The organism is Glutamicibacter protophormiae (assembly GCF_016894325.1).
GTDB lineage: Bacteria > Actinomycetota > Actinomycetes > Actinomycetales > Micrococcaceae > Glutamicibacter > Glutamicibacter protophormiae.
On the sequence record NZ_CP069806.1, the window covers coordinates 679009 to 909694 of the forward strand.

A 230686-nucleotide genomic window follows, 5' to 3' on the forward strand; every position below is an offset into this window, starting at 1 on the left:
GCCCGAACCCGACAGCACGCTGGACAGGTCCTCCTTGGTGGTGCCGTGCCATGGCACCGGGTTCTTGTGCTTGACCTCCTTGGCCACGGCCTCCGGGTCCACGCCGGCGGCGATGGCCTTGTGCAGCACGTTCTCCACCACCGCATGGGACTGCGCCACGACGCCGACCTTCCAGCCGGCCTCCACCAGTTCGCGGATCACATGGGAGGCGACAAAGGTCTTGCCCGTGCCCGGAGGCCCCTGCACCGCCAAATAGGAGTTGTCCAGGTCGCGCAGCGTCTGCGCCACCGCCTGGTAGACCTGTGCGCTGCCGTCCACCACGACCGGCTGGACCGGCGCTTCCAGCGTCTTCAGGCGCGGCGGGATGCGACGCAGGATGTCGATGCCCGGCTGTTGCGGCAGCACCGGCACCGTGGCTCCCACCTGGATGGCGATGTGCGCCAGGGACTCGTCGATGCTCTTGGTGGCTATGGGTTTGTCAGGGGTGAGCGCGACCGGGAAGGCCCCGTATTCGGGAACCTTGCCGCTGGTCTTCTCAGCGATGGTGATCCAGCCGTCGCCGACCTCCACCACCGTTGCATTGAACGCGCCGCCGCGCAGCGCCTCGGAGTCGACCTCCATGCCCTCGGGCAGGGGAGCTGCGAACATGGCGAACACCCCGGAGCCGGGGGAGAGCAGCGAACCTTCGGCCAGGGTGCCGTGCAGCTTGGAAATACGCGTCACGGTCCGCGCGCGCGGCGTGGGCTTGTGCCAGTCTTCGAGTACCTGCGCCGAATCCACCATGAAGACCCCGCGCACGTCCGACCACTGGTCCATGGGCTTGCTGAGCCGGTCGAAGTGGTCCCACCAGTACTGCTTCTTCTCGCGCCGGTTGTAGCCGGTCGCGGCGGCGACCATCGCAATGGCGCGGTCGTCGGCGCCGAGCGCTTCCCCCTCGGGCAGCGCTGCCAGGTAGTCCTGCAGGCGGAGCTCCTCGGGGGAGGGCTCGTACTCCTCGACGGCCTCTGGCACGGCGGATTCCGGAAGCAGCGTGTGCGGCTGGAAATCGCCGACGGACAGCAGCCAGTCCCGCAGGCGCAGGGTCGACAGGCAGTCGTACTCGTTGTAGTCCGCAATCGACTCCAGGACGTGCCGCGCCTTCGCGTCGTCTCCGGCATCGCGGGCCGCCATGTACTGGGCGTAGGCGACCACGGAGGCGCCGGCATCGGTGACATCCCCCGAACGCAGGTGCTCGCCCATGTACAGCGGCTCGAGCTTCTTGATCGAGTAGGAGCGGGTGGAAACGACCAGCGAATTGCGCACGGTGTCGTACAGGTCGATCAGCAGGTTCTCGCGCAGCCACTGGTCCACTTCGTCTTCCCCGGCGATATGCACCTGGGAGAGCTTGCGCAGGGCGCTCTTCTCATAGGCCGCGTAGTGGTAGATCTTCATGTTCGGGAAGCGGCGGCGGCGTGCCTCGACGTACTCGATGAATTCCAGGAAGGCCTGGCGCTCGCCGGCCCTGCTGTGGGCCCAGAAAGGGCGGAACACCGGTTCTCCGGTGTCGTTCTCGATCACGCCGAACAGGTACTCCAGGCCCCAGGAGTCATCCAGCGGCTCCTGGTAGAGCGGGTCGCCTTCGAAGTCGAAGAAGATGTCGCCCTGGTCCGGGTTGGGAAGCTTGGTGATGGTCTGCGAGGACTTCACCCGGTAGGAGACGCCCTGGATGGACTGCGCCAAGGGGTCGAGGCCGACCTGCATCCTTGCCTGTTCCACTGCGCGTCCCAGCGCGGTATTCCACTCCGGTTCCAGCGCGGCGAGCTGGTCGATGGTGGAGATGCCCTGGCGGCGGAGCTTTTCGCGCTGCGTCATGGACATCCCTGCAACCAGCAGGACGTCCCGGGTCTGTTCAACCTGCTCGGCGCACAGGGCGCACCGTCCGCACAGGCGCAGCCGGTCAGAATCCCAGGCCACCGGTGCGTCGGAAGCGGTATGCGTGTGCACGTTGGCCAGGAAGCGCTCGCGCTGCGCGCGGAAGACCGGCAGGATCTCGTCGATGCGATGGGTTGAACGGGTGCCGTCGCCCAGCACCAGGGTCGTATGGCGGTTGACCTCGATGCCTTCGGCGATCATCTGGTCCGCGTAGGCCGCGACCTGGAGCAGGGCGCTCACGCGGGCATGGCGGGCCAGCTTCGTATCCCAGACCGCCCAGGACCCGTCGTCCTGGCGGACCAGGAAGTCGGCAAAGCCCACGAAGGACCCGTCGAAAAAGGTCGCCTGGAAAATCACGTCGGCGCCGCTGCGCAGCACGGCCATTGTCTGTTCGTGGGCCCGGCGCAGGGATTCCTCGGTCATCTGCGGCCGGTCGGTGAACTGCTTGACCCCGGTGCCGGTCTGCGGATCGTATTCGCCGTAGGTCCGCACCAGCTGCTCCAGGACCCGATGCTCATGCTCGTCACCGAGCAGGGCGGTGCGGTGCAGCATTTCGTCGGTGACGGCCTCCGGCTTCTCGCGGCGCTTGAGCGCGACGTCCAGCACGAAGAGCGACTGGTACTGGCAATCGACGGCGATCGACAGGTCGCTGGCCGAGAATACGAATTTGTTGTTCAAAAAGAACACGGGGCCGGTGCCTTTCGCCGACTGGATATGTATCTAGTCAACGTAGCACCCGGCCCCGACAAAAGGATTATTGCGGTTCTTACTGGTCAGCGGCCTTCTTCTTGCCGCCGAGAAGCAATGAGAGCACGCCGACGCCTGCGGTGACCGCGTTGACCGCAGGCCATGCGCCCATCTTCTTGGCCAGCGGGTGGGACGCACCGAAGCCCCCGAGGTAGGCCGAGAGCAGGGTGACGGCCCTGGCGGTTCCTGCATCCTTCTTCCAGACCAGGAATGCGCCCACGCCTGCGGCACCCAGGACCACTGCCGCCAGCGGCCGCTTCTTGGTCGCGCGACCGGTGGCGTAGCCGCCAGCCAAACCGGTGACTGCCAGTGCAGTTGATGCCAAACGGGACACGATGAACCTCCAGTTAGAAATATTCACTTGCTGCACCAATCTTATGGTTGGCAGCTGTGACTTTTCATAGAACTTGGACGGGCTCGTGTCGTGCTGCGCGGCTCGCCGTCAGGGGCTTGGAAGAATGGAGGCGGACACGGGCCAGGGCTCGTGCAGCCCGAGCGGAAGAGCGGCAAATGAACCTGAACATCGGCGAAGCATGGGCTCGCCTGGCCGAACCGGTTGCGGTCGACCTGCTGGCGTGGCAGTGGCTTGCCTTGGCCGCCGTGGCGGGGCTGCTGGTCTTTCCGCGACGCATTTGGCGCATCACCGGGCTGTATTCGACGCTCGTCCACGAGATGGGGCACATCGTCGCCGCGATGCTCACCGGGCGGTTCGTCATGGGGCTGCGACTGGGATGGGACCATTCCGGCGAGGTCGTCAGCCGGGGCCGGGGAAAATTCTCGGTGATTTTCTCGGGCCTCTTCGGTTATCCGGCGCCGTTGTGGGTTTCTGCCGTGATGCTGTGGGCGATTTCCGGGGGCTATGCCGGCCGCGCCTTGGGTGTTTATGCGCTGTTCTTCCTGCTGGCCCTGTTCTTCGCGCGGAATTGGCCGGCGGTGGTGGTTTGCCTGATCACCTCGGCGGTGGCGCTGGCCGTGGTGTTCTTCGCCCCGGCAGGCACCTATGTTTATCTGTCCCTGCTGGTGGCCGGGTTCCTGCTGCTGGCAGGAGTGAAGGACTTCATCAAGGTCCTCGGGGTGCACACCTGGAGGCGGCGTGATCTGGGGCAGTCAGATGCCTACTTGATTGCCCAGGCGACAGGCACCTTCGCCACCCTGTGGCTTGCGGTGATGCTGGTCTTGGGGGCGGCGGCGCTCCTGTGGGCGGTGAACAGCCTAGTCAGTCTTTTCTGAGGCCTGGTTCTGCAGTGATTTTTTGGTTGCCCACCGGGAGGCGGCCCAGGCTGCGGCGGCGACCAGGACGATGGGTGCGAGTTTGGCCTTGCGCTTGGTTTTTCCTTCCGGGTCCACTCCCATGTCCTGTAGCGGATCACCGCCGTGCTGGATGCGGATTTCCTGGGCCTGGACCAGATCGCGGTAGTTGGACAGGGATTTTTTGGCCACCAGCGTTGAGTCGCGCAGCGGCAGCTGGACCTCTTCGGCCGATGGCATGCCCGTGCGCAGCTGCCTGAGCCGGATGAATTCGATGTCGACCAGGGCGCCGAGGATCAAGGCGATATTGCTGACCCAGCAGGCGATGATCAGCACGATCACGCCGCCGATGGCGCCGTAGGTGGCCGAGTAGTTGGCGAAATTGCTCAGGTAGATGCTGAAGCCGGCCATGGAAAGTCCGAGGATGATCATCGCTGTGATGGTGCCCGGCGAGAACCACTGGAACCGCGGGCGCTTTACATTGGGGGTGTAGTAGTACAGCAGCGCGAGCACCAGCAGGAAAACCACCAGCAGCGCCGGAGGCTTGGCCAGGTTGAAGATGGTGACGAAGCTGTCGCCCAGCCCGAAGACGTTCCCCAGCGCTTGCGCGACGGAGCCCGAGGCAACCAGCAAAACCATGGTGATGACCGCCAGGATCATGATCAGCAGGGTGATCAGGAACATCTGCGGACGGCGTTTCCACTGGGGCCGTCCTTCCACTGCCCCGTACAACCGGTTCATCGACCGGCCAAAAGCCCCGACATAGGCGGAGGTACTCCACAAGGCGCCGAGGGAACCGGCGATGATCGCCAGCGTTGTTCCGGCGGCGTGCTCTGCCAGGGTGTCGAGCAATTGTTCTGCGGTCTCCAACAGCTGTTTTGATTCACCGCTCAGCGTTTCGCCGTTGGGGGCCAATGCAAGGTGCAGCACTTCCAGCATCCACTCGGTGCCGCTTTCGCTGGTCCCCGTCAGCGTCAGCAGGGAGATCAGCGCCAGCAGTCCGGGGAACATGGCGAGCACCATGTAGAAGGAGAGGGAAGCGCCGCCGTCAAGGCCATCGTTCCTGAAGAACTCGCGCACTGCCCTCGGATAGCAGCGGTAGGCTTCCCGCAGCTTGTCCTTCGCTGGCTTTTTCATCATGGGCATGAGCTTCCTCTGCTGCCCAATGCCGGGCTCCGGGCTTTGCATCTTAGGCTTCAGACTACAGAAGATCGATTCCGTTCGTGCTAAAACCGCGTCTGACCGCAGAACTATCGTCAGATGGGATGGAGAAGGGCACGAGCCGCCGGCTGGATTCGTGGTGCACTGTGGATCCGACATATCGTGTGTAGAAGACACCCGGCTCCCTTCGCTTCTTGGAAGGAATAGCTCAGTCGAAATGAATGGTTCCATATCACATCTGCAGGTTGGGAATCCATTTCGAAACCATAACGGTCTGTGCTCCTCGGGGCCCGTTTTCCGGCTGCACAGGGAAGTTTTCTTAAAGTTTTTTTCCGGCGTTGACATGACGTTATGTTCTCTCTGAGAATTCACTGAGTTGCCAAGGGCCCGGGGAGGTGCGCTATCGTCTTTCATAACGTTTCGATAACACTCGCGGTGTTATGGGGAAACAGGTACTGCCGGAACTTCCGAACCGCTCGTCAGGGCAGTGCTTAATCAATGTCGAAATGCGACGCTGAGCGGTGCACAAGGATGGTCTTGGACGACCTGAGTGTGGGAAGAGCACTGGAGAATCATGATCCAGCAGAAGACCAAGAAGATCATCCGCCGCGGCGGAGCCACCATCGCGGCTTTCGCAGTAGCTGGCGGCGCCATGGTTGCTACCACCGCACCTGCCTCAGCGGCAAGCACCTGGGACAAACTGGCCCAGTGCGAGTCCGGCGGCAACTGGAACATCAACACCGGCAACGGCTACTCCGGCGGCCTGCAGTTCTCGCCGTCGACCTGGAAGGCCTACGGCGGCAAGGGCTCGGCCCACAACGCATCGAAGGCCGAGCAGATCCGCGTGGCCACTAAGGTCCAGCAGGGCCAGGGCTGGGGCGCATGGCCGGCATGTACCGCGAAGCTGGGCATCAACGGCTCGCCTAAGGGCACCGCCTCCAAGCAGTCGACCGCGACCGCCAAGAAGTCGAGCACCCAGAGCTCGCAGAAGGCCAAGTCGTACAAGTCGACCTCGAACAACTACGAGCGCACGGCTTCGCGCAGCGCAGCTCCGACCCAGTCGTACAAGTCGGTCAAGTCGACCAAGTCGGTGGCACCGGCAACGTCGGGCAAGCGCGTCGCGGCAGCTCCTGCTCCGGTGAGCTTCAACATCAATGTCACCGACTCGGGCAAGAACTACACCGTGAAGTCCGGCGACACCCTGGCAAAGATTGCCAAGAAGCTGGATATCAAGGACTGGCGCGGACTGTTCGTGCTGAACAACGACCAGCTGAGCAACCCGGACCTGATCATGGTCGGGCAGACCCTGAACGTTCCAACGAAGTAATTTCGCAGAACGTTTCACGAGTCCCACGATTGGCCTGCGGCCGATCGTGGGACTCGTGGTTTAACCCCTCTGCATCCCTTGCGGAGGCATACCCGTTTTGTACCTATATATAGAGGTATAAAAGTGGCGTAGGGTGGCGCCATGAACAGCGATTCCGTCGACCGGCCGCCGGAGGCGCAATGGGACATCCTGGGCGCGGGATTCCATGAATCCGGGCTGCTTGAAAGACACGCACCGAAGTACTGCGATTCCGGCACCTGGTGGGGCGGCGTTCTGGACGTGGAAGGGCTGGCGCGCCACAGCGCGGGACTGGTCGGCCAATCCGTTGCCAAACTGACCGCCGGACGATGCCGGCTGCGCAGCACGCCGGCCCAATTGGCGGCCGGCTTCGAATCCTTCCGGCACCTGCGGGTTGCCGGACGCAAGGTGCAGGCCTTTGCTCCGCTGTCCGGATTCTTCCCGACCGCCGACGGGTGGATTCGAACCCACGCAAACTATCCGCACCACGAGCGCGCGCTGCTGGATGCGATGAGGGCGCGCACCCCCGAACAGCTGCCCGGCCTGCTGGCGCAGGCGGGATCCCTCGAAGCCCAGGAACGCATCGTGTCCGCCGGGGGCGTCGCCGCAGCGGTGCGCAGCCGGCGGCAATGGCTGCAGTCGCCTGAAGGGCAAGCGGCCGCTGCAGGGCCCTGGGCGCAGTTCGAGCTGCATGGAATCCGCGAGGCGGGCGCTTGGCAGTTCCGGCCGGAGGCCAAGCTGCCCCTGGCGGGGCTGAAAATCCTGGACTTCACCCGGGTCATCGCCGGCCCCACCGCCTCGCGGACGCTGGCCGCGCTGGGCGCCCAGGTGCTGCGCGTCGACGGACCGCGGCATGCGGAACTTCCCGACCAGCACATCGACACCGGCTTCGGGAAACGCAGCACGAGACTGGATCTTGCCGCGGTACGGGGCCTCGCCGCGGCCCACGGGCTGCTCGCGCAGGCCGACGCGGTGATCCTCGGGTACCGTCCCGGGGCCTTGGACGCGCTGGGCCTGTCCGCCGAGCTTCTGCGCGAGCGCTACCCGCAGCTGGTCATTGCCCAGCTGTGCGCCTGGGGATTCGCCGGGCAGTGGGCCTCGCGCCGCGGGTTCGACAGCATCGTCCAGGCGGCCACCGGCATTGCGGACGCGTACCGGTCTCCGGAGGGGAATCCCGGGGCGCTGCCGGTTCAGGGGCTGGATTATGCCGCGGGTTACGGCATCGCGGCCGCGGTGATCGCCCTGCTCCGTGCACGTCGAGAGCTGCATTCGACCGGAACCGTGCGGATTTCGCTGGCCAGGACCGCCCAGGCCCTGTTTGAATTCGGCGGGCCGAGCGCCCCGGAGCTGGCGCTGGGTATCCCGCGGGTCTCCCGCCGCACCAGCGGCTACGGCATGCTCGACTATGCGCTGCCGCCCTTCGAGCTCAACGGGGTGCAGCTGGACTACCCGCACTCGCCGACGCGCTACGGCGCGGACGAGCCGGTGTGGACCTAGCCGCCGAGCAGATCCCTGGCGAATTGCCGTGCCGCGGGTTCGTAGGTTCGTGAGAGGGCGAGGAAGCGTTCGCGGCTCAGCCGGCCGGGCCAGGTGCCGGGCAGCATGGAATCCGGCAAGCCCGGGTCGAGGTAGGGCAGCGCCCGCCAGGCGTCGACCAGGGCCACGTAGCCGCGATAGGCTGCTGCCGGCGACTCGGGCGCGGCGTCCAACGCGGCGGTGCTTGCCAGGAACGTTGAGTGCATGGATTCCAGCCGGCCCAGATCCCACCATTGCCGGGCCGCCTGCGCGGCGCCCTCCGGGAAGTCCGGGGTCTGCGTGGTGAAGACGGTGGCATAGGACCGGACTTCCAGCGCACCGAGGACCTGGAGCACTTCCTCGCGCAGGTAGGCGGGGAAGATCCACAGCCCGGCGGAAACCAGGCCGCCGCCGAGCTGGAGGAAATGCTTGCGCACCTGGTGCCGCAGCGGCCTCATGGTCTCCGGCAGCGAGTAGGCCACCAGGCACCACAGCTCCTGGTCCGCCATCTGGCGGGGTGTGAAGATCCGCCGGTCGCCGCGGGCGAACATCGCCTGCGCCTCGGCGGTGACCTGCAGGCTGGAAGCCCCGGCGGCCTCCAGCACGCCGCGGTCAGCCAGTCGCGAGATCGCCGTCTGCGCGGTCGGGGCCGAGACGCCGGCGGCCGTGGCCAGGGCGAGGATCCTGGTGCGGGCTACCGGAGCGTGCTCATGGCGGAGGTACAAGCCCGCGATGGTCCGGATGATGGAGGCGGCGCTGCCGGTGCGCGCCTCGAAGTCATCCAGGGTAAAGGCGACGAGCTGCGTGCTAGCTGCCAATTTCGGTGCGCACCGCGAACAGTTCGGGGAAGAACGTCAGGTCCAGGGCCCGCTTGAGGAAGTCGACGCCGGATGAGCCGCCGGTGCCGCGCTTGAATCCGATGGTGCGCTGCACCACGCGCAAATGGCGGAAGCGCCAGGCCTGGAAATTGTCCTCGACGTCCACCAGATCCTCGCAGGCCTGGTACAGGCTCCACAGGGTGTCCTCGGATTCGTAGATGTCCTTGAAGACCGGGATCAGCGATTCCTGGAACGTCCACGGCTTGGTGACGTCGCGTTCGAGGACCTCTGCCGGGATGTCGTAGCCGTGGCGGGCCAATGCGGCCAGGAACACGTCGTAGAGGGTCGGCTCGTTCAGCAGGTTGCTGAGCAGCTCGTGCGCCTTGGGGTCCGCCTCATGAACCTTGAGCATTCCGGCATGCTTGTTGCCGAGGATGAACTCCACCGCACGGTACTGGAAGGACTGGAAGCCCGAGGAGGAACCGAGGAAGCCGCGGAACTGCGCGTATTCGCGCGGGGTGAGTGTTGCCAGCACGGACCACTGCTCGGTCAGCGTCTTCTGGATGTGCTTGACGCGGGCCAGGCACTTCAGGGCCTTGCCGATGTCGTCCGTGCCCAGCAGGCGGCGCGCCTCGACGAGCTCGTGGAGCATGAGCTTGAGCCACAGTTCGGAGGTCTGGTGCTGGATGATGAACAGCATTTCGTCGTGGTGCTCCGGCACGCTGACCGGATGCTGTGCGGAGAGGATGCGCTCCAGGTCGAGGTAGCTGCCGTAGGACATCGTGTTGTGGAAGTCGGTGCGGACCCCTGACTCGATGTCGCGCTGATTCGTTCCATGCTGGTCTTTGCTCATGGAGCCAAGCGTATCAATATCGTTCCGCTCGTCACAATAGTGAAATTACAGGCTGGCGCGGACTGCTCGGCAAGCCTCGCCGGCCGCGGGAATAGAAGTCGGGCGCCCGGGGTTCTTACATGCGTACGCATCTAAATCTCGGGAAGGCGTGGGCATGAGCAAGTCCGTTGTGGTGATCAGTGGTGGGCTGGGAAGCCCGTCGAGTTCCTCGCTGCTGGGGCGCCAGCTGGGCGAATCCATCGCCGGGCAGCTGGCGCTCGCCGGCGTGCAGGCCGATCTGACCACTGTCGAGCTGCGCGAGCATGCCAGCGACATCACCAACAACATGCTCAGCGGGTTCGCCGCGCCGTCCCTGCAGCGGGTTATTGACGCGGTGGTCGGCGCCGACGTGCTGGTGGCCGTGACCCCGGTCTTCACCGCATCGGTCTCGGGTTTGTTCAAGTCCTTCCTGGACATCCTGGACCCCAAGTCGCTCAGCGGGAAGCCGGTGGTGCTCGCGGCCACCGCAGGCACCCAGCGGCACCAGCTGGCCATCGACTACGCCATGCGGCCGATCTTCGCCTACCTGCGTGCGCAGATCATGCCCACCACGGTCTTCGCCGCCTCGGAGGACTTCGGCGGCCACGGCATTTCCGGCACGCTGTCCGACCGGGCGCAGCGTGTGGCCCGCGAGGTGGCCGCAGCCTTGGCTGCGGCCGAAGGCGAGCTGGGGCCCGATACCGGCCTGGGCGATACCCGGTCCATCGCTCCTTCGGTCAGCGAGACCGCCGACCCCAACGACGAGATGACCTCCCTGCCCTTCGAGGCGCTGCTGGCCAACGTCCGCGCCGGGGCCAATTAGGCACGCCCCGCCGCCGGCAGCTCCCGCCGGTTCGCGAGCCGGGAGCCCGGACGGCGGGAATTTCCCTGCCCGCAGGCGGAGCATCCGGGTTCGTCGAGGGCAGGGAAAAATGTTAGTACGATGTGCCATGCCTGCTGAACCTCGATACCATCAAAGACTGTGGGCCGAGCCGCGACGCGACGGCGTTCTGCGGCGCCCGCACAGCTTTGAACTACCAGTGAAAGGTGTAGCAGTCGATGCTATCCGAGGAAACAATCACGGCAATCGCCGATGAACTGGTCCAAGCCGGAGTCACGCGTACCCCGGTGCCCCGCCTGACTGCGCGCTACCCGGACATGACGGTTGAGGACTCCTACCGGGTGCAGAACCTGTGGCGCCAGCGCTCCGAGGCCAACGGCCGCGTGCTGGCCGGCCGGAAGATCGGGCTGACCTCCCGCGCCATGCAGATGGCCACCGGCATCACCGAACCGGACTACGGCATCATCTTCGACGACATGGTCCTTGACTCCGGGTGCACCGTGAAGTGGGACCAGTACACGCATCCGCGCATCGAAATGGAACTGGCGTTCAAGCTCAAGAAGGACATCCAGGGTCCGAACGCGAACATCTTCGACGTGCTGGAAGCCACCGAATACGTCATCCCCGCCCTGGAGATCCTCGATTCGCGCATCGAGATGGAAGGCCGCACCATCGTGGACACCATCTCCGACAACGCGGCGATGGGCGCCATGGTCATCGGCGGCAACCCGGTGCGCCCGGAAGCCGTGGACCTGCGCTGGGTCTCGGGCATCCTGTTCAAGAACCAGACCGTGGAGGAAACCGGCGTCGCCGCCGGCGTACTGAACCACCCGGCCGCCGGCGTGTACTGGCTGGCCAACAAGATCGCCGCCCACGGCGACAAGCTCAACGCCGGCGAGATCATCCTGGCCGGATCCTTCACCCGTCCGATGTGGGTCTACGAAAACGACACCGTCTTCGCCGACTACGGACCGCTGGGAACCGTGACATGCCATTTCGAGTAGAACCCGATCCCTCGCTGAAGGACGCGCTCAAGGACGCCGACCATGCCCTGTCAGGGGTGTGGGTCTGCTCGGGGTCGCCGCTGGTGGCCGAGATCTGCGCCGGCGCAGGCTTCGACTGGCTGTTCATCGACGGCGAGCATTCGCCCAATGACCTGGGCAGCATCCTGGCCCAGCTGCAGGCGGTACGCGGCTACCCGGTGGTTCCCGTGGTGCGCCCGCCGGTCAACGATCCGGTGATCATCAAGCAGTTCCTCGATCTGGGAGTGCAGTCGCTGATCATCCCGATGATCAACGACGCGCAGCAGGCGGCCAACGCGGTCGCCGCCTGCCACTACCCGCCGCTGGGCGTGCGCGGCGTCGGCTCGGCCCTGGCCCGCTCGGCCCGCTGGAACCGCATCCCCGACTACCTGAACCGCGCGGCTGAGACCATCACCGTCTTGGTGCAGATCGAATCGGCCGAAGCGGTGGAGAACGTCGAGGAGATCGTGGCCACCGAAGGCCTGGACGGCGTCTTCATCGGCCCGTCGGACCTTGCGGCCTCCATGGGCGTGATCGGCCAGCAGAACCACCCCGAGGTGGTCGCCGGCGTGATGAAGTCCATCGCCGCGGCCCGCGCCGCCGGCAAGTACGCGGGCGTGAACGCCTTCGATGCGGCCACCGCGCGCAAGTACATCGAAGCCGGAGCCCAGTATGTGGGCGTCGGCGCGGATGTGGCGTTGCTGGCCCGCTCCACCGAGGCGCTGGCCGCCAGCTACCGCGCCGACGCCTCGGGAGAAACTCCGGACAGCTACTAGCCCGGGCGATCTGCAGTACCTCCGGTGCCATCATTGCGCGTCGATCATGATCGGTCGGCGCCGATGGTGGCACCATGGAAGATGATGAGCCGCGAAAAGAAACCCATGAAGGCCGTGATGTTGCGCCTGCGCAACGGCTGGCCGATGCCCCTTGCCCTGCAGGGGGTTTTCGAAATGCTGCAATCGGTCGTGTTCTGCCTGGCGCTGATTGCGCTGCCGCTGGTCGCTGTCTACTTCAGCGGCGGCTTCCTGGAGGACTCGTTCGAGGTGATCCTGCAGTTCGCCGGGTTCGTCTGGCTGCTCATCCACGGGGTGCCCATCGAGGTCTTCAACGTGGGGCCGGAAACCGACCCTAGCTCGATGACCGGCTGGCTGACGCTGATGCCGCTGGGGCTGAGCCTGCTGCCCTTCCTCTTCTGCCTGCGCGCCGGACGGCGCATCGCCCGCGCTTCCTACACCGACCAGCTGTGGCAGGGACTGCTGGGCGCCGTGGTGGCCTACGGGGCCATCGGCACCGGCGTGGGCTTCCTGGTGGCCAACGACTACGGCCGGGGCAACATCCTGGCCGCCACCTTCATCCCGCTGGTGATCGCCTCGCTAGGCCTGCTCATCGGCGCGCGCCGCGAAGCGGGATCCTGGGGGCGGCTGTTCGGCATGGACACCGCCGCCTACCTGCACAGCATCTCCCCGCACCGACGCTGGGCCGGTTCCTACGTCTGGCATGTGGTCGTCTCGGGGTTCATGGGCTACGTGGCCGCCGTGGGCATCTCCGGCGTCCTGCTGACCATCACCCTGGGACTGCACTGGACCGAGGTGGCCAACGTCTACCAGGAACTGCGCCCCGGGCCCATCGGCTCCGCCGCGCTGACCCTGCTGCAGCTGGCGCTGATCCCCAACGCGGTGTTCTGGGTGCTGTCCTGGATCAGCGGCGGCGGGTTCAGCCTGGGTGCCGGCAGCACGCTGTCCACGCTCGAAACCACCGTGGGCCCGCTGCCCTCGATTCCGATGCTGGCAGCGCTGCCTTCCGGGGAGCCGAGCAACCAATGGCTCTACCTGCTGATCCCGGTGCTCGCCGGCATCCTGGCCGGCTGGTACTTCCTGCGGGTGGGGGAGAACCACCTGGAAGACTGGTTTGCCCGCCGCATCCCGTTCAACGCGCTGGCCCTGGGCGCTTCCACGGCCTGCCTGGCCGTGTTCACCGGTGTCGTGGCCGGGCTGCTCTCGCTGGGCGGATCCTGGTTGTCTTCCGGCTCGCTGGCCATCGGCCGGCTGACCGAGCTGGGTCCGCATGCCTGGGTGACCGCCGGGGCGCTGGCCCTGCAGATCGGCCTGGGCACGGCCATCGGCTACCTGATCGCCCCGCTGTTCGAAACGGACCCGGTGCTCGAAGGCTAGCGCGGACGGCGCGCCCGCTCAGGCGTCCAGGTCCCACAGGTGGTGCACCACGTCATGCCAGGCGTACTGGTTCAGCGTTTCCACCGTGAACGGGGCACCATTTGAGCGTATACCCCTGCGGGAATACTTCTCCGGGTTGATGCTCTCCAGCTTGGCGGCATAGGCTTCGGCCGCCGTGCGCAGCTTCTGCGCCGCCTGTCCGGCGCCCAGCGCGTTGTACTTGCCCTGCTCCGCCACGGCGTCCTGGTCCCAATTGGGGAAGCCCGGATCGGTTTGCTCCAGCATCAAATCCAGGCGGCCCTCCATGACCGCCAGCATCTCGGCCACGTGCACCACGTATTCCTGGTCGCTCCAGCGGGCGGCGTTGCGGCGGGTCGCGGCCCCGGGACGCTCGAGCACCTTTTCATAGCGCGCCACGACCCCGGGCAGCCGCGCGGCCGTCTCCTGCACGGACATGCCGCGCACATCGACGCCGCATTCGGGGCAGGTTTCGCGCAGGACGACGGTCCAGTCCTTGCCGTCCGGGATGATCTGGCTCATGTCCGCTCCTTGGTCGACCGGCGTGGCGGCCCGGCGCCGCCGCGTCTCCGGGGTTCCAGTGTAGGCCCGGGCGCCGGGCGGCGGCGGGGCTGAGCTGCATGTGACGAATTACGACCGCTGGAGCCGGAAGCCAAGGTCGGCGGGCGCCGCCGGCCAACCGTAGAATGGAAGCTATGCGTATTGTGGTTTTGGTGTCCGGCACCGGTTCGAATCTCCAGGCAGTCATCGACGCGGTCGCGGCGGGCGACCTGCCGAATGTCGAAATCGCGGCGGTGGGTGCGGACAAGCACGGCACCTACGGGGTGCAGCGTTCGGCGGAGGCGGGCATCGAGACCTTCGTGGTGAACTTCAAGGACTTCGCCGACCGCGGCGATTGGAACCACGCGCTGACCGAGAAATGCCAGTCCTACGCTCCTGATTACGTGGTCTCCTCCGGGTTCATGCGCATCGTCGGCGAGGAATTCATCAACGCCTTCGACGGCACCTACATCAACACCCACCCGGCGCTGCTGCCGTCCTTCCCGGGCGCCCACGGCGTGCGCGACGCGTTGGCCTACGGAGTGAAGGTCACCGGCTGCACCGTGCACATCGCGGATGCCGGCGTGGACACCGGCCCGATCCTGCGCCAGGAGGCCGTGGCCATCGAAGAGACGGACACCGAGGAAACCCTGCACGAACGCATCAAGGTGGTCGAACGCCGCCTGCTCATCGCCACCCTGGCGGACCTGGCAGCCAACTAGCGGGCCACCGGCCCAGCAGCATCGAGACTGAGATGACCGAAGATACTTCATCGCCCGCATCGGCCGGCGACACCGAACCATTCACCGCCGAGGAACTGGCCACCGCGTTGAAGGTCCTGTCCGTGGTGCACACGCTGGACTCCGAGGACGAGCGGCACGTCGCCGTGCGCCGTGCGACCAGCAACATGTTCAAGGCCGCCAAACGCCACCGCAAGTCGCAGAAGCGCGCTGAAATCAGCGCCGCGGACCGGGCGCTGATCGAGCGGACCGCCACCGGCTCGCCGCAGCGGCTGGACGACGAGACCTTGGGCCTGGACCTGAGCACCCCGACCCAGGGGGACAGCGCCGGAGAATTCCGCAAGCCGCGCGGCTGCTACATCTGCAAGCAGCGCTACACCACGGTGGACGCCTTCCACCACTACCTGTGCCCTGACTGCGCCGCCGCCGGCCGCGAACGCCGCGACGCCCGTGCCGACCTGTCCGGCAAGCGGGCGCTGCTCACCGGCGGCCGGGCGAAGATCGGCATGCACATTGCGCTGCGCCTGCTGCGCGACGGCGCCCACACCACCATCACCACCCGCTTCCCCAAGGACGCGGCCCGGCGCTTCGCGGCGCTTGAAGACAGCGCCGACTGGCTGCACCGGCTGCGGATCGTGGGCATCGACCTGCGCGACCCAGCCCAGGTGATCTCGCTGGCCGACCGCGTCGCCGCCGAAGGCCCGCTGGACATCCTGATCAACAACGCCGCGCAGACCGTGCGCCGCACCGCCAACTCCTACCAGCACCTGATTGAATCCGAGCAGCAGCCGCTGGCCGGGGAGCTGGCCTTCGGGCAGGGCGGGCCGGAGTTGTGGGGCGAGGCCAACCCGCCGGCCGAGCACCCCCGTGCGCTGGCCAGCGCCTTTAGGCTGGAGGACTCGGCGCTGCTGGCCCCGAGCACGGTGGGCGGCTACGACGCCGAGCAGCTCGCGGACCTGGCCATGACCGCCGGCTCCGCCTCGCTGGAGCGCATCGCCGCGGGCACCGCCATCGACGCCGGCGGGCTGGTGCCGGATGTGGTCACGGAGAATTCCTGGACGCAGATCCTGGGCGACGTGGACGCGCTGGAAATGCTCGAAGTGCAGCTGTGCAACGTCACCGCGCCGTTCCTGCTGGCCTCCCGGCTGCGCCCGGCGCTGGCCGCCTCCGAGGCGCGGCGCAAGTACATCGTGAACGTCTCCGCCATGGAAGGGCAGTTCTCCCGCCGCTACAAGGGCGCCGGCCACCCTCACACGAACATGGCGAAGGCGTCGCTGAACATGCTCACGCGCACCAGCGCGGAGGAGATGCTGGCTACCGACCGGATCCTGATGTCCGCGGTGGACACCGGCTGGATCACCGACGAGCGTCCGCATGATTCCAAGGTGCGCATGGTCGCCGAGGGCTGGCACGCCCCGCTGGATTTGATCGACGGCGCCGCCCGCGTCTACCAGCCCATCATTGACGGCGAGCGCGGCATCGACCTCTACGGCTGCTTCCTCAAGGATTACGAACCGTCCCCGTGGTGACGGGGCGGTCAACCAGCAATACCCGTGATGGCGGGGCAGTTCGAGATGAACTGCCCCGCCATCGCGGGTTAATGGGACCTAGCTGCTGGGCTAGGCAAGGCCGATGGATCAGGCAAGGGTGAAGCGCAGCGTGCGCACCTCGAAGGCCCCGAGCTTGAGCTGAACAGAATTTTCGTTCACTTCCACCGGCTCCAGCGGATCCTCCACTCGTCGAAAGCCTCGAAGTGAGTCCCCGCTATCTGGCCGGCACCGAGCGCGGAGAGCGGAACCTCACCCTTGATTCTGTGGACGTGCTCGCGGGGCAGTTGGGCGTCGACTCGCTGATGCTTCTCAGCTCTGTCGAAAGTAAATATTCCGCGAGTGATTTAACGCGGGATTCGCCCTTGTGCATTCCGGCTCTTTCGCGCTATTTCATTGTCGCGCTTCGGCAGCGCAGACCTGTGTTCATCGTTGTACGCGGTCAGAGATGGTCAGAGATGGGAGGACGCGCCTGTCAAGACGGGACTTCCTCGTCGTTGTCGGAACCCTATACTGGACGCATGCAGAGTTCATTCGATGCTGTGCGCGAGGCGCTTGGCGAATCGGCGGGCCCCGACCTGACGTCGGCGATCGACGCCCTTTCACCGGACCGGGTCGATGCGCTGGCGGAGACGATTCTCTCCGTGCCGAGGTCCGGAGCGCTGCCGAAACGCCCTGTCACCGAGATCTGGCCGCTGATCCCTCTGCGCTCGTCGTTGTTCTTCGACCATCTCAACAACGAGTCGCCAGCGAGCGGGTATGCGCCGTCGGGCATCCGGCTCTCCGCGGCGACCGACCCCCGGGCGAGCGGGACCGGGGAGTTCTCGACGGGGATTATGCGAGCGCTCCTGTACAGCCACGGGCTCGCGATCGAGGACCCTCTGAGTCATGCCGCCGAGATGCACCTGAGCCAGCACCGGGAGCTCCGCGAGGTGACCCGCGCGAGCATATCCGCGGCGGCTGCATCGCTGTCCGAGATCGCGCAGCTCCTTGACCATGATGTTGTCAACGTCTTCTACACCGGTGGCGATGAGCTGGGGGCCGCCGGCGAGCTGGGAGACAGCATCCTGACCACGCTCGACGCCGATGCCTCACCGTACACGGTCGCTGATGCGTGGGACGAGTTCGAGGTCGAGTTCGTCTCCGGCCTGTCACCCGCCCTGCAGACGCTGTGGAAAGACATACGCGGCGGCAATCGCGCACCCGACCTCTCCTACGTGCAGCGCGCCGTTGACGAGGGCGACGCCGCTCTGGCCGAGACGTTCATCGATGTAGTACGGATCCTTAACCCGAGGAACATCGTCGAGAATGCGATCGCGGGGACCGCGTCGACGCTAGCCCTCATCCGGATGCTCGGTGGATCCTCTGACGTGCTGTGCGCCACGCCGCTGATGGGCCGTCTGCTGTTCATCGGCGCTCCCGACCCTGCCGAGCAGCTCAGAATGCACGAGGTTGCTCGCACTGAGGTTCCGAACATTGACGTCCTCAGCCCTGCAGACCTAGTGACGATTCGTCGATCGAGCGACTCGCTCGCGACGTGGCGCAAGGACCTGGCCGAGGCGCTGGACTACGCCGACCGGAACCGGCGCGCAGGCATCGACTCGCGCACCATCCAGACCGGCGTCGAGGAGAAGCTCGCGGATGCCCGTGAGTCGTTGCGCCGTGAAGCGAAGAAATCGAGGGTCTGGGGTGGGCAGAACACGATCAGCTTCATCGCAGGTGGACTCGGTGGGGCCGGCGGTGCGGCGATCGGCGGGCCGCCCAGCGCGGTAGCGGCCGGGGCGGCCTCCGGCGTGATCGCCGCCTTCATACAAGCGGCTGCGCAGCGACGCAGCGTGCCGGGCTTCCTCGACCGACATTACGTGGCCTTCGCCAAGGCGCGCTGACTCTCTCCCCCCCACGCCTTAAACATCGGATGACCTACCGGGGGCACGGTTCTGTCCTCCCGAACCCGGCAATCGAGACCGTTCTGAGCGGGACCGGCCGGACTCCAGATACGCCGGGGAACCAAAATCACCTGCTCTTGCCGACTCCCTCAAAAACGATTGATTGAAGCCGCGTCACGATTTGATGCAATGGTGGTGTCTCGGTCTGTACCCCCGTGATTCCGGTGGTGAGAGGTAGGTTTTCCTCTCGAAGAGGAGCCGATAACCATCACAGAGCACTGACCTCCCGGCGCGGGCAGTACCCTGCCGGCCAGCTAGCTGCCAGAGATCCTGCCGCCGCTGAACCACCTGCAGGCGCTGGAGGCGACCGCGGTGCATTCGATCACCTACGGTGCGCAGGAGCCGATTACGGCCCTCCGCCGCGAACCGGAGTTCATTGCCCCGCACCACACCGCGTCGCTGACCGTGCTGATCGGCAGCGGCACCCGGAAGATGCTGCCGGGGGCGATCACCCGAGCCCACCACGGGGTGCTGTTTCTTGAAGGACTACGAACCTTCGCCCTGGTGATGCCGGGCCCCGGGACGCGGCAAGCCTACCGCAGCGTGAAGCGCAGGGTGCGCACCTCGAAAGCCCCGAGCTTGAGCTGAACAGAATTTTTGTTCACTTCCACCGGCTCCAACGGATCCTCCAGCAGGCTGGCCGTGGCGGCCGAGGCCACCGGGCGGTTGATGCCCAGCGTGCCGGAGGCGCGGCGTCCCAGCGACTCGTACACGCGCACCACCAGGTCGCCGGAGCGGTCGGCGGCCAGCTTCACGCTGGAGACCACCAGGCCCTCGCCGGAGATCGCCGCCAGCGGCTCGACCTCGCGGGCGCCGGAGCGCACGGTCTGTGCGCTGTTCAGCAGCGCGCCGGCTTCGGTGGCGCTGGCGATGTCTGCGCCGATGACCAGCCCGTAGCGGTGGGTCTGCAGCCCCTGGTCGGTCTGCGGATCCGGGAAGCGCGGGGCGCGCAGCAGCGAGAGGCGCACGGTGGTGGTGACCCGGGCGTCCTCGGCGTCGCGGGTGACGTCGAAGCCGTAGATCGAGTCGTTGACCAGCGCGGCGCCGAAGCCCGGCTCCTGCGCCAGCACGAAGCGGTGCATCGAGGTTTCGAACTTCGCCGCTTCCCAGCTGGTGTTCACGTGGGTGACGCGCTGGTGGTAGCCGAACTGGGTTTCGGCGATGGTCTGCTCCGCGCGGATATCCAGCGGGAAGGCGACCTTGAGGAACTTCTCCGCCTCGTGCCAGTCGGTGCTCTGGGAGATCTGCACGGTGCGCTCCCCGGGAGCCAGCGACAGTTCCTGGACCAGCGTCGAGTTGGAGAAGCTGCGGGTCACCGTCACCGTGGCAGTGCCTCCGGATTCGGAGAGCTGGATGCTGTCCGCCGCGCGCAGGTCGGTGACCTGGTTGCGGTAGTACTTGTCCACGTCCCAGGCGTCCCACATGTTCGGGAAGTCCTGGTGCAGTTGCAGCAGGTTGGCTTCCTTGCCCTCGGCAATGGTTTCGCGGCCGGTGGCCAGGTCCACGGCGGAGGTGATCAGGCCGTCTGAGTTGATGACCACGCGCACCAGCTCGTTGCCCAGCACGTAGCCGCCGTCCAGTGCCTCGGCGCGCACCAGCTGCGCAGTGGCGGGCTCCAGCTCGCGGGCCGCGCCGAAGGCCACCCCATGGCGGGTGTAGGCGGCCGCGTTGAACTCCAGCTGCAGGCCGCCGGTCCCGGACAGCACCTGCTGGGCGCGGGCGATCAAGGCCTGCGCCTGCGTGATGACCTCGGCGTAGCGGGCCACCACTTCGCGGTGCACCCAGGCGATCGAGGTGCCCGGCAGGATGTCGTGGAACTGGTGCAGCAGCACCGTCTCCCACAGCTCGTCGAGCTGCTCGTACGGGTAGGGCTCGCCGGCGTAGACGGCCGCGGTGGATGCCCACAGCTCGGCTTCGACCAGCAGCTGCTCGGTGCGGCGGTTGCCCTGCTTGGTCTGGTGCTGGCTGGTCAGGGTGGCGCGGTGCAGCTCCAGGTAGAGCTCGCCCACCCACACCGGCGGGTTGGGCAGCTCGGCCTTGGCCCGGTCGAAGAAGTCATTGGGATGCTCCCAGGCCACCGTGGCGCTGCCTTCCAGGTTGGCCAGGCGCTTAGCCTTGCCGGTCATCTCCCGGGTGGTGCCGCCGCCGCCGTCGCCCCAGCCCACCGGGGCGATTGAATTGTTCGTGACCCGCGCTTCGCGGAACTGGCGGGCGGCCTTGGCCACTTCCTCGCCCGAGAGCTGGGAATTGTAGGTGTCCATGGACGGGAAGTGGCTGAACATGCGCGACCCGTCGATGCCCTCCCAGTCGAAGGTGTGGTGCGGGAACTTGTTCTGCTGGTTCCAAGAGATCTTCTGGGTGAAAAACCACTCGAAGCCTGCGCGGCGCATCAGCTGCGGCAGCGCGGGGGAGTAGCCAAAGGAGTCGGGCAGCCAGACGCCCTTGGAAGTGATGCCGAATTCCTTGCGGAAGAAGTTCTGTCCGTAGAGGAACTGGCGCACCAGGGATTCGCCCGAAGGCATGACGGTGTCGGATTCCACCCACATGCCGCCCAGCGGCAGGAAGCGGCCCTCGGCCACCTGGCGTTTGACCCGGTCCCAGACCTCGGGGCGGTGGGTTTTCAGCCACTTGTACTGCTGGGCGCTGGACATGCCGTAGAGGAATTCCTCCTCGGTCTCCAGCAGCTCCACCATGGAGGAGCAGGTGCGCGAGACCTTGCGGATGGTTTCGCGCAGCGGCCACAGCCAGGCCGAATCGATATGCGAGTGCCCGATGGCCGAGATCTTGTGGGCGCTGTGCTCGGCCGGGGCGGCGAGCACCGCGGCCAGCTGGTCGCGGGCGTCCTGCGCGGTTTCGGTGATGCGCTGCAGGTCCAGCACGTCCAGGGCGTTGTCCATGGCTTGCAGGATCTGGAAGCGGCGCGGGCCGTCGGCCAGCTGCTCCTGCAGGTCGAAGAGCACCTCCAGATCCAGCGCCAAATCGTGCACCACCGGTTCGAAGACCGCCAACTCCAGGCGGCGCAGCGTGTACAGCCGGCGCGAAGAGGACGTGAGGATGTCGCCCTGCTCGGTGGGCAGGAACGGATGGTAGTCCAGCAGCACCGGGTTGGAGGCCGCTTCCATGTACAGGTCGACCACCTCGCCGCCGGCGGCGGACTCGGCGACCGGCACCCACTGGTTGCGCGGGTTCAGCGCCTTGACGGTGATGCCGTCCGGTCGGTAGATCAGTCCCTCGCACTGGAAGCCTGTCATGTTGATATCGAAGCCCAAATCGATGACTGCCTCGACCCGGCGCCCGGCCCAGGCGGCAGGAACCTCGCCCTGCAGGTGGAACCAGGTGGTGCCCCAGGCGGCGCCCCACGGGGTGCCGACCGCGACCGGGGTGTAGTCCAAAGCCAAGCCTTCGGCCGGGGCCACCGGCTCACCGGGCAGTTCGTGCCACGACACCTGCAGCGGAACGCTCTCCGAGTAGATGGCCGGACGAATTCGTTCGTCTAGTACGCGCTTGACTCGTCCGATGGTCAGCGAAGTGTCGTCGTGCATGAAGACCTTTCAAGGATGGGACCTGCTTCGGTACAGCTCACTGGCCACACTACCGAAAAAACCGGGACGCGAGCTGGTGCGACTCCCAGCTGCCACGGGTCCGTGCCGACAACCTGCGGCAGGTGGCGGAGGGGGAGCCCGGGCCTCCCTCGGCGTGCGAGCCGCACCCGGTCCATGGCCCTGGGCCGCCGGTGCACGGCTCGTTGGCGAGGAGCCCGGGAACTTTCTGCGGTCCGGAAAGTTCGAAGTGGGGCCGGCGAAGCAAGCGCATTTCCAGCGTGGATTCGGCAGAATTCCAGCGGATACTCAAGGTCGGGAACTACGATGGATGCCTTGCAGAATGGAATGAACGCTTCCACTTCGTCAGATCTTCCCTCAACGACTACCGTTAGATCGTTACGGGGCAGGAAGGTTGCCCCGGACACCCCGAAAACTGTGAAAGGTGGGGAAACGCATGCGCTCAGATGCATTACGACGGCGTAAGCAAATTCTCCGCACGTCTCGTGAACTCTTTGCAACCCACGGCGCAAATGTCGCCATGGAATCGATTGCCGAGGCCAGCCACGTCGGCATCGGCACGCTGTACCGGAACTTTGCAGCACGCCCCGAACTGGTCGAGGAAGTCACCCTGGACATGCTCCAGGATGTCCAGCAGGCAGCCGAGCACGCCGCCGAGGGCTTGTCGCAGGGCGAGACCCGGGCTTGGCAGGAATTTTTGGATGCACTGATTGAGCTGAACCTCGGTGCGCTCAGCGAATCGCTGAGCCTGCAGCTCCCGCAGACCATTAGCGACCGGATCCTGCAGCCGCAGCGGGCCGCCGCGCAGGCGGTGAGCCGGGCGCTGGAATTGGCCCAGGCCGCCAATCTGGTCCGCCAGGACCTCACCGGCCATGAGCTGATCACCGGCATCGGCCTGGCGACGCGGCCGCTGCCGCGCGCCTTCGCCAGCGCCGCCCCCGGCATTGGCCCGCGGCTGACCCGCATCATGCTTGACGGCATGCTGCCGAACCCCGCGAAGGGAAATCCCTAGCCGGGATTTCTAGCCCAGTTCCCGTCCCCGTGTTTCCGGCGCGAACTTCGCCATGAACAGCACCGCGAGTACCACCAGCACGGTGGCACCGGCGAACAGCCAGGACAAGCCCACCACCGGCCAGAGCGCCGCGAACAACAACGGGCCGAAACCGGCCGCGAAGCGCGACATGGTCGACGCCCAGCCGAATCCGCTGGCCCGCAGCTCGGTCGGATACAGCTCCGAGACGTAGGCGTAGAGCACCGGGACCGCGACCTGGACCACCACGCCGAATACCAGGATCCAGCCCACGGCGGTGGCCGGCACATCCAAGCTCTGCGCCACCACGATCAGCACGAGGCCGGAGAGCGGACCGAAGATGCCCAGCAGCCACTTGCGCCCGACCTTCTCCACCAGCAGCGCGGCGATCACCACCCCGATCAGGCCCATCAGCGCCATCACCGCCGTGGCGAAGAAGGATGCCGACTGCGCCATGCCGGCTTCGGTCAGGATGGTCGGAAGCCAGGTCAAAGCGAGGTAGTAGACCAGCAGGATGGTTACGAAGAGCAGCCAGCTGGTGGCCGTCAGCTTCCACGAATAGCGCCACAGCGAAGCTGCCTGCTCCCACCAGCGCGGAGCCTTGGGCAGCGCGGCCTGCTCGATCACGTAGTCGCGCGGTGCGGCCCCGGTGCGCGCCACCAGCTGGTCGATCACCGCACGCGCCTCGGTTTCACGGCCCTTGGCCGCCAGGAACAGCGGGGACTCCGGGATGGAGCGGCGCACCACGTACACCATGAAGGCCGGCAGGATCATCACCACGAGGATCAGCCGCCAGTTGTCGGAGGTCGCCATGACCCAGCCGGAGACGAAGAAGGACAGTGCGGCGCCGATCGGCCACCAGCCGTCCATCGCGGTCAGCACCCGGCCGCGGTACTTGGCCGGGGTGAATTCGCCCACCAGCGCGTAGTCCACGGGGATGCAGCCGCCCAGGCCCACGCCGGCCAGGAAGCGGAAGGCCACGAAGAAGCCGAAGTTCGGGGACAGGGCGCCCAGCACGGTGAACAGGGCGAACATCAGCAGCGTCAGGCTGAAGGCGTTCTTGCGTCCGTAGCGGTCGGCGATGCCGCCCCAGAGGAACGCGCCGAGGGCCATGCCCACCAGGTTGGAGGTGCCCAGCAGGGCGGCGGTGGGACGGTCCAGGCCCCATTCCTGGGCGACCAGCGGGATCAGGGCGCCGTTGAGCGTCACATCCCAGGCGTCGAACATGAAGCCGAGTCCGCCGATGATGAAGATGGTTCCCTGGACCTTCCACTTGAAGGGAAGCTCCTGCACCACATGGGTGCCGGAGGGGAGGGTGGCTGTGGACACGGTGGTGTACCTTTCGCGCGGTGCAGATGATGCGGCTTCTACCGCGTCGAAGCTTAGCCGAAATTCCCGCGCGGCGCGTAGCCGCTGTACGCCTCTTTGCGGGAGCCGTCAAGGCCTTTTGAAAGTGCAGGCAAGAGAGTAATCTCTGGACATGGGAGTAGATTGGACCGCTCTCGAAGAGGCGATACGGGTTGCAGCCCTTCGACACGCGGCTGAAGTAATTGAGGCACACCCGGAGCAGACCTTCTATGCCGTTGCCCTGCACGGGGTGAGCACCGAAGAGAGCGAATCCATCGCCATGCCGCTGCTGGCGCTGAACTCGCTGCAGGCGCTGGCCCGCGACCGGGCCGCCGAGTCGCGCGAACAGCTGGTCGAACGCGGCGAAGACGTGGACGAGCCGGACGACTACGAGGACCGTCCCGACGCAGACGAGCACAACACCCTGGAACCGGAACCGCTGGTTGTCGACGAGGATTCCCTGGTGATCTCCGACTCGGAACACGACGAGGAATCCGAAGACGATGACGACTCCGACGACGGCGAGGACCTGGACGAGGTGCTTGCCTCCATCGAAGCCGACCTGGACGAGGACGACTCGGAAAGCTTCTACTCGGACAAGTGGGAGCCCAGCGACTGGCACTGGTCCTCCATCGACCTGTGCGAGGAACCGGCGGCCGGCATCTGGTCCGAAGCGCTGACCGACCAGGCCTCCCGCGAGGGCTGGGAACCGACCATCAAGCGCTACTATCACTGCCTCGTGGCGGCGGCGCACTCGCTGCGCGACGAGCTGAACGCCAAGACCTCGGTGGATCTGGTGACCTACGTGGCCGATGAGGACCATGCGGAGAAGCTGCTGCGCCTGTGCCTGACCGACCAGCAGCTGGCCACGCATTTCCCGCAGCTGGGGAACCTGGTCCAGGGGCACTGACACGAACTGAAGGGAAACCGGCAGATTTCGCTAGAATAGGGGCGGCGGCCTTTTCGCCGCCCGCCCCATTCATTCTCACCGCCGGGAGAAAATTTTCGTGAGTAAGACCGTCTTGGACAAAGTCGCTATCCGCCGCGCATTGATTTCCGTCTACGACAAGACCGGCTTGGAGGAACTGGCCGCTGGACTTCACAACGCAGGCGTCCAGCTGATTTCCACCGGCTCCACCGCCAAGAAGATCGCTGCCGCAGGCATCCCAGTGACCGAGGTCGAGCAGGTGACCGGATCGCCGGAAATGCTCGACGGCCGCGTCAAGACCCTGCACCCCATCATCCACGGCGGCATCCTGGCTGACCGCCGCGTGCCCGAGCACATGGACACCCTGGCCGAGCGCAGCATCGGCCAGATCGACCTGGTCGTGGTGAACCTGTACCCGTTCGTGCAGACCGTCGCCTCCGGCGCGGCGCAGGACGAGGTTGTCGAGCAGATCGACATCGGAGGCCCGGCCATGGTCCGCTCCGCCGCGAAGAACCACGCCGCAGTGTCGATCGTGGTCGATCCTTCCTTCTACCCGCAGGTCATCGAGGCCGCAGCCGCAGGCGGCTTCGAGCTGAAGACCCGCCAGCGCCTGGCCGCCAAGGCCTATGCGCACACCGCCGCCTACGACACCGCGGTCGCCACCTGGACCGCCAGCCAGTTCCTCGACGAAGACGGCGACGGCGTCATCGACTGGCCCGCCTACTCCGGCGTCGCCCTGCAGCGCGCCGCCGTGCTGCGCTACGGCGAGAACCCGCACCAGCAGGCCGCCCTCTACGTGGACGAGGCAGCCCCGGCCGGCATCGCCCAGGCAGACCAGCTGCACGGCAAGCCGATGAGCTACAACAACTACGTGGACGCCGACGCGGCGCTGCGCGCGGCCTTCGACTTCGACAAGCCAGCCGTGGCGGTCATCAAGCACGCCAACCCGTGCGGCGTGGCCGTGGCCTCCGACGACGCCGCAGACCCGATCGCCGACGCGCACCGCAAGGCGCACGCCACCGACCCGGTCTCGGCCTTCGGCGGCGTCATCGCAGCCAACCGCACCGTCACCAAGGGCATGGCCGAAACCGTGAAGGGCATCTTCACCGAGGTCGTCATCGCACCGGACTTCGAGCCGGAGGCCGTCGAGATCCTCTCGGCCAAGAAGAACATCCGCCTGCTGGCCCTGCCGGACGGCTATGCCCGCAACTCCAACGAGCTGCGCCAGGTCTCCGGCGGCATGCTGGTCCAGGCCGGCGACAAGATCGACGCCGACGGCGATGATCCGGCCAACTGGACCCTGGCCGCCGGCGAAGCCGCCGACGCCGCCACCCTGGCCGATCTGGCCTTCGCCTGGCGCTCGGTGCGCGCCGCGAAGTCCAACGCCATCCTGCTGGCCAAGGGCGGCGCCGCAGTGGGCATCGGCATGGGCCAGGTCAACCGCCTGGACTCATGCAAGCTGGCCGTGGAGCGTGCCAACACCCTGGGCGTGAAGATCGAATCCGGCGCGGACGCAGCCGGCGGTGCCGAGAACGCCGATACCGCGGCTTCCGAGCAGCGCGCCGTGGGCGCAGTCGCGGCTTCGGATGCGTTCTTCCCGTTCGCCGACGGCCTGCAGATCCTGATCGACGCCGGCGTCAAGGCAGTTGTCCAGCCGGGCGGTTCGGTGCGCGATGAGGAAGTCATCGCCGCCGCGAATGAAGCAGGCATCACCATGTACTTCACCGGTGCACGCCACTTCTTCCACTAGGAACTAGCCACGCCGTTTCGGGCCGTGCAGCCAGCGCTTGCCGCGCTGGCTGCACGGCCCGCGGTACTTAATCCTGCTGCCGGGCGGCTGACGAGCCGCCATCCAAGCACCTCCCAGGCAGGGGCGAAAACGACCATTAATCCAGCCTGCGCGGGCCTGGAGAATGCGTGGGGAACTCCCGAGAATCGGTGCGTCACGCGGTCAAAAAGCATCTTTTTTCTGCGCTTGGCGAATCCCTGTTTGGCCCCGGGATCATGGGGCAGGATCGAGGTCAGACCCGGCGGGTTCGCGCTGGAATGGGGTCAAAAACCGCGGAATCTCAAGGTTTTTATAGTAAACTTGATGGCTATGGATTCTGATACGTCACGTCCACACCCGCCAGCTGCGGGGTCCAAAGCCATTGACAAGGGAAGTGAAAAAGACCAAAAACCGGTCCGGGGACACAAGGGCGAACGCGTACTCAACGCCCTGCGCCATGCCAAGGAACCCTCCTTCGGCATCCACCCGGGACTGATCCCCGGCATCAGCGTCGAAGACACCAACGCCACGTTCCCCACCCGCCGCGGGGTGTTCATTTCAGCACTCGTTGCAGTCCTCGCGGTACTGCTCTGGGCCATCATCGCCCCAACCAACCTGAACGAGGTCGGCGTGGGCATGCAGGAGTGGGTCGTCACCCACTTCGGCTGGCTGTTCAACGTCATCGTCCTGGGCATTGTGCTGTTCATGCTGGTGGTCGGCTACGGCCCCACCGGCAAGATCCGCCTCGGCGCGGATGACAGCAGCCCCGAATATTCCACCACCTCGTGGATTTCCATGCTGTTCGCCGCGGGCCTGGGCATCGGCCTGATCTTCTACGGGCCGCTGGAACCACTGAGCCACTTCACCGCGCCGCCGCCATCCACCGATGCGCAGGCAGGCACCAACGAGGCAGTGCTCCCGGCCATGACCGATTCCTTCCTCCACCAGGCGACCTTCGCCTGGTGCATCTACGCATTGGTCGGCGGCGCCCTGGCCTACGTCTCCTATCGTCGTGGACGCCTGCCGCTGATCTCATCACTCTTCGAGCCGGTGTTCCCGGACGGCAATAACCGTCTGCTGGGCAAGATCATCGACGTCTTTGCCGTGCTGGTGACGCTGTTCGGCACTGCGACCTCGCTGGGCATCGGTGCGCTGCAGATCCGCACGGGTACGAGCATCGTCACCGGGATGGAACTGGGCAACGGGTTCGTGGTCGTGGCGATCAGCCTGCTGACGGTGGTCTTCACCATTTCGGCCGTGGCCGGCATCAAGAAGGGCATTCGCCTGCTCTCCAACACGAATATGGCCCTGGTGATCTTCATGGCGATCTTCGTGCTGGTCGCCGGTCCGACCATGTACATTCTGGATCTGCTGCCGGCCGCCGTGATCTCCTTCTTCGACAACCTGCCGCAGATGCTCACCGTCTTCGCCAGCGAGGGCACCGTCGAGAAGGAATATCTGACCGCTTACACCACCTTGTACTGGGCCTGGTGGATTTCTTGGTCGCCGTTCGTCGGCATGTTCATCGCCAAGATTTCCAAGGGCCGGTCGCTGCGCCAGTTCGTCACCGTGGTGATGCTGGTTCCTTCGGCGATCTCCATGACCTGGTTCACCGTGTTCGGCGGTTCCGCGATCTGGATGAACCTCAACGGCCAGGAAATCGAGATCCAGGGTTCGGGCGAAAACGTCATGTTCGACTTGTTGGCCAACCTGCCGATGAGCCCGGTGATGTGGATTGTCGCCCTGCTGGCGATCTTGGTGTTCTTCGTGACCGCCGCGGATTCCGCCTCCAACGTCATGGGTTCCATGTCGCAGTCCGGACGCCCGGTGCCGTCCAAGCCGGTCACCATCGTCTGGGCCGTGGCTCTGGGCCTGATCTCCATGTTCCTGCTGCTGGCGGGCGGGCGCAATGCGCTCTCCGGGCTGCAGTCGATCATGGTCACCTGCGCCTTGCCGTTCGCGATCATCCTGATCGGCGTCATGATTTCCTGGGGCATCGAGTTGCGCAACGACCCGCTGATGATCCGCCGTCGCTATGCGCTGGAAGCCATCAAGGGCGGTGTCCGCCAGGGCATCGACGAGCACGGCGACGACTTTGTCTTCGGCATCTCCCAGGTTCCGGAGGAACTCGGCGCCGGTGCCGACTTCGACAGTGAGGACCCGGCTCTCACCGAGTGGTACACCGACAATGCTCCGGAATTCACCGGCGAGCAGCCACAGGTCGAGGTCGGCGACCCGAAGCCTGCACAGCTGACCGGGAAGGACGTCCAGCCGAGTATTGAGAAGTCCACGGACGACGACGCTTCGGAGCCGGTCAAGAACTGATCAATTTTTTTGATCAGAATTTGAAAGTCCACCGGTCCTCGGCACCTGCCGAGGACCGGTGGACTTCGTGCATCCGGGCATTAAACGGGGTCTCCATGGCATACGAGCAGTGCGTGCCATCGGATCACAAGCTATGACGCTATCTGCGCTGTTGGGACTAGGTTTTGGCGCCAAGGACGCGAGCTGATGCGCTGACCCTGCGTCCCTTGCAGCCGCTGCCCGAAATATGTCCTCCATGTAAATTGTTCAACAACTACTTGCCCAGATTGTTCAACAACCTGTATTGTCTTGTGCGTTACATTAGTTCTGTGACAGCAGTCACCGCTACCGCAACGGATGAAACCATGTCTACTCAAGATTCGAAGCCCCAGGCTAGTTCGAAGGCCCGGCGCACAGCGCTGCTGGGCGCCATGTTCCTCATGGCTACCAGCGCCATCGGCCCGGGTTTCATCACCCAGACCACTGAATTCACCGTGCAAATCGGTGCGGCGTTCGCCTTCGCGATCGTCGTATCGATTCTCGTGGACATCGCGGTGCAGCTGAACGTCTGGCGCGTGATCGGCGTCAGCGGCCTGCGCGCCCAGGAGCTGGGCAACAAGGTGCTTCCCGGTGTGGGCTGGCTGCTGGCCGCCTTGGTCTTCGTGGGCGGCATGGTGTTCAACATCGGCAACATCGCCGGCACCGGCTTGGGCTTGAACGCGATGCTGGGCGTGGATGCGAAGGTCGGCGGCGCAATTTCCGCGGTGATCGCCATTTTGGTCTTCCTGTCCAAGAAAGCTGGCATGGCCCTGGACCGAATCGTGGTCTTGCTCGGTGCGATCATGATCCTGCTGATGCTCTATGTCGCCATCGTGGCCGCACCTCCGGTCGGCGACGCCCTGCGCAACGTGGTGCTTCCCGAGCAGGTCGACTTCCTGATCATCACCACCCTCATCGGCGGCACCGTGGGCGGCTACATCACCTATGCCGGTGCGCACCGCATGCTGGACTCCGGCACTGCAGGCGTGGAGCATGTCAAGGAAATTTCCAAGACTTCGGTGCTTGCCATCATCGTCACGGGTGTCATGCGAGTCCTGCTCTTCCTGGCAATCCTCGGCGTCGTGGCCGGCGGTGTGGCATTGACCAGCGACAACAAGGCCGCTGAAGCATTCGGCGCCGCCGCTGGCGACATCGGGCTGCGCTCCTTCGGCATCATCCTGTGGGCCGCCGCGCTGACCAGCGTGATCGGCGCCGCCTACACCTCGGTCTCATTCGTTACCAAGAGCACCACCCCTGAACGCACCCGCAACCTGATCACCGTTGCCTTTATCGCCGTCTGCGCGGTGATCTACCTTCTGCTGGGCAAGGCCCCGGCCACGTTGCTGATCTTCGCCGGCGCCTTCAACGGCCTGATCCTGCCGGTCGGACTGGCCGTGCTGCTTTGGGTGGCGTGGCGCCGCCGGGATCTGCTGGGTGGCTACAAGTACCCCAAGTTCCTGCTGGTCATCGGCGCCCTGGCATGGCTTTTGACGGTCTTCCTCGGCTACAACTCCCTGGCAGGGCTCTCGGCCCTGTGGAATGCATAAGGCGGATTTCCCATGGCAAATGTTCGCGATCTGACCCTGGCCGAGCGAGCGGCCCTGAGTCCCGGCGAAGCGCGCGAATACTTCCGCCAGGGGCAGGTAATCCCCACCGCCGGCATCAGCGCAGGGTATGCGCAGGCGAACCTGATCATCGTGCCGCAGGCGCTGGCCTTCGACGTGCTGCTCTTCGCCCAGCGAAACCCCAAGTCCTGCCCGATCCTCGGGGTCCTGGAAGCGGGGCAGGTGTCCAATGAGCTGCTGGCTGGCGGAGACATCCGCACTGACGTGCCCCAGTATGTGGTTTATGAGAATGGCGAAAAGATCGCCGAGCCAACGGATCTGGCCGAGTACTGGCGCGAGGATCTGGTGACCTTCATCGTCGGGTGCTCCTTCACCTTCGAGGCGGCGCTCATCGAAGCCGGCATCTCGGTGGCCCATATCGACCAGAACGTCAATGTGCCCATGTACAAGACGACCGTCCGCAGCGCCTCCGCAGGGTCCATGTCCGGACCCATGGTGGTGTCCATGCGGCCGATTCCGGCTTCGCAAGTGGCCGACGCCGTGCGCATCACCTCCCGCTACCCTGCGGTGCACGGGGCACCGGTGCATATCGGCAACCCTCAGGAGCTGGGCATCATGGATCTTGGCAAACCGGACTTCGGCGACGCGGTGCAGATTCCGGAAGGCAGCATCCCGGTGTTCTGGGCCTGCGGCGTCACCCCGCAGGCAGCGGTCATGGAATCGCGCCCGGCCCTGGCCATCGGCCACGCCCCCGGGCACATGCTGATCACGGACGTGAAGGATTCCTTCTACCAAGTGCCATAGGTGCCAGACGTGCAGCAACGCCGCAGGCGGCGCATCCCTGAGGGGTGCGCCGCCTGCGGTGTTTTTATCAGCTGCCGGTCAGTCCATCGTCGCTGCTACGCGCTGGGCTGCGCGCAGCTTGTCGGCTACTTCGATGGCATCGTTGCTCGGCGCATCGGACTTGGCGTCCGGCCGGGCGATGAACAGGTAGAGGGCCCCGGTTCCGGCCACTATGCCCAGCCCGATCAGCACGATCCAGTCGGCCAGGAAGTCGCCGCTGGAACCGGGGACCGACAACAGGACCATGGCGAAGATGCCGTAGGCCAGGGCGAGGATGTTGACCAGCAGGCCGGCGGCACCCAGGGAGAACGGCCCGGCAGGCTTCCATCCGCGCAGGCGCTGGCGCAGCGCCGCCAGCACCACGGACTGGAACGACACGTAGACGCCCAAGATGGCGAAGCTGGTGATCTGGGTCAGCAGCGTCTCCGGCCCGAAGTAGATGAATACGCACAGCAACAGGGGGATGGAGCAGGCTACCAGCAGGGCGTTGGACGGTACCTTGTTGCGTGCGGAGACCTTGGAGAGCCAGCGGTGGCCCGGCAGCATGCCGTCGCGGGCGAAGGAATAGATCAACCGCGAGGCGGCGGCCTGCAGCGAAAGCACGCAGGACAGGAATGCGGTCAGTGCGACCACCAGGAAGATCTTCGAACCCACGGTGCCCAGGGCGGCCTCAAGGATGGCCGGGATGGGGTCCACGTCTTCGCCATTGACGATTTCCTGGAGGTTCGGTGCCGCCAGCACGTAGCCGGTGAAAGAGATGAGCGCGGACACGCCGCCGACCAGAATGGTCATCATCATGGCCTTGGGGATGCGCCGGGCGGGGTTGCTGACTTCCTCGGCCACGTCGCCGCAGGCCTCGAAGCCGTAGAAGAGGAACAGGCCGGCCAGCGCCGCGCCCATGAACGCCACGCCGTAGCTCCCGTCGCCCTCAACCCCCATGGTGTCGAAGAAGACGCTGAATGGCTGCTCGCGCTTGAAAACCAGCAGGTAGAAGCCGACGGCGATGACGCCGATCAGCTCGGCGGCCAAGCCGATGCGGGCAATGCGGGCCAGCATCTTGGTGCCGGAGAAGTTCAGCAGCAGGGCGATGAGCAGCATGGCCGTGGCGAACCAGAAGGTGGTGACCTCGGTCAGTTCGACATTGAAGGTGCTGGCCACGAACCCGGAGCCGAACTGGGCCACCGAGGTGATGGTGACGATCATGGCCCAGATGTAGATCCAGGCGGCCATCCAGGCATAACGCTTGCCCCAGAGCCTGCGGGTCCACGGGTAGATTCCGCCGTGGATCGGGTACTGCGAAACCACCTCGCCGAAGACCAGCGAGACCAGGAACTGCCCGGCGGCCACGATGAGGATCCAGAAGACCGATGGCGGCCCGCCGGTGGCCATGGCCAGGGCGAAGAGCGAGTAGACGCCCACCAGCGGAGATAGATAGGTGAAGCCCAGGGCGAAGTTGGCCCAGAGGGACATGGAGCGGTCAAAGGACTGTTCATAGCCGAGGACGGCCAGATGGTTCCCGTCTTGGAGATCGTGTTGCGAATTCATGGAATCCTCGTTGCGAGCGTACGCAAAAGCTGCGTGTGAAGTGTGACACACCGAGAATAACACTTAAAGATTCTATATAGAAGGTTTAATTTTGGCTGCGTACCACCAGCAGGCTTGTGCCGGTCACCTTCTCCGATTTTTCAAGGGAATCCGGGGCAATCAAGGCGCCCAGCCCGTGCCGCGGATCCGAGGAAGTAATCACCCGGCCGTGCGCGGAGACCAGCGCGGCCGGGCGGTCCAGCCGCAGCAGCAGACGCTGGAGCGCCGGCTCGATGTCCCTGACCCGAAGATCCAAACCGACAATGCCTTCGGAGCTGCCGGTGACCGGAATGGTCAGCGTCAGCACGTAGTCGCAGATGCACAGGTGGTCGACGAACGGGCCGGTGATGTGCCGGCGCCCCGAGGCGTGGGGAGCCGAATACCATTCCAGGCTGCGGTAGTCGCGGACATAGTCCGCGTACTCGCGCTGCTCCAACTGCAGCCGATTGATTTCGGAACCGGCGGCGAACAGCGGATTGTCCCGCATGGGTGCGAGCCACCATTCGAAGCGCATCTGCCCGGCGCTGTCGCCAATGTATCCGGCGCCGACGATGCCGTTGGCGTGATCCAGAAGCCACGGCCGCACCAGATCCTGGACGGCGCTGCCCAATTGCTCGGCAGGAAGCTGCGCGATCCGGGTGTGGAGCGCATCCAAACGCTCGAAATATCGCTCGAACCATGCTCCAAGCTCGGCTGCGACGACCATCAAGCCACCTCCAGTTCTTGTTTGCGGCTGATCAGCCAGGTTGACAGCAGCGTGAAGGATTCCTGGCATGCCGCGCGGCCCGGCGCCGCATCGCGTGATGCCAGGGCATGCACCATGGCGCGGTCCAGTGCTGCGATCCGTCCGGCGAGCGCTTCATCGCGCAGGCCCAGCCACATGAGCTGCCCGTACTGGGCCTGGAATCCGATCTGCTCGCGCACCAGCCGCGGGGACTGGGACAGCACGCACAGTTCCAGCAGGAATCCGCCATGGTCGCGGGCGGCGCTGGCAGGGGTCGAGAAATCCGCGCGGTCGAGCCAATCCTCCAAGGATTGCGCTTCAGCCGCCGTGCAGATCTGGGTGGCCCGGTCGAGCGCACCGCTGGTGATGACGTCGAGGTAGACCGCGGCATCGAGCAATTCGGTGCGCGAGATGCCGCGCAGCCTGGAGGTCATCAACTGCTGGGAGGCATCGGGGGCTTCGGCGCGGACGAAGGAACCGCCTTCACGGCCGCGACGGGTTTCCAGCAGACCTTCCTTGCGCATGTCCGCCAACGCTTCACGTGCCGTCACCACGGCAACACCGAACTTCTTGGCCAGATCCGATTCGGTGGGCAGGCGCTCGCCGGGTGCAAGTACACCCAGCAAGATGGCATCCGTGAGCCGCTGTGCGACCTGTGCGGTGCGGGTGTCGGCGCTCAATGGCGCGAAAACAGCCGTGCGGGAACCCTTGGCTGGTGGCGTCTTGTCCGCCATCAGGCCCCCCGGCGCCCGGGGCGGAAGACGCAGCGGCACCGACTGGTCTGCATCTTGAATGCTGTACGCATCTGTCGACCTCTCTGGGGCTTGGGTTGATCTGCTGTCGTTTTCCCTGCAAGGCAATGCGATCAGCTCAGGATTGATCATATCGACAAGCTCCGGGGGACGGATGGCTAGCTGCGTCGTTGGACGGCGGGGTGCCGGCATGGAAGTGCCGTCATGAATCCGCCATGGCCCTGTGAATCATGACACACTGGCGTGAATGGCGGCCAGCAGGCCGCCCATCATCAACTTGAACGTGTGAAAGAAACAGCGGTCCATGGCGCAAAAGGCAAAATATTGGTTCCCCGCAGCATTGAGCCTGCTTCTGGTGGGATGGGGAGCCAACCAGTACGTTGCCCTGCTGGTGCATTACCGGCAGGAGCACGGCTTCTCGGAAGTGCTGGTGACCTCCCTGCTGGGCATCTACGTGCTGGGACTGGTTCCGGCCCTGCTGCTCGGCGGGCGTGCCTCTGACCTGCGTGGACGAAAACGGCTCACCATGGTCGCGGTGCTGATCTCCATTGCCGCAAGCCTTGCCCTGATGCTCTCCCACCTCGGTCCCTTGCCGCTGTTCGCCGGCAGGCTGCTGGCCGGCACCGCAACCGGCCTGGGCATGGCGGCCGCAACGAGTTGGGTCAAGGAGCTCTCCCAGGCGCCGTGGGATCCAACGTCGGCGGCCGGATCCGGTGCCCGACGCGCCTCGCTGCTGACCTCCACCGGTTTCTGCCTGGGCCCGGTGGCCGGGGGATTGCTGGTGTCGTGGGCGCCGATGCCGGATATTCTTCCGTACGCGACGCATATCCTGTTGTGCCTGCCGGTCCTGTTCCTGCTGCGCCGGCTCCCCGAGACCAGGCAGCGCCAGATCCCGAAGGCCAAGGCTCCGGGAGATCAGGCCCGGCGTGTACCGGGTGGCGCCGTGCAGCAGACCGGTGGCAAGCGGTTTTGGGCGGTCATCGCCCCTGCCGCACCGTGGGTGTTCGCCGCGGCGACCATGGGCTTCGTGGTGATTCCTCAAATGGTTCCCGCCATGGGCGCAGAAGCCCGCCATGCTTACACCACCGTGGCGGTGGCCTTGACCATGGGATGCGGTGTGCTGGTCCAGCCGCTGGGGCGGAGGGTCGACACCGTCAACAGCGCCCGCACCCTGCTGCTGGGCGTCGGCGTGGTGTTGGGCGGCATGCTGGCCATCATCGCGGCGATCCTGCTCAACAGCCCGGCGGCCGGGCTGGCCGCGTCGGTGCTGCTCGGCTGCGGCAACGGGTTGCTGATGGTCGGCGGACTGCTGGAACTGCAACGTGCCGCCGGGCCTGACGAGCTTGGACTGCTCACCGGGTTCTTCTATACCTTTGCCTACGCAGGGTTCCTGGCGCCCACGGTGATCGCGCTGGTGGCCCAGTGGGTCGGCAGCTTGTGGATCATGGGCGCCGTGGTGGTCCTGTGTTCGCTGTCCCTGGCCATTGTGGCCGTGAACTCGCGCAAGCACCTGCCCTGTACGCTGGAGCGCATCGGCTCCGGGGCTGCACTCGCGGCCCGGGACGGAAGCTGAACCGAATCGGTCCCGGCAGGCCTAGCTGCCGTCCGCGGCCATCCGATCCTTCAAATGGGCCAGCAGCTCGGTTTCGGCGGTATCCAGATAGCCGCGCAAGGCCTGTGCGGCCTGGTCGCGCTCGCCGGCCCGCAACAAGTCCACCAGGGAAGCGTTGAGCTCGACATAGTGCGAGTGGAAGTCCGGCGCATCGCTCATGGCATGGAAGACCAGTCGCATCTGGGCCAGCACCCGGGTCATGAGCTCCTGCAGCTGGGCGCTGCCGCTGGCGCGCACGACCTCCTCGTGGAAGCGCTGGTTCGCGTCCGCCATCGCCTCGATCTTTCCGGAGGCCAGGGCGGCGCGGGCGCGCTTGACGATCCGTTCAAGGCCCGGCACGTTCAGTTTCGGTCCCCACTGCAGCGCCGCGGGCTCGATCATGCGGCGCACCGCGTAGATTTCTCTGACGTCGTCCATGCCGGGGGAAGCGACGAACACCCCGCGGTTGGGGATGCGGGTGAGGATCAGTTCGTTACCGAGGACGGTGAATGCTTCGCGCAGCGTATTGCGCGAGACGCCCAGTGCCTGGGCCAGGGCCTGCTCGGAAAGTTTGCTCCCCGGGCGAAGCCGCCCCTCGGCAATCCTGGTGCGCAGCACCGAGGCAACCCAGGCGCCGGTATGGGCGTGGGTCGCCTCCTCGTCCAGCGGGAGAGCGCGGAGCAATTCATTCATGGGCATGCAACCAATCTAATTCACCCAGCCGGACGCGGTGCAAAGCGTTAAGCGATGCTCCCCATGACCTCGCCGCGGGAAATCATGGCGCCGGGGGCCTGCCCGCCCCGGGTGAAGGTCCCGGAGGCGTGCGCGGTGACATTGGATTCCATCTTCATGGCTTCCAGCACGGCGATGGTGTCGCCGGCGGCGACCACGGCGCCGTCCTCGGCTACCCACTTGACCAGGTTCCCGTTCATCGGGGCGGCCAGGGTGGCGGCGCTGGCGGAGGACTCGACGCTGTCCGCGGCGGCTTCCATGGCTGCACCGTGCCCGCCGTGGCGGATGGAATCCACCAGCGAGGCCGGCAGGCCGATGTTCATGGCCTTGCCCTCGATTTCGATGGTGAGGGTCTCGCGTTCGGCACCTGGCTGGGCGGCGGCGATTTCCGGGCTGGATGCCAGGTCCTCGGCGAATTCCGTCTCGATCCACGTGGTGTAGACGCCGTAGGTATCGTCCCGGGTGAACTCGGCGTTGCGCACCACAGCACGGTGGAAGGGCAGCACCGAGGGCACGCCGGTGATGGTCATTTCATCCAGTGCCTGCTTCGCGCGGCGCAGCGCCTGGGCGCGGGTGGCGCCGGTGACGATCAGCTTGGCCATCAGGGAGTCGTAGTAGGAGGGGACCACCGAGTTGGTGCGCACGCCCGAATCCACGCGGATGCCCGAACCGGTCGGCGCCTCGAACCCGGTGATGCGTCCGGGGCCGGGCAGGAAGCCGCGCGCCGGGTCCTCGGCGTTGATGCGGAACTCGAAGCTGTGCCCGGTGGGCTCCGGGTCCTCGGTGAAGGACAGCGGCTGCCCGGCCGCGATGCGCAGCTGCTCGGCCACCAGGTCCACGCCGGTGGTTTCCTCGGTGATCGGGTGCTCCACCTGCAGGCGGGTGTTGACCTCCAGGAAGGAGATCAGCCCGTCCGGGGCCACCAGGTATTCAACGGTTCCGGCGCCCACGTAGCCTGCCTCCAAGCAGATGGCCTTGGCCGAGGAATGGATCGATGCGCGCTGCTCATCGGTGAGGAACGGGGCCGGAGCCTCCTCGACGAGCTTCTGGTGGCGGCGCTGCAGCGAGCAGTCGCGGGTGCCCACCACCACGGCATTGCCGTGGCTGTCGGCCAGCACCTGCGCCTCGACGTGGCGCGGCTTGTCCAGGAAGCGTTCGACGAAGCACTCGCCGCGGCCGAAGGCCGCGGTCGCCTCGCGCACCGCCGAATCGTAGGAGGCCTCGATGTCCTGAAGCGCGCGGACCACCTTGATGCCGCGTCCGCCGCCGCCGAAGGCCGCCTTGATGGCCACCGGCAGGCCGAACTGCTGCGCGAAGGCGCGCACCTGCGCCGCGTCGGCCACCGGGCCGTCGGTGCCCGGCACCAGCGGGGCACCGGCGCGCACCGCGATCTCGCGGGCGGTGACCTTGTTGCCCAGGGCGCGGATGGCTTGCGGGGACGGGCCGATCCAGGTCATGCCGGCGTCGATGACGGCCTGGGCGAAGTCGGCGTTTTCGGCCAGGAAACCGTAGCCCGGGTGCACCGCGTCGGCGCCGGCGCGGGTGCCGATCTCGATGATCTTCTCGATGTCCAGGTAAGTGTCGGCGCTCTGCGAGCCGTTCAGCGCGTAGGCCTCGTCGGCGCGGCGCACGTGCAGGGCGTCGGCGTCCGGGTCCGAGTAGACCGCCACGGAGACCAGCTGGGCATCGGTGCAGGCGCGGGCAATGCGGACGGCGATTTCGCCGCGGTTGGCGATCAGTACTTTTTTCATGCGCGGGGTTCCTTCACGGTGGTGCGGGTTCCGGGGTGGGGCGTCAGTTTGAAGCGGATCAAGGCGCCCGGGGGCAGCTGGGCGGCGGCCGAAAGGTCCTCATCGAGCACCGCGGCGATCACCGGGTAGCCGCCTGTGACCGGGTGGTCGGCCAGGAAGAGCACTGGCAAGCCGGAGGGCGGGACCTGCAGCGAGCCGAGGGCCACGCCTTCGGACGCCAGTTCGCCCTCGCGCACCCGCTGCAGCGGTTGGGCGTTCTCCTCGCCCAGCGCCAGCCTGATGCCCACGCGGTTCGAATCCGCGGAAGCCTTCCAGAGCTGGCCGGTCAGCCGTGCCAGCCCCGGTGCGTCGAACCAGTCGTCGCGCGGGCCCGGGATGATGCGCAGCGTGAAGACGCCGTGCTCATCGGGCACCGGCAGCGGCGAGGGTTCGGGGTTGCCGACCACCTGCAGGCCGTCGAGCCGGCCGACCGGGAGCAGCTGCCCGGCGCGCAGCGGTGCGGGGCCGATCCCCGACATCGAATCGGTGGAGCGGGAGCCGAGCACCTGCGGGATGTCCAAGCCGCCACGCACGCCCAGGTAGCTGCGCAGTCCGGCGCCGGCACCTGACAGGGTGAGCGTCTCGCCGTCGAGCAGCGCGAAGGGGGTGTCCATGGGGATCTGCCGGGCCTCGTGGAAGTCGTCGCCCGGAACCGGGGTGATGTCCAGGATGGCGGCGGCGCCGGAGACCGCGAGCACCGCATCGCCGCGGGCGCGCAGGGTGAGCGTGCCCATGAGGTTTTCGATGACGGCGGCGCCGGGGCGGTTGCCGACCAGGCGGTTGGCCTGGGCCGCGGAGATGGCATCGGCCCATCCGGCGGTGCTGACCCCCAGATCGCCCAGGCCCGGACGGCCCGCGTCCTGGATCAGCGATTGCAGGCCCGGATCCAGGATTTCCAGCATGCCGGAGGACTGCCCCGGGGCCGCGGTGTCCCGGGCGGGCACGGGGTCAGCAGGTGTCGACACGGTCAGCGCGGTGCGGCTGGGGATGAACTGCACCCGGTCCTGCGGACGGATCAGCGCGGGGTTTTCGCGCTGGAGGTCCCACAGCACCGCGTCGGTGTGGCCGATCAGCTGCCAGCCGCCGGGGGACCGGCGCGGATAGACGGCGGAGTACTCCCCGGCCAGGGCCACCGCACCGGCGGGGACCGCCTTGCGCGGGGTGGCGCGGCGCGGCACGTTCAGCAGCTGGTTATCGCCCAGCAGGTAGGCGAAACCCGGGGCGAAGCCGCCGAAGGCCGCCCGCCAGGTCTGCCCGGAGTGGGCGTTGACCACCGCCTCGGTGCTCAGCGAGGTCAGCCGGGCCACCTCGGCCAGGTCTTCGCCGTCGTAGTGCACGGGGATCTTGACCAGGGAACCGGCGGCGGCCGCGGCCACGTCGAGCTCCAGGGTGCGCACGGTGTTGGCGATGGCTTGCGCGTTGGCCAGGCAGTCGGCCTTGATGAACACGGTGCCCGCGGCGGCCAGCACATCGACCTGTCCGGGCAGCGGGCTGGTGCGCAGCAGGGCCGACAATCCCAGTACGGAATCCAGATCCGGGAGCTCAACCAGCACCGAACGGCTGCCGGCCAGCCGGACGTCGCGCAGGCTCATGCAAAACTCTTAATGGTCACGCCGGCGGATTCCAGGCCTGCGCGGACCGCGGCCGCCATGGCCACCGCTCCGGCGGTGTCGCCGTGCAGGCAGATGCTGTCGGCGGGCATGGCGATGATGCTGCCGTCCACGGCCACCAGGGTGCCCTCGGTCGCCAGGCGGATCATGTTCGCGGTGACGGCCGCCGGGTCGTGCAGCACCGCGTTGGCCTCGCGGCGGGAGACCAGGGTGCCGTCCGGGGTGTAGTTGCGGTCGGCGAAGGCCTCGGCGACCCCGCGCAGGCCTGCCTTCTCGGCCTTGGCCAGGGCCACGGAACCGGGCAGCAGCAGTACCGGCAGGTCTTCGCCGAAGGCCTTGATGGCATCGACCACGGCTTGGGCGTGCACCTCATGGTGCACGATCGTGTTGTAGAGCGCGCCATGCGGCTTCACGTATTTGATCTCGCTTCCGGCCGAGCGCGCCAGCGCATGCAGGGCGCCTAGCTGGTAGAGCACGTCGTCGGCCAGTTCGCTGGCCGAGCAGTCCACGAAGCGGCGGCCGAAGCCTGCCAGATCCCGGTAGCCCACGTGCGCACCGATGGTCACCCCGGCGGCTGCGGCGTCCTTGCAGGTCTGGCGGATGGTGCTGGGGTCTCCGGCGTGGAAGCCGCAGGCGACGTTCGCGGAGGAAACGGAGGCGAAGATCGCGGCGTCATCGCCCATCGTCCAGTTGCCGAAGGACTCGCCGACATCGGAGTTCAGGTCTATGAATGGCATTGTGATCCCCGTCTCGAAAAAATGTGCTGATTACAGAATGCACCAAAATCAAGGATTGTTCAACAATCTTTCCTCGGGTTGCGCTGGGAGCGACAGTCTGGAAGGACCATGGGAATCGGCAGACTTCATGGAAACGCCCTGCCCGAGCCCATAGCGTGGCAATCACCTTGCTGTCCGCCGCATCGCGGAGCGCCGCGCGGGGCAGCCGAAGGCATTCCGCACGAATTCCAGGACGAAGGAGCATGCAATGACCAATGAATCAGCACATCCAACCGAGTCTCGAAAGAATCGGGAGGGCAAAGCCCCCAGCCAAAGCGCAGAGCACCTGACCACCAGCCAGGGCTCTCCGCTGAGCGACACCGACCACTCGCTCAAGGTGGGCGAGCGGGGGCCGATCCTGCTGCAGGACCACCACCTGCGTGAAAAGATCATGCACTTCGACCACGAGCGCATCCCGGAACGCGTGGTGCATGCCCGCGGCGCCGGGGCGCATGGGACATTCACCAGCTACGGCAACGCCGGGGACTTCTGCGCCGCCGACTTCCTGAAGCCCGGAAAACAGACCGAGGTGTTCGTCCGCTTCTCCACCGTGGCCGGATCACGCGGATCCATGGACACCGCCCGCGACACCCGCGGCTTCGCCACCAAGTTCTACACCGACGAAGGCGTCTTCGACCTGGTCGGCAACAACATCCCGGTGTTCTTCATCCAGGACGGCATGAAGTTCCCTGACGTCGTCCACGCGGTGAAGCCCGAGCCTGATCGCGAGATCCCGCAGGCGCAGTCGGCGCACAACACCTTCTGGGACTTCGTGTCCCTGCATACCCCGGCGCAGGCCCATACCCTGTGGAACATGAGCGACCGCGGCATCCCGCGCTCCTATCGCATGATGGAGGGCTTCGGCGTACACACGTTCCGTCTTATCGACCCGGAGGGCAAGCCCTCGTTGGTGAAGTTCCATTGGAAACCGAAGCTCGGGGTCCACTCGCTGACGTGGGAAGAAGCGCAGCTTGCCGGTGGTGCGGACCCGGATTTCCACCGTCGCGACCTGGCCGACGCGATCGAGGCCGGCGCCTTCCCGGAGTGGGAGCTGGGGGTCCAGCTCTTCGAGGACGACGGCACCGCCACCTTCCAGGGCATCGATCTGCTGGACCCGACGAAGTTCGTGCCGGAGGAATTGGCCCCGGTGCAGCTGATCGGCAAGATGGTGCTGGACCGCAATCCATCCAACTACTTTGCCGAAACCGAGCAGGTGGCTTTCCACCCCGGCCACCTGGTGCCGGGCATCGACATCACCGACGACCCGCTGCTGCAGGCCCGGTTGTTCTCCTACCTCGATACCCAGCTGACCCGGCTGGGTGGGCCGAACTTCTCTCAGATCCCGGTCAACCAGCCCAAGAACCCGGTCAACGACATGTTCCGCGACGGGTTCCACCAGCACAACATCCACGAGGGGGTAGCTCCCTATCAGCCCAATTCCCTGGATGGCGGCTGCCCGTTCATGGCGGACCTCGCCGAGGGCCAGAGCTTCCCGGCGTTGGAATACCCGCAGGAAACCTCTGGAGCCAAGAAGCGCAGCGAACCGGTCAGCTTCTCGGACCACTATTCCCAGGCCCGGCTGTTCTACCGCAGCCTCAGCGCGCAGGAACGCGAGCACATCAAGCAGGCTTACAGCTTTGAGCTGGGCAAGTGCACCGATGCAGCGATCCGCGAACGCCAGGTGCAGTGCCTGGCGGAAATCGACGGCGACCTGGCGGCGTCGGTGGCCACCGCGCTGGGCTTGGAAGCCCCGGCCGCCCAATTGGACGTCGAGGACCTGCCAACCAGCTCGGCGCTGTCCCAGATCGGTTCCAGCTGGCCGGTGGACGGCCGGCAGATCGGAATCGTCGTGGGCTTGCGGGGTTATCCGCAGGACCGCGCGCTCGCCGAAGCGATCAGTGCCAAGGGCATGACGCCGCTGATCGTCGCCCCGCACGCCGGGGCCACCGACTCGGGCTTGGAGATCGACCGGACGTATTTCACCACGCGGTCCATCGAATTCGACGCGCTGGTGCTGGCCGGGGCGCTGCCTCCGGTCGGGGATGCCCGGGTGCCGCTGGATACCAAGGCCGGGGCAGACGTCTCCGACTCCCCGGCGGCCGACCCCCGCGTGGTCCTGCTGGTCCAGGAGGCGTACCGGCAGAGCAAGCCGATCCTGTGCCTGGATGAAGCGTCCTTCGGGGCGCTGAGCGCCGCAGGCATCGCGGGCGAAGCCCCCGGCGTGGAACTGGTCGATGCCCAGGCGCTTGCCGGCACCTTGGCGGAGCTGGTCGCCGCGCACCGGGTCTGGGGCAGGTTCCCTGCCGAGGGGTAGCCTCGGCGCTGGCAACGGCAATGGGCCGGCAGGTACATGAGGTACCTGCCGGCCCATTGCCGTTGCGCAAGAGACTAGTCTTCGGAACCCTTGGTGGAATCCTTCTTGTCCTCGTCCTGCCCGGGGTGGGCGAAGGGGATCGGGGACGACGTCGGCGAGTCCGGCACGGTGGTGTTTTTTCCGTGCGGATCAGGGGTCTTGTCTGGAGCGACGGTTTCGTCGTGGTTGCTGCCCATGTTCTCTCCCTTTGCTTCGGTACTGTGCCGATCTCACAAGCTGTTCGGCATCCGCCGGGACCGGCAGATGCCCCCACCCTAGCGAGCGGCATGGATGGCGCATCGGAACCTTGAAGCAGGCTGGGAAACCGCAGGCCGTCGTCGGGGAAAAACCGTGGACGGCTATCGTGCCGGCTGCGCCGCGCCCCGCCCGATGAACAGCGTCAGGACCACTGCCAGGGTGGCCAGTGCGGCGCCGATGATGAACGCGATGTGCGCCCCGCCGAACAGCGCCTGGGCCGCGCCGGATCCGGAGGCCAGCTGCGCCTTGGACAGCAGCGTCAGAACCGTCACGAAAATCGTTGTGCCGATGGCGCCGCCCAGCTGCTGGCCGGTATTGAAAATGGCCGAGCCGTGGCCGAACAGGCGCGGATCCACCGAGGCCATGGCGGAGGACATCAGCCCGGTCATGAGCAGCGCAAAACCGATCGAGAACACGATATGCGCGGTCATGAACAGCCACAACGGGCTGTCGACGCGCACCGACACATACAGCCACTGGCCTGCTGCCAGCAGCACCGCGCCGGGAATCAGCACCGGGCGCGGCCCGTGGCGGTCGTAGATGCGGCCGAAGATCGGCGCGGCCACGGCCTGCACCAGCCCGCCGGGAAGCAGCATGATGCCGATGGTCAGCGAATCCAGGCCCTGACCGGATTCAAGCAGGATCGGCACGATCATCAGCGAACCGAGCAGGGTGCCGAAGGCGATCATGATCAGCACGATGGCCAAGCGGAAGGTCCGCGAGGCAAAAGGCGACAGGTTCAGCAGCTCGCGGCCGCTGGCTGCCAGGGCGCGCTGGCGGCGGATGAACACAACCAGCGATGCCGCTCCCGCAACGAAGCAGGCAATGGTCGTCGCAGGGTTCTGCGCCGCGTGCTCAATGCTGGAGATTCCGTAGACCAGCAGGCCGAAGGCCAAGGCCGACAGCAGCACCGAGGCGGCATCGACGCGGATCTTCCTGGCGGACGAGGGAACCTTGAGGAAGACCGCGCCCAGCGCCAGCACCAGCACGGCGATGGGCAGCATCATGACGAAGATGTAGTGCCATCCCCATGCGTGCACGACCGCGCCGGCGACCGTCGGGCCGATGGCCGGTCCCACGCCGATGACAATGGAATTCAGCCCCATGATGGTGCCGCGCCGCTGCGGCGGCACCAATGTCAGCGTGGTGGTCATCAGCAACGGCAGGACGATGGCCGTGCCCAGGGCCTGGACGATGCGCGCGGCAAGCAGCATGGCGAAGCTCGCAGCGAGCGCCGCGGCCGCCGTGCCCAGGATGAAGCTGATGACTGCGACCAGGAACAGCGAGCGGTGGTTGAAGCGCTGGAGCAGGAATCCCGTGGTGGGGATGACCACCGAAAGCGTCAGCAGGAAACCGGTAGTGAGCCACTGGCCGGTGGCCGCGGAAATCTGCAGGTCCGACATGATCCCCGGCAACGCCACGGTCAGCACCGTTTCGTTGAGGATCATCATGAAGGCAGCCAGCGCCAATGCGGTGATGACGCCGGTGATCTGCCGGGTGGACAGCGACGGCGCGGCGGGAGGCGCGGCGATGTCGATCGGAGGGTGTTCGGTGGGCACGGGGGACCTCGTTCTCGGATGATTGAAGTGAAACTCTGTCATACTCTGCCACATTTTTACGATAAATCTGTCATACTGTGACAGAAAGCAAGCGGTACTTGCCGGGATAGCATGGCAGCAGAGGACTTGAACGCTAGGAGTGCACGGTGGGAATCCGCGATGAACGCAAGGCAGCGACGCTGCGGGGCATCCGGGCCGCGGCCCTCGACCTGCTGGAGGAGCAGGGGTTCGACGCGGTGACCGCGGGGCGGATTGCGCGGCGCGTGGGCATCTCCGAGCGGACCATATTCCGCTACGTCCCCTCCTTGGAGGCCGCCATGCTTCCGGCCGAAGGCGAGTTCTCGCAGGCCATCATGGCCTGTGAAATTCCCTCGGGGGCCGATGGCGCGGGTGTGCTGCGCGTCCTGCTCGGCGCATGCCGCGAGATCCTGCTGCATGAGGTCGGGGGCAACGAATTCCGCCGTGTCTCCCGCCTGATGGCTGTCGAGCCGAGGCTGCTGCTGGTCGCCACCAGGCAGGAGCAGGAGCTGGTGGCAGCGGTGACCGAGTACCTGGTGGGCCGCGGGCTGCTGCCGCGCATGGAGGCGCTGCTGGTTGGCGAAACGCTGGCCACCGCATGGCGCGTGACCTGGCAGTGCTTCGGAGCCGAAGAGCGCGCCGGGCGGCCGGCGGATCCATTGGAGCTGTTCGACAGGGTCGTGGCCTCGCTGGCGGCGCTGGTGGGGGAGCCATCCGAATAGCGAATAACGCGCTTGAGTTATCGGTGATTAACTTAAATGTGACGAACTGCTCGTAGGCCGTCCAGCCCGGCAATTGGGCGAATATTCGGGCTCTTTCGGCGAATTTCTCGGGACCGGAAAGTGTGGCGCGAGGCAAAATCGGGTAGATTTGGAACGTTGAGTTCAGGGCGGATAACCCCGCTTCCGCACGACGTTCAGGGAGAAGCCACACCTATGGCCAAGATTATTTACACCCACACCGACGAAGCGCCGATGCTGGCGACCCACTCGTTCCTGCCGATCGTGGAGGCCTTCGCCTCGACCGCCGGTGTGGAGCTGGAGACCCGCGACATCTCGCTGGCCGGCCGCATCATCGCCACCTTCCCGGACTACCTCACCGAAGAGCAGCGCATCGGCGACGCCCTGGCCGAGCTTGGCGACCTGGCCAAGACCCCGGAAGCGAACATCATCAAGCTCCCGAACATCTCCGCGTCGATCCCGCAGCTGAAGGCCGCCGTCGCCGAACTGCAGGCCGCCGGCTACGCCCTGCCGGACTACCCGGACAACCCTTCCTCCGACGAGGAGACCGACGTCCGCGCCCGCTACGACAAGATCAAGGGCTCCGCCGTGAACCCGGTGCTGCGCGAGGGCAACTCCGACCGCCGCGCACCGCTGTCGGTCAAGAACTACGCCCGCAAGTACCCGCACTCCATGGGCGCCTGGGCCTCGGACTCGAAGACCAACGTCGCCACCATGGGCGCCGACGACTTCGCCTCCAACGAGAAGTCCATCGTCATCGACAAGGACAAGTCGATCTCCATCCGCTTCGTCGGCGAAGACGGCGAAGTCAAGGTCCTGAAGAAGCCTTTCAAGGTGCTCAAGGACGAAGTCATCGACGGCACCGTCATGCACGTTGCCGCACTGCAGGACTTCCTGAAGGCCTCCGTAGCCCGTGCCAAGGAAGAAGGCGTCCTCTTCTCGGCGCACCTGAAGGCCACCATGATGAAGGTCTCCGACCCGATCATCTTCGGCCAGGTCGTCAAGGCCTACTTCTCCGAACTGTTCGACACCTACGGCGACGAGCTGGCAGCAGCCGGCCTGAACCCGAACAACGGCTTGGCCGCCATTCTGAACGGCCTGGACGAGCTCTCCGACGACGTGCGCGCCGGCGTGGAGAAGCTGATCGCCAAGGGCCTGGAAGAGGGCCCGGCCGTTGCCATGGTCGATTCCGACAAGGGCATCACCAACCTGCACGTCCCATCGGACGTCATCGTCGACGCCTCCATGCCGGCCATGATCCGCCTGGGCGGCAAGATGTGGGACGCCAAGGGCGACACCGCAGACACCCTGGCCGTGCTGCCGGACTCCTCCTACGCCGGCGTCTACCAGGCCGTGATCGAGGACTGCCGTGCCAACGGCGCCTACGACCCGACCACCATGGGCACCGTGCCGAACGTCGGCCTGATGGCCCAGAAGGCCGAAGAATACGGCTCCCACGACAAGACCTTCGAACTGGCCGCCAACGGACATGTGCAGATCGTCGACGAGAACGACACCGTGCTCATCGAGCACCAGGTCTTCGCCGGCGACATCTGGCGCGCCTGCCAGACCAAGGACATCGCCATCCGCGACTGGGTGAAGCTGGCCGTGAACCGCGCCCGCGCCTCCCAGACCCCGATCGTGTTCTGGCTGGACGAGCACCGCGCCCACGACGCCGTGCTGATCGGCAAGGTCAACGAGTACCTCAAGGAGCACGACACCGAGGGCCTGACCATCGAGATCCTGTCCCCGATCGAGGCCACCAAGTACTCGATCGAGCGCATCCGCAAGGGCGAGGACACCATCTCGGTCACCGGCAACGTGCTGCGCGACTACCTGACCGACCTGTTCCCGATCCTGGAACTGGGCACCTCGGCCAAGATGCTGTCCATCGTGCCGCTGCTGGCTGGCGGCGGACTGTTCGAGACCGGAGCCGGCGGCTCCGCACCGAAGCACGTCCAGCAGCTGGTCAACGAGAACCACCTGCGCTGGGACTCGCTGGGCGAATTCATGGCGCTGGGCGCCTCCTTCGAGCACCTGGCAGTCACCACCGACAACGCCCGCGCTCAGGTCCTGGCAGACACCCTGGATGCCGCCACCGGCACCTTCCTGCTGGAAGACAAGTCGCCGAAGCGCAAGGTCGGCGAGCTGGACAACCGCGGCAGCCACTTCTACCTGGCCAAGTTCTGGGCCGAGGAACTGGCCAAGCAGGACAAGGACACCGAGCTGGCATCGGCCTTCGCCGACGTCGCCAAGGCACTGGGCGAGAACGAGGAAGCCATTGTGGCCGAACTCGCCGAGGTCCAGGGCAAGCCGGTCGACCTGGCAGGCTACTACCGCCCGAGCGAGGAAAAGACCTCCGCAGTCATGCGTCCAAGCGCCACCTTGAACAAGGCCCTTGAACTGCTGACCAACGCAGTCTCCAAGTAACGCTCACCGGTTGCGCGCCGCACGGCACCATCCCTTCGGGGATGGTGCCGTGCGGCATTTAACCGCCGGCTTCCCCCGGGAACATCGAGCCACCTGCAACTGGCTGCAGACCGGCCGGGGAACCTGAAAACGGCTGGCCGCGAAGTGTTTTCGGCAGACTCCCAGGTTTTGCGGTGCAACTCACACAGCGCAGGAAATTTCCTTGTGGGCACTGGGTATTTTCGAAGTCCCACGAGGTAACCAACAGGTGAAAACCGCCTGTCTCTTTGGCTCTTCCCAGAGTGTGAAACTAAAATCGGTGTGTTAGGCGTTTTTTCGCGCTCACCGAACTCAGGAGAAGTATGGCTCTACGTGAAAATCCAGTGGTAGTCCGTGCCCTGCGTTTCCTCGGCGTCGGTGGGTTCTGCTTCATCGTGACCTTGGCCGTGAACTACGGCTTGAAGTACACCGTGATGGAAGACCACCCGACCACTGCTTTCCTGATCGCCAACACCGTGGCGACCGTGGTGTCCTACGTGCTCTCGCGCCAGTACACCTTCCAGGATCGCAATGATGCGCACCGCAAGCGCATCCAGGTCATCGGCTTCTTCGCGGTCTCCGCGATGGGCATCGTGATCAACTCGGCTCCGCTGTACATTTCGCGTTGGGTCTTCGGCCTGCACTACCCGAACGTCTCCTTCCTGTTCCAGGAAGCCGCCGACTTCATCTCCGGACCGATCATCGGTACCGCGCTGGCGATGGTCTTCCGCTGGTGGGCCTTGCACAAGTTCGTCTTCCCGGATGCTTCCAAGAAGGAGCAGAAGGTCGAGCTGGCCGCCTAGCCCGCATGCCGCTTCACGGGATCGCCTCCCGCAAGCTCTTGGACACACAGAAACAGCCGCCTTCGGAAAGATGGAACTTTCCGAAGGCGGCTGTTTCTATGCGTGCGGAGCTGGGAGCCGTTGCTGCCGCAACGGCAGTCCCGTTCCCAGCCGTTGGGCAGCAGCTGGGAACGGGGCTGCGCGGATGCTGCTCTAGAGTCCCCGGCCGGCTTCCCACAAATTGTCTGCGGTGCCGGTGAGCAGCGCGTTCAGCGATACCGCTTGGGCATCGGTGAACGAGGCGATGTAGTCCACGATGGCGCGCGCCTGCCCCAGGCGCTGCACTTCGTCCGGGCCCGCCTGGAGGAACAGATGCGGGCTGCCTTCGCGCAGCTGCCGGTATTCCTCCGTGGTGGCCTCCACCGAGTCCAGCAGGCGGCGCGGGGCGCGGCCTGCATCGTCGGGGTCGTTGAGCCAGCCATGGAAGCCTTCGGCTAGCGAGCGGATGATGCGGGTCTGCCCGCGCTGGTACACGGCCAGATCCGGGCGTTCGAGCACGAAACGGGAATGCACGAACTTCAATACGATGACGTCATGCCAGGCCGCGTCGCCGAGCCTGACGTGGCCGCTGCGCACGGTCGGGGTGCGTTCCACGGACACCGACTCCTGCAGCCGGTCGATCCAGCGCCGGGTGAAGGCGGTGACCGCCCGGTCCGCTTCCAGGCCGCCGTCATAGGGCACCGCGAGCAGGCCTTCGACCAGGTCGTGCCCGACCCTTTCCACGGATTCACGGAAGGCATCTGCTTCAGCGATCCATGGATCCTTGGCGCGGGTGCGCCGCCAGGTCAGTTCCAGGGCATGGCCCGGGCGGCGCGCATCCAGCTCGGACTGCTTCAAGCTGTTCAGCTGCGTGGAATGCTCCAGCCAGGCGCGCAGCTCGGCGGAGACGCTGGTGTACTGCAGCACCCCTGCACGGTAGAAGTCGTCGAGGTCGTGCACCGCGTAGGCGATGTCGTCCGCGATATCCATGACCGAGCTTTCCACGGTCTGCTGGTATTTGGCGATGCCCGGGAAGACCGAGAGCACGTCCCGCATTTCGTCGGCATCCACGTCATAGGCGGAGAACTTCACGGCACCGGCCGCGGGATCGATGCCCACGCCGCGCGGCAGCAGCTCCGGAGCCAGCGGGGCCAGGGCGCGCCACTCGTTGCGGGTCCACGGGTACTTCAGCACCGCTGCGCGCACGGCCCGGGTGAGGTTCATGCCGCGCGCGGTCGCGTCGCAGCTATCCAGCGCGGTGAGGATGCGGAAGGTCTGCGCATTGCCCTCGAAACCGTCCGGAAGCCGGAGCACGCTGCGGGCCACCCGGTCCAGTTCCTGCTCGCCCAAATGGCCGAACGGCGGGTGGCCGAGGTCGTGCGCCGCCGCGGCGGCCTGCACGACCACCGGGTCGCAGCCACCCAACTCGCTGACTAGTCTTCTAGTTGCTTCGTCAGCTGTCCGCAGCCTGATGGCGATGGAGCGGGCCACCGCGGACACCTTGAGCGAGTGGGTCAGCCGGTTGTGCACCAGCGTGCCGGAGCCCGCCTGCGGGATCACCTGGGTGACCGAAGACAGACGCGAAAAATAGGGGGAGAAGCGGATCCGCTCGATGTCGACGCGGAATTCGTCTTCGTTGGCTACGCGCGGCTCGGCGATGGCTCGGTCGCGGCCGCCACTCTGGTGTGTTTTTTCCCTGATATCCATCGTAGGATCCAGCCTAGATGACACCGGGCAGGGAAGAATGTTTTGCTGTTGGTTGCGTGTCTGCACACGGCTGCGGGGCCGTCCCCGAAGGGACGGCCCCCCCAAAAGGACGAGCTTACGCTCGGCTGGCAAAATGTTCATGGACGCCTACTGCGACCACGAGATCCTGCCAAGCCATGCCTGTGCCCTTGAAGACGTTCGGCCGCTGGGTGCTGCGCGCGACCTCGCCCCTGACAAGTTGGCTGACCGTTGAGAAGCCGTCGCGGCCCAACGTGCCGTCGGCGATGGCCTGGATGACGTCGCCCGCTTCGCGCAGGGCGGTCGCCGGGTCTTCGACAATGACAACGGAGCGGCCCATGAGATCGGCATCCAGCTCCCGTGCTCCTGGCTCGTGGGATCCCATCGCCACCACGCAGGCACCCGGCTGGACCAGGGCGCCGTCGAAAAGCGGTTCCCTGGCGCTCGTGGCGCAGACGACGATCTGGGCTTGGGCCACCTCAGCGGGCGCCGCCGCCCGCGCCTGCAATCCGAACTGCTTGGTCCGCTGGACCAGGTCCTCGATTCGCTGCTCGTTGCGGGCCGAGACCAGCACCTGGCTGATAGGACGGATACGAGACATCGCTTCGATATGGCCCCAGGCCTGTGGGCCAGTGCCGAAGACCATGAGTGTGCACGGCCCGGCTGGGGCCAGATGATCGGCTGCCACAGCGGACATGGCGGGCGTGCGAAGCTCGGTGAGCATGGCGCCTTCCAGCAGCGCCTGGGTGGACAGCGTCTTGGAATCCATGAGCAGGTAGGTTGCCTGGATGCGGGGCAGGCCGTGCTCCGGGTTCTCAGGCGCCACGGAAACGACCTTGATCCCTGACCAGTCGCCGATGGTGGCCGGCATCAACAGCAGCTCTCCAGAACCGGCCGGCTTGCTGGTTCGGTCGGGATCCGAAGCCGGATCGAATCCGCCTGCCAGGGCATTCTCGATCAGGCGCCGGGCATCATCCGGACTGACTGCTTCGCGGACCTGCTCCGTGGAGTACCAGATCGGTGCGGTACTTGCAGTGGTTTGCATTGGTTCTCACTTCGTTCTTCAGGGGTTGCGGTCTTGCTAGTTTGCGGCGGGGTGGCCAGCCGGGCTGGCTGTTTGCGGCGCGGGGGTCGCTGCTTCGGGCCGGGGTTCGTAGCTGCGCGGTTGTTCCTTGCGCAAGCGCGCAACGACATACCCCACGCCAGCTCCGATCAGGGCTGGGATGATCCAGCCTCCGCCCTGGAGGAACATCGGAATGAATCCCAGGGCGCTGTCGATCTGCTCGACGAAGAATCCGGTGGATTTCACGGCGTCGAAGACCGCGATGATTCCGGCTCCGATCATTGCTCCGACGTAGACGGACTGGTATCCCGAGAAAAGCCGGTTGCACAAGACCAGCAGGATGAGCGTGATGGCTAGCGGGTAGAGGAACATGAGCAGCGGAATCGCGGTTTCCAGGACGATTTCCAGTCCGAAGTTGGTGAAAAGCAGTCCTGCCGCGCCGAAGATGTATACCCACACGCGGTAGGAAATCGATGGCATCGTATTTCCGAAGTATTCGGAGACCGAAGACAGGCAGGCGATATTGGTAGTGACGCCGGTCAGGAAGACGATCACGCCCATGGCAACAACGCCGGCGGTGCCCAGCAGGTAGCGCGAGGACTCGGCAAGCACTGCTCCGCCGTTGTCCAGGTACCCAATGGCTTCCACGCTGGAGGCGCCGATCCATGCCATGGAGATGTGCAGCAACGACAGGCCGATGACGGTGATGATGCCAGCCTTGATGAACACCTTGGTGATTTCACTCGGCTTGGTGACTCCCACGGCCCGGATCGACTGGATGAACACGCCGCCGAACACCAGTGCAGCCAAGGCGTCCATGGTGAAGTAGCCTTCGGTAAATCCCTTGAGGAAGGCTCCGGACAGGTATGGCTCCACGGGATCCTGCGGGGTTCCCATCGGGGTGAAGAATGACTTACCGATAATGAGCAGCAGTAGAACCGAAAAAACAGGGGTGATGAGCTTTCCCAGCCGATTCACGAGCTTGCCGGTGTCCAGCGACAGGTAGATTGTCAGCGCGGTGAATGCGGTGGAGAAGGCCAGCAGGATAATACGGCTTGCATCAGGGGAAATATCCAGGTGCGGCTTGATGGCGATTTCATAGACCACCGAGCCGGTGCGTGGAATGACATACAGCGGGCCCAGTGCAAGGAACATCAAGGCGCAGAACCCGCGGGAGAACCATGGATGCACGCGATCGGACAGCGGTTCCACACGCCCGCCAGCCCGGGCGAGGACGATGATGGCCAGCAGTACGAGTCCAACACCTGTCAGCAGGAATCCAGCCATGGGGACGACTGATGACCGCCCAGCTTGCTGCCCGACAAGGGGCGCGAAAATGATGTTGCCTGCGCCGAGGAACATGGCGAGGAGCATTAGTCCGATAGTTAATGTCTGCAGCGGAGAAATCTTGGTGTTCATATGTGTGTTTCCTTCGAGACTGATCTTGTGATCAGCTCTGCCAAAATGCGCGGGGCAGGCTGTGATCCACATCAAGTGTTGTGTTATATATTACACAACACTTGATATATGCCAAGAGGGTTAGAAAAAGGCCGGAACGGCAAGCGTTCCGGCCCGAGTGATGCAGTTAGCTACCCGAAGGTTCCGGGCGGTCAGCCCAGATGCCGCGACTGTGCGCCAAATGCTTGGTCATAAGTGCAGCGGCGCATTCGCCGTCGTGGGCGGTGATGGCTTCGAGGATTTCCAAGTGCTCGACCGCGGACTCGGTTAGATCGCCGTGGTCTGCAAGCTTCTGCAGCCCTTGCATTCGCGCCTGGTCACGCAGCTGCTCGACGGTGTTCACTAAGCGTCGGTTTCCGAGCGTTTCAAGCAGGGCCTTGTGGAACAGGCGGTCGCTTTCCAGGAAGGCGCGGACGTCACCCGATTTGGCGGCAGAAATGATGTCCTCGGCGAGGAGGCGGAACGGTTCGGGCTCGCGATCCCCGAATTTTTCCGCAACTTCGCGCATCGCCGGAACTTCGAGCATGGTGCGAATCTTGAAGATTTCATCTAGATCTTGATCGGTTAGCTGGGGTACGCGGAAACCCTTGTTTCGAATGACTTCGACGATACCCAAGTTGGCCAGATCCATGACTGCTTCTCGGACAGGGGTGATGGAGACTCCCAGTTCCGCTGCGACCTTAACGACGCTTTCCACCTTCCCGGGTGCAATCTCGCCCATCACGATAGAGGTGCGAATCGCATTCCGCGCCTGCTCTCTAAGGCTGACGGCTCGGAGGGGCGTGTGGTTGCTTGTAGTCATACTACTTGTTTATCACGTTCGTTTGACGCGGGAATCATCCGCATACCCTGCGATGCGTGAACCGCTGAAAAACTTAAATATCGGATCAATAATGTGTAAGGTATAACACAATACAAAATTCATGGAGTGGGTATCCGGATGCCGAGGCATGCCATCTCACGCATGGAGCGTAGCAACTTGAGGAGCACCTTCATGAGCCTTGATCGGGCGGACGTCGCAATTGTCGGTGGCGGAATTATAGGATCCGGCTTGGCGAGTGCGCTCAGCAGGGAAGGGCTTGATGTCGTAGTCATCGATCCGCATCCCGGGCTGGGTTCCTCACTGGGAAATGCCGGACTGGTGGTCCCGAGCTACTCCACGCCGATGTCGACCCCCGGAAACCTCTGGGAAGGCCTGAAATCCCTCGGCGGCGACCACGCACCGGTGACTTTCTCTCGTCCGCTCGGCATCGAGACGTTAAAGTTCCTTGCAAGTTTCGCCTCCGCTTCCCGTCCTGGGCGCGTTAAGCGGGATACCGCAAAATTGCTTTCGATGGCGACCCGAAGCCTTCAGCGTTATCACGAACTCCAGGACAGCGGTCTCGATCTGGGGCTCACGGTTCAAGGCTGGTTGTGGTTGTCGACCGCCCAGGGGAACCGCGATGCACTGCACGGAGATTCCGAGCGAATGCAAAGAGCCGGAGCGAAATGCGAAGTTGTTGGCCGTGCCCAGGCAGACGAGCTCCAGCCTGGCTTGGGCAACGAAGTCTCTGGAGGGATCTGGTTCCCCGATGAAGCGTTCCTTGACCCGGAGGCCGCATCTCGCCGCTGGCTGCAAGATGCTATGGACCACGGAGCCAGGCTCATTCGTGCGCAAGTGACGGGATACGGGAAGCACGGCGAACGAATCACGGATCTCGTGACCGACGTAGGTGATATCCGCGCCAAGCAGGTAGTGCTGGCCACCGGTGCCGACAGCCGTGCCGCGGGCAGGCTGCTGGATATCAAGGTGCCGGTCGAACCGGGCTATGGCTGGTCGGTCACATTGGCGGATCCGGAAAACCAGCTGCATCGCGCGCTGATGGGAATTGAGGATCACGTGGTGATCAGCCCCATGCCTGGCCGCGTTCGTATTACCGGAGGCATGAGGTTTGGCGCGGCTTCGGGGTCGGCTCCCGCTGACCGCGATATTGACAAGCTACGCAAGCACGCGGCGGCAGTCGTTCCGGCGCTCGCAGATTTGGAAGAGCTGACACGGTGGCTGGGCGCGCGCCCGATGACCGCAAGCGGCGTGCCGATCATTGAACGCCGCGGGTTCGACAACCTGGTTGTTGCTGCCGGTCACGGCCCGTTGGGCGTTACCCTTGCGCCGATTACCGTGGATCTGGTCAAGAAATTGGTCACCGCCGGGTTGAGCATGGCGCGCCCCCGCTAGTTCCTGTCGGTCACGATGTTGAAGGGCTTCTTGCCGACGAAGATCCCGCGGACCTGTGCGATGGCCAGCTCGCTGACCAGCTTGAGGAATTCTCCGGTGTCGCCGGCCATATGAGGGGTGACCACGCAATTCGGTGCGGTCCACAGCGGGTGACCGGATGGCAGGGGTTCCGGATCTGTGACATCCAACGCCGCCCGGAGACGCCCCTTGTCCAGCTCCTGCAGCAGCGCCTCGGTGTCGACGATGGGGCCGCGGCCTATATTGACCAGCAGCGCGCCGTCGCCCAGACGTGCAAGGAAGTTTGCATTGACTAGTTTTTCGGTTCGGACGGTATGGGGCAAAGTCACGATGACGATGTCTGCCAGGGGAAGCAGCTGTTCGATTTCGCTGATGCCGTGGACGACCGTGCCATCGTCCAGGGTTCTGGCCTTCGACGCCACTGTGATGACCTGTGCAGGTTTGAACGCGGCAAGACGCTCGGCAACGGCACTGCCGACTCCTCCAGCTCCCAGCAGCAGGACTGTCGAACCGTGCAGTGAGGACGTCCAGATGCGTTCCCAGCGCTGTTCACGCTGTTGTTCCAGGGCCTTGGGCAGCTCACGCAGGCTGGCTAGGATCAAGGCAAGGCAGTGCTCCGCTGTGGCGTCTTCCACCGCGCCGCGGGAGTTGGTCAGTGTGGCTTGCTGCGGCAGATGCTCCAGCACCCACTCGTAGCCTATGGACAAGAGGTGCACGTGCTGCAGGCCCTTGATCCGTGCGACGCGGGTCCGGCGCTCGGTGTTCGATGGGCGCTCGGTGACCAGCACCTCGGCTTCCGGTGCATCCTCGGGATCGTCGTTGATATGCCAGAGGATCGGTTCAATCCCGGGAATCTGCAACGCGTCGACGAGTCGCTGCCAGGGGACGAGAACACGCAGGGTCACGGTGCTTCCAATCTTCGGTCGGTATCTGGCTATTGTGTCCCGTTGCCTTGCGGCGGGACAAACCGGGGGGTGCCCCTATGTATTTTGTCAAGCAGCATCCACCACCGGAGCATCGTGAAGTGACCCGTCCCGGATCATCGCGAACAACACTGTCAGCCTGCGATGGGCCAACGCGATGAGCGCCTGGTTATGGCGTTTTCCCTGGGCCCGTTTCCGGTCATAATAGGCGCGGCTGGCAGGGTCGAAACGGATGGACGCGAAGGCCGAAAGGAACAACGCTCGCTTCAATCTCTTGTTGCCTGAATGGCTGACGCGTTCGGACTTGATCGAGGTGCCCGACTGGCGGGTGACGGGCGCCAACCCAGCATAGGAAGCCAAGGCGGCGGCACTATCAAAGGTCTTGCCGGAGGGCTGAAGCAATGCAGATCGCAGTGGTCCTGACCGCAACCCCCGGGCATGGACGTCAGGACCGGGCAAAGAGGGTGGGCCTCCACCATGGCTTCAAGATGCGTGGCCACGTCCGCCCGCTGGGCATGCAGGGCGATCAGCTGCCGGGCCAGGTGGGGAACGACCAGCCCGGCGGCCGCGGTGCCAACCACGACCACTGTCTGCTCATCCACGGCGTCCAGGATGGCGCCGGCCCAGGCGGTGTGCCGGCGGGCTCCGTGCTTTGTCAGTTTCGCGTCGATCCGTGCTTTGCCGGCATGCCGCAACTGGGCTGGGGTGGGCCAGGCGGCGAGGACTTCGAGCACCGCATCATGCTCCAGCCACGGACCCACCACCCGCTCCAGGCAGGGATGGATCTGGGTGAACAGCCCGCGGATCCGGTTGCTGGTCTGGGTGATCTGGCGGGAGAGATCCAGGTCGAAGCCGGTGAGCATGCCCAGGGCTGCTTCTTCCTCGTCCGAGACCTGCAGGCTGCGCAGCGTATGCGGCATGGTGCGGGCCGCGTCGGCGATGATGAACGCGTCCTTTTCGTCGGTTTTGGCCGTGCCCGGATACATGTCCGCGATCCGTCGCATGGTCAGCCCGGGCAGATAGGCCACGGTGATACTCAGGTGCTGGGCCACCGCTACGGCCAGGGCACCGATGGTGGCTGGCTGGTCCACGACCACCAGGACGGTGCCGTGGGCGCTGAGATCCTGGTAGACCTTGGTGAGCTTTGCTTCGTCGTTGGGCAGGGTTTTATTCCAGATGGTGGTGCCCTCCACCGTCACGGCGCAGCCCCAGTGGTCGGTTTTTCCGACGTCGAGCCCGAGGAAAATATCGATTTCCGTGGTGTTCATGACCGGTGCTCCTTTGAACCGATTAATTGTTCAAGGTCGACCAACCGTCGGTAGCAAAGCCTTACACCCACGTTACGACTGGCGTCCAGTGTTCCTGGCGCCGTGCCCCTGATTAGCAAGCACCTCGCTGCCATCCAATCCCGGTGGCAACACCCCGGACTATTGGATATGCAGGGGCAAGACACCATGCCGGGATTGGCCGGCCGACAGCTCCCATCATCCTCGGGTGAGGGAGCTATCAACAAGGTAACGGGCCGAATTGGCGGCGCAATGAATTATTTGTCGCTATTCATCGGTGCAGAAATGATCCAGCCGATAGAATCTGGCCATGACCCAAACTTCAGAGCGTACTGGCAAAAAGGCCACGGCAGGTTCCACAGCGACGATGGTTGTCGGCTGGACACTGGTATTGATCGGCTTGGGCATATTCGTGCTGGGTGAACCGGTGGGCGGCGGATTGCTGGTGGTATCCGGGGCCGTGCTTCATGCGGGAGCGATGATTGCCGAGTCCGTCAGACGCTAGGCCCTTAAACAGTTCAGGCCCCGGGGCAATATCCCGGAGCCTGAAATGTAGGAAAGAGGTCTAGAGGTTAGTAGAGCTTATTGGCACCACCATCTGCCATGAGAGTCTGGCCGGTGACGTACTTGGCGTCATCCGAAAGCAGGAATGCGACAACAGGTGCGACGTCGGTCTCGGGATCGCCGAAGCGGCCCAGCGGAACCTTGGTCAGAGACTGTTCGTACAGGTCTGGGAAGGCCTGGCTCCAGGCCTTGACGCCGTCGGTCAGCGCCATTGGCGACACCACGTTGACGCGGATGTTGTTGGCCGCCCATTCGTTGGCGGTCACGCGGGACAGGCCGCGGATGGCTTCCTTGGCCGAGGCATAAGCGGCCTGGGTCGGCTGGCCCACCATGGCCGAGCCGGAGCCGAAGTTCACAATTGAACCGCCGTTGTCCTTCAGATGCGGGTAGGCGGCGAGCATGAACTGGCGGGTGGCCAGGAATCCGGTGTTGAACGAGAGATCCCAGGCAGCCTGGTCTAGGTCGGTGAATGGGGCCTGGCGGGAAGCGTGGGCGTTGTTGACCAGACCGTTCAGTCCGCCGAAGTTCTCCACGGCTGCGGCAACGGCTGCATCTGCGGTTTCCTGCTTGCTGACGTCGCCGGCGATGAAGGCCAGCGAGTCGCCGGCTTCTTCCTTGAGCTTGGCTCCTGCTTCGGCGTTGAGGTCCACTGCGACGACCTTGGCCCCGCGGCGGAGCAGGACGCGGCTGATGGCCCCGCCGATGCCGGACGCGCCACCCGTAACAATGATGACCTTGCCATCAAGCTGCATTCTGAACTCCCTTCGAAAATCATGGCGATCCGAGGTAACTCATCTCGGGTCGGTGGGGGCAACCCCCTGAATAACTCAGAGTCTACTCGCTATATTCGACAGCTCGTAGAAAAGGTCACCTAAGTCAATCGTTCAGCTGACGGCGGAGTAAAACCCTTGTCTGATCAAGGGGTTTCGCGATTCATTCCAGAGGCGAATCGCTCCAACCTGTTGCTTCTGGTTTCCTCGGTTCTGGCAATCATCAGTTGATGCATGATGCGGTACCTCGGCTGCGATTTCAATGAGGCGAAATTCTGGGATCAGCAAGAGCCCGATGACTAGAACGGTCCTTTGTTTTCCCTCACAGATTTCCTCATGGTCTACGCAAATGAAACGGGTGTGGAGAACACTTAAAGGATTCTTCATGAAGCCGAGTCAAGCCGCCAATAGACCATGCGGAAATACTTGGACATCGTTATTCAGCGCGCGTCACTCGGACTTTTCGCCCAATTGCGCAATAAAACGTGCGATGCGCGCAGCTCTGGTCTTCTCGGTCTTGGCAATCATCAGCTGATGCAGGATGTGATAGCGCGGCTGGGATTTCAGCGCTTCGAAGGCGGCTTTGGCAGAGGGCTGCGCATCCAAGGCGCGTTGCAGGTCTTCGGGAACCTGAGCCGTCGCTTGCCCTTGGTAGGCGCGGTTCCACCTGCCGTCCGCCTTCGCCTTGTCGATCTCTAGCTGTCCGCGTGGGCGCATCCTGCCCTGCTCGATCAGCGCTGCCACGAATTGCGTGTTTTTCTCCGACCAGACTGACGCCTTGCGGCGGGGAGTGTAGCGCTGCAGGAATGTTACTTCGTCGCGGCTGCGGCGCTGCCCGTCGATCCATCCGCTGCACAATGCTTCCTGCAGCGCGTCGGCAACCATCAGGGATGTTGGTTCGGTGGTGCCCTTTTTGGCTACGAGCAGCCAGACCCCGTCGCTGGTTTCTTCGTTTTCATCAAGCCAAGCACGCCATGCAGCAACGTCGTCGAGGATCAGCGGGTTGTCATAGTCCATGGCAACTATTGTGAAGTGAATCGTTCCCGATGGAAACAGCGGGGCTGAAAGCAAAATGAACTGTCAGGAAGTTTGTGTAAGCTCCTAGTCACCTCGAGCGGGCTCCGCGAGCTGGATTGGGCCAGCAGCAGCTCATCAGCCTCATGCACTGTGCTCGGGAACAGCAGACCGGTGCGTTCTTCCACTTCGGTGACAGTTACTCGGTAGACCCGGAACTCATCCAACGCCATCAGCACTCGTAGCCGGCCCAGGTCCTGGGTGAGGAGGAACACTCGGGCGGTGAGCTGCCCTGCCTGTTCGAAGAGGATGATCTTCCAGTATTCGATAGGGAGCTGGTACCCCCGGTAGTGCTGGTCTTCGTCTCGTAGGACGGGGCCGGCGAAGACGCTGCTGCGAAGGTCATCGATCTCCACGTCCTCGTAGAGGGCATTTTCCAGCAGGCCCCAGATGCCGGCTTGTCGGGATTGGTTGAAATCCTCCATCTGCGGGGTGATGTTGGTGAAGTGGAAAGAATCCTTGTTCGCTTGGTGCGCTTCGGTGTCTGGTCCCCAGGTGAGGTCTGCGCGACGGGCGAGGTGGCCACGGTCCAGCCGGTTGTTCGCGTAGAGGTTGTTGCCTGCTTGGTATTCCGGAAATTTTCAAGTCAAGTGAGACCAAAGGGTGCTAAGCAGCGAGCATCTCTTCACCTTCCTCCTGCGTCACCGGTTCGTTGATCCACGCGGCCTCAGGCATCTGTAATTTCTTCGGCATGCGACGCTGACCGAACCGTTCGGGATGCGCATCCCACGCTTGCTGCAACGCCACCAGCCGCTGGTCCTCAACATGCCCGGTCATCCCGAAATGCACGTCCGCAGGCGTATGGAACCCGATCCCCGAATGGCGGTGATGACCGTTGTACGCCTTCACGAACCGGTCCATGAAATCCCTGGCATCAGCCAGCGAACCGAAACGCTCGGGGAACACCGGAAGGTACTTCAACGTTTTGAACCAGGCCTCTGAGTAGGGATCATCATTGCTGACCTTCGGCCGCGAATGCGATTTGAGCACATCCAAATCTGCCAGCAATGCGGCGACCGGCTTCGAGGTCATCGACGTCCCCCGGTCGGCGTGCACCACCTTGGGGATCTGGTCGGTGGCGAATACCTGCGCGATGAACTCACGCGCCAGTTCTCCTGATTCACGGGCATGGACCTGGCAACCGACGATGTAGCGCGAATAGATATCGATCATCACGTACGCATCAAAGTAGGTGCCCTTGGCCGGGCCGGCTAATTTCGTGATGTCCCACGTGAACACCTCTCCAGGCTGGTACGCCACCAGCTCCGGGACCTTTCGGGCTGGATGCCGGGCCTGCCGGCAGCGTTCGGCCACTTGCTTCTCACGGCGCAGCAGCCGATACATGGTGGATACCGAACACACATACGTCCCCTCAGACAGCAAGGTGGCGTAGATCTGCTCGGGTGCCTGATCGATGAACCGCTCGCTGTTCAGCGTCTCCAAGATCAGGGCTTCCTCCTGCGCGGTGAGCTTGTTCGCCGGCGCCGGACGCGGTGCTGCAGCAACCGGCCGCGGAGCCCGGGCAGCTTGCTGGCGACGGTGCATCGTGGCCCGGCTGACCCCGGACAGGGCGCTGGCCAGCCGGGTGGGCACCCCGACGCCGAGCAGCTGCTGGTAGGTGTCGGTGAGCAGGCCGCGGACGTCTACTTGGAATCCGCGCTCTTTTCAGATTTGTTCCAAGAGCGCGTGCGCTTTTCCCATGATTTCCAGGGCGGTCTGCGTGGTGGCCAGCTTCTGCTCGCTGGTGGCTAGCTGCTTTTTCAGTCGGGCGATTTCGGCTTGTTCCTTGCTCAGCTTGCCCTTCGTGGCACCGGCGCTGCCGGTGCTGGCGGTGGTGTTCCCGTCGAGGATTCCCGCGTCGCGCAGCCTGCGCCACTCCACGATCTGCGAGGAGTACAGGGCGTTGGCGCGCAGGTATCCACGTCCCTCGCTGGTTTGGATGGCTTGTTCGTAACCGTGCAGGTAGGCGAGCTTCTGGGCCGGGGTGATGGTGCGGCGCTGCGGTTGGTCCGGGCGGGGCTGGGTGGAATCCATGGTCCCATTCTCCGGCATGGTTCCGCTGCTTGCATGGATGGAGGTGATGCTCATGGTGGAGGTTAGTCCTGTTCTCGCCCTGTCTGGGGAGGGTGGTTTGCTATGAATCGGTGGTCTCACTCAACCCTGACAGACAGGGGTCCTCGGGCTTGAAGTGACTTGAACAAGACCAGTCCATTCTCGCCGGAGACATCAGTCCAGTCACTTGCCTTGGCTTGATAAAAGGTTGACCGCACCCGCACGACGCGTGTCTCGTTAGAGATTTGCCTGACAAGAACCCATTTCCAGACCGATGTCATCCTAATCGACATTGCCCCGAAAGAAGGTTCAAGATTATGGCCATCGTCGCAGAAGCATATGACTTCGTCATCGGCATTGATACGCACGCGCGTACCCACACTTATGCGATCGTCAACACGGTTACCGGAGCCAGAACTGGCTGCGAAGCTTTTCCCGTCACAGACAACGGCATGAACCGGGCGATTGCCTGGATCCACCGCAATTCCCATGGAAACATCTTGGCAGCTGTCGAGGGAACCAATTCCTACGGCTCAAACATCCGTCGCCTATTGACCGATGAGAATATCAGCGTGACGGAGGCGAAGCCGCCGCGCAAGAAGGCCCGAAACGGCATCGGCAAAACTGACCAAATCGATGCTATTGCGGCAGCCATGAGCGTTCTCGGCCAAGACATCGACCAGCTGCTGCACCCCCGAAACGACGGTGCTCGCGTAGCTATCAGCGTGCTGCTCGCAGCTCGCCGGCGCGTAGAACAGCAAAGCACTGCCAACCGCAACGCACTGAACGCGCTGGTGCGTCAGATTGATTTGGGAATCGACGCACGTAAGGCATTGTCGGATAAACAAGTACTCGAAATCGGCAACTGGCGAATTCGAGAAAGTGACACCGTCGAACAGCGGATAGCCCGTGGTGAAGCGGTGGAACTGGCCCGGGCGATCCAGCGATCTCAGCACCCAATGAAGGAGATTAGGAAAGAGCTTTCAGTCTTGGACGAGCAGCTGGCGCCAGACTTTTCAAAGTCAGGTTGGAATGGGTCCAATCACCGTAGCAATAATTTTGGCGGCCTATTCACACCCAGGTAGGGTCCGTTCTGAATCTGCGTTTGCCGCGCTTGCAGGCGTCTCATCATTGGAAGCATCGTCTGGAAATACCAAAAGACACCGACTAAATCGCGGTGGTGACCGACAACTGAATATGGCGTTGGACATCATCATCAAAACCCGGATGAGATTCGACGAAGCAACGAAGGCCTACGTTGAACGAAGAACAACTGAAGGACGCACTTATCGGGAAATCAAGCGTTGTCTGAAGCGGTATCTCGCACGGTCTATTTACCGGCAGTTGGAGAAGATTATGGCTTGACATGAACCATAAAAGGGTCATGACAACTCACATCCGCACCAACCTGGACAAGGACACCATGGACGCCGATATGGCGGTGCGCACCTACAAGCCGTTGGCGAACGTGGAGAAAATCTTCAAAACCCTGAAAACCAGGGACCTGGGCATCCGTCCGATCCGCCACTACACCGAAGACCGCACCAGGGCGCACGTGTTCCTCTGCATGCTCGCCGCGCACCTGACCTGGCACCTGCGTACCGCCCTGGCCGAACTGACCTACACCGATGAAGCCAAGCCCACCGGTGGGGATCCGGTGGCGAAGGCCGAACGCTCACCGGGAGCGGCCCGGAAGGCCAGCACCCGCACCCAGGCCAACGGGGAGTCGGCCTACGGCTTCCAGGAGTTGCTCACGCACCTGGCGACCCGCACCCGCAACACTGTTAGCGTCGCCGGGGTTGAAGAGACCTTCGAGCTGTTGGCCCTGCCCACCACCACCCAGCACCGGGTCCTGGAATTGATCGGCCAGCACCTGGAGCGGTTGAAAAGCACGGCGGCGTAGCCAGACACGAGAAAGGAGAAAACGCTGGGATCAGCGTGATTCCGCGGATCCCAGCGTTTTCCTTATCGTAACTTCAGGTTAGTGTATCGCTCGAAACCAGACGGCGAACGTTTTCGAACCATTCAAAGCAGGATAAGCCTTCATAGGGTTTAGTAGATTCCTCCGACTTCGCGGAATAGTTGTTCCATGCTCTCTTTGGACGTTGATTCAGCGAGACGTAGTTCCAGCCTGTCATCACTCTGTCCGGAAAGCTGAATTGCTAATAGTTCATCTGCCGAATCTTTGATGACAATTGAAGCTCGACGGAAGTCTGCATCATGTTCCCGCACATATCGTGCGAGAGCAGACCATTTGGGAGCGGCGTCTGCCAAGGAGTGATTGTGTGGGTCAACGAGGTCCACAGCTACACCGCCTTCCCCATCGTCGTGGAAAAAGATGAAGTCAGGGTAGAGAGCTTTGGATGCGTCTGAGTCCAGGTAGTGCACAGAGAGCGAATGGCCGCCTCCAGTAGGATTCCTGTACCACCCGAGAAGTGTGTCTGAGGCCTGCTCGGCAGTGATTACGCTTTGTTCCCAGCCGGTGAACTTGTCAGGGAACAGATTGGTTTCTGGCAACGTATAAAGATGGCCAGGATAAAGAGGCAATGACTCAATTTCCCCGGTTTCCTTATTGAGAACCTGGGTTTTCTGTGAGATAGTTGGGGGCATTTTTAGATGGGTGGCCACCGCGGACCCGATAGGTGCGAAAATGCTCTCAAAATCTTGGCGCTGAGTGGGATTTAAACGAGCTACCGCCCCGGCGGTGTTTCTTCGCCAAGATTCCACACGTGCGCTGCACCCAATTTCCAAGGCCTCTTTCGCTTCGGTAGAGCGGGCGAGAGCCACGGTGCGGACAATTATTTCGTCCCATTCAAGATCGCCGGCGATTACCAGTGAGGTGCTGTACCAGGCTGCTGCTGCATCGGGAAGTCGGCGCTTGGCTTCGTCCATGAGTTGTCGCAGATTCTTTTGGCTGGTGGCAGCGGTCCGCGCTACCGTGCCGGTTTCAGCTCCGCTGTGTTGGTCGAAAGTTGCCATTTCAAAGGACACCTCGAGCAACGAGGCTGCAGTTCTATCTATAGCGACTTTGTTTTGGCGGTAGACCGAATCCAGAGTTTCTACGACAGCATTGCGGGATTCTTCGGTGTAGCTCAAACCACCTGGGTGCTCGAAATCAGCGTTATCGAGCAGGGTCCCCAGACGAACTAGACGGTTAACGTTCGAGCTGAACCGGCGGACTGGTTTTTGCTCACGGGTCAGTCCGTTGAGAGCCTCCCAGACTGTTTGTGGGATCTCCGGATTCCGCTCCATCCGCTGAGGATTGATCTGGATCGGGATATCGATGTCGGCCGAATCCATGAAGGATTTCACCACCATCGCCACTTCAGTCTTATTGAAATGGGGAAGATACAGATCGACAGCGTTCAGATCATCGAATTCGGGCTCTTCAATTTTCTTTGCCAGGGGGTTGCGGACCATCCGCCCGATGAGCTGCGCGATCTGCGTATGTTCCTGAGCCGTGCGCAAAGAAACCATGACTTCCGCACGTGGGCAATCCCATCCTGTGGTGAGGGATTGTTTGAAGATGACCGCCCGCAAATTCCCTGATTGGGAGATTGATGTCGGGGCAATGTACTGGATTACTCGTGGCATATCCACACCGCTGAGCTTGGTGGTGGTATGGATCGGAGCATGTTCACCAAAGGAGTGCGCGACAGAGTCTGCATCATTAAATGATTCGGAAGCATCGGTCAGGGTTTGGACAATTTCCCCGATTTTCGCATCATTGATCAGGTCAGGAACTTGGATTGCTAATAGAGGCACCGGATCAGCTGAAGAACCAGTAGTGCGTGCCCATTGTTGCCATTGTCGGTCAGACCGGTCCAGATCAGCGACAGCTTGGCGAATCAGGGTGTCATCGCTGGGCTGGTCATCGACTGCATAGCTGACATTAATACGTTCTTTAATGAGTCCTGACGCGCGCACTTTCTGCACATCAGCTGTGACCTGCACCAAAGATCTCCCAGCGGCACCCCGCATAGCGTCTTCGAACTTCTTCGGGGTAGCTGAGAGTCCTATAACGATGGGCACCGGAGGATTGATGATGGTGCGGGACAAATTGCTTCCGCTTGGCACTTCGATAGTGGCTCCATCGAGGATGCGACGCAGAATGGTTGGTCTGGTCTTTTCGGTCGCTCCTCGATGAGCTTCATCGACCAAAACAATAAAGCTGTTGCCACGCTGTTTGATGGTATTGCCGATGGTTTCCCATAGTGAGTAGCGACGAGCGTCCCCGGTTTGAATATGCCTTTTTGCGCCGGTCCCAAGTTTCTGAACGTTCAGGAAGTAGACCAATCCTGGGGTGAATTCGGCCTGGTCAAAGTCGGATTCAACAGTGCGCAGCATGTTCATGTTGATCCGGTCTGAAGACGCTAGGATCTTCTTCCGTGACTGCTCGTTGAGTTCGGCATCATCGGTCAGCCACAAGACGGTCGTTTCTGGGCGTGGTTCGGTTGTCTGGGTACCGAAGAAGAGACCTTCGAGCACTGCCGAAGCGATCACGGTTTTACCGGCCCCGGTGGGGGCGCTGATACCGATTGCGGTTTTGCGTCCTGGATTGGCTTGGTGCCGTTGGGTAGCGAAACCGAGCTCGGTGAGGGTTTCGTCAGCTACTTCTGTTTGGTAGTCTGCCAGGGTGAATTTCACGAGTCGCTCCGGTTGATCTGGAAGGCGTCAAGGTAGGAACCGTAGATCGGTTCCACGGTGATGTCTTCACTGAATGCTTCTCCGGCGAGGTCACCTTGCTCGGGGGAGTCAGTGATGATGAAGACATGCGTGACGCTGTTTTGTTCGGTCGAGAGTATTTCGGCGAGTTCTGATGCTTTCCCGGCATCGAACAGGACGGCCATGGATGAGTTCTCGTTCCAGGCGTAAGCGTCTCGGTTATTGATGGGGTGCACGATAGGTCCGATGGCTCCTGATTTGAGCCAGAACAGGGGTGCGAGTCGTTCATACTCTAGGCCTGCATGAACGGGTCCTTCATCGAGGTAGGCAAGTTCTAGGAACTCGACGTTGGCTGGCAGGCCGTCAGAGTAAGTTGATCCGTCTGGGCGAAGCCCTGTCACGATGATTTCGATTCGCGGTTTGGTTACGTGGTGGAATACACCTTTGGCTTCGTATTCCGCAGAACCGGGCGGATTTCCGTTTTTGCGAAGAGCTGCATCGTCCCTAGCCGAGAGCTCGTTGTTGGTGACCAAGATGCATTGGCGGGTGCCTTGGTCCTCGGCGTTGAGCCGAACCACGGCCTCGGCAGTGGTTCCAGAACCACCGAAGAAATCGAGGATTACGGAATCTTTGGGGGCAATAAGTCGGATCCACCGCATGAGGACGTTTACATCTTTAGGGTTGGGGAAGCGTTTGTCACCAAAAATTTCACGTAAATAGCCATTGGTCGCTTTCCTATCGCATGAGAAGACAGACATAACTACTTGGCTGTCAAGTTCATCCAAAAACCTAATGCCACGAGGAATCATCGTCTCGTCAGAGCCAAAGAAAACGCGACCCTTCTTAATTTCCTCCTGCATACGAGCGGGATCTTTATAGAGCCATCCACGTACTGGCATTTTTACCGGTTTTTTTGTGGTCGGGTGCAACACTTCGTATTCTCCGCCCCCGCCGCCTGGCCAAGTCAGATCACCGTAAGTGTGTATTGGTCGCCCAGTTTGCGAATCGAGACGATCATAACGGTTGACTGCATCAGTAGAGGCCCCAATATTCTTCTGACCTTTTAGCCATGCCTTCCATTCAACATTCGCAGATTCTGCGTCACCATTGTTGCGGTTCCAAATAGCTTTACTTTGTGTCAAAGCTTCGTCAACGCCGGCTTTTTTCTCACGCCAACGAACCCCTAGTTCATTCAAGGCTGACTCGCTCTTAGCGTAAACAAGCATATAGTCCGCGCCGTTAGAGATGTAGCGCGAGTCGTTCTTACGGCCTCCCTGCCACACGACATCTGAGATGAAGTTTTGATCTCCAAAAATCTGGTCCATTAACATACGTAGCCGATGATGCTCTTCATCGCCGATTGCCACGATGATGACCCCGGTAGGTTTGAGAATCTTTTTAGCTAGTACCAGCCGACGTTCCAAGAAGCTCAGCCATTTCGAATGGCGGAAATTATCCTGTTCAGATACATAGTGGTCGTTATACTGCCAGGTTTTGTTGCCAGTGTTGTACGGCGGATCAATGTAGATCAGATCTACTGACTCGGGGTTGGTGTAGCCCAGCATTTCCAGTGCATGAAAGTTCTCACCATTGATTACCGCGTGAGTGGGGTCAGCATCGGCCCCGGAGCGAATGGATCCTACGGTTTTCAAACCTGGGAAGACTACCTCGCCAAATTGCTTTGCTGCAGTGACGTTATCTAGCTTCTCTTCGATTATGTTGCCATGCTCGTCCTTCAACATCACAGATTTCCCAGAGATAGCGTGGACTTTGAAGAACGCTCCATCGGTTTCGCGCACAGCAGTATGGCCACGCCGCACTTTCAACTGAGGCATCCGGATGCCCTCCGGCGAATGGCGTTCGAATACGAGCCCAAATTTTTTGGTGGTTCGTTCGAACTCGGCTTTCAACTTTGCTCGGAGGTTTTCGTCCGTGACCTCATTCAAGTAGACCTCGAACATACTTTTGGACATGAAAACCCCTAGAAAATACCGCACGGAAGGACATCTACTTATTTCTATCAGGAAAAGGTCTCCACCCCCCTCAAGGACTCCTTGTCTAGGACGAACATCTCGCACGATTCTCGTCGCGGTTGGCAACATGCCTTATTCGTGTCTGGCTTTGAAGACGCTTTAGGATTGCTGAAAGACGCATTCAGATTCTGTGGAAGGGTGAGCAATGATTGACTGGTCGCACTATATGCCGGCGGTCATCGGTCTCTTGGGTGTCGTGGTGGGAGGGGTACTCACATTTGGGATGCAGGCTCGTGAGAGACGCCTGAATCGATTAGCAACTATCAGAACTGAAGTTGCCGAAGTAGTCATCTTGTCTACAGCTATCCAAGAAGGTTTACAGACGATTCATATGCCAGCTGTCGAGTACAAACTTTCTAAAGAACAGATCGAGTCGGTCATTCCTCAAGTCACTGGGGAGTGGCTCAGCGCGCGATCGAAACTTATACGGCTTAGCCATACAGCGGATAAGGCTACTAAGCAGGCTGCAGATCAACTTTTACTTTCGCTCAAGACCGCAACGAACTATCTTGATCCTCATAGTAGACCAGGGCTGAAAACTGATTTCGAATGCGCAGATGATGTCTTACATGATCTTGAGTCTTGTGCTAATGCATTGAGCGACGTATCTCAAGCATTACCGATACGGCGGCACATGGTCCTAAAGAAACATCAGAAGATAAGGGAATTGGAGAGCCGCTAAGGAAAGTAGCCGCCAATATCTCGGGTTGCCCAAGCCTAAGAGCGATTAGAGCATTTCAAGGCCGATCATGTCCAGATGATCTAGGACTATATAGAGGATTCTGTGTCTTTGATTCTGCGGTATAAGGTCACTCGGGACATCCCCAGGTCTTTGGCGATTGGGGTCGCCGGTTCGCCGGCCTGGCTGAGTTTTGCGGCGGTGCGGATTTGGGAGTCGGTGAAGGCGGGGCGCCGGCCGCCGATGTCCCCGCCGGTGGTGTGGCGTTTGGCCAGGGAGTCGGCGATCCGTTCACGTTTGATCTCGAGCTCCATCTGCGCGAGGGCTGCCATGACGGTGAAAACCATGGCCCCCATAGGCGTATGCGTGTCTACATCCCCGCCACCCAAGTTCAGTACCCGTAGCCCAATGCTACGCTCGCGTAGCTCTTCTGCCAGTTCGAGCATTTTCTGGGTGGAGCGCCCGAGCCGATCTAGGGTTGTAATCACCAAGGTATCGTTCGGGTGCAAGGATTCGATCGCCTTATCGAGGCCGGGCCGTTTCGCCAGTGCTCCGGACATCCCATGGTCAACATAAAGGTCATCGCGCCGGACACCCGCTACGAGCAGGTCTTGCATTTGCCGGTCGGCGTCTTGGGCCTTGGTTGAAACGCGGGCGTAGCCGATCAGTTTGGTCATGGATCTTTTGAAAGCGTCTCGTAACTAATGGTGTTGACATCATGTCTATGACATCAGCTGCGACACATAGTTGCGAGAATTTCGGATCATTGAGTTTCCGAACATTTTTCATCAGCGGAGTGGGGTGCGGTGAGACGTCTTGCAACCTATAGGTTGCAAGACGTCTCACCGAGCTGTGGAAGTCCTAGTTGCGAAGTTAAGGAGAAGCCTAAGAGCGGATAACTTCTTCAACTCCTGGATGAAGAACAGGGTTGCCGAAGATATGAGTAAAGATACTTCTCAGTTCTTCAATTACGCTCTCTGAATCATCGCCATGAATAGTTTTAAGGTGTTCAACGGAAGTCGTTCTATCACAAAATTCTATAGCCGTTGCAACCTTATCTTTGCCGACATGTGTCCCACAGTAATCTTCTAAATCGCCTCGTTGTAGGACATATACCTTCTCATTCGCAAGCGCTGAAATCACTTCATTGCGCATGGAAGAAATGCTCGAAGGTTGTTGATCTGCGAGCAGCTCCATCGTCGCATCCCCATCACCCGCTTTGAAAAGCTCAGCAAGTGTTTTTTCAAGACTCTCCGCAATTTCTGCCGTAGGCTCGCTGCGGAAGGAAGCGAGATGGTTTTGCGCATCATGCCAAAGCTCACGTGGCTTGCGTTTGCCGCAGATATTCTTCACCTTCTCGCTATTCGGATTGTTAGGTTTCGGAACCTGTTGTCCGATTGAATCCATCATTTTTGAATGAGCAACTTTAATGTGTGGTGTATCAGTTAGTTGGTTAAACCCACGTGCCAGTGCGTCGAGGTCTGTAATGACGTGTATCGGTATCTCGAAAATTTCAAAGAATTTACGATATCGCGCTATATTTCCTTTACCGTCAATCTTGACGAACATGATGTTGTGATCGATGGCATCCCAGGCTGTATTGAGCAACTTAGCCAAATGTGGATATGTAAAGGTATCGCTGTCTCCTTCTACGAGGACGACTTGTTTCGCGAAGAAGGCAGCTTCATTGTTTTCGTGCTGTACCAATTGATACGCATCTCGAGGTCCCAGCGTGAGATCTACAGAGCGGGCCGATACACCATCGGCCGTTTTTTGGAGTCGTGTAAACCCTTTAGCCCAGCGCTTTCATCATGTAGCCAAAGACCGCTGAGACTCAGGATTTTCCGGGGTTCAGCGGTCATTTTGCATTTCGGGCATGCTGAAGCGGGCTTGGTGCGCCAGCCTCCGGGCGTCGAGGTCCACCTCCCCGAAACAAATTGACAGTCCTCCATCTCGCCGCGGTCAAAGAACAACTTCTGGTTCAGGCTGCGAGCTGCCCTTGACGCCACCGCTGATGCAACGCCCGGCAGGCATCAGCAATGAGCATGATCAACCCGGTTTCCGTGGCACTCTCGGGGAGCAGCAACCGTGCTTGCCTGCCACTGCTGACCAGTTTCCCGGCGATGCTGAACAGCCGATACCGCCACCGTTTCAGATCCCAGATTCCTGCCTCGTGCCCCGCAGGCAGGGCCACCAGTTGCATCCAGGCCAGCAGGTTCACAGCCAACGCGGCCAGCAGCGCCCAGGCCTGATTCGCAGCGAAATCCCAGTAGGGCAACTTATTCAAGCCCGCATGCTTCAGGGATTTGATGCGGTTCTCGCACCGCCCGCGCGCCCGATGCCGGCGGTCCAACTCCGGAATCACGTAATACGGAGAATTCGTCAAAAACGCGGTGATCCGGTTCCCGTCAGTATCAAACAACGTGGCTTTCGCTCCGGAATGCAAAGGTTCGGCCCGGACATAGACTCTCGTATTGGGAGGGTAGTCCTTCAGCTTCAGCACGGCGGTGGCATCCACCACCCACACATCCGGCAACTGCTTGCCTTGCTGGTCAGTGGCTGGTTCCCAGTACTTCTTCTCGCTAATCCACCCGATTTCCCGTTCCTTGATAACGGGCATCGAATACGAGGTACTGAACTGGATTCCCAGCGATTCGAGGTGGTTCAGGAACTCCCGCGAGGCGCCGGCACTATCGGTGCGCACCAGGATCCGTTCACCATGCAGTGTTCCGTCCTCCTGGTAGAGATCATCAGGCAATACTGCCAGGGCCTGCGAGAGGACCTCGATATGATCTTTAGCCGAGTTCGCGCCCTTGTTACCCGGACGCAGCAGCACGGCGAGAACCTCGCCGGTGCCGCAGCCATGGCCGTAATCCACGCTGGCAACCATCGGCGCAAAGCCATACCCGCCTTTGTAATTTCCTGCAGCGCCTTGTTTATCTGAGTGGACTTGGACCAAGGTGGCATCGATGTCGATGATCAACGGCTTGAGGCGGGTGGCGCGTTTGGCGGGATTACGCTTGCCCGCCGCGTCCCAAAGCTTGGTGCGCAAGATTTTGCTCATCGTCTGGTACCCGTAGGCGAAGGCCAGGGCATGGTTTTGATCCGTCCCATGAACCGGCTGACGGTAGCTTCGGAGGCGACGGGCCCGAACACGCCTGCGCTGGTGCGCAGGATGTCGGTATCGCAGGCCTGCTCGCCGCCGGCGGCAAGCATGAGCGTCAGGTCAGCGAGGAGCTTGCCCGGCCGATGCCTCGCGGCGGTTGGCACGAACTGGGAAAATCGGTCTTCGCATAGCGCCCGGAAGTTCAGAGCGTTAAGCAGGCTGCCGAGAGTGGACAGTCCGGCGTGGGCGACCAAGTGCTGGCCGGTGAGTTCAACTCGTGGCGCGGGGTAAGTCAGGGTAGAATTGATCATCGAAAAGGTGATCCTTGATTTTGGTGGATTAGAAGCTTAGACACTCCTATTGTCCCAAGTCCGGGTCACTTTTTCGTTTTAATGACTGTTAATGACGTGCCCGCCATGAAACCACTGGGTTAGTGTCAGGTCTAAAGAATCCGGGAGAATGCGTCGTGACCAGTACCTGGTGCTCGTTTGAGAAAGACCCCAAAGCAGCCATCAACTGGCGTTGTGCCTTGGGGTGCAGATATAGTTCCGGCTCTTCGAAGAGTAAGACATACGAGGGCTTGGGAGCGGTCCCCCTGGAATCTTCGTTGAGACCGCTAGATCGGATGCTTGCGTATGCCCGCAGAAGGGCGAAGAGGACAGTTCGTTTCAGACCGTCACCCTTACTCGAAATATCTCCATCATGACCGTCATGAACGCGTAACTCAGCACCAGATAGAAGCATCGTCAATGTCGGAGAAGGAATATTCATCGTGAGAGAGACACCAGGGAAACTTGCTTGAACAAATCCCTCGATTGTCGATTCGATCTGCTTCACAGCATCCAACCGAAGGTCGCTTTCATTACCGTCTTCGTCAAAAACCCTGCTGAGCTTCTTATGAACATCCTTGAACTTTTCATTGATGTCTTCGAATTGACTCGATACCTCTTCAAAGAGCAGATCAAGCAACTTACTAAAGGCTGAAGTTCCAGTAGATTTTGCTTCGATCGATGCGTCTTTTACGGCTTCTATGTAAATGACGGAAGGGAGTAATGGGCGCACTCCTTGTGCAATCCCAGTGGGGAACGCTGCGGGCGCATAAATTGTTTCATCGACTGGGAGCTGCTCAACAAATTTACCCCAACTGTTTTTCACGTCCTGTTGCGTAGGAGAATCATCAAGATACTCGTCTAATCCTGGGATCAGGTCTACTGCAGCTTGTCGGAGAGTAGCGCCTCGTTTGGATTTGATGGCCGCTTCGAGAGTTTCGGAACTCCAATCCGTGTTGCGTGGAGAAGGTTTGAGGAATTTCGATTCTGGTTTCCCTTCATTCTCCTGCGTGCGAACGATTGTGAGACTTTCGCTCCTGACCATTTCTGTGACGCGTTCTCGGTGTGCGGGACTTACGCGTTTCAAGTCTTCAGCGCAGATTCCTTCAAATTGTAGAGTCACTGTGACTGGCAATTCTGGATTGCGAAAGTCATCAGTACTGAGCTTTTTTTCTTCAAGGACGAAACGAATAGCATGGAGAACTGTTGATTTTCCAGCATTGTTCTCACCGATAAAACAACCCAACTGCGGAAGGGGAATCTCTGTCTTCGAATGAGCGCGGTAGTTTTCTATCTTGATATGACTTAGATGCAAGTGATGCTCCTGGGGAAAAATTGCGCAAACTCGCGACTTCGACAAGAGTACGTCGTTGTGACTAACTTGAGCTGAGAATATCAAGATTATTGGTGGTCGAGGTAGATTGATGCTTATTAGATAAGTGGATAATTCAGCAGAGAGCGTTTTCTACTTCGAGAGATATTTCCTCAGGGCGCGATAAATCATGCTGCGGCTAACGCCCAGAACTTCACCGATCTGCGCCACAGTCATGTCGCGCTGTTCAAAGAGTCTTCTTGCGGTGCGCAGTGTGTCAGGCGAGAGAGGTGTGGGCCGTCCGCCGGCGTTGGTACGTTCGGGGACGGGGTCTCGTTCCAACTCCTCGAGGGAGGCGATGATACTGAATACGAGTCTTCCGCCCGAAGAGCTGGTGTCGACGTTCTCTTGCAGGGACTCGAACTCGGAAAATCTGTTGAGTTCTCAACCGTCGAGGATTCTCGCTCACCCCGGCAGATAGGTGTGTCATAAACGACCGTTTTTGATGTCCCGCCAAAGGAACGCTTTGCGGGACACCGCAGCCCGTTCCTTCCCACCGCTGTCCATCGTGGTGTGTTCTAGCATTGGCAAGCTCTCAGACGGACGCCACCACGGCATCCACTTGCTGGTGGGGATCGCGGTGTTCTGAACCGTCCCGGAAATCATGCCGTTAGTTATTTAGCGGCATTATTTTTGCGACGGTTCATACGCAAGATCTCCGCAGACACGAGGATTTTCTAGGACAGTGTTAGGGGATACTGATTGCGCTATTTGGTCATCCCGCTGTCGATGACGGAATGATCTCCCAGGTGGCGTCACGTTTAGTTGTGGAAGTCCAACGCATCGCCGGCCTCTCGCGGTGCTTGATTGCGGGCAAAGTGGGATTTGAGGGCGCAGGCAATGAACACCGTAGGTTCTCTTGCCTGAATATGTTTGACGATTTCGCAGCACAGCAATGCGCGTACGCGATCAAACACAGATTCGGCGCTGCTCAGTTATGTTCAAATCTGTGCCTGGGAGAAGCAGCCGATGCCGCTGATTGCGCTCAGTTGCGTTTCCTCTACGTCCCACATATATAGAAAATGCACGATGAAGCATTGGCCAATGAAGAGCACTGCAGACGATGAAGAGAATCGAGACACTGATAACAATTGCAACGGCAGCTGCGCGCTCACCGACGTCACCGACGACTTGGTCAGCGCCACCGGGCCCTGTCCTGCATCGGTGGTAATCAGCACGATGCCGCCGGAGTGCCCGCGGAAGAGCGCCTTGAAGTCTTCCGCGGGGGCAGCGACGGCTCCGCCACTGCGATTTTAGACGCGGGCGCCGACAAGCTCCTCGCGCAGTACAGCTGCCCCGGCGCTCAGCGCGCTGAGCTTGGCCAGCGCCACGTCGCGGGGGAATGGCGCCATGCCGCAGTTGGTGCTCGGAATGAGTTTGTCGGCATCCACGTATTCCAGCGCCTTGCGCAGGGTTTCCGCCACCTCGTCAGGGGTTTCGACCTGCTGGTTCGCCACGTCGATGGCGCCGAGCATGACACGCTTGCCGCGCGCCAGCTCCACGACCTCCAGCGGGACGTTCGAGTGGTGGGATTCGAGCGAAATCGTGTCGATCGAGGAACGCTGCAGCAGCGGGAACGACTTCTCGTAGTGGCGCCACTGGGTGCCCAGGGTCGCCTTCCAGTCATTGTTCGCCTTGATGCCGTAGCCGAAGCAAATATGCGCCACGGTCTCCGCCTTCAGGCCCTCGCAGGCGCGCTCCAGCGCTGCCACGCCCCAGTCAGCGACCTCGTCGAAGAACACGTTGAAGGCCGGCTCATCGAACTGGATGACATCCACCCCAGCGGCTTCCAGCTCCTTGGCCTCCTGGTTCAGGATCGCCGCGAACTCCCAAGCCAGCTTCTCGCGGCTGCCGTAGTAGCCGTCGTGCAGGGTGTCCACCATGGTCATCGGGCCGGGCAGGGTCCACTTGATCTGGCGGTCGGTCAGGGTGCGCAGGAACTTCGCATCCTGCACGAATACGGGGGCCTTGCGCTCCACTGCGCCGACCACGCTGGGCACGCTGGCCTCATAGCGGTCGCGGATCAGCACGGTCTGCTTGTTCTCGAAGTCAACACCTGACAGGTGCTCGATGAAGGTGGTGACGAAGTGCTGGCGGGTCTGCTCGCCGTCGGAAATGATGTCGATGCCGCGCCGGGTCTGCTCCAGCACCGCGGCGCGCATCGCGTCCTGCTTGCCCTCGGCCAGCGCCGCCCCTTCAAGCTTCCACGGCGACCACAGGGTCTCGGTTTCCGAGAGCCACGCAGGCTTGGGCAGGGAGCCGACAATGGAAGTTGGAAGCAGGGTGTTGGTCATAACTGGTCCTTTGAATTCGTGAGGTGTTCTGGGGCGCTTAGGCGGCGGGCACGGCGTAGCCGGCGGCCCACTCTTCGAGCAGTGCGCGGTTCGGGGTGATGAAGTGTTCTTCGGTGTACTTGCCCTGGCTCGCGCCCAGGCGGGTGCGTTCCTCGCGGTCGTAGGAGACCAGCGTGCGGGAGAAGTCCTGCACCTCCAGGCTCGGGCGGTAGACCGCCGGGGCCGGGGAGTTCGCATTGTAGATCTCCGGGCGGTAGATCTTCTGGAAGGTCTCCATGGTGGCAATCGTGCTGGCCAGCTGCAGGTTGGTGTAGTCGTTCAGCAGGTCGCCGCGGAAGTAGAAGGCCAGCGGTGCGACGGAGCCGGCGGGCATGAAGTATCGCACTCGCAGGCCCATCTTCGCGAAGTACTCATCGGTCAGCGAGTAGTCGTCCTGCTGGTATTCCAGGCCCAGCACCGGGTGGCTGTTGCCGGTGCGGCGGTAGGTCTTGGAGGTGGAGACGCTGATGCAGATCACCGGCAGCTGCTCGAAGCGCTGGCGGTAGGCCTGTGAATCCAGGAAATGCTGGAAGAGCCGGCCGTGCAGCTTCCCGAAGTCCTCCGGGACCACCGGCTTGCCCGAGGAGTCGGCCGTTGCCGGCAGCAGGACGCTGAAGTCGTAGTCACGCACGTAGGAGGAGAAGTTGTTGCCCACGATGCCGTGGGTGCTCGTCCCGGTGTACCGGTCCAGGATGCTGGTGCTCAGCACCTCCAGCAGCGGGAAGTCCTGCGCCCCCTGTGCCGAGTCGAAGTGCACGTTGGCGGAGATGATTTCCAGCTGGAGCGCGAAGCGCTCGCCGTCCGGATTGTCCCAGTGCATCAGGGAATTCAGGCGCCGGTCGATCATCGTCAGCGCGTTTCCCAGGTTCTCCCGGCGGTTCTCGCCGCGGGCCAGGTTTGCGAAGTTCGTGGTGATGCGCGAACTCTCGGCTGGAGTGTAGTCCTGGTTGAAGTCGGTGCTGGAAATGCTGAAGGTCAATGCGTCTGCCATGGCGGCCAATCTGTTGCTCATGGGCCTGGACAGGCCTGAATCAAGTGGATGCCTCAATCATGCAGGGCCTTTTTCGATATCGGGTAACTGGGGCTAACTATGGATTGATATAGACTCAGCCTATGGTTCAAAAGGCAAGCGGCCTGACGCTGCAACAGCTTCGCTACTTCACCGCGGTCGCAACCGAGGGATCGATCTCCGCGGCCGCCGACCTGCTCTACGTGGCCCAGCCGAGCATGTCCTCGGCGATGAAGGAGCTCGAATCCCGCCTAGGACGCACGCTGCTGGTGCGCTCGGCCAAGGGCGTGACGCTCACCGTCGAGGGTGCTGAATTCCTGGGCTACGCCCGCCAGGTGCTCGAACAGGTGCAGCTGCTGGAGCATCGCTACCTGGGCCGCCCGCCCTCCCGCCGCCTGCTGGGGATCTCGACCCAGCACTACTCGTTTTCCGTGGATGCGTTCGTGCGCATGGTCCAGGCCAGCGGGGCCGAAGAGTACGAGTTCTCGCTGCGCGAGACCCGCACCGAAGAGATCATCGAGGACGTGCGCACGCTGCGCAGCGAGATCGGGATCCTCTACCGCAACGACTTCAACGCAAAGGTGATCGACAAGCTGCTGCGCGAATCCCGGCTGGTGTTCCACCCGCTGTTCCTCGCCGATCCGCACATCTTCATCTCGCGCAGCAACCCGCTGGCATCCCGCCGGCGGGCAACCCTTGCCGATCTCGAAGACCTGCCGCGGCTGACCTTCGACCAGGGCGCGAACAACTCCTTCTACTTCGCGGAGGAGATCCTCTCCACGCTGTCCAGCAAGCGCGAGATCAGGGTTTCGGACCGCGCGACCATCTTCAATCTCATGATCGGCCTGGGCGGGTACACGATCTCCACCGGCATCATCAGCGACGAGCTGGATCCCTCGATCGTCGCGATCCCGCTGGATATCGACGAGCGCATCGAGATCGGCTGGATCGACCATGCAGCGATCCCGCTGACCGAGCAGGCCCGGCGCTACCTGGAAGAAGTGCGCACGGTCGTCGCGGAATTCGGAGTCCACCTGCTCGGCTGACACCGTCACACTGCGTCATCGTTTCGCCGCGCAGGACACATTGCGCGGCGAATATCCCCGGGATTCTGCGGTTTTTGGCCTGAGCGCCGCGTCATACAAGGTCCGGGCACCCTGTGTAACGATGACGAGCACGCGACATATGACGGGCCACTGCCTTGTGTGAAGCGCAGCCCCCGGCGCCGTTTGCGCCGTCCGGGACCCATGTCCAACCATGGAACTACACACCCCATCAAGAGCGACCGAGAGATCTGGCTCGTCGACGTCGCAGCAACCATCGGGAAACCGAAAGGTGCTAATGCCAGGAACGATGGAGCAGCCCCGGACTGCGTCTCTTGACGCTGCGCTGTGCCTCGTACCGTGATGGACAGGCCGCCGGCCTGCCGTCCCCGGTACCTCGCACCGTGTTCGGTGCCCTCTCTCGTGGATTCGACAACGAGAAGGAGCCAGCCATGGCACAGCCACACACCGGGCCGTCGACGACGGCCATCCACGCCGGGTACACCCCCAGCGGCGACTACCGACCGCTGGCCGTGCCGCTGTATTCCTCCGCGGCCTACGAGTTCCCCTCGCATGCCGAGGCGGTGGAGAAGTTCGCGCTGCGCCAGACGGGCTTCACCTACTCGCGCACCGGGAACCCCACGGTGGCAGTGTTCGAGCAGCGCGCCGCGGCCCTGGAAGCCGGGGCCCATGCGGTGGCCACGGCCACTGGCCAGGCGGCCGTGGCGCTGGCGCTGCTGGCCCTGACCCAGGGCCCCAAGCACATCATCGCCTCCAGCCAGCTCTATGGGGGCACCGTGGACCTGCTCACCGATTCCTTCAACGACTTCGGCATCCGGGTCAGCTTCGTGGACCCGGAGGACCCGGAAGCTTGGGAAGCGGCCATTGAACCGGACACCCGAGCCTTCTTCCTGGAGTCGGTCACCAATCCGCTGTCCACGCTGCCGGACCTGCCGACGCTCAGCGAGATCGCGCACCGCCACAACATCCCGGTGGTCGTGGACAACACCCTGGCCACCCCGGCCAATTTCCGTCCGCTGCTGCACGGCGCGGACATCGTGGTGCACTCGGCCACCAAGGCGCTGGCCGGCCACGGCCAGGTGCTCGGCGGCGTGGTGGTGGACTCCGGGACCTTCGACTTCTCCGACCCGGAACGCTGGGCGCAGATCGCCGCCCCGCGCGCCCGCTACGCCGGCACCTCGCTGCTGGAGCGCTACGGGGCCGGAGCCTATTCCATGCTGGTGCGCTCCAAGTTCCTGCATGATCTGGGACCCACGCTGTCGGCCGCCAGCGCCCACGGCATCCTGACCGGAATCGAGACGCTGTCGGTGCGCACCGCCGCGGCGCAGCAGAACCTGCTGCTACTGGCCAACTTCCTGCAGGCCCACCCGGCGGTGGCGGCGGTGCACCACCCCAGCCGTCCCGGGCACCCGCATCACGAACGCGCCAAGCGCTTCTTCCCGCGCGGCACCGGCAGCGTGCTTGCGGTTCAGCTGCACGACGAGGCCCTGGTTTCCGCGTTCATCGACAGCCTGGAGGTGATCGTGCTGGCCGCCAACATCGGCGACACCCGCACCATGATCGCGCACCCGGCCACCATGACCCATTGCCGGCTTTCCGAAGCGCAGCTGGCCGACGCGGGCCTGAACCGCGCGGTGCTGCGCCTGTCGGTGGGTCTGGAAGACCCCGCAGATTTGATCCGCGACCTGGACCGCGCACTGAGCGCGGCCCAGGCCGCCACCCGAGAGGAGAGCTTCGCATGAGCGGCTTCAACACGCTGGCGGTGCACGCCGGCCAGGAAAAGGACCCGCACACCGGTGCGGTGATCCCTCCGATCTACCAGACCAGCACCTTCATCCAGGACGGCATCAACGTGCTGCGCGCCGGCCACGAGTACTCCCGCGGCTCCAACCCGACCCGCAACGGATTCGAAGCCCAGCTCACCGCGCTGGAAGGCGGAGCCGCCGGCTTCTCCTTCGCTTCCGGAATCGCGGCGGAAGATGCGCTGCTGCGGGCGCTGCTGGCCCCGGGGGACCATATCGTCTTGGGGGCGGACGGTTACGGAGGAACGAACCGTCTGATCACCCGGCTGCACCACAAGTGGGGCATCACCGCCAGCGCGGTGGACATCACCAACCTGGATGCGGTGCGTGCCGCACTGCGCCCGAACACCGCGCTGCTCTGGGTGGAGACCCCGTCCAACCCGCTGCTGGGCATCGCCGACCTGGCCGGCTGGGCCGCCATCGCCGCCGAGCACGGCGCCCTGCTGGTCGTGGACAACACCTTCGCCACCCCGTACCTGCAGCGGCCGCTGGACTTCGGAGCGCACGCGGTGGTGCACTCGACCACCAAGTACATTGGGGGGCACTCCGACGTTCTCGGCGGCGCGGTCATCGTGGCAGACCACCTGCACCGCGGCCAATCGCTGGCCGAAGCCGTCGGCTACCAGCAGTTCGCCGGGGGAGCGGTCTCCGGTCCGCAGGATTCCTACCTGGCCGCCCGCGGGCTGAAGACCCTGGGCCTGCGCATGGAACGCCACTGCGCCACCGCATCCACCCTGGCCGGCTGGCTCGATGACCGCACCGAGGTTGCCCGCGTCTACTATCCCGGGCTGGAAAGCCACCCGGGCCACGAGCTGGCCAAGCGCCAGCAGCGCGGTTTCGGCGGCATCCTCTCGCTGCAGCTGGCCGACGAGTCCGCGGCCCGCGCCTTCGCCGAGTCCATGGAATACTTCCAGCTCTCGGTGTCCCTGGGCGGGGTGGAATCCCTGATCTGCTATCCGCGCGAAATGACCCACGCTTCGCTGATCGGCACACCGCTGGAGATCCCGGCCAACCTGGTCCGCCTCTCGGTGGGCATCGAGGAGCCCGAGGACCTGATTGCCGATCTGGAACGCGGGCTGGCCGCGGCCGCGAAGGCTTCCGAGACCGACAGCATCCAGCACCGCAGCCTGGCTACCGCCTGAGCTTTCTTCGCAAGAAGCACGCGGGCCCTCCTCATTCGAAGGCCCGCGCGGGCGTTTAACGTCGGTGTCACTCAGCGATTCGCACCTGCGGCGTACGTCAGGCAGGGAATACTGGGTTCTGGAAGTGAAGATCTCCGGTCACCGTGATCGGTGGTCCAGAATGAAGACTGCATCCCGGGGAGCCAAACGTGTCGCAAATTCCAATGAAAGCATTCGGCATCGTGGGCGTAGTGGCCATGCTTGGTTTGAACATCTCGGTGCTGGCCTTCTTTGTTCTGTGGAAGATTGCCGACAGCACCGCAATCGGCCACATGGAATCGTAATCCAGTGTGGACCCGGGCCAGATGCTTCCGAATTCCGAAATGATGTGGTTGGCAGCGCACGGTTCCGTGCTGATGCTAGTGGTGTTGGACGTGCTTATTGTTGCAGGGCTGGTCAAGATGGCAGGTGCCCCGCAGCGTGCCGCCAGTAGGAACCAGAACGCCTATTCGGCAAGCGACCGTCTGGTTTAGCAAAGCAATTGGGTTGGCGCCGCATTCCAATCGGTAGTATCCAGATCAGCTAACGGAAATTCAACGTCTTGTACATGACATGACACGGCCACCACAGTATTGGCCGGAATTCCTAGCAACGAACAGGAGCTGGACGCGCTACCCATGGGCGCCAAGCTGATCACTGATCGGAAAACTCTTTGAGGCCCGCGCAGCTGTGCTCTGCGAAGCGCTAGGCCTCCCGGCTGGGGACTACCGCTCGATTTCTTGCTAATGGCGGGATGGATGAGCTGACACCGAAGCGATGAAGTGCTTGGCGCAGGCATTCGCCATTGACCTGGGAGCCTGTCAGAACGTTAGTGTAAGGCACTAGTCAAGTTCCTTTATCAGAGCTCATGATACTTACTTCGAATACGGTTCAATCCGGTCCCGATTCGCCAGCTCAAACTGCTGCAACGATTGCTTTCTTCCGTTCGTGCCGGCCCCTTCCAACAGAATACGATCTGGCGCCGGCCCATGGGATCCGACCCTTCTTCTGTGCATTCAGGAACGTAGGATTAATTCCGGCGTGTGAGTTGCTGCCAGAACTGGTGGGCGGGTGGTATTCACCCGGTTTCTTCCTGTATGGCTGTTGTAGATGATTGACCGTGGGGTGTCTTGTCGGTTCAGGGTGGACCGTTGTTGAGATGTCATTTAGAGTTCGAATCAAATAGCAGGTGAGTTGGGTTTATGGGGGATCACATGGGGAAAGATTCGGAAGGCCGGGTCCCGGACGCTAAACCAGATCATGAAAATCCTGCATTCTGGCGACGCTGGGTGAGGAGTTTGAAGAAGTGGGGGCCCCTCCTCTGGTTTCATAAGCGGTTGAAGAAGTTACATGAGCAGTTGGAACAGTCCCCCCTTTTAGTGGCCTCTCTATGGGCCATTACCGGCGCACTAGTAGCATTCGGAGTGCTTTGGATCTTAATTGGTTTCGTCATGCATGGGTTTTGGACCTGGGGGTTGGGCCCCGGGGACACGACGAGGGCCGATGCTGTTCGTACCGTACTGACGATGATTGCTGGTGTTGGCGGCATCATTTACCTGACGATTGCGTACCGACGCCAGCGGGGTGTTGAGGCATCTGACTTCATGAATCGGTTGGAGAACGCGGCGAGACAATTGGGATCCTCTGACCCGATGGTGCAGTATGCGGGAATCTATGCCTTGGAAGCGCTGGCTGATGAAAATGCGACTGAGCGCAAACAACTATGCGTGGATGTGCTGTGCGCGTACTTACGGCTACCCTATCAGGGTAACGGACGTCCGACCTTGTTGAAAGAGGTTGTGGAAAAGCATGCTTGGACAGATGGGCGGCGCAACGTTGAGGAAATCCGAACTCACCAGCTTCGACCGGCCGACAAGGAGGTGCGCCTAACGATCATACGAACGATTAGTAGGCATCTTCAGGATGACGCATCTAAAACGTGGTCAGGGTTGGACTTAGATTTTACTGGTGCGGTTATCGATGGTGGAGATTTCTCTGGAGCCGTATTCTCTGGCGGAAAGGTGTCCTTCAGCGGTGCGAAGTTCTCTGGTGGGAAGGTGTCCTTCAGCGGTGCGAAGTTCTCTGGCGGGCAGGTGAACTTCGACGGTGCCGAGTTCCTTGGCGGGAAAGTGACCTTTTTCGGAGCGCAGTTCTCCGATGGGGAAGTGACCTTTTTCGGGGTGCGGTTCTCCGGTGGGGAAGTGTCATTCAGCGAAGTGCAGTTCTGTGGTGGGGAAGTGTCTTTCGGACGGGCAAAGTTCTTCGGCGGGAAGGTATCCTTCGGATATGCGGAGTTTTCTGGCGGGAAGGTGACCCTCAACGGTGCGGAATTCTTTGGCGGGAAGGTGTCCTTCGGGCGTGCGCGGTTCTCTGAAGAGGCGGAGGTGTCCTTCGGACGTGCGAAATTCTCTGGTGGGGAAGTGCCCTTCAGCGGTGCGAAGTTTATTGGTGGAGAAGTATCCTTCTTCGGTGCGAAGTTCTCTGACGGGGACGTGGACTTATCCGACGCGAAGTTCTCCGGTGGTCATGTGGACTTCAGGAAGCCTGCTGCATGGGATGCACCGCCGCGTGTTCCATGGGATGACGGGCAACCGCCGGTTAATGTGCTTCCGGACCAGTGGCCTCCAACTGTGTGGATTCCAAAGGAGTAGTTTCCAGTCATAGAATTCGACGACTGTCGATCTTGTGGCTCACCGCAACTTGTTGACACATGATATAGCTCATGCTTCCATTGCGAGCGCGATCTCATGCTTTTCAGCGCTTTCCTGATGGCAGCGGAACGTCTGCTCAATCTCGATAACATGGAGTGGTTCGAGCGGACTAGTGCTCGAAGAGCAGGAAGATGCTAAAGGTTGCCGCCCAGCTGTAATTGGGCGGTTGAAGTTAGATTGCACATCTATTCAGTGCCAGCTACTTCCGGAACAACCTATGCTGAAGGTCTTGGCTCAGGCTGACCATTTTTTAGCTCTGCTGCAACCACTGCCAAACTACTGTGCGGAAAGATGTTCCGCTATTCCCGCATAGGTACGATTCGGCCGAAGCCAGTGGTAAACACAACCCGGACCCGTTGTCCGGCAATCGGCGCTGGTGAAGGCTGGAGTCTTCGGCCCACCTGATCTGAACGAACCGCAAAAGTCGGGCGCGACTTTGCTTCCCCTCGGGATAGTGGATGGTGAAGGGTGGGAACATGATCGGAATTCTGAATCGGCTCATGGAGCAGATCGAACAGCACCTTGAAGTCGAGATCGATTTCGACGAGTTGCTGGCGGGCTCGGGTACCACCGTGTACCACGTTCGCCGCATGTTCTCTTCGCTGGCAGGAATGCCGCTGTCCGAGTACGTGCGCCGTCGGCGCATGACGGTGGCGGCTGCGGACCTGCTGGAAGGCCAGGATCTGCTGGGCCTTGCCGTGCGCTATGGCTACGGTTCGGCAGAGGCCTTCGGCCGGGCGTTCCGTGCGGTGCACGGTGCCGGTCCGGGCGAAGTCCGCCGCGATGGCGGCCCCCTTCGAAGCCAACCAATACTCAGGTTCAGCCTGACCGTCGAAGGGAGCGTCCCCATGGATGCCCGAATTGTTGAACGCCCGGAATTCAAGCTGGTGGGCCACTCGGCCCGTGTGCAATTGATCCACGAAGGGGCCAACCCGCAGATCCAGGCCCATATCGCCTCGTTGCCAGTCAGCGAGCATGCCCGGCTCAAGGAGTTGGGCAACAACGAGCCGGCAGGCCTGCTCCAGGTCAGCGCGGATGTGGATGCAGACTACCGGGAGGGCTCCGAGCTCACGTACCTGCACGGTGTCGCGATGCTGGATGGGACCGTGCCGGAAGACCTGGACACCATCACTGTTCCCGCCGGGACCTGGGCGGTGTTCCGCACCTCCGGTCCGTATCCGGTGGCACTGCAGAACGTCTGGGCTTCCACCGCAACGCAGTGGTTCCCGTCGAATCCGTGGCTGCTGCGCGAGGGACCGTCCATGGTGGCGGTGCTTGAGCGGTCCGAGGACTTCAGCACCGCCACCTGCGAGCTGTGGCTGCCCGTGGAACGCGGGTAGGGCAGCAGGCCCGCCGCGGATCAGGAATTGGCGACCAGATGCTTGGCAGCCAGGCCCAGATAGGTGTCAGCGTTCTTCTTCAGTCCGGCGACCTCTTCCTCGGTCAGTTCGCGGCGCACCTTGGCCGGGACTCCGGCCACCAGCGAGCGCGGCGGAACCTGGGTGCCTTCAAGCACCAGGGCGCCGGCGGCTACCAGCGACTGCTCGCCGATGACCGAGCCGTTCATGATGGTGGCGCTCATGCCCACCAGGCAGCCGTCTCCCACGCTGGCACCGTGGACCACGGCGCTGTGCCCGACGGACACCCCGGCGCCCACGGTGCAGGGGAATCCGGTGTCGGCATGCAGCACCACGTTGTCCTGCAGGTTGCTGCCTTCGCCCACGCGGATCGGTGCGGAGTCGCCGCGCACGGAGACCCCGTAGAACGCGCTGGAACGATCGCCCAGCACCACGTCGCCGCTCAGGGTGGCGGTAGGTGCGGTGAAAACGTCCTGGCCGACCTGCGGGGTCTTGCCGTCAATGGTAATAATGTGAGTCATGACACCACTGTAACGGCGGGGTGTTCGGACCTGCGAGTTTTACGAGAAGACGATGGTGCGCTGTCCGTCCAGCATGACGCGGTGCTCCGCGTGCCACTGCACGGCACGGGTCAGCGTGCGGCCTTCGACGCTGCGGCCCAGGGCCACCAGCTGCTCCGGGGTGCGCGCGTGGCTCACCTGGGTGACTTCCTGGTCGATGATCGGACCCTCGTCCAGATCCGAGGTGACGTAGTGGGCGGTGGCGCCGATCAGCTTCACGCCGCGCGCGTAGGCCTGGTGGTAGGGTTTGGCGCCCTTGAAAGACGGCAGGAACGAATGGTGGATGTTGATGACCCGCCCCTCCATGCGTTGGCACAGCGAATCGGAGAGGATCTGCATGTAGCGGGCGAGCACCACCAGTTCGATGTCGTAGTCGTCCACCAGCTTCAGCAGTTCGGCCTCGGCCTGCGACTTGTTGGCGGCCGTGACCGGAAGGTGCACGAAATCCACGCCGTAGAACTCGGCCATGGACTTCAATTCCAGGTGGTTGGAGACGATGACCGGGACGTCGATGGCCAGGGTGCCGGCGCGCTGGGCGAACAGCAGGTCGTTCAGCGCATGCCCGGCCTTGGAGCACATGATCAGCGTTCGGGTCCGTACTGCGGTGTCGTCCACGCGCAGCGACATGTGGAAGTCGTCGCGGATGGGAGCCAGCGCCGCGCGAACCTGCACCAGGGACTGCTCGGTCGCCACCTCGATGCGCATGAAGAAGGTTCCGGACTCGGGGGACTCGTACTGCTGGGATTCGGTGATGTTGCAACCGGCACCCAGCAGACCTCCGGAAATGGCATGGACGATGCCGGGACGATCTACGCAGGACAGGGTAACGGTGAACTTGTTCATGCATTGAGGTTAACCGTCTAACGCCCTGCGTGCACATTCGCCGCAAACAGTTACGCCGGAACGGCCGCCAGGAACTTGCTCGCTGCCACCGCGGCCTTGCGCCCGGCGCGGGTAGCGCCCAGCGTGGAGGCCGAGGCGCCGTAGCCGACGAAGTACAGGCCCGGAAGCTCAACCGCGCTGACCGAATCCTCGGCGATCAGGATGCCGCCGGCTTGCGTGTGCAGATGCAATGGACGCAGGTGGTCGTGCGCATGGCGGAATCCGGTGGCCCAGAGGATGGCGTCGATGGGCTCGGTGCTGCCGTCCTCGAAATGCACGCTGTGCGGGCCGAGGAAGTCGATCTTTCCGCGGGAAACCAGCGCACCGGAGTCGATGGCCGCCTGCATCACCGGGTTCAGCATCAGCCCGGTGGCGCCCACCACGGATGTCGGCGGCAGGCCCGCGCGGGTGCGCTCGTTGACCTCGCGCTCCACCTGGATGCCCCAGTCGGCGCTCGGCGTGCGCCAGTCCGGCTCGGAGCGGGTTGACCACAGGGTGTCCACGCCGGCAGCGCGCAGCTGCACGATGAACTGGGTGGCGCTCGCGCCGCCGCCCACCACCAGCACCCGCTGGCCGGCGAACTGCTCAGGGCCGATGAAGCCATTGGTGTGCACCTGCGGGCCGTCGAATCGGCCCGGGTAGCTTGGCCAGTTGGGGTTGGTCCAGGTACCGGTCGGGTTGATGATGCTGCGCGCCTGCAGCGTGCTTCCATCAGAGAGCTCGACGGTGAAGATACCGTCCTGGCGGGTGACCGCGCGGACCTCGGCGTGGTGGCGCACCGGCAGGTTCTTCTCCCGCTCGTAGGCTCCGTAGTATTCGGAGACCACCTCGGAGGCCGGACGGGTCGGGTCCTGGTCATCGAAGGGGAACTCGGGCAGCGATGCCACCGCGTGGGTTGCGCCCAGGGTCAGCGTGCGCCAGCGGTGCTGCCAGGCGCCGCCCGGGCCCGGATTGGCATCCAGCACCACGTAGTCCTCCCAGGGCGCCAGCCCCCGGCGCTGCAGGTGGAATGCGGCGGCCAGTCCCGCTTGCCCCGCGCCGATCACGATGTTCTGGTATTGCATGGCTGCCTCCTTACCCCTGATAACCGGTTCCGCGGTGCCTCCATTCCACGTGAGGCGGTTGTCACACCGGTGCCCGGCGTGCAGTTCGCTAGAATTAACCGCGTGACTGGCGTTTGGTGGACTACCACCGGGGAGCTAATCGTGGGAGCCGCGCGCCTGGGTTCGCACACCATCTGCCTTGGCAACAGGGCCCCTACGGAAGGATGAGCGTGAGCGCACGCATTCTCGACGGCAAGGCCACCGCGGCCACGATTAAGCAGGAACTGACCGAGCGCGTCGCCAAGCTGAAGGCAGCCGGCCACAGCACCGGACTGGGCACCATCCTGGTGGGCAACGACCCGGGCTCGGCCTGGTACGTGGGCGGCAAGCACAAGGACTGCGCCGAGGTGGGCATCGAATCCATCCGCGTGGACCTGCCGGAGGAAACCACCCAGGACGAACTGCTGGCCAAGGTGCGCGAGCTGAACGAGAACCCTGACTGCACCGGCTACATCGTGCAGCTGCCGCTGCCCAAGCACATCGACCAGGATGTCATCCTGGAAGCCATGGACCCGGCCAAGGACGCCGACGGCCTGCACCCGATGAACCTGGGCCGCCTGGTCGCCAACGTGAACCGCCCGATGACCTCCCCGCTGCCCTGCACCCCGCTGGGCTGCGTGGAGCTGCTGGCCCGCCACGACATCGAATTGAACGGCAAGCACGTGCTGGTCGTCGGCCGCGGCGTGACCATCGGCCGCCCGGTGGGCCTGCTGCTCACCCGCCGCGACGTGAACGCCACCGTCACCCTGGCGCACACCGGCACCGCCAACCTGGACGAGCTGCTGGCCCAGGCCGACGTGGTGATCGCCGCCGCCGGCTCCGCCCACATGATCAAGACCGCCAAGCCGGGCGCCATCCTGCTGGACGTGGGAGTTTCCCGCGTGGACGGCAAGGTCACCGGAGACATCGACCCGGCCCTGTACGAGGTTGCCAGCTGGATCTCCCCGAACCCGGGCGGCGTGGGCCCGATGACCCGCGCGATGCTGCTGAACAACGTGGTGGAAGCCGCGGAGCGCAACGCCGCGAAGTAGACGCGAAGAGAACCAACGGCCGACGGGCCGCCAGTGAATTGCTGGCGGGCCGTCGGCCGTTTAATGGGTGTTTGGCATCCTCGCGGGGCAAGGCGCCGGGAACCGCCGCCGCCTGCCCGCGCGGGTTGGGCAGCTGTCCGCCGCTGACCTAGCATGGGATGAGCAGGACCCAAATACACAGGTGAGGCAGGGATATGGCGGAGCAGGGCAACGTCGGGGACATCACGCAACAGGCGCAGCCGGATGTGCGCATCTGCTTTGTCGGCGATTCGTTCGTAGCCGGTGTCGGCGATGAGGAGCATCTGGGCTGGGCTGGACGACTGGCGGCGCACGCGCATCGACGGGGGTCCGCGCTGACCTCCTACAACCTGGGCATCCGCCGCGACACCAGCGCCGACATCCTGCGCCGCATCCAGGCGGAATGCGCTGCGCGGCTTCCTTCCGGGTGCCATGCCGGGATCGTGCTCTCGTTCGGCGTCAACGACACCATGCTCGAATCGGGCAGCTGCCGGGTCCGCGCCGAGGACTCGGTGTCGCATCTGCGCGAGCTGCTGGTTCGGCTTGGCCGCCAGGGTTGGCCGGTACTGGTGGCGGGCCCGCCGGCGGTCGCAGACCCGGCGCACAACAAACGGATCGCGGTCCTGGATGCCCTGCTGGAGGCTGAATGCTCCCGCCATGCGGTTCCCTACGCGAGCGTCGTGCACCAGATGCAAGGCCATGAAACCTGGCGCCGCGAGGTGCGCGAGGGCGACGGAGCCCACCCGGGGGCGGGAGGCTATGCCGCGTTGGCGGCGCTGCTGCAACCCGCCTGGGACCGCTGGCTTGCAGCAGTGCGGGCCGGCAGCACCGGGCTCTAGCTGTACTTCGCAGAGATGTTGGTTGGACTCCTGCGACGATACGATCTGAAGTGATGGAATGACCAAGGCCTCCTGAGGTGGAGTGGAGCTGTCTTAGAAACCGCTTCACACACAGGAGACCTTCATGCCCCGCGCTAACGCTTAACTGGCCCCGAAAGCACGTTTGCGACTGGCCCGGCTCATCCTCGAGGACGGATGGAGCGTCGCTGGCCGCGGCCGCTGCCGGCAGCAGCATTCGCCCGGAAGCGCCGAGGGGGTGCTGCGCGAACGCTACGCCCGCGGCGAGATCGACGAGACCGAATACCGCCAAGCGGCTGGAAATCCCGCGCACCAGGACGACGTAGACCACGCAAAAACCCGTTCCATGGGATCAACAGATCCTCCGGAACGGGTTTTTCGCTGTGCTAAAGGCGCTTGGAGGCTAGTGCGAAGCCTTCTGCGACTGGCCCTCGACGGTGCGCTTGTCGAAGACCAGGGCGCCGACTTCCTGCTCCGCCTGGTTGCGGAAGGACAGGTCGATGTCGGCCCGGTCGCGGATCATGGACACCGCGATGAAGCCGAGCGTCACAACCACCAGCAGGTAGATGGCCACGGCGGTGGTACCGCCGGTTGCCTGGACCAGCGCCTGGGCGATGGTCGGGGCGAAGGCGCCGCCGAGAATCGCGCCGATGGCGTAGGAGATCGAGACGCCGGAGAAGCGGACCGAAGCCGGGAAGAGCTCGGAATACAGGGCCGCCTGCGGGCCGTAGGTCAGGCCCAGGCCGATCGAGAACAGGCCGAAGGCCAGGTAGAGCATGGCCAGCGAGCCGGAGTTGACCAACGCGAAGACCGGGAACAGCGACGCGGCCAGGACCACGAAGCCGATCTGGTAGGTGCGCACGCGTCCGACCTTGTCCGCCATGTAGCCGGCGATGAGGGTCATGACCAGCCACACGGCTGCGCCGAAGGCCACGGCGACGAGCACATCGGTGCGCTCCAGACCTATCGGTCCGTCCGGGTTGGTGGTGTAGGCCTGGAAGAACCCGCCGGTGGTCATGTAGCCCGCGGCGTTGTTGCCGGCGAAGACCAGCGCGGCGATGATGACCAGCGGCCAATGCTTCTTGAACAGCACCACGATCGGCACCTTGGTCTGGGCCTTGTGCTCGGCGATCTCCTCGAAGACCGGGGACTCGTCCACTGCGCGGCGGACGAAGTAGCCGATGGCGATCAGGATGATCGAGACCAGGAACGGCACACGCCAGCCCCATTCGACAAATGCCTCACCGGGGGAGATGACGCCGGTCATCAGCGCCATCATGCCGCTGGCCAGCAGCATGCCCAGCGGCACGCCGACCTGCGGGTAGGAGCCCGAACGGCCGCGCTTGCCCTCTTCGGCATGCTCGACGGCCATCAGCACCGCGCCGCCCCACTCGCCGCCGGCGGAGATGCCCTGGATGATGCGCAGCAGCAGCAACAGGACCGGGGCCCACAGTCCTGCGGTCTCATAGGTCGGCAGCACGCCGATCAGCGTGGTGGCCGCACCCATCAGGGACAGGGTCAGCACCAGCATGGCGCGGCGGCCGATCTTGTCGCCGTAGTGTCCGGCCAGGAAGGCGCCCAGCGGACGGAAGAGGAAGGACAAGCCGACCGAGGCGAAGGAGATCAGCAGCGCGATCTCCTTGCCGGCAGGCTCGAAGAACAGCTGGCTGAACACCAGGCCGGCAGCGGTGGCGTAGATGAAGAAGTCGTACCATTCGACGGTGGTACCGATGACTGTGGCGAACGCGACGCGCCGTTGGTTTGCGTTCATGAAGGGGCAGCTCCTTGGAGAGGTGAATCACTTCAGTGTGACACCCCACATAGGTAAGGTAAACTTCAATTGTCTGTAGAACTTCTGAAGGCTAGCTTATGTACTCCATGCGGCATCTTGAAATCATGGCTGAACTGCCCGACCATAAAACCCTCGGATCCGCGGCCGACGAACTGCGTATTTCCGAGTCAGCGCTGTCTCAGGCGATCACGGCGATCGAGAAGCTGGCCGGAGAAACACTGTGCTTGCGGCGCAAGGCGCACGGGTTCTCGCTGACTGCCTCAGGGGTGCATTTCGCGTCCCTGGCCCGCAAAATTGTTGCTGAAGTCGGTGAATTGGCCGCCACTTTTCCGCAGCAGGAGGGCGTGCTGCGCGGCCCGGTGCGCTTTGGCTGTTTCGCCTCGCTGTCGCCCCACCTGATCCCGGCGACCATGCAGGGATTCGAGCACCCGCAAGTGGAGCTCTCGGTCCAAGTGGGTACGCATGAGTCGCTGCTTCCGGGGCTGCGCCATGCGGATTTGGATGTCGCGTTCGTGTACGACCTGGGCTTGCCGCCGGATATGGACAAGCAGCTGATCTACGATACCCAGATGCAGGTGGTGCTGCATCCGGAGCACCCGCTGGCGGGGCTGCAGCGGCCACTGGAGCTGGCCGACCTGGTGGACGAGCCGCTGGTGATGTACGAGTCGGATCCGTCCACCGAATACGTGCTGCAGCTGTTCGCCGCGCAGGACCTGAACCCGCACATCATCGCCGAGGTGCCGCAGATGATCCTGGTCTCCGCCATGGTCGGGCGCGGCCTGGGCTACGGCCTGATGATGCTCCGACCGAACAATGCCGAAATGTCTCTGGAGGGCAGGCCCTTGGCCTTCCGCGAATTGCACGTGCCGGAGCTGCCGAGCTCGCTGACCTCCACCAGTTCGGTCGTGGCGATCACCCCGCGCGGGGTCAAGGTGCCGGCCCGGGTGCAGGCGCTGATCGAGCACTGCCGCGAAGCCATGGCAGATTCCTGGTAGCCCTATCCAAGCACCGGCGGCTGCCGCATAATGGGGCGCAGGAGGCATCATGATTGGCACATGGCAGGCATTGGTGATCGACTGCGAGGACCCGGACTCGCTGGCGGCGTTCTACGAGCAGCTGCTGGGCATGGTCCGCATCGACAACGACCCGGACTGGGTGAGCATCGGCGATGCCCCCGATCGCCCGGCCGTCGCATTCCAGGCCGTCAGCCCCTATGTAGCGCCCGAATGGCCGGGCCATGTGCATCCGCAGCAGATGCACCTGGATGTCCGGGTCAAGGACCTGGACCTGGCCGAGGAACTGGTGCTGAATCTCGGCGCCCGGAGCACCGGGGAAGGCGCCAAGACCTTCCGCGTCTACCTCGACCCGCAAGAGCACCCCTTCTGCCTGGTGAGCTGGTAGCGGAAGGCTTGCCGCAGGCTAGCTAGCCTGCCGCGCCATAGGCGATCCTGGCCGCCTGCAGCCGGGTGCTCACCCCGAGCTTGGACAGCACCGCAGAGACGTGCGTTTTCACGGTGCTCTCTCCGATGCCCAGGCGCTGCGCCAGCTGCGGGTTGCTCAGCCCCTCGCCGATTCCCTCAAGCACCTCGCGCTCCCTCGCCGTGAGCCCTTCGGGCAGCACCGTTGGCGGCGCCGAGGCCAGCGCCCTTTCCATGACCCGGGCGGTGACCTGTGGATCCAGCACGGACTGGCCGTGGCCTGCCGCGCGCACCGCGTCGATGATCGCCTGCGGCTCGGCGGTCTTGAGCAGGAAGCCGTGGGCGCCTGCCTGCAATGCGCCGAAGAGGTAGTCGTCGTCATCGAAGGTGGTCACCACGATCACCCTGGCCTGCCCGGAAATCTGCGCGGTGGCCGCGATGCCGTCCATGACCGGCATACGCAGGTCCATCAGCACCACGTCGGGCTCCAGCGCGCGGACCATGGAAACCGCCGCGGCGCCGTCCGCCGCCTCCCCGACAACCTCAAGGTCCTCGGCCGCCTGCAGCACCAGGCGGATGCCCAGGCGCACTGTCGAATGGTCGTCAACAAGCAGGATCTTCATGGATTTCATCCTCGGGCTGTACGGCGGTGGGCAGGACGACCTGCACCTTGAACTCGGGTGTGGTGCTCACATCCATGCTTCCCCCCACGGCCTGGGCGCGGGTGCGGATGCTCATCAGCCCGATACCGCTGCCGAAGCCGTGCCCGGCCTGCAGGGCAACCGGGTTGCTGGCATAAATCTGCACGCGGTCGGGCAGCTGCTGAAGGCGCAGGCGCAGCACGCTGCCCGGGGCATGCTTGGCGTGGTTGACCAGCAGCTCGCGCACCGTGCGGTGCCCGGCGGTGTGCACGGCGGCCGGGATGCCCTCGGGGTGCGGGACCGAATACTCCAGCTCGACCTCTTCGGGGGCCTGCGCGACCAGCTGCGGCACATCGGTCAGCCGCGCCGCCAGCGCGGGAGTTCCCGCATGCAGCATGCGCACCATCTCGCTCATTTCCTCCAGCCCGGTCACGCTTTCGCGGCGGATGGCGGCCAGCGGCTCATTGCCCGGCGCAGTGGCCAGCGCCGCCCCGGAGAGCAGGGCGATGGAGGACAGCCGGGCGGAGAGCACATCATGCATCTCGCGGGCCAGCGCGGTGCGCTCAGAGATCCGGGCCGCGTGGTGCTCGGCGCTCAGCCGCTCCGCCCGCGCCTCGGCGGCGGCGGCCAGCGCCGCGGAACGCTCGGCCTGCGAGTGAGCCAAATCCTGGGCGGTGCGCACGTTCTGCGCCCACAGCATCGGGGTGAAAAGGATGAACCCGGTCAGGAACAGGCTCAGCACCACCTGCTGTTCGGCCTGCGTGGCATCCCAGGCGAGCAGGGCCATCACCAGCGCAACCAGGCACATGAGGGCAAAAGATATCCGGCGCAGCCGCATCCCGCCGAGCAGGAAGACGCTGAACACCGCTTCGAACACCATGAAATACCCGGCTATGCTGCCCAGCGCCAGCAGCCCCAGGCCGGACACGGCCATCACCAGCACGGCGGGCAGCAGCCAGCGCCGGCGCAGCAGGATAGCGCCCAGCCCCAGCAGCAGCGCCGGGAGCCAAAGCCAGCCCGGCAGTCCGGCCAGCGGCGGGTTCACCACGCCGAAGGCATGCAGCACCGCGGCAAGGAGCAGGTACATCCCGGCGGTCTCCGGCTCGTTCTGGCCGCTGCCGAGACGCCGGATCAGCGTCGTCATGTTTCCAGCATGCCCCATCCGCAGTCCCGCAGGGCATCCGTCTTAAGGGGGAGATCGATCCGTCCTTTGCCCGATACCGTTGCGCCGCCGCCGGGAACAGGCTTGAATCATGGACATCTTCACGAATGCCGCGCCCGTCTCTCTGGTGGTGCTTGCGCTGATCGACGCCACCAGCATCGGCACCCTGGTCATCCCCATCTGGCTGCTGCTGCGCCGCGACTACCGCCGGTCGATTCCCCGGGTGCTGCTTTACCTCGGACTGCTGGCAGGCTTCTACTGGGTGATCGGGCTGGTGCTGCGTTCGGGCTTCGCGCTGGCGTCCTCCCGGATGTCCTGGGACATCCCCGTGCTGCGGCTGCTGGGGCTGGCGGTGGGTGCGGGAATGATCATCTGGGCGCTGAGCTACCGCACCGATGCGCAGAAGCTCGCCGCGGCGCGCAAGGCAGGGACCGCAGGCGGTGTGCCGGCCGATGACGGGCCGGGGCAGGGCGCCGGAACGGGCCAGCCGCAGGTTTCCGGAGCGCTGCGCCGCAGGTTGGGCACCGCGCTGGATACCCGCACCGGGGTCGTGGTGCTGGCCCTGCTGGCAGGGCTGCTGGAACTGCCCACCATGCTTCCCTACCTTGGTGCCATGGGGGTGCTCCAGGGCACCGGGTGGAGCGCCGGGGCGCAGGCGCTGGTGCTGGCCGGGTACTGCCTGGTGATGATCGCACCGGCCTTGGTGCTGGTGGGTGTGCGCAGGGCGGCAGGGGACCGCATCGAGCGATGGCTGCAGGCGGCGGGGCGAAAACTTGGCCGCTATGCTCAGGAGACGCTGGGCTGGGTGGTCGGCATCGCAGGGTATTTGATGATCAGGTTCAGCCTGGACGGGGTGCAGCTGCGCGAGCTGGTTGGCAGCGTGCTGGGCTAGCAACGCTGTGGGCGAAAGGACACCGGTGCAATTGGCCTGCACCGGGGGATGATGCGAGAATTGAACGTATGGAACCTCTAGGCAGCAGCGCGAAGCAGGGTCGGAAAATCACCCTCAACGCATCGACCCTGGCAATGTCGGTCATGGTCATCGTCCTTCTGGTGGCGGTCGTCTTCGCCGCCAATTCAAACGAGATCGTCGGCTGGTTTGTCGTCGTTATCTCTGCCGGCTGGCTGCTGCTCGCCGGGTTCATGATGTTCGGACTCAAGCGCGGTGCGCAGAAGATCAACGAGTCGCTGCGCGAGGCCACCGCTGCAGCCACCCCGCGCGCCCAAGCGGGCACCGTCGTGGTCGACGAGGCTACCAGCCAGCGCGACATGAAGCTGGATCACTCCTTCAAGATCGTCCAGGTGCAGGCCCGGGTTATTGCCGAGCAGCGCGAGCTGAAGACCCCGGAGTCGGAGGAAATGATCGACCGCGCACTGGACACCATCCAGATGACCGCGAGCAATGCCCGCGACATGATCAAACCGGCCAAGCCGCTGGATGGCGAAATCATCGGTTAATTTCAAACTTTTCGAGACGGCTTCGGCCGTCTCGATGCTTTTAAGGGCCACAGAATGCTGATCCCCGTTGCCTATGTCATTTTCCGGCGCGAGAACCAGGTCCTGCTGCAGCAGCGCCGCGGCACCGGGTTCATGGACGGGTATTGGGCGGCCGGCGCCGCCGGGCATGTAGAGCCCGGCGAATCCGTGCACCAGGCCGCCTGCCGCGAGGCCTTCGAAGAACTGGGACTGCGGATCGAGCCGGGAGACCTGGAACCGCTGACCGTGCTGCACCGCGCCCCGAACCGTGTCGACTTCTTTTTCCAGTGCACCTCCTGGGAGGGCCAGCCGCGGCGGATGGAGCCGGGCAAGGCCGCCAGCCTGCGCTGGTTCGGCGTGGATGAGCTGCCCACGCCCGCGGTGCCGCATGAACTGCATGTCCTGGCGCAGCTGCGCGCCGGCCTGCCGCCGTTCGGTTCGCTCGGCGATTTCACGCCACCGGCCGGGCTTGGATGACCGGTGCGCCAGGAGCTTGCGGCTTCCGCGGGATAATCCAACCGGCCCCTGGATTATGGGCATGGACGTGAGCGTAGAAGGAAACCGGGAAGAGCCGCAGTTTGAGGTGCTGGTCGAAGTCATCGGCATCCTGCGGCAGGCAGACTCGCGACCCGGCCTGACCGCCACCCTCCGGATTGAAAACTCCGAGGACGGGGAGATCCAGCTGCACGCCATCGAAGCGAGAGTCGACGGCCGCTCATACGTTGCCGAGCAGACGGCCGGGCCGGGGAGAGGGCGGGTTTCCTGTCATCCGGATACCGGACGTGTCCTGAGTGAAATCCACGGCGAAGATCCCATCTCGCGCGACGGACAATGGCGGATACCCGTTGCGGCGCCGGAACTGGCGATGTTCCGTCCGATGGATTTGTCGATGTGGGGCGGGGGAGGATGATACCCACCGGCTGGTGGGGGCCGCACGCGTCGCGGACGGATACGTCCTCGACGTGGCAATGATCGACCACGATGGCAGCTTGGCGCAGCCGCAGCAGCTGGTGATCTGCAAGCGGCACGGCATCGTGGAATCGATGACATGGAACTACCGCCGGTATCCGGCCACCGGGTGCGAAGCCGCCGGGATCTGGGATTGAACCGTGGACCGGTCGACCGGAAAATCTCCGGGCCGCCCTCAATCGCCGCCCTTGGTGTTTCCTTGCGGGGCGCGAGTCGATCAGCGCGTAATCAGCACGCGAATTTTGTAAGCTGGAAGGGTGATACCAACCAGCGTGGAAATTCTGAGCAAGAAGGCCGGCGCCCTGCGCGTGGCTTCGGTCAACGTCAACGGCATTCGCGCCGCCTACCGCAAGAACATGGCAGATTGGGTTGCCGCCCGCGACGTCGACATCCTGTGCCTGCAGGAAGTGCGCGCACCGGACAAGGTGCTGCGCGAACTGATCGGCGACGGTTGGCACATCCTGCATGCAGAAGCCAAGGACAAGGGACGGGCCGGCGTCGCAGTGCTCTCCCGGGTGGAGCCGGTGGCAGTGCGCGAAAACATCGGCGACGAGTACTTCGCAGACTCCGGACGCTGGGTTGAAGCTGACTTCGAGGTCAATGGCGAAACCTTCACCGTGGTCTCCTGCTACGTGCACTCGGGCGAACTGGGCACCGTCAAGCAGGATGACAAGTACCGTTTCCTGCAGCGCATGACCGACTACCTCCCGGCCCTGGCCGCGGAAAAGGACCATGTGCTGGTGGTGGGCGACCTGAACGTCGTGCACACCGAGAAGGACATCAAGAACTGGAAGCCGAACCACAACAAGCGCGCCGGCGTGATGGATGAGGAGATTGCCTACTTCGACGGCTTCTTCTCCTCGGTCGGGTACAAGGACGTGGCCCGCGAGCTGGCCGGCGACGCCCAGGGACCCTATACCTGGTGGTCCTACCGCGGGCAGGCATTCGACAATGACGCCGGTTGGCGTATCGACTACCATATGGCTACCCCGTCGCTGGCGGACAAGGCCATCAAGTCCCATGTTGACCGGGCCTCAGGCTACGATCTGCGCTTCTCCGACCACGCGCCGTTGGTCGTCGACTACCAGTTTTAAGGATTTTTCATGACTAAGCCCCGCGTTCTCTCGGGCATGCAGCCTTCGGGCGACTCCCTGCACCTCGGCAACTACCTGGGCGCACTGGTCAACTGGGTCAAGACCCAGGACGACCACGACGCCTTCTTCTTCATCCCGGACATGCACGCGATCACCGTGAGCCAGGATCCGGCGGAGCTGCGCGCCCGCACGCGCAAGACCGCCGCGCAGTTCATCGCCGGCGGCATCGATTTGGACAAGTCCACCCTGTTCGTCCAGTCGCAGGTGCCTGAGCATGCGCAGCTGGCCTGGGTGCTGAACTGCATCACCGGTTTCGGCGAGGCCAGCCGCATGACCCAGTTCAAGGACAAGTCCTCCAAGGGCGGCGCGGATGCCGCCAGCGTCGGGCTGTTCACCTACCCGATCCTGATGGCCGCGGACATCCTGCTCTACCAGCCTGAGGGTGTTCCGGTGGGCGATGACCAGCGCCAGCATGTGGAGCTGGCCCGCGACCTGGCCAAGCGCTTCAACCACCGTTTCGGCGAAACCTTCACCGTGCCCGAGGCATTCATCCCGAAGGAGGGCGCACGCATCTACGACCTGCAGAACCCGACCTCGAAGATGTCCAAGTCCGCCGAGTCCCCGGCAGGCCTGATCAACGTGCTCGACGAGCCGAAGCTGATCGCCAAGCGCATCAAGTCCGCGGTGACCGACGCCGGGTCCGTGGTGGCCTACGACAAGGCAGAGAAGCCAGGGGTGTCGAACCTGCTGGACATCCTTGCCGCGGTCACCGGCAAGCATGTGCCCCAGTTGGTCGCCGAGTTCGAGGGCAAGATGTACGGGCACCTGAAGGTGGCAGTGGCCGAGGCCGTGGTGGAGCGGCTAACACCGATCCGCACCCGCACCCTGGAGCTGCTGGACGACCCCGCAGAGCTGGACCGGCTGCTGCTGGCCGGTGCCGCCAAGGCTCGCGAAGTGGCCTCCAAGACCGTGTCCGATGTCTACCAGAAGGTCGGCTTCCTGCCGCCGCTGGGTGTCTGACATGGATAACCTTGAACCCCGGTTCACGTTGGGCGTGGTGATCCCGGTGCCGCTGCCGCAGCGGGAGACGCTGCGCGCGTGGCGCCGGGAGTTCGGGGGAGCCGACACCGAGGTGATCGCTCCGCATATCACGCTGGTGTCAGGGTCCTACCTGAACACCTGGGAGAAGGCCGCGGCGCAGGTGCGCCAGGTGGCGCGCGAAACCGAGAGCTTCACCGTGCAGCTGGGCGCGGCCCGCACCTTCCGACCGGCCAGCGAGGTGGTCTACCTGCCGCTGCTGGCCGGGGCGGAGGAATGCTGGGCACTGCACCGCGCGCTGCTCTCCGACGCGCTACGCCACGAGTCCGGCTTCGCGTACCATCCGCACCTGACCATCGCGCAGAATGCTCCCGCTGAAAAGCTCGACGAGGCGCAGGCAGCGCTGCACGAGATCGACCTGTCGTTCACGGTGGAATCGATCCAGCTCTTCGACACCCGCGGTGGCCAGTGGAGCCTGAGCGAGGAAATCAAGCTGGGCTGAGCCTGAGGCCCCGGATGCAATAGGAAAACGCCAGCCCGAAAGGCTGGCGTTTTCCTATTCGCCCCGGCCGCGAGGCATCAACTGTGGTTAGGCGGTTTGAGCGGCTTTGCCAGCTTGGCTCAATGCTTGGGACCGGAGAATCTCGAATTCGTCGGCGTTGATGGTTCCGGCATCAAACAGGGCCTTGGCCTTGGCAATCTCGTCACTTGGGCTGACCTGTGCAACGGTGCGGATGTAGTCCTCAACGGCATTGGCATTGCCAACGGCAGCCTTGTGGCTTCGCTCGGCCATGCCCTGGCCACGAGCGATCAGGTAGACCAGCGAAGTGAGGATTGGGATGAAGAGCAACAGCACGAGCCATAGTGCTTTCCACCAGCCGTTCAGCTCGCGGTCACGGAAGAGGTCGGTAACGATCGAGAACAGGGCGATCAGATAAGCGACGAAAACAAAGGCTGAAACAATTACCCAGATGATGTTCCAGAGTGAATTCCAGAATTCCATGACTTAGTCCTTAGAAGTTAGACACCTGATAGACCTGAAGATTCGATGATCGAAATTTCAGCAATAACCTTTCTCTCTTCAAGAATTGCTCCCCCTGCAAGGAAAAGCAATGAATTTTTGAACTGTCGCCGAAAATTCATCAATTGGTGATGAGGTGGCTGCGACTGGGGATGGAGCTATTTTTGTCCTCTTGATGCATCGCGCTGGGCGATTCGCTTTTTCAAGAAAATGAGCGGCAGCAGCCAGCTGCCCAGCGTCGTGGCCGCCCAGACAATCAAGGCCGCCAGAATCCAGGTGGTGAATCCATCAATCGTCAGACCACCAGGGAACAGGCTTGCGACAAAGAGCGCAGCCAAGGTGGAAATTAGACCGAAACCGCCAATAGCCGCCGGAACATAACGATTAGTCATTCGGAAGATGAACGGACCGAGCAGTGATTGGGCAAAGGCGAAAACCAGTACCGCTATCAGGAATCCTTGAGGGGCTAGATGGAAATCATCGAGAAGCCACGTGCCTACCAACAGTCCCAGCGCCGCTGTGGCAACATAGATTGCCGCGCGAATCAGAAAAATGATCATCAGAACTACTCCTAGGTCGGTAAAGTTTTTATCGAGGAATCTAACGGAAGCAGCACCGCTTCACTTTCATGATCGCCGCCAGACTTCGGCAAAAGCAATGGCTTCGTGAAAGGACTCTCCGACGCGTTCCCGAGCCAAGAAAATGTGATCGCGTCCCAAGGCCTCGACAGCCCCGGTCGTCACGAATTGCTCGAAGGCCCGTTTGCTGAGCCCAGACAAGAGCAGGGTTCCGCCGGCCTCGGAGAGTTTTGTCGCGTAGGACTCCATGACCCGGATAAAGGTGCTGCCCATAAAGACCCCCACCTACTCGATTTGCCCGGCACGCACCATGTGACGCATGAAGCGGCATTCGGGGACGCTTGCTCACATAATGGTGGGAGGTGCCGCGAAGCGACCATGGCGCCGGAGAGGTAGGACATGGACGTTCGTCAATTAAGGTATTTCCTGGCAGTGGCAGATCACGAGGGGTTCGGCCGCGCCGCCGAGCACCTGCTCATCGCGCAGCCCTCCCTGTCCCAGACGATCAAGAGCCTTGAACAGGAAATCGGGTTGCCGCTTTTCCACCGGGTTGGCCGCCGCGTGGTGCTTAGCGACGCTGGCAAGGAACTGCTCGGTCCCGCCCGGCTGGTGGTCCGGGACCTGGATGCCGCGCGCTCGGCCATGGCAGAGCTCAAGGGAGTCCACCGCGGGCGGCTGGAGCTGGCGGCCATGCCGTCGCCGGCCATCGAGCCGCTGACCACCCTGATCGCCCAGTACACCCAGCTGCATCCGCAGATTTCCGTCAGCACTGCCGCCGCATTCACCGTCGACGAGGTGGTCAGCTCGGTGCGCTCCGGAAGCAGCGAGATCGGCCTGCTCGGCGCGGACCGGCCCATCATGGCACCCGGGGTCGACGTGGTGCAGCTTGAGCGCCAGCCGCTGGTGCTGATCATCAATCCGCTGGCGGACAGCTTCGGACCGGGCGAAACGCTTCAGGGATGCGACCTCGGCGGCGAAAGCATCATCATTTCGCAGCGCGGCTCGCTCATGCGCTCGCTGGTCGACGGCCTGGTGGCCCGCGGAGTGGACCTGCGCATTGTTGCCGAAGTTGCCCACCGCACCTCGATCCTCCCGCTGGTGCTCGCAGGAGTCGGACACGCCATCCTGCCGATATCCTGGGCCCCGCTGGCGCGCCGCTCCGGGCTGCGGGTGGCTCTGCTGGAGCCGGTCACGCAGCTGCATGTGGCAATCATCAGCCGGAAGGACTACCTAACTCCGGCGGCCCAGTCCTTCCTCCGGCTGGCACAGGAGTATTCGGAAACCCAATCTGGCCAGCATCTATAGGGCGCGCCTATTCGGCGTATGCATATTCGGTCTTAGACGCGATGTCATGGGCCCGGTCTAATTGATACCAAGTTCGCACGTGATGTAGACCACTTAGACCAAGGAGAGAACCATGGACCAGACCCGAGTATTCAAGATCGCTTCCATTCCTGCGGATGGTGTCGGAAAGGAAGTTGTCGCCGCCGGCCGCAAGGTGCTTCAGGCAGTCGCCGCGCAATCCAACGGCAAGTTCGCCTTCGACTGGACCGAGTTCGACTGGGGCTGCGAGTACTACGCCAAGCACGGGGTCATGATGGCACCGGACGGCCTGGAAACGCTGAAAGACTTCGACTCGATCTACTTCGGCGCGGTCGGCTGGGAGAATGTTCCAGATCATGTCAGCCTCTGGGGCCTGCGCCTGAACATTACGCAGAACTTCGACCAGTGGGCCAACATCCGCCCGGTCAAGTTCCTGCCCGGCGTCACCTCGCCGCTGCGCAAGGCCGATAACACCGAGCTGGACTGGATCGTGGTGCGCGAGAACAGCGAAGGCGAGTATGCCGGACTGGGCGGGCGCAGCCTGTCGGGGCGCGGGCCGGGTAACGAGATCGCCCTGCAGACCGCGCTGTTCAGCGAGAAGGGCTGCGAGCGGATCATCCGGTTCGCCTTCGAACTGGCCCGCACCCGCACGGTGAAAAAGGTCTCCTCGGTCACCAAGTCCAACGCGCAGCAGTACGGCATGGTGCTGTGGGACGAGACCTTCGAACGCGTGGCATTGGAATTCCCGGACGTGCGCACCGAAAGCGTACTGGTTGACGCGATGAGCGCGAAGTTCATCCTCAATCCCGAGGACCTGTCGGTGGTCGTCGCCTCGAACCTGAACGCCGACATCTTCTCGGATCTGGGATCCGCCCTGGCCGGCAGCCTGGGGTTGGCCGCCAGCGCCAACCTGAACCCCGAGCGCCGCTTCCCGTCCATGTTCGAACCGGTGCACGGAACGGCCCCGGACATCGCCGGGCAGGGGATCTGCAATCCGATCGGTGCGATCGCCAGCGCCGCGCTGATGCTGGATCACTTCGGGCTTCAAGCCGAAGCACGCCAGGTTCAGGCGGCCATCGAGTCCGCCACCGCGGCCGGGCAGCTGACCCGCGACATCGGCGGCACCGCGGATACTCAGACGGCCACCGACGCCATCGTGGCCGCGCTGAGCAGCACCCTGGCGGCCGTCTAGGCCCAGCAGCGCGCCCCGGAGGGGGGGCGCGCCACCCGGCCGCAAAGATGTATCGCGGCTCCCTGAATTTTTCCAAGCCCCGCTCCCGCGCACGCTGAGATCCACGGAGCAAGGCTTATTCCAACACTGAGGTAGGAATCATGGGCAAGACCATGCAGAGCGAAAGCATCCAGCCGGCCCGCCGGCCCTGGTACCGGCAGCTGTACTTCTGGGTTCTGGTCGCCATCGTCGCCGGCATCATCCTCGGCTGGCTGGCACCGGAAACCGGCCAGTCCATGCAGCCAATCGGCACCACATTCGTGGAAGCGATGAAGATGCTGATCGGACCGATCGTCTTCCTGACCATCGTCGGGGGCATCGCCAGCGTTGCCGACCTGAAAAAAGTCGGTGCCACCGGGCTCAAGGCCCTGGGCTATTTCCAGATCGGCACGATCTGCGCCATGCTGCTGGGCCTGGTGGCGATCAACATCTTCCGCCTGGGCGACGGCGTGAACGCGGATGCCAGCAAGCTCGAAGCCACCGGCCAGGCCGCGGAATTCATCGACAAGGGCGAGAACCAGCAATGGTGGGAATTCCTGACGCACATCATTCCCGGCTCCGTGGCCTCGCCGTTTGTCGAGGGCGACATCCTGCAGATCATCTTCATGGCAGTGGTGTTCGGCATCGCGATTAATGCCGTGGGCAAGATCGGCGGCCCGGTGCTTGATATGGTCCAGCGACTGACCACCGTGATCTTCAAGGTCCTGAATTTCATCATGAAGGCGGCACCGCTGGGCGCCTTCGGCGCCATGGCCTTTGCGGTGGGCAAATACGGGGTGGAAACGCTGTCCAGCCTGGGCTGGCTGATCCTGCTGTTCTACGGCACCTCCATCATCTTCGTGGTCTTCTTCCTCGGCGGGATCATGGCGTTCCTCGGGCTGAACATCTTCAAGATGCTCAAGCACTTCCGCGAGGAGCTGCTGCTGATCCTGGGCACGTCCACGGCCGAACCGGCACTTCCCGGGCTGATGAAGAAACTCGAGCATGCAGGGGTGAAGAAGGAAACGGTGGGGCTGGTGGTTCCGACCGGTTACAGCTTCAACCTTGACGGGGCGGCCATCTACCTCTCGCTGGCGGCCGTGTATATCGCCCAGGCTACGAACACCGATCTGAGTATCGGCCAGCAGATCGGCATGCTTGCCGTCATGCTGCTGACCTCCAAGGGTGCGGCGGGTGTTGCCGGGGGCGGATTCATTGCACTGACCGCAACCCTGAGCACTTTGGGCACCATCCCGGCAGCCGGCATCATGCTGATCTTCGGCATTGACAAGTTCATGTCCGAATGCCGTGCGCTGGTGAACTTCTGCGGCAATGCCGTCGCCACCTTGTTCATCGCCTGGTGGGACAAGTCCCTTGACGTCGAACGAGTACGCAAGGTGTTCAATGGGGAAGAAGTCCCTGCCCAGGAAGCAATGCAAGCTTCCCCGGATGCCGCACAAGATGACGTGGTCCAGGAACTGGGCGACAGTCAGGGCGAAGAAATGCTCGACGTCCCGGCTGCTGAGCTCAGCGGCGTTGCAAGATAGCACCTAGAACACAGCAGGTCCCCGCGAAATTCCTCGCGGGGATCTGCTGTGTTCTAGGCTGGTGCCCCAGAAAGCGAAACCTACTTGGCGCGCACGTTGGCTTCGATCTTCGCTCCGGTGTCGGCGTCGATGTTCTTCCAGTACTGGATCGCGTTGGACAGCACCGGCTCGATCACGCCGTCCAGCGCCCCGGTGACGGTGTCCACCAGCTCGGCGCGCTGGGCATCGTCCATCACCTCGCGGACCAGGATGCCGGGCTGGACGAAGTCCCCGTCGTCCTTGCGCAGCGTGTAGGCCTCGCGGACCAGCTCGCCGTCGGACTCGAAGGAATTCTCCGCCGGACCGGTTTCATCGCTCCATGGATCCCCGAAGGAGTTCGGCGCGTAGACGCTGCGATTCCCGGTGTGCTCGTAGGTCATGTTCCCTTCGAAGTTGTAGGAGTGCACCGGGCACTTGGGTTTGTTGACGGGCAGCTGCTGGAAGTTGGTGCCGATGCGGTAGCGTTGCGCGTCCGCGTACGCGAAATTTCGTCCCAGCAGCATCTTGTCCGGGCTCATCCCCATGCCCGGGACCATGTTTCCGGGGGAGAAGGCGGCCTGCTCGATCTGTGCAAAGAAGTTCTCCGGGTTCCGGTTCAGCGTCATGGTGCCGACCTTGATGCGCGGGTAATCCTTCTTGGACCAGACCTTGGTCAAATCGAAGGGGTTGAAGCGGTAGGTCTTGGCTTCCTCGTAGGGCATGATCTGCACGTACAGGTCCCACTGGGGGAAATTGCCGTCCTTGATGGCTTCGAACAGGTCGCGGCGGTGGAAGTCAGCGTCCGATCCGGCCAGTTCCTCGGCCTGCGCCCCGCGCATGGTCTCGAACTTCTCGGACTGCTTGTTCAGGAAGTGGTACTTAACCCAGAATTTCTCTCCGGCGGCATTGACCCACATGTAGGTGTGCGATCCGTAGCCGTTCATTTCGCGCCAGGTCTTCGGCAGGCCGCGCTGGCCCATGATGTAGGTGACCTGGTGGGCTGATTCCGGGTTCTGCGTCCAGAAGTCCCACTGCATGGTGCCATCGCGCAGCCCGGAATCGGGCAGCCGCTTCTGCGAGCGGATGAAGTGCGGGAACTTCATCGGGTCGCGCACGAAGAACACCGGGGTGTTGTTGCCGACCAGGTCGAAGTTGCCCTCGGTGGTGTAGAACTTCATCGAGAAGCCGCGCACATCGCGCCAGGTGTCGGGGGAGCCGAGCTCTCCGGCGACGGTGGAGAAACGCATCAGTGTTTCGGTTTTCACCCCGGGCTGGAACAGGGCGGCCTTGGTGTACGCCGAGACGTCCTCGGTGGTTTCGAATTCGCCGAAGGCTCCCGCGCCCTTGGCGTGCGGGCGGCGTTCGGGCACATTCATCCGGTTGAAGTGCTGCAGGGTCTCGACCAGATGGTGGTCGTGCAGCACGATGGGGCCGTTGGCTCCCACCGTCAGCGAGTTGCGGTCGCTGGCTGCCGGGATTCCTGCTTGAGTTGTCGAGGCGGATTCTTCACTGGCCATGATTGCTCCTCAGCTTGGTAAGGCATTGGGAAAAGGGCGAGTACTGCCCATCATGCCACGGGTTGCGCGGGAGTTGAAGGGATGCAAAAAGGAACAAACCGGTAACGGTTCGGGCCTTTCCAGCGCTCGACTAGACGGTGCGCGAGAGGATTGCCTGCTTGACCTCGGCGATAGCCTTGGTCACCTGGATGCCGCGTGGGCACGCTTCGGTGCAGTTGAAGGTGGTGCGGCAGCGCCACACGCCTTCCTTGTCGTTCAGGATCTCCAGGCGCATATCGCCTGCATCATCGCGCGAGTCGAAGATGAAGCGGTGCGCGTTGACGATTGCTGCCGGGCCGAAGTACTGGCCATCGGTCCAGAACACCGGGCAGGAAGAGGTACAGGCGGCGCAGAGGATGCACTTGGTGGTGTCATCAAAGCGCTCGCGGTCCTCGACCGACTGGTAGCGTTCCTTGGTCGGCTCGTGGCCCTTGGAGATCAGGAATGGCATGATCTCCCGGTAGGACTGGAAGAACGGTTCCATGTCCACGATCAGGTCCTTCTCCAGCGGAAGACCCTTGATTGCCTCAACGGTGATCGGCTTGGAGGTGTCCAGGTCCTTCAGCAGGGTCTTGCAGGCCAGGCGGTTGCGGCCGTTGATGCGCATGGCATCCGAACCGCAAATGCCGTGGGCGCAGGAGCGGCGGAACGACAGCGAACCGTCGTGGTCCCACTTGACCTTGTGCAGGGCGTCCAGCACTCGGTCGGTGCCGTACATGGTCAGCTTGAAGTCTTCCCAGTAGGCCTCTGCTGTGGTCTCCGGCAGGTAGCGGCGAACGCGCAGGGTGATGTTGAAGGTAGGGATCTCTCCGCCGCCACCAACACCGGCCTTCAACTCAATCTTTGATGGTGGTTCTGGCAGTTCGGTGCTCATTAGTACTTACGCTCCATTGGCTGGTAACGGGTGAAGACGACCGGCTTGGTTTCCATGCGGATGCCGGCGATGCCCTCGGTAGTAGCGTTGTGGTCGCGGTAGGACATCGAGTGGACCATGAAGTTCTCATCGTCGCGGTTCGGGAAGTCCTCGCGGTAGTGACCACCACGTGATTCCTTGCGGTGCAGCGCTGCGGTGGTCATGACCTCCGCCAGATCCAGCAGGAAGCCCAGTTCCACGGCTTCGAGCAGGTCCAGGTTGAAGCGCTTGCCCTTGTCCTGGATGGACACGTTCTTGTAGCGATCGCGCAGGCTCTCGATGACCTCCAGCGCGCTCTTCAGGGACGTCTCATCGCGGAACACCTGGACGTTGGCGTCCATGGTTTCCTGCAGGGCCTTGCGCAGCTCGGCCACGTTCTCGGTGCCCTTGGAGTTCAGCAGGCCGTCCAGCTGGGCGGTGACCAGGGCTTCCGGGTTCTCCGGAAGCTCCACGAACTCGGCGTCAGCAGCGTACTTGGCGGCGGCGATGCCGGCGCGGCGGCCGAAGACGTTGATGTCCAGCAGCGAGTTGGTGCCCAGGCGGTTTGCACCGTGGACCGAAACGCAAGCTACTTCGCCGGCCGCGTACAGGCCCGGGATGGTGGTGTTGTTGTCCTGCAGGACCTCGGTCTCGACGTTGGTCGGCACGCCGCCCATGGCGTAGTGCGCGGTCGGGTACACCGGTACCGGATCGGTGAACGGCTCCACACCCAGGTAGGTGCGGGCGAATTCGGTGATGTCCGGCAGCTTGGACTCGATGTGCTCTGGCTCCAGGTGGGTCAGGTCCAGCAGCACGTAGTCCTTGTTAGGACCGCAGCCGCGGCCTTCGCGTACCTCGTTGGCCATGGCGCGGGCCACGATGTCACGTGGGGCCAGGTCCTTGATGGTTGGTGCGTAGCGCTCCATGAAGCGTTCGCCATCCGAGTTGCGAAGGATTGCGCCTTCGCCGCGGGCGCCTTCGGTGAGCAGAATGCCCAAGCCGGCAAGGCCCGTCGGGTGGAACTGGAAGAACTCCATGTCCTCCAGCGGGAGGCCCGAGCGGAAGGCGATGCCCATGCCGTCACCGGTCAGGGTGTGGGCGTTGGAGGTGGTCTTGAAGACCTTGCCCGCGCCGCCGGATGCGAAGATCACGGACTTGGCCTGGAAAACGTGCAGTTCGCCGGTGGCCAGGTCGTAGGAGACTACGCCGGCAACACGCTTCTGCATGTAGGCGGTGCCGTCTTCGCGGAAGGCTTCCTCTTCAACCATCAGCAGGTCCAGCACGTAGTACTCGTTGTAGAACTCGACGTTGTGCTTGACGCAGTTTTGGTACAGGGTCTGCAGGATCATGTGGCCGGTGCGGTCTGCTGCGTAGCAGGCGCGGCGCACGGCGGCCTTGCCATGGTCGCGAGTGTGGCCGCCGAAGCGGCGCTGGTCAATCTTGCCCTCTGGGGTTCGGTTGAACGGCAGACCCATCTTTTCCAGATCCAGCACGGCGTTGATGGCTTCCTTCGCCATGACCTCTGCTGCATCCTGGTCGACGATGTAGTCGCCGCCCTTGATGGTGTCGAAGGTGTGCCACTCCCAGTTGTCTTCCTCGACGTTGGCCAGTGCGGCGCACATGCCGCCCTGGGCCGCACCGGTGTGCGAGCGAGTTGGGTAAAGCTTAGTTAGCACTGCGGTGCGTGCACGCTGACCGGATTCGATCGCTGCACGCATACCTGCACCGCCGGCACCGACGATGACTACGTCGTACTGATGTACCTGCATTCTTGATGCTCTCTTTTCTACAAAATCTGTCTGGCTAAAAGTCTGGCTCTAAAACGGGAGTTTTAGGGTTTTAGCACTGTGGCAGGGTGCTGCCGGCCACGCATGGGTCGAAGGTGAAGATCACCAGGGTGCCGAGCACGACGATGAAGATCGTTGCGACGTACAGGATGCCCTTGAGCCATGCTCGGGTCGAGTGCTTCTCTGCGTAGTCGTTGATGATGGTGCGCACGCCGTTGGTGCCGTGCAGCATGGCCAGCCACAGCATGGCCAGATCCCAGAACTGCCAGATCGGGTCGGCCCATTTGCCGGCGACGAAACCGAAGGAGATGGCGTTGATGCCATCGCCGACGATCAGGTTGGAGATCAGGTGGCCGAAGATCAGGACGATCAGTACCACGCCGGAAAGGCGCATGAACAGCCATGCGAGCATTTCGAAGCTGCTGCGGGACTTCGGGCCGCGCTTGTACTTCGGATCGATGCGCTGGCTGCGGGGAGCAGGAATGGTGACGCTCATGGCTTAGTGTCCTCCAAATGCGAGGGAGAGATGGCGGATGGCGAAGCCTGCGAAGACGACAACCCACAGGATCATGACGCCCCAGAGCATCTGGCGCTGGTACTTGGTGCCCTGCTTCCAGAAGTCAACGAGGATCAGGCGCAGACCGTTGAATGCGTGGAAGAGAATGGCGGCGACCAAGCCGGTCTCGCCCAGAGCCATCCACGGGGTCTGGTAGGTGCTGATCACTGCGTTGTATGCATTGGCATCCACGCGCACGAGGGCGGTATCAAGCACGTGAACGAGTAGATAAAGAAAAATTACGACACCGGTGACTCGGTGTCCCACCCAGGACCACATGCCTTCATGGCCGCGGTATAGGGTGCCTGACGAAGTCTTCGACACTGAACTAACCTCCAAGGCTCGCAACGGCGCATGTGTATATTGCACACAATGAGATTTGACGCACTTGTGCGAGCGTTCCTTGTGCGAGTCTAAACCACTTGCCGGGTCTCAATCTATTTCGTGTCTTGTTCCTGTGAGTATGTTCACCGAATAGTGCCGTCTATGCGGTAAAAGGCTTCGATGCCCCAATATTAGGTCATGGGCGACTTGCCTATTTCGCCCATCGATATCGTTCTCAATACCGGTATTTCCCGGAGAATGAATTAGTCTGGAAGGCGTGAATGCTGACCTTTTAGCCCGATTCCACGGCGTGATTCCCGCCGGCGGCGTCGGTACTCGACTGTGGCCCCTTTCCCGTGCATCGGCTCCCAAGTTCTTGCACGATCTGACCGGATCGGGTTCGACCCTGATCCGCGCCACGTACGACCGCCTGGTGCCGTTGGCCGGCGACCGGATCATGGTGGTCACCGGACGCGCCCACCGAGGTGCCGTCGTCGCCCAGCTGCCCGAGCTGTGCGACGAGAATCTGGTCCTGGAACCGGAGCCGCGCGACTCGGCCGCCGCCATCGGCCTGGCCGCCGCGATCCTGTCGCTGCGCGACCCGGAGATCATCATGGGTTCCTTCGCTGCGGACCAAGTCATCGAGCCTGTTGAGGTTTTCCAGGCGGCCCTGAGCGAAGCAATCCACACCGCCGCCAGCGGCAAGATCGTGACCATCGGCATCCATCCGACCCATCCGTCGACCGGCTTCGGATACATCAAGACCGGCGATCCGCTGGACGTGGCCAATGCCCCGAGCGCACGCGGTGTGGTCGAATTCGTGGAGAAGCCGGATGAGGACACCGCGCGCCGCTACCTGGCCAGCGGCGGCTTCCTGTGGAACGCCGGCATGTTCGTGGCCCCGGTGGGCCTGATGCTCAAGCACCTGCAGGCCAATGAGCCGCAGCTGCACGATGGCCTGATGCGCATTGCGCTGGCCTGGGAAACCGACGCGCGCGACGAGGTCATGGCCGAGGTCTGGCCGGACCTGCCGAAGATCGCCATCGACTACGCGGTGGCGGAACCGGCCGCCGCGGCCGGCGACGTGGCGGTCATTCCCGGCGTGTTCAACTGGGACGATGTGGGGGACTTCGCCGCCATCGGACGCCTTAACAAGGCCAGTGCGGCTGAAGGCATCATCAATCTCGGTGATAAGGAAGTGCGTGTCTACGCGGACAGCGCGACCGGTGTGGTCTATTCGGACCGCCCGCGCGTGGTGGCCCTGGTCGGCATCCAGGACGTCGTGGTGGTCGACACCGCCGATGCGCTGCTGGTGACCACCAAGGACCACGCGCAAAAGGTCAAGCAGACCGTCGAGCAGCTCAAGGCCGACGGCGCGACCGAAGTGCTCTAAAACTGACCGCGCGCCGGCCTCCCGTTGACCGGGACGGCCGGCGCGTGTCCAGTTTCACGATTAGCGTCCGCAACCCGGACGTGACCACACCGAAGGCAATTGGCGAAGACCGCTCTGGCCTGTGCTTTTACTGTGCGCGACCCGGGCGGATCCTTGGCTGGTTGGTATGTTGGAAGTCATGACTACGGCCAACAATGAGTCCGATTCATCCGATGCCGACACGGCGCAAAACCCCGGAACGCCACGTACCCGGATCAACAAAGTGGTATTTTTCGGCTCGGCATCACTGGTGCTGGGCATTGCTCTTTGGGCCATCATCGACCGCGATTCAGCGGATCTGGCCATCTCCACCGCCGTCGACTGGATCGGCAGAAACTTCGGCTGGTACTACACCCTGATCATCGTCTCGGTGCTGCTGTTCGTGATCGCGGTAGCGGCCTCGAAGGTCGGCAAGACGCGGCTGGGCCCGGACCATGCGCGTCCATCCTTCAACATGTTCACCTGGGCGGCGATGCTTTTCGCCGCCGGCATCGGCATCGACCTGATGTTCTTTTCCGTCTCCGAACCGATCAGCCAGTACCTGGCCCCGCCGGCCGGGGACGGCTCGACCGTGGAGGCCGCACGCCAGGCCATGGTCTGGACGCTCTTCCACTACGGCCTGCTTGGCTGGGGGCTGTACGCGCTGATCGGCATGGCCCTGGGCTACTTCTCCTACCGCCGCAACCTGCCGCTGTCCATCCGCTCGGCCTTGTACCCGCTGCTGGGCAAGCGCACGTCGGGGTGGATGGGGCACACCGTGGACATCGCGGCCATGCTCGGCACCATCTTTGGCATTGCCACCTCGCTGGGCATCGGCGTGGCCCAGCTGAACTACGGCCTGCACTTCATGTTCGGTATCCCGGAAAACCGCAGCTGGCAGATCATCTTGATCGTCATCGCCGTGGTGATGGCCACGATCTCGGTGCTCACCGGAGTCGAAAAGGGCATCCGCCGGCTCTCCGAGCTCAACGTGCTGCTCTGCATCGGCCTGATGCTCTTCATCCTGGTCACCGGGGGCACGGCCTACCTGATGGACGGCATCATCACCAACGTGGGCGACAGCATCGCCCGGTTCCCGTCCATGGCCTTGGACACCTTCGCCTATGACCGGCCTGAAGCCTGGCTGAACGGGTGGACGCTGTTCTTCTGGGCCTGGTGGATCGCCTGGGCGCCGTTCGTCGGCCTGTTCCTGGCCCGCATTTCCCGCGGCCGGACCATCCGCCAGTTCGTCACCGGCGTGCTGGTGGTTCCCTTCGCATTCATCCTGCTGTGGATCTCCATCTTCGGCAACAGCGCACTGCAGCTGGTCCGTTCGGGCAACGAGGCGTTCGGCGAGATCGCCATGAACACCCCGGAACGTGCCTTCTACAGCCTGTTGGAACAGTTCCCGGCCGCGCCGTTCACCGCCGCGGTCGCCACCTTCACCGGCCTGCTCTTCTACGTGACCAGCGCCGACTCGGGTGCCCTGGTCATGGCCAACTTCACTTCCCACCTCAAGGACCCGCAGGCCGACGGCTCCAAGCCGGTGCGCCTGTTCTGGTCGCTTGCTACCGGCCTGCTGACCATGGGCATGCTTTTCGTGGACGGCGTGCCCACGCTGCAGGGCGCCACCGTGATCATGGGGCTGCCGTTCTCGTTCGTGCTGCTGCTGATCATGCTGGGCCTGTTCAAGTCCCTGCGCATGGAATCCGCGCTGGCCAGCAGCTACCAGAACACCATGCACGAGGCGCTGGCCAGCCGTCTGGGCTCGGTGAGCGACCGGCGCAACTGGAAACAGCGGCTAGCCCGTTCGATGACCTATCCGGGACTGAAAGCCACGCGGCGCTACCTGGACGAGGTGGCGCGGACCGCGCTGGAGGAAGTGGCCGAAGAATTCCGCAGCCGCGGAGCGGACGTGGAGGTCACCACGGAGTCCGTGCCGAACCTGCAGCTTCCTTCGCTGGACCTGCTGGTGGCCACGGGAGCCGAGCGGCCGTTCAAATACCAGGTCTACCCGGTGCAGCTGCCGGTGCCCCGGTATGCGCGCTCGGCCCCTGCCAACGACGTCTACTACCGCATCGAGGTCTTCTCCCAGGAAGGCAGCCACGGGTACGACCTGATGGGCCTGACCAAGGAACAGGTCATCGGCGACATCCTTGACCAGTACGAGGCGCACCTAGGCTACCTCGATGGGCAGCTGCAGGCCGACGCGCCCAGCCAGGTCAATGCCGAAGCCGTGATGACTACCCGCTGGGAATCGGACTTCGAATCCAGCCCGCGAGAAGATGCCTAGAGTGACAGCGCGGCGGCTGGCGGATGGTGCCGCCCGCCGCTGCGCCGTGTCCCTTGTTTCGCGGTTGACGGCCACATTACGGATAAACTGTCTTCCTTAGGCTCAAGACGCGTAGTCTCGAAAGGTGTCTTCAGTGAGTGAATTAGGAAATCTAGGGTCGGTCAAGGACTGGACCGAGTCCTTAACGCCCGAGTTGATCGAGTTCCGCCGCGAACTGCATCGCAACCCCGAACTTTCCTTCGCTGAATTCCAAACCACCGAACGCATCCTGGAAGCGCTGCGCGCCGCCGGGCTGAACCCGGTGAAGATGGAACGCACCGGAGCCTACGTGGACGTCGGAGAGGGGCCCATCCGCCTCGCACTGCGCGCTGACATCGACGCGCTGCCCGTGCTCGAGGAAACCGAACTGGACTACGCTTCCACCATCGAGGGCATCGCCCATGCCTGCGGGCACGATATCCATACCACCGTGATGCTGGGAACCGCGATCGCGCTGGGCCGCATCCAGCAGGCCGGACTCCTGGCGGGCCGGATCCGCGTCATTTTCCAACCCGCCGAGGAAAAGCTTCCCGGGGGAGCTGTCTCGGTCATCGAGCAGGGGATCCTCGATGAAGTTCCGCGCATCCTTGCCCTGCACTGCGAGCCGCGCATCGATGCCGGCAAGATCGGCACGCGCATCGGCGCGATCACCTCTGCCAGCGACACCATCCGCATCGAGGTCAACGGCCGCGGAGGGCACACCTCGCGACCGCACCTGACCGAAGACATCGTCTTCGCCATGAGCCAGATCGCCACGCAGGTCCCCGCGGTGCTCGGCCGCAAGGTCGATGTGCGCTCGGCCGTATCGGTCGTCTGGGGACAGATCCACGCCGGAAGCGCCCCCAACGCCATTCCAGCCACCGGCTACCTGGCCGGGACCATGCGCTGCCTTGACGGCGACGTCTGGTACGAAGCCGGGCAGCTGCTTGATGCCGCGGTGCGGCAAATCGCCGCCCCGTACGGCGTGGAAATCAAGCTGCAGCACACCCGCGGCGTGCCTCCGGTGGTCAACGCCCCGGCCGAAACCGCGCTGATCGAATCCGCGGCCCGCCAGGAGTTCGGGACGGACTCCATCGAGCTGACCCCGCAGTCCATGGGCGGGGAGGATTTCGCCTGGATGACCCAGAAGGTCTCCGGTGCCATGCTGCGCCTGGGCACCCGCACCCCGGGCGGAAAGATCTTCGACCTGCACCGCGGAGATTACGTGCCTGATGAGAGGTGCATTGGGGTGGGCGTGCGGATCATGTGCGCGGCCGCGTTGCAGGCAATCGACGAGGCGAATGGCATCCGCGCTAATTAACCGCGCAATTCGCCAATAATTTTTTCGAGTCCACTAGTCACGCCGTGAATTGGCCAACTGACTTGGGTGTTGACGTTAAGCGCTTGCCGTTTGACGGTGCGGAATTCGGCAAATTGCAATGTTTGCCGTCTTTACCAGTTACATATCTCCGATAGGCTATGGAGACGATGGGAACGTTCGCTCCTCAGGGCGCGTGCGGTGGGCATCGGCAACGGCGCCCTGCGTGGGAAGAAAGGCCTCACGGCTCCCGGTTATCTCGCATAACTTTTTGGAGGATTAGATGCGCATCGTATCGCGCAAGACCGGCATGGCCGCGGCCATGATCGGCATTTCTGCTTTGGCATTGACCGCCTGTGGCGCGGCCCCGGAAGAGGCGGCCCCCAAGGCTGGAAACCCAGACTACACCGGTTGCATCGTCTCGGACTCCGGCGGATTCGACGACCAGTCCTTCAACGAGTCCTCCTACCGCGGCCTGAAGAATGCCGAGAAGGACCTCGGCATCCAGATGCGCGATGCGGAGTCGAAGTCCAACGCCGACTTCGCCACCAACCTGCAGGGCATGATGAACAACGGCTGCGATCTGACCGTGACCATCGGCTTCCTGCTCGGCGATGCCACCAAGAAGGCCGCCGCTGAGAACCCTGACAAGCACTTCGCGATCGTCGACTTCCAGTACGACGAGCCGATCAAGAACATCAAGCCGATGATCTACGACACGGCCCAGGCCGCCTACCTGGCAGGCTACGCCGCCGCCGCTTCCTCGGAGACCGGCACCGTCGCCACCTTCGGCGGCATCAAGATCCCAACCGTCACCATCTTCATGGACGGCTTCGCCGACGGCGTGGCCAAGTTCAACGAGGACAAGGGCAAGGACGTCAAGCTGCTGGGCTGGAACAAGGAAAAGCAGGACGGCACCTTCACCGGCGACTTCGAAAAGCAGGACAAGGGCAAGCAGGTCACCAGCAACTTCATCGACAGCGGCGCTGACGTGATCATGCCGGTGGCCGGGCCGGTGGGCAAGGGCGCAGGCGCCGCAGTCATGGACGCCAACAAGGGCGGCAAGGACGCCAAGCTGGTATGGGTTGACTCCGACGGCTACCTAACCGCTCCTGACTACAAGGACGTCATGCTGACCTCCGTGATCAAGACCATGGACAAGGCCGTTGAGGACCTGGTCACCGCCGACTCCAAGGGCGAGTTCGACTCGACTCCATACGTCGGAACCCTGGAAAACACGGGCGTGGCCTTGGCACCGTTCCACGATTTCGACTCGAAGGTCTCCGACGAGACCAAGTCCGAGATCGAGGCGCTGAAGGCGCAGATCATCTCCGGCGACCTGAAGGTCGAATCCCCATCGAGCCCCAAGTAAGGGTCTCGAACCAATAACGTCACAGAGCGCGTCACCGCTCGCCGCAGCAGCGGTGAACGGAGACGCGCTCTAAGACTGCCCACTGCAACACACACCGAACAATGAAGATGGTGGAATCGTGAAACTCGAACTACGGGGAATCTCGAAAGCCTTCGGTTCTTTCTACGCCAACAAGGACATCGACCTGGTCGTCGATGATGCCGAAATCCACTGTCTGCTCGGTGAGAACGGCGCGGGAAAGTCGACACTGATGAACGTCCTCTACGGGCTGTACCAGCCGACCGAGGGACAGATCCTGCTGGATGGAAAACCAGTGGCATTCAATGGCCCCGGCGACGCCATGGCCGCCGGCATCGGCATGGTGCACCAGCACTTCATGCTTATCCCGGTTTTCACCGTGGCAGAGAACATCGCCCTGGGCGCCGAGGCGACCAAGGGCCCGGGCGTGCTGGACCTGCAGGTCACCCGCAAGAAGATCCGTGAGATCTCCGACCGCTACGGCTTCGACGTGGATCCGGACGCATTGGTCGAGGACCTGCCGGTCGGCGTGCAGCAGCGCGTGGAGATCATCAAGGCGCTGGTCCGCGAGGCCAAGGTGCTGATCCTCGACGAGCCCACCGCGGTGCTCACCCCGCAGGAAACCGACGAGCTGCTGGAAATCATGCGCCAGCTCAAGGCCAATGGCACCTCGATCGTGTTCATCTCGCACAAGCTGCGCGAGGTGCGCGCGGTCTCCGACGTCATCACCGTGATCCGCCGCGGCCGGGTCATCGACTCGGTCGGCGCCGAAACCAGCACCACCGAACTGGCCAACCTCATGGTTGGCCGCGCGGTGGAACTGAACCTCAACAAGGAACCTGCCACCCCGGGAGCCGCCCGCTTCCAGGTGCGCGGCCTGAGCGTGGTCAACGACCTGGGCGCCACCAGCCTGGACTCCGTGAGCTTCGACATCCACGAGGGCGAGATCCTCGCCGTCGCGGGGGTGCAGGGCAACGGCCAGACCGAGCTGACCGAGGCGATCCTGGGCACCCAGCCGGTGGCCGCCGGATCGATCTCGCTGGACGGCATCGAACTGGTCGGCAAGTCAGTCAAGCAGGTGCTGCGCGCCGGGGTCGGCTTCGTCCCCGAAGACCGCTCGGTCCACGGCCTGGTCTCGGAGTTCACCATCGAGGAGAACCTGATCCTGGACCTCTACGACCGCCCGCCGTTCGCCCGGGGCATCTCGATGAACCTGGACGTCATGCGCAAGAACGCGGCCGCGCAGATCTCGGACTTCGACGTGCGCACCGACAACCAGCTGAATCCGGCTTCCAGCCTCTCCGGAGGCAACCAGCAGAAGGTCGTCATGGCCCGAGAACTGTCCCGCGACCTGAAGCTGTTCATCGCCTCCCAGCCCACGCGCGGCGTGGACGTGGGCTCCATCGAGTTCCTGCACCGGCGCATCGTCGCCGAACGCGACAAGGGGACCCCGGTGATGATCGTGTCCACCGAGCTGGACGAGGTCATGGAGCTGGCCGACCGCATCGCCGTGCTCTACAAGGGCCGGGTCAACGGCATCGTGCCGGGCAACACCTCCCGCGAGGTGCTGGGCCTGATGATGGCCGGCGTCAGCGCCGAGGAGGCCTTCGCCCAGGCCGACTTCGCCACCTCCGCCAACGAGCCGGTGGAAGCCCAGCCGGTACCGCTGGAGTCCACCGAACACACCGACACCCAGGAAGGAGAAGCACAGTGAGCGAGACCAAGGCACCTGTGGTTCCCGACCCCAAGAAACCGGGCAACGACCTGTTCAAGTCCATCACGCAGGGACCCGGCCTGGTCTCGGTGCTGGGCGTCATCGTGGCGCTGGTGATCGGCGGCCTGCTGATTGCCGTCACCGATGAGAAGGTCGGGGAAACGGCAGCCTACCTGTTCGCCCGGCCCTCGGACTTCTTCTCCGCACTGTGGAGCGCAGGCACCGAAAGCTATGTGGCGCTGTTCAACGGCTCCATCTACAACTCCTCGCAGGGCTTCGCCCCGCTGCTGGAAACCCTGACGGTCTCCACCCCGCTGATCTGCGCGGGCCTGGGCGTGGCCCTGGCCTTCCGCGCCGGCATGTTCAACATCGGCGCCCAGGGCCAGCTGATCATCGGCGCCACCATGGCCGCCTACGTCGGCTTCGCCTGGCACCTGCCGGTGGTGGTGCACCTGCTGCTGGTGATCGTCTTCGGCCTGCTCGGCGGCGCCCTGTGGGGCGGGCTGGTCGGCCTGCTCAAGGCCCGCACCGGCGCCCACGAAGTGATCCTGACGATCATGTTCAACTACGTGGCGCTGTACCTGCTGGACTTCCTGATGAACACCGAGGCGTTCCGCCGCCCGGGCGAGACCAACCCGATCTCCCCGATCCTGGACGCCAACGCGGTCTTCCCGGCCCTGCCGGGCTCCCGGCTGCACCTGGGCTTCCTGATGGCCGTCGTGCTGACCATGGGCGTGGCCTGGCTGCTGAACCGCTCCACCATCGGCTTCGAGTTCCGCGCCGTGGGGCACAACCCGCATGCGGCGCAGACCGCGGGCGTGAACGTGGCCCGCTCCACGATCCTGGCCATGGCCTTCGCCGGCGCGCTGGCCGGCGCGGCCGGTGTAGCGCAGGTGGCGGGCACCGAGAAGGTGCTCACCGCCGGCGTGGCCGGTTCCCTGGGCTTCGACGCGATCACCGTGGCGTTGCTGGGGCGCTCCACCCCGTGGGGCACCTTCTTCGCCGGCCTGCTCTTCGGCGCCTTCCGCGCCGGGGCGGTCAACATGCAGATCACCACGGGCACCCCGATCGACATCGTGCTGGTCGTCCAGTCGCTGATCGTGCTGTTCATCGCGGCTCCGCCGCTGGTCAAGGCGATCTTCGGACTGAACCGCAAGAAGAAGCGCGCGAGCGCTACCGAATCGACCAAGGCAGGTGCCAAGTGACCACCACGGTTCCCTCGAAGTCAGCGATCTCGGTGCTTCCGAGCAAGAAGACCCCGATCATCTTCAGCGTGCTGGCAGTGATCGTGCTGGTCAGCTTCGGCCTGCTGGGCAACTCGCAGACCGCCAGCTTCTCGCTTTCCTCTGCCGGCGACGCGTTCTCCCTGCCCGACCTGGTGTTCCCGGGCCGCGCCTCGAACATCGTCATCGGCGTGCTGCTGGCGGCCCTGGCCGCCTACTCCTGGATGCTGCGTTCCAAGGGCCGGGTGCTTCCGGTCTGGAGCGTTGCGGTGGGCGCGGTGCTGTTCGTGCTCGCGTTCCTGATCTGGGTCGTCTCCGGCGCCAACATCAACTCCATCTCGCTGGCCAGCCTGCTGGCCGGCGGCGTGGTGCTGGCAGTGCCGCTGGTCTTCGGCTCCCTGTCCGGCGTGCTGTCCGAACGCTCCGGCGTGGTCAACATCGCCATCGAGGGCCAGCTGCTGGGCGGCGCGTTCACCGCGGCCATCGTGGCCTCGGTGACGCAGAACGCCTTCGCGGGCCTGATCGCCGCCGGCCTGGCCGGCGCGGTGGTTTCCCTGGTGCTGGCGCTGTTCTCCATCAAGTACCTGGTCAACCAGATCATCGTCGGCGTGGTGCTGAACGTGCTGGTCTCGGGCATCACCGGCTTCCTGTTCACCACCGTGATGCAGGAAGACCCTCAGCTGTACAACTCGCCGGTGCACCTGCCGACCATCGCGATCCCGGGGCTCTCCGCCATTCCGGTGATCGGCCCGATCCTGTTCAAGCAGTCGGTCATCGGCTACCTGATGTACCTGGCCGTGTTCCTTGTCTGGTTCGGCCTGTACAAGACCCGCTGGGGCCTGCGCGTGCGCGCCGTGGGCGAGCACCCGAAGGCCGCCGACACCCTGGGCATCAAGGTCAACCGCACCCGCTTCTGGAACGTGACCCTGGGCGGCATCGTCGCCGGCATCGGCGGCTCGTTCTTCACCCTGGTCGCCATCGACTCCTTCACCAAGGAAATCTCCGGCGGCCGCGGCTTCATCGCGCTGGCCGCGGTGATCTTCGGACGCTGGAACCCGATCGGAGCGTTCGCCGCGGCGCTGCTCTTCGGCTTCGCGGACAACCTGCAGGTGATGCTCACGATCATCGGCACCCCGGTGCCGAGCCAGTTCATGGCCATGATGCCGTACCTGGTGACGATCTTCGCCGTGGCAGGACTGGTGGGGCGCTCGCGCGGCCCGGCCGCCGTCGGCGATCCCTATGTGAAGGAATGACCCGTTCCCATGACTAACACCACCGCGCCGTGGTCGCAGCTTGAAGCTGCGGCCGCGGCCGCGTTGTCCAAGGCCTACGCACCCTACTCGAACTTCCGGGTCGGCGCCGCGGCGCTGACCGGCGACGGGCGGCTGGTCTCCGGCTGCAACATCGAAAACGCCGCCTACGGGGTGACCCTGTGCGCCGAATGCTCCATGCTCGGCGAACTGTTCGCCACCGGCGGCGGCACGCTGGACTACTTCGTGTGCTTCGGGCAGCTCAAGGACGGCGAGCTGGAACTGATCACCCCGTGCGGCCGTTGCCGCCAGCTGCTCTTCGAGCACCGCGGGCCCGACCTGCGGATCAAGACGGCGTCCGGGATCGTGGGCATGGACCAGCTGCTTCCGGACGCCTTCGGACCGCACAACATCATCGACTGACCAGAGAACAGAACGGGAGGCCCCTCCATGGCTGCCGAACAATTCAGCGCCGTCGAAGTCATCCGCACCAAGCGTGACGGCGGCGAGCTGAGCAACGAAATGATCGACTGGACCATCGACGCGTACACCCGCGGCGTGATCGCCGAGGAGCAGATGGCCGCGCTGAACATGGCCATCTACTTCCAGGGCATGCACCGCGCGGAGATCTCCCGCTGGACCAACGCCATGATCAATACCGGCGAACGCATGGACTTCTCCGCCCTGGCAGACCCGTCCGGGCGCAGCCTGCCCACCACCGACAAGCATTCCACCGGCGGCGTGGGGGACAAGATCACCTTGCCGCTGGCACCGCTGGTGGCCAGCTTCGGGGTAGCTGTCCCGCAGCTCTCGGGCCGCGGCCTGGGCCACACCGGCGGCACCCTGGACAAGCTCGAAGCGATCCCGGGCTGGCGCGCGGAGCTGTCCAACGAGGAGCTTTTCGCCCAGCTTTCCACCGTCGGCGCGGTCATCTGCGCCGCCGGCGCCGGATTGGCCCCGGCGGACAAGAAGCTCTACGCGCTGCGCGACGTCACCGCAACCGTTGAAGCGATCCCGCTGATCGCCTCCTCGATCATGAGCAAGAAGATCGCCGAGGGCACCGGCGCCCTGGTGCTGGACGTCAAGGTGGGTTCCGGGGCGTTCATGAAAACCGAGGCGATGGCCCGCGAGCTGGCCGAAACCATGGTGAACCTGGGCGCCGATGCCGGGGTGAACACCGTGGCGCTGCTGACCAACATGGACACCCCGCTGGGGTTGACCGCTGGCAACGCCATCGAGGTTCAGGAATCCGTCGAGGTGCTCGCCGGCGGCGGCCCGGAGGACGTGGTCGAGCTGACCGTGGCCCTGGCCACCGAAATGCTGGCCGGGGCGGGCATCAGCGGCGTGGATGTGCGGGCGGCGCTGAACGACGGCCGCGCCATGGACAAATGGCGCGCCATGATTTCAGCGCAGGGCGGCGACCCGGATGCGAAGCTGCCGGTGGCCCGCGAATCGCACACCGTGCTGGCTCCGGCCGAAGGCGTGCTGCTGAAGCTGGACGCCATGGACATCGGCTTGGCCGCGTGGACCCTGGGCGCCGGGCGTGCCCGCAAGGAAGACGCTGTGCAGGCCGGCGCCGGCGTGCGCCTGCACGTCAAGCCCGGTGCGCTGGTGCGCCGCGGGGAACCGATCGCCACGCTGCTGACCGATACCCCGGAGAAGATGGAACGCGCCATCGAACTGGTGCAGCGCGCCATCCTGATCGGCTCGGACTCCGACCGCCCTGACATGCGCCTGATCCTGGACCGCATCTGCGCGAACTAGCCCGGCGTTTAACCCGGAAGGGCTCCCGGACGCGGGAACTCGCGCAAGCCGCCGGGCGTTAAAAACTTCACCTCATCCCCCGGAGGGAGAACCGCGCGGTGCGAAACACGACCTTGGTAGGGTGCGAAGCGGTGCGATTCTGGTGGAGAATGGATTAAGAGCGCGGATTTCAGCCGCCGCGTGCTGCAAGGAAGCGATATACCCGCCGATGGAATTGGTCAACGAAGCGATCATGCATGCGGCCACCGCATGGTGGATTCTGCCGCTGCTGTTCGCCTTCTGCCTCATTGACGGGGTGTTCCCCGTCGTCCCCTCCGAGACCTTCCTGGTGTCGCTGGCCGCCGTGGGCATCAGCACCGGAAGCCCCAACCTGCTGCTGATCTTCGTGATCGGGGTGTCCGGGGCGATCATCGGGGACCAGATCACCTTCCGCATCGGCCGGGGCATCGGCTACCGGCAGTACGGGTGGATGCGCAAGGGCAGGGTCAAGAAGATCCTGGACTTCGCGACCCGCAAGCTGGAAACCTCCGGCGCGCTGCTGATCTTCACCGCCCGCTACATTCCGCTGGGGCGCGTTGCGGTGAACATGACCGCCGGGGCCACCGGATTCTCCTACCACCGGTTCACCTTCTTCGATGTCATCGGCTGCATCACCTGGGGCGCCTACTCCGTGGGCATCGGCGCGCTGGCCGGAAACTGGCTCTCGGAGTACAAGCTGCTGGGCATCGCGGTCTCCGTGGTCATCGCCGTGGTGCTCGGCTACATCATCGACCGGATCGTCAGCAGGGTGCTGGAACGGGTCCACCGCCGCAAGCTGCGCCAGTTGGCGCAGAAGCGCGGGGGGACGCTGGGATCAGCGATCCACACCGCGCCTCCGGGCGAGCAGCAGGAGATTTAACCTCCCGGGCCGGCGCCCGTCAACAAGATGTGTCCAGAACTTCAGCCGTGGTGGCTATCAGTCAGCCGGAAATGCGACTAGGCTCAAGGGTGTGACTGAAGAAATGATTCAAGCTGCCTACGATCCCGAGTTCGACTTCCGGGATCTGCCAAAAGTTTCTCTGCACGACCACCTCGACGGTGGTCTGCGCCCGTCGACAATTATCGAGCTCGCCGCTGAAGTTGGCCACGAACTGCCCGAGACCGATGCCGAAGCTTTGGGCAATTGGTTCCGTGAATCGGCCGACTCCGGGTCGCTGCCGCGCTACCTGGAAACATTCGAGCACACCCTTGCCGTGATGCAGAGCCGCGAGGCCCTGATCCGCGTGGCCCGCGAGTTCGTTGAAGACCTGGCCGAGGACGGCGTGATCTACGGCGAAGTCCGCTACGCCCCGGAACAGCACCTGCGCCAGGGCCTGAGCCTGGACGACGTCGTCGACGCCGTGCAGGAAGGCCTGGACCAGGCCTGCGAAGAACTGAACAGCGAAGGCCACCCGATGCAGGTCGGCCAGTTGCTGATCGCGATGCGCCATGCGGACAACGGCGTGGAAATCGCCAAGCTGGCGCTGCGCCACCGCGGCCACGGCGTGGTCGGCTTCGACATCGCCGGCGCTGAGGACGGTTTCCCGCCTTCGCGCATGAAGGAAGCCTTCGACCTGCTGGCCGAGAACCTGTTCCCGACCACCGTGCACGCCGGCGAAGCCGCCGGGCTGGACTCCATCAAGGACGCCATCCTGGTGGGCCGCGCCCAGCGCCTGGGCCACGGCGTGCGTGTGGCCGAGGACATCGAGATCGAGTTCGGCGGCGTGGACGAGGACGGCGAGGAACTCGGCGAGGATACCGGCCTGGTCTCGCTGGGCCCGGTGGCCAACTGGGTTCGCGAACGCGGGATCCCGCTGGAAATCTGCCCTTCATCCAACCTGCAGACCGGGGCCACCGCCGAATTCGGCGAGGGCATCGAATCGCACCCGATCGACCTGCTGGTGCAGACCGGGTTCAACGTCACGATCTCCCCGGACAACCGGCTGATGTCCGGCACCACCCTGTCGGACGAGTTCGAGCTGCTGGTCGAGGCCTTCGACTACGACCTCGAAGACCTGCTGGACCTGACGCTGAACGCGGCCGAGGCGGCCTTCGTGCCGCTGGAGATGCGCGAACTGCTCGTCGAGTACATCAACGACTTCTACGACCACCTGCTGGACGGCGACGACGAGGATGACGAAGACTTCGAGGACGAGGACTACGAGGAGAACTAACCTCGACCGTCCTTGAGCACGACACCACAAAGGCAGCCTGCCCGGAAAATTCCGGGCAGGCTGCCTTTTTGGTGTCTAGAACGGGTACTTCTTGGGTGTGCTCTGCACACCCACCCAATGGTCGGTGGTGAATTCCTCAATGGCCCACTCGCCATTGAAACGGCCCAGGCCCGAGTTCTTCTCGCCGCCGAACATCACATGCGGCTCGTCGTTCACCGGGATGTCGTTGATGTGCGTCATCCCGGCCTTGATCCCGCGGGCGAAGCGCACGCCCTTCTCGATGTCGCGGGTGAACACCGCGCTGGACAGCCCGTACCGGGTGTCGTTGGCCAACTCGAGCGCATGCTCTTCGCTGTCCGCCTTGGCGATGCCCACGACGGGTCCGAAGATCTCCTCGCGGAACAGCTCCATCTGCGGGGTCACGTCCGCAAAGACATGCGGCGGGATGACGCGCCCCTGGATCGCCCCGGAGAGCACCTCGCGGGCTCCCTCGGTCCGGGCCCGCTCGATCTTGGCGGTGACCGAGGCCAACTGGGCGTCGTTGATGACCGGGCCGATCAGGTTCTTGCGCTCGGCGGCATCGCCGAAGCCCAGGGTGGAGACCAGCTGCGCATATTTCTGAACGAATTCCTCGTAGACCGGCTCCTGGACGATGATCCGGTTGATCGCCATGCAGATCTGGCCCTGGTGCAGGAACTTGCCCAGCGCCGCGGCCTTCACCGCTTCATCCAGGTCCGCGTTCTGAAGCACCACGAAGGGCGCGTTGCCGCCCAGTTCCAGGGCCACGCGCTTCATGTGCTCACCGGACACTGCGAGCTTTCCGACATTCTGCCCCACCTCGGTGGACCCGGTGAAGGACACCAGCGAGGGCGTCGGGTGGGCGACGAAGTAGTCGCCGATTTCCGAGCCGGAACCAACCAGCACGTTCAGTGCTCCGGCCGGTGCTCCGGCTTCCTCGAAGGCCTTGGCCAGGATCAGGGCGCCGGACAGCGGGGTGTCGGACGCGGGCTTGAGCACCACCGCGTTGCCCAGCGCCAGGGCCGGAGCCACCGAGCGGGCAGAAAGCAGCATGGGGAAGTTCCACGGGCTGATGACCGCGACCACTCCCAGCGGTTCGCGGTAGACCCGGTTTTCCTTGCCGGGGAAATTCGAAGGCATGATCTTTCCGAATACGCGCGACGGGAAGGTCGCCGCTTCGCGGATCGCGGCGATGGTGCCGCTGAGCTCGATGTTGGCCTTCAGCTGCGCGGAACCGGACTCGGCGCTGAGCAGGGCCAAGATGTCCTTGTAGTTGGCCTGGAGGTAGGCGGCGGCCTTCTCCAGCACCGCGGTGCGGGCCGCGGGAGGCATCGCCGCCCATGCGGGCTGGGCTTCGGAAGCGGCCAGGTAGGCGGCGTCCACGTCTGCGGTGGAGGCCTGGCGGATCTCGGCCAGCACCGTGTCGTCAAAGGGATTGGCAGTGGTCAGCGAGGAAGAGGACGTCCCCTCGATCCACTGGCCGTTGATGAACAACGCTGAGGGCAGCTTCTGGAGGAAGGCTGGGCGTTCGGTTTCCTGCACGGTCATGGCGACTCCTTTGGCGCGGGGGTTTCGGCTTAACGCAATGCTAGCCCGAATGTAATGCTCGTTACAGGCGCAGGAGCTCCGGCCCGTCGCGGGCCATGCTGGCGGGGATAGGATGAATGCATGCCCAGCGAGACGACTTCCATGGACCATCTGATTCAGACCGTGCGCACCCTGCGCGAGAACTGCGCATGGACCAGGGCGCTGACCCACGAGTCGTTGCGCACCTACCTGATCGAGGAATGCTACGAGGCCCTGGACGCCATCGGGGCGGCGGATGCCCCGGCGCTCAAGGAGGAACTGGGTGACGTGCTGTTCCAGATCCTGCTGCACGCGCTCATCGCCGAGGAGCAGGAAAACTTCACGCTGGAGGAGGTCGCCGCCACCCTGGACGCCAAGCTGCTGCGCCGGAATCGTCATGTTTTCGACGCCGCGGGGAGAATCCGCGAGCACGTCATCGACGACGTCGATGAAATCATCAGGGTCTGGGATGCGGCCAAGCAGGCCGAGCGCGAAGGAGCCCCGCAGGAGCGCCGCAACGCCGGGCTGCCGGCCGGCCTGCCCGCGCTCACGCTCGCGCAGAAGCTGCTGGACCGCCATACCAGGGCGGATTCCCGGGCCGCCGGGGAGCACCGGATCAGCGCCGCAGTACGCGACCACGTGGTCGATGCAGACAGCCTCGCCGCCGAGCTGATGGCGCTCACTGCACGCGCCGAAGAACTGGGACTGGACGCGGAATCGGTACTCCGCGACCGGTTGCAGCACAGCTACGGCGCGAAGCCGGACGCAACATCGTCGCCCGAATCCGGTTCAAAGCGCTAGGCTAGAGACAGGCAACGGCGCCAACGGTCACTCAGCGACCGCTGGCTGGCCAGCCCTTAGACCACCCCTTTCTACAAGGAGTCCATACTCATGGCATTGATTGACGCCATCCACGCGCGCGAAATCCTTGATTCCCGCGGCAATCCGACCGTTGAGGTCGAGGTACTGCTCACCGACGGTTCGCACGGCCGCGCCGCCGTTCCATCAGGTGCCTCCACCGGCCAGTTCGAGGCCGTAGAACGCCGCGACGGTGACAAGAGCCGCTACCTGGGCAAGGGTGTACTGGGCGCAGTCGAGTCCGTCATCGAGGAAATCGCTGACGAGCTGGAGGGCCTTGACGCTACCGACCAGCGCGCCATCGACCAGGCCATGCTTGACCTGGACGGCACCAGCAACAAGTCCAAGCTCGGCGCCAACGCCATCCTGGGCGTCTCGCTGGCAGTGGCCAATGCCGCCGCAGTGAGCGCGAACCTGCCGCTGTTCAAGTACCTGGGCGGCCCGAACGGCCACGTCCTGCCGGTTCCGCTGATGAACATCCTCAACGGCGGCTCCCACGCCGACTCCGACGTGGACATCCAGGAATTCATGATCGCCCCGCTGGGCGCCGAGTCCTTCTCCGAGGGCCTGCGCTGGGGCGTCGAGGTCTACCACAACCTCAAGGACGTCCTGAAGGAAAAGAACCTGTCCACCGGCCTGGGCGACGAGGGCGGCTTCGCACCGAACCTGCCGAGCAACCGTGCGGCACTGGAACTGATCACCGAGGCCATCAAGCGCGCCGGGTACACCCCGGGCGAGGACATCGCCCTGGCCCTGGACGTTGCCTCCTCCGAGTTCTACGAAAACGGCGCCTACCAGTTCGAAGGCGAAGCCCGTTCCGCAGAGCAGATGAGCGACTACTACGCAGCCCTGGTCGCCGACTTCCCGCTGGTCTCCATCGAGGATCCGCTGGACGAGAACGACTGGGACGGCTGGAAGACCCTGACCGACGCCATTGGCGACAAGGTGCAGCTGGTGGGCGACGACCTGTTCGTCACCAACCCGGAGCGCCTGGCCGACGGCATCGAAAAGGGCACCGCCAACTCGCTGCTGGTGAAGGTCAACCAGATCGGCACCCTGACCGAGACTCTGGACGCCATCACCATGGCCCAGCGTGCCGGCTACACCACCATCACTTCGCACCGCTCCGGCGAGACCGAAGACGTGACCATCGCAGACATCTGCGTGGCCACCAACGCAGGTCAGATCAAGACCGGTGCTCCGGCCCGCTCCGAGCGCGTGGCCAAGTACAACCAGCTGCTGCGCATCGAGGAAGACCTCGGCGCCTCGGCTGTTTACGCTGGCAAGAGCGCGTTCCCGCGTTTCAACAGCTAATCACCAGCAAAAGCGAATAAGCTCGTCGGTAGTGGATACCGGCGGGCTTTTCGTTATTTAATGGAGATATCGTGGATTTTCCGCGAATGTACCGCTTGCAGAACACCATGGGGAATGGGGGAATATGGCCCAGCGACCACCGCGCATGCCACGAAGGAACACCCCTAGCCCGGGACAGGACAAGCCGCTGGAATTCCCGGAGAACGCCAACCGCGCCTCCGCCGACCCGGCGCCGGCCCATGAGGCCGAGCCGGCCACCGACTCGCTGCATATCGTGCGGGATCCCGAATCCCCGGCATCCCAGCCCAAGGTCCGCAAGCTGCCCAGCGTCCCGCAAACCCATTCCAAGCCAGCTGCTTCCGCGGCAGGCTCCGGAAGGACCGGCGGCCCCAAACCGCCAAACTCCAAGCCCGCAGGCGGCGCAACGGCGGCGCAGGCAGGCCGCCGGGCCAAACCCGAAGAACCGGGCACCCCGGTGCCGCAGCGCGCCGCCCACGCCGAAGGCTCCAAGCGCCCGCTGCGCGAACGCGCCAAGGAAAAGCAGAACGAACGGCGCCGCGAAGACCGGGCCAAGTTCTCCATGGCAGTGCGCCGCAAGCCGGGGGAGAAGCCCGCGCCGCAGGCCCCGGTCCAGCAGGGTGAACCGGTGGCCGCCCACCGCTTCTCTGGACGCATTGCCGCGCTGATCGTGGTCTTCGCCTTCTTCGCGGTCATGCTGGTCCCCACGGTGAACTACTACCGCACCCAAATGGCCCAGATCAACGAGCTGCGCGCCTCCATCGCCGCGATGGAAGCCCAGCGCGACGAGCTGAAAGCCGAGATCGCCCGCTGGGACGACCCGCTGTACATCAAGCAGCAGGCCCGTGAACGGATAAACTTGGTGATGCCCGGTGAGAAGCTCTACATGGTTGTTGGCGAGAAGCCAGCGGACGAGAGCGCCGAATCCGGCAACGGCAGCACCTACGAGGTGCGCCAGGAACTGCCCTGGGTCGATGCGCTCATCGACTCCATTACCCGTTCCGCAACAGACTGACCGACGACGCAAAGAGACGAAACGTGACTGAACAGCCCATCCGCGAAGCCCTGGACGCCGCCGGACGAGTACCCAGCGAGCAGGACCTGGACACCCTCAGCCGCCAGCTGAACCGTCCGGTGCGGGATGTGGTGGAAATCGGTGCACGCTGCGTGTGCGGCAACCCGCTGGTCGCCACCACCGCGCCGCGGTTGTCCTCGGGCATCCCGTTCCCGACGACCTACTACCTGACCCACCCGGTGATCACCGCCGCCGTGTCCCGGCTGGAAGCCGCCGGGCTGATGAACGAGATGAACGAGCGCCTGGCCGCTGAGGCGCCGCTGGCCTCCGCCTACGCCGCGGCCCACGACTCCTACCTGGCCAACCGCGACGCCATTGGCGAGCGTTCGGGCACCGGAGCCGTGCCGGAGATCTCCGGTGTTTCGGCCGGCGGCATGCCAACGCGCGTGAAGTGCCTGCACGTCCTGGTGGGCCATGCGCTGGCCGCCGGCGAGGGCGTGAACCCGCTGGGCGACGAGGCGCTGCAGGCCATCGCCGAATGGTGGACCAAGGACAAGTGCTTCTGCGTGGGCGCCTGGGACACCGAGGGCCAGGCCCCGAGCCAGGACCGCTCGCGCCATGTGAAGACCCAGGAAAAGGTCGACCCCGCCATCAAGCGCGCCGAACGCGCCGCGAAGCGCGCGGCCCGCGAGGCCGCGCAGAACTCCGGGGAGCAGAAGTAATGCGCGTCGCCGGAATCGACTGCGGCACCAACTCCATCCGCCTGCTGATCGCCGATGTCGAGGCGGATGGCAGCGAGCTGCGCGACGTGCTGCGCACCATGCGCGTGGTGCGCCTGGGCCAGGGCGTGGACGCCACCGGCGCCTTCGCCCCCGAAGCCCTGGAACGCACCTTCGCGGCGGTCAAGGAATACAAGAAGCTGTGCGACGAGCACCAGGTCCAGGCCATCCGCTTCGCCGCCACCTCCGCCGCCCGCGACGCGTCGAACCGCGAGCTGTTCACCAGCAAGATCACCTCGATCCTCGGTGTCGCGCCGGAAATCATCAGCGGCGAGGAGGAAGCCGAGCTGTCCTTCACCGGTGCCGCCTCGGTCCGCGCCGGCAAGCCCGGGCAGGTGCTGGTCATCGACCTGGGCGGCGGCTCCACCGAGTTCGTCCTGGGCGGCGAGAACGGCCCGGTCGCGGCCAAGAGCCTGGACATGGGCTGCGTGCGCGTCACCGAGCGCTTCCACATCGACGGGCTGCGTTCGCGCCAGAGCCTGGAATTCCTCGACGCCACCCTGCAGCGCTTGGACGGCGCGGTGGATGTGAGCCAGGTGGACGCGGTCATCATGGTCGCCGGCACCTGCACCACCCTCACCGCGCAGGCGCTGGGGCTGAAGCAGTACGATTCCGCGGCCATCCACGGCGCCGAGCTGAGCTTCGCCCAGATGCGCCAGGCCACCGCCTCGATGCTCTCCTACACCCGCGAACAGCGCCAGGCGCTGGGCTTCATGCACCCGGGACGCGTGGACGTCATCCAGGCCGGAGCGGTCATCGTCGAGCGCATCCTGGACTACCTGGAACGCGCCAGCGGACACCGCGAGATGGTCCTGGTCGCCTCGGAGCACGACATCCTCGACGGCATCGCGGCTTCCGCCGCGCAGCGCGCTTAATTACACCCCAGGCAAGACAGGGCAGGAGATGACCTTGAAAGCACCAGCACGTTCCGGCCGCCCGGCCGGCGTACGCACCGCCGTTTCGGCCCTGCTCGCGTCCCTGCTGGCCTTCGCGTTCCTGCTGCCCAGCCCCGCGGCGCAGGCCGATGACATGCGCAACGCCGAATACTGGCTGAAGTCGCTGGGCATCACCGAGGCGCAGAAGGAAACCAAGGGCGAGGGCGTGAAAGTCGCCGTCATCGACACCGGCATCGACACCGGCCACCGGGACCTGAAGGGCGCCGTTGTGGGCGGCGCCGACATGTCCGGGGCCGGGGGAGCCAAAGGCGAGAAGCCCATCGGCGTCATGAGCGAGCACGGCACCCTGGTGGCGACCCTGCTGGCCGGACGCGGCAACAACCAAGGGGAAATCGACCGGGTCACCTCCGAGAACCAGCGGCTGAAGTCGGCCTGGGAACAGGCCAAGAAGACCGCCGAGGAAGAGGACAAGGACGTCCCGGAGGAACCCGAATACGAAAAGGTCCCCGCGCTGTCCGGCGGCAAGGACGGGGTGCTCGGCGTGGCGCCCAAGGCAGAGCTGCTGTCCGTGTCGCTGTGGATGGGGGACGGCAACCCCTCCGGCATCTCCGTGGAGCAGCAGATCCCCAGGGCGGTGAAGTACGCGGTGGACTCCGGCGCGAAGGTCATCAACATGTCCCTGGGCTCCACCAGCCCCGCCTGGCCCGAAAGCTGGGACGAAGCCTTCAAGTACGCCGAGGAACGCGACGTGGTCGTCGTGGCCGCAGCGGGCAACCGCTCCGGCGGCATGAACCAGGTGGGCGCGCCGGCGACCATCCCGGGCGTGCTGACCGTGGCCGGCGTCGATGAGAACGACAAGGCTTCGCAGGATTCATCCACGGAAGGCATCTCCATCGGCGTGGCCGCCCCGGCCGAGAAGCTGGTCGGCGGGCTGCCGGACAACGGCTACGCGCGCTGGTCCGGAACCTCCGGCGCCGCGCCGATCGTCGCGGGCGTGGCGGCGCTGATCCGCTCCAAGTACCCGGACATGCCGGCCGAGCAGGTCATCAACCGCATCCTGAAGACCGCCAGGGACACCGGAGCGGCCGGGGTCGACAACCTCTACGGCTACGGCATCATCGATGCGAACGCCGCGGTGAATGCGGATGTCCCGGTGGCGACCGAGAATCCGCTGGGCACCATTGCCGAATGGATCCGGGTGCACCGCCGCAATACCGATGGCGCCTCGGATGCTCCGGACCCGGGCGTCTCCAACGAGAAGTCGGACCTGAAGCAGGTGGCCGCCCCGGAACCGATCGCCCCGGACACCTCGACGCCGGTGCTGCAACCGGTGCTGGTGATCGGCGGATCGCTGATCCTGCTGCTGGTGCTGGTCATCGGCGGGGTGCAGGTCAGCGCCAGGGCAAGGAAGCAGGCGCTGTCCGCACGGGTGGCCTCGGCCAAGCTGAGCGACCTGCGGGTCGGGAAGTCCAATGAAGGCCGCGACCTGTTCGACGACATCCCCGAAGACGAGAAGTAGATGATGACCCGGTGTCCGCAAGGACACCGGGTCATTTTCCTTCGTCCGCCGGTTCCCGGGCGGCATCGACGGGCAGCACGCACGAAGCGGGTGAAGCGGGCAGGGCGCCAAACGGCGCCGCTAGTTCGCCGGTGATCTTCGGGTGCCTGGGGAGGGCGGCGATCCAGAGGACGAGCCCGACCACCATCGCGGCAACTGCCAGCCCCAGCAGCGCGAGGTCGCTTTCGGTGGCGGGGCAGCCGGCGGAACTGTCATCGATCTCCGGGCAGCTGCGCCATGGCTGGAGGAACATGACGATGCCGCCAACAGCTCCCAGCAATGCCAGCAGGGCCGCGAGGGACAGCAGGAACGGTCGGAAAGCACTCATGTCCCAACCATCGCATCCCCGGCGCGCCGTGGCCGGGGAAGAACGCCACCGTGTCCCGTCCGCGATCCTGCGGACGCGGCGCTTTCGAGCCGTGAATCCGGCGTGAAAAACATGGAAACCGCACCCTGATCAGCCGGGTGCATGGCGAATGCCCCGCACCCGGGACCGATGGGTGGCGGATACGTGATTAAACATACCCATTAAGTTAGTGAATATTTTCACTAACTCCGAAAATCCGCGTAGAATCGACAGTATGTCGATCATCGAAAGCTCCCAGAAGCGTCCTCGCATTCTCGTCGTTGGCGGTGGCTATGTTGGCCTGTACGTTGCGATGAATCTGCAGAAAAAGGTTAAGTCCCACGGCGGCATCGTCACCGTGGTCGACCCGAACCCATACATGACCTACCAGCCGTTCCTGCCGGAAGTTGCAGGCGGCCAGATTGAACCACGCCACGTTGTGGTCTCCCACCGTCAGCACCTGAAGCACTCCGAGCTGATCAACGGCCGCGTGCTGAGCATCGACCACGCCAGCAAGAAGGCAGTCATTGCTCCGGTCAACGGCGAAGAGTACGAAATTGAATACACCGATGTCGTGATGTCCGCTGGCGCGGTCACCCGCACCTTCCCGATCACCGGTCTGGCCGAGCAGGGCATCGGCCTGAAGACCATCGAAGAGGCCATCGCGTTGCGCAACAAGGTTGCCGAGCGCATCGAGTCCGCTTCGAACATGACCGATCCGGCAGAGCGCAAGCGCGCCCTGACCTTCGTGGTGGTCGGCGGCGGCTTCGCCGGCATCGAGACCATCGCCGAGCTCGAGGACATGGCCCGCCACCTGGTCAGCCTGAACGACCGCGTGCAGCAGAGCGAAGTCCGCTTCGTGCTGGTTGAGGCCATGGGCCGCATCATGCCGGAAGTCACCGCCGAACAGGCCGAATGGGTTGTCGAGCACCTGCGCAGCCGCGGTGTCGAGGTCCTGCTGAACACCTCGCTGGCCGATGCCACCGACGGCTACCTGCAGCTGATCAACATGGCCGACAAGTCCCCGGCCGACGCCTTCTACTCTGACACCCTGATCTGGTGCGCCGGCGTCATGGCCAACCCGATGGTCCGCTCCACCGATTTCCCGATCGAGCAGCGCGGCCGCATCGAGACCCGCACCGACCTGCGCATCAAGGATGCGAACGGCGATGCGCTGGATGGCGCGTGGGCAGCCGGCGACGTATCGGCAGTCAAGGACGTCACCGGCGGCCTGCCGGACGGCACCTGCGTGCCCAACGCCCAGCACGCCGTGCGCCAGGCCAAGCTGCTGGCGAAGAACCTGTATGCAGCCCGCTACGGCGTTGGCCGCATCAAGGAATACAAGCACAAGAACCTCGGCGCCGTGGCAGGCTTCGGCAAGAACAAGGGGGTTGCCAAGGTCGTGGGCATCAAGCTCAAGGGCTGGCCGGCATGGATGGCCCACCGCGGCTACCACGGCATGGCCATGCCGACCTTCGAGCGCAAGTTCCGCGTGCTCGGCGACTGGATGGTTGCCTGGTTCTTCACCCGCGACGCGCTGCAGCTGAACAACCTCGACGCGCCGCGCACCGCCTTCGAGGAAACTGCCAAGCCGAAGAAGTAGCACTTCACGGCCGATGATCGAATCACGGGTTGGGGATCGCCATGGGCGGTCCCCAACCTGTGTGCTGGGCAATTTCTTTTTTCCCGAATCGATCGCGTAGGATTTTAGAGTCCTGCCCCTATGGTGGAATTGGCATACACGGCTGACTTAAAATCAGCTGCCGCAAGGCTTGTGGGTTCGAGTCCCACTGGGGGCACCACATCTGAAAGCTCCGGACTTCCCGCAAGGGCGGCCGGAGCTTTAGTGCACTGCTGCACTGCTGTCCCTGCTGTTCACCGGCGCTACACCGGGATTTTCGCTGACGGAGTAGAAAATTCAGGTCGTCAAGAGGGGAAATCATCCCTTTGACTGAGCAGATTCACAGCATTTATCAATACTGTTAAGAGCAGTAACATTTAGCACTGCCGTGCCTACTGACCACACAACCTACGGGGGAATAATCTTGAGCGGCAACCCAATCTTTGGTTCGAAGAACCAGGCCGACGCATGGGCCACCAAGCCCGGTGCTCCGGTTGGATTCCGTGACACCGCCAATTTGAGCGCCGACCAGCTGGACAGCATGTACCAGCAGCCGGCCGCCACCAGCGCCGACATGGGTCGCATGACCATCGGCGACACCATCAACAAAACCGTGTTCACCCTCGGTCTGGTGGTGATCGGTGCCGCCATCGGCTGGGCCGTCCCGGCCCTGATGCTCCCCGGTGCGCTGGTCGGTTTCGTCCTCGGCCTGGTCAACGCCTTCAAGAAGAAGCCTTCCCCGGCGCTGATCCTCCTTTACGCGGCGGCAGAAGGCCTGTTCCTCGGCGGCCTGTCGCAGTTCCTTGACGGAATGTACCCGGGCGTTGCCATCCAGGCTGTTGTGGCGACCTTCGCAGTGGCCGGCGTAACCTTAGCCCTGTACCGCTCGGGCAAGTACCGCATGACCCCGAAGCTGAACAAGATGTTCATGGTCGCCATGATCGGCATGGTTGTCTTCTCGCTGCTGAACATGGTGCTCATGCTCACCGGCGTGGTCGACGGCATGTTCGGCCTGCGCAGCGCCGGCGGCGGCGCGCTGGGCCTGATCATCGGCGTCCTGGCGATCCTGTTGGCCACTTACTCGCTGGTTTCGGACTTCACCATGATCGAGGAGCTGTCCAAGCAGGGCGCCCCGGCCATCATGGCCTGGCGCGGTGCCTTCGGCCTGACCGTGACCCTGGTCTGGCTCTACACCGAGATTCTGCGCATTCTGGTTATCTTGCGCGGCGACGACTAGCCATATTGAATTAGATTCCAAGGACCAGTGCCCATATCGGGTACTGGTCCTTGTTTTTTGTCACAATCTCGACATGGAATCCGCCGGGGCGCAGTCCGCGCGGTAGCGTAGGGACATGAAGAGTAATCGGTTAGAGCGTCTGCGCCGTCTGCGAGGCAACCTGCCGACCCTGAAACCAGAGGCCCCCGCCGCGGTTCCGGCCGAGCAGCTGGACCTGCATACGGCCGAGGATCTGCCCTACGGGGTGCGCCTGGCCGCGAGCTGGGCCTGGCGCTTGCTGATCATTGTCGCGGCGCTGGGTGTCGTCTTCTGGATGCTGTCCAAGGTCTCGCTGCTGCTGATCTCCGTCATGGTCGCCGCGCTGCTGACCAGCCTGCTTTCGCCGGTCGTCAAGATCCTGCACGCCAAGCTCGCGGTGCCCCACGGCCTGGCCGTGGGCATTACGCTGATCGGATTTCTGGCCCTGGTCGCGGCGGGCCTGTCCGTTGCTGGCCAGCGGCTGAGCGTCGGCTTCGCCGACCTGTGGACACAGGCCCTGACCGGCATCCAGCAGATCCAGGACTGGCTGTTCAACGGCCCCCTGCAACTGACCAACGACGACCTGCAGACGGTGCTGGACGACGCGCTGACCGAGCTGCGCGGCAATGCCAGCAACATCCTCAGCGAAGCCATCAGCTGGGGCTCGGCACTGGGCCAGATCCTCACCGGCGTCCTGCTCACGCTCTTCTGCCTGATCTTCCTGCTGCTGGACGGGCGCCGTGTCGGGTTGTTCCTGATCAACCTGCTGCCGCGCCGTGCCAGGCCTGCCATGGACGGGGCGCTGACCCGGGGCTGGTCCTCGCTGGTGCGTTACGTGCGCGTGCAGATGCTGGTGGCACTGATCGATGCGCTGGGCATCGGTTTCGGCGCGTTTTTCCTGGGTGTCCCGCTGGCCCTGCCGCTGGGTGTGCTGGTTTTCATCGGCTCGTTCATCCCGGTGGTCGGCGCGCTGCTGACCGGAGCGCTGGCCGTGCTGCTGGCGCTGGTCTCCAACGGCTGGCTCAACGCCCTGATCATGCTGGCCATCGTGCTGCTGGTGCAGCAGGCCGAATCGCACATCCTGCAGCCGTTGATCATGGGCAAGGCCGTCAGCCTGCACCCGCTGGCAGTGGTGCTGTCGGTGGCCGGAGGCACCATGCTGGCTGGCATCGCCGGCGCGCTGTTCGCCGTGCCGCTGCTGGCGGTGCTGAACACCGTGGTCAAATACCTTTCGCGGCGAGGCTGGGAAGACGACCCGTTCGTCGCCGAAACCTACGGCACGGATCTGGCCGGCGCCAGAGCCCCTGCCGCCGAGCCGGAGGCTCCGGCCATCGCGACTCCTTCATCCAAATCATCACCTGCGCCGACACCCCGGCTTACCGACCATCCCGAGGACTAGAATCATGAGCACTGAAACCAAATTGCCGGTCAGCCTGGCGGATATCGAAGAAGCAGCGAAGGTCCTCAAGCCGGTCATCGCGCTGACCCCCGTGGAGCACTCCCGCGTACTGTCCCAGCACCTGGGCAGCGAGGTCTACCTCAAGTGCGAGAACATGCAGCGCGCTGGCTCCTTCAAGGTCCGCGGAGCCTACGTGCGCATGGCCAAGCTCAGCGAGGAGGAGAAGGCCCGCGGCGTTGTGGCCGCCTCGGCCGGCAACCACGCCCAGGGCGTCGCGCAGGCCGCCAGCCACCTGGGCATCAAGGCCCGCATCTACATGCCGCTGGGCGTGGCGCTGCCCAAGCTCACCGCGACCCGCGACCACGGCGCGGAGGTGGTGCTGTTCGGCGACACGGTGGACCAGGCGCTGGCCGAAGCGCAGCGCTACGCGGATGAAACCGGCGCCGTGTTCGTGCACCCCTTCGACCACCCGGACATCATCGCCGGACAGGGCACCATCGGGCTGGAGCTGCTGGAGCAGCTGCCGGAGGTGGACACCGTGCTCATGGGCGTGGGCGGCGGCGGGCTGCTGGCCGGAGTGGCCATCGCGCTGAAGGAACGCGCCCGCGAGCTGGGCCGCGAGATCCGCGTGGTGGGTGTGCAGGCGGAGAACGCCGCGGCCTACCCGCCGTCGCTGGCAGCGGACGCCCTGGTCCCGCTGGACACCGTGCACACCATCGCAGACGGCATCGCCGTGGGCAAGCCGGGCCAGCTGCCCTTCGCGATCATCAAGGAATTGGTGGACGACGTGGTCACCGTTTCCGAGGACGCACTGGCCCGCGCCCTGGTGGTGCTGCTGGAGCGCAACAAGCTGGTGGTCGAACCGGCCGGCGCGGTGGGCGTCGCGGCCCTGCTGGAGAACAAGCTGGAAGAGCACGGCATCAACCCTGGCACCACCGCGGTGATCCTCTCGGGCGGCAACATCGACCCGCTGCTGATGCTCAAGGTCATCCAGCGCGGCCTGTCCGCCGCCGGACGCTTCCTGACCATCCGGATGATGCTGCCGGACCGTCCCGGCGCCCTGGCGCAGATCTCCCGCATCATCGCCGAATCGGATGCCAACGTGACCCGGCTGGACCACACCCGCATCGGCGGCTCGCTGTCCATGGGCGACGTGGCGATCACCATCGATTTGGAAACCAAGGGGCACGAACATTCCAGGATGGTGCTGAACAACCTGCGGGCCGAAGGTTTCGACCCCCACATCACCAACACCGCCGGCGGCTCCGTCGCCTAGCCGGAACCCGAAAAACCGCTGGCCGCCCCCGAAAAGGGGCGGCCAGCGGCTTTTGGTCTTGCCTGAGCTGTTGCTAGGCGGAGAACGGCTTGGCGGAGAGGATCTCCACCTTGATGTCGCGGCCGTTCGGTGCGGCGTAGGTCAGCTTGTCGCCCACCTTGGCGCCGTGCACTGCCACGCCGATGGGGGACTGCTCGGAGTAGACCTCCAGGTCGGTGTCGCCGGCCACCTCGCGCGAGCCGAACAGGAAGGTGGTCTCGTCGCCGGCGATGTTGGCCACGACCAGCATGCCCGGTTCGACAACGCCGTCATCGGCTGGAGCCTCGCCGACGTGCGCGCGGCGCAGCAGGTCCTTCAAGTACAGGATGCGCGCTTCGGCCTTGCCCTGCTCTTCGCGGGCTGCGTGGTATCCACCGTTTTCCTTCAGATCGCCCTCGGAGCGGGCCTGCTCGATACGGGCAACGATCTCGGCACGACCCGGGCCGGAGAGGAAGGTCAGTTCATTATTGAGCCGATCGTAGGCTTCCTGAGTCAGCCAAACGATGGGTTCGTTGCTGTTGGTGCTCACGGTTGTACTTCCTTTGGTCAGTCGGGACCTCGCCGCACCTTCCTCAGGAAAGTGGAAAGCCACCGGTACGGTGGCCTCGACGAAGTCGGATTCGGTACGTTCGGCGGATGCCGCATTCCTACAGATGCAAGCAAAGACCCCGCCAGCAACATGCTCCGGTTCGTTCATTATTCCGGTCATGCGCCGATGCGGGGCGAAACGTATCTTTTCATCGATAGTAGTCGCCAAACCTGAATAAACCCAATAGTTTCAGCTATCAGGAAAGTCAACGGGGAAAATATCAGCCTTTGAAGTCCTGCGGGACGACGGAGCATTCTTCAATCCCCGCGGTCACCGCCAGGTTGTCGGTATGCAGGTCCACGGTGAGCGTCTGGCTCACCACGCCGGTCTGTTCCCCCGGATCCATCACGATCGTCTTGAAACCGACGATGGCTTTGGTCTTGTTCATGGCGCGCACATCGCACTGCACCCGGTCCTTGGCGTTGTATTCCACGGCAATCGTTGCCTGGGCCATGGTGGGCGACTCGATGTCGAAACGAACGTCCTGGTAGGAGAGCGCGTCGTAATTCGCCGACGCGAAATAGCCGGCGCCGGCGATTCCAACAACCAGGGCCGCACCGATCAGGATGTTGCGGTTCCTTTTCGACAGGTGGCGTTTCTTGGGGTTGTTGTAGCGAGCCGTTAAGCTTGGATCAGACATTGCGCGCCTTGCTCCACTCTCTTGCCTTGGCGGCGGCCCGGTAATCGAGGGCCTGCCTTTCGTTGGGTCCTGGAGGTTAAGTCTACCGTTGACTAGCCCTGGGGAATAACGAGAGGTCGGACAATGGTTGAGGTAGAGGGTGGGTGCCAAAGTCCCGCGCGAATGTACAAAAGTGCCGAAGGAAGTTGACCAGTGGAGAACCACGTGATGAAAAAGATCGCCCCTTCCCAGGGCCTGCGCCTCATGGCGATCCATGCGCATCCTGACGACGAATCATCCAAGGGCGCCGCCACCATGGCGGCCTACATCGATGCCGGCGCCGAAGTCATGGTCGTCAGCTGCACCGGCGGTGAACGCGGAGACATCCTCAACGCGGCGGCCGGGGAACTAGCCCACGCGCACCGCGACCTGCCCGGCGTGCGCCGCACCGAGATGGCCGAAGCCGCCGCGGTTCTTGGCATCAAGCACCGCTGGCTCGGATATGTCGACTCGGGTCTTCCCGAGGGCGACCCGCTGCCCGAGCTTCCCTTCGGGGCGTTTGCCCTGCAGCCGGTGGAGACCGCCGCCGCGGGCGTCATCAAGCTGATCCGCGAATTCCGTCCGCATGTCATCGTCACCTATGACGAAAACGGCGGCTACCCGCACCCGGACCACATCCAGTGCCACAAGGTTTCCTCCTTCGCCTTCGAGCACGCCGGAAACCCGGAAATGTACCCGGAACTGGGCGACCCGTGGCAGGTCGGCAAGCTGTACTACGACCGCGCGTTCTCCCCGGAGCGCTTCCGCACCCTGCACTACGCGATGATCGAGGCGGGCTACGAGTCGCCCTATACCGAACGCGTGGCCCAGTGGGAAGCCGACGAGGACAACCAGATGTTCAAGTGGGTTTCGCCACACACCACGACCACCCAGGTCCTGTGCGCCGACTACTTCTCCCTGCGCGATCAGGCCCTGCTGGCCCACCGAACCCAGATCGACCCCGAGGGTTTCTTCTTCGCCGTTCCGGAACACGTCTATGCTGAAAGCTGGCCGTGGGAGGACTACACCTTGATTTCCTCCAAGGTGGCCACCGAACTGCCGGAGTCCGACCTGTTCGCCGGACTAAGATAGTTCCTAATAACTTCCAGCTGTAGAAATGAGTTGTCTGTACACCGTGAATGCGATCTACGCGTCCGTGATCCTGGCATCGACCCGCAATACCTTTGGCACGGAGAAGGCCAGCGACTACGGACCGGGTTTCCTCGGCTTCGTCTTCACCGCAGTGATGGTTGTTGCCGGCATCTTCCTGATGCGTGACATGGTCCGCCGTGTGCGCCGTGTGCGCTACCAATCAGAGGCCGAACTGCGCCAGCAGCAGATGATGGAAGACGGCGAAAAGCGCAAGCTTGAGGAGCCTGACGAGCCGATCGACCCGAAGACCAGCGAAGAGAAGTAGTCCGTGCTAGCTTGAAGTCGTGGCTCAGCGACTTTCAGGCTCTTCGAGCCAGTACCTCAGGCAACATGCACACCAGCTAGTGGACTGGTTCCCGTACGGGGACCAGGCCTTTGAACAGGCGCGCCTGCGCGACGTTCCGGTGATGCTCTCCATCGGGTATTCGGCATGCCACTGGTGCCATGTCATGAGCCATGAGTCTTTTGACGATCCCGCCATCGCGCAGCTGCTCAACGAGCATTTCGTCGCCATCAAGGTGGACCGGGAGGAACACCCGCTGGTGGACGACACCTACATGATGGCCACCCAGGCGCTCACCGGCGCCGGCGGCTGGCCTATGACCATCTTCGCCCTGCCCGACGGGCGCACCTTCCACGCCGGAACCTATTATCCGGCTGCGCCCCGCGGCAAGACCCCCTCCTTCACCCAGGTGCTCAACGCCGTCAGCGAAGCCTGGGAATCCAAGCGCGAAGGCCTGACCGAGCAGGCCGACATGCTCGCCGGACATCTGGCCGAGCTCGGCAGCAGGCAGGGCGCGCTGCTGTCCCTGCATTCGGCGCTGCCGGCGCAGCAGGCCCAAGAAGCCGCCATAGCCCACTGGGTCTCCGCCACCCGCCCCGAGGGCGGCACCACCCCTGCACCGAAATTTCCGCCGACCTGGGCGTTGAAAACCCTGTGGCGCTCGGTGCCCGCCGGCGGGAGCCACGGCGACGAAGTCTTCAACGCCGCGGCCACCACACTGGAAGCGATGCTGCGCGGCGGCCTGCAGGACCACCTGGGCGGCGGTTTCGCGCGCTACTGCGTGGATGAGCAGTGGTCGGTGCCGCACTTCGAGAAGATGCTCTACGACAACGCCGGGCTGCTCTCGCTGTGCGCCCGCAGCGCAGTGCTCGCCGGGGAATACGCGCGCAGCGCCACCGGCGCCCAGCAGCAGCGCGCCGAAGCGCTGGCCGCCGCGGCCCGGTCGGCGGCCCTGGACACCGCCGGCTTCCTGCGCCGTGAAATGCGCGTCGCCGCGCACGGTGCCGGTCACCAGGCCCTGGCCAGCTCGCTCGACGCCGATTCGCCGCGCGGGGGACAAAGCATCGAAGGAGCCTATTACACGTTCTCCCGGGCGGAGCTGAACGCCGCCCTGGACGAGCTCGACGCCCTGCCGCCGAACCTGCTCCGGCTCGCCGAGGTCGCAGAGGACCCCGGGCATTACTGCCTGTCGCTCGCCCGATTCCCCAACGCTGGCGAAGAGCGCCTGTGGGAGCGGCTGAAGCAGGAACTGGGCCTGGTCCGGGCCCAGCGCCAGCGGCCCGGGCGGGATGACAAGGTCATCGCCGGATGGAACGGGCTGGCCATCGAGGCCTTGTGCGAGGCCGGCGCGCTGCTGGATGCACCCGAGCTGCTGGAAACGGCCGAGGACGCCGCTGAAGCGGTGTGGCAGGCGCACTGGGACCCCGAAACACGCCGCCTGGCCCGGGTCAGCTTCGACGGGAAGGCCGAGCACTCCAACGAGGGGACCTTGCAGGACTACGCGGCGCTGGCCCTGGGGCTGCTGGCATTGGACAGCGTGCGGGAGCCGGGGCGCTGGGCCTCGCGCGCCGATGCACTGCTCGAACGCGCGGCCGACTTCATCGATCCGGAAACCGGCGTGCCGCGCGACGCGGTGCAGCTGGATGCGCGGCTGAGCGCCCAGCGTGTTGCCGGCGCGGCGACCGTGCTCGACGATGCGATTCCGGCCGCCGGTGCGTTGTACGCCATGGCCCTGGCCCGCCGAGCGGTCTCGGCCATGGCCGACGGCACCTGGAACGAAGCCCAAGCCGCGGGCCTTGAGCGGGCGCGCGGGCTGACGGCTCATGCGCTTGCGCTGGCGACCGAGGTCCCTACCCAGGTCGCCACCGCGTTGGAAGTCCAGGCAGTGCTCAACTCGCCGGTGCAGTATGTGACGGTGGGCGGGGGCCAGCCGGAGCAGCTGGCACGGCTGCGCCGGCTGTGCCGATCGCTGGGTCTTGAAGTAGGCGCGGCGAAGGACACGGCGGACCCGGCGGGGATGCTGCGCATCCAAGGATGCCGTGAGGAGTTGTGCCAGGCGCCGGTGGACTCCTTGGAGCGCTTTGTGCAAACCCTGTACAAGCACTGAAACACCGGTTCTGCCATGCCAGATGAAGGGATCGGGCGGGCGGACACGGTAGATTTGGAATCTAGGGTTTTTAATTTTCAAGGAAAGGCAGGGCGCGGTGCAGCTTCCCAACCTCGCGTACCGTTTCTACGAACGGCGCCTGGCGAAGTCGCTTCCTGCCGACAAGCTGCCGCACCACATCGGCGTGATGGTGGACGGCAACCGCCGCTGGGCCAAGTTGGCCGGAACGCCGACGGTTGCAGGCCACCAGGCCGGCGCGGACAAGATCCTGGAGTTCCTGGATTGGTGCGAAGAGCTGAACATCAAGGTCGTCACCCTCTACATGCTCTCCACCGACAACCTCAACCGCGAGCCGGGTGAACTGCGTGATCTGCTCGAGGTCATCGGATCCACGCTGGACCGGCTGGGGGAGACCAACCGGGTCAAGGTCCAGCAGGTCGGCGCCCGGGACCTGCTGCCGGCAGAGCTGGCCCAGAAGCTGGCGGCGCTGGAAGCCTCGACGGCTAACCGCACCGGAGTGCACGTGAACGTGGCCATCGGTTACGGAGGACGCCGCGAAATCCTGGACGCCATCAAGTCGCTGCTGCGCGATGCCGCCAAGGACGGGCGCACCCTCGAACAGGTCACCGACGAGCTGAGCACCGACGGCATCGAGTCCTACCTGTACACCAAGGGCCAGCCGGACCCGGATTTGGTCATCCGCACCAGCGGGGAGCAGCGCCTGAGCGGCTTTTTGACCTGGCAGAGCGCCTACTCCGAGTTCTACTTCTGCGAGGCCCTGTGGCCCGACTTCCGGCGGGTCGACTTCCTGCGCGCCCTGCGCGACTTCGCGGACCGCCAGCGCCGCTTCGGCACCTAGGAATTTCCGCCGGAGGCCAACGTTCGTGAAAACGTTGCCTACTCTTAACCCTTCCCCGTATTCATTGGCCTGTCTTTGGGGCTATCGTGAGCACTAAGGCAGGGGCATACAGCCCCCGCTGAGCGAAGGGTTTCTCACTAGATGACCACAGCAGCGTTCGCCGGTTTCACCACCGGAATCGCCTCTGGACATCCGGTGCCGGGAGTCCCCACACATGCGTGGGGCATGCTCCCCACGCCGGATCCGAGAACAGGTGCGCTGCCATGACCCGAAATGCCGACGAGACTGTCCGGACCTACGTGATCGATACGTCGGTCCTGCTCTCCGACCCGAGGGCGATGTTCCGCTTCGAGGAGCACCATGTGGTGATCCCGTTGACCGTGATCACCGAGCTGGAGAACAAACGCAAGGACCCCGAACTCGGGTACTTCGCCCGCCAGGCCCTGCGGCTGCTGGACGACCTGATTGCCAGCCACGGCGGGCTCTCCCGCGCGGTACCGGTCTCCGACAGCGGAGGCACGCTGCGCATCGAGCTGAACAACATCGCCGCCGAAGTGCTTCCGGTGGGCATGCGCGGGGGAGACAACGACACCCGCATCCTCGCCGTGGCCAAGCACCTGCTGGATGAGGGCCAGGATGTCGCCCTGGTGACCAAGGACCTGCCGATGCGCATCAAGGCCTCGGCCATCGGCATCCATGCGGAGGTCTACCGCAGCGAGCTGATCACCACCACCGGCTGGAGCGGGATCCAGCAGCTGGAACTGGGCGAGGACACCATGGCCTCGCTCTATGAACGCGAACAGCTGGCCAACCTGCCGGAGATCGCCGATGCCCCGGTCAACACGGGTTTCGTGATCACCTCGCCGCGCGGCAGCGCCCTGGGGCGCAAGACGGATGCCACCACGTTGAAGCTGGTGCGCGGCGACCAGCAGGCCTTCGGGCTGCACGGCCGCAGCGCCGAGCAGCGCATCGCCCTGGACCTGCTCATGGACCCCGGGGTGGGCATCGTTTCGCTCGGCGGCAACGCCGGCACCGGAAAGTCCGCCCTGGCGCTGTGCGCCGGCATGGAGGCGGTCATGGAGCGCAGGGAGCACCGGAAGATCACCGTGTTCCGCCCGCTGTATGCGGTCGGCGGGCAGGAGCTGGGCTACCTGCCCGGCTCCGAAGGCGAGAAGATGGGACCCTGGGCCCAGGCGGTCTTCGACACCCTCGGCTCCATCGTGTCCAAGAACGTCATCGACGAGGTGGTGGACCGCGGCATGCTGGAAGTGCTGCCGCTGACCCACATCCGCGGCCGTTCGCTGCATGACTCGTTCGTGATCGTGGACGAGGCGCAGTCCCTGGAGCGCAATGTGCTGCTCACCGTGCTCTCGCGCATCGGGCAGAATTCCAAGGTGGTGCTGACCCACGACGTGGCCCAGCGCGACAACCTGCATGTGGGACGCCACGACGGGGTGGCCGCCGTGGTGGAGCAGCTCAAGGGGCATTCGCTGTTCGGGCACGTGACGCTGACCCGGTCGGAGCGTTCGGCCATCGCCGCGCTGGTCACCGAGATGCTGGACGGCCCCTACCTGGGTTAGCCGTTGCCGGCGTCGCCGCGCAGCTCCCACGGGATCGGTGCCCTGACATCGGTCAGCGTGGGGGCCGGCGCGGTGAACAGCGAGTCGATGTAGTACTCGTTGTGCGCCAGCACCTGCAGGCTGATCTCGGGCGCCGGGCTGCCGGGATCCAGCACGCGGCGGTGCACACAGATCCCGGTGTCCGCATCCAGCATGAGCAGCGTCCGGGTCTCCGGCGGAACCAGCGCGAAGTCAGCAAGGCACGGGCGGTAGCTGTAGCCGGCCGACAGCACCGCGGCCAGCACTCTGCGTCCGGCGAACTCTGTCTCGGCCAGCTCGTGGATGTATGTCGGATGGTCGAAGGCCAGGTCCAGCGAGGCAGGTTCAGCACCGGCAACTTCGAACGGGTCGAGCATCGTGGACAGGAATTCCAAGGGCAGCAGGTCGCCGAACCCGGCGATCTGCGGGCGGCGCAGCACCAGCCGGTCGCTGGTGAAGACCGGGGAGGTCAGGCCCGCCGGCAGCTGCCAGGACGAGGCCGAGGCGGCGGCCACGTAGTCGCGCCCGCGGTCGGCGGTGAACTGCTCGCGCTGGTAGACCAGCCGTCCGGACTCATCGAAGGCCGCCACGGCCTCGCGCTGCCGGATGATCATCTCCACACGGCCTTCCATACCGCGGGCGGGGTCCTGGAATGCCGGGGGCACCGCGAAGGAGAAGCGCACGGAGGTGCTCAGCCAGGGGGCCGAACGGGCCAGGGCACGGAAACGCCGTCGGGCTGCCGAATCGGGCAGCGGATGCCCGGGGAAAAGCTGCGGTGCTGCTGGCTGGGTCATGACTCCAGTCTAGGAGCAGGAACGGTGAATAGCACCGGTTGTGCACATTCCCTCCGGCGCCCGCCGACAGGCTCGGCGACCGCGCCTATGCTGGAAGCATGTTGGAGCGCAACCCGGTGCAGATCCTGGCCGTCGCCCAGGAATCGTGGGCGGCGGCGCTGCTGGTCGCCGCGCTACTCGCCTGCTTTGCCTGCTTCGGGTATGCGCTGTCCGCCGCGGACATCGCCGGGCACCGGCTGCCGAACCGGCTGATAGCCAGATGGCTGCTGGCTTCCGTGATCATCCTCTCGCTGCTGGGGGCGGTCCGCATGGACTTCTGGCCGGTGCTGCGGGCGCTGTTCGGAATGGCGCTGCTGTGCGGAGGGTACCTGCTGGTCTCGCTGGTTTCCTCCGGCGCCATGGGCATGGGGGACGTGAAGCTCTCCTCCGTGCTCGGGCTGAACCTGGCCTATTTTTCCATGGCCTCGCTGTTCCTTGCCACGCTGCTGGCATTCGTCATGGCAACGCTGTTCGTGCTGCTGGGGACGATCCTGCGCCGGCTGACGCTGAAATCAGCGGTGCCCTTCGGCCCGTTCATGATCATCGGCGCGCTGATTGCACTCTTTGTGGCACGATAGGTTCATGCCCACGCCTGAGTTCATCACGAATCTAAGAACCCATATCGGACACGAAATGTTGTGGCTTTCCGGGGTGAAGGTCGTGGTCCTCGACGGGGATCGGGTGCTGCTGGTGCGCCGTGCAGACAACGGCAAATGGACGCTTCCGGCCGGAATCATCGAACCCGGGGAAGAAGCCTCGCACACCGCTGCCCGCGAGGTGCTGGAGGAGACCGGGGTGGACTGCGAAATCACCGACCTGCTGGGCGTCGGCGTCACTGCGCCCACCGTCTACCCCAACGGGGACCATGCGCAGTACCTGGACATCGTCTTCAAGGCCGCGCACCGCTCCGGGCAGGCGGTCCGCGGAGATGACGAAAACCTCGAGGTCGGCTACTTCGACCTCGACGACCGCCCGCAGTTGCCGCCGCTGCACGAGCGAGCCATCGGCTGGGCGCTGAACCCGCGCCCGGGCGGATACTTCGCCGCCTGAGAACCCCTCCGCACCGTGTCCCGGCCCGGTCATGGCAACAATGCCCCGCACCATTGGTGCGGCGCATTGTTGCAGGGAGGAAGCGGGCTACGGGTTTCGCGGATCCCCGGGAACTGCGGGATCCTCGACCAGCACCGCATCGGGATCCGGCGCGGCCTGGGTTGCGGACTGCGCCGGGGCGGCGGTCCGGGAGCGCTGGGCCGCTTCGATGGCTTCTGCCTCCGCTCCGCCGACCGCCTCTCCGCGGGCCACCATGCCTGCCTGGTCTGACAGCGGGACCTGCTTGAGGAACAAGGCCAAGCCGAAGGCCACAACCAGGAAAGGAATCAGGTACCAGAACACCGGAGCCAGCGAGTCCGCGTACGCGGTCACAATGCCGTCGCGCAGCGGCTGCGGCAGCGTCGAGAGGGTTGCCGGATCCAGCGTGGCGGTTGCCTGCCCGGCATCGGCCGCGTTGGCGCCAGCACCGGAGAAGACCTCCATGAGCTTCTCGGACAGCCGGTTGGTGAACATCGCGCCGAAGATCGCGACGCCCAGCGAGGCGCCGACCTCGCGGAAGTAGTTGTTGGTGGAGGTGGCTACGCCGACCATCTCCGGGTTCACCGCGTTCTGGACCACCAGCACGACAACCTGCATGATCAGGCCCATGCCTGCTCCCAGGAAGAACAGGTAGGTGCAGATCAGCCACAGCGGGGTGTCCGCGGTGAGCGTGGTGAAGCAGAGCATTGCGGCGGCGGTGACCACCGTGCCGATGATCGGGAACGCCTTGTACCGGCCGGACTTGGTGATCGCGAGGCCGGAATAGATCGAGGTTCCCATCATGCCGACCATCATCGGGAGCATCAGCAGGCCGGAAACGGCCGCCGAGGTGCCCGAGGACATCTGCAGGAAGGTCGGTACGAAGGCAATGGCGGAGAACATGCCGATGCCCAAGGTAAATCCGATGGCCGTGGCATTGATGAAGACCTTGTTCTTGAACAGGCCCAGGGGAATGATCGGATCTTCCGCCTTGGCCTCGGTCACCACGAACAACAGCGCCGCGGCCAGCAGGCCCGCGCCCCACGCCCAGGTTTCCGGAGCGGACCAGCCGTAGTTTGCGGATCCGCCGAAGTCGGTGAAGAAGATCAGGCAGGTCGTGGCGATGGACAGCAGCACGACGCCGAGCACGTCGATCTTCTTTTCTGCCTTCTTGTTCGGCAGCGTGAGGGCGAACCAGGCGATCAGGAAGGCGCCGATGCCGATGGGGATGTTGATGTAGAACGCCCACTGCCAGGTCAGGTGGTCGACGAAGAACCCGCCCAGCAGCGGCCCGGCCACCGCGGACAAACCGAAGATGCCGCCCAGCGGCCCCATGTACTTGCCGCGTTCGGACGCCGGGACGATGTCCGCGATGATGGCCTGCGAAAGGATCATCAGGCCGCCGCCGCCCAGCCCCTGCATGGCGCGGAAGACCACGAAGGTCCAGAAACCGGTGGAGAACGCTGCCCCGACCGAGGCCAGGGTGAACAGCGCGATGGCGATCAGGAACAGGTTGCGCCGGCCCAGCACGTCGCCGAACTTGCCGTAGATCGGCATGACGATGGTCGTGGCCAGCAGGTAGGAGGTGGTGATCCAGGCCTGGTGCTCCACGCCGCCGAGCTGGCCCACGATGGTGGGCATGGCGGTGGAGACGATGGTCTGGTCCAGCGAGGAAAGCATCATGCCGGCGATCAATGCCGAGAAGATGATCCAGATGCGCCGCTGGGTCAGCACCAGCGGTGCGTCGCCCGGCGGCTTGCCGTGGGAAGTGGTGGTGGTCATGGTTTTCCTTGCAGGAGTTTTCAGGCTACGGGTGTGTGCGGGTCAGCGGTTGGCTCAGCACGTCTTGGGCGGCGGCCATGTAGTCCAGGAATTCTTCGCTCAGCGAGCGCTCGCCGGAACCCTGTACGAAGCGGTCGACGGATTTCATGGCGGCAAGGCGCAGGGTGTGGACCAGCACGACGAGTCCCGGATGATCGGGGTCCACGCCTTCGCGTTCGGCCATCAGGCCCAGGAACTCTGCCTCCTTTTCCGGGCCGATCTGCATCATGCGCTGCAGCAGCTCGGGCTCGCGGTGGACGACGGAGAAGAATCCGTGGGTGCCGACAATGGCCTGCTCGTCGTGGGTCAGCTGTTCCAGCGCCAGCGCGACCAGGTCGGCAAGGAGCGTGGGAGACAGCCCGGTGATCCCTGCGGGACGGGCCGCCATGAAGCGTTCCATGGCGCCTTCGGGCACCTCGTCGGCGCCATGGCCGAACACGGCGTCCAGCTTGGTGGGGAAGTAGTTGAAGAAGGTGCGTCGCGAGATCCCGACCTGTTCGCACAGCTGTTCCACGGTGAAACCGTTGTAGCCGTGCTCCGCGGTCAGCGTGCGGGCCTGCCGGGTGATGGACAACCGGGTTTTTTGCATGCGGGAGCTGAGGTGGGCGCCCTTGGCGGGTTCGGCGGAAACCTCGTTTGCACTGTTGTTCATAAAGTGCAGTTTTGCATTTTAACTTCCATGGTGCAAATAAAGTGTCGTGGTGCACAACGGCTTCGACAACTGCCGCAGCTGCGACATAGGCTCGCCCCATGACAACCGTTGTGCTTCGCCCGCCGACCGCCGCGCTGTTCGACTCCTGGCTTCAGAGCTGGGACGAGTGGGGAACTGCCGACCAGGACGGCGCCGGCGTCTTCTTCGCGCAGAAGTTCGGCTGGGATCTGCGTTCGCCGCAGGGATTCGCGCGGTGGGTGCAGCTGCTCAACGAGATGGGCATGCCGGGCGCGGTGCCGCCGGAGGGCTTCGCCCCGCAAAGCACGCTGTGGCTTGAGCGCGCCGGCGAGTACCTCGGGGCGGTGAGCCTGCGCCACACGCTGATGAACGACTTCCTGGAGAAAATCGGTGGGCACATCGGCTACGGAATCCGTCCCGGGGCCCGCGGGCAAGGGTTGGCCAAGCTCGCGCTTGCGGGGGCGCTGGACCTAGCCCGGGAGCTGGGCCTGCACCGCGTGCTGGTCACCTGCAACGACTCGAATATCGCCTCAGCGAAGACCATCGAGGCCTGCGGCGGCGAACTGGAGCGCATTGTGCCGCGGGAGGACATCGCCGAGTCCTTCGGCGCGGTCGAGGACCTGCGCCGCTACTGGATCAGGCTTTAGCCGCGGATTCTCGGTCTAGCCAGCCGGAAGCACCTGGCCCAGCACGCGCAGGGTATTGCCGCCCATGATGGCCTGGATCTCCGCCTCCGAGCGGCCGCGGTTCATCAGCTCCTGGGTGACCAGCGCGATCTGGCTGGCGTCCCAGGCGACCTCGGTCGCCCCGTCGAAGTCGCTGCCCAGCGCCGCGCTGTCCAGGCCTCCCACCAGGATCACATGCTCGATGGCATCCACGACTGCCTGAACGTCCAGCCGGCAGATGGCCGCGTCCCAATAGCCGATGCCGATGACCCCGCCGGTGGCGGCCACTGCGCGGATCTGCGCATCGCTCAGGTTGCGGTTCACCTGGCAGGTGGCCTGCACTCCGCCGTGGCTGAAGACCACCGGCCGGGTGGCCATGGCCAGTACCTCGTCGATGCTCTGGTTGCTGGCGTGGGCCAGGTCGACGACGATTCCCAGCTCCTCCATGCGGGCGACCGCCTCGCGTCCCAGATCGGTGAGCCCGCCCTTGGCTTCACCGTGCATGGAGCCGGCCGCCTCGTTGTCGAAGAAGTGCGTCAGTCCCGCCATGCGCATGCCGTCGGCGAAGAGCACGTCCAGGTTGTTGATGTCGCCTTCCAGATTCTGCAGCCCCTCGACCGAGAACAGCGCCCCGGTGACGTTGGCGCCCCGGGCGCGCTGGGCCAGCAGGTCCTCGAGCTCGGCCTTGGAAGTGATGGTGCGCAGTGCACCGTCGGAGCGCCGCGCGGCGTCGCGCAGTTTCTTGGCATGGAAGCGCGAGCGCTCGAACGGCGAGAACCAGGTCTTCGGCGGCTGCAGCTGGGCGATGCTCAGCAGCGTGATGTTGTCCGAATCCGCGCTGTTCGACTCGTAGTTCTGGCCCACCGGGGACTTTGACACGGAGGAGAAGACCTGCAGCGCCACGTTGCCTTCCTGCAGCCGGGGCAGGTCCACATGCCCGCGGGTGGAGCGTTTGAGCAGGGACCGGTCCCACATGAGGGTATCGGCGTGCATATCCACGACCTGCAGCCTGCCATGCGCGGCCTTCGCCTCATCGCCGAGCTGAGGCAGCTGCGTGTCGGCCAGCTCGTTGCGGCTGCGCTCCACGATCCCCGGCGCGAAGATGAAGAACGCGGCCAAGGCGAGGACCAGCAGCAACCCTAGGCCCAGCGCCAGGCGCTTGAACGGCGTGCGTGTGGTGCGGCTCATGGTGTTGAGGCTAGCAAAGTTCCGCCGGTTTGCGGAGGCTATGTCTCGGGAACGAACCACGCCCGCGCATGCCGGAAGCGCACCGCGTGCCCCTTGATCCCGAACGGGCGCAGATCGATCTTGTCGACCACTCCGACCGACGGGGCCGAGGCGGGATACGGGGTGCCCTCCTCTTCGTTCCGTCCAACTTCGACGGCGCTTTCGGCATCGTCAAGTATTTCCACGGTGCCCGTCGTCGACGACGTGCCCGGATAACCCGGGAACGCACCGCCGCAATACCCAATCAAGAGTGGGGAACCGCTGGAGGCGGAGTCCACGTGCGGCAGTGGGGAGAGCTCATCCCAGAGCCACAGGGAACCAGCCAGGCTGGCGAAATCCCGCGGCTCGAGCAGATTGATCGCGTCGATGCCATGGATGGGGCAGTGGTTGCTGGCGGACACCTCAGAGCTGGACCGGATGTCCTGCTCATCCTCCGGGAACATCTGCACCAGTTCGGCCACGCAGATGCACCTGTATTCGGTGGTGTCGCGGGCGGTGTTGATCTGCCCGCCCGCCCGCTCGCCATCCAGCCACGAGAGCTCAACGGGGCCCGCTCCGAACGGCAGATGCCACGCATAGCGGCCGACCAGTCCACGGGCGCAGCAGCGCAACGCGACGCGCAGCAGCAGCACCACCGACAGCGCGGCGGCCAGCAATGCCGGAGCAGCCCAGAGGTCGGACTCGGAAGCTTGCTCAAGCTCTATGGCGGTGCGCCCCTGTTCCTCGGCGAAGATTTGCAGCGTCCACCACCACAGCCCGGCCGCGAGCAGCCCTGCGCCCAAGGCCCACAGGCCTTCGGCAACGGTGCCCAGCAGCAGCTTGGTGCGCGAGCTGCGCTCCGGGATCAGCTCGGAGCCCGGCGGAAGTGAACGGGCCAGGCTGCGCACCTGCAGCGTCTGCCGCAGCAGGAACAGGAAATCGACGAGCAGCCAGAACCCGGCAAGCAGCGTCCCGGCCCACCAGAACGGAGCTTCGGGCGAGGAATCCAGGGTATGGGCCGTGGCAGCCAAACCGAGCAGCAACGGGGACAGGCCCATATTGAACCGGTGCAGGTACCACCCTCCGAGGCTGAAGAAGACCATCAGCCCGATGCTGGCCAGGCCCAGCACGTCCAGCAGGCGGTAGCCGCCCGCCCAGGCATCGCCTTCCAGATCGGCCCAATGACGGAAGCCGAGGAAGATGCCTGCCGTGGTGAGCAACGCCAGCAGCCAGGAAATGCGGTGGGCGACCGGTCGGGGCAAGCGCCGGGGAATTTCTGCCCACTGCGCCTCGGACGGTGAGATTTCGCGGTAGCCGTGCGCGCCGGCAGGTGTTGTCATTCCTAGATTCTGGCTTGCCGGCCGCTGAAGTCCAAAAGCTGTGGCGCCTGGGCGTCACGGACCTCCTGGCGGCATGCAAAAGCCCGGCGCAGGCGGGTGCCTGCGCCGGGCTGGAAGAAGGAACCGCTAGTGCTTGCCCACCATGGTGGAGACATCCAGCAGCGAATCCAGCTGCTCTTCGGTGACCTCGCCGCGCTCGACGAAGCCCAGCGCCACGGTGGCCTCGCGGACGGTCAGCCCGTCGGCCACGGCCTTCTTGGCGATCTTGGCCGCGTTCTCGTAGCCGATCAGCTTGTTCAGCGGGGTGACGATGGACGGGGAGGCCTCGGCCAGGAACCGCGCGCGCTCCACATTGGCGGTGATCCCGTCGATCATCTTTTCCGCCATGACGGTGGAGACGTTGGCCAGCAGGCGGATGGATTCCAGCAGGTTGGAGGCCATGACCGGGATGCCCACGTTCAGCTCGAAGGCTCCGTTGGTACCGGCCCAGGCGATGGTGGTGTCGTTGCCGATGACCTGCGCGGCGACCTGGATGGCTGCCTCGGAGATCACCGGGTTGACCTTGCCCGGCATGATCGAGGAACCCGGCTGCAGATCCGGGATGGCGATTTCGCCCAGGCCGGTGTTCGGTCCCGAGCCCATCCAGCGCAGGTCGTTGGCGATCTTCATCTGGGAGATCGCGATGGAGCGCAACGCGGCCGAGGCCTCGACCAGGCCGTCGCGGTTGGCCTGTGCCTCGAAGTGGTTGCGGGCCTCGGTGACCGGCAGGCCGGTGTCGCCGCGCAGGAATTCGATGACCTTTTCCGGGAAGCCGTCCGGGGTGTTGATGCCGGTGCCCACGGCGGTGCCGCCCAGGGGAACCTCGGCCACGCGCGGCAGCGCCGCCTGGACGCGTTCGATGCCGTAGCGCATCTGGGCTGCGTACCCGCCGAATTCCTGGCCCAGGGTGACCGGGGTGGCATCCATCAGGTGGGTGCGGCCGGACTTGACCACGTCGGTGAACTCCGCGGCCTTCGCCTCAAGGGAAGAAGCCAGGGTATCCAAGGCGGGCACCAGGTCGTTGGCCAGTGCGGCGGTCGCCGCCACGTGCACGGAGGTCGGGAAGACGTCGTTGGAGGACTGCGAGGCGTTCACGTGGTCGTTCGGGTGGACCTCGGTGTCGCTGCCGGAGGCCTTCAAAGCGCGGGTGGCCAATTCGGCAATGACCTCGTTGGCGTTCATGTTCGAGCTGGTGCCGGAACCGGTCTGGAAGACGTCGATGGGGAAGTGGGCGTCATACTGCCCGCTGGCCACGAGGTCGGCCGCCGCGATGATCGCCTCGGCGCGTTCGGCGTCGAGCACGCCCAGGGCGCGGTTTGCGTGGGCTGCGGCCTTCTTGACCTGGGCCAAGGCCCTGATATGGGCCGGCTCCAGGGTCTTTCCCGAGATGGGGAAGTTCTCCACGGCGCGCTGGGTTTGCGCGCGGTACAGGGCTTGTGCCGGAACCCGGACTTCGCCCATGGTGTCATGTTCGATGCGGAAATCGTCACTGTTGATCATAGGGTCAGATTACGCCTCAAGCGTCCGCGAAGGACAGGCTTTGGCGAAAACATCACAACCAACAGTGACGATGTCCAGATCAGGGAATTTCCCCTGTCAGGAGATGGTTTAGGCTGCGGTCCCGGAGCGCTTAGGCGACATCCAGGCCGAGGCTGGAAACCAGCTGCGCCTTGCCGTCGTCCAGGTGGTAGGCCACGCCGGCCACGGCGGTGCGGCCCTCGGTGATGGCCTTGGACAGGACGGTGGACAGTTCCACCAGGCGCTCGGTGGTCTGCTTGACGTGCTCCACCACGGTGCCGTTGACATCGGTGACGCCCTGGCGCTCGGCGGCCTGGACCGACGGGGCGATGTGCTCCACCAGGTCGCGCACGAAGCCCTTGGGCATGACGCCGCTGTTGCGGCTGTTGATGGCTTCGGTGACGGCACCGCACGAGTTGTGGCCCAGGATGACGATCAATGGGACGTTGAGCTCATCCACAGCGAATTCGAGGGAGCCGATGCTGGCCAGGTCGATGACGTGGCCGGCGGTGCGCACCACGAACATGTCGCCCAGTCCGACGTCGAAGATGATTTCCGCGGCCAGTCGGGAGTCCGAGCAGCCGAAAATCACGGCAAAGGGTTCCTGGCCGGCGACCAGGGACTGGCGGCGGGCGCTGTCCTGGTTCGGGTGCTGGGTCTCGTCGTTCACGAACCGCAGGTTGCCGTCGCGGAGCTTCGCCCACGCTTCGTTCGGGGTCATTGAATGCTGTGTGGTTTCAAGAGGCATGATTTGGATTCTATCCGGTGCAGTGTTCGGATATCGAATAAATGACGCGCCTCGACGTCAAAAGCGAAAAATCTATTTGACGTCCTGGGAAGCCAAACGGGCCATCTCGACCAGTTCTTCCTCGCCGGTGTCGCTGGACAGCACGAAGGTCGTGTCCTTGCCTTCGGAAATCAGATAGGTCTTGGCATCCTTGGTGCGCACTTCCCACTGCACCCCGTCGATCTCCTTGGTGCCGGTGGGCAGTGCCGAATCGGTGATCAGCGCGACCCACGTCGGATTGGAATCCACGGCCTGGCGCACCCAGACGAACTTGCTGTCCTCGATCACCACGCCGAATTCCCAGTAGGGCACACCCTGGGCGGTGTTGGCCTGCCAGCGGGCGAAGTTCGCATACTCGTCGTCGGCAAGCTCCGGGGCGAAGAGCTCGGTGCCCGCCATTTCCGAGGCGCCCTGGGCGGTGGCCTGCAGGTCGACGGTGGACTCGAAGGCCTTTTCGTCAGGGGTCGGGTTCAGCAGGTAGAGCGGGATGAATACCGCAATGCAGAACGCGACGGAGATGATCATTCCCTTGAGGGTCTGGTTGGCGCGCTTGGCCTGCTTCTCCGTCAGCTGCGGCTTGTACGGAAGATCCTCAAAGGTCGCCTTGGGGTCGTTCAGGTCGCGGCGGGTCGGCTCATCGCTGATGACGGGGACCGCCCCGGCTTCGCTCGCGGGCGTGTTGTTCTCGGTATTCTCGGGCTGCACGCTATCCATTCTCCCCGAAGTTTCTGTGGAATTCGAACTGCAGTGCCCTAGCCCACGTTGCAGTGTGCGCAGGATAGCTGCGACACAACATGCGTCGCCGAAAGCAAAGAGGATAGAATGGGTCTGTTTGCATAGGCGCAATGACTACGACTCAGTGATGGGATCTTTCGTGACCGAAAAGAACAACTACGCCCACCTATCTTCGCGACTGTCGGTAACCGACGCGGAGCCGGACCGCAACCTGGCATTGGAACTTGTCCGTGCCACGGAGGCGGCTGCCATTGCCTCCTCGCCATGGGTTGGGTTCGGTGACAAGAATGCCGCAGACGGTGCCGCAGTGGACGCGATGCGCGGCCTGCTGTCCACCGTGAACTTCAACGGCGTCGTGGTGATCGGCGAAGGCGAAAAAGACGAAGCTCCAATGCTCTTCAACGGCGAGCAGGTCGGCAACGGCACCGGTGCCGAGTGCGACGTGGCCGTTGACCCGATCGACGGCACCCGCCTGACCGCGCTGGGCCTGAACAACGCCCTGTCCGTGCTGGCAGTGGCCGACCGCGGAACGATGTTCGACCCGTCCGCCGTCTTCTACATGGAAAAGCTGGTGACCGGCCCGGAGGCCGCCGAGCTGGTTGACCTGCGTCTGCCGGTAAAGCAGAACCTGCACCTGATCGCCAAGGCCAAGGGCAAGAAGATCAGCCAGGTCACCGTGACCGTGCTGGACCGCCCGCGCCATGCCGGCCTGATCGAGGAAATCCGCCAGGCAGGCGCCCGCACCAAGCTGATCATGGACGGCGACGTGGCCGGAGCCATCGCCGCCACCCGCGAGGGCACCGGCGTGGACGCGCTGATGGGCATCGGCGGAACCCCGGAAGGCATCGTGACCGCCTGCGCGATCAAGTCGCTGGGCGGCGTGATCCAGGGCCGCCTGTGGCCAACCGACGACGATGAGAAGCAGAAGGCCATTGACGCGGGCCACGAGCTGGGCCGCGTGCTGACCACCAACGACCTGGTCACCTCGGACAACTGCTACTTTGCTGCCACCGGCATCACCGATGGCGACCTGCTGCGCGGCGTTCGCTACAAGAACGGCCGCATCTCCACCCAGTCGATCGTGATGCGTTCCAAGTCCGGAACCATCCGCTTCGTCGAGGGCGAGCACAAGCAGGACAAGTGGGACGCCTACACCCGCTAAGCCGCAGCCGGTCGAAGACCAGCTGACCTGTAACGCATCGAGCCGCAGCCTTCCTCGGAAGGCTGCGGCTCGATGCGTTTCGCTTATTGGCGGCCGGGCGGTCCCGGGCCTAGATGCGCTGGGCGCTGGCCGCGAACAGCCGCCCGGATCCCGGTGACAGGCAGGCGGCGGTCGCGGGAAGTTCCGCGGCGGACAGGAACACCGATTCGCCCCGGCGCAGCAACTGTTCGCCCTGCGTCCCGCGGATCGCGAACTCGCCCTCGGTGCACAGCAGGATGCCGGCACCGTGCAGGGCCAGCGGCTGCGGGAGCGAATCCCCGGCGCCGCTGATGACCTGGAGCTGGAATTCATCGAATTCCGGCTGGTACAGCAGGCTGGAGCCGCTCAGGGCCTGCGGGGTGAGCAACGGGGGAGCCGACGCCTGCGCGATGGTCACGTCCAGCAGCTCCGGGACATCGATGTGCTTGCTGGTCAGCCCGCCGCGCAGCACGTTGTCGGAGTTGGCCATGACCTCGATGCCCAGCCCGCGCAGGTACGCGTGGACGTTGCCTGCGGCCAGGCTGATGGCCTGACCGGGGGCCAGGAAGACCAGGTTCAGCAGCAGCGCCACCAAGACTCCCGCGTCTCCCGGGTAGATCCCGTTGATGTTCACCAGCTCCGCGAAATGCTCGCGCCCGCCAAGCGACGGATCGGCCTGGATGGCTGAGCAGATCTGCTGCACCACCGCGGAGATCCCGCCGGGACGGGTCAGCACGAACTCCAGGGCCGCGGCCAGCGGTTCCTCGCCGCGCAGCAGGCCGGCCAGCTCGGCGACCGCGGCCCGTGCCTCGTCGGGCAGCGCACCGCCCAGCAGCTCCAGGTCCGCGAGGATTTCCTCGGGACGGCGGAACCCCGACAGCGCGGTGAACTCGGTCAGCGCATAGAGCATCTCCGGCTTGTGGTTGTCGTCCCGGTAGTTCCGGTCGGCGGCATCCAGCGCCTTGCCCGCGGCGTTCTCCAGGGCGAAGCGCTCCCTGGCTTGCTGCAGGGTCGGATGCACCTGGATGGACAGCGGCTGGGCCGCGGAGAGCACCTTGAACAGGAACGGCAGCCTGCCGTAGCGTTCGGCGACATCCGCACCCAGCGTGGCCGCAGGGTCGCCGGCAATGAGCGCGTCCAGCCCCTGCCCGTTGCCCGCCAACCGGCTCGGGCATCCCGGGTGGGCGCCGAGCCAGAGCTCTGCCTGCGGGCCCTTCGTATCTTCCAGCCCCAACAAGTCGGAGATCTGGCTGTCAGATCCCCAGTGGTAGTCCCTAATCGTGTTGTTCAGTTCGAACACGTCTTGTAGCCTTCGCCTTTCACAAACGGATGTGGATTGCCAGTCGGTCGGGGGGTCTTAACCGTTTACGGCACCGAGCATTCGTCGTTGTTTGCTGCAATCTGGGCGATGCGGGTCGTGTAACCCATCAGCTCCAGCTGCACCAGGTATTCCTCGGTGATCGGGCTGCCGTCAGGCTGCGTGAATTCTTCCTGTTCGCCGTTGGACAGCTTCGGCGCGTTGTTCACGTCCGTGGCGTCCTCGGGAGCCTCGGACTGCTCCGGAGCCTGCGACGCCTCGGTGGTCTTCTTGGTCTCTTCGGTCTTCGCGGTTTCCTCGGTCTTCTTCTTTTCCTTCTTCGGGGCGTTCTGCTTGTCGATGATCGACTGGATGCGCTCGTGGATCTGGTCGAACTTCGGGTAGGTGGAGAACGAACGCGGGAAGTCAGGGGCGCCCAGGGTCAGGCGGGCGAATGGGCTGGAGGACACCTTCTCCGCCACCGACACGAACGAGGCGAGCTGGCTGGCCGGGATGTCGGTTTCCACCAGCTGTTCGCCAGCAGACATGATGCCGGTGAAGTTGGTCAGAATGGTCTGCGGGGTGAACTGCTTGATGATCGCCTGCTGCAGGCACTGCTGGCGCTTGATGCGGTGATAGTCGTCGGTGAAGTCGCGCGAGCGGGCGAACCACAGCGCCTGCTTGCCGTTGAACGTCTGGACTCCCGGAGCGAACCAGTGGGTGCGCAGGTTGGTGCCTTCCCATTTCTTGCCGTTGTACGGCACCCAGCCGCCCGAATCGATGGTGACTCCGCCCAAGGCGTCGACGAACTGGGAGAAGCCGGCCATGTCGACCATTACGTAGCCCTGGACTTCGAGGCCGGTGGTGCCCTCCAGCGCATCCATGGCCGCTTGGGCGCCGACGTTCTTTACCGAATCGGGGAACAGGTCCGCGTGGTTGTCCACGGCATCGCGGTAGATGGCGTTGAACAGGCATTCGTTGCCGCAGTTGTAGCCGTCGGGCCAGACCTGCTTCATGGGGGAGTCATCCGCAAAGCGGGCGCCCTGGAAGTTGCGCGGCATGGAAATCATCAGGGTCTTGCCCGTCTTCGCGTCAACCGACATCAGCGCCACCGAGTCGGTGCGGACACCTTCGCGGTTGTCGCCCGAGTCCGCGCCGAACACCGCGATGTTGTAGCGTCCATCGACCGGGTCGAAGGCAGGTCCTTCCTCGAAGACCTTTTCAATGGTCTGGCGTCCGGTGTTGACCAGCGAGGCGCCGTAGATGAACAGGCCGCTGGTGGCGACCACGGCGGCCAGGGTGAAGACCGAGACGATCACGCGCATGCCCGGGGCCAGGAACTTCGGCTTGATGATCACCAACGTGTTGATGAACATGATCAGCCAGAGCACGGCCAGGGTGCCCAGCACGACCACCAGCACCATCTGGAAGTTCGGGTGGGCCACCCAGCTGAGGATGACGGACCTGTTGATGAAGTACAGGGCCACCAGGCCGATGACGCCCAGCCAGCACAGCATGGTGATCGACACCGCGACGCGTCCCAGCTTGCGGTTGCCCGCAATCAGCTGGGCGCTGCCCGGAAAGAAAATGGTCAGGATGACCAGGATCAGGGCGCGCTTGCTGCGCTGCGGCGAGCTGATGCTCTCCGGATTGCGCAACGGATTTGGAGCGCGGTGACTGGCAGTACCCATGTACTTATATGACTTTCCCTAGGAGGCGAAATTCTCGTTCGCGACTTCTTCACGGAGCGATGCACCCTTTGCATGGGCGGAATCACGCAGAGATTCAGCGAACTGAAGCAACTTTACCTGTAACGACTCAGCCAGCTCGTCGGTTCCCGACGCGAGCATGCGCACGGCGAGCAGTCCTGCGTTGCGTGCGCCGCCGATGGAAACAGTTGCCACAGGGACCCCAGCCGGCATCTGCACGATGGACAGCAGGGAATCCATTCCATCCAGCTTAGCCAGCGGAACTGGTACTCCGATGACAGGCAGCGGTGTAACTGATGCAAGCATGCCCGGCAGGTGGGCGGCGCCGCCGGCGCCGGCGATGATCACGCGCAGGCCGCGTTCATGGGCCTTCTTCCCGTAATCGATCATTTCGGTCGGCATGCGGTGCGCCGACACGACGTCCGCTTCGAAGGGGATGCCGAATTCGGCCAGGGCCTGGGCAGCCAGGCGCATTACCGGCCAATCCGAGTCGGAACCCATTACGAGGCCGACAAGTGGTGCTTCAGTCATTGCGAGATATTCCTTGGGTCTGGTGGTCAAACGCCGCCGCCTCCCTGACGGGGAAGCGGCAGCGCTCTAGGTAACAGGCTAGGCGGTGGCGGGCACGCCATCGCGGATCAACGCGGCCACGAGGTCGGCGCGTTGGCGAAGTTCATCTACGCTTTGCCCGGCGTTTGCCACGACGTTCACATGGCCGATCTTGCGGCCCGGGCGGACGGACTTGCCGTAGGCATGCACCTTGACCTCCGGGGCGGCGGCCAGCGCCGCGGCGAAGGCGGAGTACAGGTCCTGGTTGGCGCCGCCCAGGTAGTTCTTCATGACGGTGACACCCAGTTCGCGGGTTTCGCCCAGCGGCAGGTCGAGCACCGCGCGCAGGTGCTGCTCGAACTGGCTGGTGACCGAACCGTTCATGGTCCAGTGGCCGGTGTTGTGCGGGCGCATGGCCAGCTCGTTGATCACGAAGCCGGCGCCAACGCCGGGGGTCTCGAACAGCTCGGCCGCCATGACGCCGGTGACGCCGAACTCCTCGGCGATGCGCAGCGCGGCGTTGGCCGCGGTGCGGGCGGTGTCCTCGGAGATGTCCTGGGCCGGGGCGATGACTTCGTCGCAGACGCCGTCGACCTGGATGGTGTGGACTACCGGCCAGGCCTTGGCCTGTCCGGAGGGGGTGCGGGCCACCATGGCGGACAGCTCGCGGGAGAAATCGACCTTGTCCTCGGCCAGCAGCGGGCCGTTCTCGAACCAGTCCGCCGAGTCGCGTGCTTGGCCGGCGTCGTCCAGAATGCGCACGCCCTTGCCGTCGTAGCCGCCGCGCGGGGTCTTCAGCACGATCGGCCAGCCGATTTCGTTGCCGAAGGCGACCAGCTCGTCGACCGAGCCGACCTTGGCCCAGGCCGGGTTGGGCAGTCCGAGCTTTTCAATGGCTTCGCGCATGACCAGCTTGTCCTGGGCATGGATCAGTGCGGCCGGGCGCGGCTGGATGTTGACACCCTCATTGATCAAGGTGGTCAAAAATTCGTTGGGGACGTGCTCGTGGTCGAAGGTCACCACGTCCTTGCCCTTGGCGAACTCGCGCAGGGTTTCGAGGTCCTTGTAGTCGCCGACCGGTGCATCCGGAACGCTGCGTGCGGCCGAGACGTCCGGGCCTTCGGCCAGGACGTGAAGTTCAAAACCAAGGTTCAGGGCCTCAGGGGCCATCATTCGGGCTAGCTGCCCGCCACCAATTACACCAATTTTTGGAAAGCTCACCCTACTAGATTAGCGAACCGACGGTGGATGCCTTGTATGGCGGAAGTCGGATGACTCTCATTCCCCTGCTAATTAACAGGAATTCTGGCTAAAATGGCGGGATGCCGTCTCTGCGCTGACCGCCGAAGACGACAGTTAATACATACCGTGCGGGGCAGATCGCCCCCGGGGACACCGGGCAGCCAGTGCCGCGAGGACTCTGGCCGCGCCGCGGTGAAGGGCTGGAGGAAAATGTTCGAGCGCATCAGACTGAAAATCACCGGACTCATTTCGCTGCTGTGGCGCGAAGTGGCCAAATTCGGTGTGGTCGGCGGCGTCGCGTTCATCATCGACTCCGGCATCTATGTCTGGCTGCTCCATGGCCCCATGAGCGATTCACAGGTGAAGGCGAAGATCATCGCCGGCGTGGTCGCCACGCTCTTTTCCTGGCTGGCAAACCGCTTCTGGACCTTCCGCCACCGCCGCCAGGCCAATGTGGTGCGCGAACTGGTGATGTTCCTGATCATGAACGCGATCGGCCTGGGTATCGCGGCCGCCTGCGTCTGGGTGACGAAATACTGGATCGGCCTGACGGATCCGACGAGCCTGTTCATGGCCGGTTCGGTGGTGGGCCTGGTGCTCGGTACGATCTTCCGTTTCTTCGCCTACCGTTTCTGGGTCTTCGGCGCCGAGATGGACCAGGAAGAGAACTTCGCCCACGACCACGACCTGCTGGCCGCGCCCAAGCACCAGGTGCAGGGCGGCGCGCAGCAGGCTTCCGGTGCCGGACGATCCGCTGATTCGGATCCCGCGGACACCGGAAGTGTTCCCACGGTGGTCAATTAGCCGGACGGATCAGGCCTCGGGGGCGTAGTCGGACGTGATGCGCTCGCCTTCGCGCAGCCGGTCGGTAGCTTCCACCCCGTCCTCCAGCAGCACTATGGCGTCGCCCGCAGCCCACTGGGCGATGGCGTAGGGAAGGAATTCCAGGACCGGAAGGCCGGCCCGAGCCAGGATGGTGCCCTTGGCTTCCGCGGGGGTGGCGAACAGAGTTTCCAGAGCGGTGTTGTTCCCGCCGATGGCAATCGCGGTCGCCGCTCCGGAGACGGACGACGGGAAGAACTGGTCCCCAAAGGAGCGCACCGAGGCATTGAAGTCCTCGGCGACAGGACCCAGGTCCCCGCCGAAGGACAGCGCAAGCGCCGCCGGGTCGACGGCGAGGATCTCCGAGGATGCGGGAATGCTTGTGTCGGTAGGGCTGGCGGTGATCCAGAGGACGGCGTCGGAGGCGCGCTCATGCGAAGGCGCAGCCAGCGTCGCTCCATGGTGCAGCGCCGCCAAGGCCAGCACCAGCGACTTCCAGTGGGTCGGCAGGTCAAGCACGACAATCTGGTTTTCTTCGAGGTCGAAGGACTCGGCCAGCAGGTTGGCGCTTTTCGCCACCCAGTTGTCGAACACCCGGCCCGATAATTCAATACGTTCTGAGTTGGCTCCGTACCAGGTGAGCCATGGCGAGGCTGAGGCCCGATGCGGTGCCAGTAGGTTTTCCACGAAAGTGCCGGAAATCAAGTTGAGACTCACCTGTACCTTTATTTTTCTTAACTGAGAATTCGCCGGGAATTCGGGCAAGTTGCGACTCGCCCGGTTGATCTGCCCGTTTGAACGGCGTGTTGTGCCGAGAGTTTGCTGGGAAGTGTTCTTAGAATACCTTCCCCGCTTGACTCAGGCTTAGTTACAAAGATGTAATTAGATGGTGAGTTCGGCTCGCACCATCATTTTCCATATTTCGATGGAATAAATGAAGCCGAATGGATCGGGCGCTAGGATGGCCCGATCTTCTCAAACCAACGTGAAAGGTCTACATCACCATGGCGAAGCTGGAGCAGGGGTACTCCGAATTCTCGACCTCGGCTGTTGCGTCCGCCCAATACGGGCTGGAAGACGCACCGTCGGATTGGTTTGTCGATCCGCAAGCCGGAGAGTTCGCACGCCTTGCCGTCGCGGCCGACCTGGAATCTGCTGCCGATAATTTCCTGAAGGACAACGACACCGCGGAAACCGTCGAGGAGATTCCATCCGCAGGGTCGTGGGCCCCGGAGCTGGATGAAGACGACGAAACCCGCGAAGCGATCAAGGCCGTATGGCTGGGCGTCGGCGGGGAAGTGGATGAAGGCGAACTTGGATGGCAGGCCCGCGCACTGTGCGCGCAGACTGATCCCGAGGCTTTCTTCCCCGAAAAGGGCGGCTCAACCCGCGATGCTAAAAGAGTTTGCGGAGCATGTGTTGTACGTTCGGAATGTTTGGAATACGCGTTGAGCAATGACGAGCGCTTCGGCATTTGGGGAGGGCTCTCGGAGCGCGAACGCCGCCGTCTACGGAAACGAGCAATCTAATTCGCCCGCCAATTCATGTCACCGCCATCGTTGCTACGCACGATGGCGCTGACTTTTTACCACGCACTTTAGCCGCGCTGAGAAACCAGTCCCGGCCCATTGAACGCTTCATCGGTGTCGATGCATCATCCACCGACGGCTCGCTGGACGTCTTGAAGGCCAACCTGCCGTCGAACGCGGCGTTGATCGTCGCAGACGAAGGCTCGCTCGGACTGTCCTTGGACACCGCGGTGGCAGAGCTGCCGGAAGCCCGCGCGGACCGCGACGAATGGCTGTGGATCATCCATGACGACTCGATGCCGGCTCCCGACGCGTTGGAATTCCTGACCCGCACGGTTGAAGCCTCCGAATCGGTCACCATTGCCGGCTGCAAGCTCCTGGACATCGACAACCCCCGCCACCTGGTGGAGGTGGGCCTGAGCGTGGATCGCAAGGCGCAGCGCCTGACCATGATCGACATCGACGAAGTCGACCAGGGCCAGTACGACGCGCGCAGCGACTACTTCGCCGTGTCCTCCGCAGGAATGTTCATCCGGCGCGACGTGTTCGAGCAGCTCGGCGGCTTCGACCTGGCACTGCCGGGCCGCGGCGACGACGTCGACATCTGCTGGCGCAACCGGTTGGCCGGACACCGCGTGATCGTGGTGCCCGAAGCGAAGATCTACCACCAGGTGGAGATCGTCGAGACCCTGGCCGGCCCGCGCGAGGCCAAACGCGCCGAGGTCTTCCAGCGGCTGAAGTACGCCTCCGGCCCCGGCCTGCCCTTTGTCTGGCTCGGCATCCTGCTCGGCGGCATCGGCCACTTCCTGGTCTCGCTGCTCGCCAAGGACCCGGGCCACGGCTTCAGCCATCTGGGCTCGACCCTGCGCGGGCTGTTCTCCCCGGTGAAGCTCGGCGCCTCGCGCCGCAATGTCAAGCAGATCCGCACCGTGCCGCGCCGCCAGGTGCGCAAGCTGATGGCTTCGGGTGCCGAGGTGCGCGAATACCGCCGCAACCTGAACACCGGCCGCGAGGACTCGCGGGTCTTCGGGGACGGCAGCGGATCCGACGGCGCGCTGGAGCCCAGCGGCGACAACTTCTCGGATTTCGTGTCCATCGCGCGCCCTCCGCGCACCACCGCGGTGCTCTCGCTGATCTTCGCGCTGCTGCTGGCCGCCGCTGCCTCGCTGGTGGCCTGGCGCACGCTGTTCGGCGCCGGCGCGCTGTCCGGCGGGGCGGCCCGTCCGTTCTCCCAGACCCTCGGCGAGATCGGCGCCAACGCCGCCTCCTGGTGGCAGAACACCGGCACGGGACTGAGCGCCGCACCGGACAACAGCGATTCGCTGTTCTGGTTCTTCTCCCTGCTGACCTTGGACCATGCAAACCAGGCCTCGGTCTACCTGTACTTCGCCGCGATGCCGCTGGCCGCCCTGACGGCCTGGTGGGGCATGGGCGCACTGAGCCGTTCGCGTGCCGTGCGTTTCATCGCCGCGCTGCTCTGGGCCCTGTCCCCGTCGCTGGCTTCCTCCCTGGCCTCGGGCCGGGTCGGCTCGGCACTGGTGCACCTGATGCTGCCGCTGCTCTTCCTCGCGGTGCTGCGCGCCATGGATTCCCACGTGGCCCCCGAAGGCCAGGGCGTGCGCGATGCCCGGAAGCGCACCACCTCGGCATGGACCGCCTCGGCCAGCGCGGCGCTGATCCTGTGGGTCATCTCCGCTGGTTCCATGGCCTTCTTCCTGACCGCAACGGTGCTGGTCTACGTGCTGGCGCTGCTTTCCCCGCACCGCTCGCGCACCCTGTGGTGGATCCCGGTTCCGGCACTGATCTGGAACCTGCCGCTGCTGATTTCCGCGCTGGGCACCCCGCGGTTGCTGTTCACCGAACCGGGCGCGCTCACCGCGTTCTCCCCGGCCTCGCTGTGGCAGATGGCCCTGGGCTTCCCCGAATCCTTTGACGCCGCGGCGGTCCCGGTGGGTTGGGGTTTCCTGCCCGAGGGCCCTTGGGCACTGGTTGCCGCGCTGCTGGTCGGCGCACCGCTGGTGCTGCTGGCAGTCTTCGGAACGCTGAGCAGCGCCGCCAGCGCCAATGCGAACATGCGCCGCAACTCGCGCCGCCTGCTGTGGAGCGCGGCCCTGTCGCTGGCAGCCGGGTGGGCGGTTGGATTCATCCCGGTAGGACTGGATTCGCACACCACCGTCAGCGCCTACACCGGCCCATTCGTCTCCATGGCGGCCTTCGCGCTGCTGGCGGCAGCTGCCAATGCCAGCGCCGCGCTGCGCCGCGAAGATCTTCCGCGCGCCGCGCGGCTGTCCGGCGGCCGACCTGCGCTGGGCGCCATGGCGGCGCTGTCCACCGTGGCGATCCTCGCCAGCGGTGCGGTGCTGCTCGGCGCACAGCTGAACCCGGCCAACCCGGACGGCACGCTGACCGCCCTGAACGCGCCCCTGCAAGTCGGCTCCTCGCAAGAGCGCACGATCCCGGCCACCGCGGCCGACGCCGGACGCTCCGACTTCCATGAACGCACCCTGGTGCTCACCCCTCGCTCATCCGGCGAAATCGACAGCGTCGTGGTTTCCGGCAATGGCGAGAGCCTGGATACGCTCAGCCGCTATTCGCAGGTATCCACGCTGGCCGGTTCGCTGCTGGACCCGGTGCGCAACGAGAAGCCCGCCGTGGACGCCGTGCAGCGCGAATCGGTGGCCTTGCTGCTGTCCGAATCCGGGCTGGACGCCCGCGAGCAGCTGCGCGATTTGGGCATCGGCTATGTGGTGCTGAACGAAACCGGCGAAGCGGTCTCCTCGACCGTGCGCCTGCTGGACGCCGCCACCGGCCTTGCCTCCGTGGGTCAGACCGACAGCGGATGGCTGTGGCGAGTGGACTACTCCACTACCGATGCCGCCCGCGGCGCGGGATTCGCCCGACTGGTCGCGCAGGACGGCACCGTCACGGTGCTGCCAAGCAACCGGGCGAAGATCCAGGACGTACAGATCCCCGCCTCCGACTCCGCTCGGACCCTGGTGCTGGCCACCGCCGCCGACCCGAAGCTGCGTGCTTCGATCGACGGACAGGCGCTGCGCACGGTGTCCTACCCCGAGGATTCGCAGACCCGCTGGGCCCAGGCCTATGAGGTCCCGGCCGCCGGCGGCACCCTGGCGCTCAGCCACCGTGAACCGATGGCCGTGCCGATGCTGGTCCTCAGCGGCTTGGTCCTGCTGATCACCGTCCTGCTGGCGATCCCGGTGCCGAGCACCCGCCGCCTGGCCAACTACCGCAATGACTCCTACCGGATCCGCGAGACCCGGCGGAATCCTCAGGAAGTCGCCGACGGCGAGCAAGTGCTCGCCGCCGCGCAGCCCGGAACCAGCCAGGTGCAGGAGGCCGGCCGCCCGCGCAGCCGCCGGGAGGCCCGTGCCCAGGCAAGCCAGATTCGTGAAAACTTGACCCCGAAGCTCAACGACCGCATTTCGGACGATGAGTCGGAGCAGGAGAAAAACCAGTGAGTGACGAGAAGAACGTGAACACCCCCGGTTCCTCCGACGAATCCCAGGAGCCCGCGGGCCAGCCCGAATCGCAGACTGGGGCCCCGTCAGGGCAGTCCGGCCAGCCGCAACCCGAGCAGCCCGCATCGGTGCCCGCCGCCGTGCCTGCCGCGGTTCCGGTCTCCGCCGCCGTCACCAAGGCCGAGTTGAAAGCCGCCAAGGCCAAGTCGAAGGCCGACGCCAAACTGGCCAAGGTGCGCGAGAAGGAAGCGCAGATCCAGGCCAAGGCCGAAGCCAAGGTGCGTGAGAAAGAGGCGCAGATCCAGGCCAAGGCCGAAGCCAAGGTGCGTGAGAAAGAGGCGCAGATCCAGGCCAAGGCCGCGAAGTCGAAAAAGGCCGAGCCTGCCGCCGAAAAACCTGCCAAACCCGAGACGGCATCCGCCGTCCCTGCCTCGGCAGCGGCAACGGTTCCGGCAAGCGATGCGAAACCTGGCCACGACGCGGCTCCCGGAGCTCCGGCCAAACCTGCTGACCCGGAGGCGGACGACAGCTCTGCCGGGGCACCAACCCCGGCAGCCGGGACTGCCTCGTCGCCGGAGCCTGGCTCCGGCGGGGCCACCGGGACCCCGGGACCAGCCGGCCCCGCCCCGGAGGAGAACACCGCTGCGCCCGTACCGGAGACAAGCGACTCCACCCCGACGTCCCCGGCCGGTGAGCAGCCCAAGAAGCGTTCGGAGGCCGCCGCCGCCGCGGCAGGCGCAGTGTCCGCGGACACCCCGGTGCCAGGGGCGCAGGAACCGTCCAAGGCCACGATTGCGCAGGCCACGCCGCCGGCCACCCGGAATCCCCGGGATCCCAAGGAATCCGGGGAGCAGGGTGCCGCGACGGGAGCCCCGGCCGAGGCGCCCACGTCGCAGGAAAGCCCCAAGGCCGCACGCCGCCGCGAGAAGCTCGAACGCGCCCGCGCCGCGGCAGCACGGGATGCGGAACATTCCTCGACCCGCCGGAAGACCGGCGCGGTGCTGTTGAGCCTGACCGCGGTGCTCGCCTCGGGGGGACTGGTTGCGGCTGGCTCGCTGCTGGCGCCGGCCCCGGACACCACCACCCTCCCCGCCGCGGTGACCAGCCTGCCGGCCGGCGATGCGCTGAGCGTCTGCGCCTCGACCCCGCAGCTGCTCAAGGGCGTGGACGGGACCGATCCGCAGTTTGCTCCGGGTGCCAAGGAAATCTCCAGCAACCTGCGCAGCGTCGTGGTTTCCGACCTCGCCAAGCGCATCCCGGGATCCACCTTCTCCGCCTTGGGCGGCAGCTCGAAGCAGACCCTGACCGAACGCCTCGACGACGCCGAAGCTTCCGAGTCGCGCAGCGCGGACGACCAGGGCCTGACCGGACGCTCGTCCAAGATCAGCACCGTGAACAACGCCGATGGCAAGCAGATCTTCGAGGTGCAGCCGCTGGGCGAGCTCCCGTCCATCGGCAGCACCCTGCGCAGCTATCAGGCCAAGGACGGCGACCTCGCCGGGCTGGCCGCCGCCAGCTGCCAGGTGCCGGCTTCGACCTGGCGTTTCACCGGGTTGCAGACCACCACAGGGTCAACCTCGGTGCTGCACCTGGCCAACCCGACCAGCACCGCCGCCCAGGTCGCGGTGGACCTGCGCGGCCCCGAGGGACCGATTGACACGTCGACGCTGCAGAACGTGGTCATCGCCCCTGGCGAGCAGCGGGCCATCGTGCTCGGCGGCTACGCCCAGAACCTGTCCGCGGTGGCCGCCACCGTCACCAGCACCGGCGGCAAGGTGACCGGCTATGTGCAGCAAGCCGCGCTGCGCGGACTCACGCCTTCGGGCGTGGACCTGGTTGCCGGCAACGCCTCGGCCTCCAACACCCAAGTGATTCCGGGGGTGTGGATCGACAACAAGAACAACTCCGCCAAGCTGTCCAAGGAGGACAAGTCACTGGTGCCGCAGCTGCACGTCGCCGCCGCAGGTGCGCAGGGCGCCGGCTACAAGGTGAAGGTGCTGGGCGCCAGCGGTGAAGTGGCCGCAAGCTTCGAGCAGAACCTGGCCGCTTCCTCCAATGCGGCCTCGGTCCTGAACCTGGACCAGCTGGCCGGCGGCTACTACACGCTGGTGGTCGAGGCCGACGCCCCGGTGACCGCGTCCGTGAAGATGGTGCGCGGGGCAGACCCGAAGGACGCTTCGGATACCGCGTGGGCCGTCAGTTCCAACCCGCTGGCAGGCAACCAGGTCATGCCGTTGTCGGCCAACGGCACCGGGAAGTTCGTGATCGCGGCGACGGACGTGGATTCCTCGATCGACGCGGTGGTTGTGGCCAAGGACGGCACGCTGCAGAAGACGCAGAAGCTGAGCATCAAGGCCGGGCAGAGCCTGGTCTTCGACCCGCGCGAAACCACCGAGGACGCCCAGGCGGTGGTCTTCTCCTCGGATGCCAACGCCTATATCGGCCAGGTGATCCTGGGCTCCGACCAGTCCATTGGCTGGGCCGCCATGCCCGCGGCGAACGCCGGACGCGAGGGCATCGTGGTCAACGTCGGGGGATAGCCTTCCCGGCAACACTGCATCAGGGCCCGGAATCGTGATCGATTCCGGGCCCTGATGCAGTTGCGGGAGTCCGCACGCGGGGCCCGTCAGAAATCGGGGTCTTCGGGGAAGTACTCGGGATCGACTTCGCTCACCGGGATCATCCAGAGCTCGGATACCTCGTGCACCACGCATTGGTGCACCAGATCCACCAGTTCCACCGGGCTGCTGGCCAGCTGCTCCAGCGGCAGCCGGAAGATCGTGATCTGGGCGCGTTCGTGCGCGGTGGCCGAGCGCGAGGTGGACAACGGCACACGTTCACCGGCGCCTTCGGCCCGGGCAAGCAGCGCATCGGAGGGCACCGGTTCGATGAGGAAATCGATTTTCATCATTCGGGACTCCCAGCGTTCGGCCAAGCGCTGGGCGCTGGCCATGACGGCGTCGTCGAATCGTTCGGGGCGGTTGCGATAGGCCGGCAGGTGCATGGGAACCAGCGGCCCGCGCCGGCCCCTGCCATGCCGGTTGCGGCGTGGTCCGCTGGGTTCATCCGGCAATTTGGCGTTCATGGCTCCAGACTACCCCCGGGAACCCAATTGCCGGTGAACCGTCGCTGACACGAGTAGACTGGAGTGCGTGGATGGTCTTCGTATTTGCTCTCGCCCAGCCTGCCGTGAAACGGCCCGCGCAACCCTCACCTATGTTTATGCGGATTCAACCGCGGTGCTGGGGCCGCTGGCGACCTATCCGGAGCCGCACTGCTACGACCTGTGTGCCCGGCATGCCAACCGACTGACCGTGCCCAGCGGGTGGAGCCTGATCCGCGGCACCATTCCGGATGTCATCGAGCCCGAAGATGAGCTGAACGCGCTGGTCGAAGCCGTACGGGAACACCGGCCGCGAGAGCGGGCCCCGCGCCATGCCGCCGCCGTCGAGGCCGATGCCAGCGAGTCGCGTGATCCGCGCGGCCCCCGCTTCGACGCCCGGGTGCGGCTGTCCGTGCTGCCTGATGCCACGGACAACCAGTAGCTCCCAGCCTTGTCCTGCGCCGTAACCGGCGCGCGCCGCTGCCAACGGATCCCCACCGGGGAGCCGGGCGGCGGCTTTTGCGTTTCCGCCGGGGCCAGCTGGCCGGGGAACGGAGGGTGTGGCGCACCCGGTGGGGAAATCAGGTGTGGCTATCCGCTGGATGCGAGTTTCTGCTGGATATGCTAAAGGCGCGAGGCCTGTCACCATGCCCGCAAGCCACCCCAAACATCACTTGATCGCGCAAATTGCAGGAGGACTCCTCATGGCTGAGGCTGCGAAGGACCCCGTAGGGGCCCCGGATCCCGGAACAACGCAGATGCCCAAGGCCTCGTTGAGCCAGAAGGCCGAAGAGCTTGCTGCTCGCCTGGAAGAGCACAAGAACAAGGCGCAGGCAGACGCCGCGGCCAGGGCCGCAGCCGAGCGCCGGGCCGCCGCCAAAGCTGTGATCAAGGGCGAAGCGCCCGCCTCCAAGCCGGAACCGGCGCGCCCGGCCGAGCAGAAGCCGGCCGCCGCCAAGCCTGCGGCCGCCGCCCAGCCTGTGCAGAAGCCGGCCCCGGCAAAGCCTGCGGGCCCCGCCGAACCGGTGCAGAAGCCGGCCCCCGCAAAGCCGGCAGCTGCCAAGCCTGCCCCTGCAGAGCCTGCCGCTGCGGCGCCCGCGAAGCCCGCAGCCAAGACTACCGTGCAGCCGGCAGTGAAGGCTGAGCCGTCCGCGGCTGCCGCCCCGGCTGCTTCCGAGAAGGCGGAGAACCCGGTGGAGGACATCATCCGGGCCATCAAGCTGCCCCACGAAATCGCGGCGGAAAAGGCCGCGAAGGCGCAATCAGCCCCGGCCCCCGCCGTGGCGGATGGCCCCGTGGTTCCGCCGGTGTCCGTGGCGCCCAAGGACGAAGCCAGCGCATCCACCGCGGCGGCCGTGGCCCAGGCCCGCTCCCGCGTTTTCGGCAGCTCGGGTCCCGAGGAAGAACCCTCGGAAGCCGCCATGAAACGGCGTGTGGCCCGTGAACGGGCCTTGAACTCCAAGCCGGCGATGGCCCGTCCGGCGCAGATCCTCGTCGCGGTGATTTTCCCGATCCTGACCCTGATCGCCGCCATCCGCCTGGTGGCGACTCCCGGTTTCCTCGCGCTGTCCTACGGTCGGCCGGGGTTCCCCGACGACCTCTTCGGGTTCAGCGCCGCTGAACGGCTTACCTACGGAAGCTACGGGGTCGACTACCTGAACAACTTTGCCGGTCCGGAATTCCTCTCGGGGCTGGTGCTGCCCACGGGCTCTGCCATGTTCACCGCCGGGGAAGTCCAGCACATGGTGGACGTGAAGAACCTGATCGGTTTCGCCTACGTGCTGGGCGCCTGCCTTGCCGTGCTGATGGTCATCGGCATCTGGTACCTGGCCAAGCGCTACGCCGGCGGCGTGCGCCGCGCGCTGTTCTCCGGGGCCATCGCCACCCTGGTGCTGATTGCCGGACTGGTTGCCTTGGCGTTCATGGGCTGGCAGTCGTTCTTCAGCGACTTCCACGCGCTGTTCTTCTCCGAGGGCAGCTGGACATTCAGCATCAGCGACACCCTGATCCGCCTGTACCCGGAGCAGTTCTGGATCGATTCGGCCGCGGCCGTCGCCGGGCTGATCCTGCTGGCCGTGATCATCGTGCTGATCACCTGCTGGCCCACCGGGCGCCGCCGCGAAGCGGCCCGCCTGCGCCAGGAAGCCCGAGCCTTCGGACTGGGCGGCTAGAGAGCACACGGGCTGAAAAGCACGCAGGCTGGTCCACCACGAATCGTGGTGGACCAGCCTGCGTGCTTTTGCGGGGGAGCTGGCCCTAGCGCTGGTAGAGCTCGTCGGCGCGCTGCGCGAAATCGCGGAGCACGTCATGGCGCTTCAGCTTCAGCGTGCTGGTCAGATGCCCCGACTCCTCGGTGAACTCCACCGGAAGCACCACGAACTTGCGGATGGATTCGGCCTTGGAGACGGTGGAATTCGCGAGGTCGAGGTAGCTTTGCACTTCCTGGATCACCTGGGGATTCGCTGCTGCCTCGGCCAGCGACATGGGTCCGAGCCCCTGCGCCTTGGCCCAGAGCACCAGTTCCTCCGGGTCCAGGGACACCATGGCGGCGATAAACGGCCGGTTTTCCCCGACCAGCACGCACTGCGCCACGATGCGCCCGGCACGGACCATTTCCTCCAGCGGGCCGGGGGAGACGTTCTTGCCGCCCGCGGTGACAATCAGTTCCTTCTTGCGGCCGGTGACCTTCAGGTAGCCGGCGTCGTCCAGCATGCCGGTGTCGCCGGTCTTGAAATAGCCCTCCGCGTCGAATGCCTCGGCGCTGGCCGCGGGATTCTGGTGGTATCCGGAGAAGACGCCGATGCCCTTGATCAGGATTTCGCCGTCCTCGGCGATCCTGATGCTGGTGCCCGGGATCGGGCGGCCCACGGTGCCCACCCGGGTGCGGGTGGCCTGGTTGACGGTGGCCGGGGCGGTGGTTTCGGTCAGGCCGTAGCCTTCGACCAGCTGGATGCCGGCCCCGCGGAAGAAGTGCGCCAGATCCTCGTTCAATGCGCTGGCTCCGGAAATCGCGTAGCCGCAGTCGCCGCCGAAGACCGCCCGCAGCTTCGGGTAGAGCACCTTGTTGAACAGCGCGTACCGGGCGCGCAGCCCCAGCGGCAGGCGGGCCTTCTGGCCGCGGGCCCTGGCATCGCGGATCCGGGAGACAGCGATGGCGGTCTGCTCGGCCTTCAGGAACAGCTTGCCCTTGCCGCCGGCCTCGGCCGTGGACAGCGCGGCGGTGCGGATCTTCTCGAACACACGCGGGACTGCCAGCAGGAAGCCCGGCTTGATCGCGGCCATGTCCTGGGCCAGGGTGGCGGTGGAATTCGAATGCGCGATGACGGTGCCGCCGTGGATGCAGGTCTGCTGGACTGCGCGGGCCAGCACATGGGCCAGCGGGAGGAACATCAGGGTGCGGCGTCGGTCGCCGAGGATGTCGTCCATATGAGCTGCGAGGTTGTGCGCGACCAGCGCGAAGTTCGCGTGGGTCATGTTGCAGCCCTTGGGGCGGCCGGTGGTGCCGGAGGTGTAGACCATGGTCGCGGTATCGGACAGCTGCATGGACGCACGGCGCTGCTCGATGAGCTGTTCGTCGACGTCGTGCGGGTCGACCAGCAGCTTGTGCAGTCCCACCGAGGGGATCAGTTCCTTGTTGGAACCGTCGGAGCCTTCGAACATGTGGGTGATGACCGGTTCGCCCAGCTGGGCGGCGGCCTGGCGCACGTGCGAGCGCAGCTCGTGGTCCTCTGCGAACACCACGCGCGCCCCGGAATCACGCAGGATCCATTCAATCTGGAACGGGCTGGAGGTTTCGTAGATCGGCACGGAGATTCCGCCGGCGAACCAGATGGCTTCCTCGGCCAGTGCCCACTCGTAGCGGGTGCGCGAGATGATGGCGACCTTCCCTCCGGGCTGCAGCCCGTCGGAGACCAGCTTCATGGCCAGCCGCTTGACGTCCGCCAGGAAGCGGTCGGCGGTCACCTCATGCCAGGTGCCCGAGCGCTGGACCATGAACAGGGCCTGCCCGCCGGATGCCGCAACGCGGTCCCCGAGCAGGTTGGTGGCGTTCACCTCGGGCGCCAAATCCGTCAGCTGCTCGACGTGCACTTCTTGCATGGAAGTTGATTCCTTCGACATTGTTGGTGACGCGTTCCATAGGAAAACCGCATCTATTGGTGGTGCGCGGAGCGCGCAAACCGCCGGGGACTACCCCCAGTTGGGGATCCAGAGCAGCGCGCGCCAGTACTCATCGGCGATCAGCTCGCCGCTCCAAATTGGCCAGAAAAGGGCAGAAACCAGGAGCAGCACTGCCAGGAACACGGAGACCGCGGCAACCCGGGGGCGTGTAGCCGCGCCCCGGCGCGGATCGCTGGAAATGAACTTCCCTATCATATACGTCAGAGCGAGGACCATGGCCGGAACCATCGGCAGGGTGTAGAAGAAATACATGGTGCGCTCGGGGTACATCAGCCAGGGCAGGAAGCCGGCGGCGCCGGCCGAGAGGATGGCTCCGGCGCGCCAGTCCCGCGCGCCGATCCACCAGAGGACCAGCAGCAGCATGCTCAGCGAGCAGGCCCACCACATGACCGGGTTCGGCAAGTCCGTGATGACCTCGGTGCAGCGGGAAACCTCGCATCCGTTGACCCCCTGGTCGTAGCCTTCGAAATAGAACATCACGGGGCGTCCGGCGAAGGGCCAGGTCCACGGGGAGGACTGCCAGCCGTGCGGGGATCCCAGACCCGTGTGGAAGGTGTAGCCGGCCTGGTGGTATTCCCACAGCGAGCGCAGCGGCGCCGGCAGCCAGCCGACTCCCTCGCCGGGATGCTCCTCGGCCCAATGCCGGTAGCGTCCGCCGCTGGTGGCGAACCAGCCGGCCCAGGTGGACAGGTAGGTCAGCAGGACCACGGGCATCATGGTCGCGAAGGCGTAGACGCCATCGCGGGTCAGCGCCGAGCTGAACCATTTGTGGATGCCGGCGGTGCGCCGTGCGGAGAAGTCCCAGAGCACCGCCATGACGCAGAACACCGCGACAAACGAGAGCGCCGACCATTTCACGCCGACCGCGCAGCCGAGCATCACCGCGGCGGCAAGCCGCCACGGCCGCCACCAGAGCATGGGGCCGTGGGCCAGCAGGAAATCGTCGGGCCGGTTGCCGGCAGGCACCGCGAGTTTTTTCGCCAGCGACAGCCTGCCTTGGGCGCGGTCCTTGAGCAACGCGTAGAACGCGGCGGCGACGAAGAACATCAGGAAGATGTCCAGCAGCGCGGTGCGCGACATGACAATCGAGTGCCCGTCGACGGCCATCAGCAGCCCGGCAACGCCGGCCAGGTAGTGCGAGCCGAACAGCAGTCGGGCGCTGAGCGTGACGAGCAGGACCGCCAGGGTGCCGAACAACGCAGCGGAGAAACGCCAGCCCATGCCGTTGAAGTCCCCGAACAGCAGCATGCCCAGGCCAATCAGCCACTTGCCCAACGGCGGGTGCACCACAAAGGACGGATCGCTGGTCAGCCGCGGATCACCGGCGATGAACTGCGCGTTGACGTCCTCTTCCCACTCGCGTTCATAACCGCTTTGCAGCAGCGAATAGGCGTCCTTGACGTAGTACGTCTCGTCGAAGATCAGCATGTGGGGATGCGACAGGTTGATGAAACGCAACAGCCCTGCAATGAGCGTGACCGCCAGCGGTATGATCCACATCAGCGGTCCCCGGGGAGCCGTTGCGGTCAGCATCCGAAGTTTCAGGCTCTCCAAGGTGAAGGCCTGGCGGGCAGATCGCACGTGACCGGTGTCCGGGGTTTGCAAGGCAAGGGGGCTCATCAAGAGTCATGCTACCGGCGAGCTTGGCAGAATGTGCGCTTTTCCCACATCGCGTAGGCTAAAGAATGTGCAGAACTCAGAGAATGAGGGCGTCATCGTCCTGGGAGCCACCCCGATAGGCAATTTGTCCGACGCGTCCCCGCGCTTGAAGGAAATCATGCTGAGCGCGGATATCATCGCCGCGGAGGACACCAGGAACTTCCACCACCTGGCCAACGCCCTGGGGTTGAAGATCAATGCCAGGGTCATGAGCTTGCATGAACACAACGAGGCCCACAAGCTCTCAGAGGTGCTGGAGCTGGCCAAGGCCGGATCCACCATCCTGGTGGTTTCGGATGCCGGAATGCCCGCGGTTTCGGACCCCGGCTACCCGTTGGTGGCCGCCGCCCTGGACGAGGGAATCCGCGTTACCGCGGTGCCCGGCCCGTCCGCGGTGCTCACCGCCCTGGCCCTGTCGGGCCTGCCTACCGGCCGCTTCACCTTCGAGGGATTCCTGCCGCGCAAAGCCGGCGAACGCCGCAAGCGGCTGGACGCGCTGCTGCACGAGGAGCGCACCATGGTGTTTTTCGAAGCACCTCACCGCGTCGCAGATTTCCTGGAGGCGGCGATCGAGGCCTTCGGAGCCGACCGGCAGGCGGCGGTGGCCCGCGAACTGACCAAGAAGTTCGAGGAGGTCCGTCGCGACAGCCTGGGCGAATTGCACCGCTGGGCGCTTGGAGGGCTTCGCGGGGAAATTGTGGTGGTGGTCTCCGGTGCCCCCGAACCCGTTGCCGCCTCCATCGAGGACCTGCTGCCCAAGGTCGCCGAACTTGTCGCCGCGGGAACCCGGATGAAGCAGGCCGTGGCGGATGTCGCCGAGCAGTTCGGGGTGAAGAAGCGGGACCTGTATGAAGCCGTCTTGGCCGAACGTAAGGTAAGTGAAATATAGCCGATTTGCCGTAGGCTGAATGCACAATGAATTCGCGCTTTCATAGTGCAACGGGCGATTTACAGCGCCCGCGTGGCAAGAATAGCGTTGGGATCAACGAAGATTAGCTTCATTTAGATTTTCAGGAGATGTGCGTATGTCGATTACCGCTCAGCGCGAAGCCGAGTTGCTCGCCAAGGTGCCAACCGGCCTTTTGATCAACGGCGAATGGCGCGATGCCTCTGATGGCGGCACCTTTGACGTGCTTGACCCGGCCACCGGAGAAAAGCTCCTCACCCTGGCCAGCGCCACCAGCGAAGATGCCATGGCAGCCCTCGACGCCGCCGATGCAGTCCAGGCCGAGTGGGCCCTGACCGCTCCACGCGAGCGCGCCGAGATCCTGCGCCGCGCCTTCGATCTGGTCACCGAGCGCAAGGACGACTTCGCGCTGCTGATGAGCCTTGAAATGGGCAAGCCGCTGGCCGAGGCCTACGGCGAGGTCACCTACGGCGCCGAGTTCCTGCGCTGGTTCTCCGAAGAGACCGTGCGCCACTACGGCCGCTACATCACCACTCCTGAGGGCAAGAACAAGGTCCTGGTCCAGCACAAGCCTGTCGGCCCGTGCCTGCTGATCACCCCGTGGAACTTCCCGCTGGCCATGGCCACCCGCAAGGTCGGCCCGGCAGTTGCCGCAGGCTGCACCATGGTGCTCAAGCCGGCCAAGCTGACCCCGCTGACCAGCCAGCTGTTCGCCGCCACCATGATGGAAGCCGGCCTGCCGGCAGGCGTGCTGAACGTGGTCTCCGGTGCTTCGGCCTCGAAGATCTCCGGTCCGCTGATGCAGGACGACCGCCTGCGCAAGGTCTCCTTCACCGGCTCCACCCCGGTGGGCAAGCAGCTGATGAAGGACGCCGCAGACAAGGTGCTGCGCACCTCGATGGAACTGGGCGGCAACGCGCCGTTCATCGTCTTCGAGGACGCCGACCTGGATGCCGCAGTCGAGGGCGCCATGGCCGCCAAGATGCGCAACATGGGCGAGGCCTGCACCGCGGCCAACCGCTTCCTGGTGCACCAGGACGTGGCCGAGGAATTCACCGCCAAGTTCGCCGCGGCGATGAAGGCGCTGAAGCCGGGACGCGGCACCGAAGCCGACTCCACCGTTGGCCCGCTGGTCGAGGAGAAGGCCCGCGACGAGGTTCACGCCCTGGTCGAGGCGGCCGTGGCCAACGGCGCCACCGCCCTGGTCGGCGGCGCCCCGGTTGAAGGCCCGGGCTACTTCTACCAGCCGACCGTGCTGGTCAACGTGGCCAACGACGCGCAGATCCTGGGCCAGGAGATCTTCGGCCCGGTCGCCCCGGTGACCACCTTCACCTCTGAAGAGCACGCCATCAAGCTGGCCAACGCCTCGGAGTACGGCCTGGCGTCGTACATCTACTCCAAGGACTTCAGCCGCCTGTTCCGCGTGGCAGAGCAGATCGAATTCGGCCTGGTCGGATTCAACGCCGGCGTGATCTCCAACGCCGCTGCGCCGTTCGGCGGAGTGAAGCAGTCGGGCCTGGGCCGCGAGGGCGGCGCCGAGGGCCTGGCCGAGTACACCACCGTGCAGTACATCGGCATCGCCGATCCGTACGCAGCCAAGTAGGCAGCTAGCACCAGCAGCTGGCGGGCGGTCCCTTGTGACAGGGGCCGCCCGCCAGCTTTTTAACGCCGCCTACGGAGCCGAGGCCCGGGGCGCCCGGGAATCGTCAAGCCGCCGCAGCCTTGCCGAGCGCAGGGAAGCGGGGAACAGCGCCGCGGCCATCCGGGAGCGCAGCGGCAGTGCCAGGTGCAGTTGCGCCCGCACCGTCTGCAGGTCGGAGACCAGCTGCGCCGCGGCATCGGGTTCCGGATGCCGCGCGGCGTAGAAGCTGGCCTGGACGGCAGATTCCAGCCGCCGCAGTTCGCCGTCGAGCCGGGCGAAGTCGTCGCCGATCCTGCGTGTGTAGTCGCTGACCGACTCCTGCTCGCCGGCCCGCCTCCCGGCATCGGCGCCGATGGCCTGCAGCTCCACCCACAGGGCCTCGGCCGCGGGCCCGCCGCCGGCGGCGATTAATGCCTGGCGTTGCCTGGACAGCCGCCGGCGCCGCAGCGGGGCCAGCGAGAGCGCCCCGCCGACCACTGCGATCAGCAGCGCCAGCGCCCACCAGCTGTTGGCGGGTTCTCCCGTGGCCGCCTGCGGCGCGGCGGCCGGCGCGCTGGTCTCGGCCGATTCCGCGGGACGCTGGGTGGCGCGGTCCGTGGGAACTTCCTCGTCGCCGAACCCCGCCGGCCCGGCGGTGCTGGTTTCCTGCGGGGCATAGCTCGGCGGCTGGCCCTGGCCCGGGGTCGGCTCGAAGGGAACCCAGCCCAGGCCCTGGAGATAGAGCTCGGGCCAGGAATGCGACTGCTGCCCGGTGACCGCATAGCCGGTCAGCGTGGTGCCCGGATCCAGCCGCGATTCGAGCTCGCCTTCGACGGGGTCCTTGCCGATTTCCACGCTCTTGCCGTTGGCCTTGCCCGGGGCGTAGCCCACCGCGATCCGCGAGGGGATCCCGGCCTCCCTGGCCATCAGGGCCATGGCGGAGGCGAAGTGCACGCAGTATCCCTGCCGGCGTTCCAGGAAGGCTTCGACCACACGCTTGTTCGCGCCGTCGTAGCCTTCACGCAACGGGGTGCGCTCGGAATACCCGAACTTGCGCGAGCGCAGGAAATCCTGGATCGCCACGGCCTTCTCGAAATCGCTGCCGGTCGCCTCGGCGTCCCGGTAGGCCTCGTCCAGCGCGCCGTCCAGGGCGGTGCGCAGCGTGTTCTTCGGATCCTCCGGCAGCTGGCGGTAGATTTCGCCGGGCGCGTCCGGGGCCACCCCGCCGAAGAATCCCAGGTTGCGGGCCATCTGCGGGCTGAGGTCCAATTCCGAATAGGCCACCGAAATGTCCCCGGTCGCCGCCACGGCGTCGCCGCTGAGCCGCGCCACCGAGGACTCGGGGACCCAGTTCCAGTTGCCGACGATGCCCTCCACGAAGTAGCTGCGGTCCGGCAGCGGCAGCACCGGGGAGGAGATGCCGTTGGCCCACTCCAGCCGGGCCACCCGCTCGTTGGCGTTGAAGGTGGTGAAGTCCTCCTGCATGGCAGTGTTGCCGAAGTAGGTGTCCTCCGGCAGCGCCTCGTTCGGTTCCCAACGGGCCTGGGACAGATCCTCGATGACCGAGGTGCGCAGGTAGGGGGCCTTGTCCGAACTGGTGTAGTAGCTGAGGATGGTGCTGCCGTTGTTGGCGCGCAGGTCGCGGCCCAGCGTCAGCAGCGGATCGACGTTGCTGGCCAGCAGGTCGCCGGAGGGGCGGATGCCCTCCGGCAGCATGCCCTTGCGGAAGCCAGGCATCCAGAAGCTGGCCGCCAGCATCGCCGCGATGCACACCAGTGCGGTGGCGGCCAGGAAGCCCAGCTGGCGCGGACCAGGGAACTGCGCAGCGGCAGGCTGCTGCCCGCCGCGGAACAGGTAGGGAAGCAGCGCCGTGTAGCCCAGCACCGCGGCCAGCAGCAGTGCCACGTTCCAGATGCCGGCGCCTTCCTGCTTGAACAGCGAAGCGATGACCGGGGCGAAACACAGCGGGGCGATCACGAGCAGCGCCACCTTGCGGAAACTGGCCAGCAGCTCGACGAGCAGGCTGATCGCCACCGCGCAGACCAGGATGGCGAAGGCCACGTAGCGCGAATAGGCCACCGGCGGCACCTGGGTGGACAGCTGCAGGGCCGCCTCGGAGAGCACCGCGTTGAACCACTGGAAGCCGCTCAGCGTGTACCCGGTGGACAGCATGGCTTCGTGCTGGAACAGCGCGACCAGGCCGACCAGGGCGGCGACCGGGTAGGCGAACCAGCGCAGCCCGCTGATTCCGCGCAGCACCCCGGCGCTGAGGTGGATGGCCAGCACCGGCAGCACCAGCCCCGGGAACCAGGCTCGTCCCTCCACGACGCCGGTCAGCGAGGAGAAGCCGGCAAGCACCGCCACGGCCAGGCAGACCGCGGCTGTGGCACGGGCCAGCAGGTTGTGGGCCAAGGGTTCGGTGGGCGCCGGCCGCCGCGGCTCGGCCTCCCGGGCCGGGAGGGCGGGGGAGTCGTGCAGGGCCGCTCTCATGAGACGCCTCGCGCGTCATCCAGCGAACCGTTGCCGTGCAGCACGTGGATGTTCCATCCGGTGCGGGCCAGCAGCTGCTGGACCTGGGCATGGCGTTCGGGGTGGGCGGCCAGCAGGAACAGCTCCACATGGCGCACCGTGCGGGACAGGGCGGCCAGGGCCGCGGCCTGGTCCGGGCTCAGGTGGCCAAGGATCATGATCACCGGTTCCTCTCGCATCGAGAGCAGCTCGCGGTGCAGGTTCGTTCCAATCAGGTCCTGGACCGGGCGCTGGCCCGACGCGGAGGGCAGCGGACCGAGTTCCGCGCTGGCCAGATGGAAGTCCTCGAAGCTCGAACGGGCGGCATGCTCGGAAAGCTGCAGCGAATCCCCGCCCACCAGCGGGCTGCCGTCCAGATCTCGGAACAGCAGCTGGTACCCGCTCTCCGCGTAGCGCTGGCCGATGCTGCAGGCCAGCGACAGCGCGTTCTCGAACCGGCGGCTGCTGGCCAGCTCCGGCCCCAGTCCCTGGGGGATGCCCACGCGCAGGTCAGCGCCGCCGGATTGCCAATGCTCCCCGGTGCGGTCCAGCACCATCAGCGCCTGGGCGGTGGCCACGTGGTTCTCCTGGCGCACCATGAGTTTTCCGTGGCGGGCGGTGGCCTTCCAATGCACCTGGCGGATCGAGTCCCCCTGCTGGTAGTCGCGCGTGGCCACGTCGTAGTAGTCGGCCGTGGTGCTGCGCGAGAACCGGGCATCTCCGGTGAGCATGCGTTCGCCCAGCGAGGCGAACCGCGACAGCGGGTGGATCTGGGCGCGCACCGGCACCGGCTGCGGCTGTCCGATGGACACCATGCCGCGGATCAGTCCCAGCGGATCGGAGATCACCTGCCGGGCCGGGCCCAGCAGGTGGATGCCGCGCGAGCGGAACACCAGTTCGTAGTCCACCGCGCCGGGGCCGGCCAGCTCGGGGCCGGGGCCGAAGCCTTCGGGCAGGGTTTCGCGCAGGCGCACCTCGTCAGGGCATTCGAGGGTGACCAGCGCGGCCTCTCCCACGGTCGCCGCGGGGGAGTGCAGCGCCCGGCGCAGGCTGGTGGTGCGCCGGGCGCGCAGGACGATCAGCCAGCTGGAAACCGCCAGCGCGGCCAGCCCGACGCCCAAGGCCATCAGCTCGTGGCGCCCGAGCACATAGGCCAGGGCGACCAGCCCCGCCCCGGCACCCAGGGTGTACCAGCCGCGCGGGGTGAACAGGTCCAGATGCCACCGGCGCAGGGCCTCGGGGCCCTCGTCGGAGCGCGTCCAGGACAGGGCATTGCGCGAGTCGAAGCGCTGGGGCTTGTCCATTTGTCCACCGCCCTAGCTGACCGGTGTGCTGGCCAGCAGTTCCTGCATGACGGCGGCAGGTTCCACGCCGTCGGCCAGGGCGCGGCGGGTGAGGATCAGCCGGTGCCCGAGCACCATTTCGGCCACCGCGCGCACGTCTTCGGGCAGCACGTGGTCCCGGCCGGAGATCGCGGCATGCGACTTGGCGGCGCGCACCCACTGCAGCAGCGCGCGCGGCGAGGCGCCCAGCTGCACCTGCGGGTGTTCGCGCGAGGCGCGCCCCAGATCCACCACGTAGGCGCTCAGCCGGTCGGTGACCGTGACGAGCTTGACCTGGTCGATCATCCGGACCAGCTCCTGTAGCCGCAGCACCGGAACCAGCGACTGGAGCGGCTCGTCCCGGTGGTGGCTGCTGAGCATGGCCAGCTCGTCGTCGCGCTGCGGGTAGCCCATGGAAATCCTGCCCATGAACCGGTCGCGCTGGGCCTCGGGCAGCGCGAAGGTGCCCTCGGAGTCGATGGGGTTCTGGGTGGCGACCACCATGAACGGGCGCTGCAGCGGGTGGGTGATGGAATCCACCGTCACCTGCTGCTCCTCCATGCACTCGAGCAAGGCGGACTGGGTCTTGGCATTGGCGCGGTTGATCTCGTCGGCAATCACGATGTTCGCGAAGATCGGGCCCGGATGGAAGGTGAACTCATGGGTCTGCGGGGAATACACGGAGACGCCGGTGACATCGCTGGGCAGCAGGTCCGGGGTGAACTGGATCCGGTGCACCGAACCGTCCACGCTGCGCGCCAGGGATTTGGCCAGCATCGTCTTGCCGACCCCCGGCACGTCTTCCACCAGCAGATGGCCCTGGGCCAGCAGCACCACCATGGCGTTGGTGACGGCCTCGGGTTTTCCGGTGATGACGGTTTGCACCGCTTCGAACACGCGCTGGCAATTGTGCCTGAACGACGAGTCGAGCGAAGGCAACGTTGGGTTTGCGCTCATGCGCATCCTCCTGACAGGTTCAGCCTGCTCGCAAGGTTGTTGGGCGCAGTCGAATCCAGATAGCTGTTGCACATATCGTATGGGGTTCTTTTGTCCAGCAACAGACTCTAATTGCCTGAATTCGGACCCGCCGGCTGCGGCCTGCACCGTCGTGGTGAGAGAATGTCTGGTGGGCCCAGCGCCCGGAAGAACAGCGGATGTGAAGGACCAGCGGTGGCAGCGAAGAACGAAACGACGAACCCCGGCGATATCTACGCCGGCATCCCCACGGCCTACCGTCCGGACGCCCAGCAGGTTGCGGCGGCAGACGGGGAGCGGGGCCGATCCGGGACCAATGAGAAGGGCGGCTCGAAGCGCAACCTGCGATACCCCGAAGCGCCGGCCCCGCTGCCGGTGGCGGTGGTGGACAACCACACGCACCTGGACTTCCTGGACGGCGAGGTCCGGGTCGAGGCCGCGGATGCGCTGGCCGCTGCGGCGGCCGTAGGGGTCAAGGGCCTGATCCAGGTCGGCTGCGATGTCGAGTCCTCCGAATACGCCGTCAAGGCGGCCAATGACTTCCCCAACGTGCTGGCCGCCGTGGCGATCCATCCCAACGATGCGGCGCGGCTGGCAGAACGCGGAGCCCTGGAGGAGGCGATTGCCCGGATCGAGCAGTTGGCCGCCGATGACCGGGTGCGCGCCATCGGGGAGACCGGACTGGACTATTTCCGCACCGGCGAAGAAGGGCATGCTGCCCAGGAGCATTCGTTCCGCGAACACCTGCGCATCGCCGTGGAGCAGGGCAAGGCGCTACAAATCCACGACCGTGACGCACACGACGATGTGGTGCGGATCCTGAAGGATTCGCCCCTGCCCGGGCGCGTGGTCTTCCACTGCTTCTCCGGAGGCGCCGAGCTGGCGCGGATCTGTAATGAGAACGGCTGGTACATGTCGTTCGCGGGGACCGTCACCTTCAAGAACTCGCATGACCTGCGTGAGGCGTTGAGCCTTGCCAAACCCGAGTTGCTGCTGGTGGAAACCGATGCCCCGTTCCTCACCCCGCACCCGTTCCGGGGACGGCCCAACGCCAGCTACATGATCCCGTACACCGTGCGTTTCATGGCCGAAACCCGCGGCGCGGATCTGGCCGAATTCTGCGCGCAGCTGGAGGCGAATACCCGCGAAGTGTACGGGGCATTCTAGACCCGTCGAATGTGTTGATGGCCATATGACTGTTGCCTGAAATATAACAATTCGGTTACGGTAGATGCAGATGTGTTGAACGACGGTGCCCAATTACAGGGCGGCTGGTTGAAACGCAGCCTGATCCTGGTTCCAGAGCCTGGGAAACACGGCGCAGAAACTGAATGATAGACAGGCGGCCTAGCCGCCGGGCCGGACAGCTTTTCCGGGGCACCTTCCGGAGCCCGGCCTACAAACGATGGGGATCTCACTACCGTGACTCACTTGCTCAAGAACCGCTGGGCTAAATACCTGGTCCAGGCGCTCGCCGTGGCCCTGGTGATTGCCGGCACCGTTTTCTATATCGCCGGCCAGAAATCAATCACCATCTCCGTCGACGGCGAGAGCAAGGTGGTCACCACCCGTGCCGCCACCGTGGCTTCCGTGCTTGAACAGCAGGACATCGCCCTGGGCGAGCGCGACGAGATTTCCGTGGCGACCGACGCCCCGGTGGTCGATGCGCAGAAGATCGAGATCAAGCGCAACAAGTCGGTCCAGGTCAACCTGGACGGCACCGAACGCGTGGTGCACACCACCGGCATGACCGTCGCCGATCTGGTCGAGGAACTCGACCTGGAAAAGGGCGCCGAGATCTCCATGGATGAATCGCAGAACCTGGCGGCAGTTGCCAGCGACATCAAGATCATCACCCCGAAGGCAGTCACCCTGCTGGTGGACAAGAAGAAGACCGAGGCGTCGACCACCGCGCAGACCGTCAAGGAGCTGCTCGCCGAACAGGGCGTCTCCCTGGGCGACGACGACGAGGTCAACGTCAAGGTCAAGAAGGACACCGAGAAGGACGTCGAGACCAGCACCAAGATCGCCGACGGCCAGCAGATCGAGGTCATCAAGGTCAGCATCAAGACCTGGGACGAGACCCGCGACATCGCCTTCGAAACCGAGAAGGTCAAGGACAAGAACCTGGCCAAGGGCAAGACCAAGGTGGAAACCAAGGGCGAAAAGGGCGAGCGCGAGCTGACCCTGCGCCAGGAGACCCGCAACGGCAAGAAGGGCGAGGAAGAAGTCCTGAAGGCCAAGGTCACCAAGAAGCCTGTTGCCGAGGTCGTCAAGGTCGGCACCAAGGAAGAAAAGAAGGAAGAGAAGAAGGATTCTTCCTCGAAGGTCACCAAGGCCCCATCCGGCAGCGTTTCCGCGAACTGGGCCGCACTGGCCAAGTGCGAGTCCGGCGGCAACTGGTCGATCAACACCGGCAACGGCTACTACGGCGGCCTGCAGTTCTCCGCTTCGTCGTGGCGTGCGGTCGGCGGCACCAAGTACGCACCGCTGCCGCACCAGGCAACTCCTGCCGAGCAGGTTGCCGCGGCAGAGAAGCTGCGTGCCAGCGGCGGCTGGGGTCACTGGCCAGCCTGCTCGTCCAAGCTGGGACTGCGCTAGGCACCGCCCCGAATAACTTCATTGAGCGCAACGCGCCGGTTCACTGGAACCGGAGCGTTGCGCTTTTCGTGCGTCCGGCTCCGGCTGAACTAGAATTGAGAACGTGATGTCTAAGGAATCTATGCCGCTGCTTGGGGCCACCGAAATCCGTCGTCTGGCCGATGAGCTGGGGATCCGGCCTACCAAGACCCTGGGCCAGAACTTCGTGATCGATGGGAACACCATCCGTCGCATCGTGGCGGCCGCCAACGTCTCCCCGGAGGAGACCGTGCTGGAGATCGGACCGGGGCTCGGTTCGCTGACCCTGGGCATCATGGACGCCGCCGCCAAGGTGGTCGCCGTGGAGATCGATCCGCCGCTGGCCAAGCGCCTGCCGCAGACCATGGCCGAGTTCCGCCCGGGCCGTGAAAACGACCTGACGGTGATTCTCTCGGACGCCATGAAGGTCACCGAACTTCCCGGCGAGCCCACCGCGCTGGTGGCGAACCTCCCGTACAACGTCGCGGTTCCCGTGGTGCTGCACCTGCTGGAGCACTTCCCCTCGATCCGCCACGGCCTGGTCATGGTGCAGGACGAAGTCGCCGACCGCATGAGCGCGGGCCCGGGCAGCAAGATCTACGGCGTGCCGTCGGTCAAGGGCGCCTGGTACGGAACCATGCGCAAGGCCGGAGTCATCGGCATGAACGTCTTCTGGCCGGCCCCCAAGATCCAATCCGGCCTGGTCGGGTTCACCCGCGACACGGACCGCAGCGATGCACCGGACCGCAAGCAGGTCTTCGCGATCATCGACGCCGCGTTCGCCCAGCGCCGCAAGACCCTGCGCGCGGCCCTGTCCGGCTGGGCAGGTTCCGGCATCCGCGCCGAGCAGATCCTCACGCTGGCGGGCATCGACCCGAAGGAACGCGGCGAGAAGCTGGACATCGACGCGTACATCGCGATCGCCCGCGCCGCCGAGCAGGTTCCGGCCGAGCCGAAGCCAGAGTCCTAGACATGGCCAAACAGCGAGTCATCGCCACCGCGCCGGGCAAGATCAATGTCTACTTCCGTGTCGGCCCGCCCCGCGCGGACGGCTACCACGAGGTCGCCAGCCTGTACGTCGCGGTGTCGCTGCTGGAGCAGATCGAGGCGACCCTGCGCGAGGACGGGGAACTGCAGCTGAGCCTGGAACCGGGCTCCGCGGTGGTCTCCGATCCGGAGAACTTCCCGCTGGGCGAGCACAACCTGGTGTACAAGGCAGCGCAGCTGCTGCGCCAGCACACCGGCTGCACCCTGGGCGCGAACCTGCATATCACCAAGCGGGTGCCCATTGCCGGCGGCATGGGCGGCGGTTCCGCGGATGCGGCCGCGACGCTGGTGGCCTGCAACGAGCTGTGGCAGACCGGCCTGGACCGCGAGGAACTGGGCCGCCTCGGAGCCCGGCTGGGCGCGGACGTGCCCTTCGCCCTGATGGGCGGCGCGGCCATCGGCCTGGGCATCGGTGACAAACTCGCCCCGCTGCTCACCCGCGCCAAGACCCAGTGGGTCCTGATTCCCGCCAGCTACGGGCTGTCCACCCCGCGCGTCTACGCGATGCTCGACCGGCTGCGCAGCGGGCAGGAAATCGCGGTGCCGCAGGAGGTGGATCCAGGCGTCATCGAGGCGCTCATGCACTCGGACGCCCAGGCCCTCTCCCAGGTGCTCGTCAACGACCTGACCCAGGCATCCCTGGCGCTGGCCCCGGAGCTGGGGACCGTGCGCGACCTGGCCGAAGGCGCCGGCGCGCTGCGGGCCATGGTCTCCGGCTCCGGCCCGACCCTGGCGCTGCTGGTCCGCGATGCCGAGCATGCCGAACAGGTGCGCGCCCAACTGGGCGACGAGGTGGGCGTGGCCACGCTGGCGGTCAGCGCCCCGGCTCCCGGTGCGAAGGTCGAACTCTCCGAGTAACCTCCGGTTATTTTGCGCCAAACTCTTGTCAGGCTGTTGCCCGGCTCATAGGGTGAATCCTGAACCCGCAAAGTGAAGCACGTTCATTTTGCGATGCGGCAGTGAAGGATTCTGATGATCAACGGTCACGTCTCCCATTGGTGGGAGCACATCGGTCTGCCCGATCCTCGCCCGACCCTTACCGGCCACCACACCGCCGATGTGGCGATCGTAGGCGCCGGCTTCACCGGGCTGTGGACCGCCTACTACCTGGCCAAGGCGCAGCCGGGGCTGAAGATCATGGTGGTCGAGTCGCGCCATGTAGGCTACGGCGCCTCCGGCCGCAACGGCGGCTGGCTGACCAACACCGTCACCGGCGGCCGGGAACGCTACGTGAAGAGCCATGGCCGCAGCGCCGCCGAGGCGTTCCAGGACGCCATGAACCGCACCGTCGCCGAGGTCATCGCCGTCTGCGAGGCCGAGGGCATCGAGGCGGACATCCAGCAGGGCGGCGAATTCGAGGTCGCCTGCACCCCTGCCCAGGAAAGCCGCCTGCGCTCGCACGCGAGGTCCGAAGCCCAGTGGGCGCACACGGACACCAGACTCCTCGAAGCTCCCGAGGCTTGCGCGAAAATCAATGTCGCCGGAACCCGGGCGGCGCTGTGGCACCCGCATGCAGCGCGCATCCACCCGGCGAAGCTGGTCAAGGCCCTGGCCGCGGTGGTCGAAAAGCTCGGCGTCACGATCTACGAAAACACCCACGTCACCACCATTCGACCGCGCCAGCTGGAGTTCGAGGGCGGAACGCTCAACGCTGAATTCATCCTGCGTGCCACCGAGGGCTTCACCGCCGGCATCAAGGGGCACAAGCGGTTGTGGCTGCCGATGAACTCCTCGATGATCGCCACCGAGCCGCTGAGCCAGGGCCTCTGGGAGGACCTGAACTGGAGCAGGGGAGAGGTGCTGGGCGACTTCGCCCACGTCTACATGTATGCCCAGCGCACCGCGGATGACCGCATCGCCATCGGCGGACGCGGGGTGCCCTACAAATTCGGCTCGCGTACGGACACCGACGGCAAGACGCCGCAGGTGACCATCGACGGGCTGAGCGAGGTGCTTCACCGGATGTTCCCGCAGACCGCCTCTGCCCGCATCGACCATGCCTGGTCTGGTGTCCTCGGGGTGCCGCGCGACTGGGCGGCCACCGTGGGCCTGGATCCGGCCACCGGCCTTGGCTGGGCCGGAGGCTACGTCGGCACCGGCGTGGCCACCACCAACCTTTCCGGGCGCACCCTGCGCGACCTGGTGCTGGGCGAACCCACCGAGCTGACCGAGCTCCCGTGGGTCAACCATCGCGTGCGCCAGTGGGAGCCGGAACCACTGCGCTGGATCGCCACCAAGGGACTGTACGCCGCGTACGGCTGGGCCGACCGCAGCGAGCTGGACGGGCGCGGCACCACCTCGCCGATTGCCCGCATGGCGGACCTGATTACCGGCAAGCCCTAGCGGGGACGCCTGTCGCGTGGAAGGGCCGGAAGCGATGCCTGAGGTCAGCCGGCCTTCGGCTCGGGGCCGGCCATGTAGAGCAGCGCCCTGTCGTAGTCGCTGAGCAGGTCAATACGAGTGAGATTCTTGAACCGGACATTAACGACTTTCTCGTACCAGCGTGTGTTCGGATTGATCATGTGAATCCATGCTGATTTGCGGCGCAATTCTACAACCGTGCCAATCCACAACTTGTCCGGGGCTCGCTCTTCCTCGTAGAGCAGGATAAGCGGCGCAGTCGCAGAGGTTGTGCCGTAGATGCTCCCGGCAGAGCCCAGATCGATGTCGTCGAGGTTCAGCTGGGGTGCCGCCGGTGTCCGGGATTCAATGAACGGCATGAATTTGCGCTTCAGCTTCACCCTCTCGAGGTCTGCAATGCGCAGGATCATGTATCCGTTGAAGTACGCCCTGTCGCGCAATTTCACGAGCAGGACCCAGTCCTCGCCCAGCTTGCGGACGATTCCTTCCTCGCGTTCGTCCGGCGCAACACTGCGTGTGAGCTTCACTGGAATCTGCCCGTCGAGCGAATGGGCCAGCTTCCGCCGGATTTTTGATTTCGACTGTTCCTTGCTCACAATCCATCCGTCTTCGATGCGGCCTGTCCCATGCGCTTGATGGCTTCGACCAGGATCGGGCGGGGGAGCGCGAAGTTCATGCGCACGAACCCCTCGGACCCTTCGCCGCATTGGGCGCCCTCGACCAGTGCCACGCGGGCCTGGCTGAGGAAAAACTCGGCCGTTCGTTCGCCGTGCCCCAACGCCCTGGCATCCAGCCAGCCCAGATAGGTCCCCTCCGGCGGGAGCCAGAACACCCTGGGCAGATGCTCTTCCAGCAGCTCTGTGAGCAGATCCCGGTTGTCCCGAAGATAACCCAAGACCTGCTGGCGCCACGGTTCCCCGCTGTTGTACGCCGCGATGGTAGCCAGTTTGCCAGGAGTGGAGGCTCCATGACCGATGAAGAATCCCTTGTCCCGCCAGAGGTCCAGATCGGCCGGGTTGGAAAAGACCAGTTGCGCGCACTTGAGGCCCGGCATATTGAATGCCTTGGTCGCCGAGGTTGCCGTGATGGCGTGCGCAGCAGTTTCCGGCGACAGCGAGGCATAGGGCACATGGGCCCCCTCGAAAACCAGCGAGGAATGGATCTCGTCCGAGAAGACCCTGGCTCCGTGCTCCTGGACGACTTCCGACAGCGACTGCAGTTCCTGCCGCGTGTAGACCTTGCCGATGGGATTGTGCGGATTGCACAACAGCACCAGACCGCCGCCGTTCTGCAGCGCTTCGCGGATGCCGGATAGATCCATCTGCCACCCGGAGTCGCCGCGCAGCATCGGCACCTGGATAATTCGGCGGTTCTTGAGCGCCGGATAGGTCAGGAACGGCATGTAGGCCGGGGTTGGAACCACGACCGCGGCCTGCGGTTCCAGGAAGATGTCCAGCACGGCACCAAGCCCGGCCAGCACATCGGCAATTGGCGCGATGAAATCAGGATCGGGCGTCCAGCCGAAGTTCCTGCCGTAGTAGTCGCTGGCCGCTGCCGCCAACTGCGCATCGAGCGCCGGAGGCGGGTAGCCGAAGAGTTCCGACTCGGCGTAGTCGCGCAGCGCTCGGCGGATGGGGGCGGCCAACGGGTAATCCATCTCCGCCACCCACGCCCCGATGGCGTGCTCATGGGCGGTCCACTTCAGCGATCCGTTGGCGCGCAGCTGCTCTTCGGTCAGCCCATCCCACTCAGCGGTAGACACGGAAGCCCACCCTTGCCGGGCGGTGTTCTCCCAGCACCATCTCAACTTGTGCCCGCGCCTGGTCCTCGATCGAGTCAGGGCTCAAGGCCGCGAGGTATTCGCGGTGTTCGCTTAATGCGGCGATGGCGGCATCGATGTCCTGCTGTTCGATCTGGACGCAATGCGTCGGCGCCCCGTCGGCGAAAACAGCGATCATCTGCACTTCGGTATGCGGTGGATCGGTGAGTTCGGGGAAGATCCAGGAGTTGGCTGCGTCGGAGACCGCATCGAGAACGGCTCGGCCCACGGCCTGGTGGTCTGCTGAGTTCCGGTAGACGCCGCCGAAGGTGCGTTCAAAGTTCAACGTGATGACCACATCGGGGCGGTGGCGGCGGATCGCTGCGGCAAAGGCGCGGCGCAGCTCGATGCCGTATTCCAACCTGCCGTCGGGCAGACCCAGGAATTCAAGCTCCTGAACTCCGACATGGGTTATGGCCCGCCGCTGCTCTATTTCGCGCAGCGGCCCGGCCTGCGCCGGGGCCATGGTCTCGATTCCTGCTTCGCCGGCGGTCGCCAAGACGTAGGCTACCTCTTTGCCCTGCCGGGTCCAGCGGCTCACCGCCAGTGCGGTCCCGTACTCGGGGTCGTCGGGGTGCGCCATGAGCACCAGCGCCCGCTGCCAGTTCTCGTCGAAGACTTCCAACTCGGGTTCGTCGATTCGCGTGGTATCCATGGGCTCGATTCTTCCCCAAAGGGCTGCGCAATACCAGCAATGGCGGATACGCTAAACGGCATGGACTTGGAACTTGATGGAAAAATTGTGCTGGTTGTCGGCGGGACCGGGCTGATCGGCTCCGCGGTGGTCCGCTGCCTGCGGGCCGAGGGAGCGATCGCCATCAGCGCCGCACGTTCTGCCAGCACGGACCTGCAGCTGGATGCAAGCGATGAGCACTCGGTGCAGGCTGGCATCCAGCAGGTGATGGACATGCATGGACGGATCGACGGCTTGGTGCATGCCGCCGCACCCAGCGCCAGGACACTGGATCCGGCCGGGAACTCCGACCCGGCCCGTGTCATGGAAGCGGTGCAGGGAAAGGCTCTGGGGTTCTTGCGCATGGCCAACGCGGTGCTGCCGCATATGCGGGCAGCCGGCTCCGGACGGATTGTCGGGGTCTCCGGCCAGAACGCACTAGTGACCGGAAATATCGCAGGTTCGGTGCGCAACGGGGCACTGATCACCATCGCGAAGCACCTGGCCGATGAGCATGCGGGGATGGGGATCGGCATCAATACCGTAAGCCCGGGAATCGTCAGCGAGCATCCGGCGACCTCGGTAGCGCCTGGCGGTTTCGGCGATACGACGCCGACGCAGGTCGCCGAGGTGATTGCCTTCCTGCTCTCACCGCGGGCCGCGGGGCTCAGCGGTGAATCGATGGCCATCGGGCACCGGGTGCGCGGCATCGTATCGATGTAGCAGCAAAAGCAGTCGTTTTTGGTGTCCCATAGGCCGAACCCTCCGCAGGACAGCTGACATGAGAAATTGGGCCGTGTAGTCATAGATTTGCACTTTCCCAGAATCCAGCCACGCCCCGAGGCCGCTGGCTCGGTATTCCAAACGATCGCTCCATCCGTTTCCGAGTCTCGTTCCGGCAAATTCAACAAAGCACACCAATAGCTTTGATCAATTCACCCTCATTCATCAAGTACACAGGAGTACACTGAGTACACAGCTATTCACAGGAGAAATCTTGGTCAGTCAGCAAATAACTCAGAATCCTTTCCGTCCCACGGCAGGAGCCGAGCCACCGCAGCTCATCGGCCGAAGCGGACTATTAGACGAGTTCTCCTACGGTCTGCAGATCCGATCCGGTGCCCCAGGCTTGCTCACTATTTTCACCGGAGCCCGCGGTATCGGCAAGACCGTCATGCTCGGCGAGGCTGAAGATCTCGCGCGGGCCCAAGGATGGCTAGTGGTCTCGGAGACTGCTACGACAGGTTTCCTGGGACGAATAGGTGAAGCCATGCGTTCAGCAGCTGAAGAGCTGGGAGAAGGGCCTAAAGGCCGCCGGATTACGGGCGTCGGAGTCGCAGGCTTCTCGATCACCGCTCAGTTGCCTCCGGCCCAGCAACTGGGATGGAGGCAATTGGGCGAACAACTGCTGCAGTTGCTTGAAGAGAAGCGCACCGGGTTGGCTATCACCCTAGACGAGATTCACGGTGCCAACCGTGATGAACTTGCTCAGCTGGCAGCCTTCGTTCAGCACTTTATCCGCCAAGGATCGCCAATTGCCCTATTGTTTGCAGGCTTGCCCGCCTCCGTCTCCGATCTGCTCAATGAGGGCGTCGCAACATTCCTCCGAAGAGCAGACCGGATCGACTTGCATGCCGCGGCAATCCGCGAGGTTGAGGACTCCTACCTCGAAACGTTTGCAAGCCTGGAGCACCCAATTTCGTCGAAACTCGTTCGGAAAGCAGCCGAATCAACCGGAGGCTACCCATTCCTCATACAGCTGGTGGGGTACCACTTGTGGCAGATTGCGGAGTTCAAAGATGCCCCGCTGACGGCAGCAGACGTTGAACTGGCTTTAGCTGCCGCGCACCGGAAAAACACTCGCGTAGTCCTAGCCTCGGCATTGGCCACGGCATCGCCCAAGGATATTGAGTTCTTACAGGCAATGTCTGAAGATGATGGGCCATCGAGCACCGCTGATATTGGCAGGCGTCTCGGAGACGCAAAAAATACCATCGGCAACTACCGAGCCCGGCTCATTGACGCCGGGCTCGTCCAACCCGCAGGCCGCGGACTGCTTGATTTCGCCATCCCTGGTCTACGTGAGTATATCTCCGGGATTTGATGCTAAAAGGACGCAGTTCATCAATCACAGCAAGCCTTTGCCCTCTAAGGAGGAGCCCGAGATTAGGCTTCAGTTCCGACCTACGATGAGTGCTTTATCCAAAAATTGCGGGCTCTAGCGGTCAAAGAAGTATCGCTGTGTCGTTAGAGGAACGCTCACTGGGACAGTGGTCTAACGCTGTCGCTAATGTGATTGGTCGCCATGAACCGTCGCATTGGATCGATCATGAGTATGTGCGTTTTGAGCTAGCCGTCCAACGTAAGCGACGCTCGTTTGCAGTATCAAGTTTCTGTTCTACCCCAGGACTGCGAGCTTTGATAAGGGGAGTGTGTTGCGGATCGCTGAGTCAGATTATCTTCGACATCTGGAACAGACATTTGCAGGTCGATTACAGGCTTAGTGATCAGCCCGGCACAGGGTGCATTTCTGGGCGTTCCTCCCCGGCCCCTTACTTGCGCAATTCACCCTGTAAGCATATTGTTACATATGATATAGTTTGCTAACAGTCGGGAGATGAGATGGATGCAGAACTACTCGCTCAGACGCTCAGCGCTCTCGGAAGTGCACCCCGTTTACGAATCATCGCCTCACTGAAATCGGAGCCAACTCACGTCAGCGAACTAGCCCGGCGGCTGAGGATGTCTCGCCCGCTGCTATATCAGCATCTAAACCGATTGGAAGCCGCCGGGCTCGTCGAGAGCGACTTGGAGCAGACCGGAGAGAACCGGCTGAAGAAGCATTACTGGGTCACGCAGTTCGCTTTTGAAATCACCCCGGACCTAATCGATCACATCGTTCATCAACGACAGGAAGAAGAACCATCATGACGCTTGCCTCCGCCGTATTCCTCATTATTCTCGCTGCGGTTCTACCGCTCGCGACCTTCGTCATTCTCACCGTCTGGGTGGTTCGCACCGTCACTAGAGCACGGCAAGAGACAGCAGCGGCGATCGATGGATCGAATAACCTCATCGTGGAGCACTTGCGCAACATCACCGGACGGCTGGATCGTATCGAGAGTCAGCTCAGCGATATCCCCGAGTAGTCACGGGGGTGGTTCACGCTCCGGGTTCCTCCTACGGGCGTTCGCGTATGGCGACCAGCTTATGGGACGGTACTGCCTTATGGCGTTAGTTAGCCAGGTCGGTCAAGGTGTCCAGCATCAGCAGGGGCGATTCATGTCGCGAACGGCCGTACATCAAGCTCGAATCCGCACCCTCAGGGTTTCGTAATGGCGCTACCAGCGGATAGGTAGATGCCATGGTGTAAGCGCAGCCTACGGAGACCGTGGACAGTAAATCGACGGAGGCGGCCGCAGGGTTTTATTGTCGGTAGGCACCAAGCAATCGGGCCAGCCCGGTCAGCCAGTCGCCATCAGCCATGATGGTGTGCGGGTCGCATCCAATGCGGGCGATTTCCCAGACAAGGTATTGAGGTGCTGGTGGTTGAAAATCAATGACCGCTGCAACTTTCTCTTTACTCATTAGCAGGTTCGGCGAGGCGAAATCACCGTGCAGGATTTGCATTCCCAACAGTGGGAGACTTTCGAGGATCGCCTGTGCCTTCGATAGCAGCGAGCGGCGTTGCACAGCAGAATGCAGCGCGCCCACTGCTGATCCGAACTCAGAGAGTCCAGACGCTGGTAGTCGTCGATCAGCTTGTCAAAGCGGAACCGTGCCCGTGCAACGTCGATGATCCCTGTAGCTGGTCGAAGTGACGGCCGGTATGACGGGTACCGGGCTAAAAGTCGCTGGAGCTTACCAAGAACCAGACCCACGTTCTCCCAACGTTTGCCTATCAACCCGTCTTCTGCGGTCGTGGTTTCAGCCATATAATCCAAAAGCGACAAGGCCATACCCTGAGTCTCACCGATAACCCGACCGGCGATGGTGCGGTGAACCGATGGCACCGGCACTCCCCCCGGCACAGGCGAACATAGCTAGATCTACTGCGGATTGGTCCTGGTCAATCGTGTTGCGATCGCGATACACCTTTACGAACCATTGGCGCCCGTCCGTATCTTCGGCGACAAAGTTATCTGCCTCCGTTCCCGCAGGTACTCTAACCGCCACTTATTGAATTACAGTTAGGTGCTTCACATTCTAAATTATTCAGCACAAACAGCCCGATTGGAAGGACTTGACGCGCTCCGCGGGTTCGCGCTCATGGGGATACTTCTCGTTAACTTCCCTGAGGTAGTAGGAGTTCACGAGATCAGGCCAGACGGACAGGTCTACCAATGGCTTGATTTCCTTATTGAGGGGCACTTCTTCCCTCTCTTTTGCCTCCTATTCGCTATCGGATTCGGTATGATGTGGCGCACCGCCCCGTTACGAACCAGCCGTCCGCGCTTTGCGCTGGTCCGCCGTCTACTATTGCTAGGAATACTCGGCGTCTTGCACAGCCAACTTCAGCCCAGCGAAGTGCTCTTGCTCTACGCACTGTGTGGCTTTTTCATTCTTATCCCCATGACGTTTCTCCCTCCAGCGAAATGGGCGCGCTGGATTCTATTCATTATCGGAGCACTACTTATCGCAGTAGGCGGCTGGGTAGGCGGCTGGATGCTCATCGCGGGACTGTTCGTTGTTGGTTTCCTAGCCGGACAGGCACGTATCCCAGAACGTATAGCCAGCTCGACCCACACCAGAAGAGTTTCAGCTTTCATCGCTCTCGCCTGCGCAGCACTGAGCTTGTTCGGATTCTGGCTGAAAGAAGCCGTAGAGAATGGCAATGCCAGTGCCACCCCCGGGCAGCTGCCAACCCTGTTGATGGCTGCCGGATACGTGGCCATGTTCATCACCCTGCTGCGTACCCCCGCGTGTCGCGTATTGACTCAAATTTTCGCACCGCTGGGGAAAATGTCACTGACGAACTACATTACCGCCACACTGCTAATGATGGTGGCGAAATATCTTGCGCCAGGAGGATGGTGGGAATCGGGTACGGTAGCGGCATGGATCACTACGTTCGCATCATGTGCAGTGATCCTAGCCATGCAATGGGCTTGGTCTAAGGCCTGGCAGCAACGGTTCGAACAAGGACCTTTAGAACGTGTATGGCGTAACTTCACTTGGTGGGGCAAATCAAAATCAAACTCTCAGCAAAGCCCTAGCCAGAAATAATACATACCTGAATCGTCCGGGGTTTCATGCTGCTCCCATTTGAGAGAATGGAAAGCATGAGACCCGGGGCTTGACAGTGTCTGGACAATTGGCTAGCTACAACAAGTGATACAAAACGGTTAGCTCGGACTACAAAACAAAAAAACAGAGTGTCAATAACGATCGTTTTTGGGAAGTGGAAACCGCCGATCCGAGCAGCTGCTCGGATCGGCGGTTTTTCAATGTTTTTGTTTTCCCGAAACTTGTGGCTTCGTTCGCTTGGTGGCGGGGTTTTTGCAGCGCTCCGTGGCGGTCTTGTTGCCGCGATCACGCAGGACTGGCTGCAGGTTGGTGTCGCGGTCTGAACCGAGAGGGGTGCGCCCGGTCGGGGCCGTTTGGATCGCTGCCGCTACGTCAGAGTCCGAAGGCTCCGCCGCTGACGAGGATCACGATGCCGAGGCCGATGAGAACGATGGGGAAGAGGATGTGCTCCCAGCGTTCGAGCACTTCGGCGATCGGGGGGCGGGTGGCGACGAACTTTGCCAGGGCCACCAGGACCGCGACGAGCGCGAGGAAGACGATGCAGTAGGCGACTACTGCGAGAGGTTCCACGCTGAGGAAGACAGGGGTGTAGACGCCGATGTTGTCGCCGCCGTTGGCAAGGGTGACGCCTGCGACTGTCCACACGCCGACCTTCTTGCCGGCAACCTTGGCCTCGTCGTCATCGTCGTCATCGTCTCCGTGCCAGGCCTGCCATGCGGCCCAGAGGCCGAGGCCCAGAGGGATGAGACCGAAGTACGGGATGGCTGCCGAGGGCAGGAATGTTCCGGCGCCGATGGTCACCAGGACCGCGGCACCGAGGATGCCGGCGAATCCGAGGTACTGGCCGGCCAGAATGCGGGCGGTAGTGCCGCGCTGGCCTGCCCCTCGCGCGAAGAAGAGGGAGAGCACGATGATGTCGTCGATGTTGGTCGCTGCGAACAGGCCCATCGCCTGCAAGACCGAGGTGAGGATCATGCGCCCACCCCAGCTGCGTCGCATCCGGGAAGCGAGCAGGCGGGATCGATGCACGGGGCGTCTTCGTCCACTGCCAGGGTGGCATCGACCAGTGCCGTCAGCGCCTGCGCCAGGTGCGAATCGGCGATCTCATATCGTGTCCGACGACCCTCGGGCTCGGAGACGACGATCCCGCAATCGCGCAGGCATGCCAGGTGGTTGGACACGTTCGGGCGTGTCAGGTCCAGATCTCGGGCCAGTTCCGCCGGGTAAGCGGGATGGTCGAGCAGGGTCAAGATGATCCGGGATCGAGTGGGGTCGGCCAGTGCACGACCCAGGCGGTTCATCACGTCGAGACGCGAAGCAATAGTCAGCATGCTCTGAACTATACAGCACGCACTGAACACTCGGTCACAGGCGTCAGCCCAGATCGCATGCCCGCAAGGGGGTCCTCATGCGGGACATAAGTCTTGTTGGCTTGGCATATTTTCGAAACTCCGGGTTTCCAACGATTTCAGATTCCCGTATACCCCGCCCGCAAAAATGCCCGGTGAAGGTGCCTTATACGGACACCGAAGTTGGTGGGTTTGGAATGCGATCCAGTACAAATATGTCGTAGCTTATTTGCTGGACGAGCATTGGTCATAGACTATTTCACTCGGCTGATTTCGACCGATTCTGCTTCAAGCGCGAAGTCAGTTTGATCGGATTTCTTGCCATTGGCTTGAGCTGTCACAGTGTGCACCCCGGGGTAGTACTTGCGTGTCGTTATAGGCCTGAACGAATGGGTCTTGCCCAGGGTGACAGTCTCGCCTGGCCCGATTTTCCGTGTGGCAAGTTTGAATGTCTTGGCTCCGTGAGATCCATTTGCGCGCAGGAACCCGACACTGTAATCGATGGCAACGTTGGCTTCAGTGCCGCTATGGTTCGTAACCTGTGTGGTGAATGCGATCTCACCGTTCCAGGCGATGCGGTCACTGGCAAGCAATGGCGCGGAGATCGACAGATGGTCACCGGAAAAACCGAGGAGGGACAACGCTTCGGGATGGCCTTGCTTGGTCAAGGTTCGCAATCCGTGCCGAAGCACCCACGCGGTGTTTTCATCGGCGTTGCCAGCCCATGCGGTGGCCGTCTCGATGAGGGCCTCCTGATCCGCCCGGCTGAGGTCGTTGAGGTGGTTCGCGACCGATCGACGAACGTATTCCGCGGGATCCCGATAGCTGGCGTCGAGAATGGCGCGGGTTTCCCTGGGGTTGGCGACGAGCCAGGGGACGCGTTTTGCCCAAGGGAGGTACAGGCGAGTCCCTTCGGTGGCCAGGCGGCGAACGTGTTCATTCTCGTGCTGCGTCCAGTCTTGCGCGTGCTGGAGTGCCCGTTCCGGCCGAGCGATTATCATCGCGCGGATCGCGAACTCACAGGTAAGCCTGTCCGTGAGCAGGGCAAGCGTTTCCATGGCCGCATCGAAGTCTTCGATGGCTCCGGAATCAATTGCCTTGGCGGTGATGAGTTCGGAAACAGGCCAGATCATCCAGCCTGTGAGCAAGGGGTCGCTGAGCGCCTCGTGGATGATCGTTCTGGTGCTGGCGAAGTCCGCGGGTAGGTCTTTCAGCAAGGCGTTCCGGACGATATCAACTCGGTCTCGCAGACGCATGCCGCCGACGAGTCCCGCTGAATCTTTGAGATGGTCCAGCCTGTTTCCAGGAGCAACGTCGTGCAGCGAGGTACGCAATTGCGTAATCACAGTCGGGTTGATGAGTTCGTCCATGGATCCCATATGTTGTCCTCCAAGTGCGTTTGCTAAGGGTGAGTTGCTTAGACCGTCTGACGGCTGGCGGGCCGGAACGATTGAAGAGAATGACTTCGGGGCGTCGTGTCGGCTTTTCAAAAACGGGTTATCCCGCATGAACCGGTAATCGTTGCCAGCGGTATCGTAGCTGTCGAATTGAGTGCTGGTTTCAGTCGAGCCGCAAATACATGTACATGTCCTTACGCACTCCACCAATTTCTTCCCAGCTGCGCAGTAGGCCTTCTCGCGTGTAGCCGCAGTTCTCGGCTGTTTTCCATGAGCCTTCGTTCCAGGGCTCGACATAGAGTTCCACGCGATGAATGTCCGGCAGTCCGAGCCCCCATTGCGAGATCGCTTCCAGTGCAGCGGAGGCGATTCCTCTGTTGCGGTGCGATGGCCCAACCCAATAGCCGATGCTGGCTCGGCCATGATTGGAATTTTTCAGCCATAGTCCTATCTGGCCCAGCGCCTGATCCGAGACGGCGTCCACGATAGCAAACGAATAGCCGGATCGTTCAACCAGCCGGTGGTGCTGCCGTTCGATGAATTCGCTGATTTCTTTCCGGGTACCGTTGCGGGGAACTGTCGTGATCAGCGGAATCAGTGGATCGGAGGAAGCCTCTTGAATCAACCGCGCGTCCCCCGCGTTAAACGGGCGAAGACGATAGCCGCAAGCATCCAAGACAGGCTGAATCAATGGGTCCATCTTGAAAGACTAGCTGGTCGATGAGGCTACAGGTTCCGTGAAGCCTGCAGATCAATCCTAGAGAAGGCAACCAGTCGGCAGCATTTTTTGAAAGTTCGGTTTTGGCAGCTCGCTAGTACATACGCGATCCGAGAGCCACATAGCCACAGCGAGTTGAAGGGATTTTCATTGCCGCAGGGCAATGCTTCGGAGGATCAAGTCCGGGCTCAATGGGTGGTATGCCATGCCAATTGGTATGTGCGAACTAGGATTCGTAAGCGACCAGCGCGCCGCAGGCCTCTCAAAACGGCATCCGCACGCCCCGGCTGCTCTGCGAGTACCCGTCATGGAGATGCGCTGAATCCAGGCCCATAAACTCTCGAACGCTTACTTTGATGCCCATGGTTCAAACCTAATTCAGAGCACTTCCGCTCTCATGAATACGACGGAACGCAAGAGGGAATATTCGAGCTTCCTTGCTTTCACAGTAAGGTTTACAACGCCTGATCGGAAAGCCGCTATAGTCAGACAGAATATCGGCTCCCAGCCGGTCTTGAATCATGGGGGAAACATGGAAGACGAACAGCTGCCAGTAGCTCACGAAAATTTTGCACGTCATTTCACGGCACCAATTTATGAAGAACAGGCCGATGAATTTGCCCCGTTCGGATCCGATGAGGGATGGGACACCCTGCAAGCTGCAGCCGAAAAACGTACCGAGCTGCTCGACGGCGCAACTGTTGCGGATGTTCTGGACATCGTCGATGGTCCCGCTGGAGATGAATGGGGAGATTCACCCGACGCAGAAGAATGGTATTCGGATGCAACTTTCGTCGCGGCAGCTGCTTTCACCTTGCTTCGCCTGACCGGGCAAATCGATGAAATCGGGCGTGAACGGGGGTTGGAAGCTTTGGATATCCTCATTGAGTATTTCGGCGAGGAACCAGAACTGAGGCAGCAGAAAAATGATCTTGAGCGTTGGAGCAACATCCCTGGCCACTGAGTCTACATAGCAAACTGAAACTAGCAATCCAACGGTAAAACCATCGGGAAATTTCATTAGCTATGAAATCCCATAGGCACCACCAACTAGCCCGAGACCTGAGTATGTTCTTCTCTGCTGACACCATTGAAGCTATCCGATGTTTTGAACTGTGATGTCAGGATTCCCACGCAACTGAGAACAGTCGAATCCTTCGGAAGCCAGTGCATCGGCGAGGCTTCCATCGGCGATTGCAGCCAGGATGGCTTCAATGCCGTGGCCCTGCTTAACGAGCAATTCGAGCCCCAGTACGTGACGGTTCTGATCAAGGTCGAGGATAACGTCGTCGATGTCCACAATAAACTCCTCAATGGGCCACGAGTCGGCGACCGTCGAGGCGCCTGAACTGAGTCGAATGTAGGCGGCGCACGCCTCGGCGTCGAATGTCATCTTCATGAGGTCTCCTACGTCTGGGGGGAAATCGCAGTTCCGGGATTCAACTTGGGCTCTGTCGTATCAGTTCCGGCCGAAACCGCATGCTGGAGCGGTGCCAATCCTGAGAGACGCTGCGCCTTCTATTCTTTGCGGATGTTCCAACTGCAGTTCGACCATAGGGCCAACCTCCAAAGGATGGCAAGGACGTCGGCAATTAGAAACCAGAGGATGGTTTGTGATTGCCGGGGAGCAGCAATTCCAGGGTGTACCAACTCGTGCGACTGCCCCGAGCCTAGAAGCCGAGATGATCCGCGAATCGTGGGCGCGGTATCGCCAACCGGCGATCAAGAAATGGTGTGAACAACTTGATTCCCGACAGCAAAGTTCTGGACGCTCAGACAATTCTCGATTGCTATTGTGGGTGAACAGCGGATCTGCCATGGGGCGATTGTAGGGAACCGAGGAAACAAATTGTGGTTGAAAAAACGTATCGTACAACACCGCGCGTTGGAAGGCAGGTGTGGAAGCTGCGGGCATATTTGGCAGGAACATATGTCCGAGAATGATCATTACCGCTGCGGCGAATGCGACTACGAAATCGAGCACGAGGAGCCCAACGCGCCAGCGGACGCGTGCACGATCGTTCCGACCTCCGATGCCCTACGCTATCGAAGCTGAGCTGCAGGCGGCATGGGCATGATGGCACTGTGAACTCCTGGAAGCATACGGGGTTGAAGCCGCACTTGCGATGCATCTGCACCTGGGCCGGTGCCCGCACACCGCATCATTGGTGGGTTGTTTTTAGTAGGCGCCGATATCCACGACGTTTGTTGGCAGGCGGTCCAAGGTTGACGCGAGTCATGGCAAAGATGCCCAGATAGGCTCTGCTGTGATTGCTACCCGAAGGATTCATGGAGCCTTAGTTGCTCGACCTCTCTAATTCCGCGTTCCTTGTACCGGAACCAGCGATAATTCGGGTTCCCGCGCTAGTAGGCCTAGTGCCGTTGGCAGTGGTCCTCGTCGGGGGAACACATCAGTTCCGCTCTTACTATGAGGACAAACGTACTCGGACCGATTACTTGCCGATGTACTACTACGCGGTGATCCAACTGACTACGCTGGCGTATTGCGCGTCCCCAATCGTCCAATTTCACTTGGCGCTCGATTTCGTGGGTGCCCGGTCGTAACCCTGCGATCTCCTGATTCATTCTTCTTCCACGTTGGCGTCATGCAAGACGACGCCGAAGGGCAGCAGGCATAGGCAGTACTGCGGGCTTTCAAACGTCCCTAAAATGACTAACGTTGGTTGCCCATGAATCGACACTGAGCATCCAACGACGCTCGATAAAGAGATTCATATGGCAACCAACGTTTTCCGCCCTACGGCGATTCATCGTGGATTAAGTTTCCTCAGAGTCAGCCGACGATCTCGGAGAGTTCCAGCCAGCGTTCTTCCAGTTCGTCAACCTGGTCCTGCAATTCGCTGATTTCTGCGGTGAGCTTGCCCAGGCCTTCGTAGTCGGACTGGTCATGGCCTGCCATCTTCTCGTGGATCTTGGCGATCTTCACTTGCAGCTGGCTGACCTTGCGCTCGTTGGCGTTCAGCTCCTTCTGCGCGGCGCGCAGCTCGGCGCCGCTCGGGCCTGCGGGCTTGGCCTGATCGGTGCCGGAAGACTGCGACGGGTTGGACCCCGAGCCAGTGCCCTGGGCGCTGCGCAGTGCCAGGTATTCGTCCACACCGCCCGGGACGTGACGGAAGTGCCCGTCCAGGATCGCGTACTGCTGGTCGGTGACGCGCTCCAGCAGGTAGCGGTCGTGCGACACCACGATCAGCGTACCCGGCCAGGAATCCAGCAGGTCTTCCAACGCGGCCAGCATGTCGGTGTCGACGTCGTTGGTCGGCTCATCGAGGATCATCACGTTCGGCTCGTCCATCAGGATCATCAGCAGCTGCAGGCGGCGGCGCTGGCCGCCGGAGAGCTCGCGGACCTTGGTGGACAGGTGGGCCGAGGAGAACCCCAGGCGTTCAAGCAGCTGGGCCGGGGTCAGGTCCTTGCCGTCCACGTTGAACGTGGTGCGGAAGCGGCCGAGCACCTCGCGGACCAAGTCCTCGCCGATCTGGTCCAGTTCGCGGAATTGCTGGTCCAGCACGGCCAGCTTCACGGTCTTGCCGCGCTTGATCTTGCCGCTGGAGGGCTCCACGGTGCCTGCAATCAGACCCAGCAGGGTGGACTTGCCCGCGCCGTTCGCGCCCAGCAGGCCGGTGCGCTCGCCGGGCCCGATGCGCCAGGTGAAAGGCTTGAGGATCTGCTTCGGGCCGAAGGACACCGAGGTGTCCAGCAGGTCGATGACGTCCTTGCCCAGTCGGCTGGTGGCCATGCGCTTGAGTTCCAGCGGGTTGCGTACCGGGGGCACGTCGGCGATGAGCTGGTTGGCGGCCTCGATGCGGAATTTCGGCTTGGCGGTTCGGGCCGGTGCGCCGCGCCGCAGCCAGGCCAGTTCCTTCTTCATCATGTTCTGGCGCTTGGATTCGGTGACGGCCGCGATGCGGTCGCGTTCCACACGCTGCAGCACGTAGGCGGCATAGCCGCCTTCGAAGGGCTCGACAATGCCGTCGTGCACTTCCCACGTGGTGGTGCACACCGCGTCGAGGAACCAGCGGTCGTGGGTGACGACCATCAGCCCGCCGGTGTTCTTGGACCAGCGGTTGTTGATGTGCTCGGCCAGCCAGGAGATGCCTTCGACGTCCAGGTGGTTGGTCGGCTCGTCGAGGATCACGACGTCCCAGTCCTGCACCAGCAGGGCGGCCAGGGCCACGCGGCGGCGCTGGCCGCCGGAGAGCGTGCCCACGGTCGCTTCCCAGTCCAGGTCCGCGACGAGCCCGGCGATGATGTCGCGGGTGCGGGCATCGCCAGCCCATTCGTGGTCGGCCATGTCGCCGACCACTGCGTAATGGATGGTCAAGTCCGAATCCAGGGTGTCGCCCTGATCCAGGGCTCCGACCCGCAGACCGTTGCGCTGGGTCACGCGTCCCGAATTCGGCTCGATCTTGCCGGAGAGCATGCCAAGCAACGAGGACTTGCCTTCGCCGTTGCGTCCCACGAGTCCAATGCGGTCGCCATCGGAAATGCCGATGGTGACCGAGTCAAAGACAACGTGGGTTGGATATTCCAGATGCAGGGCTTCGCCCCCGAGTAAATGTGCCACGTCTCCAGTTTACTTTCCGGGGCAAATCGAAAGACCAAGCTGTGATAATCACCTGTTTTCCAAAGTTCCGACCGTGGTGCGCTTGCAATAAAGCAGAGAATAAAAGTGAGTCTCAATACGGTGTTTTGCGATTTCACACAGCACCGCCGGGCATGGCAGAATAATGAGCGTGCTTGGCTGGTTTACCCGCTGAGAACATTTTCCGCCCTGGTGTAATGGCAACACGCCAGCCTTTGGAGCTGTGCATTCTAGGTTCGAATCCTAGGGGCGGAACCATTTTCCAAGCGTCGCTGCTGCGGCGCTTTCTTGGTATTAAAGTTCAGTTGCCTTCGATCTGCGCGATAGACTGGCTGAGGGGTTTTTCTTCACTGCCCAAAACCCCAAAGCGACCCGCAGGAGAAAAGCAACTTGAGCGACCAGGTCAACGCACCAGTAGCCGTCATCGTCCTCGCCGCAGGCGCAGGAACCCGAATGAAATCGGCCAAGCCGAAAATCATGCATGAAATCGCAGGTCGCTCCATGGTTTCCCATGCGCTGCATGCGGCCTCTGCGCTTGAACCCCGGAACCTCGTTGCGGTGGTCCGCCACCAGCGCGACCTGGTTGCCGAGCATATCCTGACCCAGTTCCCGAACATCACCATCGCGGACCAGGACGATGTGCCGGGCACCGGACGCGCCGTGCAGCAGGGCCTCGAGGCCATTGACCCGCGTCTTGAGGGCACCGTCGTGGTGACCTACGGCGATGTGCCGTTGCTCACCAGCGAGGTGCTGCTGGAACTGGTCGCCACCCATGAGTCCAACGGCAACTCGGTGACCGTGCTGACCACCGAGCTGGATGACCCGTCCGGCTACGGACGTATCCTGCGCGATGCCAACGGGGACGTCTCCGGAATCCGCGAGCAGAAGGACGCATCGCCGGAAGAGCTGGCCGTCAAGGAGATCAACTCCGGCATCTACGCCTTCGACGCGCAGATGCTGCGCTCGGCGCTGACCGAGGTCACCACCGACAACGCGCAGGGCGAAATGTACCTGACCGACGTGCTGGCCATCGCCCGCTCCCACGGCGGCCGCGTGGCCTCCTCGCGGATCGCGGACCGCTGGCAGATCGAGGGCGCGAACGACCGCGTGCAGGTTTCCAACCTGGCCCGCATCTACAACCAGCGCAAGAACGAATTCTGGATGCGACAGGGTGTCACCATCGTGGACCCTGCCACCACCTGGATCGACGCCGATGTCATGATCGGCCAGGACGCCACCCTCAAGCCGGGCACCCAGCTGCACGGCGAAACCATCATCGGCTCCAACGCGGTCGTCGGACCGGACACCACCCTGACCAACGTCGTGGTGGGCCAGGGCGCAACGGTCAAGCGCAGCGACGCTACCGACTCGCGCATTGCCGACGGTGCCTCGGTGGGCCCGTTCGCCTACCTGCGTCCGGGCACCGACCTGGGTGCCGACGGCAAGATCGGCGCCTTCTACGAAACCAAGAACGTGACCATTGGTCGCGGTTCCAAGCTCTCGCACCTTGGCTACGCCGGGGATGCTGAAATCGGTGAGTTCACCAACATTGGTTGTGGCAACATCACCGCGAACTACGACGGCGAAAAGAAGCACCGGACCAAGATTGGTTCGCACGTGCGCACCAGCTCGAACACCGTGTTCGTCGCCCCGGTCGAAATCGGGGACGGCGCCTACACCGGTGCCGGCGCCGTCGTCCGCAAGAATGTCCCGGCCGGTGCCTTGGCACTGTCCGTGGCTCCGCAGCGCAACACCGAGGGCTGGACGCTGGAAAAACGTCCCGGCACTTCTTCGGCTGACGCCGCGTTCAAGTCCTCGTTGAACTCCTCGGTTTCCGAGTAGTCCGGCACGGATTAATTTTCCTCAGTACACCTCATTTGTGATAGCGAAGCGAGCGAGAAGACATAACCATGAGTGAACTCAGCCATAACGTCGACCGAAAGCTGGTTCTGGCGTCCGGGCGCGCCCACCCGGAGCTGGCGGCCGAAGTGGCCAAGGCCCTGAACACCGACCTGCTGCCGCTGAACGCCTACGACTTCGCCAACGGCGAGATCTACGTTCGGTCGGATGAGTCGGTGCGCGGCAAGGACGTATTCCTGATCCAGTCCTACCCGGCTCCGCTGAACAACTGGCTCATGGAGCAGTTGATCATGATCGATTCGATGAAGCGCGCAAGTGCCCAGCGCATCACCGTGGTTGCCCCCTTCTACCCCTATGCGCGCCAGGACAAGAAGGGCCGCGGCCGCGAGCCGATCTCGGCACGCCTGGTTGCCGACCTGTTCAAGACCGCCGGTGCGGACCGCGTGATCTCCTGCGACCTGCACACCGCGCAGATCCAGGGCTTCTTCGACGGCCCGGTCGACCACCTGTTTGGCTTCCCGCTGCTGGCTGACTACATCAAGACCAAGGTCGATGTCAGCAACGCCACCGTGGTTTCCCCGGACACCGGCCGCGTGCGCGTGGCAGAACAGTGGGCCGAACGCCTGGGCGGCACCCCGCTGGCCTTCGTGCACAAGTCCCGCGACCTGACCGTGCCCAACCAGGCCGAGTCCAAGACCGTGGTGGGCCAGGTCGAGGGGCGCACCGCGATCCTGATCGACGACATGATCGACACCGGCGGAACCATCGCGGGTGCAGTGCGCGTGCTGAAGGAAGCCGGCGCCACCGACGTCATCATCGCCGCGACCCACGCGGTCTTCTCCGACCCGGCCGCGCAGCGCCTGGCCGAGTGCGGGGCCACCGAGGTTGTTGTCACCAACACCCTTCCGATCCCGGAAGAGAAGCGCTTCGAGAACCTCACCGTCTTGTCGATTGCACCGATGCTGGCCCGCGCCATCTCAGAGGTGTTCCACGACGGTTCCGTGACGAACCTCTTCGACGGCCGCGCCTAGCAGCACTCGGTTCGCAAGCCTTCGGCCGGCACCCACTGGGTGCCGGCCGAAGGACGTTAACACCGACGCGGAAGCGGCTCAGGCCTGGACCGAGCTGTCGGACAGCGTCAACTGCAGGGAACATTCGAGCAGTTCTCGCAGGACCGAACGGTCGACCGATGAGAGCCGGGTCAGATAAAGGCAGGCTTTGCTGTTGCGGTGCTTGCCGAGCTTCTCCAGCAGTTCCGGCCAGCGCTCGGCGAAGCCGGTGGGCAGGTAGATGGTGTGGTTGCTCGGGCCCGGGGCGAAAGCCAGCAGCGGGGCGATGCCTCCGTGCCCCGAATCGTAGCGGTACTCGTACCGGCCGAAGCCGAGGATTCGGCCGGCCCAGACCACCGGCTCAGCACCGGAGACCTCCCTGAACAGCTCAAGCAGCTCATCGGCTTCTGCCCGCCGGGGGCCGGAAGCCCGGTCCAGCACGGGGGTGACCGGAAGGTCGGAGGGGGACATTGCAGGCTGCTTGGCGGCCATGGGAATCCTTTCTGCAGCGGTATCGCTGCTGCATCGGCTCGTGGGGATCTGACTCAACGCTACCTGCAAGCCCCGGAGTCCACTTGTGTTCTGGGCGACAGATTTTCGTGCGGGGGCGTGAAACTGCTAGAATTATTCACTGTGCCCAGGCGAGGGAAACACCAGCAATGGTGTGACCGTTATCGACAAGGCCGGAAAAGCTCTTTCATCTCTTAGATGTTGGTTGCTTCCCGAGTCCACGCAAGGGCCTAAGCGAAGCAATCATTTCCTAAGGAGAATCATCATGGCATCTGTCAACCTTGACGCCGTAGTACGCACCGATTTCGGCAAGGGCGCTGCCCGCCAGGCTCGCCGTGCAGGCCAGATCCCAGCAGTTGTCTACGGCGCAGGCTCCGAGCCACAGCACGTTCTGCTGCCGGCACAGGCAACCACCCTGGCTGTTCGCGACCGCGGTGTTGAGCTGGTCCTGAACATCGAAGGCACCGAAGTCAAGACCACCATCAAGGACATCCAGATCCACGCGCTGAACCGCTCCGTGGATCACCTGGACCTGCTGGTCGCTGCCTAAGCATTACGACAAGGCATATAGCTAAGCATCATGAGCAATGACACTTGGCTCGTAGCCGGGCTCGGGAATCCCGGGCCCGGCTACGCTGGCAATAGGCATAATATCGGGCAGATGGTGCTCGATGAGCTGGCCAACCGCGCCGGCTCGAAGTTCAAGACCCACGCATCGCGCGCCCAGATTGTCCAGGGGCGCATGGGCGTGGGAGGTCCCCGCGTAGTCCTGGCCAAGCCCATGACCTACATGAATCTCTCCGGAGGCCCCGTGGGCAATCTGGCGAAGTTCTTCGGCATCGGAATTGAGAACCTGATCGTGGTCCACGACGAGATCGATATTCCCTTCGACACCATCAAGCTCAAGCGCGGCGGGGGAGAAGGCGGCCACAACGGCCTGCGCGACATCTCCAAGGCCATGGGATCCAAGGACTACCTGCGGGTGCGCACCGGAGTGGGCCGACCGCCCGGACGCATAGATACCGCCGACTGGGTCCTCCAAGACTTCTCGAAGTCGGAGAAGCAGGTCTTGCCGTTCCTGATCGACAATGCGGCCGACGCCGTTGAACTGCTGATGTCGCAGGGGCTGGAAGCCGCCCAGGGAAAGTTCCATACAGCCTGAAACCTTCGGAATCGCTCCGGCCCCTCGCATTCTTGGGCCGGGGCTTTTCCATGCCCGCCGGACTCCAGTGCGGTCCAGTGCGGCCGTCGCACCGGCTGGGAATGGGGAGAATTCTTCCGCATTTCCCTGTTATGGTTTCTTGAGCCTGTTAACCGTGGCTGATTAGCAGGAAGTCATCAAGTTAAGCGAGTGATACCGGTGCCTCCACCCCACACCCCTCAAACCCAGCCGCCGATGACCGAACGCAGGAACAGCGGAGGGCTGCCGCTGGGCGAAAACGGCCTGCCGCTAAACGGTGCCCAGGCCTTCAGCGAATCCTCGGAACGGGTGGTGGCCTACCTGAACGCGCATACCCCGCTGGCCGACTGGTCGGTATCGCGAGTGGTGCACGGAGAACAGGTCCACGTGCACGTCCACCAGGATCAGCTGCTCAGTACCGGAGCGAGAATCGACTGGAAAGAGTCCTTCTGCAGCCGCATGGCTTCCGGCGCCGCCCACGTGGTACGCGATTCGCGCACGGACCCCGATTATTCGGATCTCGACGCTTCCGAATACGTGGGTGCCTATGCGGGCTACACCATCAGCGACGACCGCGGTGAGATGTTCGGTGTGCTGTGCGGAGTCCGTACGGAGCCGCTATCCGACGAAGAGCAGCTCGATGAGCAACTGCTGAAGCTGTTCAGCGAGCTGCTGTCCACGCAGCTGGAGCTCGCTCGCGGCATTGACCGGGAACGCCGACGCATCGAATTATCTGAGGCGTTGGCGAACACGGATGCACTGACCGGCCTGCTCAATCGCCGCGGATGGGATGCCATGGTGGCCGATGCCCAAGAGCGGCTGGAGAGCTTCGGCGATGCCGTGGCAGTCGCCGTTGTCGACCTCAACGGCCTGAAACAGGTGAATGACACCCAGGGGCACACCGCGGGGGACAACCTGATTATCCGTGCTGCCCAGACGCTGAAGGAGGCCGGCGGAGCCTCCTGCCATGTGGCCCGCTATGGCGGGGACGAATTCATGATTCTGGCCAACGGGGTTGTGCCGTCACAGGCCGCAACATTCTTCGAGACCTTTGACGCCGCGCTGGCGTCGGCCGGCATCGCGGCATCTTGCGGTTTCGCTGCGGCGGAGCCGGGGCTGGCCAGCCTCGCGGACTGCCTCTCCGATGCGGACCGCATGATGTACCAGCGCAAGCACAGCGCAAGTTAGCGAGGAATCCGGGCAACCCCGGGACTCCGGCACGGCCGCGGAAAATGCCGCTCAAGCAGTGAGCCATGTTCACCTCGCACCCATGAGGCATGTCCTTAAGGCGGAACTTACTAAGGACTAACTTAGGTGTGCAACGGGTTCCAGAGTGGAATAATTACCTAATGTACCTATTGCCTAATCGCATGGCCGCCGGTTTTGCCGGTGGCGTGCGGGGCGATTCATGACGAGAATCCGGAGGACCTGTGCACACCATGACTGGTCAGACTGAAGCGGCCGAAGCGCTTACCGCCAACGAGGTGGCACGTATCAAGGCGGACTTCGAGATCCTTGAGCACCAGGTCAACGGCGCCGATATGGTGTACCTCGACTCGGGCGCCACCAGCCAGAAACCGCGGTGTGTCTACGAAGCCGAGCAGCACTACTACGAAAACGCCAACGCCGCGGTGCACCGCGGTGCGCACACCCTTGCTGTCGAGGCCACCGACATCTTCGAACAGAGCCGTGAAACCGTGGCGAAGTTCATCGGTGCCAAGACCAACGAACTGGTCTGGACCTCCAATGCCACCGAAGCCCTTAATCTGATCAGCTACTCGATGTCCAACGCCTCGCTGGGACGCGGGGGAGACGCCGCCGCCCGGTTCCGGCTCGGCCCGGGCGACGAGATTCTCACCACCGAACTCGAGCACCATGCGAACCTGATCCCCTGGCAGGAACTGGCCTTCCGCACCGGCGCCACCCTGCGCTACGTGCCGATCGCCGAGGACGGCTCCCTGCGCTACGACCTGATCGATTCGCTGGTCACCGAGCGCACCAAGCTCGTGGCATTCACCCACGTATCAAATGTCCTGGGCACCATCACCGATACCCGGCGTTTCGTCGACGCCGCCCGCAGGGTCGGCGCCTTGACCGTGCTTGACGGCTGCCAGTCCGTTCCGCACCTGCCGGTGGACGTCAAGGCCTTGGACGTGGACTTCATGGCGTTCTCCGGGCACAAGATGCTCGGCCCGACCGGCATCGGCGGCCTCTACGGCCGCGAAGAGCTGCTCAACGCCATGCCGCCATTCCTCACCGGGGGATCCATGATCACCGTGGTGGACATGGAGCACGCAGAGTACCTTCCGGCTCCGCAGCGCTTCGAAGCCGGAACCCAGCGCATCTCCCAAGTCCATGGCCTGGCCACCGCCGCAAGCTACCTCGATGAGATCGGCATGCAGCGCATCGCCGACTGGGAAGAGCACCTGGGTGCGCTGTTGTACGAAGGACTTTCCGCACTGGAGGGCGTGCGGGTCTTCGGCCCGGTCGATGCCAAGCGCATCGGCACCGTGCCATTCGAAGTCATCGGCGTGCACCCGCACGACGTAGGCCAGTTCCTGGATTCGCGCGGCATCGCCGTGCGCGTTGGGCACCACTGCGCGCAGCCGCTGCACCGCGCACTGGGCGTCACCGCGACCACCCGCGCAAGCACCTATCTCTACAACACCGAAGACGACGTCAAGGCCCTGATTGAGGCCGTAGCTTCGGTGCGCGAATACTTTGGAGTCTAAAATGAACGAACTCGACCAGCTGTACCAGCAGGTTATCCTGGACCATTCCAAGCGACGCATCGGCTCGCCGCTCGTTGAACCGGAGACTGGCCACCGCCACGGCGAATCGCACCAGCACAACCCGATCTGCGGGGATCAGATCCGCGTGCGCGTGGAACTGGAAGGCGAACATTTCACCGCCATGAGCTGGGAGGGGGACGGTTGTTCCATTTCCATGGCCTCGGCCTCGGTGCTCAGCGAAATGCTTCCGGAATTGACCCGCGAACAGTTTCTGGACAAGCTGGATCTCTTCCGGGAAATGATGCGTTCCAAGGGAACCATGACCCCTGACGAGGAGGTCCTGGAAGACGCCGTGGCCTTCGCCGGGGTCTCCAAGTTCCCAGCCCGCGTCAAGTGCGCCATGCTGGCCTGGGTGGCCGCCGAGGTCGCCATGCTGGAAGCGGCATAACAACACCGTGAACTAAAAAATCTCTGGTTCCGCCCAAGGGTGGAACCAGAGATTTTTTGCGTTGCGAACCAGTCAGGAACTAGTTGTCCTCATCCTGCTGGTAGACGTCAGGGATGCCGTCCTTGTTGTCATCGCGGGTCTCGCGTTCGGCGATCTCCTTGTAGCGGCGGTTGCGCGGAACCAGCCACAGGGCACCGAGGATGGCGGCGATGAAGGAGCCGGCCAGGATGGCCACCTTTGCGTGCTCATAGTGCTCCGACTCCAGGCCGAAGGACAGCTCGGAGACCAGCAGCGAGACGGTGAAACCGATGCCGGCCAGCAGGGTCACTCCGAACAGGTCGCCCCACTTGGCGTCCTTGTCCAGGGAAGCCTTGGTGAATTTGGTCAGCACCCAGGTCGAGCCCATGATGCCGATCGGCTTGCCAAGCACCAGACCCAGCACGATGCCCCAGAAGACTGGGTCGGTCAGCAGTCCGCCGCTGCCGGATTCCGGGGAAATGACCGTCACGCCGGCGGCGAAGAACGCGAAGACCGGAATGCAGAAACCCGAGGACAGCGGGCGGAAACGGTGCTCGAACTGCTCGGCCAGGCCGATTCCTTCACGTCCGTCGGTGCGTTTGACCGGGACGCAGAAGCCCAGGACCACACCGGCAATGGTGGCGTGGATGCCGGAGCCGAAGACGAAGATCCAGGTGACGATGCCCAGTGGCAGCAGGATGACCCAGGCGGCCCACAGGCGGGTCGCGAAGAACTTGCCCAAGGTCCGGGCCAGAACGGTGAACAGGATGATCGGGATCAGCGACAGGGCCAGGTAGCCCAGCTTCAGGTCGTCGGTGAAGACGAAAGCGATGATGACGATGGCGATCAAGTCGTCAACCACGGCAAGGGTCAGCAGGAAGATGCGCAGCGCGGTCGGCAGGGACGAGCCGATCACCGCCAGCACCGCGACGGCGAAGGCGATGTCGGTGGCCGTGGGAATGGCCCAACCCTGCATCAGTTCGCTGCCGAAACCGCCCGAGGACGCCGCGACGATCACGAAGATCAGTGCAGGAACTGCGACGCCGCCGAAGGCCGCCGCGACCGGGACGGCCGCGGTCTTGACGTTGTGCAGGTCGCCGATGACGAATTCCTTCTTCAGCTCCAAGCCGGTGAGGAAGAAGAACACCGCCAGCAGGGCGTCGGCGGCCCAGTGGCCGATGGAGAGATTCAGGTCGACACCGAAAATGGTGGGCCCGAAATGGAAATCACGCAGCGCGAAGTAGGATTCGCGGATTGGAGTGTTGGCCCAGATCAGGGCCAGCACTGCGCCGACAATCAGGACCAGGCCGCCGACGGTCTCCTTGCGCAGGATGTCTCCGATACGCACGGACTCGCTGTAGCTCGGCCGGGAAAATAGGTTCTTTGGGGAACCCGAAGATGGAGTGTTGGTCATGCGTTGTACTCGCTTACTTCGTTAAATGAACAATTCACGCCGACCAGACTTCCCGGCACACCATATTCAACCCTAACGTAATTCGCGTCCCAACACGCAGACGCCCGGAGGCCGGGCGAAAAAAATCACCGGTCCGGGCGTCTGTGGTCGGCGTCTTAAGCGACGTCGTCGAGGCTACTTCGAAAGCCAGGCATTCACCTGTGAAGCCTGCAGATTCAGTGCCTTGCCCAGGTACGGCTCGGCCGCCGAGGCAAGCTTGCCGCCGATGAATGGAATCGAGGAGGAGACCTTGCCCTCAATGGCGAATTCGGTGGTGTCGCCCTGGGCGGTCAGCTTCTCGCTGCCCGACACGGACACGGGCACGCCGGCCACATCGATCTTCACGGATGCAGAACGGTTGCCAGCGGCATCCGGAGCGCTCCACTGCTCGACCTGGGTTACCTGGATCGAGGCACCGACGAACTTGCGGGCGATGTCCGGCACGCGGTCGGTAGGCATGGCGCGAACAGTGGTCAGGGTGAAGGCGCCGGAGGTGTCACCACTGACGGTGAAGTCCTGCAGGGTGCCGTTGGCCAGCGAGGTCAGGTGCTCAGCGAAGCCGCGGTCAGCCAAGGTGGCGATGACCTGGTCGGCCGGGTGGGCGATCTGAGTGCTTGCGTTCAATGCCATGAATGGATATCCCAATCTAGAAATCTGGGCGGCCGGGAGAAACGGCAGCTGCCGGTCCCGGATAATGGACAACATTAACCCTATCTGCTCACCTCGATTAGGTAGGCTAGGAAGGCATCAAAACAACATATTGGCATTTAGCCGGCCGCGGAAAAGCTTTGCGGTCGGTGTTCGTGGTGTCATACCGGGCTGAACGCCTCGCGCGCGTTGGCCCATAACCTGCCCGAGAGGACACGAAAGCCGCATGAGCCTAGTTGGACTTCATGATTTCCTGCGTGAAGAATCGTCATTCCGCCGTATCCGCCAAGGTGCCTCACAAAGTTTCTCCACCCGCAGCGACGAGCTGGAAATTGCCGCGCCGCAGGGCATGCGTCCGATTATCGGCGCCCACGTCAGCCAGGGGCTGGCCGAAGGACATGACCGCGCCGTCACGCTGATCGTCACCGCCACCGGCCGTGAAGCCGAAGACATCTCGGCCTCGCTGGCCGCCTACCTCCCGTCCAAGCACGTCGCCGAATTCCCTTCCTGGGAAACCCTGCCCCACGAACGGCTTTCCCCGCGCAGCGATACCGTGGGCCGGCGGCTGGAGGTACTGCGCCGGCTGCATGACGGGGATCCGGATCTGAAGATCATCATTGCGCCGATCCGCGCCGTGCTGCAGCCGCTGGTGGCGGGACTGGGAGAACTGCGCCCGGTCACCCTTGAACTGGATGCCGAGCCGGGATTCGATACGGTGATCCGGGATCTGGCCGCCGCGGCGTATGCCCGCGTGGACATGGTGACCCACCGCGGAGAATTCGCCGTGCGCGGCGGCATTATCGACGTGTTCCCGCCCACCCTGGAGCATCCGGTGCGCGTGGATTTCTTCGGCGACCAAATCGACACGATGCGCTACTTTTCCATCGCGGACCAGCGCTCCCACGACGGAGCCGGGCCGACCTCGATCACCGCAACCCCATGCCGTGAAATGCTGATCACCCCCAAGGTGATGAGCCGCGCGGCAAACCTCAAGGCCAGCTTCCCGGCCGCCACGGAAATGCTCACCAAGATCGCCGGCGGCATTGCGGTGGAAGGCATGGAATCCCTGGCCCCGCTGCTGGTGGACGAGATGGTGCCGCTGCTGTCGCTGCTGCCCGAGTCTTCCATTGCCCTGGTCATGGAGCCCGAACGCGTGCGCGCCCGCGCCCACGACCTGAACGAAACCAACGCGGAGTTCCTGGCCGCCGCGTGGGCCTCGGCCTCGGACGGCGCCAGCGCGCCGTTGGACCTGAGCACCGCCGAATCCGGGCGCAAGCTCGAATCCGGTGATTTCGCCTCGCTCGCGCAGACCGTCGAACACGCACACCAGGCCAAGGTCTCCTGGTGGGCCGTCACCTCGCTCGGCTCCGATGAGGAACTGGACCTGGGCGCGGCCACCATCCGCGTGCCGGCCCGCGAACCCCACGGCTACCAGGGCGACATCGAGGCGATGATGGAGTTCATCGCCTCCCGCGTGGCTGACGGATGGCGCCTGGTGGTTGCCACTGAGGGCCCCGGCCCGGCTGCGCGCCTTTCCGAGCTCTTCGGCGAATACAAGATCCCGGCCCACCGGGTGGAAGACCTCGCGGCGGAGCCCACCGCGGGGCTGATCGAGATCACCCAGGCCACCGCCGGGCGCGGCTTCGTCTTCGAGGAGCTGAAGACCGGGCTGCTGACCGAAGCGGACCTGCTGGGACGCTCCAGCGCCTACCCGAACCGCAAGTCCCGCAAGCTCACGGTCAAGCGCAAGCGCAACGCCGTGGACCCCTTGAGCCTGCAGACCGGGGACTTCATCGTCCACGAGCAGCACGGCATCGGCAAGTTCGTGGAGCTGGTCTCCCGCAAGGTCAATGGCGCGGGCAAGGACGCCAAGCGTGAATATCTTGTGGTCGAATACGCCTCCTCCAAGCGCGGAGCGCCCGGGGACCGGCTTTTCGTCCCGATGGACCAGCTGCACATGATCACCCGCTACGTGGGCGGGGAAGCCCCGGCGCTGTCCAAGATGGGCGGCTCGGACTGGGCCAGCACCAAGTCCAAGGCGCGCAAGGCCGTCAAGGAGATCGCCGGGGACCTGATCAAGCTGTACTCCGCACGCATGGCCAGCCGTGGCCATGCCTTCGCTGGCGACACCCCGTGGCAGGGCGAACTGGAGGAGGCCTTCGCCTTCATCGAGACCCCGGACCAGCTCACCGCCATCAACGAAGTCAAGGCGGACATGGAAAAGGAGATCCCGATGGACCGGCTGATCTCCGGCGACGTGGGCTTCGGCAAAACGGAAATCGCGGTGCGCGCGGCCTTCAAGGCCGTGCAGGATTCCAAGCAGGTCGCCGTGCTGGTTCCCACCACGCTGCTTGCCTCCCAGCACTACCAGACGTTCACCGAACGCTATTCGGGCTTCCCCGTCCGAGTGAAGACGCTGTCCCGCTTCCAGACGGCCAAGGAATCCAAGGAGATCCTGGCCGGGCTGAAGGACGGCAGCGTGGACATCGTGATCGGCACCCACCGATTGCTGTCCAAGAACGTGGAGTTCAAGAACCTGGGCCTGGTGGTCATCGACGAGGAACAGCGCTTCGGCGTGGAGCACAAGGAAGAGCTCAAGAAGATGCGCACGAACGTGGACGTGCTGGCCATGAGCGCCACCCCGATCCCGCGCACCTTGGAGATGTCCTTGACCGGCATCCGCGAAACCTCCACCCTGGCCACCCCTCCGGAGGAACGCCACCCGGTGCTCACCTATGTGGGCCCGCGCAGCGACAAGCAGATCAGCGCCGCGATCAAGCGCGAACTGATGCGCGACGGGCAGGTGTTCTTCGTGCACAACCGCGTGTCCTCCATCGACCGGGTCGCCGCGGAACTGCGCGAGCTGGTTCCCGAGGCGCGCGTGGAAGTGGCGCACGGCAAGATGAGCGAGTCGCGGCTTGAACGGATCATCCAGGACTTCTGGGAGAAGAAGTTCGACGTTCTGGTCTCCACCACCATCATCGAAACCGGCCTGGACATCTCCAACGCCAATACGCTGATCGTCGACCGCGCGAACAACTACGGGCTCTCGCAGCTGCACCAGCTGCGCGGCCGCGTGGGCCGCGCCCGCGAACGCGCCTACGCCTACTTCCTGTGGGACGCGGAGAAGCCGCTGGGCGAGGTGGCCCTGGAACGCCTGAAGGCCGTGGCCGCGCACAACGAGTTGGGCTCGGGGTACCAGCTGGCCATGAAGGACCTGGAACTGCGCGGTGCCGGCAACCTGCTGGGCGGGGAGCAGTCCGGGCACATTGCAGGGGTGGGCTTCGACCTCTATCTGCGCCTGGTCGGCGAAGCAGTAGCCGACTACAAGGGCGAGGGCGAAGAAGAAGCCACCGAGATGAAGATCGACCTTCCGGTCAACGCGCACCTGCCGCACGACTACGTGCCGGGGGAGCGACTGCGCCTGGAGGCCTACCGGAACATCGCCTCCGCGGAAACCAGCGAGGCGCTGGACGAGGTCCGCGAGGAGCTGGAGGACCGCTACGGCAAGCTGCCGCTGCCGGTGCAGAACCTGCTGCGCGTCGCGGCCCTGCGCATCCGCGCCCGTGCGGTGGGACTGCACGACATCCAGCAGGTCGGCAACCACATCAAGGTGTCGCCCGCGAAGATCGAGGACTTGCCGGCGAGCCGCCAGGTGCGCCTGGAACGGCTGTACCCGGGTTCGGCGAACAAGCCGGCGCTGAACTCCATCTTCATTCCCAAGCCCAAGACCTCGCCGGTCGGCGGACGGGACCTGGCGGACGAAGCCATGCTGGACTGGGCGGAGAACCTGGTCTACGCGATCTTCGAACCCACCCCGGTGGCTGTGGCGAAGGGGTAGCGTATGCTCGGCGTCTTGCGTCGGCAAACGCAGGAACTAGCAGAACGAAGCATCGGGAGTTGTCCGCAGCTCCCGATGCTTCGTGGCGAAGCCAGCCGGCGGCACCGGCAGGGCTGAATTCTCCTGGAACTGGTGCCCCCTGCCATTTTTAGCGTCAGCAACCGCCATTCGCCACGGATTGATGGGTAAAAAAGACGGGCGATGAACACCATGCAATCCATCCATTTCTGGCCCCGCTGACCACAAAATGGCGTGGCATCGACCGCAGAGTTACCTGCCCATCGAGGCTATGGCCGCCGTGCATACACTGAGAACTGGCGATCACCCCCAGAGCTTGTCGCAAGCTTCCAGCACGCGACGCTTGGCGGTCCGAATACCGATGAGCGGGTATTTGGACAGGGGCTTCGAGGGGATATCGTTTCCGAGGTAGTCGATCAAAATGATCACGGCCAGTACGGGAATGGAAAACAAGCTCAGAAATGACAGCAAGAGAGCGTAACCTTTTCCTGGGGCTTGACCTTGGTTTCGTTCGAACCGGATCCCTGCCGCAAGCGATCCCACACTGGTTCCGTTGACATGCGACGCGAAATTGACGATCGAAACAAGTGAAACCCAGGCGATGGCCAACACCAGATCGTTGCCGGTGTCCAGGAAGAGCGCTCCCCACGCCGGTAGCCATATCAATAGCGAATCAGCGAATATCGCGGCTATGGCGGATGGCCAATTCACGAAGCGTTTGCGGGGTCGACTCAGCGAATAATCATCGCATGCCTGCACACGGTATTCGCCAGCCCAGCTAATGTGTCCATCGCGTGATGCTGATGCACAGGCGACAGCAAAATATCCTGCCCCTTAACTGTCGATACCTCCTGTTGCCGGGCGTCGTCTGCCTGGCCGCATCTGGGGGCTGGGGCGAAGCCTCAGCGGTTCTTGGGCGGCCGGCAGTCCTCTAGCTCCTGCGCGTAGCGGCGTACCGGTCCTGCATATTGTTGCAGGGTCGGTGCGAGTGCCGCCAGCGCGGTTTTCAATGCCGCCGACTCTTCCCCGGCGTCGAAGAGCGCGAGGGCCAGGAACGCCTGCGCATCGGCATACAGCGGGTCATCGGGGTCGACCTCGTCGAGAGCCTTGGCTGCTAGTGCCGGTTCACCGATATTCCTCAGGCTGCTGCCGAGCTGGATACTCGCCTCGCTGCGCTTGGCGCTGCTCAACGTCCCGCTGTCCAGCGCCGTTTTGTACAGCGGTATTGCCTGTACTTCCTCGCCGAGGTAGTCGTGCAGGCTGGCCAGTTCGAATGTCGCGTGCCCTGCGGGAATCGCGGGCTCCAAGAGAATACCCAGCTCCGCACGCAATGCCGCGGCATCCTTGCCCTGGGCCGATTCCCAAAAATCATCGATCCGTTGTTGCCAAGAGTCCATGCCCATCTCAATCCCTGCTGCGCACATGCTGTGCCAAGGCGACGGTCGACTGGGTCGGCAGCGCACCGTGGAAGTCGGCGGGGCGGGGCCCGCGCAGCGTGCGCAGGGCATAGACGATGACCACCAGATCCACGACCTCCTGCAGCAGGGCTCCGGTCACCGCCGGAATCACACCGGTGGTGGCGACCAGCATGAGCCCAACGCTCAGCCCGATGCCGATCCAGATGGCGCTGTGCGCCACGCTCAGGGTGTAGCGGCTGATGGCCATCACCTGGGCCACCGGTCCGAGCGAATCACGCAGGACCACTGCGTCGGCGGCCTGCCCGGCCGCGGTGGAGCCGCGCGAGCCCATGGCCATGCCGATGTCCGCGGCGGCCAGTGCCGGGGCGTCGTTGGTGCCGTCGCCCAGCATCAGGACCGGCCGGGGCTGCATGTCCTTGAGCAGCTGGACTTTCTGCCCCGGGCGAAGCTCCGCTTCGACCTTGCCGATGCCCACCTGGGCGGCGACGCCCAGCGCGGTCTGTTCCACGTCGCCGGTGAGCATGACCTGGTTTTCCACGCCGTGGTCGCGCATCCAGCGCAGCACCGCGGAGGCTTCAGGGCGCGGTGCGTCGGCCATCAGGATCACGCCGGCGAAGCTGTTGTCCACTGCGACGTAGGCCGCGGACTGCCCCGGCTCAAGCTCGACCCGCTCCAGGGCCGGGTCCATGGCGGCGATGAACGACGGCTTGCCCACGGCTACCCGGCGCCCGTCGACCAGGGCGCTGACGCCGTTGGTGGCCACTTCCTGCGCGTCTTCGGCAGGAAGCAGCGGCAGCCCCCGGTCGGCAAGCGCAGCGGTCAGGCCCGCGGCCATGACATGGGTGGAGAACTGCTCAGCGGAGGCTACCAGCTGCAGCAGTTCGTCCGGATCCAGCTGCGTCTGGATGCCGACCAGCGCGGGCCGGCCTGCGGTCAGGGTGCCGGTTTTGTCGAAGGCGGCGCTGCGGACCTTGGCGAGCTGCTCAAGTACGGCCCCGCCCTTGACCACCACACCTTCCTTGGACGCACGGGACATGCCGCCCAGGAAAGCGACCGGCACGGCAATCAGCAGGGGACAGGGGGTGGCGAGCACCAGGACCTGGGCGAAGCGCACCGGGTCTCCGGACACCGCCCAGGCGATGCCCGCAATCAGCAGGGACAGCAGGGTGAAGGGAATCGCGAACTTGTCGGCCAGCCGCACCACCGGTGCCTTGGAGTCCTGTGCCTGCCGTACCAGAGCGATGATCTGCTGGTACTGGCTGTCGCTGCTGCGTCGCAGCGCCTGCAGGTAGACGGCCTGCGAGCCGTTGACCGACCCCGACATCACCTCGGACCCCCTGGCATGGATCACCGGAAGCGGTTCGCCGGTCAGCGAGGATTCATCGAAGCTTCCAGCCTCGGAACGCATCAGGCCGTCGACGGGAATCAGCTCGCCGGGACGCACCAGCAAAAGGTCGCCGACCTCCACCTGTTCCACCGGGACGTCGGTGACATCCTGGCCGGACTCATCCGCGGCGAGGTGGGCCTGCAGTGGGGAGCGGTCCAGCAGCGCGGAGAGCTCGCTAGTGGCCCGGCGCTGGGCGAAGTCCTCCAGGGCTTCGCCGCCGGAAAGCATCAGCACGATGATCAGGGACGCCAGGTACTCGCCGACCAGCAGACAGGCGATAATCGCCACCAGCGCCAGGATATCCAGTCCGTAGTGGCCGCGCAGCAGGTCCTTGACCATCCCGGCGCCGATCCATAGCACGGCGCCAGCGATGGCAATCCATGCGATCCACCGGCTGGCAGTGTCCATGCCGGCCAGGGCGGCGGCTCCCGTGGCGAGCAGGGCGATGACCGCCGCGGCCAACAGCGGATAGCGTCGAATCAGTTGTCCCAGCTTCACGATGTCTCCCTATCGACCGGTCAGCGCCTGTGTATCGAATAGTCTCACCATAGCAATGATGGCCGGTCCGGAGCCGGGATTCGTCTGGCGGTGAAGTCCAACAGGGGAGTCGTGACGGTAACTTCAAACAGCTCTTCAGAACCGCCTAGGAGTCATGATCGGGATGCTGATCATCACTATTCCGGTGGAGTTCCATTTCCTTCGTGGATCTCCTGATCAGCTTATAGACCACGATGGCTAGAACCACGGTGATGACCAGGGGGAGGACGTAGAAGACAACTACTTCATACGCGTTGGGTATTAATGGATTCATGCACCCCCACACTACAGGCAGGGGACGTCGGCCGTGCTGGAATCTGGTCCCAGGGCCGAGGCCGAAGGCCGGTTAAGCAACAGCGGGGAGGCCCGTAGGCCTCCCCGCTGTGATGAAGTGTTTTACTTCTGGAATTCCGATGCTGCTGCAACCAATTCCTCGGCCTTGTCGGCGCGGCCCATGAGGTGCATCGGCACCGCGAAGGCGATGACGGTCAGACCGAAGCAGAGGATGGAAGGAATCCAGGCATTTTCAAAAGTCCAGAACGACAGCGAATACAACGCGCCTGCGAAGACCGCGAAGAAGATAACGAAGGCGACCAGGTTGCCAGCCAGACGACCTTCACCGGAATGGGCAGTGTTCTTGCCGTTCGAGTACACTTTTGCTCCTTGTTGACTTTCGGGGCGGCTGCCTAGTAGCTGGAACCGCTTTGCTCTCCCTCTAGGATAGCAACTCCTGAGCTGGAACCTAGCCTTGTTGCACCGGCCTCAATCATTGCGCGCGCGGTTTCCAGGCTGCGTACGCCGCCGGAGGCCTTCACACCCATCTCGGCGCCGACGGTGCGGCGCATCAGCGCCACATCTTCCACGGTGGCTCCGCCGGTGGAGAATCCGGTGGAGGTCTTGACGAAATCGGCACCGGCGGCCTTGGCAGCTTCGCAGGCCAGGACCTTTGCGTCTTCGGTCAGCAGGCAGGTCTCGATGATGACCTTCAGGATCGCTCCGCCCTCATGGGCGGCCTGGGCGATGGCGAAGATCTCATTGACCAGCGCGTCGCGGTCCCCGCGCAGGGCGGCGGCGATGTCGATGACCATGTCGATCTCGTTCGCGCCGTCGGCGACGGCCTGTGTGGTTTCGAACACCTTGGTGGCGGTGGCGGAGGCGCCCAGCGGGAAGCCGATCACCGTGCAGGTCAGCACGTTCGTGCCTTCCAGTTCGCGGGCTACGGTCGAAGTCCACACCGGGTTCACGCAGACGGACTTGAATTCGTACTTCTTGGCTTCGCCGCAGATCGCCGTGATCTGTTCGCGTGAGGCGTTGGCCGCCAGCAGGGTGTGGTCGATGTAGCCGGCGATGTCGCGGGCGCTTAGTTCAGTCATGATGTCCTCGAATTGTTGGTGCCGCGTTTCCGGGCGGCAGGTATCAGTTGGCGTTCAGGTACGCGGCCAGTTGTTCCTTGATGGCCAGGACCTGCGTCGTGGCATCGCGGCGCGCCTGGGCGACCTGTGCGATGTCATCCACCGGTTCAATGGTTTCCAGGTAGCACTTCAGCTTCGGCTCGGTTCCCGACGGGCGGATGATGACCCGCGCCCCGGAGAAGGTATGCAGCACCATGGCATCGGTGGCCGGAAGCCTTTCGGAGCCCTGGGAGAGGTCGGTGACCTCGCTGACCGCGGATCCGCCCAGATGCTCCGGGGGATTGGTGCGGATCTTGTCCATGAGCACGGGAATCTGCGCCAGGTCGGTGAAGCGCAGCGAGAGCTGGTCGGTGACGTGCACGCCATGGCGGGCGGCCAGCTCATCCAGCCGCTGCGGGATGCTGCTGCCTGCGGCCTTCAGCTGCGAGGCAAGATCAGCGAGCATCACGCCGGCGGAGATGCCGTCCTTGTCGCGCACCAGGTCCGGGGCGACGCAGTAGCCCAGCGCTTCTTCGTACCCGAAACCCAGGTTCTCCACGCGGGAGATCCACTTGAAGCCGGTCAGGGTTTCCTCGTGTTCGCGCCCGGCATCTTTGGCGATGGCCGCCAGCATGCGCGAGGAAACGATGGAATTGCCCAGCTTGCGGCCCTCGGGCAGGCGGGTGGCCAGATGGTCGCCCAGCAGCCAGCCCACCTCGTCGCCGCGCAGCATACGCCAGGCGCCCTGGTCTTCCACGGCCGCGGCGCAGCGGTCGGCGTCCGGGTCGTTGGCGATCACCAGATCCGCCCCGACCTCCCGGGCCAGTGCCAGCGACAGGTCGATGGCGCCCGGCTCCTCGGGGTTGGGGAACTTCACGGTGGGGAACTCCGGGTCCGGGTGCTCCTGCGCGGCGACCATGTGCACGTCGCCGAACCCGGCGTTCAGCAGGGCCTGGCGCATGGTGTGCCCGCCCACGCCGTGCATGGCGCTGACCACCACACGCAGCTGGCCACGGTCAGGCTGCGGCTCGACGACCGGGCCGATGGCGGCCAGATACTCGGCTTCGATATCGCCCTCGGTGCCGGCAGCGGGCAGTATCTGCCATCCCGAGTCCGCCTGCGGGATCTGGGAGACCGGCTGACCATGGTCGATCAGCGCCGCAATCCGTGCGTCGACGGGGGAGACGATCTGCGCGCCGCGGCCGGCGTCGTCCGAGGCGCGGCCGCCGATGTAGACTTTGTAGCCGTTGTCGCGCGGAGGGTTGTGGCTCGCGGTGACCATGATGCCGGCCTCCGCGGAAAAGCGGCGTACCGCCCATGCCAGCACGGGGGTGGGCAGCGGTGCAGGCATCAGCAGCACCTCGAAGCCCGCGGCGGTGAACACCGCGGCCGAATCCCGGGCAAACACATCCGAGTTGTAGCGGGCGTCGAATCCGATGACCACCTTCGGGGTGTAGGCGCCGTCGGCCTGCTGCCCCAGGAAGCGGGCGATGCCCGCGGCGGTGCGCAGCACCACCACGCGGTTCATCCGCATGGGGCCCGCGCCGAGTTCGGCGCGCAGCCCCGCGGTCCCGAATTCCAGCACGCCGCTGAAGCGGTCGGCCAGATCCTCCATTGCGGCGGCGTCGGACCGCGCGCGGGAGACCAGCTCCTGCAGTTCGGCGCGGGTGGCATCATCCGGATCCGCGGACGCCCAAGCGGTCGCGGTCTCCAGCAGCTGGTTCTGTGCGGATTCGTTCTCCATGGTTCTCCCTGCTTAGTTCTTACTCACACGCGCTTCACGGGGCGGACGCCGGTTGGCTGCCGCCCCGCCGGAGCCTAGAGGCGGGCGATGATCTGCGCCAGGAGCTTGGAGATGCGCGGGCCGGCGGCCTGGCCTGCCTCGATGACTTCCTCGTGGCTCAGCGGCACCGGGCTGATGCCGGCGGCCAGGTTGGTCACCAGGGACATGCCGAAGATTTCCATGCCGGCGTGGCGCGCGGCGATGGCTTCCAAAGCGGTGGACATGCCCACCAGGTCGGCGCCGATGCGCTTGGCCATCTGGACTTCGGCAGGGGTCTCGTAATGCGGGCCGGTGAACTGGGCGTACACGCCCTCGTCCAGGGTGGCATCGACCTCGCGGGCGATGCCGCGGATGCGCGAGGAATACAGGTCGGTCAAGTCAACGAAGGTCGCACCCTCCAGCGGGGAGGCGGCGGTCAGGTTGATGTGGTCGGAGATCATGACCGGGGTGCCCGGAGCCCAGTTTTCGTTCAGGCCGCCGCAGCCGTTGGTCAGCACCAGCTGGGTGCAGCCGGCGGCTGCCGCGGTGCGGATCGGGTGGACCACTGCGCGCACGCCGCGGCCCTCGTAGAAGTGGGTGCGGGCGCCGAGCACCAGCACTCGCTTGCCGGATTCGGTCAGAATCGAGGAAATGGTGCCGTGGTGGCCGGGCACCGCGGCGGCGTGGAAGCCTGGAATCGCGGTGGCATCCAGGGTGTGGGTAGTTTCGCCGACCAGCTCTGCGGCCTGTCCCCAGCCGGAGCCGAGGACCAGGGCGATGTCATGCTTTGCTACGCCCGTCTGCTCGGCGATCGCCTGGGCAGCCTCGGAAGCAAGAACTTGTGGGTCATTATGCATATCAGTCACGTGAAATACGCTACCGCCCACGGGGCGCTTTGTCAGGTGAAACTAGTGCTTCACAACCAAAATCACGCCAGACCTCCTGCGGCGACGATGTGCGCAATATCCGCCCATGGTGAACAATGGTATCCGTGAGCGCAGAACGTAGGAACGAAGCAACCCGATTGGTAATTCTCGGCGGCGGCCCGGGCGGATATGAGGCAGCCATGGGCGCGGCCCAGCTGGGAGCCAACGTCACCGTGGTGGAACGTGCGGGCATGGGTGGTTCAGCCGTGCTGACCGACGTTGTGCCGTCGAAGACCTTGATCGCCACCGCGGATGCGGTGCGCCGCGTGAAGCACGCCGAGACCTTCGGTGTCCACGTGGATGGACTGGATTCGGCAGTAACCGACTTTTCGGTGGTCAACCACCGTTTGCTGGACCTTGCCAAGGAGCAGTCCGGCGATATCCGCACCACCTTGGAACGTGCCGGCGTGCGCATCATCATTGGCGAAGGCCGCTTGGTGGACAACCGCACCGTCCATGTATCGCGCCCCGACGGGTCCGAGCAGACCGTTGAGGCCGACGCAATCCTGTTGGCGGTTGGTGCGCATCCGCGCGAACTTCCCACTGCCAAGCCGGATGGGGAGCGCATCTTCAACTGGACCCAGATCTACAACATGAACGAGGTGCCTGAGCACCTGATCGTGATCGGCTCCGGTGTGACCGGTGCCGAGTTCGCTTCCGCCTACAACTTGCTGGGCGCCAAGGTGACCTTGGTCTCCTCGCGCGACCGCGTGCTTCCTGGCGAGGATGCCGATGCGGCCGGCGTGCTGGAGGATGTCTTCAAGTCCAACGGCGTGAATGTCGTGGCGCAGGCCCGCGCCGAAGGCGTGGAGCGCAAGGGGGACAAGGTCTTCGTGACCCTGGCCGACGGCCGCGTGCTGGAAGGCAGCCACTGCCTGGTTGCCGTGGGTTCCATTCCGAACACCGAGGGCTTGGGCTTGGAAGAGGCCGGCGTGCAGCTGACCAAGTCCGGGCACATCCAGGTTGACGGCGTCTCCCGCACCACCGCGACCAACATCTACGCCGCCGGCGACTGCACCGGCGTATTCGCGCTGGCCTCCGTCTCCGCAATGCAGGGGCGTATTGCCGTCGCCCACCTGCTGGGCGATTCGGTAAAGCCGCTGAACCTGGACCTGGTGGCCTCGAACATCTTCACCTCCCCTGAGATCGCAACTGTCGGTGTGACCCAGCGGGCCGTGGCTGAAGGCAAGTACCAGGCCAATATCATCAAGGTCGACCTGAACACCAACGCCCGCGCCAAGATGATGAATGTGGACCAGGGTTTCGTGAAGATCGTCTCCCGCAAGGGTTCGGGAACCGTGATCGGCGGCGTTGTCGTGGCGCCGCGCGCCAGCGAACTGATCTTCTCGCTGGCCTTGGCCGTGCAGAATTCGTTGCATGTGGATGACGTGGCGGAGACCTTCACGGTCTACCCGTCGCTGTCCGGTTCGTTGGCCGAGGCAGCGCGCCGCCTGCACCGGCACAGCTAGTCGCAATAGCCGCTGGGCCGCCGCTCTTTCCGAACTTCGGAAAGGGTGGCGGCCTTTCCCATTTGTGACATCGACTAAAGCAGATTTGTTCTCTGGATCTTCACAGAACGCGATTGCTCTGATAGTGGAGTTTGAAGAGATGGTACTAGTCATCCCGTATTCAAGGGTCTATGAATTTGTGCAGGTCGGAGCTTGAATCACCGGTGAGTGATTGACGTATTCGAATCAAATGTCCAAATAGTGGACGCCAATATCCGTATGCTGAGCACGCGGGCTTAGGATTGTTACATTCGATTATCGCTCATCACTAAGGAGAAGCCTCCATGTCGAAGGCTAATACCGCGGTAGCGCCAAAGGAGAATACCCGTGGCCGGGTGCTGTTTGCCAGCATGATCGGCACCACGGTGGAGTTCTTCGACTTTTATGCGTATGCCACTGCATCTGTGCTGGTTTTCCCGGCCCT

197 protein-coding genes, 2 tRNA genes, 5 pseudogenes and 2 riboswitches (2 of these 206 running past the window's edge) are annotated in these 230686 nt (G+C 64.0%); of the genes and pseudogenes, 109 read left to right on the forward strand and 95 right to left on the reverse strand.

Features of this window, described 5'->3' with window-relative positions; all coding sequences use genetic code 11:
* Positions 1 to 2598 carry the 5' portion of a TM0106 family RecB-like putative nuclease gene (locus JQN66_RS03330; RefSeq protein ID WP_204676620.1) on the reverse strand. Its footprint begins 861 nt before the window's first position, so 2598 of the gene's 3459 nt are visible here — the first part of the coding sequence; the start codon lies at positions 2596 to 2598; its stop codon lies beyond the left edge, outside the window.
* A gap of 79 nt (positions 2599 to 2677) precedes the next feature.
* Positions 2678 to 3019 carry a hypothetical protein gene (locus tag JQN66_RS03335; RefSeq protein ID WP_338029213.1) on the reverse strand — a complete coding sequence of 114 codons (342 nt, stop codon included), beginning with the start codon at positions 3017 to 3019 and terminating at the stop codon, positions 2678 to 2680.
* Between the two features lie 149 nt (positions 3020 to 3168).
* Between JQN66_RS03335 and JQN66_RS03340 the strand changes: the two genes are divergently transcribed.
* Positions 3169 to 3888: a M50 family metallopeptidase gene (locus JQN66_RS03340; RefSeq protein WP_204676621.1), complete on the forward strand. Its 720-nt coding sequence runs from the start codon at positions 3169 to 3171 to the stop codon at positions 3886 to 3888.
* On the opposite strand, the gene JQN66_RS03345 is transcribed toward JQN66_RS03340, so the two are convergent.
* Positions 3871 to 5046 carry a YihY/virulence factor BrkB family protein gene (locus JQN66_RS03345; protein ID WP_204676622.1) on the reverse strand — a complete coding sequence of 392 codons (1176 nt, stop codon included), beginning with the start codon at positions 5044 to 5046 and terminating at the stop codon, positions 3871 to 3873. The two genes, JQN66_RS03340 and JQN66_RS03345, sit on opposite strands and share 18 nt — an antisense overlap.
* A gap of 595 nt (positions 5047 to 5641) precedes the next feature.
* On the opposite strand from JQN66_RS03345, the gene JQN66_RS03350 reads away from it, so the two are divergent.
* Together JQN66_RS03350 and JQN66_RS03355 are read left to right on the forward strand one after the other, a co-directional pair.
* A complete protein-coding gene (locus tag JQN66_RS03350; RefSeq protein WP_188949031.1) occupies positions 5642 to 6394 on the forward strand; it encodes a LysM peptidoglycan-binding domain-containing protein in 753 nt (250 codons plus the stop codon).
* Positions 6395 to 6535: 141 nt separating this feature from the next.
* A complete protein-coding gene (locus JQN66_RS03355; protein ID WP_204676623.1) occupies positions 6536 to 7909 on the forward strand; it encodes a CoA transferase in 1374 nt (457 codons plus the stop codon).
* Here JQN66_RS03355 and JQN66_RS03360 read toward each other — a convergent pair.
* Together JQN66_RS03360 and kynA are read right to left on the reverse strand one after the other, a co-directional pair.
* On the reverse strand, positions 7906 to 8745 hold the full coding sequence (locus JQN66_RS03360; RefSeq protein ID WP_204676624.1) for a PaaX family transcriptional regulator: 840 nt from the start codon (positions 8743 to 8745) through the stop codon (positions 7906 to 7908). The two genes, JQN66_RS03355 and JQN66_RS03360, sit on opposite strands and share 4 nt — an antisense overlap.
* The gene (gene kynA / locus JQN66_RS03365; RefSeq protein WP_204676625.1) at positions 8735 to 9598 is read right to left on the reverse strand and encodes a tryptophan 2,3-dioxygenase; all 864 of its coding nucleotides are present in this window, start codon (positions 9596 to 9598) and stop codon (positions 8735 to 8737) included. Before kynA ends, JQN66_RS03360 begins: the two co-directional genes overlap by 11 nt.
* 154 nt (positions 9599 to 9752) lie before the next feature.
* Here kynA and JQN66_RS03370 point away from each other — a divergent pair, with 154 nt between their 5' ends.
* The 4 genes from JQN66_RS03370 to JQN66_RS03385 all read left to right on the forward strand — a co-directional run bounded on the left by JQN66_RS03370 (position 9753) and on the right by JQN66_RS03385 (position 13650).
* Positions 9753 to 10439, forward strand: coding sequence for a CE1759 family FMN reductase (locus JQN66_RS03370; protein WP_188949027.1), 687 nt, complete (start codon positions 9753 to 9755; stop codon positions 10437 to 10439).
* 236 nt (positions 10440 to 10675) lie between these two features.
* Positions 10676 to 11461 (forward strand): 2-oxo-hept-4-ene-1,7-dioate hydratase, encoded by a 786-nt coding sequence (gene hpaH, locus JQN66_RS03375; RefSeq protein WP_204676626.1) that lies wholly within the window; start codon positions 10676 to 10678, stop codon positions 11459 to 11461.
* On the forward strand, positions 11446 to 12255 hold the full coding sequence (locus JQN66_RS03380; RefSeq protein ID WP_204676627.1) for an aldolase/citrate lyase family protein: 810 nt from the start codon (positions 11446 to 11448) through the stop codon (positions 12253 to 12255). The genes hpaH and JQN66_RS03380 overlap by 16 nt, the downstream gene beginning before the upstream one ends.
* An 84-nt stretch (positions 12256 to 12339) precedes the next feature.
* Positions 12340 to 13650, forward strand: a complete 1311-nt coding sequence (locus tag JQN66_RS03385) for a cell division protein PerM (RefSeq protein WP_239464124.1) — start codon at positions 12340 to 12342, stop codon at positions 13648 to 13650.
* 18 nt (positions 13651 to 13668) lie between these two features.
* Here JQN66_RS03385 and JQN66_RS03390 read toward each other — a convergent pair whose 3' ends face one another.
* Positions 13669 to 14190 carry a DinB family protein gene (locus JQN66_RS03390; RefSeq protein ID WP_204676628.1) on the reverse strand — a complete coding sequence of 174 codons (522 nt, stop codon included), beginning with the start codon at positions 14188 to 14190 and terminating at the stop codon, positions 13669 to 13671.
* Positions 14191 to 14363: 173 nt separating this feature from the next.
* Between JQN66_RS03390 and purN the strand changes: the two genes are divergently transcribed.
* The 4 genes from purN to JQN66_RS03410 all read left to right on the forward strand — a co-directional run bounded on the left by purN (position 14364) and on the right by JQN66_RS03410 (position 19029).
* Positions 14364 to 14930 (forward strand): phosphoribosylglycinamide formyltransferase, encoded by a 567-nt coding sequence (gene purN, locus JQN66_RS03395; RefSeq protein ID WP_204676629.1) that lies wholly within the window; start codon positions 14364 to 14366, stop codon positions 14928 to 14930.
* Positions 14931 to 14962: 32 nt separating this feature from the next.
* Entirely contained in the window at positions 14963 to 16477 is a 1515-nt protein-coding gene (locus JQN66_RS03400) for an SDR family oxidoreductase (RefSeq protein ID WP_204676630.1), read from the forward strand.
* Between the two features lie 539 nt (positions 16478 to 17016).
* Positions 17017 to 18381, forward strand: coding sequence for a hypothetical protein (locus JQN66_RS03405; RefSeq protein ID WP_204676631.1), 1365 nt, complete (start codon positions 17017 to 17019; stop codon positions 18379 to 18381).
* A gap of 372 nt (positions 18382 to 18753) precedes the next feature.
* Positions 18754 to 19029 (forward strand): ATP-binding protein, encoded by a 276-nt coding sequence (locus JQN66_RS03410; RefSeq protein ID WP_229777399.1) that lies wholly within the window; start codon positions 18754 to 18756, stop codon positions 19027 to 19029.
* Here the strand turns inward: JQN66_RS03410 and JQN66_RS03415 are convergent.
* A complete protein-coding gene (locus JQN66_RS03415) occupies positions 18975 to 21983 on the reverse strand; it encodes an alpha-mannosidase (protein ID WP_204676632.1) in 3009 nt (1002 codons plus the stop codon). The genes JQN66_RS03410 and JQN66_RS03415 overlap by 55 nt on opposite strands.
* Before the next feature lie 538 nt (positions 21984 to 22521).
* Here JQN66_RS03415 and JQN66_RS03420 point away from each other — a divergent pair.
* A complete protein-coding gene (locus JQN66_RS03420) occupies positions 22522 to 23013 on the forward strand; it encodes a TetR/AcrR family transcriptional regulator (protein ID WP_239464125.1) in 492 nt (163 codons plus the stop codon).
* 9 nt (positions 23014 to 23022) lie between these two features.
* Here JQN66_RS03420 and JQN66_RS03425 read toward each other — a convergent pair whose 3' ends face one another.
* The gene (locus JQN66_RS03425; RefSeq protein WP_204676634.1) at positions 23023 to 24360 is read right to left on the reverse strand and encodes an MFS transporter; all 1338 of its coding nucleotides are present in this window, start codon (positions 24358 to 24360) and stop codon (positions 23023 to 23025) included.
* A gap of 151 nt (positions 24361 to 24511) precedes the next feature.
* Here JQN66_RS03425 and JQN66_RS03430 point away from each other — a divergent pair, with 151 nt between their 5' ends.
* From JQN66_RS03430 to JQN66_RS03450, 5 genes are all read left to right on the forward strand, one after another.
* Complete coding sequence (locus JQN66_RS03430; RefSeq protein WP_204676635.1) at positions 24512 to 25288, forward strand: DUF4303 domain-containing protein; 777 nt, start codon at positions 24512 to 24514, stop codon at positions 25286 to 25288.
* Between the two features lie 97 nt (positions 25289 to 25385).
* Entirely contained in the window at positions 25386 to 27056 is a 1671-nt protein-coding gene (purH, locus tag JQN66_RS03435) for a bifunctional phosphoribosylaminoimidazolecarboxamide formyltransferase/IMP cyclohydrolase (RefSeq protein ID WP_204676636.1), read from the forward strand.
* A gap of 342 nt (positions 27057 to 27398) precedes the next feature.
* Positions 27399 to 29399, forward strand: coding sequence for a BCCT family transporter (locus JQN66_RS03440; RefSeq protein ID WP_239464126.1), 2001 nt, complete (start codon positions 27399 to 27401; stop codon positions 29397 to 29399).
* A 344-nt stretch (positions 29400 to 29743) separates the two neighbouring features.
* Positions 29744 to 30964, forward strand: coding sequence for an NRAMP family divalent metal transporter (locus JQN66_RS03445; protein ID WP_204676637.1), 1221 nt, complete (start codon positions 29744 to 29746; stop codon positions 30962 to 30964).
* Between the two features lie 12 nt (positions 30965 to 30976).
* Positions 30977 to 31786, forward strand: a complete 810-nt coding sequence (locus tag JQN66_RS03450) for a putative hydro-lyase (RefSeq protein WP_204676638.1) — start codon at positions 30977 to 30979, stop codon at positions 31784 to 31786.
* Between the two features lie 78 nt (positions 31787 to 31864).
* Here the strand turns inward: JQN66_RS03450 and JQN66_RS03455 are convergent, their stop codons facing one another.
* The 3 genes from JQN66_RS03455 to JQN66_RS03465 all read right to left on the reverse strand — a co-directional run bounded on the left by JQN66_RS03455 (position 31865) and on the right by JQN66_RS03465 (position 34867).
* On the reverse strand, positions 31865 to 33370 hold the full coding sequence (locus JQN66_RS03455) for an APC family permease (protein ID WP_204676639.1): 1506 nt from the start codon (positions 33368 to 33370) through the stop codon (positions 31865 to 31867).
* An 85-nt stretch (positions 33371 to 33455) separates the two neighbouring features.
* Entirely contained in the window at positions 33456 to 34115 is a 660-nt protein-coding gene (locus JQN66_RS03460) for a PDC sensor domain-containing protein (protein ID WP_204676640.1), read from the reverse strand.
* Positions 34115 to 34867 carry a FadR/GntR family transcriptional regulator gene (locus JQN66_RS03465; RefSeq protein ID WP_188949011.1) on the reverse strand — a complete coding sequence of 251 codons (753 nt, stop codon included), beginning with the start codon at positions 34865 to 34867 and terminating at the stop codon, positions 34115 to 34117. Before JQN66_RS03465 ends, JQN66_RS03460 begins: the two co-directional genes overlap by 1 nt.
* Before the next feature lie 322 nt (positions 34868 to 35189).
* On the opposite strand from JQN66_RS03465, the gene JQN66_RS03470 reads away from it, so the two are divergent.
* The gene (locus JQN66_RS03470; protein ID WP_204676641.1) at positions 35190 to 36458 is read left to right on the forward strand and encodes an MFS transporter; all 1269 of its coding nucleotides are present in this window, start codon (positions 35190 to 35192) and stop codon (positions 36456 to 36458) included.
* 21 nt (positions 36459 to 36479) lie between these two features.
* On the opposite strand, the gene JQN66_RS03475 is transcribed toward JQN66_RS03470, so the two are convergent.
* The 4 genes from JQN66_RS03475 to JQN66_RS03490 are packed head-to-tail and all read right to left on the reverse strand — an operon-like array spanning position 36480 to position 41345.
* Positions 36480 to 37175 (reverse strand): GntR family transcriptional regulator, encoded by a 696-nt coding sequence (locus tag JQN66_RS03475; RefSeq protein WP_420870947.1) that lies wholly within the window; start codon positions 37173 to 37175, stop codon positions 36480 to 36482.
* A gap of 41 nt (positions 37176 to 37216) precedes the next feature.
* Positions 37217 to 38959 (reverse strand): acetyl/propionyl/methylcrotonyl-CoA carboxylase subunit alpha, encoded by a 1743-nt coding sequence (locus JQN66_RS03480; RefSeq protein ID WP_204676643.1) that lies wholly within the window; start codon positions 38957 to 38959, stop codon positions 37217 to 37219.
* On the reverse strand, positions 38956 to 40590 hold the full coding sequence (locus tag JQN66_RS03485) for a 5-oxoprolinase subunit B/C family protein (protein ID WP_204676644.1): 1635 nt from the start codon (positions 40588 to 40590) through the stop codon (positions 38956 to 38958). Before JQN66_RS03485 ends, JQN66_RS03480 begins: the two co-directional genes overlap by 4 nt.
* Positions 40587 to 41345, reverse strand: a complete 759-nt coding sequence (locus tag JQN66_RS03490) for a LamB/YcsF family protein (protein WP_204676645.1) — start codon at positions 41343 to 41345, stop codon at positions 40587 to 40589. Before JQN66_RS03490 ends, JQN66_RS03485 begins: the two co-directional genes overlap by 4 nt.
* Positions 41346 to 41592: 247 nt before the next feature.
* Between JQN66_RS03490 and JQN66_RS03495 the strand changes: the two genes are divergently transcribed.
* Positions 41593 to 43698, forward strand: coding sequence for a catalase (locus tag JQN66_RS03495; protein ID WP_204676646.1), 2106 nt, complete (start codon positions 41593 to 41595; stop codon positions 43696 to 43698).
* A 74-nt stretch (positions 43699 to 43772) separates the two neighbouring features.
* Here the strand turns inward: JQN66_RS03495 and JQN66_RS03500 are convergent, their stop codons facing one another.
* Positions 43773 to 43934, reverse strand: a complete 162-nt coding sequence (locus tag JQN66_RS03500; RefSeq protein ID WP_204676647.1) for a hypothetical protein — start codon at positions 43932 to 43934, stop codon at positions 43773 to 43775.
* A 162-nt stretch (positions 43935 to 44096) separates the two neighbouring features.
* The gene (locus JQN66_RS03505; RefSeq protein WP_239464127.1) at positions 44097 to 45554 is read right to left on the reverse strand and encodes a DHA2 family efflux MFS transporter permease subunit; all 1458 of its coding nucleotides are present in this window, start codon (positions 45552 to 45554) and stop codon (positions 44097 to 44099) included.
* Positions 45555 to 45700: 146 nt separating this feature from the next.
* Here JQN66_RS03505 and JQN66_RS03510 point away from each other — a divergent pair, with 146 nt between their 5' ends.
* From JQN66_RS03510 to JQN66_RS03520, 3 genes are all read left to right on the forward strand, one after another.
* A complete protein-coding gene (locus tag JQN66_RS03510; protein WP_188949003.1) occupies positions 45701 to 46294 on the forward strand; it encodes a TetR/AcrR family transcriptional regulator in 594 nt (197 codons plus the stop codon).
* A 213-nt stretch (positions 46295 to 46507) separates the two neighbouring features.
* Positions 46508 to 48742 (forward strand): NADP-dependent isocitrate dehydrogenase, encoded by a 2235-nt coding sequence (locus JQN66_RS03515; RefSeq protein ID WP_204676649.1) that lies wholly within the window; start codon positions 46508 to 46510, stop codon positions 48740 to 48742.
* Between the two features lie 341 nt (positions 48743 to 49083).
* Positions 49084 to 49563, forward strand: coding sequence for a GtrA family protein (locus tag JQN66_RS03520; RefSeq protein ID WP_047118351.1), 480 nt, complete (start codon positions 49084 to 49086; stop codon positions 49561 to 49563).
* Between the two features lie 192 nt (positions 49564 to 49755).
* Here JQN66_RS03520 and JQN66_RS03525 read toward each other — a convergent pair whose 3' ends face one another.
* From JQN66_RS03525 to JQN66_RS03540, 4 genes are all read right to left on the reverse strand, one after another.
* Positions 49756 to 51288: a deoxyguanosinetriphosphate triphosphohydrolase family protein gene (locus JQN66_RS03525; protein WP_204676650.1), complete on the reverse strand. Its 1533-nt coding sequence runs from the start codon at positions 51286 to 51288 to the stop codon at positions 49756 to 49758.
* A 115-nt stretch (positions 51289 to 51403) separates the two neighbouring features.
* Positions 51404 to 52351 (reverse strand): ornithine cyclodeaminase family protein, encoded by a 948-nt coding sequence (locus tag JQN66_RS03530; protein ID WP_204676651.1) that lies wholly within the window; start codon positions 52349 to 52351, stop codon positions 51404 to 51406.
* Between the two features lie 36 nt (positions 52352 to 52387).
* Entirely contained in the window at positions 52388 to 53788 is a 1401-nt protein-coding gene (gene brnQ, locus JQN66_RS03535; protein ID WP_204676652.1) for a branched-chain amino acid transport system II carrier protein, read from the reverse strand.
* A 166-nt stretch (positions 53789 to 53954) separates the two neighbouring features.
* Entirely contained in the window at positions 53955 to 54629 is a 675-nt protein-coding gene (locus JQN66_RS03540) for a GntR family transcriptional regulator (RefSeq protein WP_204676653.1), read from the reverse strand.
* 192 nt (positions 54630 to 54821) lie between these two features.
* Between JQN66_RS03540 and JQN66_RS03545 the strand changes: the two genes are divergently transcribed.
* Positions 54822 to 56042 (forward strand): NAD(P)/FAD-dependent oxidoreductase, encoded by a 1221-nt coding sequence (locus tag JQN66_RS03545; protein WP_204676654.1) that lies wholly within the window; start codon positions 54822 to 54824, stop codon positions 56040 to 56042.
* Here JQN66_RS03545 and JQN66_RS03550 read toward each other — a convergent pair.
* Positions 56039 to 56965 (reverse strand): 2-hydroxyacid dehydrogenase, encoded by a 927-nt coding sequence (locus JQN66_RS03550; RefSeq protein ID WP_204676655.1) that lies wholly within the window; start codon positions 56963 to 56965, stop codon positions 56039 to 56041. The two genes, JQN66_RS03545 and JQN66_RS03550, sit on opposite strands and share 4 nt — an antisense overlap.
* An 87-nt stretch (positions 56966 to 57052) precedes the next feature.
* Positions 57053 to 58251, reverse strand: a pseudogene (locus JQN66_RS03555) (IS110 family RNA-guided transposase).
* Between the two features lie 328 nt (positions 58252 to 58579).
* On the opposite strand from JQN66_RS03555, the gene JQN66_RS03560 reads away from it, so the two are divergent.
* Positions 58580 to 58774: a hypothetical protein gene (locus JQN66_RS03560; RefSeq protein ID WP_204676656.1), complete on the forward strand. Its 195-nt coding sequence runs from the start codon at positions 58580 to 58582 to the stop codon at positions 58772 to 58774.
* 67 nt (positions 58775 to 58841) lie between these two features.
* Here the strand turns inward: JQN66_RS03560 and JQN66_RS03565 are convergent, their stop codons facing one another.
* The 5 genes and pseudogenes from JQN66_RS03565 to JQN66_RS03585 all read right to left on the reverse strand — a co-directional run bounded on the left by JQN66_RS03565 (position 58842) and on the right by JQN66_RS03585 (position 62765).
* Positions 58842 to 59585, reverse strand: a complete 744-nt coding sequence (locus JQN66_RS03565) for an SDR family NAD(P)-dependent oxidoreductase (protein ID WP_204676657.1) — start codon at positions 59583 to 59585, stop codon at positions 58842 to 58844.
* Positions 59586 to 59749: 164 nt separating this feature from the next.
* Positions 59750 to 59839 carry a hypothetical protein gene (locus tag JQN66_RS03570; protein ID WP_239464128.1) on the reverse strand — a complete coding sequence of 30 codons (90 nt, stop codon included), beginning with the start codon at positions 59837 to 59839 and terminating at the stop codon, positions 59750 to 59752.
* A gap of 214 nt (positions 59840 to 60053) precedes the next feature.
* Positions 60054 to 60620, reverse strand: a complete 567-nt coding sequence (locus tag JQN66_RS03575; RefSeq protein WP_204676659.1) for a YdeI/OmpD-associated family protein — start codon at positions 60618 to 60620, stop codon at positions 60054 to 60056.
* Between the two features lie 5 nt (positions 60621 to 60625).
* Entirely contained in the window at positions 60626 to 61210 is a 585-nt protein-coding gene (locus JQN66_RS03580; protein WP_204677470.1) for a DNA/RNA non-specific endonuclease, read from the reverse strand.
* Positions 61211 to 61283: 73 nt separating this feature from the next.
* Positions 61284 to 62765: pseudogene (locus JQN66_RS03585) on the reverse strand (IS3 family transposase).
* 281 nt (positions 62766 to 63046) lie between these two features.
* Between JQN66_RS03585 and JQN66_RS03590 the strand changes: the two are divergent.
* Positions 63047 to 64094: pseudogene (locus JQN66_RS03590) on the forward strand (transposase).
* 19 nt (positions 64095 to 64113) lie between these two features.
* The gene (locus JQN66_RS03595; protein WP_204676660.1) at positions 64114 to 64632 is read left to right on the forward strand and encodes a hypothetical protein; all 519 of its coding nucleotides are present in this window, start codon (positions 64114 to 64116) and stop codon (positions 64630 to 64632) included.
* 149 nt (positions 64633 to 64781) lie between these two features.
* Here the strand turns inward: JQN66_RS03595 and JQN66_RS03600 are convergent, their stop codons facing one another.
* Both JQN66_RS03600 and JQN66_RS03605 read right to left on the reverse strand, forming a co-directional pair.
* Positions 64782 to 67376, reverse strand: coding sequence for a DEAD/DEAH box helicase (locus JQN66_RS03600; RefSeq protein ID WP_204676661.1), 2595 nt, complete (start codon positions 67374 to 67376; stop codon positions 64782 to 64784).
* Positions 67373 to 69367, reverse strand: a complete 1995-nt coding sequence (locus tag JQN66_RS03605; protein WP_204676662.1) for a site-specific DNA-methyltransferase — start codon at positions 69365 to 69367, stop codon at positions 67373 to 67375. Before JQN66_RS03605 ends, JQN66_RS03600 begins: the two co-directional genes overlap by 4 nt.
* A gap of 205 nt (positions 69368 to 69572) precedes the next feature.
* On the opposite strand from JQN66_RS03605, the gene JQN66_RS03610 reads away from it, so the two are divergent.
* Positions 69573 to 70109 (forward strand): hypothetical protein, encoded by a 537-nt coding sequence (locus JQN66_RS03610; protein ID WP_204676663.1) that lies wholly within the window; start codon positions 69573 to 69575, stop codon positions 70107 to 70109.
* Between the two features lie 86 nt (positions 70110 to 70195).
* On the opposite strand, the gene JQN66_RS03615 is transcribed toward JQN66_RS03610, so the two are convergent.
* The 8 genes and pseudogenes from JQN66_RS03615 to JQN66_RS03650 form a co-directional block, all read right to left on the reverse strand.
* Entirely contained in the window at positions 70196 to 70783 is a 588-nt protein-coding gene (locus tag JQN66_RS03615) for a recombinase family protein (protein ID WP_204676664.1), read from the reverse strand.
* Positions 70784 to 70991: 208 nt separating this feature from the next.
* Positions 70992 to 71813, reverse strand: coding sequence for an ATP-dependent endonuclease (locus tag JQN66_RS03620; protein ID WP_204676665.1), 822 nt, complete (start codon positions 71811 to 71813; stop codon positions 70992 to 70994).
* Positions 71814 to 72087: 274 nt separating this feature from the next.
* Positions 72088 to 73523 (reverse strand): annotated as a pseudogene (locus tag JQN66_RS03625) (IS1380 family transposase).
* 88 nt (positions 73524 to 73611) lie between these two features.
* Positions 73612 to 74856 carry an ATP-binding protein gene (locus tag JQN66_RS03630; protein WP_204676666.1) on the reverse strand — a complete coding sequence of 415 codons (1245 nt, stop codon included), beginning with the start codon at positions 74854 to 74856 and terminating at the stop codon, positions 73612 to 73614.
* Positions 74857 to 75006: 150 nt separating this feature from the next.
* Positions 75007 to 75195, reverse strand: coding sequence for a helix-turn-helix domain-containing protein (locus JQN66_RS03635; protein ID WP_239464129.1), 189 nt, complete (start codon positions 75193 to 75195; stop codon positions 75007 to 75009).
* Between the two features lie 659 nt (positions 75196 to 75854).
* Entirely contained in the window at positions 75855 to 76091 is a 237-nt protein-coding gene (locus tag JQN66_RS03640; protein ID WP_204676667.1) for a flavin reductase, read from the reverse strand.
* 75 nt (positions 76092 to 76166) lie between these two features.
* A complete protein-coding gene (locus tag JQN66_RS03645; RefSeq protein ID WP_204676668.1) occupies positions 76167 to 77207 on the reverse strand; it encodes a methionine synthase in 1041 nt (346 codons plus the stop codon).
* Between the two features lie 37 nt (positions 77208 to 77244).
* Positions 77245 to 78237, reverse strand: coding sequence for a putative oxygenase MesX (locus tag JQN66_RS03650; RefSeq protein WP_204677472.1), 993 nt, complete (start codon positions 78235 to 78237; stop codon positions 77245 to 77247).
* Positions 78238 to 78359: 122 nt separating this feature from the next.
* On the opposite strand from JQN66_RS03650, the gene JQN66_RS03655 reads away from it, so the two are divergent.
* The 6 genes from JQN66_RS03655 to JQN66_RS03675 all read left to right on the forward strand — a co-directional run bounded on the left by JQN66_RS03655 (position 78360) and on the right by JQN66_RS03675 (position 86332).
* A complete protein-coding gene (locus JQN66_RS03655) occupies positions 78360 to 79301 on the forward strand; it encodes a LysR family transcriptional regulator (protein ID WP_204676669.1) in 942 nt (313 codons plus the stop codon).
* Between the two features lie 223 nt (positions 79302 to 79524).
* Positions 79525 to 79615, forward strand: a riboswitch (SAM riboswitch).
* A gap of 135 nt (positions 79616 to 79750) precedes the next feature.
* On the forward strand, positions 79751 to 81061 hold the full coding sequence (locus JQN66_RS03660; protein WP_204676670.1) for an O-acetylhomoserine aminocarboxypropyltransferase/cysteine synthase family protein: 1311 nt from the start codon (positions 79751 to 79753) through the stop codon (positions 81059 to 81061).
* Positions 81058 to 82263 (forward strand): cystathionine gamma-synthase, encoded by a 1206-nt coding sequence (locus tag JQN66_RS03665; protein ID WP_204676671.1) that lies wholly within the window; start codon positions 81058 to 81060, stop codon positions 82261 to 82263. The genes JQN66_RS03660 and JQN66_RS03665 overlap by 4 nt, the downstream gene beginning before the upstream one ends.
* A gap of 188 nt (positions 82264 to 82451) precedes the next feature.
* A complete protein-coding gene (locus JQN66_RS18575; protein ID WP_275439066.1) occupies positions 82452 to 82586 on the forward strand; it encodes a hypothetical protein in 135 nt (44 codons plus the stop codon).
* Between the two features lie 909 nt (positions 82587 to 83495).
* Positions 83496 to 84932 carry a pentapeptide repeat-containing protein gene (locus tag JQN66_RS03670; RefSeq protein WP_204676672.1) on the forward strand — a complete coding sequence of 479 codons (1437 nt, stop codon included), beginning with the start codon at positions 83496 to 83498 and terminating at the stop codon, positions 84930 to 84932.
* 536 nt (positions 84933 to 85468) lie between these two features.
* On the forward strand, positions 85469 to 86332 hold the full coding sequence (locus tag JQN66_RS03675; protein WP_204676673.1) for an AraC family transcriptional regulator: 864 nt from the start codon (positions 85469 to 85471) through the stop codon (positions 86330 to 86332).
* A 20-nt stretch (positions 86333 to 86352) separates the two neighbouring features.
* Here JQN66_RS03675 and JQN66_RS03680 read toward each other — a convergent pair whose 3' ends face one another.
* Genes JQN66_RS03680 through JQN66_RS03690 form a run of 3 tightly spaced genes read right to left on the reverse strand, consistent with a single transcriptional unit; the run spans position 86353 to position 88856 of the window.
* Complete coding sequence (locus JQN66_RS03680) at positions 86353 to 86871, reverse strand: gamma carbonic anhydrase family protein (protein WP_204676674.1); 519 nt, start codon at positions 86869 to 86871, stop codon at positions 86353 to 86355.
* 39 nt (positions 86872 to 86910) lie between these two features.
* Positions 86911 to 87753 (reverse strand): formyltetrahydrofolate deformylase, encoded by an 843-nt coding sequence (gene purU, locus JQN66_RS03685; protein ID WP_204676675.1) that lies wholly within the window; start codon positions 87751 to 87753, stop codon positions 86911 to 86913.
* A gap of 50 nt (positions 87754 to 87803) precedes the next feature.
* Positions 87804 to 88856 carry a flavin-containing monooxygenase gene (locus tag JQN66_RS03690; protein ID WP_204676676.1) on the reverse strand — a complete coding sequence of 351 codons (1053 nt, stop codon included), beginning with the start codon at positions 88854 to 88856 and terminating at the stop codon, positions 87804 to 87806.
* A gap of 92 nt (positions 88857 to 88948) precedes the next feature.
* A riboswitch (ZMP/ZTP riboswitch) is annotated at positions 88949 to 89025 on the forward strand.
* Between the two features lie 40 nt (positions 89026 to 89065).
* Between JQN66_RS03690 and JQN66_RS03695 the strand changes: the two genes are divergently transcribed.
* Both JQN66_RS03695 and JQN66_RS03700 read left to right on the forward strand, forming a co-directional pair.
* Positions 89066 to 89926, forward strand: coding sequence for a bifunctional methylenetetrahydrofolate dehydrogenase/methenyltetrahydrofolate cyclohydrolase (locus JQN66_RS03695; RefSeq protein WP_407717448.1), 861 nt, complete (start codon positions 89066 to 89068; stop codon positions 89924 to 89926).
* 194 nt (positions 89927 to 90120) lie between these two features.
* Complete coding sequence (locus JQN66_RS03700) at positions 90121 to 90783, forward strand: DUF459 domain-containing protein (RefSeq protein WP_204676678.1); 663 nt, start codon at positions 90121 to 90123, stop codon at positions 90781 to 90783.
* A gap of 421 nt (positions 90784 to 91204) precedes the next feature.
* On the opposite strand, the gene JQN66_RS03705 is transcribed toward JQN66_RS03700, so the two are convergent.
* A complete protein-coding gene (locus JQN66_RS03705; protein ID WP_204676679.1) occupies positions 91205 to 92572 on the reverse strand; it encodes an MFS transporter in 1368 nt (455 codons plus the stop codon).
* Positions 92573 to 92697: 125 nt separating this feature from the next.
* Here JQN66_RS03705 and JQN66_RS03710 point away from each other — a divergent pair, with 125 nt between their 5' ends.
* Complete coding sequence (locus tag JQN66_RS03710) at positions 92698 to 93588, forward strand: LysR family transcriptional regulator (protein ID WP_239464130.1); 891 nt, start codon at positions 92698 to 92700, stop codon at positions 93586 to 93588.
* A gap of 49 nt (positions 93589 to 93637) precedes the next feature.
* The gene (locus JQN66_RS03715; protein ID WP_188947407.1) at positions 93638 to 93994 is read left to right on the forward strand and encodes a VOC family protein; all 357 of its coding nucleotides are present in this window, start codon (positions 93638 to 93640) and stop codon (positions 93992 to 93994) included.
* Positions 93995 to 94016: 22 nt separating this feature from the next.
* Here the strand turns inward: JQN66_RS03715 and JQN66_RS03720 are convergent, their stop codons facing one another.
* Positions 94017 to 94634: a response regulator gene (locus JQN66_RS03720; RefSeq protein ID WP_204676681.1), complete on the reverse strand. Its 618-nt coding sequence runs from the start codon at positions 94632 to 94634 to the stop codon at positions 94017 to 94019.
* A complete protein-coding gene (locus JQN66_RS03725) occupies positions 94615 to 95796 on the reverse strand; it encodes a sensor histidine kinase (protein WP_204676682.1) in 1182 nt (393 codons plus the stop codon). The genes JQN66_RS03720 and JQN66_RS03725 overlap by 20 nt, the downstream gene beginning before the upstream one ends.
* 109 nt (positions 95797 to 95905) lie before the next feature.
* Between JQN66_RS03725 and JQN66_RS03730 the strand changes: the two genes are divergently transcribed.
* The 8 genes from JQN66_RS03730 to JQN66_RS03765 all read left to right on the forward strand — a co-directional run bounded on the left by JQN66_RS03730 (position 95906) and on the right by JQN66_RS03765 (position 100893).
* On the forward strand, positions 95906 to 96706 hold the full coding sequence (locus JQN66_RS03730; RefSeq protein WP_204676683.1) for a GAP family protein: 801 nt from the start codon (positions 95906 to 95908) through the stop codon (positions 96704 to 96706).
* A gap of 68 nt (positions 96707 to 96774) precedes the next feature.
* Positions 96775 to 97272 carry a hypothetical protein gene (locus JQN66_RS03735; RefSeq protein ID WP_204676684.1) on the forward strand — a complete coding sequence of 166 codons (498 nt, stop codon included), beginning with the start codon at positions 96775 to 96777 and terminating at the stop codon, positions 97270 to 97272.
* Positions 97273 to 97326: 54 nt separating this feature from the next.
* Positions 97327 to 97767, forward strand: a complete 441-nt coding sequence (locus tag JQN66_RS03740) for an NUDIX hydrolase (protein ID WP_204676685.1) — start codon at positions 97327 to 97329, stop codon at positions 97765 to 97767.
* A gap of 61 nt (positions 97768 to 97828) precedes the next feature.
* Positions 97829 to 98200: a hypothetical protein gene (locus JQN66_RS03745; protein ID WP_204676686.1), complete on the forward strand. Its 372-nt coding sequence runs from the start codon at positions 97829 to 97831 to the stop codon at positions 98198 to 98200.
* Positions 98201 to 98213: 13 nt separating this feature from the next.
* A complete protein-coding gene (locus JQN66_RS03750; RefSeq protein ID WP_204676687.1) occupies positions 98214 to 98396 on the forward strand; it encodes a hypothetical protein in 183 nt (60 codons plus the stop codon).
* Positions 98397 to 98516: 120 nt separating this feature from the next.
* Positions 98517 to 99353, forward strand: a complete 837-nt coding sequence (locus tag JQN66_RS03755; protein WP_204676688.1) for an exodeoxyribonuclease III — start codon at positions 98517 to 98519, stop codon at positions 99351 to 99353.
* Positions 99354 to 99362: 9 nt separating this feature from the next.
* Entirely contained in the window at positions 99363 to 100373 is a 1011-nt protein-coding gene (trpS, locus tag JQN66_RS03760) for a tryptophan--tRNA ligase (protein WP_204676689.1), read from the forward strand.
* Position 100374: 1 nt separating this feature from the next.
* Entirely contained in the window at positions 100375 to 100893 is a 519-nt protein-coding gene (locus tag JQN66_RS03765; protein ID WP_204676690.1) for a 2'-5' RNA ligase family protein, read from the forward strand.
* 87 nt (positions 100894 to 100980) lie between these two features.
* On the opposite strand, the gene JQN66_RS03770 is transcribed toward JQN66_RS03765, so the two are convergent.
* The 3 genes from JQN66_RS03770 to JQN66_RS03780 form a co-directional block, all read right to left on the reverse strand.
* Positions 100981 to 101394: an SHOCT domain-containing protein gene (locus JQN66_RS03770; RefSeq protein WP_204676691.1), complete on the reverse strand. Its 414-nt coding sequence runs from the start codon at positions 101392 to 101394 to the stop codon at positions 100981 to 100983.
* Positions 101395 to 101570: 176 nt separating this feature from the next.
* Positions 101571 to 101972: a phage holin family protein gene (locus tag JQN66_RS03775; RefSeq protein ID WP_204676692.1), complete on the reverse strand. Its 402-nt coding sequence runs from the start codon at positions 101970 to 101972 to the stop codon at positions 101571 to 101573.
* A gap of 66 nt (positions 101973 to 102038) precedes the next feature.
* A complete protein-coding gene (locus tag JQN66_RS03780) occupies positions 102039 to 102263 on the reverse strand; it encodes a hypothetical protein (RefSeq protein ID WP_204676693.1) in 225 nt (74 codons plus the stop codon).
* Between the two features lie 159 nt (positions 102264 to 102422).
* Between JQN66_RS03780 and JQN66_RS03785 the strand changes: the two genes are divergently transcribed.
* From JQN66_RS03785 to dctA, 3 genes are all read left to right on the forward strand, one after another.
* A complete protein-coding gene (locus tag JQN66_RS03785; RefSeq protein WP_338029214.1) occupies positions 102423 to 103295 on the forward strand; it encodes a LysR family transcriptional regulator in 873 nt (290 codons plus the stop codon).
* A gap of 112 nt (positions 103296 to 103407) precedes the next feature.
* Complete coding sequence (locus JQN66_RS03790; RefSeq protein ID WP_204676695.1) at positions 103408 to 104505, forward strand: tartrate dehydrogenase; 1098 nt, start codon at positions 103408 to 103410, stop codon at positions 104503 to 104505.
* 140 nt (positions 104506 to 104645) lie between these two features.
* Positions 104646 to 106070 (forward strand): C4-dicarboxylate transporter DctA, encoded by a 1425-nt coding sequence (dctA, locus tag JQN66_RS03795; RefSeq protein ID WP_239464131.1) that lies wholly within the window; start codon positions 104646 to 104648, stop codon positions 106068 to 106070.
* Positions 106071 to 106150: 80 nt separating this feature from the next.
* On the opposite strand, the gene JQN66_RS03800 is transcribed toward dctA, so the two are convergent.
* The 5 genes from JQN66_RS03800 to sdhC all read right to left on the reverse strand — a co-directional run bounded on the left by JQN66_RS03800 (position 106151) and on the right by sdhC (position 111158).
* On the reverse strand, positions 106151 to 107605 hold the full coding sequence (locus JQN66_RS03800) for a catalase (protein WP_204676696.1): 1455 nt from the start codon (positions 107603 to 107605) through the stop codon (positions 106151 to 106153).
* 130 nt (positions 107606 to 107735) lie between these two features.
* Complete coding sequence (locus tag JQN66_RS03805) at positions 107736 to 108518, reverse strand: succinate dehydrogenase iron-sulfur subunit (protein WP_047118408.1); 783 nt, start codon at positions 108516 to 108518, stop codon at positions 107736 to 107738.
* Positions 108518 to 110305 carry a succinate dehydrogenase flavoprotein subunit gene (gene sdhA, locus JQN66_RS03810; protein WP_204676697.1) on the reverse strand — a complete coding sequence of 596 codons (1788 nt, stop codon included), beginning with the start codon at positions 110303 to 110305 and terminating at the stop codon, positions 108518 to 108520. Before sdhA ends, JQN66_RS03805 begins: the two co-directional genes overlap by 1 nt.
* Before the next feature lie 70 nt (positions 110306 to 110375).
* Positions 110376 to 110819 carry a succinate dehydrogenase hydrophobic membrane anchor subunit gene (locus JQN66_RS03815; protein WP_204676698.1) on the reverse strand — a complete coding sequence of 148 codons (444 nt, stop codon included), beginning with the start codon at positions 110817 to 110819 and terminating at the stop codon, positions 110376 to 110378.
* Between the two features lie 3 nt (positions 110820 to 110822).
* The gene (gene sdhC, locus JQN66_RS03820) at positions 110823 to 111158 is read right to left on the reverse strand and encodes a succinate dehydrogenase, cytochrome b556 subunit (RefSeq protein ID WP_047118411.1); all 336 of its coding nucleotides are present in this window, start codon (positions 111156 to 111158) and stop codon (positions 110823 to 110825) included.
* 322 nt (positions 111159 to 111480) lie between these two features.
* On the opposite strand from sdhC, the gene JQN66_RS03825 reads away from it, so the two are divergent.
* From JQN66_RS03825 to JQN66_RS03875, 11 genes are all read left to right on the forward strand, one after another.
* Positions 111481 to 112596: a mannose-1-phosphate guanylyltransferase gene (locus tag JQN66_RS03825; RefSeq protein WP_188947427.1), complete on the forward strand. Its 1116-nt coding sequence runs from the start codon at positions 111481 to 111483 to the stop codon at positions 112594 to 112596.
* A 178-nt stretch (positions 112597 to 112774) separates the two neighbouring features.
* Positions 112775 to 114907 carry a choline BCCT transporter BetT gene (gene betT / locus JQN66_RS03830; protein WP_204676699.1) on the forward strand — a complete coding sequence of 711 codons (2133 nt, stop codon included), beginning with the start codon at positions 112775 to 112777 and terminating at the stop codon, positions 114905 to 114907.
* Between the two features lie 133 nt (positions 114908 to 115040).
* A complete protein-coding gene (locus JQN66_RS03835) occupies positions 115041 to 116246 on the forward strand; it encodes an amidohydrolase (RefSeq protein ID WP_204676700.1) in 1206 nt (401 codons plus the stop codon).
* Positions 116247 to 116526: 280 nt separating this feature from the next.
* A complete protein-coding gene (locus JQN66_RS03840; RefSeq protein WP_204676701.1) occupies positions 116527 to 117615 on the forward strand; it encodes a BMP family lipoprotein in 1089 nt (362 codons plus the stop codon).
* 118 nt (positions 117616 to 117733) lie between these two features.
* Positions 117734 to 119347: an ABC transporter ATP-binding protein gene (locus JQN66_RS03845; protein WP_204676702.1), complete on the forward strand. Its 1614-nt coding sequence runs from the start codon at positions 117734 to 117736 to the stop codon at positions 119345 to 119347.
* Positions 119344 to 120552, forward strand: coding sequence for an ABC transporter permease (locus JQN66_RS03850; protein WP_204676703.1), 1209 nt, complete (start codon positions 119344 to 119346; stop codon positions 120550 to 120552). Before JQN66_RS03845 ends, JQN66_RS03850 begins: the two co-directional genes overlap by 4 nt.
* Positions 120549 to 121823 (forward strand): ABC transporter permease, encoded by a 1275-nt coding sequence (locus JQN66_RS03855; protein WP_204676704.1) that lies wholly within the window; start codon positions 120549 to 120551, stop codon positions 121821 to 121823. Before JQN66_RS03850 ends, JQN66_RS03855 begins: the two co-directional genes overlap by 4 nt.
* Before the next feature lie 9 nt (positions 121824 to 121832).
* The gene (locus JQN66_RS03860) at positions 121833 to 122243 is read left to right on the forward strand and encodes a cytidine deaminase (RefSeq protein WP_188947434.1); all 411 of its coding nucleotides are present in this window, start codon (positions 121833 to 121835) and stop codon (positions 122241 to 122243) included.
* 27 nt (positions 122244 to 122270) lie between these two features.
* Complete coding sequence (locus JQN66_RS03865; RefSeq protein ID WP_204676705.1) at positions 122271 to 123584, forward strand: thymidine phosphorylase; 1314 nt, start codon at positions 122271 to 122273, stop codon at positions 123582 to 123584.
* 208 nt (positions 123585 to 123792) lie between these two features.
* Positions 123793 to 124482, forward strand: a complete 690-nt coding sequence (locus JQN66_RS03870) for a DedA family protein (protein ID WP_204676706.1) — start codon at positions 123793 to 123795, stop codon at positions 124480 to 124482.
* Positions 124483 to 124573: 91 nt separating this feature from the next.
* Entirely contained in the window at positions 124574 to 125776 is a 1203-nt protein-coding gene (locus JQN66_RS03875) for an adenosine deaminase (protein ID WP_204676707.1), read from the forward strand.
* A 75-nt stretch (positions 125777 to 125851) separates the two neighbouring features.
* On the opposite strand, the gene JQN66_RS03880 is transcribed toward JQN66_RS03875, so the two are convergent.
* On the reverse strand, positions 125852 to 127342 hold the full coding sequence (locus JQN66_RS03880) for an aldehyde dehydrogenase family protein (RefSeq protein ID WP_204676708.1): 1491 nt from the start codon (positions 127340 to 127342) through the stop codon (positions 125852 to 125854).
* A gap of 120 nt (positions 127343 to 127462) precedes the next feature.
* On the opposite strand from JQN66_RS03880, the gene JQN66_RS03885 reads away from it, so the two are divergent.
* The 6 genes from JQN66_RS03885 (at position 127463) to JQN66_RS03910 (ending at position 133759) form a co-directional block, all read left to right on the forward strand.
* Positions 127463 to 128161 carry a MazG nucleotide pyrophosphohydrolase domain-containing protein gene (locus JQN66_RS03885; protein ID WP_204676709.1) on the forward strand — a complete coding sequence of 233 codons (699 nt, stop codon included), beginning with the start codon at positions 127463 to 127465 and terminating at the stop codon, positions 128159 to 128161.
* A gap of 90 nt (positions 128162 to 128251) precedes the next feature.
* Positions 128252 to 129532: a phosphopyruvate hydratase gene (eno, locus tag JQN66_RS03890; RefSeq protein ID WP_204676710.1), complete on the forward strand. Its 1281-nt coding sequence runs from the start codon at positions 128252 to 128254 to the stop codon at positions 129530 to 129532.
* Positions 129533 to 129656: 124 nt separating this feature from the next.
* Positions 129657 to 130565, forward strand: coding sequence for a septum formation initiator family protein (locus JQN66_RS18445; RefSeq protein WP_239464132.1), 909 nt, complete (start codon positions 129657 to 129659; stop codon positions 130563 to 130565).
* Between the two features lie 23 nt (positions 130566 to 130588).
* On the forward strand, positions 130589 to 131287 hold the full coding sequence (locus JQN66_RS03900; RefSeq protein ID WP_239464133.1) for a DUF501 domain-containing protein: 699 nt from the start codon (positions 130589 to 130591) through the stop codon (positions 131285 to 131287).
* Positions 131287 to 132219 (forward strand): Ppx/GppA phosphatase family protein, encoded by a 933-nt coding sequence (locus JQN66_RS03905; RefSeq protein WP_204676711.1) that lies wholly within the window; start codon positions 131287 to 131289, stop codon positions 132217 to 132219. The genes JQN66_RS03900 and JQN66_RS03905 overlap by 1 nt, the downstream gene beginning before the upstream one ends.
* Before the next feature lie 34 nt (positions 132220 to 132253).
* Complete coding sequence (locus JQN66_RS03910; protein WP_417373749.1) at positions 132254 to 133759, forward strand: S8 family serine peptidase; 1506 nt, start codon at positions 132254 to 132256, stop codon at positions 133757 to 133759.
* 31 nt (positions 133760 to 133790) lie between these two features.
* On the opposite strand, the gene JQN66_RS03915 is transcribed toward JQN66_RS03910, so the two are convergent.
* Positions 133791 to 134126 (reverse strand): hypothetical protein, encoded by a 336-nt coding sequence (locus tag JQN66_RS03915; protein ID WP_204676713.1) that lies wholly within the window; start codon positions 134124 to 134126, stop codon positions 133791 to 133793.
* 253 nt (positions 134127 to 134379) lie between these two features.
* On the opposite strand from JQN66_RS03915, the gene JQN66_RS03920 reads away from it, so the two are divergent.
* The 5 genes from JQN66_RS03920 (at position 134380) to ilvA (ending at position 139695) form a co-directional block, all read left to right on the forward strand.
* A complete protein-coding gene (locus tag JQN66_RS03920) occupies positions 134380 to 135747 on the forward strand; it encodes an NAD(P)/FAD-dependent oxidoreductase (RefSeq protein WP_188947444.1) in 1368 nt (455 codons plus the stop codon).
* A 114-nt stretch (positions 135748 to 135861) separates the two neighbouring features.
* A tRNA-Leu gene (locus tag JQN66_RS03925) sits at positions 135862 to 135946 on the forward strand.
* A gap of 237 nt (positions 135947 to 136183) precedes the next feature.
* Complete coding sequence (locus JQN66_RS03930; RefSeq protein ID WP_374189851.1) at positions 136184 to 137002, forward strand: Bax inhibitor-1/YccA family protein; 819 nt, start codon at positions 136184 to 136186, stop codon at positions 137000 to 137002.
* Positions 137003 to 137117: 115 nt separating this feature from the next.
* On the forward strand, positions 137118 to 138419 hold the full coding sequence (locus tag JQN66_RS03935; protein ID WP_188947456.1) for an AI-2E family transporter: 1302 nt from the start codon (positions 137118 to 137120) through the stop codon (positions 138417 to 138419).
* A gap of 4 nt (positions 138420 to 138423) precedes the next feature.
* Positions 138424 to 139695 (forward strand): threonine ammonia-lyase, encoded by a 1272-nt coding sequence (gene ilvA, locus JQN66_RS03940; protein ID WP_188947457.1) that lies wholly within the window; start codon positions 138424 to 138426, stop codon positions 139693 to 139695.
* A gap of 73 nt (positions 139696 to 139768) precedes the next feature.
* On the opposite strand, the gene greA is transcribed toward ilvA, so the two are convergent.
* Complete coding sequence (greA, locus tag JQN66_RS03945) at positions 139769 to 140263, reverse strand: transcription elongation factor GreA (RefSeq protein ID WP_188947458.1); 495 nt, start codon at positions 140261 to 140263, stop codon at positions 139769 to 139771.
* A gap of 280 nt (positions 140264 to 140543) precedes the next feature.
* Positions 140544 to 140963 (reverse strand): DUF4307 domain-containing protein, encoded by a 420-nt coding sequence (locus tag JQN66_RS03950; RefSeq protein WP_188947459.1) that lies wholly within the window; start codon positions 140961 to 140963, stop codon positions 140544 to 140546.
* A gap of 204 nt (positions 140964 to 141167) precedes the next feature.
* Here JQN66_RS03950 and mca point away from each other — a divergent pair, with 204 nt between their 5' ends.
* The 5 genes from mca to JQN66_RS03975 all read left to right on the forward strand — a co-directional run bounded on the left by mca (position 141168) and on the right by JQN66_RS03975 (position 146962).
* Positions 141168 to 142073 carry a mycothiol conjugate amidase Mca gene (mca, locus tag JQN66_RS03955; protein WP_420870953.1) on the forward strand — a complete coding sequence of 302 codons (906 nt, stop codon included), beginning with the start codon at positions 141168 to 141170 and terminating at the stop codon, positions 142071 to 142073.
* 25 nt (positions 142074 to 142098) lie between these two features.
* Positions 142099 to 142398, forward strand: a complete 300-nt coding sequence (locus JQN66_RS03960) for a hypothetical protein (protein ID WP_204676714.1) — start codon at positions 142099 to 142101, stop codon at positions 142396 to 142398.
* A gap of 79 nt (positions 142399 to 142477) precedes the next feature.
* Positions 142478 to 144523 (forward strand): thioredoxin domain-containing protein, encoded by a 2046-nt coding sequence (locus JQN66_RS03965; RefSeq protein ID WP_239464134.1) that lies wholly within the window; start codon positions 142478 to 142480, stop codon positions 144521 to 144523.
* Between the two features lie 97 nt (positions 144524 to 144620).
* Entirely contained in the window at positions 144621 to 145382 is a 762-nt protein-coding gene (locus JQN66_RS03970; protein ID WP_204676716.1) for an isoprenyl transferase, read from the forward strand.
* Positions 145383 to 145645: 263 nt separating this feature from the next.
* Entirely contained in the window at positions 145646 to 146962 is a 1317-nt protein-coding gene (locus JQN66_RS03975; RefSeq protein ID WP_204676717.1) for a PhoH family protein, read from the forward strand.
* Here the strand turns inward: JQN66_RS03975 and JQN66_RS03980 are convergent.
* Positions 146959 to 147774 carry a hypothetical protein gene (locus JQN66_RS03980; protein WP_204676718.1) on the reverse strand — a complete coding sequence of 272 codons (816 nt, stop codon included), beginning with the start codon at positions 147772 to 147774 and terminating at the stop codon, positions 146959 to 146961. The genes JQN66_RS03975 and JQN66_RS03980 overlap by 4 nt on opposite strands.
* A 98-nt stretch (positions 147775 to 147872) precedes the next feature.
* Here JQN66_RS03980 and JQN66_RS03985 point away from each other — a divergent pair, with 98 nt between their 5' ends.
* Positions 147873 to 148391: a prepilin peptidase gene (locus JQN66_RS03985; RefSeq protein ID WP_204676719.1), complete on the forward strand. Its 519-nt coding sequence runs from the start codon at positions 147873 to 147875 to the stop codon at positions 148389 to 148391.
* A gap of 55 nt (positions 148392 to 148446) precedes the next feature.
* On the forward strand, positions 148447 to 148863 hold the full coding sequence (locus tag JQN66_RS03990) for an NUDIX domain-containing protein (RefSeq protein ID WP_239464135.1): 417 nt from the start codon (positions 148447 to 148449) through the stop codon (positions 148861 to 148863).
* Positions 148864 to 148950: 87 nt separating this feature from the next.
* On the opposite strand, the gene JQN66_RS03995 is transcribed toward JQN66_RS03990, so the two are convergent.
* Together JQN66_RS03995 and JQN66_RS04000 are read right to left on the reverse strand one after the other, a co-directional pair.
* Positions 148951 to 150663, reverse strand: coding sequence for an MDR family MFS transporter (locus JQN66_RS03995; RefSeq protein WP_204676721.1), 1713 nt, complete (start codon positions 150661 to 150663; stop codon positions 148951 to 148953).
* A gap of 25 nt (positions 150664 to 150688) precedes the next feature.
* Positions 150689 to 151354, reverse strand: a complete 666-nt coding sequence (locus JQN66_RS04000) for a TetR/AcrR family transcriptional regulator (protein WP_204676722.1) — start codon at positions 151352 to 151354, stop codon at positions 150689 to 150691.
* Positions 151355 to 151452: 98 nt separating this feature from the next.
* On the opposite strand from JQN66_RS04000, the gene JQN66_RS04005 reads away from it, so the two are divergent.
* Entirely contained in the window at positions 151453 to 152019 is a 567-nt protein-coding gene (locus JQN66_RS04005; RefSeq protein WP_204676723.1) for a GNAT family N-acetyltransferase, read from the forward strand.
* A 15-nt stretch (positions 152020 to 152034) separates the two neighbouring features.
* On the opposite strand, the gene JQN66_RS04010 is transcribed toward JQN66_RS04005, so the two are convergent.
* The 5 genes from JQN66_RS04010 to JQN66_RS04030 all read right to left on the reverse strand — a co-directional run bounded on the left by JQN66_RS04010 (position 152035) and on the right by JQN66_RS04030 (position 157632).
* Positions 152035 to 153225 carry a dipeptidase gene (locus tag JQN66_RS04010; protein ID WP_204676724.1) on the reverse strand — a complete coding sequence of 397 codons (1191 nt, stop codon included), beginning with the start codon at positions 153223 to 153225 and terminating at the stop codon, positions 152035 to 152037.
* 38 nt (positions 153226 to 153263) lie between these two features.
* Positions 153264 to 154583, reverse strand: coding sequence for a hypothetical protein (locus JQN66_RS04015; RefSeq protein WP_204676725.1), 1320 nt, complete (start codon positions 154581 to 154583; stop codon positions 153264 to 153266).
* A 126-nt stretch (positions 154584 to 154709) separates the two neighbouring features.
* Positions 154710 to 156122, reverse strand: coding sequence for a class II fumarate hydratase (locus tag JQN66_RS04020; protein ID WP_204676726.1), 1413 nt, complete (start codon positions 156120 to 156122; stop codon positions 154710 to 154712).
* Between the two features lie 130 nt (positions 156123 to 156252).
* The gene (locus tag JQN66_RS04025; protein ID WP_188947473.1) at positions 156253 to 156888 is read right to left on the reverse strand and encodes a carbonic anhydrase; all 636 of its coding nucleotides are present in this window, start codon (positions 156886 to 156888) and stop codon (positions 156253 to 156255) included.
* 72 nt (positions 156889 to 156960) lie between these two features.
* Complete coding sequence (locus tag JQN66_RS04030; protein WP_204676727.1) at positions 156961 to 157632, reverse strand: DUF4245 domain-containing protein; 672 nt, start codon at positions 157630 to 157632, stop codon at positions 156961 to 156963.
* 157 nt (positions 157633 to 157789) lie between these two features.
* Between JQN66_RS04030 and glpX the strand changes: the two genes are divergently transcribed.
* Positions 157790 to 158824, forward strand: a complete 1035-nt coding sequence (glpX, locus tag JQN66_RS04035) for a class II fructose-bisphosphatase (protein WP_188947475.1) — start codon at positions 157790 to 157792, stop codon at positions 158822 to 158824.
* Between the two features lie 109 nt (positions 158825 to 158933).
* On the opposite strand, the gene manA is transcribed toward glpX, so the two are convergent.
* The 4 genes from manA to JQN66_RS04055 all read right to left on the reverse strand — a co-directional run bounded on the left by manA (position 158934) and on the right by JQN66_RS04055 (position 163570).
* The gene (manA, locus tag JQN66_RS04040) at positions 158934 to 160142 is read right to left on the reverse strand and encodes a mannose-6-phosphate isomerase, class I (protein ID WP_204676728.1); all 1209 of its coding nucleotides are present in this window, start codon (positions 160140 to 160142) and stop codon (positions 158934 to 158936) included.
* A 65-nt stretch (positions 160143 to 160207) separates the two neighbouring features.
* Positions 160208 to 161830: an LCP family protein gene (locus JQN66_RS04045; protein ID WP_204676729.1), complete on the reverse strand. Its 1623-nt coding sequence runs from the start codon at positions 161828 to 161830 to the stop codon at positions 160208 to 160210.
* Positions 161831 to 161848: 18 nt separating this feature from the next.
* Complete coding sequence (gene purE / locus JQN66_RS04050; protein WP_188947478.1) at positions 161849 to 162379, reverse strand: 5-(carboxyamino)imidazole ribonucleotide mutase; 531 nt, start codon at positions 162377 to 162379, stop codon at positions 161849 to 161851.
* Positions 162380 to 162457: 78 nt separating this feature from the next.
* A complete protein-coding gene (locus JQN66_RS04055; RefSeq protein ID WP_239464136.1) occupies positions 162458 to 163570 on the reverse strand; it encodes a 5-(carboxyamino)imidazole ribonucleotide synthase in 1113 nt (370 codons plus the stop codon).
* 279 nt (positions 163571 to 163849) lie between these two features.
* On the opposite strand from JQN66_RS04055, the gene JQN66_RS04060 reads away from it, so the two are divergent.
* Entirely contained in the window at positions 163850 to 164443 is a 594-nt protein-coding gene (locus tag JQN66_RS04060; RefSeq protein ID WP_204676731.1) for a GtrA family protein, read from the forward strand.
* A gap of 9 nt (positions 164444 to 164452) precedes the next feature.
* On the opposite strand, the gene JQN66_RS04065 is transcribed toward JQN66_RS04060, so the two are convergent.
* Entirely contained in the window at positions 164453 to 165178 is a 726-nt protein-coding gene (locus JQN66_RS04065) for a TIGR03089 family protein (protein WP_204676732.1), read from the reverse strand.
* Between the two features lie 287 nt (positions 165179 to 165465).
* Here JQN66_RS04065 and JQN66_RS18580 point away from each other — a divergent pair, with 287 nt between their 5' ends.
* The 3 genes from JQN66_RS18580 to JQN66_RS04080 are packed head-to-tail and all read left to right on the forward strand — an operon-like array spanning position 165466 to position 172009.
* A complete protein-coding gene (locus tag JQN66_RS18580; RefSeq protein ID WP_275439067.1) occupies positions 165466 to 165990 on the forward strand; it encodes a WhiB family transcriptional regulator in 525 nt (174 codons plus the stop codon).
* Positions 165936 to 169469: a glycosyltransferase family 2 protein gene (locus JQN66_RS04075; RefSeq protein ID WP_204676733.1), complete on the forward strand. Its 3534-nt coding sequence runs from the start codon at positions 165936 to 165938 to the stop codon at positions 169467 to 169469. Before JQN66_RS18580 ends, JQN66_RS04075 begins: the two co-directional genes overlap by 55 nt.
* A complete protein-coding gene (locus JQN66_RS04080) occupies positions 169466 to 172009 on the forward strand; it encodes a DUF5719 family protein (protein ID WP_204676734.1) in 2544 nt (847 codons plus the stop codon). Before JQN66_RS04075 ends, JQN66_RS04080 begins: the two co-directional genes overlap by 4 nt.
* A gap of 86 nt (positions 172010 to 172095) precedes the next feature.
* On the opposite strand, the gene JQN66_RS04085 is transcribed toward JQN66_RS04080, so the two are convergent.
* Positions 172096 to 172554: a metallopeptidase family protein gene (locus JQN66_RS04085; protein WP_204676735.1), complete on the reverse strand. Its 459-nt coding sequence runs from the start codon at positions 172552 to 172554 to the stop codon at positions 172096 to 172098.
* 67 nt (positions 172555 to 172621) lie between these two features.
* Between JQN66_RS04085 and JQN66_RS04090 the strand changes: the two genes are divergently transcribed.
* Both JQN66_RS04090 and JQN66_RS04095 read left to right on the forward strand, forming a co-directional pair.
* Complete coding sequence (locus JQN66_RS04090) at positions 172622 to 173014, forward strand: DUF3499 domain-containing protein (RefSeq protein WP_204676736.1); 393 nt, start codon at positions 172622 to 172624, stop codon at positions 173012 to 173014.
* A 262-nt stretch (positions 173015 to 173276) separates the two neighbouring features.
* Entirely contained in the window at positions 173277 to 174743 is a 1467-nt protein-coding gene (locus JQN66_RS04095) for a TIGR01906 family membrane protein (RefSeq protein WP_204676737.1), read from the forward strand.
* 85 nt (positions 174744 to 174828) lie between these two features.
* Here the strand turns inward: JQN66_RS04095 and JQN66_RS04100 are convergent, their stop codons facing one another.
* Both JQN66_RS04100 and JQN66_RS04105 read right to left on the reverse strand, forming a co-directional pair.
* Entirely contained in the window at positions 174829 to 176670 is a 1842-nt protein-coding gene (locus tag JQN66_RS04100) for an AMP-dependent synthetase/ligase (RefSeq protein ID WP_204676738.1), read from the reverse strand.
* A gap of 90 nt (positions 176671 to 176760) precedes the next feature.
* Positions 176761 to 178371, reverse strand: a complete 1611-nt coding sequence (locus JQN66_RS04105; RefSeq protein ID WP_204676739.1) for a dolichyl-phosphate-mannose--protein mannosyltransferase — start codon at positions 178369 to 178371, stop codon at positions 176761 to 176763.
* 31 nt (positions 178372 to 178402) lie between these two features.
* Here JQN66_RS04105 and rsmI point away from each other — a divergent pair, with 31 nt between their 5' ends.
* Both rsmI and JQN66_RS04115 read left to right on the forward strand, forming a co-directional pair.
* Entirely contained in the window at positions 178403 to 179299 is an 897-nt protein-coding gene (gene rsmI, locus JQN66_RS04110; protein ID WP_204676740.1) for a 16S rRNA (cytidine(1402)-2'-O)-methyltransferase, read from the forward strand.
* Between the two features lie 136 nt (positions 179300 to 179435).
* Positions 179436 to 180920: an NAD-dependent succinate-semialdehyde dehydrogenase gene (locus JQN66_RS04115; protein ID WP_204676741.1), complete on the forward strand. Its 1485-nt coding sequence runs from the start codon at positions 179436 to 179438 to the stop codon at positions 180918 to 180920.
* A gap of 69 nt (positions 180921 to 180989) precedes the next feature.
* Here JQN66_RS04115 and JQN66_RS04120 read toward each other — a convergent pair whose 3' ends face one another.
* The 3 genes from JQN66_RS04120 to JQN66_RS04130 are packed head-to-tail and all read right to left on the reverse strand — an operon-like array spanning position 180990 to position 185725.
* On the reverse strand, positions 180990 to 183428 hold the full coding sequence (locus tag JQN66_RS04120; protein WP_204676742.1) for a transglutaminase TgpA family protein: 2439 nt from the start codon (positions 183426 to 183428) through the stop codon (positions 180990 to 180992).
* Positions 183425 to 184750: a DUF58 domain-containing protein gene (locus tag JQN66_RS04125; protein WP_204676743.1), complete on the reverse strand. Its 1326-nt coding sequence runs from the start codon at positions 184748 to 184750 to the stop codon at positions 183425 to 183427. The genes JQN66_RS04120 and JQN66_RS04125 overlap by 4 nt, the downstream gene beginning before the upstream one ends.
* 12 nt (positions 184751 to 184762) lie before the next feature.
* Entirely contained in the window at positions 184763 to 185725 is a 963-nt protein-coding gene (locus JQN66_RS04130) for an AAA family ATPase (RefSeq protein WP_204676744.1), read from the reverse strand.
* Positions 185726 to 185938: 213 nt separating this feature from the next.
* On the opposite strand from JQN66_RS04130, the gene JQN66_RS04135 reads away from it, so the two are divergent.
* From JQN66_RS04135 to JQN66_RS04155, 5 genes are all read left to right on the forward strand, one after another.
* A complete protein-coding gene (locus tag JQN66_RS04135) occupies positions 185939 to 186910 on the forward strand; it encodes a TatD family hydrolase (protein WP_239464137.1) in 972 nt (323 codons plus the stop codon).
* Between the two features lie 255 nt (positions 186911 to 187165).
* Positions 187166 to 188344, forward strand: a complete 1179-nt coding sequence (locus JQN66_RS18585) for a resuscitation-promoting factor (RefSeq protein WP_204676746.1) — start codon at positions 187166 to 187168, stop codon at positions 188342 to 188344.
* A gap of 106 nt (positions 188345 to 188450) precedes the next feature.
* Complete coding sequence (rsmA, locus tag JQN66_RS04145; RefSeq protein WP_204676747.1) at positions 188451 to 189332, forward strand: 16S rRNA (adenine(1518)-N(6)/adenine(1519)-N(6))-dimethyltransferase RsmA; 882 nt, start codon at positions 188451 to 188453, stop codon at positions 189330 to 189332.
* Positions 189333 to 189334: 2 nt separating this feature from the next.
* On the forward strand, positions 189335 to 190267 hold the full coding sequence (locus tag JQN66_RS04150; protein WP_204676748.1) for a 4-(cytidine 5'-diphospho)-2-C-methyl-D-erythritol kinase: 933 nt from the start codon (positions 189335 to 189337) through the stop codon (positions 190265 to 190267).
* A 114-nt stretch (positions 190268 to 190381) separates the two neighbouring features.
* The gene (locus JQN66_RS04155) at positions 190382 to 191752 is read left to right on the forward strand and encodes an NAD(P)/FAD-dependent oxidoreductase (RefSeq protein WP_204676749.1); all 1371 of its coding nucleotides are present in this window, start codon (positions 190382 to 190384) and stop codon (positions 191750 to 191752) included.
* Between the two features lie 44 nt (positions 191753 to 191796).
* Here JQN66_RS04155 and JQN66_RS04160 read toward each other — a convergent pair whose 3' ends face one another.
* The 3 genes from JQN66_RS04160 to JQN66_RS04170 are packed head-to-tail and all read right to left on the reverse strand — an operon-like array spanning position 191797 to position 194244.
* Positions 191797 to 192366 carry a hypothetical protein gene (locus tag JQN66_RS04160; RefSeq protein ID WP_204676750.1) on the reverse strand — a complete coding sequence of 190 codons (570 nt, stop codon included), beginning with the start codon at positions 192364 to 192366 and terminating at the stop codon, positions 191797 to 191799.
* A complete protein-coding gene (locus JQN66_RS04165; RefSeq protein WP_204676751.1) occupies positions 192363 to 193532 on the reverse strand; it encodes a MalY/PatB family protein in 1170 nt (389 codons plus the stop codon). Before JQN66_RS04165 ends, JQN66_RS04160 begins: the two co-directional genes overlap by 4 nt.
* Entirely contained in the window at positions 193519 to 194244 is a 726-nt protein-coding gene (locus tag JQN66_RS04170; RefSeq protein WP_204676752.1) for a PIG-L deacetylase family protein, read from the reverse strand. The genes JQN66_RS04165 and JQN66_RS04170 overlap by 14 nt, the downstream gene beginning before the upstream one ends.
* A gap of 39 nt (positions 194245 to 194283) precedes the next feature.
* Between JQN66_RS04170 and JQN66_RS04175 the strand changes: the two genes are divergently transcribed.
* The 4 genes from JQN66_RS04175 to JQN66_RS04190 all read left to right on the forward strand — a co-directional run bounded on the left by JQN66_RS04175 (position 194284) and on the right by JQN66_RS04190 (position 197411).
* Positions 194284 to 194985 carry an SDR family NAD(P)-dependent oxidoreductase gene (locus JQN66_RS04175; RefSeq protein ID WP_239464138.1) on the forward strand — a complete coding sequence of 234 codons (702 nt, stop codon included), beginning with the start codon at positions 194284 to 194286 and terminating at the stop codon, positions 194983 to 194985.
* Between the two features lie 274 nt (positions 194986 to 195259).
* A complete protein-coding gene (locus JQN66_RS04180; RefSeq protein WP_204676753.1) occupies positions 195260 to 196366 on the forward strand; it encodes an AAA family ATPase in 1107 nt (368 codons plus the stop codon).
* A 518-nt stretch (positions 196367 to 196884) separates the two neighbouring features.
* The gene (locus JQN66_RS04185) at positions 196885 to 197193 is read left to right on the forward strand and encodes an ArsR/SmtB family transcription factor (protein WP_074493743.1); all 309 of its coding nucleotides are present in this window, start codon (positions 196885 to 196887) and stop codon (positions 197191 to 197193) included.
* Positions 197190 to 197411 (forward strand): hypothetical protein, encoded by a 222-nt coding sequence (locus tag JQN66_RS04190; RefSeq protein WP_074493741.1) that lies wholly within the window; start codon positions 197190 to 197192, stop codon positions 197409 to 197411. Before JQN66_RS04185 ends, JQN66_RS04190 begins: the two co-directional genes overlap by 4 nt.
* Before the next feature lie 277 nt (positions 197412 to 197688).
* Here the strand turns inward: JQN66_RS04190 and JQN66_RS04195 are convergent, their stop codons facing one another.
* Positions 197689 to 197976, reverse strand: a complete 288-nt coding sequence (locus tag JQN66_RS04195; protein WP_204676754.1) for a phosphotransferase — start codon at positions 197974 to 197976, stop codon at positions 197689 to 197691.
* 699 nt (positions 197977 to 198675) lie between these two features.
* Here JQN66_RS04195 and JQN66_RS04200 point away from each other — a divergent pair.
* On the forward strand, positions 198676 to 199488 hold the full coding sequence (locus JQN66_RS04200; RefSeq protein WP_204676755.1) for a DUF418 domain-containing protein: 813 nt from the start codon (positions 198676 to 198678) through the stop codon (positions 199486 to 199488).
* Between the two features lie 393 nt (positions 199489 to 199881).
* Here the strand turns inward: JQN66_RS04200 and JQN66_RS04205 are convergent, their stop codons facing one another.
* The 4 genes from JQN66_RS04205 to JQN66_RS04220 all read right to left on the reverse strand — a co-directional run bounded on the left by JQN66_RS04205 (position 199882) and on the right by JQN66_RS04220 (position 202955).
* Positions 199882 to 200484 carry a cadmium resistance transporter gene (locus JQN66_RS04205; RefSeq protein WP_204676756.1) on the reverse strand — a complete coding sequence of 201 codons (603 nt, stop codon included), beginning with the start codon at positions 200482 to 200484 and terminating at the stop codon, positions 199882 to 199884.
* Complete coding sequence (gene cmtR / locus JQN66_RS04210; protein ID WP_038992393.1) at positions 200481 to 200840, reverse strand: Cd(II)/Pb(II)-sensing metalloregulatory transcriptional regulator CmtR; 360 nt, start codon at positions 200838 to 200840, stop codon at positions 200481 to 200483. The genes JQN66_RS04205 and cmtR overlap by 4 nt, the downstream gene beginning before the upstream one ends.
* Positions 200841 to 201112: 272 nt before the next feature.
* Positions 201113 to 202228: a DNA alkylation repair protein gene (locus JQN66_RS04215; RefSeq protein ID WP_239464139.1), complete on the reverse strand. Its 1116-nt coding sequence runs from the start codon at positions 202226 to 202228 to the stop codon at positions 201113 to 201115.
* Between the two features lie 190 nt (positions 202229 to 202418).
* The gene (locus JQN66_RS04220; protein WP_204676758.1) at positions 202419 to 202955 is read right to left on the reverse strand and encodes a GNAT family N-acetyltransferase; all 537 of its coding nucleotides are present in this window, start codon (positions 202953 to 202955) and stop codon (positions 202419 to 202421) included.
* 550 nt (positions 202956 to 203505) lie between these two features.
* Here JQN66_RS04220 and JQN66_RS04225 point away from each other — a divergent pair.
* Complete coding sequence (locus JQN66_RS04225) at positions 203506 to 203937, forward strand: hypothetical protein (RefSeq protein WP_204676759.1); 432 nt, start codon at positions 203506 to 203508, stop codon at positions 203935 to 203937.
* Between the two features lie 132 nt (positions 203938 to 204069).
* On the opposite strand, the gene JQN66_RS04230 is transcribed toward JQN66_RS04225, so the two are convergent.
* Both JQN66_RS04230 and JQN66_RS04235 read right to left on the reverse strand, forming a co-directional pair.
* Positions 204070 to 204372, reverse strand: coding sequence for a DUF2283 domain-containing protein (locus JQN66_RS04230; protein WP_204676760.1), 303 nt, complete (start codon positions 204370 to 204372; stop codon positions 204070 to 204072).
* A 1395-nt stretch (positions 204373 to 205767) separates the two neighbouring features.
* Positions 205768 to 207558, reverse strand: coding sequence for an ABC-F family ATP-binding cassette domain-containing protein (locus JQN66_RS04235; RefSeq protein WP_204676761.1), 1791 nt, complete (start codon positions 207556 to 207558; stop codon positions 205768 to 205770).
* A gap of 201 nt (positions 207559 to 207759) precedes the next feature.
* Between JQN66_RS04235 and JQN66_RS04240 the strand changes: the two genes are divergently transcribed.
* The 3 genes from JQN66_RS04240 to JQN66_RS04250 all read left to right on the forward strand — a co-directional run bounded on the left by JQN66_RS04240 (position 207760) and on the right by JQN66_RS04250 (position 210467).
* Positions 207760 to 207834: transfer RNA gene (locus JQN66_RS04240), tRNA-Gln, on the forward strand.
* A 132-nt stretch (positions 207835 to 207966) separates the two neighbouring features.
* Entirely contained in the window at positions 207967 to 209418 is a 1452-nt protein-coding gene (glmU, locus tag JQN66_RS04245; protein ID WP_204676762.1) for a bifunctional UDP-N-acetylglucosamine diphosphorylase/glucosamine-1-phosphate N-acetyltransferase GlmU, read from the forward strand.
* Between the two features lie 68 nt (positions 209419 to 209486).
* Positions 209487 to 210467 (forward strand): ribose-phosphate diphosphokinase, encoded by a 981-nt coding sequence (locus JQN66_RS04250; protein ID WP_204676763.1) that lies wholly within the window; start codon positions 209487 to 209489, stop codon positions 210465 to 210467.
* A 78-nt stretch (positions 210468 to 210545) separates the two neighbouring features.
* On the opposite strand, the gene JQN66_RS04255 is transcribed toward JQN66_RS04250, so the two are convergent.
* Entirely contained in the window at positions 210546 to 210977 is a 432-nt protein-coding gene (locus JQN66_RS04255) for a DUF1801 domain-containing protein (protein WP_204676764.1), read from the reverse strand.
* Between the two features lie 280 nt (positions 210978 to 211257).
* Here JQN66_RS04255 and JQN66_RS04260 point away from each other — a divergent pair.
* The 5 genes and pseudogenes from JQN66_RS04260 to sufU form a co-directional block, all read left to right on the forward strand.
* Positions 211258 to 211533: pseudogene (locus tag JQN66_RS04260) on the forward strand (50S ribosomal protein L25); the annotation flags it as partial.
* A 42-nt stretch (positions 211534 to 211575) separates the two neighbouring features.
* On the forward strand, positions 211576 to 212157 hold the full coding sequence (gene pth, locus JQN66_RS04265) for an aminoacyl-tRNA hydrolase (RefSeq protein ID WP_204676765.1): 582 nt from the start codon (positions 211576 to 211578) through the stop codon (positions 212155 to 212157).
* 234 nt (positions 212158 to 212391) lie between these two features.
* Complete coding sequence (locus JQN66_RS04270; protein WP_204676766.1) at positions 212392 to 213363, forward strand: sensor domain-containing diguanylate cyclase; 972 nt, start codon at positions 212392 to 212394, stop codon at positions 213361 to 213363.
* A gap of 251 nt (positions 213364 to 213614) precedes the next feature.
* Positions 213615 to 214907: a SufS family cysteine desulfurase gene (locus tag JQN66_RS04275; RefSeq protein WP_204676767.1), complete on the forward strand. Its 1293-nt coding sequence runs from the start codon at positions 213615 to 213617 to the stop codon at positions 214905 to 214907.
* A 1-nt stretch (position 214908) separates the two neighbouring features.
* Complete coding sequence (gene sufU / locus JQN66_RS04280; protein WP_204676768.1) at positions 214909 to 215355, forward strand: Fe-S cluster assembly sulfur transfer protein SufU; 447 nt, start codon at positions 214909 to 214911, stop codon at positions 215353 to 215355.
* A gap of 79 nt (positions 215356 to 215434) precedes the next feature.
* On the opposite strand, the gene nhaA is transcribed toward sufU, so the two are convergent.
* On the reverse strand, positions 215435 to 216787 hold the full coding sequence (gene nhaA, locus JQN66_RS04285) for a Na+/H+ antiporter NhaA (protein WP_204676769.1): 1353 nt from the start codon (positions 216785 to 216787) through the stop codon (positions 215435 to 215437).
* 174 nt (positions 216788 to 216961) lie between these two features.
* Positions 216962 to 217456: a DUF2505 domain-containing protein gene (locus JQN66_RS04290; protein ID WP_204676770.1), complete on the reverse strand. Its 495-nt coding sequence runs from the start codon at positions 217454 to 217456 to the stop codon at positions 216962 to 216964.
* Positions 217457 to 217700: 244 nt separating this feature from the next.
* Here JQN66_RS04290 and mfd point away from each other — a divergent pair, with 244 nt between their 5' ends.
* Positions 217701 to 221315, forward strand: coding sequence for a transcription-repair coupling factor (mfd, locus tag JQN66_RS04295; protein WP_204676771.1), 3615 nt, complete (start codon positions 217701 to 217703; stop codon positions 221313 to 221315).
* A gap of 321 nt (positions 221316 to 221636) precedes the next feature.
* Here the strand turns inward: mfd and JQN66_RS04300 are convergent, their stop codons facing one another.
* The 7 genes from JQN66_RS04300 to JQN66_RS04330 all read right to left on the reverse strand — a co-directional run bounded on the left by JQN66_RS04300 (position 221637) and on the right by JQN66_RS04330 (position 228685).
* Complete coding sequence (locus tag JQN66_RS04300) at positions 221637 to 222044, reverse strand: hypothetical protein (RefSeq protein WP_204676772.1); 408 nt, start codon at positions 222042 to 222044, stop codon at positions 221637 to 221639.
* A gap of 191 nt (positions 222045 to 222235) precedes the next feature.
* A complete protein-coding gene (locus JQN66_RS04305; protein ID WP_204676773.1) occupies positions 222236 to 222730 on the reverse strand; it encodes a tetratricopeptide repeat protein in 495 nt (164 codons plus the stop codon).
* Between the two features lie 7 nt (positions 222731 to 222737).
* Complete coding sequence (locus tag JQN66_RS04310; protein WP_204676774.1) at positions 222738 to 224636, reverse strand: heavy metal translocating P-type ATPase; 1899 nt, start codon at positions 224634 to 224636, stop codon at positions 222738 to 222740.
* A gap of 435 nt (positions 224637 to 225071) precedes the next feature.
* Positions 225072 to 225329 (reverse strand): hypothetical protein, encoded by a 258-nt coding sequence (locus JQN66_RS04315; protein ID WP_134780801.1) that lies wholly within the window; start codon positions 225327 to 225329, stop codon positions 225072 to 225074.
* Between the two features lie 32 nt (positions 225330 to 225361).
* Complete coding sequence (gene deoC / locus JQN66_RS04320) at positions 225362 to 226048, reverse strand: deoxyribose-phosphate aldolase (protein ID WP_204676775.1); 687 nt, start codon at positions 226046 to 226048, stop codon at positions 225362 to 225364.
* Positions 226049 to 226091: 43 nt separating this feature from the next.
* Positions 226092 to 227810: a phospho-sugar mutase gene (locus JQN66_RS04325; protein WP_204676776.1), complete on the reverse strand. Its 1719-nt coding sequence runs from the start codon at positions 227808 to 227810 to the stop codon at positions 226092 to 226094.
* Positions 227811 to 227884: 74 nt separating this feature from the next.
* Positions 227885 to 228685, reverse strand: coding sequence for a purine-nucleoside phosphorylase (locus JQN66_RS04330; RefSeq protein ID WP_204676777.1), 801 nt, complete (start codon positions 228683 to 228685; stop codon positions 227885 to 227887).
* 125 nt (positions 228686 to 228810) lie between these two features.
* On the opposite strand from JQN66_RS04330, the gene JQN66_RS04335 reads away from it, so the two are divergent.
* Entirely contained in the window at positions 228811 to 230223 is a 1413-nt protein-coding gene (locus tag JQN66_RS04335; RefSeq protein ID WP_188947526.1) for an NAD(P)H-quinone dehydrogenase, read from the forward strand.
* 323 nt (positions 230224 to 230546) lie between these two features.
* A protein-coding gene (locus JQN66_RS04340) for an MFS transporter (protein ID WP_204676778.1) crosses the window boundary here: on the forward strand, positions 230547 to 230686 show its start. It continues 1249 nt past the right edge of the window; the window shows 140 of its 1389 coding nt (coding positions 1–140); it begins with the start codon at positions 230547 to 230549; its stop codon lies off the right edge, out of view.

Excerpts from the sequence above, each read along its gene's own strand:
- JQN66_RS03340 (WP_204676621.1), top strand. The coding sequence starts at position 3,169 with ATGAACCTGAACATCGGCGAAGCATGGGCTCGCCTGGCCGAACCGGTT.
- JQN66_RS03345 (WP_204676622.1), bottom strand. The coding sequence starts at position 5,046 with ATGATGAAAAAGCCAGCGAAGGACAAGCTGCGGGAAGCCTACCGCTGC.
- JQN66_RS03350 (WP_188949031.1), top strand. The coding sequence starts at position 5,642 with ATGATCCAGCAGAAGACCAAGAAGATCATCCGCCGCGGCGGAGCCACC.
- JQN66_RS03355 (WP_204676623.1), top strand. The coding sequence starts at position 6,536 with ATGAACAGCGATTCCGTCGACCGGCCGCCGGAGGCGCAATGGGACATC.
- kynA (WP_204676625.1), bottom strand. The coding sequence starts at position 9,598 with ATGAGCAAAGACCAGCATGGAACGAATCAGCGCGACATCGAGTCAGGG.
- JQN66_RS03370 (WP_188949027.1), top strand. The coding sequence starts at position 9,753 with ATGAGCAAGTCCGTTGTGGTGATCAGTGGTGGGCTGGGAAGCCCGTCG.
- hpaH (WP_204676626.1), top strand. The coding sequence starts at position 10,676 with ATGCTATCCGAGGAAACAATCACGGCAATCGCCGATGAACTGGTCCAA.
- JQN66_RS03380 (WP_204676627.1), top strand. The coding sequence starts at position 11,446 with ATGCCATTTCGAGTAGAACCCGATCCCTCGCTGAAGGACGCGCTCAAG.
- JQN66_RS03385 (WP_239464124.1), top strand. The coding sequence starts at position 12,340 with ATGAGCCGCGAAAAGAAACCCATGAAGGCCGTGATGTTGCGCCTGCGC.
- JQN66_RS03390 (WP_204676628.1), bottom strand. The coding sequence starts at position 14,190 with ATGAGCCAGATCATCCCGGACGGCAAGGACTGGACCGTCGTCCTGCGC.
- purN (WP_204676629.1), top strand. The coding sequence starts at position 14,364 with ATGCGTATTGTGGTTTTGGTGTCCGGCACCGGTTCGAATCTCCAGGCA.
- JQN66_RS03400 (WP_204676630.1), top strand. The coding sequence starts at position 14,963 with ATGACCGAAGATACTTCATCGCCCGCATCGGCCGGCGACACCGAACCA.
- JQN66_RS03405 (WP_204676631.1), top strand. The coding sequence starts at position 17,017 with ATGCAGAGTTCATTCGATGCTGTGCGCGAGGCGCTTGGCGAATCGGCG.
- JQN66_RS03415 (WP_204676632.1), bottom strand. The coding sequence starts at position 21,983 with ATGCACGACGACACTTCGCTGACCATCGGACGAGTCAAGCGCGTACTA.
- JQN66_RS03420 (WP_239464125.1), top strand. The coding sequence starts at position 22,522 with ATGGAATCGATTGCCGAGGCCAGCCACGTCGGCATCGGCACGCTGTAC.
- JQN66_RS03430 (WP_204676635.1), top strand. The coding sequence starts at position 24,512 with ATGGGAGTAGATTGGACCGCTCTCGAAGAGGCGATACGGGTTGCAGCC.
- JQN66_RS03440 (WP_239464126.1), top strand. The coding sequence starts at position 27,399 with ATGGCTATGGATTCTGATACGTCACGTCCACACCCGCCAGCTGCGGGG.
- JQN66_RS03445 (WP_204676637.1), top strand. The coding sequence starts at position 29,744 with ATGTCTACTCAAGATTCGAAGCCCCAGGCTAGTTCGAAGGCCCGGCGC.
- JQN66_RS03450 (WP_204676638.1), top strand. The coding sequence starts at position 30,977 with ATGGCAAATGTTCGCGATCTGACCCTGGCCGAGCGAGCGGCCCTGAGT.
- JQN66_RS03455 (WP_204676639.1), bottom strand. The coding sequence starts at position 33,370 with ATGAATTCGCAACACGATCTCCAAGACGGGAACCATCTGGCCGTCCTC.
- JQN66_RS03460 (WP_204676640.1), bottom strand. The coding sequence starts at position 34,115 with ATGGTCGTCGCAGCCGAGCTTGGAGCATGGTTCGAGCGATATTTCGAG.
- JQN66_RS03465 (WP_188949011.1), bottom strand. The coding sequence starts at position 34,867 with ATGGCGGACAAGACGCCACCAGCCAAGGGTTCCCGCACGGCTGTTTTC.
- JQN66_RS03470 (WP_204676641.1), top strand. The coding sequence starts at position 35,190 with ATGGCGCAAAAGGCAAAATATTGGTTCCCCGCAGCATTGAGCCTGCTT.
- JQN66_RS03475 (WP_420870947.1), bottom strand. The coding sequence starts at position 37,175 with ATGCCCATGAATGAATTGCTCCGCGCTCTCCCGCTGGACGAGGAGGCG.
- JQN66_RS03480 (WP_204676643.1), bottom strand. The coding sequence starts at position 38,959 with ATGAAAAAAGTACTGATCGCCAACCGCGGCGAAATCGCCGTCCGCATT.
- JQN66_RS03485 (WP_204676644.1), bottom strand. The coding sequence starts at position 40,590 with ATGAGCCTGCGCGACGTCCGGCTGGCCGGCAGCCGTTCGGTGCTGGTT.
- JQN66_RS03490 (WP_204676645.1), bottom strand. The coding sequence starts at position 41,345 with ATGCCATTCATAGACCTGAACTCCGATGTCGGCGAGTCCTTCGGCAAC.
- JQN66_RS03495 (WP_204676646.1), top strand. The coding sequence starts at position 41,593 with ATGACCAATGAATCAGCACATCCAACCGAGTCTCGAAAGAATCGGGAG.
- JQN66_RS03500 (WP_204676647.1), bottom strand. The coding sequence starts at position 43,934 with ATGGGCAGCAACCACGACGAAACCGTCGCTCCAGACAAGACCCCTGAT.
- JQN66_RS03515 (WP_204676649.1), top strand. The coding sequence starts at position 46,508 with ATGGCCAAGATTATTTACACCCACACCGACGAAGCGCCGATGCTGGCG.
- JQN66_RS03520 (WP_047118351.1), top strand. The coding sequence starts at position 49,084 with ATGGCTCTACGTGAAAATCCAGTGGTAGTCCGTGCCCTGCGTTTCCTC.
- JQN66_RS03525 (WP_204676650.1), bottom strand. The coding sequence starts at position 51,288 with ATGGATATCAGGGAAAAAACACACCAGAGTGGCGGCCGCGACCGAGCC.
- JQN66_RS03530 (WP_204676651.1), bottom strand. The coding sequence starts at position 52,351 with ATGCAAACCACTGCAAGTACCGCACCGATCTGGTACTCCACGGAGCAG.
- brnQ (WP_204676652.1), bottom strand. The coding sequence starts at position 53,788 with ATGAACACCAAGATTTCTCCGCTGCAGACATTAACTATCGGACTAATG.
- JQN66_RS03540 (WP_204676653.1), bottom strand. The coding sequence starts at position 54,629 with ATGACTACAAGCAACCACACGCCCCTCCGAGCCGTCAGCCTTAGAGAG.
- JQN66_RS03545 (WP_204676654.1), top strand. The coding sequence starts at position 54,822 with ATGAGCCTTGATCGGGCGGACGTCGCAATTGTCGGTGGCGGAATTATA.
- JQN66_RS03560 (WP_204676656.1), top strand. The coding sequence starts at position 58,580 with ATGACCCAAACTTCAGAGCGTACTGGCAAAAAGGCCACGGCAGGTTCC.
- JQN66_RS03565 (WP_204676657.1), bottom strand. The coding sequence starts at position 59,585 with ATGCAGCTTGATGGCAAGGTCATCATTGTTACGGGTGGCGCGTCCGGC.
- JQN66_RS03570 (WP_239464128.1), bottom strand. The coding sequence starts at position 59,839 with ATGCATCAACTGATGATTGCCAGAACCGAGGAAACCAGAAGCAACAGG.
- JQN66_RS03575 (WP_204676659.1), bottom strand. The coding sequence starts at position 60,620 with ATGGACTATGACAACCCGCTGATCCTCGACGACGTTGCTGCATGGCGT.
- JQN66_RS03595 (WP_204676660.1), top strand. The coding sequence starts at position 64,114 with ATGACAACTCACATCCGCACCAACCTGGACAAGGACACCATGGACGCC.
- JQN66_RS03605 (WP_204676662.1), bottom strand. The coding sequence starts at position 69,367 with ATGTCCAAAAGTATGTTCGAGGTCTACTTGAATGAGGTCACGGACGAA.
- JQN66_RS03610 (WP_204676663.1), top strand. The coding sequence starts at position 69,573 with ATGATTGACTGGTCGCACTATATGCCGGCGGTCATCGGTCTCTTGGGT.
- JQN66_RS03615 (WP_204676664.1), bottom strand. The coding sequence starts at position 70,783 with ATGACCAAACTGATCGGCTACGCCCGCGTTTCAACCAAGGCCCAAGAC.
- JQN66_RS03645 (WP_204676668.1), bottom strand. The coding sequence starts at position 77,207 with ATGACCAACACCCTGCTTCCAACTTCCATTGTCGGCTCCCTGCCCAAG.
- JQN66_RS03650 (WP_204677472.1), bottom strand. The coding sequence starts at position 78,237 with ATGGCAGACGCATTGACCTTCAGCATTTCCAGCACCGACTTCAACCAG.
- JQN66_RS03655 (WP_204676669.1), top strand. The coding sequence starts at position 78,360 with ATGGTTCAAAAGGCAAGCGGCCTGACGCTGCAACAGCTTCGCTACTTC.
- JQN66_RS03660 (WP_204676670.1), top strand. The coding sequence starts at position 79,751 with ATGGCACAGCCACACACCGGGCCGTCGACGACGGCCATCCACGCCGGG.
- JQN66_RS03665 (WP_204676671.1), top strand. The coding sequence starts at position 81,058 with ATGAGCGGCTTCAACACGCTGGCGGTGCACGCCGGCCAGGAAAAGGAC.
- JQN66_RS03670 (WP_204676672.1), top strand. The coding sequence starts at position 83,496 with ATGGGGAAAGATTCGGAAGGCCGGGTCCCGGACGCTAAACCAGATCAT.
- JQN66_RS03675 (WP_204676673.1), top strand. The coding sequence starts at position 85,469 with ATGATCGGAATTCTGAATCGGCTCATGGAGCAGATCGAACAGCACCTT.
- JQN66_RS03680 (WP_204676674.1), bottom strand. The coding sequence starts at position 86,871 with ATGACTCACATTATTACCATTGACGGCAAGACCCCGCAGGTCGGCCAG.
- purU (WP_204676675.1), bottom strand. The coding sequence starts at position 87,753 with ATGAACAAGTTCACCGTTACCCTGTCCTGCGTAGATCGTCCCGGCATC.
- JQN66_RS03690 (WP_204676676.1), bottom strand. The coding sequence starts at position 88,856 with ATGCAATACCAGAACATCGTGATCGGCGCGGGGCAAGCGGGACTGGCC.
- JQN66_RS03700 (WP_204676678.1), top strand. The coding sequence starts at position 90,121 with ATGGCGGAGCAGGGCAACGTCGGGGACATCACGCAACAGGCGCAGCCG.
- JQN66_RS03705 (WP_204676679.1), bottom strand. The coding sequence starts at position 92,572 with ATGAACGCAAACCAACGGCGCGTCGCGTTCGCCACAGTCATCGGTACC.
- JQN66_RS03710 (WP_239464130.1), top strand. The coding sequence starts at position 92,698 with ATGGCTGAACTGCCCGACCATAAAACCCTCGGATCCGCGGCCGACGAA.
- JQN66_RS03715 (WP_188947407.1), top strand. The coding sequence starts at position 93,638 with ATGATTGGCACATGGCAGGCATTGGTGATCGACTGCGAGGACCCGGAC.
- JQN66_RS03720 (WP_204676681.1), bottom strand. The coding sequence starts at position 94,634 with ATGAAGATCCTGCTTGTTGACGACCATTCGACAGTGCGCCTGGGCATC.
- JQN66_RS03725 (WP_204676682.1), bottom strand. The coding sequence starts at position 95,796 with ATGACGACGCTGATCCGGCGTCTCGGCAGCGGCCAGAACGAGCCGGAG.
- JQN66_RS03730 (WP_204676683.1), top strand. The coding sequence starts at position 95,906 with ATGGACATCTTCACGAATGCCGCGCCCGTCTCTCTGGTGGTGCTTGCG.
- JQN66_RS03735 (WP_204676684.1), top strand. The coding sequence starts at position 96,775 with ATGGAACCTCTAGGCAGCAGCGCGAAGCAGGGTCGGAAAATCACCCTC.
- JQN66_RS03740 (WP_204676685.1), top strand. The coding sequence starts at position 97,327 with ATGCTGATCCCCGTTGCCTATGTCATTTTCCGGCGCGAGAACCAGGTC.
- JQN66_RS03745 (WP_204676686.1), top strand. The coding sequence starts at position 97,829 with ATGGACGTGAGCGTAGAAGGAAACCGGGAAGAGCCGCAGTTTGAGGTG.
- trpS (WP_204676689.1), top strand. The coding sequence starts at position 99,363 with ATGACTAAGCCCCGCGTTCTCTCGGGCATGCAGCCTTCGGGCGACTCC.
- JQN66_RS03765 (WP_204676690.1), top strand. The coding sequence starts at position 100,375 with ATGGATAACCTTGAACCCCGGTTCACGTTGGGCGTGGTGATCCCGGTG.
- JQN66_RS03770 (WP_204676691.1), bottom strand. The coding sequence starts at position 101,394 with ATGGAATTCTGGAATTCACTCTGGAACATCATCTGGGTAATTGTTTCA.
- JQN66_RS03775 (WP_204676692.1), bottom strand. The coding sequence starts at position 101,972 with ATGATCATTTTTCTGATTCGCGCGGCAATCTATGTTGCCACAGCGGCG.
- JQN66_RS03780 (WP_204676693.1), bottom strand. The coding sequence starts at position 102,263 with ATGGGCAGCACCTTTATCCGGGTCATGGAGTCCTACGCGACAAAACTC.
- JQN66_RS03790 (WP_204676695.1), top strand. The coding sequence starts at position 103,408 with ATGGACCAGACCCGAGTATTCAAGATCGCTTCCATTCCTGCGGATGGT.
- dctA (WP_239464131.1), top strand. The coding sequence starts at position 104,646 with ATGGGCAAGACCATGCAGAGCGAAAGCATCCAGCCGGCCCGCCGGCCC.
- JQN66_RS03800 (WP_204676696.1), bottom strand. The coding sequence starts at position 107,605 with ATGGCCAGTGAAGAATCCGCCTCGACAACTCAAGCAGGAATCCCGGCA.
- JQN66_RS03805 (WP_047118408.1), bottom strand. The coding sequence starts at position 108,518 with ATGAGCACCGAACTGCCAGAACCACCATCAAAGATTGAGTTGAAGGCC.
- sdhA (WP_204676697.1), bottom strand. The coding sequence starts at position 110,305 with ATGCAGGTACATCAGTACGACGTAGTCATCGTCGGTGCCGGCGGTGCA.
- JQN66_RS03815 (WP_204676698.1), bottom strand. The coding sequence starts at position 110,819 with ATGAGCGTCACCATTCCTGCTCCCCGCAGCCAGCGCATCGATCCGAAG.
- sdhC (WP_047118411.1), bottom strand. The coding sequence starts at position 111,158 with ATGTGGTCCTGGGTGGGACACCGAGTCACCGGTGTCGTAATTTTTCTT.
- betT (WP_204676699.1), top strand. The coding sequence starts at position 112,775 with ATGACTACGGCCAACAATGAGTCCGATTCATCCGATGCCGACACGGCG.
- JQN66_RS03840 (WP_204676701.1), top strand. The coding sequence starts at position 116,527 with ATGCGCATCGTATCGCGCAAGACCGGCATGGCCGCGGCCATGATCGGC.
- JQN66_RS03860 (WP_188947434.1), top strand. The coding sequence starts at position 121,833 with ATGACTAACACCACCGCGCCGTGGTCGCAGCTTGAAGCTGCGGCCGCG.
- JQN66_RS03865 (WP_204676705.1), top strand. The coding sequence starts at position 122,271 with ATGGCTGCCGAACAATTCAGCGCCGTCGAAGTCATCCGCACCAAGCGT.
- JQN66_RS03870 (WP_204676706.1), top strand. The coding sequence starts at position 123,793 with ATGGAATTGGTCAACGAAGCGATCATGCATGCGGCCACCGCATGGTGG.
- JQN66_RS03880 (WP_204676708.1), bottom strand. The coding sequence starts at position 127,342 with ATGACCGTGCAGGAAACCGAACGCCCAGCCTTCCTCCAGAAGCTGCCC.
- JQN66_RS03885 (WP_204676709.1), top strand. The coding sequence starts at position 127,463 with ATGCCCAGCGAGACGACTTCCATGGACCATCTGATTCAGACCGTGCGC.
- eno (WP_204676710.1), top strand. The coding sequence starts at position 128,252 with ATGGCATTGATTGACGCCATCCACGCGCGCGAAATCCTTGATTCCCGC.
- JQN66_RS18445 (WP_239464132.1), top strand. The coding sequence starts at position 129,657 with ATGGCCCAGCGACCACCGCGCATGCCACGAAGGAACACCCCTAGCCCG.
- JQN66_RS03905 (WP_204676711.1), top strand. The coding sequence starts at position 131,287 with ATGCGCGTCGCCGGAATCGACTGCGGCACCAACTCCATCCGCCTGCTG.
- JQN66_RS03915 (WP_204676713.1), bottom strand. The coding sequence starts at position 134,126 with ATGAGTGCTTTCCGACCGTTCCTGCTGTCCCTCGCGGCCCTGCTGGCA.
- JQN66_RS03920 (WP_188947444.1), top strand. The coding sequence starts at position 134,380 with ATGTCGATCATCGAAAGCTCCCAGAAGCGTCCTCGCATTCTCGTCGTT.
- JQN66_RS03935 (WP_188947456.1), top strand. The coding sequence starts at position 137,118 with ATGAAGAGTAATCGGTTAGAGCGTCTGCGCCGTCTGCGAGGCAACCTG.
- ilvA (WP_188947457.1), top strand. The coding sequence starts at position 138,424 with ATGAGCACTGAAACCAAATTGCCGGTCAGCCTGGCGGATATCGAAGAA.
- JQN66_RS03950 (WP_188947459.1), bottom strand. The coding sequence starts at position 140,963 with ATGTCTGATCCAAGCTTAACGGCTCGCTACAACAACCCCAAGAAACGC.
- JQN66_RS03960 (WP_204676714.1), top strand. The coding sequence starts at position 142,099 with ATGAGTTGTCTGTACACCGTGAATGCGATCTACGCGTCCGTGATCCTG.
- JQN66_RS03975 (WP_204676717.1), top strand. The coding sequence starts at position 145,646 with ATGACCCGAAATGCCGACGAGACTGTCCGGACCTACGTGATCGATACG.
- JQN66_RS03980 (WP_204676718.1), bottom strand. The coding sequence starts at position 147,774 with ATGACCCAGCCAGCAGCACCGCAGCTTTTCCCCGGGCATCCGCTGCCC.
- JQN66_RS03985 (WP_204676719.1), top strand. The coding sequence starts at position 147,873 with ATGTTGGAGCGCAACCCGGTGCAGATCCTGGCCGTCGCCCAGGAATCG.
- JQN66_RS03990 (WP_239464135.1), top strand. The coding sequence starts at position 148,447 with ATGTTGTGGCTTTCCGGGGTGAAGGTCGTGGTCCTCGACGGGGATCGG.
- JQN66_RS03995 (WP_204676721.1), bottom strand. The coding sequence starts at position 150,663 with ATGACCACCACCACTTCCCACGGCAAGCCGCCGGGCGACGCACCGCTG.
- JQN66_RS04000 (WP_204676722.1), bottom strand. The coding sequence starts at position 151,354 with ATGAACAACAGTGCAAACGAGGTTTCCGCCGAACCCGCCAAGGGCGCC.
- JQN66_RS04005 (WP_204676723.1), top strand. The coding sequence starts at position 151,453 with ATGACAACCGTTGTGCTTCGCCCGCCGACCGCCGCGCTGTTCGACTCC.
- JQN66_RS04010 (WP_204676724.1), bottom strand. The coding sequence starts at position 153,225 with ATGAGCCGCACCACACGCACGCCGTTCAAGCGCCTGGCGCTGGGCCTA.
- JQN66_RS04015 (WP_204676725.1), bottom strand. The coding sequence starts at position 154,583 with ATGACAACACCTGCCGGCGCGCACGGCTACCGCGAAATCTCACCGTCC.
- JQN66_RS04020 (WP_204676726.1), bottom strand. The coding sequence starts at position 156,122 with ATGATCAACAGTGACGATTTCCGCATCGAACATGACACCATGGGCGAA.
- JQN66_RS04025 (WP_188947473.1), bottom strand. The coding sequence starts at position 156,888 with ATGCCTCTTGAAACCACACAGCATTCAATGACCCCGAACGAAGCGTGG.
- glpX (WP_188947475.1), top strand. The coding sequence starts at position 157,790 with ATGGGATCTTTCGTGACCGAAAAGAACAACTACGCCCACCTATCTTCG.
- JQN66_RS04045 (WP_204676729.1), bottom strand. The coding sequence starts at position 161,830 with ATGGGTACTGCCAGTCACCGCGCTCCAAATCCGTTGCGCAATCCGGAG.
- purE (WP_188947478.1), bottom strand. The coding sequence starts at position 162,379 with ATGACTGAAGCACCACTTGTCGGCCTCGTAATGGGTTCCGACTCGGAT.
- JQN66_RS04055 (WP_239464136.1), bottom strand. The coding sequence starts at position 163,570 with ATGATGGCCCCTGAGGCCCTGAACCTTGGTTTTGAACTTCACGTCCTG.
- JQN66_RS04060 (WP_204676731.1), top strand. The coding sequence starts at position 163,850 with ATGTTCGAGCGCATCAGACTGAAAATCACCGGACTCATTTCGCTGCTG.
- JQN66_RS18580 (WP_275439067.1), top strand. The coding sequence starts at position 165,466 with ATGGCGAAGCTGGAGCAGGGGTACTCCGAATTCTCGACCTCGGCTGTT.
- JQN66_RS04085 (WP_204676735.1), bottom strand. The coding sequence starts at position 172,554 with ATGAACGCCAAATTGCCGGATGAACCCAGCGGACCACGCCGCAACCGG.
- JQN66_RS04095 (WP_204676737.1), top strand. The coding sequence starts at position 173,277 with ATGGCTGAGGCTGCGAAGGACCCCGTAGGGGCCCCGGATCCCGGAACA.
- JQN66_RS04100 (WP_204676738.1), bottom strand. The coding sequence starts at position 176,670 with ATGCAAGAAGTGCACGTCGAGCAGCTGACGGATTTGGCGCCCGAGGTG.
- JQN66_RS04105 (WP_204676739.1), bottom strand. The coding sequence starts at position 178,371 with ATGAGCCCCCTTGCCTTGCAAACCCCGGACACCGGTCACGTGCGATCT.
- rsmI (WP_204676740.1), top strand. The coding sequence starts at position 178,403 with ATGTGCGCTTTTCCCACATCGCGTAGGCTAAAGAATGTGCAGAACTCA.
- JQN66_RS04115 (WP_204676741.1), top strand. The coding sequence starts at position 179,436 with ATGTCGATTACCGCTCAGCGCGAAGCCGAGTTGCTCGCCAAGGTGCCA.
- JQN66_RS04120 (WP_204676742.1), bottom strand. The coding sequence starts at position 183,428 with ATGAGAGCGGCCCTGCACGACTCCCCCGCCCTCCCGGCCCGGGAGGCC.
- JQN66_RS04125 (WP_204676743.1), bottom strand. The coding sequence starts at position 184,750 with ATGGACAAGCCCCAGCGCTTCGACTCGCGCAATGCCCTGTCCTGGACG.
- JQN66_RS04130 (WP_204676744.1), bottom strand. The coding sequence starts at position 185,725 with ATGAGCGCAAACCCAACGTTGCCTTCGCTCGACTCGTCGTTCAGGCAC.
- rsmA (WP_204676747.1), top strand. The coding sequence starts at position 188,451 with ATGTCTAAGGAATCTATGCCGCTGCTTGGGGCCACCGAAATCCGTCGT.
- JQN66_RS04150 (WP_204676748.1), top strand. The coding sequence starts at position 189,335 with ATGGCCAAACAGCGAGTCATCGCCACCGCGCCGGGCAAGATCAATGTC.
- JQN66_RS04155 (WP_204676749.1), top strand. The coding sequence starts at position 190,382 with ATGATCAACGGTCACGTCTCCCATTGGTGGGAGCACATCGGTCTGCCC.
- JQN66_RS04170 (WP_204676752.1), bottom strand. The coding sequence starts at position 194,244 with ATGGATACCACGCGAATCGACGAACCCGAGTTGGAAGTCTTCGACGAG.
- JQN66_RS04175 (WP_239464138.1), top strand. The coding sequence starts at position 194,284 with ATGGCGGATACGCTAAACGGCATGGACTTGGAACTTGATGGAAAAATT.
- JQN66_RS04185 (WP_074493743.1), top strand. The coding sequence starts at position 196,885 with ATGGATGCAGAACTACTCGCTCAGACGCTCAGCGCTCTCGGAAGTGCA.
- JQN66_RS04190 (WP_074493741.1), top strand. The coding sequence starts at position 197,190 with ATGACGCTTGCCTCCGCCGTATTCCTCATTATTCTCGCTGCGGTTCTA.
- JQN66_RS04200 (WP_204676755.1), top strand. The coding sequence starts at position 198,676 with ATGATGTGGCGCACCGCCCCGTTACGAACCAGCCGTCCGCGCTTTGCG.
- JQN66_RS04205 (WP_204676756.1), bottom strand. The coding sequence starts at position 200,484 with ATGATCCTCACCTCGGTCTTGCAGGCGATGGGCCTGTTCGCAGCGACC.
- cmtR (WP_038992393.1), bottom strand. The coding sequence starts at position 200,840 with ATGCTGACTATTGCTTCGCGTCTCGACGTGATGAACCGCCTGGGTCGT.
- JQN66_RS04215 (WP_239464139.1), bottom strand. The coding sequence starts at position 202,228 with ATGGACGAACTCATCAACCCGACTGTGATTACGCAATTGCGTACCTCG.
- JQN66_RS04220 (WP_204676758.1), bottom strand. The coding sequence starts at position 202,955 with ATGGACCCATTGATTCAGCCTGTCTTGGATGCTTGCGGCTATCGTCTT.
- JQN66_RS04225 (WP_204676759.1), top strand. The coding sequence starts at position 203,506 with ATGGAAGACGAACAGCTGCCAGTAGCTCACGAAAATTTTGCACGTCAT.
- JQN66_RS04230 (WP_204676760.1), bottom strand. The coding sequence starts at position 204,372 with ATGAAGATGACATTCGACGCCGAGGCGTGCGCCGCCTACATTCGACTC.
- JQN66_RS04250 (WP_204676763.1), top strand. The coding sequence starts at position 209,487 with ATGAGTGAACTCAGCCATAACGTCGACCGAAAGCTGGTTCTGGCGTCC.
- JQN66_RS04255 (WP_204676764.1), bottom strand. The coding sequence starts at position 210,977 with ATGGCCGCCAAGCAGCCTGCAATGTCCCCCTCCGACCTTCCGGTCACC.
- pth (WP_204676765.1), top strand. The coding sequence starts at position 211,576 with ATGAGCAATGACACTTGGCTCGTAGCCGGGCTCGGGAATCCCGGGCCC.
- JQN66_RS04270 (WP_204676766.1), top strand. The coding sequence starts at position 212,392 with ATGACCGAACGCAGGAACAGCGGAGGGCTGCCGCTGGGCGAAAACGGC.
- JQN66_RS04275 (WP_204676767.1), top strand. The coding sequence starts at position 213,615 with ATGACTGGTCAGACTGAAGCGGCCGAAGCGCTTACCGCCAACGAGGTG.
- sufU (WP_204676768.1), top strand. The coding sequence starts at position 214,909 with ATGAACGAACTCGACCAGCTGTACCAGCAGGTTATCCTGGACCATTCC.
- nhaA (WP_204676769.1), bottom strand. The coding sequence starts at position 216,787 with ATGACCAACACTCCATCTTCGGGTTCCCCAAAGAACCTATTTTCCCGG.
- JQN66_RS04290 (WP_204676770.1), bottom strand. The coding sequence starts at position 217,456 with ATGGCATTGAACGCAAGCACTCAGATCGCCCACCCGGCCGACCAGGTC.
- mfd (WP_204676771.1), top strand. The coding sequence starts at position 217,701 with ATGAGCCTAGTTGGACTTCATGATTTCCTGCGTGAAGAATCGTCATTC.
- JQN66_RS04305 (WP_204676773.1), bottom strand. The coding sequence starts at position 222,730 with ATGGACTCTTGGCAACAACGGATCGATGATTTTTGGGAATCGGCCCAG.
- deoC (WP_204676775.1), bottom strand. The coding sequence starts at position 226,048 with ATGACTGAACTAAGCGCCCGCGACATCGCCGGCTACATCGACCACACC.
- JQN66_RS04325 (WP_204676776.1), bottom strand. The coding sequence starts at position 227,810 with ATGGAGAACGAATCCGCACAGAACCAGCTGCTGGAGACCGCGACCGCT.
- JQN66_RS04330 (WP_204676777.1), bottom strand. The coding sequence starts at position 228,685 with ATGCATAATGACCCACAAGTTCTTGCTTCCGAGGCTGCCCAGGCGATC.
- JQN66_RS04335 (WP_188947526.1), top strand. The coding sequence starts at position 228,811 with ATGGTATCCGTGAGCGCAGAACGTAGGAACGAAGCAACCCGATTGGTA.